The sequence below is a fragment of the Bifidobacterium longum subsp. longum JCM 1217 genome (assembly GCF_000196555.1).
In the GTDB taxonomy this organism is placed as follows: Bacteria; Actinomycetota; Actinomycetes; order Actinomycetales; family Bifidobacteriaceae; genus Bifidobacterium; species Bifidobacterium longum.
On sequence record NC_015067.1, the window covers coordinates 173,015 to 403,700 of the forward strand.

The window sequence follows — 230,686 nt, forward strand, 5'->3', positions numbered from 1 at the left end:
AGCAGTGCCATGTCTGGAAGCGGTATTGACTGCTTACCGGCAGATGAGGCTGATGCAGAACCTGCGATCGCAAGCATGTGCCGTTCCTAAAGCCACTGTGGGGCTGCTGAGCGCGCTTCCGGCCGTCACTGTGGCATTGGGCGAGCTTCTGGGAGCTAGACCATTGGCGTTCTTGCTTGGATCGCCACGCGGTGTGGTCTGCTTGGTATTAGGGGGATGTTGTTATGCTGCCGGCTTGGCATGGATGCGGGCATTGTTGAAAGGCAGCGGATTATGAGTACGGTGTGGGTACACGCCGCGGCAGGCTGTGCGGCGATCGCTAGTTGGCTGTATAAGGCTCCGTCTCGTCATGACAGCCGCTTGCCGGGCGAGGAACCGGTCGTAGCGCATGATTGCGGGTCGTCATGGACCATACTCATATTGCGTATGTTGCAGGTGTCCTTGCGTCAGGGCTCCTCGATTCCCCGGGCGCTTGACATGGTGGGCAAAGCCGTCGGCGGCGACTGCGGCGCTCGCATGAGCGAGGTCGGGAGCTCCCTGGCCAGAGGGGTTCCCTGGGCTGATGCGTGGCATGCCGCTATGGCTGTTCAGCATGAGGGTGCGCCAGCTGATAGTTCATCCGGAAAACGTACCAGCAGAACGCAACGAGATCTTGGCCTGCTGCAATCGGCTTTGGAATCGTCATGGACGCATGGCGATATGCCTGGCGTGCGCCTCGAATCCGCCATTGAACAGCTGGACCGTGACGAGCGTGCCGCCATCGAACGGAATGCCGCGAAGCTGTCGGTAAAGCTACTGATGCCTACAGGGCTATGTTTTCTGCCGGCATTCGTGCTGGTAGGAGTCATTCCGGCGATTGCGTCCTTCATGATGTGAATATAGGCGTGAACTGAGTGCGCTTAGGGTGAATCTTGTTGTATTGCTCGGTATTGCACTTGGCTGCGTTTGGTTATCCACATTGGTGGTGGACGACACGTCGGGGTGTGGATAACTCGGCAAGCTAGAACCACATACCCCGTTTTCCCTGGTGCATGAAGCGTTGATAGTCCACAGTGGTATGCACCCCGCGTCAACCCGGCGCGGGGGCCAACCACTCACACACGCATGGGGAAGGTGCGAAGCCACTGCGCAGCTTCCCCTCCTTACCGAAAGGAACGCCAATGAATACCCCTATCCCCGTCATCGTCGACGGGCAGGCCGGCATCTTTGCGCACAGCAAGGCTCGTGTGGCCACGCTGAACGCCAAGGCGAAAGAACGGCTATGCCTCATGGACGCACGCATCCGCACCCTCATGGCTGAGCCCGAAGAAGGCGCGGCCACTGCGGAATACGCAGTCGTACTCGTTGCGGCTACAGGCTTTGCGGCGGTGCTGGTCGCCATCCTGAAGTCGGATGCCATCAAGACGTTGCTGACCAACATCATCAAACAGGCTCTGAAAGTCGGGTGACAGCCATGAAGACCATGACATGCCGGTGGCGGCTCGCCAGACTGCCGCCAGACCTATGCACGGGATCGGCCACCGCCGAATTCGCAATCGTATTGCCCAGCATTATCGCCATCGCCGGGCTGATATTGGCAATAGGACGTGTGGTCATCGTTTCCATGGACTGTCAAAGTGCCGCGGCAGCGGCTGCACGCGAGTTTGTGGTTACCGGTGACGAATCATCCGCGCGCAGCATAGCTGCGGACGTTGCCGGGGGAGAGCCCCACGTCAGCATTGCCCACGACGGCCAATCGACGAGTGTGACGGTCGAATGTTCGGTATTGCCCGGTCCGCTGGATGTAACTCCAACGCGGGTTACCGGCAACGCTACGGCGATAAGCCAATAACGGTCGGCTGGCTGGGCGGCCGCAACAGAAAGGAACTGCGGTGCAGGGAATGCGTTATGAGGAGGGATCGGGCACGATGGCCGGAGCCATGCTGGTTATGGTGGTGGGCATTGCGCTCGCGGTGGCGGCAAGTGTGGGCAACCTCATGATCTGCCAGAACCGAGCGCGTTCCCTCGCCGACCTTATCGCCTTTGACGCCGCGTATGCGCTGTGGCATGCGGATATCGGTGATCCATGTGCGCTCGCCGCCAACATGGCTGAAGCGAATGGTGTAGTTTTGGGCTCCTGCTCCGTGCGGGATGAAGACGTGTTGGTAACCATCAAGGTGGAAACCATGGTCCTGGTGGCATCATCCGTGGAGCGGATGGCTCGGGCCGGACCGGTGAGTTGTACGGAAGGAGACAATTATCACAATAATGGACCGTAAAGCACCGATACTCTGGCGGGCTTCTGGGCCTTTGGCTAAGGTGAGAGCATGAGCGAGAGTGAACGCAACGAGCGCCGTCGCGTGGTGGCCATGGTGGGCAACCCCACTTCCGATAAAGGCCGTGGCGCTAAGGTGGACGCGCAGGTATTGGGTCTGCTGGAGGAAGCCGGCCGTGCCCATAACTTTGATGTCATCGACATCACCGGCACGAGTTTCGACGATTCCCTGAATCAGGCGCGTGAACGCGCGCACGAGTACGACTATCTCGTAGTGGTCGGTGGCGACGGCATGATCGCACTTGGAGCGAACGCCGTGGGCTGCAGTGGCAAGCCGTTGGGCATCGTGGCCACGGGGTCGGGCAACGATTTCGCACGAGGACTGAAGCTGCCGGTCAACCGTATCGAAACCGCAGTGGAAGGTATCGTCGGTGCTATCGTGCGCGGATCACACATCGATGTGGACATGGGACGCGTGACCTCTTTGGACGGCGGCTATGCCGTGGATCCCTCCACTGGCGAGGAGTACGAGTACCAGGAGAGCAAGTCCGCCGAGCATCCGATTGACCGGTACTATGCGGGCATGCTGTCCTGTGGTCTTGACGCGAGCATCAACGACCGTGCGAATCATTCGCATCTGCCGACCGGCACCATGCGCTACTTTGCGGCGGTGCTGGTGGAGCTGACGCATATGAAGCGTTATGGTTACCACATCAAAGCCACATTGGCGGACGGGACCACGGATGAACGAGACATCATCACACCATTGCTGACGATTGCGAATTCGAGGCATATCGGTGGCGGCATTGAGGTCTCGCCGTACTCCTGCTTCTCCGATGGATTGTTGGACCTGGTGTGGATGGACCACGTGCCGAACTTCGGCGAATGCGCGGTGGCCATTTCGAATGCCTATAACGGCAAGCTACTTGCTTCAAAGGTGTTCGGCTGGAAACGTATCCGTGAAATCGAAGTCACGCGGGCAACGGAAGGAGACGAGCCGCCGGTGCTGATGGCGGACGGCGAATATATCGGGCATTTGCCATTTAGGGTAGTGGCCGAGGACTGCGCGTTGCGCGTGCTAGTGCCGCCGGCCGTAGCCGCCCGTGAGGTGGATTCCCGACAGGAAGTGCTCAACGCCATTGCCCGAGATGGTCGCGATCCCGTGACCGGCCAGTTCGCGTGACCCGATTATATTGGCTCCCCTCATTAGGCTGAGCCGTAAAGCAAACAGCCCAGTGGGCTGTTTGTAGGCGAGGGTTCGACGATAGTCGAACCAGAAGAAAGTCAGCCGTAGGCTGTCCGCAATTGCGGACGAGCTGGCCGCGAAGCGGACTGAGAGGAGTGCGGGAGAGCGGTACCAGAGCCAATGGCCGTCAGACCTCAGACGACATAGCTTTCGATATGCAGCGTCTGCGCCATGACCTCTTTGATGGTTCGGTCGCTGATGTTCAGATGCGAGCGAATCAGCGAGATAAGCCCCACAATCAGTGTGAAGAACGTCTCATGGACGTTGGTGATTGGCAGGCCATGCATCTGCTCGAAATCACGTACGGTGGTCTGGGCAATGTAGTCGGCAATACGGTCCGCCGCGCGGTCAATGAACTTGATATACAGTTCGGCGTTGCCGTCTTGGATCATACGGTTTGAGAAGGGGCTCTCGTCGGCGATCAGGGAGCGGAGCACATGCACGATGTCGTCTAATGCCTTGTTCACGTTGCCTGTTTCGCGCGCTTGGTTCCACTGCTTCAACGTGGTGAGGATTTCGTCGATGACGTTATCGAGTACTGCGTCAGCTACGGCTTCCTTGTCTTCGAAGTAGTGGTAGAACAGCGAACGCGTCATACCGACTTCGCTTGCGATGTCGGAAACGGTGATTTTGGAGAAGCCTTTTTCCAGACACACCTTGCGCGCGGCTTGCACGATGGCGTCGCGCCGGGCATCGCCGCGGGTGGGGCGTTTCTCGTCGAGGGTATCGCTCATGGGTGCCTCCTGACCACAACCGTTATTGACACTATGTTAATACAAAGAAAGCGGTTAATAACAATAAAAATGCGGTAACCGTTGTCAGGTGAATGTCGTTGGAATATAAAGAGTTTTCCGATTCGGCAACTATGAGCCCGGTTTATCTTGACTTTTTATCGGTTAATTCTGAGGGCAAAGGTAGGTTAGTAGCTATGGCACTTGCACTGTATCGTCGCTATCGTCCGGACACCTTCGAAGGGGTCATCGGCCAGGACCAAGTCACGGTCCCGCTGATGCGCGCCTTGGACGAGGGCAAGCTCACACATGCCTATCTGTTCTCAGGGCCGCGAGGCTGCGGCAAAACCAGCTCCGCGCGTATCCTGGCCCGTTGCGTCAACTGTGCCAAAGGGCCGACTTCCCACCCCTGCGGCGAATGCGAAAGCTGCAAGGACCTGGCCACCGGCGGTCCGGGTTCCATCGACGTGGTCGAAATCGATGCGGCCTCGCACAACGGTGTGGATGATGCTCGAGAATTGCGAGAACGCGCTGGTTTCGCCCCTGCGCGCGACCGCTATAAGATTTTCATTCTCGATGAGGCCCACATGGTCACGCAGCAGGGCTTCAATGCGCTGCTTAAAATCGTTGAAGAGCCGCCTGAACATGTGATGTTCATCTTCGCCACCACCGAACCAGACAAGGTGATCGGCACCATCCGTTCGCGCACCCACCACTATCCGTTCCGTCTGGTGCCGCAGGAAGTCATGGGTCCCTACCTGGAGACGATCTGCGACAAGGAAGGCATCAAGCCCGAGCCCGGTGTGCTGAAACTGGCGATGCGCGCCGGTGGCGGCTCCATGCGAGATACCCTGTCCGTGCTTGACCAGCTGATGGTTGGTTCGGTCGAAGGCGTTATCACCCATGATGCCGCTGTAGCCCTGCTCGGCTTCACGCCGGAGGCACTGATCGGTGAGGCCGTGGATGCGGTAATCGATCACAACGGCGAAGCCCTGTACGGCGTTATCCAGAAAGTCGTGGTCGGCGGATTCGATCCGAGACGATTCGTCGAAGACCTACTGGCTCGTGTGCGTGATCTGCTGGTGCTTACGTTGGCCGGGGACCGTGCGGAATCCGTGCTGTCCGACACGGCTGAGGCCGAGGATATGGACGATCTGCACCGCCAAGCCAAGGCGCTGGGACTGGGCGCACTGACCGCAATGGCAGACATCATCAACACTACGTTGGGTGCCATGACCGGAGCCATTTCTCCGCGTATGCGCTTGGAACTGCTGGCCGCGCGATTGTTGGCCGGCAGTGAATCAGGCTTTGCAACAGCCGCTCCCGCGCCAGCTTCTTCTGGTATGCCGCCTGCGGCTGCTTCTTCGACTTCGACTACGCCAGCCGCTTCCGGTATGGGTGCCAGTGGTTTTGCCGGCGCATCGCGAGGCGGGTTTGCCGGAGCCTCACATGGCGGATTCTCCGGTGCTGCACGCAACCAGCAAGCAGCCGCGCCTCAGAGCACCGCTTCCCATGAATCTGTTGGAGGCAATGGCCCTGTCAACGGCCCGGTCAGCGACCGACCCGCGGGCTCTCTGTCTGTGCAACCTGCTGTAGCAACTGCTGCTGCCGGTGCCGCTCCTGCCGCCAATGCCGGGTGGGGCGCGCCCGCCGCGTCGCCGGCCGTCCCGGCTCAACCGGTGACCTCGCCTGCGGCATCGGATAATCGGTCCATCGACGAGAAGTGGGATGCAGCCGTCGCCGCTTTGCCGGAAACCATTCGTGAATATGTGTCACGAGACAAGGTGCCGACCGTAAAATTCGGCCCCAACCGTAAGGGTCTGCCTTGCTTGTCGATGACGTTCGACAAGTCGCTGAGCCAGCACGCTTTCGCCTTGGCCGTGGATAACAGCGGTAAGAAGGCGGCGGCCGTGGTGATGGATGCCGTGCGCAACGAGTTCGGCGCCAATGCGGTTATTGCACCTTCTGCGGTCGCGGCGAATGGCGAGCGAGTCGAATCCGTCAAACGTATGAGCCCGGAGCAATTGGCCAAGGTCAAGCAGCAGATTGCCATGGCCAAGGCTGGATTGGCCGCGTCGAGTTTGGGCGCGAGCCTGGGCATTCATATGGGGAGCGAGACGAAAGCTCCGAAGCCGACTGCAACAGGCCAAGCCGAGGACGCAGACGACAGCCATCGAGCCGGACAATCCAGTGCATCCACGGCAGCGAAGAACTGGAGTGACGATGACCCTTGGGCCAAGCCGGCCGTAAGCAACGCTTCGCCGCAATCTGCAGACGGGTTCGCGCCTAACGAGCCCGCTGCTACGCCTGCGCCCGAAGAGCATCACAAGAAGCATGTTGCGGTTCCGGACATCAGTGACGGTGTTGATCCGTGGGCCGCTCCGGCTGCTCCTGTTGCACCCACTGCGTCCGTTGCGTCCGCTGGACCCACTGGACAGTCCACTGGGCAGCCAGCCACCGCATCTTCCGTTACGGCAGTTGCCGGCGCGAGCGACGATCCATGGAATCAGACGCAGTCTCAGGCCGCGGTCTCACCGGCGTCGCAACCGGCCGAAGCCGACCCGTGGAACCAGCCATATCAGCAGTCTCCTCACGATGATCCGTGGAATCAACCGCAGGGGAACCATGCTCAGGCGGCTCCGCAGCCAGGAGACGACCCGTGGAATCAGCCTCAGTCCCAGACTCCGGCTTCTTCGGTTCCTCAGACAGTGTCGGGCAATATGTCGGGCGATGACCCGTGGAACCAGCCCCAATCGGTTCCGCAGCCGGCTGCCGGCGATGACCCGTGGAATCAACCGCAGGCAGTTCCACAATCGGCTCCGCAGGCCACCCCGCACGGTGACCCGTGGAATCAACCGCAACCCGCACAGCCGACCCCGAATGCCGACCCGTGGAATAGCCAGCCCCAGCCCCAGCCGAAACCACAACCGCAAGTCGCGGCCGAGGATGACGAATACTCGATGAGCGACCAGTCGCTCGGCGAGGCGACGGCCATGAATCTCGACGATCTGAAAAAGCTATTCGAGGTCAAAAAAGTCGAGCAATTCGCGGCAGATGATCCGAAGAACCCCAAGAACATCCAGCCTGCCAAGAAGCACTCGGATGAATAATGAGGACGAATAACGAGGAATACCCATGGCACTTGCTTATGACGGCGCAATACAACGACTGATCGACGCTTTCGGGCGGCTGCCCGGCATCGGGCCGAAGGGCGCGCAGCGTATCGCCTTCTACATGCTGTCCGCGCCCGAAGATGAAGCGCGCGATTTGGCCGAGGCCATCGAAGAGGTCAAGGCCAAGATCCGCTTCTGTGATATTTGCGGCAACGTGTGCGAATCCAGCCCCTGCCCGGTATGCGCCGACCCGAGACGCGACCGTTCGGTGATCTGCGTGGTCGAAGAGCCCAAGGATGTGATGAGCATCGAGCGCACGCGCGAATACCACGGCCTATACCATGTGCTCGGCGGCGCAATCAACCCAATGGCCAACGTTGGCCCTGCCGACCTGCGTATTCCCGGTCTGCTCAAACGCTTAGAAGGCGATGAGGTCAAGGAAGTGATTATGGCGCTCGACCCGAATATTGAAGGCGAGGCCACCACCAGCTACTTGACCCAGCTATTGCGACCCGTAGGTGTCAAGGTCACCCGACTTGCCAGCGGCCTGCCGGTGGGCTCCGACTTGGAGTATGCCGACGAAATCACGCTGGGCAGGGCACTGGCCGGTCGGCGCGAGGCCTAAGCCAGCGTATCATTGGCGCTTTCGCCCTTGCGGCGCATCCACGGCCAGAATGCGCCGTGGCGGATGATGCGCGCGGCCTTGTGGCGTCGTGCCAACCAGATAATGAACAGTCCTGCCGCCAGTATGCCTAGACCAACACCAAGGGCGATATTGCGCGCGTCAAGCACGTCATTCGGCTCGGGGGCCGGCATCGGAATCGCCACGCGGTGCCCGGAGATAAGCAGTCGGTGCGTGTTCACGCCGTATGGCGTACAGGTCATCAAAGTGACGCGATCCTCACCCGGCACGATCTTGAGCTTCGACGTGTCATCCGGCAAAATCACCGAAATGCGGTCCACTTTGTAGCCCAAAGTTTCGCCCATGACTTCGATGTAGAAGAAGTCGCCCTCTTTCACCTCGTCCAAACGGGTGAACATCAGCGCTTCAACCAACCCGCGGTGCCCGGTAATGACCGAATGGGTGGATTTACCTCCCACCGGCAGCGACGTGCCGTACAAGTGGCCGGCACCAGAAGCCAGTGCTTCCTCGGAAGTGCCGTGATAAAACGGCAGATTGATGGACTGCTTGGGCACCTTGATTGTGCCCATCACGCCGTTGCCGGTATTAAGCAGTGACTGGTATTCCTTGTCTTTCTTTGAGGCGGAATCCTCGCCGCTGGCTTGGGATCCTCCTTGAGCGGCGGCGAACGGATCGACGGCTTCACCCAAGATAGGCTGGCCGGATTCAGCGAGCTTCTTGTTGTATGCGCGGGCCGCCGTGAGCTTGTCTTCCGCCTGCGGGTAAGGCCAGCCAGCTACTTCTTTGGCCGTGGTGGCTGTGGTGGCGGCCAAGTTGCGGTCGGACTCGAATTGCAACGCTAGCGGGAAGCAGGCCACGGCGATTGCGGCGATCAGCAGCACAATGGTGATGATGCGCATCGCCCACAGGTTGCGTTGCAGGCGTCGGCGCTCGGCCACGAGATCGCTGATATCGATGACTTCGTCAAATGGTGTTGGAACGAATGCTGCGGGCTCGGGCCGCGCTGAGGAAACGTTGTCATTTGCAGATGCGTCATCCGGCATGGCCGCGTTGTTTTCCCACATTTTCTGTGAGGCACGCTTACTCGTCGAACGTCGATGCAGCAATGCCATAGTCGCCTGTTCCTTCGCTTGATCTGCTCATGATTTGCTTATACAAGACGGCCGGGTCCGTCTTAGTCGTGCATGGCATAGGTGCTGTCGCAAATGGCAACACCGCACGCGCCACACTGCGAAACGTTACTCCGCACCAAGCCTTTCATGCAACATGCCGACGGGGCCATATAGGGGCAATGTAGGGGGCATAAGAAGTCTGAAAATGCGATACGAACAACGTTGCTACGGCTGTCAGTGATGCGGCTTACTTCGGACAAGCCGTTGAGATGCAAGGGGATGCAAAGGATTGCAAAGTATGGCAACATGATAAGTCGCAGCGTCGGCGATATTTGGCAGAGCTTTCAAATAGGGGGGGTATGAATGCATAAAGAGGGAATATGTTACCTCGATAAAAGAGGCGCTATTGCTGTTTTCGTGGATGTCGGTTCGTCGTCGAGCCGTTGGTTTCGTAGGCGTGAGGGGCGTTCCCGCGTATTCTGTTTTCCGACCAAAGAAATGAATCACGAAGAACGCCTGAGCAAAAGCTCATTCGCCGGATTGCCGAACGTCAAAGGCGCGGTTGCAGAGGATGCGCGGATCGCGGATTCGCCGCTGCGTTCCGAATTGGCTAGTGTGATCAGAGAAAAGATGGCACTGTCTGGGCATCTCTCTTTTTAGGTCAAGGAAAAGGGTCTGGCGATAGGCGGTGATGACGCCCATCGTGTTGGTGGCACTGTTGCTGCAAAAAGGAAAAGTCTAGTTCGTAATCTAGTGTCCAACTTCCCTAATAGGAATGGTCCAACTTCCACAACGAAAATAGTCCAACTTCCACAATTAGAATGGTCCAACTTCCGCAATAGAGTGATTTATAGGTTGATGTTTCGACGGTTTGCGGGAGGGCACATATGGCAGTGGAGAGCTCGGAGATTCAACGTGGCGAGTACCTTCCTCGAGTGGCTGATGGGTTGCTGACTCAGGCATTGCAGTCTTCTGGTGCCGTTCAGATTAAAGGTCCAAAATGGTGTGGCAAGACTGCAACGGCAGAAAGGCAGTCGGCGAGTCAGGTCTTCATGCAGGACCCGGATCGCAGTGCTACGCTGTTGGCCTTGGCTGATACAAAGCCTTCTCTCATCCTGCGAGGTGAGGAGCCGAGACTCATTGATGAATGGCAGATGGCCCCGCAATTGTGGGACGCGGTGCGTTTCGCCATCGATCGAGGGCGCGGTCGTGGCCGATTCATCCTAACTGGATCGGCGACTCCTCAACAGGAACCAGCTCATTCCGGAGTGGGAAGAATTGCCCGATTAACCATGCGTACCATGTCCTTATTTGAATCGCAGGAATCGACGGGCGTTGTTTCGTTGGGAGAGTTGTTCGATGGCAACCATGATGTTTCGGGTTTCTCCGATTTCGATATTGAAAACACCGCGTTTGCGCTATGCCGCGGTGGCTGGCCTGAAGCAGTAGTCGAATCTCGAGTAAATGTTGCCTTGCGCATGGCCGCGGATTATGTCGAAGAACTACTTGATTCTGACATCAATCGTATGGATGGTATAAAGCGCAATAAAACTTGGATGCGTCTGATTATGCGCTCGTATGCGCGCAATATTTCTTCTCAGGCGTCGCAATCCACTATCGCGGCGGATATGCAGGGTGAACCGCCTTCGGAAGGTACACTCTCCGATTATTTAGATGCATTGTCGCGAGCTTGCGTAACTGAAGATCTTCCAGCTTGGAACCCTCGTTTACGTTCTAAGACTGCAGTGAGAACGAGCCCAACCAGACACTTCAGCGACCCGTCGATAGCTTGTGCGGTACTGCACGCGACCCCGGAGAAACTCCTTAATGATTTCGAGACCTTTGGCTTGCTGTTTGAGTCCATGTGTATTCGCGATCTGCGTGTGTATGCTGATGCGCTTGGCGGAGATGTGTTCCATTATCGGGATAAGACGGGATTGGAATCTGATGCGGTCATTGGCCTGCATGATGGACGATGGGCTCTCATTGAGGTCAAGCTCGGAGAAAAGCAGGTTGATATTGCGGCGGCCCATTTGAAAAAGTTGGCTGACAGAATTGATCAAGATCACGAAGGCCGTCCGTCATTCTTGATGGTGCTGACCGCTACGGCTGCCGCTTATCGCCGGGATGATGGGGTATTGGTAGTGCCGTTGGCCACGCTTGCTCCGTGAGCTCGTATCGTGCGTTTGACCCATCGTTCCCAACACAAAAGGAAAAGGCCCGGGCTGCGGGACCGGGCCTTGAAAAGGAGAGAGGAAGAAGAAGGTATTCAGTTATGGGGTCTGCGGAAACCTCGCCGGTTTGCTTTCGTTTGCCGGTAATTGATAGTTAACCGCTCGAATCTCAAAGGATGGATGCGGCTGCCTCAAAGAACCACCGGTGAAAACTTGAATATTTGCTGAACAACGTAGGCCATGCCCGTGTCCACATGTCGGCGCGGGGTCGCGGGGTGAACGCGGCAACCTTTATAATCGTTGCGTTTGCGTAGAATATTGAGCAAACTCCCCCTAAGAGAAGAACAAAGGACAGCAGTGGCTCTCATCGTGCAGAAGTACGGCGGTTCGTCGGTCGCCGATACCGAATCGATCAAACGTGTGGCCAAGCGCGTTGTTGAGACGGAAAAGAAGGGCAACAAGGTGGCCGTGGTGGTCTCCGCCATGGGCGACACCACCGATGACCTTATCGATCAGGCGCTGAGCATCGACTCCAACCCGCCCGAGCGCGAGATGGACATGCTGATGACCGCAGGCGAGCGAATTTCCATGAGCCTGCTGGCCATGGCCATTCACGCCGAAGGCAGCCGTGCCCACTCCTTCACCGGTCAGCAGGCCGGCTTCTTCACCGACGCCCGTTACGGCGCGGCCCACATCAAGGCCGTGAGACCGGACCGCGTGAAGAACGCGCTCTCATTGGGAGACATCGCCATCGTTGCCGGCTTCCAGGGCATCAACGCCAAGGGTGACGCCACCACGCTCGGCCGCGGTGGTTCGGATACCTCCGCAGTGGCGCTTGCCGTGGCGCTCGGTGCCGATATCTGCGAGATCTACACTGACGTGGACGGCATCTTCACCGCCGACCCGCGTATCGTGCCTTCCGCCCGCCGCATTCCGTCCATCGATTACGAGTCCATTCTGGAGATGGCGTCCTGCGGCTCCAAGGTGCTGGCACTGCGCTGTGTGGAATACGCTCAGCGTTTCAACATGCCGCTGCACGTGCGTTCCTCGTTCTCCCGTCGCCCCGGCACATTGGTGGTGCCCGACGGCATTGACCCGCGTACGCTGCCGAACCTCGACTGAGCGCGGCTACAGCGAACGATAATCGTAAGTAATTTCAAGCAAGACAAGGCAAGACATGACTGAAGAAGAAGCGAAATCCATGGGCGACCTGTTCCCTGACCTGGGCCCCGAGGCACCGGTGATTTCCGGCATTGCCCACGATCGTTCCGAGGCGCTGGCCACCGTGCGTGGCGTGCCGAACGAGCCGGGTATGGCCGCCAAGGTGTTCACCGAGCTGGCCACCGCCGGCGTGAACGTGGACATGATCGTGCAGGCCGGCGCATCCGTCGGCACTGCGGACATCTCCTTCACCGTGCCCGAATCGGCCGTCAAGCAGGTTCAGAACACACTGCTCGACAAGCAGGAAGTGCTGGGCTACCACTCCTTCGATGTGGACACCAACGTAGGCAAGGTGGCCGTGGTGGGCGTTGGCATGAAGACCCATGCCGGTCTGGCCGCCAAGTTCTTCCAGGCCCTGAGCGATGAGGGCATCAACGTGCTGATGATTTCTACCTCCGAGATTCGTATCGCCGCGCTCGTGCCGCTCGATCAGCTCAACGACGCCGTCAAGGCGCTGCACACCGCATACGGTCTCGATGCCGATCAAATCGAAGCCGTGGTGTACGGCGGTACTGGCCGCTGAGCCACTGAGCCGCGTTTTTGCGGTATATACGACGAAAGCCCTCCTTGCGGAGGGCTTTCTCAGTTTCGGACTCAGTTTTAACTACTTCTTGGTGATGTAGCCGAGAGCCTTGAGCATTTCGGCGCATTCAAGGGCACCGCCGGCTGCACCACGCAGGGTGTTGTGGGCCAGACCCACGAACTTCCAATCGAAGATGGAATCCTCACGCAGACGGCCGATGGAAACGCCCATGCCACCCTCGTAGTCCACGTCGAGCTTGACCTGCGGGCGGTCATCCTCGGTGAGGTACTGGATGAAGTGCTTCGGTGCGTGCGGCAGCTCCAGCTCGGAAGCCTTGGACGTGTAGTTCACCAGACGGTCGATGAGCTCTTCCTTGGTGGCCTTCTTGCCGAAGTTCAGGAACACGGTGGCGGTGTGGCCGTTGAGCACGGGCACGCGGATGCACTGGGAAGTGATCTTGAGGTCGCCGTCGAACGGCACGATCTCGCCCTTGGCGGCGTCCACATGGCCGAACACCTTGAGCGGTTCCTTCTCAGACTTTGCTTCCTCACCGGAGATGAACGGGATGATGTTGCCCACCATCTCGGGCCAGTCCTTGAAGGTCTTGCCCGCGCCGGAAATCGCCTGGTAGGTGCTCACAACCACCTCGCGCGGCTCGAATTCCTTCCACGCGGCCAGCGCCGGCGTGTAGGCCTGAATCGAGCAGTTCGGCTTGACGGCGATAAAACCACGAGTGGTGCCCAGGCGCTTGCGCTGGTGCTCGATCACCTCGAAGTGCTCCGGGTTGATCTCCGGCACCACCATCGGCACGTCCGGGGTCCAGCGGTGGGCGCTGTTGTTGGAGACCACCGGGGTCTCGGTCTTGGCATAACGCTCTTCAATGGCGCGAATCTGGTCCTTCGGCATGTTTACCGCAGAGAACATGAAATCAACACCAGAGGCCACGGACTCGGCATCGTCGCCATCGACGACCACCATGTTCTTGACATATTCGGGCATCGGGGTTTCCATCTTCCAACGGTCGCCGACAGCCTCGGCATACGTCTTGCCGGCGCTGTGCGCGGAAGCGGCAAGCGTGACCACCTCGAACCACGGGTGATTCTCAAGCAGCGTGATAAAACGCTGACCGACCATACCGGTGGCACCAAGGATGCCGACCTTCAATTTTTCGGACATGATGACCTCTATGACCTCTGGGTTTCGATGGATTACTTACGTCGGACGGCCGTCATGCGGGTGGCCGTAAAACAATGCAATTGTACGAAACACGCGGAACAACGGCAGTGGTCTTCCCAGATGGTGGCTGCCCAATGAAGCGAAGGCGATGTTCTACACTGGTAGCCATGTCTATCGCATCAGTAGAGGCCCAAAAACAGCTCGACCGTATCGTGGCTCTCGGCTACCCGGATGTGGCGGATATTTCCGCCGCCGCATTCCGCTCGCTGGCCCGACCTCTGATCGGGGCGCTCGAGCATTCCGATTTGGGATCGAACATCCTGCTGGTGCCCACGCGTGAACTGGTTTCGCCTGAGTCGCTGATTGCACGAACCTCCATCAATCGCATGGCAGGCTTCACCACCATGCCGCCGCGTGACATCGCCAGCTTCCTGCCTCAAGACGGCTTCATGCCGCCGGAAGGCCCGTTCTATCTGGTCGTCAATCCGCACACCGGCACGTGCTATGTCAATCGCGAGCCGGATGTGGCCCGCAAACTTATTGACTCCGATGAGCGCCTGCCGCTCACCCTCGAGGAAGGCTTGGCCATCGCCACCCAGCACCCGGAGTGGCTGCTGGAAAAGAACGGCTTCAATCTGCTCGGCTCACGCTCCGCAGACGGACGCGTGCCGAGCATCTGGATGAGCCAGAACGCACCGCGACTGGGAGCCGTCTGGCCCAATTCCCGCCATACTTGGCTGGGCAACGCGTATTGCACGGCCCGTCGCGGGGTGAGTCTGTTCCGTTAAAGCGATTCTCCTCAAAAGACAAGGTCGGCAAGGTGGATGGCGACCGCCCGTTGTCGGCGCATGGGGAACCGTAATGAAAGTCAATAAGGATGGCACCTTCTCCGGCTCCTACCACGACTCGGATATGGGAGCCACGGGAGACGGCTATCTCATAGGAAACGACGTCGATACGCTGAACGGCAAAGCATTGCTCAACGTGACGAGCGGAGCGGATAAGGGATACACGTTCTACGATTTCTCGTAGTGATTCAGCTGCCGTGCGGAGCGGCGGGGAACGTGAAGGACCGGCGCGTATGCTGTGCGAAACAGCATTACGTCCCTAGACTGGTGAGGCATGACGAACCTGCGATTCCGCGAAGACGGCAGCTTCCGCGTGCTGCAGATGGCCGACATCCAAGACGGCCCCAACGTACTCCCCGATACCATCCGCCTTATCCGTGAGGCCATTCGCAAAGCCGACCCGGATCTGGTGGTGTTCACCGGCGACCAGATTCGCGGTTACGATCCTGCCTACATCGACACTTTCCTGCGCCGCCGTGGCGAGGAACCGGGCGCTCGCGTGCGTGCGGTCACCGAAGTCGAGGCCAAGCTGCGCGGAATCAAGCGGCGGGCCAGAAACCGCGTGAACAATCGTCTGCTGGCCATGAAGTCTGACGGCAGCAATCCCGACGTCCAACAAACCGCGTCCACCGCGTCCACCACGTCCACGCTGGTCTACTCCACAACATCCGATCCACAGGATGTGCCGACGACTTTGGACGAGCTCATGGACGAGACCCGTGACAAAGTCCGCCGCACGTTTGCCGGCTTCCTTGGCCCGGTCATCGAAGCGGAAGTGCCGTTCGCCGCCACCTACGGCAATCACGATTTCCAGTGCGGCATCCTGGCCGACGAGCAGGACGGCATCTACCGCGAATTCCCCGGCTGCCTGAACCCGGTCGACAGCCTCGAGCCAGGCACTTTTGCCCTGCCCATTGAGGCTTCCGACGGATCCGGGCGCGTAGCTATGTCCGTCATGATGGTGAATTCCGGCGATTACGCCGGCAAGCCTGAAGAGAACGACGCCCAATACCCGGCCTATGTGGTCAATCCGCGCGGTCTTGATTTGGCTGATTCCGATGGGTATGGCACGCCAAGCCCCGAGGCGATCGATTGGCTGGGAGCCGTACAGTCCGAACTTGGCGAACGCAACGGCGACGGTAAGCCGGTGCCTGCCATCGCCTTCCAGCACATTCCGCCGCAGGAATTCTACGATTGCCTCAAAGAGGTTCCCGCATGGACGCCGAACGCGGTGGAAGGCGCACGTACCCACGCCGGCCATTGCTACGTGCTCAACCATGAGATTTGCCGGCCGGGATCGCGGCTGGGTGAGGCGATTGGCTGTGCGGACGAGAACGTCGGTGAAGTGGACGCCTTGCGTGAGGCAGGCGGCTACTTCGCGCTGTTCTGCGGTCACGATCACAAGAACGCCTTCGTGGGCCACGCGCATGGCATTGATTTGGGCTACGCGCCTACCTGCGGATTCGAATGCTATGGTCCCAAGTCGCGCTATCGCGGCATCCGCCTGTTCGAATTCCATGAAAGCAACCCGGCCGGCTACGTGACCCGCATGCTCACCTGGGGTGATCTGGTGGGCCGATACTCCAGCAACGAGGTGCGCGTCTGGTTCGAGGACCACTGCGTGACCGGTGCCATCAGCATGCGTAACGAATTGCGCCGCCCGCAGGTATTCGCAGTGCTGTCCGGTGCCATGAGCCTCGGTTTTATGGCCGTCATCCGCTCGTTGGTGAAGAAGCGGTGACGACCATAAAACCGGTCAATACATCAATTCTGCTGATACGGCCTGAATGCGGAATAGGTGGCATCCTCGTCGTATAGCAGGTTATCGGGCTCTTCCGATTTTGGCGTGTAGGGGCATGTGTCAGAGGTGGGTTTGGATGGCGTGTCTGAAGCCGCCGGCGTGCAGCAGGCTTCTGGTGATGTAGTTGTCGAGGTTTGCGGAATCCCAGGGCTATGCCCCTGAGGGTCTCGAGCCTTCCGTTGATGGCCTCGGTGGGCCCGTTCGCGCTGTGCTCCCAGTCGAAGAACGCGAGGACGTCGCCCATGCGCCCCCACGCATAGCTGTAAGTAGTAGTGCTGCGTCGGAACGCTAAGTGTGCTGGCGTATTGTGAGATGAACGGGATGTTGGAATGGGCCGTCGCTAGGATAGAGGAAGTTATGCATGTTACCAATGCGTAAACGAATATCCAATAAGCGATTGTATGAATGGTTCACACAGTAAAGGAGGAACAATGGGTCAGGATCAATCATCCGTTTTTGATCTCGCAGCGGTAGCCGCAGCGTCCAATGGGGGGAACAACGACCCGCTGCTGCCTCCGGCGCGATTCATTGGCGATCCGCAGAAGCCGAGTCGTATGCCGTACAACAAGTACGCCGCCTACGACAAGCAGATCCCGTTTGATTACCCGGAGCGTACGTGGCCGGGCAAGCGACTGCAGCGCGCGCCGCGCTGGTGCTCCGTCGATCTTCGCGACGGCAATCAGGCCCTCGTCAACCCGATGGATTCCGAGCGCAAGCTGCGTTTCTGGAACCTGCTCGTCTCCATGGGATTCAAGGAGATCGAGGTGGGCTTCCCGTCCGCTTCCGAGACCGATTTCGACTTCATCCGTATGCTCATCGAGCGTGAGCTGATTCCGGACGACGTGACCATCGTGGTACTCACCCAGTGCCGCGAGCACCTCATCCGCCGCACTTACGAGGCGCTCAAGGGTGCCAAGCGCGCCATCGTGCACTTCTACAACTCCGTGTCTGTGTTGCAGCGCGAGGTCGTGTTCCGCAAGAACAAGGAGGAGATCAAGAAGCTCGCCACCGACGCCGCCGAACTGTGCAAGGACCTCGAGAACGAGGCCAAGGGCATCGACCTGTACTACGAGTACTCGCCGGAATCCTTCACCGGCACCGAGCCGGAGTACGCCGTCGAGGTGTGCAACGCCGTGATCGGTGTTATCAAGCCGACTCCCGAGCACCCGATGGTCATCAACCTGCCCGCCACCGTGGAAATGACCACGCCGAACGTGTTCGCCGACGAAGTGGAGTACGTCTCCACCCACCTCGACGACCGTGACTCCGTGGTGCTCTCCCTCCACCCGCACAACGACGAAGGCATGGGCGTGGCCGCCACCGAGCTGGCCGTGCTGGCCGGCGCCGACCGCGTGGAAGGCTGCCTGCTGGGCAACGGCGAGCGTACCGGCAACGTCGACTTGGTCACGCTGGGCCTCAACTGGCTCACCCAAGGCATCGACCCGCAGCTTGACCTGTCCAACGTGCCCGAGATTCGCAAGACGGTTGAGTACTGCAACCAGATCAAGATTTCCGAGCGTCACCCGTACGCCGGCAACTTCGTGTTCACTGCGTTCTCCGGCTCGCATCAGGACGCCATCAAGAAGGGTCTCGAGGCTCGTCAGGTGGCCGCCGAGCGTGCTGGCGCCGATCTCGACAGCTTCGTGTGGCTTGTGCCGTACCTGCCGATCGACCCGAAGGACATCGGCCGTACGTACGAAGCCATCATTCGCGTCAACTCGCAGTCCGGCAAGGGCGGCATGGCCTACCTGCTCAAGACCAACCACAATCTTGACCTGCCCAAGCGTCTGCAGATCGAATTCGACAAGATCGTGCAGAACTACGCTGACACGACCAAGAAGGAAGTCAAGGACGAGGATATCTGGCGTCTGTTCAAGGACGAGTACCTGCCGGTCGAACAGTCCGGCATGACCGCCGCCGGTGTGGTTGTGGGCGATACTCATGACGCCTCGCTCGTGCCGTGGGGCCGCTTGAAGCTGCTCAAGGTGGCCGTCAGCTCCGGTGAGGATGGCTCCGACACCGTGCTCAAGGCTCGTCTGCTCGACCGCGGCGTGAACGTCGGGGTCGATGCGCCCGTGGAGCGCGAGGTCTCCGGCATCGGCAACGGTCCGATCGCCGCTTTCCTCAACGCCATTTCCAACTTTGGCGTTGACGCCTCGATTATGGATTACGTGGAGCACACCATGTCCGTCGGCACCGACGCCATGGCCGCCTCGTACGTGGAATGCCAGGTCGGCGAGGCCGATGACGCGCAGATCGTGTGGGGCGTCGGCATCGATTCGTCGATTACCACTAGCGCCCTGAAGTCGATTATCTCCGCCATCAACCGTTTCCAGCGCAAGCGCTGAGCGCTAGCAGAGCAAAAACAAGGCTCCCTCTGATTGCATCAGAGGGAGCCTTGTTGTCTGTGTTTTACTTACTACTGGGTGACGCCGTTGGTGCCGGTGTTCCCGCCGGTGCCTCCGGAATTACCATTATCGTTGCCGGTATTGTTCCCGTTGTCACCGCCGGTATTGTTGCCGGCGTTGCCATCTCCGCCGGTAGTGGTGCCGGGATAATTCGGGCACTCGGTGGAATAGCTCGGATTGGCGAGGCACTGCTGGGCGAACTCCTGAGCCTGCTGTTGCTTCTTGGCTTCCTCTTCGGCCGCCTTCTGCTGTGCGTCCTGCTCAGCCTGCTTCTGCGCGTCTTCGGTGGACTGCTTGTTGGTGTTGTTGGACAGGCCGCTGCTCTGTCCCTTGCCCAAGCCCCAAGTGCCGTCGGAGCCGCCGATCTTGCCGTTGTCTTTAGCGGTCGGGAACTGCTCCGCCTCGGTGCCTTGCAAGGCCTGAGCCATGAACTCCTGGAACAGGTGGGCGGGGTATCCAGTGGAAGAGACGCCGTATCCGGAGAAGGCTGGCACCACTTGCGGATTGCCCTTATCGTCCGGATTCCAGATAGCCCACACATTCATCATGCTGGGGGTGTATCCCACGAACGACGAAGCCATTTCGTCGTTGGCGGTACCGGACTTGCCGGCGACGGGCCGGCCCAACATGCTGGATGTGCCGGCCGCCGTACCGTACGTGGTGGTGCCCTGCATGGCCTTCTGTACCAAAGCGCAGTCGTTGGCATCGAACACCTTGGTGCCGTTGCTGGGCGCGTTGTACATGTCCTTATTGTTGGAATCAAGCACTTTGGACACCATGTGCAAGGTGTTCTTCACGCCATTGTTGGCGATGGTCGAATGGCCTTGCGCCAAATCCCACACGGTCAGGGCGTTGATGCCCAGCACGTTGTACATGGAGTTTTCATCGATATCGCCCTGAATGCCCGCTTCATGGGCGATTGCGGCCGTGCGCTTCGGCGTCAGATGCTCATTGACGTTCATGAACACCGTGTTCACCGAGTTGGCGGTGGCCTGATACAGATTGATGTTGCCCCAGTTGTTCTCCAGAGCGTTGTTCACCTCTTGATCCAAGCCGGTGAAGTGCTGGTGGGAATTGCCGTTGAACAATGTATCGAAGCTGACGCCGGATTGCGCGGCCCCCAGCAAAGCGAACGGCTTCATAGTCGAACCCGGTTCGAATACGGCCTGATCGGCATTGTTGAGCTGCTTGGACAGATAATCTGAACCGGCGTATACGGACAATACTTCACCGGTCTTCGGGTCCAGCGCTATGCCGCCGATTTGCAGGGATTCAGGCATGTCGTCCAGACGGGTGTCGCCGATGGACTGCATAAGATCCTGCTTGCTCTTGTCGATGGTGGTGATGATCTTGTATCCGCCAGTATCCAAATCCTCTTTGGTAAAGGCCTTGGACTGCACCAGCTCGCGGCGCACCATATCCAGCAGATAACCGTTCGGCCCCGCGTATTCGTTCTGCTGCGCCACCGCGGCGGTCTGCGGGAACTTGGCATCAGTGTGCTGCTTGGCAGTGATGTAACCATCCTCCTGCATGATGTTCAGCACACGCTTGAAGCGCGATTTGGCCATATCGGCGTTATCGGCCGGATCCCACGTGGACGGTGACGGAATAATGCCGGCGATCATCGCCGCCTCAGACAGCGTCAGATCCTTGGCGTCCTTATTGAAGTATGCCTTGGCCGCTGCCTGGATACCGTAGGAGTTGCGGCCCAGATAGATGGTGTTCATGTAATTGCACAGCACCTCGTCCTTGGATTCGGTCTGCGCGATTTTGATGGCCATGATGGCCTCGCGCGCCTTGCCCACATAGGATGTGGTTTCGCCCATGTAATACCGCTCGGCATACTGCTGAGTGATGGTGGAACCACCTTGGCGCGTGCCCTTGGTCACATTATTAATGAATGCGCGGGCGATGCCCTTCAGATCAAGGCCTTTATCCGTGTAGAACGTACGGTTTTCGGACGCCACAATCGCGTTGCCGATGTAGTCCGGCAGCCCCTCGCAAGAGATGATTTCACGATTCTGCTCCGCGTAGGAGCCGATCGCGGTGGTGCCGTCCGCGTAATACACGGTGGTTTTCTCGGCCAACGCGAACTTCTCGGGTTGCGGGACCTCAGTGGTGGTGTACAGGTATGCGAATACTGCGATACCGGCCAGCAAGCCCAGTCCAATCAGGGAGAAGAAGATGCCCAGCACCCATTTCAGTACACGGTGCTTGCCTTTTCCTGTGTTCTTTTTCTTCCTGTTCGGGGCTCGATGGCTATTGGAAGCCTTGTGGCTTGCGTGGCGGGAACGGCTCTCCTGGGGCGTATAGGGGCCCTCCTGTGCGGAGTGGCCGGCTCTGCTTTGCGCGGTGCGCGGTTGCCTCAGAGCGGGGCCATTGCCTCCCGAATGTGCACGACGAGTATAAGAAGCCATGGTGTCCACCGTAACTGTTGGCCTTGAACAATCGTTTGACGTGAGCGTAGCCACACGCGTTTATGCCGGTATTTTTCCGGAATTCTTACAATTGGGCACGCTTCTTGATGCTGCATGAATATTGCCTGAATGCGCTGGTTGGCCTGTCGTGCGACCCGGCGCGCACGTTTCGTGTCGCTGCGCTGGTCCATACGTCTCCATAGACTTATCCCCAGCCTCCACGCGGCGCTATGTCACCCAACTCCCCCAGGGCAGGAATGCAGCAAGGGTAAGTGGCCTCTGACGGGTGCGTGGAGGTTTTCTTTATGTGCGGATTTGGCTGTGAGCTGGCACTAGCGTGGTCCCCTGTCCGGGGCGCGGCCGTACAGTCGAACGTATGAATGACGCACAGACCCCTAGAATTCGCGACCCGCATGCGGCGGTCAATCTGGTCGGCTCAGGCGCAGCACAGCCTGACTCGTCGTCGAACGTTGTTGACCCATTGGCTGCGCTCGGCCCGGTCTCCGGTTCAGATGCATCGGCATCCACATCAGGCTCCTTACGGGATTTCAGGCCGCTGGACATGGACGATGCGGATGGGGCATCTGATATCGACCGCGGCTTGGCCCGGCTTGACCCGCTTACCGTGCGCCCGCGAATCTCCAGCCGCGTACTGTGCGTGGTATTCGGTCTGCTCCTGATCGCTATCGGCTTCGGCGTGTGGTGGGGGTGCGTGTTTACCGAAAACGGACAATCGTACGACGAACTGGTCTGGAAAAACCTGCACAACGATGTACCGTCCTGGGCCACCGGCGTGATGAACGCCGTCGCACAATCCTGGCTGGTTATCGCTGTCAGCTGCACAATTGCCGCAATCGGCATTATTACGGCGCTGATTCGACGCCGCTGGTGGTTGGCCGGGCAAATCGCCGTGTTCGCCGTGGTCTGCTTGGCCGTCACCCGTATCAAGGGTCTGTTGCCGCGTCCGTTCATCATCAACACTGAATCGCCTGCCGCTAATTCCGCGCCTTCCGGTCACACGATGCTGGCCGCAGCCTGTGCGGTGATTCTGCTGCTTACCGTGCCTCGTGCGGTTCGAGCTTTGGCGGGCGTCATCGGCGTGGTTTGGGCGGTGACCGTCGGTGTCTCCGTGATATACGGACAATGGCATCGCCCTTCGGATGTGGCGATGTCCATCCTGCTGGTGGCGGGATTGGCCCTGCTCGCTCTGGCAGTTACGCGCAAGTCCGGCATGGACGAGCCGGGTCGCCGCGTCTCCTCAGTGAGCGTGCAAATCGTCGGCAGCGTGCTGATTACCGGGGGCCTGCTGTTGCTCGCCTACAGCGGTTATGTGATCTGGCAGGTGGTGCCGGGGCTCAATGTCAGCGCCAGCTGGGCGGTTCAGGGGGCGAATGTCAGCGCTGTTGTGGGCATTGCGGGTGTGGCCATGCTCGCATTCGGACTGTTGCTGGCCCTGCGTCAGATCACTGCAGCGCCCTTAAGCCGGCTGGGTCTGATCGGCGCTCCGCCGGCACCGCCCAAACGGTAAAACATGGGGTGCGAACGGCCGAATTTGCCCGGCACAACGGCGGAATTTGGCAGTTGGACATGATTCATGAGTATTATGACGCCAGAAACGTCGTGTGTTTCGCGCAATACATAAGGAGTGGGTATGGCTACCAAACTGGTGATTGTGGAGTCTCCGACCAAGGCCCACAAGATCGGTGACTACCTGGGCAAGGGGTACACCGTCATGGCGTCGGTCGGCCATATCCGAGACCTCGCGCAGCCCAGCCAGGTGCCCGCGGCAGACAAGGCCAAGTTCGGCAAGTTCGGCGTGGACGTCAACGACGGGTTCAAGCCGTATTACATTGTCGACGGCGACAAGAAGCGTACGGTCAGCGAACTCAAATCGGCCCTGAAGAACGCCGATGAACTCTATCTGGCGACTGATGAGGATCGCGAGGGCGAGGCCATCGCGTGGCACTTGGTGCAGACCTTGAAACCCGAGGTGCCGGTCAAGCGCATGGTGTTCCACGAGATCACCAAGAACGCCATCAACGCCTCCCTGAACAACACGCGCGATGTGGATGGCAATATGGTCGACGCACAGGAGACCCGCCGCATCCTCGACCGTCTGTACGGCTATGAGCTGTCGCCGGTGCTGTGGCGCAAGGTGGGCCCAGGCCTGTCCGCCGGCCGCGTGCAGTCCGTGGCCACCCGCCTGATCGTGGAACGCGAGCGCGAACGCATGGCGTTCAAGCGCGCACCGTACTGGGATATCGTCGCCACGCTGTCCGCGCCTGACGCGCTGGGGGAGCGTGCCGAATTCTCCGCCCGCATGATCGCGCTCGGCGGCAAGCGACTCGCCGGCTCCAAGGATTTCGGTGCCGACGGCCAGCTGACCCCGGACGGGTTCGCGGCGAACGTTCGCCAGCTTGATGAGGCTGGTGCCACTGCCGTGGCTGAAGCGCTGAGGACCGCCGATTTCACTGTGATGTCGATGGAAACCAAGCCGTACCGCCGCCGCCCGCAGCCGCCGTTCACCACCTCGACCCTGCAGCAGACCGCCGGCAATCGCCTCGGCATGGGTGCTCGCGCCGTGATGCGCGCGGCCCAAAGCCTGTACGAGAACGGCTACATCACCTATATGCGAACCGATTCGGTGACGCTGTCGCAGGAGGGCATCACCGCCGCCCGCAACGCCGTCTCCTACCATTTCGGCGACAAGTTCCTCTCCGCCGAGCCCAAGCAGTACGCCACCAAAACCGCTGGCGCGCAGGAAGCCCACGAGTGTATTCGCCCGGCGGGCTCGCGCTTCCACGACCCGGACGAGCTGGCTTCCAAACTTCCCGGCGACCAGCTGCGCCTATACACGCTGATCTGGCAGCGCACGCTTGCCTGCCAGATGGCTGACGCCACCGGTTCCACCGCCACCGTGCGCCTGTCTGCGCCGGCCGGCCCCACCGAGGGCGAGGCCGTGTTCCAGGCGTCCGGCACCGTCATCGAATTCCCCGGCTTTATGAAGGCCACGGGGGAGGGGCGCAAGCCCAAGGCCGCCGCTCCCGGCGCTGGGGCTGGCTCGGACCAGGCTGCTGCCGCCGGCAAGACGGACGCCAAGGCCGTCAGGGGTGACGCCTCCGAATCCAACACCTCCCTGCCGCCGATGAGCGTCGGCCAGCAGGTCGAGGCAAGCGACATCGAACCGGACGGCCATGAAACCCAGCCGCCGGCCCGCTACACCGAGGCCACGCTGGTCAAGACGCTGGAAGCCAAGGAGATCGGTCGCCCGTCCACTTACGCGAGCATTATCTCCACAATCATGGATCGCGGTTACGTATACGAGCGTGGCCGTGCGCTGATCCCCAGCTGGCTCGCCTTCTCCGTGACCAAGTTGCTCGAGACGAACTTCCCCAAGCTGGTCGACTACCAGTTCACCGCCGAGATGGAAAACGGCCTTGACCGCATCGCCCACGGCGAGGAATCCGGCCGCGACTGGCTCACCCACTTCTACTTCGGTTCCGGCGAGGGCGCCGCCCGCAACGCCGACGAGGCGCACGAAGGCCTGCAACAGCAGGTCGCGCAGCTCGGCGAGATCGACGCGCGCGCCATCAACACCATCGACATCGGCGACGGCCTGCACGTGCGCGTCGGCCGTTACGGCCCGTATCTGGAAGACATGGAGCATCTGGACGCCGAAGGCAACCCGAAGCGCGCGTCTCTGCCGGACACCATCGCGCCGGATGAGCTGACGGTGGCCGTGGCCCGCGATTTGATCGACAACCACTCCGGTGGACCGCGCGAGCTGGGCGTTGATCCGGTATCCGGCGGTACCGTCGAGGTGCGCAATGGGCGTTTCGGCCCGTATGTGGCGTTGGTGCCGCCGGCTGAGGCTTCGGCTGGCGCTGCTGGCGATACTGCTGGTGCTTCTGCGGCCAAGAAGGGTTCGAAGAAGGCCGCGGCCGCCGCCGCGTCGCGCCCGAAGATGGCCTCGTTGTTCAAGACGATGAGCCCTGAATCGCTGTCGCTGGAAGACGCGCTAAAGCTGCTGAGCCTGCCGCGCGAAGTGGGCACATACGAGGAAACCAACGCCGAAACCGGCGAGGTATCCGAATGCACGGTGGCCGCCAACAACGGTCGCTACGGCCCCTACCTGACCAAGACGGGTGCCGACGGCAAGTCGGAGACCCGCTCGCTGGCCTCGGAAGACGAGATCTTCACGGTCGATATCGACAAGGCCAAAGAACTGTTCTCGCAGCCCAAGTACGGCCGCGGGCGTGGCCGTGGTGCCGCCAAGCCGCCGCTGCGTGATTTGGGCAAGGACCCGAACACCGGCAAGAACGTGACCATCAAGGACGGCCGTTTCGGCGCGTACATCACCGATGGCGAGACCAACCGCACGGTGCCGCGTCAGTACACGCCTGAATCCATCACCCCTGATGACGCCTTCCGACTGCTCGCCGAAAAGCGTGCGGCTGGTCCCTCCACCCGTGGCCGTCGCGGTGCTGGGCGTGCTGGTGGCGCCAAGGCCGTTGCCGGCAAGGGCAAGAAGGGCGGTACCTCGGCTGCGGTTTCGGCGCAGGAGGCCAAGCGCGCCGAACGCCGTGCCGAAGTCAAGAAGTTGGCGAACAAGGGCTGGTCCAACCAGCGCATCGCCGAAAAACTCGGTTCCACCCCCGCCACTGTGAAAAAGGACGTCGACTGGCTGACCGCCAACGAGGGCTACGAGCGCCCCGCCGTAATTCCCAAGCGTGGCTGAGCGGAATTATTGCTCTACTTGCGTTTCAAGGGGCTGATTTCTCGTTTTGAGAATATCTACTTGCGTTTCAAGGGGCTGGTCATCTGCTGAACCACGAGTATGAACGGCTCCGCGCCAACGTCATTCCGCCGTTTTGGAACGTTGTCTACTTGGGCAACAGCCCCTCGAAACGGAAGTAGACCTTCAGAAAAGACCAAATCAGCCCCTTGAAACGGAGGTAGAGCTGGTTTAACTGCCTGTTGGGCGCAACTCTGCGCCTAACGCTAAGGTCAATAGCATGAGCGGTCTGTTTGTTTCGTTTGAAGGTGTCGATGGCGTGGGCAAGACCACGCAAGTCGAGCGGCTGCATGCGTATCTTGAGGCTCAGGGGCGTACCGTGGTCGTTACCCGTGAGCCGGGAGGCACTGCGTTAGGCAAGGCCATTCGCCAACTGCTGTTGCACGGTGTGGATGGGGGCGCAGTCGACATCGCACCGCGCGCCGAGGCGCTGCTATTCGCTGCAGACCGAGCCCAGCACGTTGCCGAAACCATCCGCCCGGCATTGGAGCGCGGTGAAGTGGTGATCACCGACCGCTATTTAGACTCTTCCTTGGCCTATCAGGCCGGTGGCCGCGAACTCACGCCAGAAGAGATTCGATCCTTAAGCATGTGGGCCACCAACAACCTGCTGCCCGACCGCACGTATTTGCTGGATATGGACCCAGCCCTGTCCCACCATCGCCTCGAACACGCGGAAGACCGTATGGAATCGGCCGGTGATGACTTCCAGTCCCGCACCCGCCAGGCCTTCTTGGACTTGGCCGCCGCCGAGCCGAATCGTTTCCGCGTTATCGATGCGAGCCAGAGCATTGAAGCGGTATGGGCTGCCATCGAATCCGACATCAAGGAGCTCGCATGAGCGTATGGGATTCACTAGTCGGCCAAAAGCCGGTAATCGACATGCTCAGTCGTATCGCGCAGGGCGACCCGAGCCAGATCACCCAGTCGTGGCTGATCTGTGGACCTCCCGGATCGGGCCGTTCCAACATGGCCCGAGCATTCGCGGCGGCGCTGGAAAGCCCGGATCACGGCATGAGCGCTGAGCCCACGCGCGTCACCCAGCAGGTGCTTGCCGGCACGCATCCGGATGTCACGGTGCTGACCACGAACAAGGTGACTATTGGTATCGATCAGGTGCGTGAGATCATCACTACCTCCGAGCAGATGCCCGCCACCGCACCGTGGCGCATCATCATCATCGAAGACGTGGATCGCATGCTTGAGCGCACCACCAACGTGCTCTTGAAAGAGATTGAGGAGCCGGCCGAGCATTGCATCTGGCTACTGTGCGCGCCCAGCGCCCAGGACGTGCTGCCCACCATCCGCTCGCGCACACGCATCGTGAACCTCGCCGTGCCCTCCACCCAGGCGGTGGCCGGATTCCTGACCTCCACCACCAATGTCGAGCCAAAAGTGGCGCAGCGTGCGGCCCGACTCGCCGAAGGCCATATCGGCATCGCCAAGTTGTACGCCACCGACGAACGGGTTATGTCCGACCGCGATGAACTTGTGGTCGGTGTGCTGAATCTGGCCCGTGCCTCGGATGCAGTGTTGTTGGCCGGCAATCTTATCGACAATGCCAAGGCCCAGGCCGAGGCAGACGCGAACCGCATCACCGCCGGTCAGGAAGCGGAATTCCGCCGCATCAACGGACTGGCACCGAGCGACCGCATCCCGCCGAAACTGCGTGGCGCATTCAACCAGATTGCCAAGAAAGACGATGTGAAGCGTTTGGTCACCCGCCGTACGCGCGACGTATTGGATCGTGCGCTGAACTCCATCGCCTCCATCTACCGAGATGTGGCGGTGCTGCAGAACAATGCGGAGGATTCGGTGGGCCTCATCAACCTGGAGAACCGCTCGTCGATCACCGAATTGTCGGTGCGGTTGAACCGGGCCGGTGCCGTGACCCGTCTGGACGAAGTGGCCCACGCCCGCAAGCGCCTAGCCGGCAACGGCAACCCGCTACTGGTATTCGAGTCCCTCTTCTGCGCCCTGATCCCATAACCCGACGCAACTAGCCCCCCTCTGATGAGTGGGGGCTGTCGAGCGTAGCGAGACTGGGGGAGAGACCCCGTAACGCACAGCCCCCAGTACGTCACACATATGAGCGATACTGGGACGTATGAAGATTTCCGCCGATTTCACCGTCATCCCGGACGATTTCGCCAAGGCTGCGGCCCCTGAATATTTCAATGGTGGCGTGCCTGTGGTCTCCTTCCCGTTCTACATCGATGATGTGGATCCCGAGGCCCGCTACCTGCACTGGGAGTTCGTGGACCCGGATTCGATTCCGGTCTGCGGCTTCGAGTGGATTCACTGGTCCGTGGCCAATCTGCCGATTGATGCGCTGATGTACGACTTCAATGATTCGCATGCGTTGGCCATCCCGCCGGACTTCTCCCGTCAGCTGCCGGCCATGATTCCCGAGACCGTGCAGGGGTGCAACTCCTCGGCCTCCAAGTTCTTGGGCCGCAGCACTGACCCGGCGGTGATCATGCGGTACAACGGTCCGCAGCCGCCGGACAAGGATCATGAGTACTACCTGCAGGTGTGGGCCACCAAGAAGCCGTTGCCCGGCTTGAATCAGGGCTTCTGGCTCAACGAGCTGTTGCACGCGCTGCGCAACAGCGGTGAAGTGCCCGACACCGACGGCATCTTCCTGACCGGCAAGGCGTGAGCCACATGAGCCCCCGCAGGCGGGGGCTGTCAGCATCACTGACTGGGGGTGGGTCAGTACAAAACCACCTTCAGTCCGACTTCGTCGTCCAGCTCCCGCCAGTGGGAGCGTGACCACAACAAAGAAAGGACACCATCACACTATGGCCTGCACCACGATTCTGGTAGGTAAAGACGCGAGCTATGACGGCTCGACCATCATCGCCCGCAACGAGGATTCCGCGAACGGCGAGTTCAACCCGAAGCGCTTCATCGTCGTGAAGCCGGAGGAACAGCCGCGCGAATACAAGTCGGTGATCTCCCACCTAACCATCACCCTGCCGGACGACCCGCTGCAGTACACCGCCGTGCCGAACGCGGACCTCAAGGAAGGTATTTGGGGCGAGGCCGGCGTCAACGAGGCGAACGTGGCGATGAGCGCCACCGAAACCCTGACCACCAACGAGCGCGTGCTCGGCGCCGACCCGTTCGTGGAATACACGCCGGCCAAGGGCGATGAGCCCGAGGTGCCCGGCGGCATCGGCGAAGAGGACTTCCTGACCATCGTGCTGCCGTATGTCAAGACCGCACGCGAGGGCGTCCAGCGCCTCGGCGCGCTGCTTGAGGAATTCGGCACCTACGAGATGAATGGCGTCGCCTTCTCCGACTCCAACGAAATCTGGTGGCTGGAAACTGTGGGCGGCCATCACTGGATTGCCAAGCGCGTGCCGGACGAGGCCTACGTGACCATGCCGAACCAGCTCGGTATCGACGAATTCGACCTTGAGGACGCTCTGGGTGACCAGGAAGCGCACATGTGTTCCGAAGACCTTGCCGAATTCATCGAAACCAACCATTTGGACCTCGCGGTGGAGAACACTACCCCGTTCAACCCGCGCGATGCCTTCGGCTCCCACTCCGACTCCGACCACGTGTACAACACCCCGCGCGCCTGGTACATGCAGCGCTTCCTCAACCCGTACGACGAGGTGTGGGACGGCCCGGACGCCGACCACAAGCCCACCTCCGACGACATCCCGTGGGCCCGTCAGCCTGAGCGCAAGGTGACCATCGAGGATATCAAGTACGTGCTGAGCTCCCACTACCAGGGCACCCCGTTCGATCCGTACGGCCAGCTGGGCGATGAGCGCACCCGCCACATGTACCGCACGATCGGCATCAACCGCCAGAGCCAGCTCGCGGTGATGCAGATCCGCCCGTACCGCCCGCAGGCCTCCCGCGCCATCCAGTGGATGGCATACGGCTCCAACCCGTTCAACACGCTGGTACCGTTCTTCCCGAACGTGGACACCACGCCCGCCTACCTTGAGGACACCACTACCCGCGTGACGTCCGAGAACTTCTACTGGGCCAACCGCATCATCGCCGCCCTGTGCGATGGCGCCTTCCGCTCCACGTCCAACGCCGTTGAGCGCTACCAGGAGAAGACCGGTGCGATGGGCCACCGCTTGGTCGCCGCCACCGACGAGCAGATCGCCCGTCTGGGCTTGACGGCCGCCGAGGAAGCCGCGCAGTCCGCCGCTGAAGAGGAATTTGAGGCCGACAACGTGGATGGCGATGTGCAGCCGATGACCCCGGACGAGACCATCGCCGCGCTGCGTAACCCCGAGGTGCGCGAGATTCTCGCCGCCGCCAACCAGACCATGGCCGACCAGCTCAAGGAGGAAACCGAAAAGCTGCTTGACTCCGTGCTGTACACTCGCAGCATGGAAATGAAGAACGGCTTCCACATGTCCGACTTTTAGTCCGTATTGAGCTCCCCTCCCTGAGGGGCTGAGCCGTTAAGAAAACAGCCCAGTGGGCTGTTTTTAGGCGAAGAGGCGGCGACTGCCGCCCCACCACCCCGCCCCATCACACAAACACAGAAAGGCTTTATATGACCACCATCGAAGACTTCACCAGCCAGTACGGTCTGGTCCAGAAGATCGACGCATTCGGCTACATGAAGTACCTGGCCGAGAACCCTGACGCCCCGCGCAAGCACGGCAAGGTGGTGCTCGTCACCGCCGATACGCCGCTCAAGGCATCGCGCGGAGAAGGCAAGACCACCACGACCATCGCCCTGATCGACGCTCTGAACAAGCGCGGCATTGATGCGACCGCCGTGCTGCGTCAGCCGAGCATGGGCATCACCGCAGCCGGTTCCAAGGGCGGTGCCTCCGGCGGCGGCAAGGCTTCCCTGACCCACCCCGAGCTCATCGACTGGGGTCTGTGCGGCGAAATGGGCGCCATCGAGGCGGCCCAGAACCTGCTCGTCTCCTTCGCCGAGAAGGCCATCGATGACGGCAAGCTCGACACGATTCTCGTGCCGCGTGTCTCCGAGGTTCCGAGTCGCTCCCTGCGCTCCACCGCTGTGGACTACGGCAAGGGCAACGTGCCGGAGAAGGTCGTGCTCACGCCGACCTGCGAGCTCATGCAGATTGTGGTGCTCTCCCGCTCGATGGACGAGATTTCCGAGCGCGTGTCCAAGATGATCGCCGGCACCAAGGACGGCAAGGCCGTGACCTTCGGCGAATTCGTGGACCTGTGGCGTATCACTGGCATTTTGGCCGACGCGGTCAAGCCGGCCAAGACCGAAACCGTGAACGGATCACCGGTCTACGTGCACGGTGGCCCGTTCGCCAACGTGTCCATCGGCATTCCGACGTTGGTCTCCGTGGAAATGGCCTGCGCCCTGCATGACGTGGTCATCGTCGAGGCCGGCTACGGCACCGACGCCGGCGCCCAGAAGTGGCTGGACATCGCCTGCCGCGAATACGGCGCGCAGTGGCCGTCCGCCGCCATCGTGGTGACCCGTGCCTCCACCTGGCGCGACGATCCCGAGCTGGCCTGGCGCTACCCGTTCCACGTGCAGCGCCTGGAGAACCTGGACATTCCGACCTTCCCGCTCATCAACCTGTGGGAAGGCGAGGACGATCAGGTTCCGTCCCTGAAGGCCACCGCCGACGAGCTGGGCTTCCGCACGCCGATCATCGGCAACCTGTTCCGCGACGGCGGCGAGGCGCTGGCCCCGCAGCTTGACGGTTTCGTCGACGCGTTGCAGAACGGCTCCATGCCGGCCGAACCGTACTCGCACAAGGGCATGGCCCTGACCGAGAACGCCAAGTGGGTGGCCGAGAACGCCTACGGCGTACCGGCCGAGCGCGTGATTTACAAACCGGGCTTCACCGAGTCCGTGTCCGAGGCCATGGAACTGTGCCAGAGCGCAGGCATCTCGCTGGACGATCTGGCGTTCGTGGCGGTCAAGTCCCCGGCGACCATGACCGACAACGACCGTGCCCCCGAAGAAGAGCGCACCGTGACCCTGAAGAAGGTCGAGGTGCATGCCGGTGCCGGTCTGGTCCACGTCAACCTGACCACCAGCCTCACCACCCCCATGCCCAAGATCGTGTGATGACAGGCACAAGGTGAGGTAACTCGCTTTCGAGGGGCGGATTTCCGGTTTTCCGGAGGTCTATCTGCGTTTCGAGGGGCTCTTCGATTGCGAAACCCGGAGTATGACCATTGAAATTGCAATGTTTATACTCCGGGTTTCTTGTTTTAAAAGCCCCTTGAAACGCTAGTAGAGCTTCTGAATGTTGGAAATCAGCCCCTTGAAACGTAGAAAGCCCGCCGCCGGCGGGCTTTCTACATCTGAGCTTCCCTCTTTGAGGGGAGCTGCCAGCGAAGCTGACTGAGGGGAGCCAGAATACGCAAACTAGAAGTTGCTACCATTCCAGCCCCAGTCGGTGGTGGCGGTGTAACGGATGTAGGTGCGGTCCTCGGGAATGCCGAGCGTGGAGTTCAGCGCGGCCATAATGCTCTCGGTCAGCTTTTCCCAAGCAGAGCCCGGCACAGAGCGGCCGAACACGTTGACTTCCACATAGGCGGCGGGCTGGTCATCGCTACCACCGAAGTAAATCGGCATATTGTCCTCGAACGGGCACATTAGCCAGCCCTCGGACTTGCCCGGCACGGCGGTAATCGCCTTGCCATAGGCAGCCTTCAACGCCTCGCGCTGCTCAGGGGTGGTGGGCACGGACACATGAGTGTGAATAACGGGCATAATTCCTCCTTGATTCGGTTCGCTTCCAGTCTAGCCTCAGCGGTTGCTGTTGAACATGGCATGCGGATGTAGGAAGCTGCTTGCAGAACGGACCGGGGCAAGGCCAATTTGGGGAGATTATTGGCCTTTCCAGCCAATATATGTTCCGCAGTCAGCCCAATAGTGTTGAATACCCTTGTGAGAAAACTGATTGAACAACTGATGAAGTTCGGCATTGTGGGCGTCATCGCCTTTGTTATCGACTGGGGTATTCTCAACCTATTGGTTGGCATATTCCACATGCACAACGTGCTGGCTGCCACCGTCTCTTTCATCATCTCGCTGATTTTCAACTATCTGGCGAGCATGAAATTCGTATTCAAGCATCGTGATGACATGGCGCGCTGGATGGAGATTCTTATCTTCGTGGCGGGCGCTGTAGTCGGTCTGTTCATGAATGACGCGATTATCTGGATTTCCACTTATGGCATGAACCATGATGCCTATGTATCGCAGCATGCCGAATATCTGTTGCGCACCAATATCGGCAAGTTGGTGGCCACTGCCGTGGTAATGATCTGGAACTTCTTGATTCGCAAGTGGCTGCTCGACGATACGCACACCAATGCGATGAACCGTCTGAAGTCCGCTGAAAATCGACTGAATGCCGAGGAGCTTGAAGCCAAGTGGCAGAACAGCTTCTCCCACAAGCTCGGCATCTGGTCCCTGGAACACACGCCCAAAGGCTGGCCGAAGTAGCGTTTTGACGTATAAGCCCCCTCGTCAGAGGGGGCTTAGCTTTTGTCTCACACACTCACTTCAGTCAAGGTCGGCTGCTCGGTGGAGCCCTTGATCTGCTTGAAGCCAATCAGCGCAATCACCAGCGAGACCAGTGCCAAAGTGGTCACCACCATGAAGCCGCCATGCGAGCCCATGCGGTCGATGAACTGGCCGGCAATCGCCGAACCGGCGGAGGAGCCGATAGAATTCATCGCACCCATCCACGCCATGCCTTCGGTCAGGCGGGAAGGCGGCACCAAGTGCAGCATGAGCTGGTTGCCGTTAATCCACGTCGGAGCCTGGCACACGCCGATGATCAGGTAGATGATCATAATCACCCACAGATGCTTGGCGAACAGGAACGTGCTGATGCCGATGTTCACCACGGCCAGGCAGAAGTAGAAGCGCTTCCACAGGGCAATCGACCAGTTCTTCGCGCCGTACACCAAGGCGCCCATCAACGAGCTGATGGAGAAGCAGGCGAATACAAAGCCCGTGTACTGCTTCATATTCGACTCGGTGGCGAATGCGATGATCGAGATGCCTGTAGCCGACTGGAACGCGCCCAAGCCGAACCAGGTGACGCATACCGCAATCAGACCCGGTCCCCAGATGGACGCCTTCTTGCCGGAACGCGCATCGGCGACCGCCTGCTCAATGGCGGCGTTAATCGTGGCCTCATCGGTCACGCCTTCGCGCTCAAGACGGCGGCGAGTCTCCTCGGCTGCGGTCTCCACCTTCAACGCTTCGGCTCGAGCCGCCTCGCGCTCACGGTATTCCTTGCGGGAAATGCCCTCAGCGCGGGCCAGCTGAGTCTGTGACGGTGGCTCAGTGGTCAGCTCGGTCAAGAACATCAGCGCGCCCACCACCACGCACATGCCGGTGAACGAGAATGCCAGCAGACCGGAGATCACGGCCAGTGTGGAAGCCAGTGGATTGCCGATTACCCACATGCATTCGTCCAGCACGCCGCACAGGGAGAGCGCACGGTTGGTACGCTCCTGATCGCCCTTCAGGATTTTGGTCCAGCGCGCGCGGCTCATCGCGCCCCACGGCGGAATAGCTGCCAGGAACGGCGTCAAACAGTACAGCACCCATTCCGGCGCACGATTGGTGATGGATGTGGTCAGCGCGACGGCGGCGACAATCCACACCAGAATCGTTGGAATCGAAACCTGCCGCTGGCCGAACTTGTCGGTCAGCTTGCCGAGCAGCGGCGTGGCCACGGCCAGTGCAATCGCCTGAATGGCGGTGAGCATACCTGCCAGCGAGTAGTTGCCGTAGTAATGCTGCACGGAAATGGTGATGGTCATGCCCACCATCGGGAACGGCATGCAGGCAATCACCGAACCGATGGAATAACGAGCGGTATGAGGTATGCGCAGCAACTCCGCATACCCACCAAAAACTTTGTGACCCACTTCCTTGATGCCAGCCATAATGGTGTTCGAGTTGGACAGGTTGTTGGACATAACAGCACTACGCTCCTTTCCGCTCCCGATTGGATGTTCCCCGCTGACGTGGCGTTGCCGGCGAAGCCCTCATCGAATGATGTGTTGTCCATGGTCGCGCAAAGTTTGCGTTGGATTTCCCTATTCGCATATTTGCGTCACGGATACTCTAATCGTTGGTTAGGGCGCGACACGCGGTAGATTGGAGATATTAAGACAACGTTCTCATGTTCTTCGGCGAACATCGCAAGATGCCCGTAGGAATAAAAAGAAAGGCGGCTCATGAGCGCAACCACCATCCACTTCGTTCGCCACGGCAAGGTCTACAACCCTGACCATCTGCTCTATGAGCGGCTGCCCGACTTCCATCTCTCCGATCTTGGCCGGCGTATGGCACAGGCCACCGCCGCCTATCTGGCCAATAGCCCTCAGACCAATACGATTTCCGCGGTGTATTCGTCTCCCCTGGACCGCACGCGCGAGACCGCCGACGCGATTCTTGACGCGTTGAATCCCGTGCGCGAGGCCCGAGGCGAAGCCCCGCTCATGCTCACCGCCGATGAGCGAGTGATTGAGGCCGGCAACGAGTTCCGCGGCAAGCGTATCGGCCATGGCGAAGGCGCGTTGTGGAAGAACGGCAATTGGAAACTGGTCACCAACCTGTACAAGCCGAGTTGGGGCGAATCCTATCAGCACATTGCGCAGCGCATGGATGATTTCGCACGCGAGAAGGTCGCCCAACACCCCGGCGAACAGATTGTGGTGGTCAGCCACGAATCGCCGATTTTCAGTTATCGCCATTATCTGGAGACCGGCCACCCCGAGCACTGGATGTTCCTGCGGCACACGGCGCTCGCCTCCGTGACCTCGGTGACGTACGACAACGAAACCGGCCGTGTGATGTCAATCACGTATGTCGACCCAGCAGCCAACGTCAAGTAACGGCACACTGGTGAATAGCTGAGCTACAATCTGGGCTCCCCTCAGAGGGAGCCAATGGGACGCACTACAATCAAGTGGTGAACGCAGAGGAGCATGAATGACCATTGAACTCAATCGTGAGGCAATCGCACGGATCGCGGCATTGCCGGGGGTAGCTGAGGCCGCTGAAGCCGGCTCGGCGCTAATTAGCCTGTGGCCGCTGACCGAAGCCATGCAGATGGACAATGACGCCAAGTATGCGGAGAACCTGCAGGTGCGTGTCACGCACGCGTTCGCACGCATTCTCACCGGTCAGGATGTTACGATGCCTGACGCCGAATTCGTCTACGAGGGGGCCGATGAGATTCCTGGCCGTCCGCAAAGCATCGTAGACACGCTGCTTGCTGCCAATGACGCCTACGATACGATGGCCGGTTACTCGGAATCCGGCGATGTGCAGCTGATTTTCGATGCCGCCGAAGCTTTAGGTGTTGACTGGGATTCGCATGTCGAGGCCGCAGTCCGTGAGACGGTTGTCTCCGTGGAGGCTCAGGTTGAGGCCGATGCCGAGGCTGGCGGACGTTTGGCGGCTTCCGGCGAGCCGGCTGATGTGGCCGTCCGTTTCGCCACCGCGCTCGCCGTATGCGATGCGCTGCTGAACGTGGTGAGCGGGCATGCCGAGACGGTTGGCTTGGTTGGTCCGGCTGTTGCTGATGCCGCTGATGTTGCTGACGAGGCCCGGGCCACCGCCATCGTAACGTTGCCGATTCTGCTGTACGTCAACGAATTACGTGAGCAGTGCTCGATTCCGCGCATCTGCCTGACCGACCAGCAGATTCTTGATCTGATTGATACGCGTGCCAATGCCGGTGACACCCTGACCGCCACCGCCGAATACATTGCCCCGCTGGCCGGTGCCGAATGGACCAAGCACCGCGACGATGTGCTCTGGAACCCGGACGAAGCCAAGAAGAAGGCCAAGGAAGAAGACGAAAAGCGCAACAAGGAGGCCTTGGCCGCCAAGTTTGCGCACATTAAAGATGACCCTGGCAAAGAAACCGTGGAGTTGTGAGAATCAAGGCAGCTTAGCCCGCCTGATCGGTTCTCTTACCCCTGCTCGCGATTCCTCCGTGCCAAGGAAATCGTCTATGTGGTGAAGAACATCGCTTACGCAACGGAAGAAGAAACACTTATGGGCAATGGCGTCAATCTGCGCACGCTCACCAATGACGGCGGTAGCGCGGTAATCAGCGATTACGGGGCGCATCTGCTGCGCTGGGCCCCGGCGGGGCAGCCGGATGTAATCTGGACGCCCCGCACATGGCATTTCGAAGCTGGTCAGCCGGTTGGCGGGGGAGTGCCGGTGTGCTTCCCCTGGTTCGGGCCGGGGTTTGTGCATGGCGGGCAGACTGCGAAGCGACCGATTCATGGGTTCGCACGATTGCGCCAGTGGGCGCTGGACGAAGGGGCGTTTACCGGTGCCCGTGTGCGGTATGTGCTGGATTCCGAACGACTGACGACTGGCGAAGTGCCATGGATCGAGGATGAACCCAACGTGCGTTTCCATGCCGCATACGAGGTGTGTGCCAGCGATACGCTGACGATGACGCTGACCGTTACCAACACGGGAGGTGAGCCGATGTCGTATGAGGCGGCGCTGCACTCGTATCTGCATGTCGGCGATGTGCTCGGCGCGCGGCTGGTCGGTTTGCGGGGTGCAACATATCTGGATGCCACGGAAGCCGGATTCCCGCCAAAACTACAAGAACAGCCATCGGTGATGTTCGGCGATCAGCCGGTGGACCGTGTGTATTATTCCGATGCTGCACTGGAATTGCAGGACCATGTGCTGGGTCGTGTGATTCGCATCGGCAAGACCGGCTCGCCGCAGACGGTGGTGTGGAATCCCGGAGAGCAGGGCGGCAACGCCATTGCCCATGCCAAGACGGGTGAATGGCGTGGCTTTGTGGCCGTGGAGGCAGCGGCGTGCCGAGACCGTATCGTTGCCCTTAGTCCGGGTGAATCGTATATGCTTTCGCAGTCCATTGCCGTGATGCCGTTGGGGTAGTTGGCTGAATACAGTGCCGATAATACAGTGCCGAGAATGATGAAGCCCTACTCGCGTTGAGTAGGGCTTCATCATTGGTTGCGGGGAACTTCTTCAACGGAAGTTCACCGATATCGGTTACTGGCCTTGCCAGGGTTTCTGGGCATTGTCGCCGGCGGGAGCCGTGTGCTCAGAAGGTGTTGCGGATTCGTCGCCGGCGTTTTGAGGCATCGGCGGAACCTGGCCGTACTGTGGGGCCGGGGCCTCCGGTTGGCCGTACTGCGGGGCCGGCACCTGACCGTAATCAGGTGCGGGTGCAGCCGGCTGGCCATAGTCGGGGGTCGGCATGGGCGGCTGGCCGTAAGCCGGGGCCGGCTGGTTGAAGCCGGGTGCGGGCGCGTTCGGAGCGGCGAAATTCGGGGGTACAGGCGTGCTGTATGGTGCGCCGTAAGCACCCTGAGGCATGGGGGTTGCCGCCGCGCCATCGTCAAAACGTGCGCCCTCCGGCTTGCTGGGAAGAGCCATGAACACGATATAGACAACGCAGCCGGCCAGCGTAATCAACGCACCAATGACCGCCGCGCCAAGACCGCCGGCGGCCATGCTGCCATAACCATAGTCATAACTGCCAAGGCTCCTGAACCCGCCGTACAGTGCCGCACCACCGCCGATAATCATGATGATAAGGCCGATAACCATCGCGATATAGAAAATGGCAACCCACCAGCCAGGCTTGTTCGTGTCATGCAGACGGCGGACGGAAAGTGCCAGGGTGGGGATTAGGGTCGCCAGACCCCAAATGGTGGCGAGGAAGCCAAGCTTTTCATCTGTGGCGGTGTTGAGGATGTCCAGCACGATATTGATGCCGAAAGCGGCCAGCACCCACCACCAGAATTCACTGCGGGACGCGCGGCCCCTGAACACCACGTACTTCTTCCAGAAGCGCAGGAAGGCTTCTTGGAAGGAGCATCCGTAGTAAGGCTTATCCAGCGGCACAGTGGCAGTGGGCGCGGCGTATTGGCCGTAAGACGGCGGAACCGGGCCGTAAGGATTGCCATCGGGGGCCGGTGTGCCGTACGCCGGTGCGGATTGACCGTAGGTGTTGGCGTCGGGTGCGGGCTGACCGTAGGTTGGTACGGCCTGGCCATAAGAGTTCGCGGTCGGAGCAGGCTGACCGTATGCCGGCTGTCCGTAAGCGGGCTGCGCCGGCTGTGAGGGCTGCGCCGGGGCCGGTGCGCCATACTGCGGTACGGGATTAGGTGTGGGCGTACCGTTGGCCTCAGGCTGCTGAGGCAAAGGCACATTGTTGGGATCAGACATTGATTCCCCTTTCATAAGACCTATGTGTCACATCATATTCTTCCATTGCATGAGTGGAAAACTCAACAATTGCGCCAAATAATGTCCAAAGTTGTGGTGAATGCACTGGAAAGAATCGATGGTTATCAAATCGATATCAGTTGAGGGTGAACGTTGTCGATCGGTTGTGTAACCTGTTACATGAATATTGCGCACAGTTGCGGGGGTGGAACTGGAAAGCAGACGAAGCTTTTGGCGCTACGCATAAAGCAACATACAGAGATGTAGGGAATGCCATGAACCACGAATACACGGATGCCGCCGTTGAGCAGCGCGAATCGCACGAAGACGAATCTCAAGACTGGGATCTGCTGTTCGTGGGCCTGGCCTGCTGATTCTCGTTTGCTGTTTTCTTTTCTTTTGATTTTAAAAGCAAAAGAAAAGAAAATGGCAGGCAAAAGAGATTTCGTTGGAAAATGGCCGTTTTGGGATGGTGTTGGCCCGAAACGTCAATAACGAAGCAAAAGAGCGAGGAGCGCTGCTCTCCGCGTCCGGCGCGCGCGGCACAATAGGGGACTATGACTGATGCTGAAAACACCAAACCCGAACTGCCCAAGAACGTTCGTGTTCGCTTCTGCCCGTCGCCGACCGGAACCCCGCATGTCGGCATGATTCGTACCGCCCTGTTCAACTGGGCGGAAGCTCGCGCCACCGGCGGCACGCTGATCTTCCGTATCGAAGACACCGACGCCGTGCGCGACTCCGAAGAAAGCTACAACCAGATCCTCGAATCCCTGCGTTGGCTGGGTATCGACTGGGACGAGGGCATCGATGTGGGTGGCCCTCACGGCCCGTACCGCCAGTCCGAGCGTACCGCCATCTACAAGGATGTTGCCGCCAAGCTGCTCGAAGCCGGCTACGCCTACGAGTCCTTCTCCACTCCTGAGGAAATCAAGGAGCGCAACCTTGCCGCCGGCCGTCCGGCCGAGTTCGGCTACGATGGCTACGACCGCAACCTGACCGATGAACAGAAGGCCGCCTTCCGCGCCGAGGGCCGCAAGCCTGCGCTACGTATCAAGATGCCTGATGAAGACATCGCCTTTGACGATCTGATTCGTGGCACCATCGAGTTCAAGGCCGGCTCCGTGCCGGACTACGTGATCGTGCGCCCGAACGGCGACCCACTGTACACGCTGACCAACCCGGTCGACGACGCGATGATGGAAGTCAACGTCGTGCTGCGCGGCGAGGACCTCCTGAGCTCCACCCCGCGCCAGATCGTGCTTTACCGTTACCTTATGGAACTCGGCATCGCCAAGGAGATGCCGCTGTTCGGCCACATGCCGTACGTGATGGGCCAGGGCAACAAGAAGCTCTCCAAGCGCGACCCAGAGTCCAACCTGTTCAACCACCGCGACAATGGCTTCATCCGCGAGGGCCTGCTCAACTACCTGGCCCTGCTCGGCTGGTCCATTGCACCGGACCGCGACGTGTTCTCCATGGACGAGATGACCGAGAAGTTCGACGTGCGCGACGTCAAGGCCAACCCGGCCCGCTTCGACATCGACAAGGCCATCTCCATCAACGCCGAGCACATCCGTATGCTTGAGCCCGAGGACTTCCTGCGCCGCTCGGTGCCGTACCTGCACCGCGACGGTGTGGTTTCCGCCGACAACTGGGATGCCCTGACCGACCGTGAGCGTGAGGTGCTGACCGCCGCCGCTCCGCTGGTTCAGCCGCGCGTGCGCCTGCTGGGTGAGGTTGCCGGCATGGTCGGCTCCCTGCTCTCCACCGAGGGCTACTTGGAGCCGGCTGACGACGCCAAGAAGCAGCTGAAGGATTCTGCCGGCGAGGTGCTGGACAAGGCCATCGCCGCACTCGAGGCTGTGGATGAGGCTGACTGGAAGACCGACAACCTGCATGAGACCCTGAACAAGGCTCTGGTTGAGGAGGGCGGCTACAAGCCGCGCCTCGCTTTCGGTCCGGTGCGTGTGGCCATGTCTGGTCGTCGCGTGAGCCCGCCGCTGTTCGAGTCCATGGAGATCGTCGGCAAGCCGGTTTCCCTCGCTCGCCTGAAGGGCCTGCGCGAGCACCTGTGAGCTAAGGTTCCTTCCGTGCTCGGCTGAGCTGTAAGGACACTCAAGGTGGGCGTCTGCATGTGCAGATGCCCACCTTTTCTTGTATTCAGTGATGAGCTGGAACAGCTGGAAAGTCTTACCGCTGCGCCGCATGCCAGTGAGAATATGTACGAGGTTGAACATGGCTGGTTTGTGCAGTGAGGTCACGAAACGTGCCTTGTAGGTGGTTTCGCCTTCATGCGTCCATGAAACGGTTGATAGGTAACCGGGCGGCGGTCTTTGACGTGACATTGCATTACAAGCATCGCGACGCGCTCGCTGTCGCAAGGGAACATAAGCGCCTCATTTGGTTCTTGAAGGCTGATTTGCCGGCTATGAATGTGCAAGGCAAAGATCATTGCCTCATCTGCAATTTCATCAGTGCATTAGATGGTAATTCATCAGTAGTGCTTACTGATAATCCGTCAGTAGAGTTCATGCAAATTCATCAGTAGTGGCAGCGTAGCACTTGAAATCGTTGAAATTCCGCGCGACACGCCGTAAGTTGCGTAAGGGTGAATACTTGCGTATATTTATCACTCGTTGCGCGGTTCACCGAGCAGCCGGTTGAAAAACTGAATATGCCCCCATCGTCTAGCGGTCTAGGACTACGCCCTCTCACGGCGCCAACACCGGTTCAAATCCGGTTGGGGGTACGACGAACAACTCCTTGGAGTTGCTACGCCAAGCCAAATTGGGATGTGGTGTAATTGGCAACACAGCTGATTCTGGTTCAGCCATTCTTGGTTCGAGTCCAGGCATCCCAGCCAATGACCCTCGCGGAATGCGAGGGTTTTTTGTTTTCAGGGAAGTAGCCGCTTGAAAAGCGACTTCCCTGCATATGAGTGCGCATAAGAGCGCTAAGAGCGCATACGTGTGTATGAAAGTACGAGAACGAAGGAGATCGAAGTATGTCCGCTGGGCAGCAGGCTGTACCGGCAAACAACGCCAACAATGCAAGCAATGAAGGCGCTCAGAAGAAGCACATGTCTAAGGCGGCCGTCGCCATTATCGCCGTGGTGGTCGTGGCCATTATCGTCGTGGCCGGTGTGTTCGGCTTCCGCGCCTACTCCGATGCTCAGTACAACAATGCAGTCGCCGCTTGCGCCGCCGCTTCCGAAAATGTGCGCAACGCCACTAATGACTACAACAACTTGGTCAATGGCGATGCTTCCGAAGCTGCTGCGCTCACCAAGAAGGATGTAAAGGATGCCTCCACGCTGGACGCCCTCAACAAGGAACTGAGCGTGGAACTGCCGGTATACGAAGGCTGCGTAGCTGACGACACTGCCGGCTTCAAGTCCGCTACTGCGAAGCTCAACGAGCAGGCTGATTGGTACAAGGCTTATACTCAATCGCTGCAGAAGGCTGTGGATGCCGTGAACGCTTCCAAGAAGTAAGCGAGCACAGCCTCACCATTGTCGTCAAAGCCGTCTTGCGGTTGCGCAAGGCGGCTTTTGCTATTTTGCTCAATCGGCTTGCTGCTGTAATGCTGCTGCATTGATTGCGTCGAATGCAGGTAAATTCGTCTTACTTTTTTTGCGCAGTTTTTCCCTGCGCGTGTCGCGATGATGCGAATATAGATGTGAAGGTTAACAACGTAGTCGTTTATTGGGTTTTGTGATTTCACTCACGTTGTAATTCAATGTCAAATATGTGGCGATTCTCCGTATTTGCTGAGATTGCTATTAAGAATAGCTTCTTGTAAAGTGTCTTATCGTAATTGCGAATGCGTATTCTTCAATGAAGAAGGCATCTGCTTCACCTCGAAGAAGAGATTAAGGAAAATATAGTTAATGAAAAAGAAGAAGACTATATCGGCTGCGCTGGCAACAGCGTTAGCCTTAACCTGCATGGGCAGCGGGGGAGGTACTGCGTTCGCAGTGCCCCTGTCTGATGCTGACTTGCAGACTTTGGCAAGTCAGATTCAGCAAATCAACGATACTTCTGATTCTGCAACTGCTTCCGAGACTCCTTCCGCACAAGCCGATGCGGTTGAAGGCTGGACTATTGATTCCAACATCGCTCAGGGCGGCGAAATCCTGGAGATGGCAAACGGTTGGCTGCACCTCAAGTCCACTGCCTCTAACGGTAATGCGGCAGCGAACCCCAGCTCCAGCAACAACTGGCCGGCAGTAGCCGTATGGGGCACAGATTACGACTTCTCCAAGGCCGGCTCCTTCCACGCCACCATCAAATCCCCGCAGGAAGGCTCCGCCAACCGCTTCGGCTTCTACCTGGGCTACAACGACCCGGGCAGCGGCCTGTTCATCGGCTACGATTCGGGCGGCTGGTTCTGGCAGACCTACACCGGTGGCGGTAGCGGCAGCTGGTACAGCGGTGCTCGTATCGCTGCTCCGAGCGCCAACGAAGAGCACGACATTCGGGTCTCCTGGACCGACGCCAAGGTCGCCACACTGACCGTGGATGGCCAGAAGGCATTCGATGTCGATTACTCCGCAATGACGAACCTCTCCAACAAGCTTGCCATCAAGGCCGGCTCCTGGAAGGAGCTGAACGAGGTCACCGACGTGTACATCAAGGACTTCCCGGAGGTTGTCGAAGCCGCCAAGCACGCGGTTTCCGGCAAGGTTGTGGACGCTGGAGGCGCTGCCATTGAAGGCGCAACAGTGCGTTTGGATAAGACCAAGGTGAAGACCGGTGCAGATGGCACCTTCTCCTTCGCCGACATTGAAGAAGGCGAACACACGCTTTCGATTGCCAAGGAAGGCTATGAGGACGTCTCCCAGCAGGTGACGGTCTCCGGCGCGGATCTTGCCATCGATCCCATCACCCTGAACAAAACCGTTCAGGTCGCCTCCGAAACGCTGAAGACCAAGAAGATGGAAGTTCAGATTAAGAAGAACTTCCCCTCTGTGCTGCAGTACACGATGACCGACGGCAAGGTGATGTACGGCCAGTCCAAGGATGTGCGCACCGTTGAAATCAACGGCACCAACATCGAACTGGGCGATGACGACGTGACCTTCAAGAAGGTTTCCGACACCGAGGCCACCTACACGCTGAAGGTCAAGGATGAGGCCAAGAAGATTGACGCGGTGATCACCGTTCAGATCACGGTCAAGGCCAACCAGCTGCACCTCAACGTCACCAAGATCAAGAACAACCTGTCCGAAGGCATTCCTGAGGGCAACGGTGTGGAGGAGAACGCCATCCAGACGCTGTCCTTCCCGAACCAGAGTCTCGTTTCCGTGCGTTCCAGCCAGGAAAATGCCCAATTCACTGGTGCTCGTATGTCTTCCAACACGCAGAAGCCTGGCGATACCAACTTCGCAGTGACCGAAGATACTAACGTCACCGATAGCGACTACACCTACGGCTTCATCTCCGGTGCTGGCCTGAGTGCCGGCCTGTGGAGCAACTCCGAGCACGATGGCACCTATGTGGCGGCTCCTGTGCGCGGCGGCAGCCAGAACACGCGTGTCTACGCCACCACCCAGCAGACTGGTGACGCCACCTCCCTGGGCCTGGCCAGCGCTCCGTGGTACTACCACCGCACGGTCACCGATTCCAAGGGCAAGAAGTACACCGTGGCCGAAACCGCTCTGCCGCAGATGGCCGTGGCCATCGCCGGCGACGAGAACGAAGACGGTGCCGTCAACTGGCAGGATGGCGCAATCGCCTACCGCGACATCATGAACAACCCGTACAAGTCCGAGGAAGTTCCCGAACTGGTGGCATGGCGTATCGCCATGAACTTCGGCTCCCAGGCGCAGAACCCGTTCCTCACCACGCTTGACAACGTCAAGAAGGTGGCCTTGAACACCGACGGCCTCGGCCAGTCCGTGCTGCTCAAGGGCTACGGCAATGAAGGCCACGACTCCGGCCACCCGGACTACGGCGATATCGGCCAGCGTCTCGGCGGCGCCGACGACATGAACACCATGATGGAAGAGGGCTCCAAGTATGGCGCTCGCTTCGGTGTGCACGTCAACGCCTCCGAAATGTATCCGGAAGCCAAGGCCTTCAGCGAGGACATGGTGCGCCGCAACTCTGCAGGCGGCCTGAGCTACGGCTGGAACTGGCTTGATCAGGGTGTCGGCATCGACGGCATCTACGATCTGGCATCCGGTTCTCGTGTAAGCCGTTTCGCTGACCTCAGCAAGGAAGTCGGCGACAACATGGACTTCATCTACCTCGATGTGTGGGGCAACCTGACTTCTTCCGGTTCGGAAGATTCTTGGGAAACCCGCAAGATGAGCAAGATGATCAACGACAACGGCTGGCGTATGACCACCGAATGGGGTTCCGGCAACGAGTACGACTCCACCTTCCAGCACTGGGCAGCTGATCTGACCTACGGCGGCTACACCTCCAAGGGCGAGAACTCCGAAGTGATGCGCTTCCTGCGCAACCACCAGAAGGACAGCTGGGTTGGCGACTACCCGCAATACGGCGGCGCTGCCAACGCCCCGCTGCTCGGCGGCTACAACATGAAGGACTTCGAAGGCTGGCAGGGCCGCAACGACTATGCCGCCTACATCAAGAACCTGTACACCCATGATGTGTCCACTAAGTTCATCCAGCACTTCAAGGTGACCCGCTGGGTCAACAACCCGCTGCTGACCGCCGACAATGGCAATGCCGCTGCCGTGTCCGACCCGAACACGAACAACGGCAACGAGCAGATTACCCTGAAGGATTCCAACGGCAACGTTGTAGTAGTCTCCCGTGGTTCCAACGACACCTCTAGCGCAGCCTACCGCCAGCGCACCATCACCTTCAACGGCGTGAAGGTCGCATCCGGTGTGGTCTCCGCAGGCGATGGCAGCGCCACTGGCGACGAGTCCTACCTGCTGCCGTGGATGTGGGATTCCTTCACCGGCAAGCTGGTCAAGGATTCCGAGCAGAAGCTCTACCACTGGAACACCAAGGGCGGCACCACCACCTGGACGCTGCCGGACAGCTGGAAGAACCTCTCCAGCGTAAAGGTGTACCAGCTCACCGATCAGGGCAAGACCAACGAGCAGACCGTTGCCGTCTCCGGCGGCAAGGTGACGCTTACCGCTGATGCCGAAACCCCGTACGTGGTGTACAAGGGCGAAGCCAAGCAGATCCAGGTCAACTGGAGCGAAGGCATGCATGTGGTAGACGCCGGCTTCAACGGCGGCTCCAACACCCTCACCGACAACTGGACCGTCAGCGGCTCCGGCAAGGCCGAAGTTGAAGGCGACAACAACGCCATGCTGCGCCTGACCGGCAAGGTCGATGTCTCCCAGCGTCTGACCGATCTCAAGGCTGGCCAGAAGTACGCGCTGTATGTTGGCGTCGACAACCGCTCCACCGGCGATGCATCCGTCACCGTAACCAGCGGCGGCAAGGTGCTGGCCACCAACTCCACCGGCAAGTCCATCGCCAAGAACTACATCAAGGCATACGGCCACAACACGAACAGCAATACGGAAAATGGCTCCAGCTACTTCCAGAACATGTACGTGTTCTTCACCGCGCCTGAGAACGGCGATGCCACGGTAACCCTGTCTCACAAGAGCACCGACGGAGCACACACCTACTTCGACGATGTGCGCATCGTGGAGAACCAGTACTCCGGCATCACCTATGAGAAGGACGGCACGCTGAAGTCCCTCACCAACGGATTCGAAAACAACGCCCAGGGCATCTGGCCGTTCGTGGTCTCCGGTTCCGAAGGCGTTGAGGACAACCGCATCCACCTCTCCGAGCTGCATGCTCCGTTCACGCAGGCCGGTTGGGATGTCAAGAAGATGGACGATGTGCTCGATGGCACTTGGTCTGTGAAGGTTAACGGCCTGACCCAGAAGGGCACGCTGGTCTACCAGACGATCCCGCAGAACGTGAAGTTCGAGGCGGGTGCCAAGTACAAGGTGAGCTTCGACTACCAGTCCGGTTCCGATGACATCTACGCCATCGCTGTGGGCCAGGGTGAATACTCTGCCGGCAGCGTGAAGCTGACCAACCTGAAGAAGGCTCTGGGTGAGACCGGCAAGGCCGAGTTCGAGCTGACCGGTGGCGTCAACGGCGATTCCTGGTTCGGTATTTACTCGACCGCAACCGCACCTGATCTGCAGGGTTCCACCGGCAATGCACAGGACTTCGGCGGATACAAGGACTTCGTGCTCGACAACCTGAAGATCGAGCGCATCGAGTCCCAGACCCGCACCAAGGCCGAAGCGCAGGACAAGGTCAAGGAAATCCGCGGCAAGTACGATTCCAAGCGTGCTGAGCTCTCCGATGCCGCATGGCAGCAGTATCAGGACACCTTGGTCAAGGCTCGCGTGCTCATCAACAAGAATGGCGCAACCGCTGAGGACTTCACCAAGGCATACGACATTCTCGTGGCCCTCGACGAGTACATGAAGACCGCTCCCGGCAACGAGAGCAGCGACAAGTACGACGTGGCAGCTGACGGCTCCGATGAGCTGGGTGGCTACACCGTGGCCACGGGCAGCGAAGAGCCTACCGCAGGCCTGCCGAGCGAAGGCCCGGCCGATCTGGCACAGGATGGCAACGACAGCACCCACTGGCACACCAGCTGGAGCGAGAACGCAGTCGGCAACGGCACCGCATGGTATCAGTTCAACCTCAACGAACCGACCACCATCAACGGCCTGCGCTACCTGCCGCGCTCCGGAGGTATGAACGCCAACGGCAAGATCAAGGGCTACAAGATCACGCTCACTCTGGCGGATGGCACCACCAAGGATGTCGTCACCGATGCTGAGTTCTCCACCACCACCATGTGGCAGAAGGCCAGCTTCGACGCCGTCGAGAATGTGACCGCCGTACGCTTGACCGTCCTGTCTTCCGCAGGCCAGAGCGACTCCCAGGCCAACAAGTTCGCATCCGCTGCCGAACTGCGTTTGACCACGGACCGCGAGGTTGAGGAAGAGACTGTCGCTCCGGACAAGACCGACCTCAACGACACCATCGCCAAGGCTAACGGTCTTAAGGAATCCGACTACACGGCTGAAAGCTGGACTGCTCTGGTCAAGGCCCGCGAAGCTGCACAGGCCGTGGCGGATAACGATAAGGCCACCGCTTACGATGTGGCTCTGGCGCTGACGAACCTCGAATCCGCTATCGCTGGTCTCGAGAAGACCGGTGAGGAGCCTGGCCCAGGCCCGGTTGAGGTGAACAAGACCGACCTGCAGACTGCAGTGAACAAGGCAAGCAAGCTCGAGAAGGCCGATTACACGACCAACTCGTGGGAAGCTTTCGCCGAGGCACTGAAGGCTGCACAGCAGGTGCTCGACAACAAGAACGCCACCCAGCAGGATGTGGATACCGCACTGAGCGCTCTTCAGGACGCCATCTCCAAGCTGGAAGCTGCCACCGAGCCGAAGCCGAATCCGGAACCGGGCGTGGTGGACAAGGCTGCTCTGAACGCGACCATCAACAAGGCCGCCGCCATCAACCTGGGTCTCTACACCGACGACTCCGCCAACGCTCTGCGCGCCGCGCTGAAGAAGGCCCGTGAGGTCTCCGACAACAGCAACGCCACGCAGAAGCAGGTCGACGCAGCTCGTGAAGCCCTGGAGAAGGCAATTGCCGCTCTGGTGAAGCGTCCCGCTGCCAAGGGTGATGGCAACGTTGTTTCCAACACGGGCTCCGATGTCGCCACGATCGCTCTGGCTGGACTGCTGCTGGCAGGTGCTGGCGCCGCCATCGCCTACCGTCGCAATCGCGAGCAACTGTGAAAGCGAGGTTATAGCCTAAGCAGTAATAAATAAGGAATAATCCTTATCCTCTCGGCCGGCGCCGGGCAGCAATGCCTAGCGCCGGCCGCTTTCGTATGTATCAGTGTTCTCCAGTCACCCGGCAGACATCGGAATACGCACGCGATGTCGCTGCTAGGCGATGAATCGCAAATATGTGCGGTCATCGAATGATTCGTAATTCGCAGTGAATCCTTTGGTGGATTGGTACTCGCTGACGAGTTCCGGATCGTCGCGCTTGAGTCGCTGCAGTTCAGCCTCACTGGCCGCAAGCATAGGGCGCAACAGTTCGCCATGAATTCACCCTCGGTTCGTTGGGTGAGCATGCCCCGGTTACATGCTGACGTTATATCTGACTGTAATACCGATGAGGCTAGGAAAAGGAACGATTATGCAGTCTGACAACAACCATCATGAATCGCATCACAACGATATGAGCTACAGCAACGACTACCAATACGATGTTTATATGTATGCCGAGTATGGCATCGAGTGGTGATTGCAGGCAAACACGAATAAAGAGAGCCCCGAGTGAGAATTGGTGAACCGCACCCCGATTGTTGGACTGAAGTAATTCAGATTCGATGATCGGAGGTGCGGTTTCTCATGTGTAGGGATCGCAGGCGTCATTACGATGACGGTTTCATGCGGGTCGTCGCCGACCTGATCCGGGGCGGGGCCGGGAGGCGTTCTCTCGCCCGCCGGCTTGGCGCGCCCGTCAGTACCGCGGGAAAATGGGTGTTGTCATACCGGTTTGGCGGGGAGGCGGCGCTCATGGGAGAACGCGAAGGCAACAGGAGATACGACTACGAGACGAAGCTCGCGGCGGTGCGCGACCATGTGGAGCATGGGCTGACGAAGGCCGAAGTCATGGAGAAGTACAGGATCGCGGGTCCCGCCCCGTTGGAGCGCTGGTGCCGCGAGTACCGGTCCGGCGGCCCGGACGCGCTGCGTCCGAAACCGAAGGGCAGGCCCAGGGGCGCGAAATCCAAGCCGAGGCCGGCTCCCACAAGGGAACAGCTCCTTGAGGAGGAGAACGCGTACCTCAAGGCGAGGGTCGCGTACCTGGAAAAAGTCGACGCCCTGCTGGCGTGGAGATCGGCAACCGGGACAGAACGGTGATCGTCTCCATGCTGGCGGGGCCGGGACATCGGCTCCGGCACCTGCTCAGGGCGGCCGGACTGGCGAAAAGCACGTATTACCATCTTCTGTCGCATCCGGCCGCCGTGACCCGGCCGGACATCGAGCCGATGGTCGCCGAGATATTCGCGCGCACGCCCAACGGGTGCGGCCACCGGCAGATACGCATGTGCCTCGTGCACGAGTTCGGGGTGCGGGTGAGCCACAAGAGCGTGCTGAAGGTCATGAGGCGCATGGGCCTGGAATGCCGGATACGCAGGCCGAACCCGTACCGGAAATACAGCTCGTACCGGGACGAGACGGGCGCGAGGGTGGAGAACCTGCTGAACCGCGACTTCACGGCCGACCGGCCGTGGGTGAAGCTGGGCACGGACGTCACCGAGTTCAGGGTCGCCGACGGCAAGGCGTATCCGGCTCCCGTATGCGACATGGGATCCAAGGAGATCGTGGCCTGGGACGTCAGCCGGCATCCCGACATGGCCCAGCAGTGGCGCCTGCTCGCCATGCTCGAGGAGAAGCTGCCCGAAGACGCCGACCCGATCCCGCACTCCGACATGGGCTGACAGTACCGGCACCGGTGGTGGCGCGACCGGCTCGCGGGACTGAACATCCGCCAGTCCATGAGCAGGAAGGACAACTGCATCGACAACGCCGCGACCGAGCAGGTGTTCGGCCACCTCAAGGACGAGTTCCACGCCGGACGCGAGTTCGCCTCATACGAACAGTTCAAGAACGAACTGGACGCGTACATCATCCACTGGAACACCAAACGCCGCCAGATACGACTGGAGGGACACACCCCGGAGGAATTCCGGAACATGTCCCCCACAGCCTAATCAGGTACCCTTAATAAACCACGTCCAACAATCGGGGCGCAGTTCAGAATTGGACTCACGACCTCTTCCTTACCAAGGAAGTGCTCTACCACTGAGCTATCGGGGCATGCTGCGTTATGGCAATCTGAATATCATGGCATGGCTTTGCGTATCGCGCAAGTCCGACTCGCCTTTGCGATTCTCGCGCGCAAGTATGTGAGGCGAAGCGTAACTCATCGTTGTGCGCCGTTTCGAGGTGACGGCACAGACTCCTTGTTGTCTCGATTGATGTCGGCGATGACGGAGCGGAGTTCGGTAAGAAATGCGTCGGCTGCCGGAGTTGGCGGCTGGCTCTTCTTCCAAGCGATGGCCAGATGGGTTTGCATGGGCGGGTCGAGCGGCTGGAACACAAGCCCCGACTCCCACGACGTATCCACGAGACCTTGCAGGCAGATCGCACAACCGTAGCCTTCCTGCACGAAGCAGCTGGCGTTATACAACAGGTTCATCGTGCCGACAATATTGAGTTCTTTGTTGCCTGATTTGTACCAGCCGGAAAGATCACGGCGATTGAGCACGCCTTGGGGGACGATGACCGGCACATCCGCGAGATCCTTGGGATGAATGGATTCGCGCGTGGCGAGCGGGTGGTCGTACCTCATGAGCAGGCCCATCGGATCTCCTGTTGGCAGTGGCAGGAAATCATAACGGCTCATGTCGGTGGGTTGCACAAGCACACCGAAGTCGGCCAGGCCATTGTCAAGCCGTTCAATGATATTCTGCCCATAGTCGTCGTGCAGCCGCACGCGGACTTGCGGATGCTTGTGCCGCAGTCGTGTCATGGCTCGTGCCACGATGCGCATCGCTGCGCTTTGTGCCGCCGCGATATGTACATCGCCGGCGATGTCTTCGTCGGCGGTCATCTCTTTTTGCGTGCGATCGGCGAGCTCGACGATCTCCTGCGCTCGGCGGTACATCAAGCGGCCCTTCTCAGTAAGTTCGAGCGAGTGGGACCGGTTGCCGCGAACGAACAATGTTGCGCCGACCTCGTCTTCCAAATCTTTGATTTGCCGGGAGAGCGCTGGCTGACTGATGCGCAGCGCATCTGCCGCAGCGCTCACGCCTTCCTCCTCGACCACGGCAATGAAGTTACGTAGGATTCGTAGTTCCATGTGTGCCTCCCCGCTTATTTTATATCCGATATTGCATGTATTCATGTTCTACTTTTGCATTTGTAATACTGTTTGGCTGACTTTACTGTTGAGGCAACAGATGCGGGCGCGACGGTGAATGAAGAATCACAGGGTGGCTTTGAGTAGCTTTCGCCCGCTGCTATCCAATGATTTCAGCGAAAGAACAACGATAATGCTCAGCAATAACGCGGTAGTGGTGTACTTCTCTCGTACTGGAGAGAATTACTCAGTCGGTGAGATCGAAGTCGGTAATACAGCCAAAGTCGCGCAGGTGATTGCCTCGCGAATTGGGGCGCCGACCGTCGAGATTGTGCCAGTCGAACCCTATCCGAATGTGTATGACGAAGCCGTGGCGCAGGCTACGCAAGAGCGTTCTGCGGGAGCTCGGCCGGCGTTCACGCTGGTCGCCGGCGATGGGGCGGATAATCCTGCGGCGATGCTTGACTCGGCTGAGACTATTTACCTCGGCTACCCAATTTGGTGGTCGGATATGCCGATGCCCGTTTACACATTCCTGGAAAGCCGCGATTGGAGCGGTAAAACCATTGCTCCATTCTGCACGCATGAGGGCAGTGGTCTGGCCGATACCGTGGCGTCGATTCGTCGGGTTGTAGTCGGCGCAACTGTTCTCGATGGCATGGAATTGCGCGGTGCCGTCGCGCAGAACGATGTTGATGCCACCGTGCGAGCCGTCGATGGATGGCTCGGATAGCGATGGCGAGGTTTGTTGTCAATCCGGTGACGCATTCAAGCGTCATTGCGGTCTCAGTAGTGGGACGCAACTGCAATGCGGCTTGATTTGCATTTGCGTCCCACGTTGTTGCGTCCCGCAAGCGCAAAATCGACCTTTTTGCAGTTGCGGGACAGTGTGGATTGTTGGAATTCCGCCATTCTTGTGATGAGGTGCTGGGAGGGCTGTGGGACGCAACTGCAAATTGAGCCATATCGCAGTTGCGTCCCACTCTTATGCGGGGTTCTCGATTGCGCTTAACCGCATTGAGCGGCGTATCAAGCGGCGAGCTTGGCCTTGTAGTCTTCGCCCCAGTTCCATAGAGCGTCGATGACGGTTTTGAGGCTATGGCCAGTGTCGGTCAGAGAGTATTCGACGCGCGGCGGCACTTCGGGGTAAACCTCGCGATGCACAAGTCCGTCGGCTTCCATCTGTCGCAGGTTCGAGGTGAGCACCTTCTGCGAGATGTGCCCGATTGAGCGACGTAGTTCACTGAAGCGCTTGGTACCGGTCAGCAGGTCGCGCACGATGAGAATTTTCCATTTGTCGGAAATCAGTGTGAGCGTCGTCTCCACGGGACACGCCGGGAGCGTGTTGACATCGATCATAGCATCACCTCGTGTAATCGTTGGAATCATGCAATAGTTCCTTTTAGGTGACTATAGCACTTTAAAGTACCTTCTTCCCAAAAAGTAAGTACTCCAATATCGTACTGTTTCAACGGCGGAAGCACCAGGTTCCGCCGTTGAAATCAATTAGGCACAGCGTGTAACAAGCGCAATGGATTACTACATAGGAGCCCATCATGACCCAGAACATCGCAGTTATCGCAGCCAACGGCAAGTCCGGCCAGCTCATTGTCAGGGAGGCCGTTGATCGCGGACTTGACGTGACCGCTGTTGTGCGCGGGGAGAACAAAACCGTCGCCCAGCACGCCATCATCAAGGATCTGTTCGACCTGACCGCAGCAGATCTCGCCGGATTCGATGTGGTCGTCGACGCATTCGGCGCATGGACGCCGGAAACCTTCCCGCAGCACTCCACGTCGTTGAAGCATCTCGCGGACGTCCTCTCCAGTGCTGACGCGCGACTGATCGTGGTTGGAGGTGCCGGTAGCCTGTACGTCAACCCGGAGCATACCGTGCAGCTGAGCCAAACCGATGGCTTCCCGGAGGCGTTCCTCCCGCTCGCCACCGCGATGGGGGATTCTCTCGCCGAGCTGCGCGAACGTAGCGACGTGCGTTGGACCTATGTCTCTCCGGCCGCCGACTTCCAGGCCGACGGGCCGCGCACCGGCAAGTATGTGCTGGCCGGTGAGGAGTTCACCGCGAACGAGGCCGGTGAAAGCGCCATTAGCTACGCCGATTATGCGATTGCGATCGTGGACGAAGCGACGGCGGCACCGGAGAATGCGCACGTCAACGAGCGTATTTCCGTGCGTTGGTAAGCGCGTATATGCGGGAAGATATGTGGAAAGCGCTCGCCGAATAAGCAGCACCCCGAAATCAAAACGATTTCGGGGTGCTTGTGCGTGTGGGCAAGATCCCAACCTTCATGGCGACTCAGGCCTGCTGCCGCTTGGGTTTTCGGACTATCGCGCGCTCGCCGTGTCGTCTCGGTTGCCGCGTCCGCGGCGTGTCGTGATGGGGCTTCGCGTCATTCATGGGATAGCTGCGGTGGGGTGGGGATTCGCCATGTGCCGCGCCGGTCCGAGCCGGTGCGTTCGATCAGTTTGGCTTCCTGCATCGCCCGGAACGTGCGCCATACGGTGGTGTAGGACACGTCCAGCGCGACCGCCGCCTGACGGTACGTGATCGCCGGATACGGGGAACCGGAACGCTAAAGGAACCAGAGGGGAAAACAAGAGGGTACAAAAAGCCGGAAGCCCTAGAAAAAATAAGGGTTCCGGCGAGGGCGGAGGATACGAGATTCGAACTCGTGAGGCTGTTACACCAACACGCTTTCCAAGCGTGCGCCATAGACCACTAGGCGAATCCTCCATGCACTGCAGTGCTTGCTAGAAGTAAGCTCCGTAGGCAACTCGAATAAGCTACCACAGCTTTCGGATAAATGCACATTCAGTGCCGGCTGCGGCGTGTCGCTTTGTGGACAAGGACCACCAATGAGTGCCTGCGCTGATGTGCAGGTCGTTCGTACGGCGTGTGCAACAGGTGATCTCACCGGGGGATGAACCAGTGCAAATCAAAGCGACTCAAGGCAAGTCAGCAAACCCGAGGCAAACCAGAATGAACATGCGCATGCCATCGCGTGAATTATTGCCAGCCTCTTGCCGTGATGCAACATAGTGATTTTAGGCTATGAACCTTGGTGAAACAGTTGGTCATGCAATATGAGGGATGGGGAGTGGCCAGTCGCGGGGAGTTCATAATTCGGGAAGTCTCCCATCTGTGAGCGGGACAATATCGAATATTGAGACAATCTGCGGTAATAATTGATCGAAAAACAGTGCCTAATACCTCTTAAATCCTAAAAAATCAAGACTGTTCCTCAAAAAAGTTTTTCTTTATATTGAGTAGTTGGTTTTTGATTACTTAGCCGCGCAGAGAGAGGGATAGGCATGGTTCGTCGCGCCCAGGCTGCTCTTCGGTCCGTTGAACACACCAGCGTGAGGCAGCTGCGAGTCCTGGCTGCGATTGTATTTCTGTTCGCCATGGTCATCGCCACTGTGGCTCCTGCAGTCACGGCTCCGATGGCCTTCGCCGACAGCAGCACCAGCTCGTCCAGCGTTGACTACGCCACCTGGGCCGAAGTCTCCAAGGCGATGGACAAGCAGCTGAACAGCGGTCTTGAGACGTACAAGGATGGCAACACCGCTGGCGCCACCTCCGATTTCATGGGCGCGTACAACAAGATTTACGTGGCCTCCAACTTCACCGCGGTCGTGCACGACACCATTGGCGCGGACAAGCAGCTCGCCCAACAGCAGGCATTCCAAAGCGTTCAGAATCTTTCCTACACGCCTAGCAACGACGATCAACTGGCTCAGCAGATTGATGCGTTGACCGCCGATCTTGACGCCACGGCCCAGCAGCTCGACGCCAACGCCGATCTCGCCAAGCCGAAGGCGTACGCCGAAGCGCTGCAGGCGCAGCTGGCCAAAGAGCGCAAGGAGCTCGACGCCAAGAAAAAGAAGAACCCGGGCAAGGGCAATCGTTCATGGACCGACGTGGCCAACGAAATGACCCCGATTCTCGACAATGCATACAAAGCTTACGAAAAGGGTGATGGTGCCAAGGGCGCCACGCTCGTGAACAACGCGTACTACCAGTATTACGAGAAGCTCGGCTTCGAAAAGAACGTGATGAACGCCATCAGCGGCAACCGCGTCTCGCAGGTGGAATACCAGTTCAAGATGTGCCGCAAGTCCATGAACGCCGGCGCATCCCTGAAAGACACCAAGAAGCTGATCGACGACCTCAAGGCCATGCTGATCAAGGACGCCGGCATTCTTGACGGTGGTGCCGCCGATAAGGAAGACGGTTTCACCAAGCTGGTCACCAGCTCCTCCGGCCAGGCGTTCCTCGTGCTTATCCGTGAGGGTCTTGAAGCTCTGCTGGTGGTTGCAGCCATCGTCGCCTACTTGGTCAAGTCCGATAACAAGCGCTTCGTCAAGTGGATTTACTTGGGTGTGCTCGTCGGTCTGCTCGGCGCCGGCTTGGTGGCTGTGATCTTCGTGTTCGCCTTCGGCGGCTCCGGCCCGATTCAGGAGATCATGGAAGGCACCTGCGCACTGATCGCCATGGGCATGCTGCTGTGGACGAGTAACTGGATGCTGAACAAGTCCAGCGTGGAAGCGTGGAACCGTTACATTCGCAAGAAGACCGAGGCTGCTGTGGCTGATGCCGAAGCCGCCGCAAGTGCCGACAACGTGACGTTGAAAACCGTGGTCTCGCTGGCTATGCTGAGCTTCCTCGCCGTGTTCCGTGAAGGCGCTGAAACCGTGATCTTCTACGAGTCCATCTACACGATGAGCCGCGATACTCGCGGTATGTGGATCGGTGGTCTGACCGCCGCGGTGGTGCTTGTCGGCATCTTCCTGCTCTTCCGCTTCACCTCCGTGAAGATTCCGATTGGTCCGTTCTTCCTGGTCACTTCGATTCTGATGTCTGTGCTGGTGGTGGTGTTCGCCGGCGGCGGCGTCCACTCGCTGATTGAGGGCGACTTGCTGCCCGCCTTCTACCTGAACGGTGTGCCGACGAACGATTGGCTTGGCCTCTACCCGTACGTCGAATGCCTAGTGGCGCAGGCCATCGCAGCCGTTGCGGTTATCGCGCTGTTCGTGGTCGGCTTCATCAAGCAGCGCAAGCTGAAGGCGCAGGCTACTGCCGAGGTCCCGGCCGTGAAGGCGTAGCCCGTCTAGCTCGTCCGTTTCCTCCCATAACTGCAGACAACTGACAGACTTGCGGCACGGCCTCGGATCGATGCCAATTCCTCCAGCCCACGCCGCACTTATCTCATAACTGAATAATTGCAATTATCTAAGCGTGAATCCTAATTCACCAGAGATAGAGAAAAGGAATAACAATGATGAAGAACAAGAAACTGGCCGCTCTGCTCGGCCTGCTGCTCGCCGGTTCCATGACCGTGTCCATGGCTGCCTGCGGTTCCACCAACTCCGCATCCGACACTAAGGCTGACTCCTCCTCCCAGTCTTCCGACTCCTCTTCCTCCGATTCTTCCTCCGATTCCGGCGCCGGTTTCGAAGAGGTTCCGGTTGGCCCGTCCGGTACTGCTGAAGAGCAGGATCAGGACGCCGGCCCGCTGACCGTGGGCGCTGTGTACTTCCAGCCGATCGATATGGAGCCGTCTTCCATGGGCCTGAAGGCTGCTGACGCTTCCTTCCACCTCGAGGCCGACATCCATGCCAACCAGAAGGGCACCGAGCTCGGCTACGGCAAGGGCGACTTCGTGCCGGATCTGACCGTGAACTACACCATCATCGATAAGTCCACCGGCAAGGAAGTCGAGGGCGGCACCGCCACCTCCGGTACCTTCATGCAGATGAACGCTTCCGATGGCCCGCACTACGGCGCCAACGTCAAGCTCGACAAGGCTGGCACCTACCAGCTGAAGCTCTCCATCGAATCCCCGGCCTCCAAGGGTTGGATGCTGCACGTTGACCCGGAGACCGGCGTCAAGGGCCACTTCTGGACCGAGCCGATCGAGGTCACCTTCGACAACTGGGATTACACTCCTCGCCAGTGGTGATTGACTAAGCAGAAAGCCCCCTCGTCAGAGGGGGCTTTACGCCGCTTTAGGGAGATAATTCTTAGGACGGTCTAAAACTCCCCTCAGTCCGCTTCGCGGACAGCTCCCCTCAGAGAGGGGAGCCTAAGGTGAACAGAGAAAGGACGCGAATGCTTGAACAATTCGTGGCAGTGATGCCGGGCACTTTGGCCCCCGCATTGCTGGTGATGAGCCTGAGCGTGATGCTCACGGTCGGCGAGGGGCGAGATAAGCCGATAAGCTCGCATTGGCGTCTCATCGGCCTGATCGTCGGTCTGATCGCCGCCATCGTATTCGCCGGCCTGCGCGCCTCGGCCGTGATCAATCAGCGCACGTTCGTCAACTACCCGGTGTTGTGGTGCGCGATCATTGCCGACATCCTGACCATCGTCGTGGTGGTGTTCGCACGCCGCATCACCACCAATTGGCAGCAGCACAAGGTGTTCATGCACATCGCTAACGCCGTGGCCGCCATCGACATCGCACTCACCCTGTTCTACGCGCTGCCGGACGTGATTCTGCAGCTCACCATCTGGGTGGAACCAGGGGAGACCGCATTCACTTCGGCCATGCTGCTGCGCGCTCTTGGTTTCCTGCTTGGCGTGGCCATGTCCATTATTGTGGCCGCCATCTTCCGCACGATGCGCACCACTGCCGTGCGCTGGGCGTTCACCGTGGCCGTCGCGGCCATGATGGTGATTCTGCTGATTCAACACTTCACTGGTCTTGCCCAGATTCTGCAGGCGCGAGGCTTCCCGATGAACCATACGATGTTCGTGGCGCTGGCTTGGTCCATCAACCAGAACTCCACGATGATTATGGCGCAGGCGCTGGTGTTCCTGATTCCCGCCGTGGCCTCCATCGTGGCCGGTTTCCGTATGAAAACCCATGATGTGCCGGGAGCCAACGAGGCCACGTTGCGCCGGCATAAGGTATTCCGCCGCCACGCCATCGCCGCTGCCGTGTGGAGCCTTATCGCAGCCATCGGCGTCACAGCAACCCTGACCGTGGGCGTTGCCGCGACCCATCAGACCATCACCCTTTCGCCGCCGGAAGCCTACTCGCTCAAGGACGGCGTGGCCACCATCCCCTTCAGCCAGGTCGAGGACGGCCACCTGCACCGCTTCGAATACAAGGCCAAGGACGGCACCGTCATGCGCTTCATCATCATCCGAAAGAACGGTGGCGCGTACGGCATCGGCCTGGACGCCTGCGAGAACTGCGGCGACGCTGGCTACTACGAGAAGGACGGCAAGATCATCTGCAAGAAGTGCGAGGTGGCCATCAACCTGGCGACCATCGGCTTCAAGGGTGGCTGCAACCCGATACCATTCCCGTACAAGACCGGCCACGGCAAGATCACCATTCAAACTACGGATCTGGACGCGCTGAGCGCCCACTTCCGGTGAGTCAGGCAGGAGACAAGAATCATGTTCTTTCTGCGCATGATTACTCGCTCGTTCACCCGACAGCTGCGCCGGCGCCTGCTTATCGCGCTGACCGTATGCCTGTCGGCGACCGTGTCCGTATCGATGCTGGGCGTCGTGTTCGACGTGGGCGACAAGCTCAACGCCGAGCTGTCCACCTACGGTTCGAACATCACCGTGCAGCCCAAGGCGGATGCGGTCGTTTCCGACCTGTACAACACCGAGTCGGGCGGCGCGACGTCCACCAGCGACCCGACCGCTTTTCTGAAGGAGTCGGACGCGGCCAAGATCAAGACGATCTTCTGGTCGTTCAACATCACCAGCTTCGCGCCGCAGCTCAACATCCACGCCACGGTGAACGGTACCAACGTGCCGGTCGTCGGCACGTGGTTCAACAAGAACCTCAAGATCTCCACCGGCGAGACTACCGTCGTGGGCGTGGAAGGCATGCGCTCGTGGTGGCAGCTGGACGGCAAGTGGCCCAAAGACGATTCCGACCAGGGCGTGATCGGCAAGACGCTGGCCTCCGAACTCGGCGTGACCACCGGCGACACCATCACCCTCAACAAAACCACCGCCTCAGGCAAGAAGAACGAGCAGAAAATCAAGCTCACCGGTGTCTACGATTCCGGCGACGAGGACAACGGCTCGCTCTACATCGCCTCCTCCACGGCCCAGGTACTCGCCGACCTGCCCGATTCGGTCGACAAAATCGAGGTCAAGGCCCTGACCACGCCGGAGAACGACCTGGCCCGTAAGGCCGCCGCGAACCCGGCCGCGCTGAGCCAGGAGGAATGGGAGACCTGGTACTGCACCGCCTACCCGAGCTCGATCGCCTATCAGATCGAAGAGGTGATTCCGGGCGCGGTGGCCAAGCAGGTGCGTCAGGTGGCCGCGTTGCAGGGCAATGTGCTGCAAAAGACGCAGGCCGTGATGATTCTGATGACCGTGCTGAGCCTGATCGCCGCAGCCGTGGCCGTGGCCAACCTGATGGTCGCCTCGATCGGCGAACGGTCGGGCGAGCTGGCGTTGCTCAAGGCGCTCGGTGCCACCGATGCCGCGGTATCCCGCCTGATGCTGGCCGAAACGGCGGCAATCTCGCTGCTGGGCGCGATTGTGGGCGCGCTGCTCGGTTCCGGCGTGGCCCAGCTGATAGGCCGGGTGGTGTTCGGTTCCGGCATTACGATGCGGCCGATGGTGTTCGTGCTGGTGTTCGTGCTGCTGGCTGTCACCGTGCTGCTGGCGTCCGCCTCATCGATTCGTTCGATTCTGAATCTCAAGCCCGCGGAGGTGCTCCATGGTCGCTGAGTTTATCTACGTAGGTGTGGAAGGAGGGAACCGATGACCAACACCGGTATGTTCTTCAGAATGCTGTTCAGCGCCGTGTTCCGTCGGCGTTCGCGCGCGGTGATGGCTGTGGTGGCGTCGCTGGTCGGCGCAGCCACACTGTTCTGTCTGGCGATGATCTGCCTCGCCGTGCCGCAGCAGATGAACGAGGAGATGCGTGCGTACGGCGCGAACCTGATTGTCACGCCCACCGAATCGACCAATGCTGACGGCAAGGCCGGCATCGACAAGGCGATGGTGCAGCACACCACTGAAATGGTCAAGGCCAAGGGTTCCGCGAAATACGCCACCTACCGCTACGAGAACGTGCGCGTCAACGCCTCGCCGTACGTTATGGCCGGCGTGAATGCGGCGCAGGTCAAGAACCTCAACCATCACTGGGTGGTCGACGGCTCGTGGCCGACCGACGGCAAGGTGCTGGTCGGACGCGACATCGCCGACGCCATCGGCCTGAGAATCGGCTCCGCCATCACCATCGGCTACCGTGCATCCGATAACGCCAGCACCAACGGCACTTCGTCGAACTCCTCGATCGACCAGCAAACCAAAGACGGCCGTGTCTCCAGTGACATCATGGACACCTCCGGTACCGAATTCCGCGTGGCCGGCATCGTGGACACCGGCGGCAGCGAAGACTCGATCATCTACGCCACCAACGCCGACGTCAACAAGCTCACCGGCATCACGCGCGGCGTGGACGTCATCGAGTATTCGGCCGGCGCCAGCGACCTCGCAGGCCTGGTGTCCAGCATCAACGACATGACCTCCATGCACGTCAAGGCACAGCAGATCACCAAGATCACCGCCTCCGACACCCGCATCATCACCATGCTGCAGACGCTGTTCTGGATCGTCTCGCTGGTGGTGCTGGTGCTGACGCTCGTCGGCGTCGGCACCACAATCAGCTCGATCGTCTCGCAGCGACGCAACGAGATTGGCCTGCGCAAGGCCCTCGGTGCTAGCTCGCGTGCCATCGGCACCGAGTTCTACATCGAATCGTCGCTCTACGGCCTGATTGGCGGCCTCATCGGCACCGCAATCGGCTACGGACTCGCCAGTTGGCTGTGCGTGGCGGTGTTCGAACGCTCCATCGTATTCAACTGGTGGCTGGCCCTGATTTCCGTGCTGTTCAGCGCGCTGGTCGCCATCGTCGCCTCCATCCCGCCCGTCCACCGCGCCACCCGCATCGACCCCGCCGTCGTGCTTCGCGAAGAATAAAGAAAGAGAAACGTCATGCTACTTGAACTCGACCACATCTCGAAGATCTACGGCGACCTGCGTGCCGTGGACGACCTCAATCTGACCGTGCCGGAAGGCGAATGGCTCGCCATCGTCGGCTCCTCCGGCTCAGGCAAGACCACGCTGATGAACATGATTGGCTGCATGGACACGCCCTCCAAGGGCTCCGTGAAGCTGGAAGGCCGCAAGCTGGAGGACCTGAACGCCACGCAGCTGGCCGACGTGCGCAAGAACCTCATCGGACTGGTGTTCCAGAAGTTCTATCTGGTGCCGCACCTGACCGCCGTGGAAAACGTGATGGTGGCCCAGTACTACCATTCGGTGGTCGATGAGAAGCAGGCCATGGAGGCGCTGGAAAAGGTCGGCCTGAAGGACCGCGCCCACCACCTGCCCGGCCAGCTCTCCGGCGGCGAGCAGCAGCGCGTGTGCGTGGCCCGCGCGCTGATCAACGACCCGAAGCTGATTCTGGCCGATGAGCCCACCGGCAACCTCGACGAGAAGAACGAGAAAATCGTGCTCGACCTGTTCCGCAAGCTGCACGAGCAGGGCACCACGATTATCGTGGTCACCCACGATGCGCTGGTCGCCAGCTGCGCGCAGCGCGAGATCATGCTCAACCATGGCGTGCTCGTCGGTGAGAAGTGGAATGACGAGGATGCGCGCAAGGCCTACGAGGCGGCCGGCGGCAAGCCCGCCTCCACGGGTGCACAGGTCGAGGGCGCGCAGAACGGCGAGACCGCCATTGGTTTCACTGACCCCACCAAGGCCGCGAAAACCGGCGGCGAGGAGTAGGGCCGTCAGGGGCATCGAGCAGTATGTGAGGAATACATGGCAAGCTGATGGTCTCTCCCCCAGTCAGCTTCGCTGACAGCCCCCCTCGTCAGAGGGGGGCTTAAGGAGCGTGAATATGACCGAAAAGAGTACGTTGAAGAAATCCGCGACATTGGCGGCGGCCGGACTGGTCGTGGCTGGCGCGCTGCTGGCCGGATGCGGCGAATCCAAGGCCGCGCCGATGGACGATGCGTACGCCGGCAACTCGGGCGAGACCGAGAAGTCGCAGGAAGAGCAGTCGCAATCCCAGTCGAACGGCTCCGATAGCTCCGACGGCTCCGATTCCAGCTCGTCGCACAACGACCCGTCCACCACCACGTCCGACAAGAAGGACACCGGCAACTACAAGGACGGCAACTACTCGATCAACGGCCAGTACGGCCCGGTAGGCGAGGATTCCATCGACGTCCATCTGACCATCAAGGACGGCAACGTCGAGACCGTCAATATCATTGGGCACCCGTTCACCACGATTTCCAAGAACCATCAGGACGACTTCGCCAAAGCCATTAACGGCGTGGTGGACGGCAAACCTCTGAAGGGTCTCAAAGTGGACAAGGTCGCCGGCGCCAGCTGGACCTCCGACGCCTTCAACAAAGCCCTCGAAGTCGCCCGCCAGGAGGCTTCGATTCAGGAGTAAGACCGCTACTTCAGCAATGCTGGCCACAGCAGATCGGCCATGCGCGAGGCCCAGGCGGTGTCGTCGTCCATTGCTTTGCCCTCGATGGCCTCATACGCCACCAAAGATCCGATAATCGTGGACAACAGCAACTTCTCGTCAACGTCCTCGCGAAACACGCCCTGCGCGACTCCCTGCTTGAGGAACGCCCCCACACGCTCCAGCCACGGGGTCACCACTTGGTCGACGATGTGCTGGAAGAACTCGGCCTCGCTGGACAATACAATGCCCACGCGCTTGACGTCGATGTCGTTGTCGCGCACCCAATCGACCAATCGCTGCAATAGTTGCGTGAAATGCTCACGCGTGGGGCTGGGCACTGGGTCGGAATCCGGGATGGCCAGATACATCGCGCTGATCTCGTGCAGCAGCTCGTCGGCATTATGATATCGGCGGTAAATCGTGGTTTTGGCCACACCGGAGCGCCGGGCCACCTCCTCGATGGTCACGCCGCTGATGCCGCGGTCCACCGCAATCTGCAGCGTGGCTCGCATGAGCTTGCGATCCGTCGCCTCGCGCGTGCGCTCACCGCGCGGTGTCGCCGTCGTGTCTGTCATCTCCGTCATCTCTTCTCTTCGAAATATGCTCCCGTACGCTCCCGCTGGCGAGAGCTGGCTGGCAAAGCCAGACTGAGGGTGGTAAGTCCATGCCGTTTGTAGGCAACTCCCGGATAATACCTACTAGCTCAGCACTTTAGTGCTCTCGACTTGGGCTACATACCACTGGTTGAACCGCACCAGTGGCTTCCTGAGCAACAGCCCAAGCAACAGTAGCGGCGGCACGAATGCCAGCAGCATTCCGGCGGCCCGCCAGTAATCCATGTCGTAGATGCCGGCGATGGCCGCACGCATCATCGTCACCGCATGGGTGAGCGGCAAGAGCGGACTGACTTTGGCGATGAAGTCGGGCAACATCTGCACCGGGTAGGCAGCGTTCGCACCCGAAATCTGCACGATGAGCATAAGCACGCCGATTGCCTTACCCACATTGCCGAAACTCACCACCATCGTATAGGTGAAGAACGAGAACACCAGCGAGGCCAGCCATCCAGACAACATAAACAGCAGCGGATGCACGGCCTGCACGCGCAGGAACAGCAAATCGCCACCGAGCGACACCGTGGATTGCAGCAGCGCAATCAGCGCGAACACCCCGTAATGCCCAAGGAAGAGCCGATGCGGCCGCGGATCGCCCAATGCTTTGCGCGTCCGGCGAGACACGGTGGTTTTCAGCGTCACCACCATCAGCAGCGCGCCCACCCACAGCGGCAGCAGCGTGTAGAACGGTGCCATCGACGAACCGAAATTCGCCACCGGGAATACGGCCTTGCGCCTGAGCTGCACCGGTGCGGCCAACGTACTGGCCAGCGTTTCGGGATCATTGCCCAGCACCTCTTTGACCATGCCCATATCGCCACTGTTTAGTGCGTCGCTCAGTGTGCTGTTGAACGAAGCCAGTTCGGCGCCGGCGGAACGCAGTTTGCCGGACACCTTGTCCAAGGTAGTGCGAGCGTCGCTGAGCATATCGCTGGCGTCGTCGGAAGTCCCTTTCAGGTCGCCGAGCGTGGAGTCCAACTGGGTGGCGCCGGAACTCAGTATGCCGGAGGCGTCAGCGACGGTGGACGACAGGGAGTCGATTTGCGGTTTCACCGTGGCCGAGAAATCTGACTTGATATTGGCAATACTGTTCTGCGCTTGATCAGCCAGATTCTTGACCTGCGCATGCTGATCCTGCGCGTCCTGATTGCCTTGGCGAATATCGGTCGCCGCCGTATTCAGCGCTTGCCGCAGCCTGTTTTGTCGTGCGATTGAACGGTCAATCGCCGTGATGATGGATGAGTCGTTGCCCAGTATGCCGGCCAACGTGTTGCGAATTTCAGTGTATTTCTCCGTCTGCTTGCCAATGGCCGTGGCTTGACGGTCCAATTCGTCGGCGACCGTGGTGGCACCATCATTCGCGTCGGAATACAGCTTGTCTATGGAATCGGACACCGCGCCGAAACTGGAGGCGCTCGCGTCCAGTGCGCTGCTCATCGCGTCAGCGGTGGTGCCCAGGGCTCCGGCCACGTCGGTGACTTCCTGTTTGGCGCTGGCAAGATCCTTGCCGCCTTGTTTGGCGGCAGAGGAAACCTGAGTGATTAGTGAGTTCGAGGTGTCGAGCAAGGCGCCGGCCGTATCGGTCAATGCGCTGTATGTGCCAAGCAGATCCGCAGTATCGTCAAGCTGTGTGGCGAAATTGGCGATGTTGGCGTTGAAGGTATTCAGTTGCTCTTTGGCCTCGGGCTTGGACAGCTGATCGGCCAGCGAAGACGCGATTTCCAGCCCGGCCGAAGTGATGGTCTTAGCGAACGTGGTGTTGATTTCCGCCGCAACCTCATCCGTGCCCTCGTTGAGCAGATTCGGTGCCAGCGCGTTCTTCTTCTCGTTGCGGTAATAGGTCAGTTCGGCATGCTGCACGTCGTCGGAGAAGAAGGTCATCATGTCTTTGCTGAACGACTTCGGAATTACGATGGCCGCGTAGTATTTGCCGGATCGTGCGCCCTCGACGGCATCGGCTTTGGACGTGATCGTCCAATCGAGCTGACTGTTGGCGCGCAGCGCGTTCACCACCTGATCGCCGACCGTGACTTTCACCGGGATCAGGTCGGAACGATACCCCTCATCCACATTCGCCACCGCGAATTTCAGGTTCTTCATATTCGAGAACGGGTCCCAGCATGCGGCCACGTTGAACCAGGTGAACAGGCCGGGAATCATCACCAAGCCGATCACGATGATGATGGAGACCACGTTGCTGGTCAGGCGTTTGATGTCGCCGGTAAACAGTTTCCACATGGTGTTCATCGTGCGTGCCTGCCTTCCTTGGTCGGCGGAATAGTGGGGATGATTGCGGTAACAGCGGCGCTCGGGTCCGCTTCTTCGTGGCGTTCGGCGGAGGTGTCGCGACGCTTGGCCTTATGCCCGTACAGCATGGCGCGGATCGACTCGTCGGAGAGGCTGCCGAGCTCGGTTTGGCGGCGGATGGAATCGCGCATGAATTCCACGACCATCAGGAAGCCCATGATGATGAGCACCCATGCCAGCCATGTGCCCATGACTACGATTTTCTCGCTGGTGGTCAGCGCAAACACGATAATGAGCGCGGCCGGCACCACGAATCCGGCAATAAGCGCACCCAGCAGCAGCCGGGGATAACGGTAGGCGAATTTGGCGGCCCGACGTTCGATGGCATGACGGTATTCGTCGTGGTCGGCCAGTGCTGCAATGGCCTGAGTGACACGGTATTCGCTGCCGGGCAGATGCACCGGCTCGCCGATAATCATGTCGCTTTCCTTGATTTCCCGCGCGAACAGGCGGTTGAGATTGGCCAGTTTCGGCCGGGCGCCGAGGCCAAGCGCAAAGGCCAGAACCACGAAAACCAGCAATTTGCCGATATAGGCGAACCAGAGGCCGTCGTAGAAGCCGCCGATGGTTTCACGCATCGCGTCAATCGAATAGGTGAACGGCAGCAGCGGGTAGATGGCGCGGAAGAACGCGGGCATCATTTCAATCGGGTACAGGCCGGAGGCGCCCGGCACCTGCAGAATGACCAGCGCCACGCATACGCCTTTGCCCACGTGCATGAACGTGGTGGAGAGGGCGAAAATCACCGACATATACACCAGTGAGGTGATGACGCAGGTGAGCAGAAACACTGGGGCGCTCGCGCATTGAATGCCGATGACAAGATCGCCGATGGCCGTGACCAGGCCTTGGACGGCAGCCAGCGTGGCCAGTAGCAGGAAGCGACCGAGATAGCCTTGGGTTGGTGTGAGATCGTCGATGCCCTCATCATCGGTTTCGAGTTTGGGAATGACCACGAGCACGAACGCGCCCACCCACAAAGACAGGGTGGTGAACAGCGGTGCCATGCCGGAACCATAGGAGGCGACCGGATAGACGGCCTGTTCGCTGATAACAGTGGGGGAGAGCATGAAGTCGGCGATTGTGGCGGCATCCAGTTTGCCGTCGGTGCCGATCAGGGAACTGAGTGAACTGGAGATGCTCAGGGCTTTGATGTCGGTGACCAGCGTATCGAGCTTGGTTTGTACGCCGGCCAGCGCCTTATCGGTGTCGCGCAGCGCGGTCACCGTGGTGGAGGCTGCTTTGTCGAGTTGGTCGAGGGTATGCTTCGACTGATCGATGAGTGAGCCTTGCGACGTGATGCCGGTCGACAGAGTGCTGGCGGTCGAGCTGAGGGCGTTGAGACCGGTGTTGAGCTGAGGAATGGCGCCGGAGGTGATGGTGCCGCGAGCGGTATTGGCCTCGCGCACCGTGGTTTGGGTGGCGGTATTGAGATGCTGCGCCAATCCGGCGGTGTCTGTGGAGGCATTGCCGATAGTGGTGTTCAGGCTATCGAGGTTGCCCAGTGCGCCGGCAAGCTCGCTATTGCGGCTTTCCAGTGTGGCAATGGCGGATTGCAGCGGTTCTCGATTGGCGTTCGGCAGCCCTTTGAGTTGGTCGATGATGTCGGCGTTCGCTTGGTTGATGTCTTCCGCCGTATTGATCAGTCCGCCTACCTGCTGATTGGCGGCGCTGATGGTTCCGGTTACCGTGCCCACGCTTTGGTTGGCCTGTGCTGCGGCTTGGCTCAGCAGGCTTGAGCCTTGGTCAAGCGCTTCGGACGTGGAGGTGACGAAGCCGTTCAGACTGGTCTGGGTAGTGCCGATCAGGGTGGAGACGCCGGCCAGACCTTCTGCAGTGTCGATGCCAAGTGTGCGCGCGTCGTCCAGCGCCTGACGTGCGGTGCGTGTCTGCTCTGGGGTGTCGGTGAGTTTGGTGGTGAGCTTGGCGATGGTGCTGCGTGTGTGCTGCACATCGTCGGAGGCCTTGGCAAGGGCCGTGAGGGCCTTGGCTTTGGTGGTGTCTTCGGTACTGATGGCTTTGCCGTCAACCGTATTGATGACTTCGGTAAGTACTTCGGATACGGTGGAGACGAATGTGGAATTGACCGTGCGGTCCACAGTGGACGCGCCGACGTCGGTGACTTTGGGGGCGATGGCGCTGGCTTTTTCGTTGACGTAATACTCCAGAGTGGGCCGACTCTTGCCGCCGGTCACCACGCCGGCGAGATCGTCGGAAAAGTCTTTGGGAATGATGATGGCTGCGTATGCCTTGCCGGATTCCACTTGGTCCATGGCCTCGGCTTCGGTGACGAAGGTCCAGCCGAGCTGGTCGTTGCTTCTCATCTGCTTGACGATTTGATCGCCGAGGTTCTGCTTGCCGATGAGCGCGTTGTCGGTGCCGTCGTCATTGTTGGCGATGGCGACGGTGATGCCTTTGGTATTGCCGTACGGGTCCCAGAAGCCGACGATGTTGTACCACGAATACAGTGGCGGGATGAACACCATGCCGAACAGGATCACCCATGCGGCCGGCACCTTGAACAGGCGCAGGAAGTCGCGTCTGAGGACCTTGAAGATATTGCCCACTGATACCTCCGGAGCTTGGTGTTGCTTGGTTGCTACGTTTTCCGTAGCGATACGTTAATCGTAGCGCTACGTTTGTAGTAGCGTAATACGGCTGCCGGAGATTAATGGGGTGATTGATGATGTTTTTGGCGGAATAACGCTGCTGCCCAGCGGCTTATCGTGTGTCGCTGGGCAGAGCGAAAGGCGTTCTGGAACTTATTGACAAGATTTCTGGATGGTTTTTGGACGTTTCCTGAACGCGATGGATAGGCTCGGTGCTCGGCAATGTAGACAGACATGTACCGACCGCCCATCAAGTTCAGCAAAACCGCAATCGGGTGATAGGGTGAGGGGACGCTATGTGGGGAGGAAACCATGGTTGAATTCAAGGACGATGGCACGGCCACTACCCCCGGCAAGCCGCGGGAGAACCGTGACGCCGAGTCCGCAGTCGTGGCCGATCTGGTGGCCGTCGAACTGGACGACGCCGGCTTGAACCTGAACGCCAAGCGATTACCGATTCTGGCGCGCATCTATGGCGCGGTCGTGCTGCTGGACGGACTCGCCACATTGCCGATTATGGTGATTTCCATCCTCTATGCCGTGCGCGAGATTCTGGATGGTCATGTGCACGTCGATGCGATGAGCCTGACCTTCATCCTGTCCGCGATTCATGCGGTGGTGCTGGTAGTCAGTGCCGCATGCCTGATTGTGCTCGGCGTGATGCTGCTGCGCAATCATCGCCGGTATGCCGCGCGCTGGACCTACGTGCTGATGCCGTTGACGTTGGCCGACGGCATGCTGTCGCTGGCCCTGACCGGCCTTGGCTTCAACCTGCTGCTGCCGCTGATTCAGATGATTATTCTCGTCGTGATTTCGGTGACCGCCGATCCCTCCCTGAGCGAGGAACGCCGTCTGCAGCGCGCGCTCAGGCGTATGGACGATCGCGATGATTATGAATCGGCTGTGGCGGCCGGCATGCTAGGCCGCGACCAGTCCGGCAAGGGCTATATTGCGCTGGACTTTTTCAATATCTTCTGGCTGTTTACCATCGCTTCGGTGGGTGGCCTGATTGTGGAGACGATCTACCATATGGCGCTGTATAACGGTGAACTTCAGGACCGCGCTGGTTTGCTGTGGGGCCCGTTCTCGCCGATTTACGGCTGTGGTGCGGTATTGGTAACCGTGTGCCTGAATCGTCTGTGGAAGGCGAATCCGTTCTTGATTTTCTGCGCTTCGGCGGTGATCGGCGGCGCGTTCGAATATTGCACCAGCTGGTTCATGGAAGCGGCGTTTGGTATTACCGCGTGGGATTACACCGGCCGTTGGCTGTCCATCGACGGACGTACTTCGGGCCAATTCATGTTCTTCTGGGGACTGATTGGTGTGGTGTGGATCAAGTGGCTGTTACCGCGACTGCTGGCTCTGATTAATCGCATTCCATGGAAAGTGCGGTATTCGCTGACTGCGGTATGCACGGTGCTGATGGTGATCGACATTGCCTTCACGCTGATGGCCTTGGATTGCTGGTATGGGCGCATGGCCGGCCAGCCGCAGGATTCACCGGTCGCGATGTGGTTCAGCGAACGCTACAGCGACGCTTACATGGCCAATCGCTTCCAGACCATGCATATCGACCCTTCCAAGGCCGGGCGTATGTGAATGGCCGGCAAGTAATTACGCTTCGCGGGCAGAAGGTGCGTAGAACCTAAGACAGCCCTCGCGTGTGGGTGGTAAGCGGGATACACTTTCAAGCGTTGAAGGAATGATTCCCTCCGCTGATGCGCTGTTTTGTGACGCGCGTGATGACGATGGGACAATCAAACGAAAGGCAAGGCACATGGCCGAAGCTACAGCAAACATTGGTGTGATTGGACTGGCCACGATGGGCTCCAATCTGGCGCGTAATCTGGCGCACCATGGCAACACGGTGGCGTTGTTCAACCGCCACTACTCGCGTACCGAGAAGCTCATGAACGAGCATGGCACCGAAGGCAACTTCGTGCCGGCCGAAACGCTCGAGGAATTCGCCGCGTCCCTGAAGCGTCCGCGTACCGCCATCATCATGGTCAAGGCCGGTGCTCCGACCGACGCGACCATCGCGCAGCTGGAAGAGGTGTTCGAACCGGGCGACATCATCGTCGACGGTGGCAACTCCTTCTTCAAGGACACCATCAAGCGTGAGAAGGAAGTACGTGCCAAGGGCTTCCACTTCGTGGGTTGCGGCGTGTCCGGTGGTGAGGAAGGCGCGCTCAACGGCCCGTCTCTGATGCCCGGTGGCACTGCGGAATCCTGGAAGACCTTGGGCCCGATTCTTCAGTCCATCGCCGCCAAGGTGAACGGCGAACCGTGCGTGACCCACATCGGCACCGATGGTGCCGGCCACTTTGTCAAGATGGTGCACAACGGCATCGAGTATGCCGATATGCAGGTGATTGGTGAGGCGTATGACATTCTGCGCCGTGGACTCGGCATGGATGCCGAGGAGATTGGCGACGTGTTCGCTGAATGGAACAAGGGCGACCTTGACTCCTACCTGATCGAGATCACCGCTGAGATTCTGCACCACAAGGATGCCGAGACCGGCAAGCCGTTCGTGGACGTGGTCGTGGATCATGCCGGCATGAAGGGTACTGGTACGTGGACCGTGCAGACTGGTCTGGAATGTGGTTCTCCTGTGGCTGCCATCGGTGAAGCCGTGTTCGCTCGTGCACTGTCTTCGCACGGTGAGCTGCGTGAAGACGCTCAGAAGGAAGGTCTGGCTGGACCGAACAAGACCATCGATCTGGCCGGAGAAGACAAGGCCGCGTTCGTCGAGGACGTGCGCAAGGCTCTGTTCGCTTCCAAGGTCGTGGCCTATGCTCAGGGCCTGAACGAGATTCAGGACGGTGCCAAGGAATACGGCTGGGATATCAACCTGTCCGAAGTGGCCCGCATTTGGCGTGGCGGCTGCATTATTCGCGCCCAGTTCCTGCTCGACCGCATCACCGAGGCTTTCAGGGGCGATAACCCGCCGGCTTCCCTGCTGTTCGATCCGTACTTCGAGAAGATCATCGGCGAATCGCAGGATGCATGGCGTCGCGTGATCGTTCGCGCGGTGGAGGCCGGCATCCCGACCCCGGTGTTCTCCAGCTCCCTGGCGTACTACGATGGTCTGCGCTCCAAGCGCCTGCCCACCGCTCTGACCCAGTCCCAGCGTGACTTCTTCGGTGCCCACACCTACGGCCGCGTAGACAAGCCCGGCGTGTTCCACACGCTGTGGGCTGAAGAAGGCAAGCCTGAAATCGAGGCGTAGCCTCGTGATTTCAGGTTTAGGACAGCCCTGTGGGCTGTCCGGCCTTCTTCAGGCTCGGCGATAGCCGAGCTGAGAAAACAGCAAGCCCGAGATCGAGGCGTAGCCTCGCGATCTCGGGCTTAGGGGAGCCCGGTGGGCTCCCCGGCCCTCTTCGGAGCGAGGCGGCTATGCCGCCGAGCCAACACTGAGCCTCGCCGCAGGCGAGTCCCTAATTGCAGGGGCCGGCGGCGAAGAGGGCAAGTCCGAGATTGAGGCGTAGCCATAGACGAATTAAGCCCCCTCATCAGAGGGGGCTTAATTCACTCACAACTCGGTGACGGTTTCTTCGGTGGAGAACCAGATGAACTCGTCCACTCCGTTGGCGTAGGAGGACGGGTAATCCGGTTTGTTGGGCTGCTCGAAGACATGGGCCAGCGATTCGGCTTTGCCGGCACCGGCGGCGAAGAACCACGTATGGCGTGAACGCGCGATGAGCGGCGCGGTCAATGAAACACGCAGCGGCGGCATCTTGGGGGAGTGGTTCACACCCACGGTGAGCCTATCAGTAACCTTGACCTCATCATGACCAGGGAACAGCGACGCATAGTGACCGTCCGGTCCCATGCCGAGAATCATCAGATCGATTACCGGTTCCGGCCCCAATTCATTCACCAACTCGCGCTCATAGTCGCTCGCGACATCGTCCAGCAACGCATCATTCGCGGCATCGGCGGCGGCGCGAACGGAAGCATCATCGCTGTCGGCCTGATCCATCACATCGGCGATGTCATCGGCTGAACGGGTATCGGCCGCCATCTCATGAATATTCGACTCAGGCAGCTTGCCATCTGCCACCAGCTGGTCAAGCAGCAGGCGACGGGCCTCCAAAGCATTGCGATCGGTGTCGTAAGCCGGCACAAAACGTTCGTCGCTCCACCAGAAATGCACGCGCGACCAATCAATCGCGTCAGCCAGCGGATCGTTCAGCACCAAGCCCAGCGGCTGCGCGGCCGAACCGCCAGACAGCGCCACATCCACACGCGTGCGATGCGTGCCATCAGGCAATCGTTCGGCGAGCAAATCGAGTAGCGCCAAGACAAAACGTTGCGCGCCAGCCTGAATCATCAGATCTTTATTCGGATACACAATGAGTTTTCGAGTTGCCATGTATGGTCCTTGTATGGGGTATGTGTCGTACTTTGCAATGTGGATTGTGTTGTCAGTTGACAACACAATCCACATTGTGCGACATCGCATATGTCACTTTATTACTCCGCGGGCATGAGCTTCGGCATCGCATGAGGTAGGAAACGATGAGCAACGGCGTTGGCATGGCTCGGCCACAATTGCCGAACTCATTCCAACGCCGCTGTGGCAACGGGTTCTACCGACTTCAGTGACGAATCAGATCCCAGCCTTCGTTGATGACCTCGGCGTAGATCTCATCGGGATCGATGCGACGCAGTTCCTCGGTCAGGCAGTCCTCGATGGTGCGCATCGGCACGGACACTTCCTGCGGAGTCTGGCCGGGCAGCGAGATCAGCGCTTGGTCCTCATACGGGCGTTCCAGCGAGATCACACCGTCCTCACGGGTCAGGTACACGCCGGTCACGGCCTGCGCGTCGGGCACGAACTCAGTTTCGACTGGTACGCCAAGTTTCAGACGCAGCCATGCGCACAGCATTTCTATAGGCAGGAAGTCGGCCTTGCCGGTCACCTTCGCGGCGGTGATGGGCAGGTGCGGCGGCTGATCGAGCATCGAGGCGAGCATTGCGCGCCAGACGGTCAGTCGTGTCCAGGACAAGTCGATATCTTCCGGTGTCCAATTGCGGCGCAAACGCTCAATCGTGGCCTCCGGATTATTGGAGTGCAACGCGTCGGTGATGCGACTGCGGGCCATCGCACCCATCAGATCCTTGGCCGGGTTCGACGGCGGTGTGGTCGGCCACCACGCCACTACAGGCGCATCCGGCACAAGCAGCGGGATAACCAGCGTATCCGGGTGGTTGATAAGGCCACCGCGCGGACGCAAGATGATGATCTCACCGGCACCGGCGTCCGCGCCGAATCGCACTTGGGCGTTCAGGTTGGAATCGTTCGGATCGTTCGGGCCGTCGGTCAAATCGACGGCCGGATTATCGCGACTCGCGCTCACCTCGGCGGCCACTTCGGCCGCGTTCGGTTCGCCTTCGCCGGACTGATCGGCAGGATTGGTATCCGGTACTACGGCAATCACGCGGCACGGGTGCTCACGGCTGGCCGAGTTCGCGATTTCCAGCGCATGCTCTAGGTCCGCGTCCTCGGTGGCGATGAGCAGCGTCAGCACGCGGCCGGTCGCCGATTCGCCGCGCTCCTCGTGCAGCTGTTCGATTTTGTGCGCAATCTCGCGGGTGCGGGTGTTCGGCATATCGATGATCATGGCATCCTCCAGTGGCGGCCGTCGCGCGCCAGCATTTCGTCGGCCTGTGCCGGACCCCACGTACCGGCGCGGTAGGCCTGCGGCTGGCCAAGCGTGGACCAGAATTGTTCAATCGGATCGAGGATCTCCCAGCTGAGGTTCACCTCTTCGGTGGTCGGGAACAACGGCGGATCACCGAGCAGCACGTCCAGAATCAGTCGCTCATAGGCTTCCGGCGAGTTCTCGGTGAAGGAGCGGCCGTAGCTGAAGTCCATGTTCACGTCACGGACCTCCATGGTGGAGCCGCCCGGCACCTTGGCTCCGAAGCGCATGGTGACGCCCTCGTCGGGCTGCACGCGAATCACGATGGCGTTCTTGCCGAGTTCGCGCACGGCGGTCTGCTCGAACGGCAGATGCGGGGCGCGCTTGAACACCACGGCGATTTCGGTTACACGCTTGCCGAGGCGCTTGCCGCAACGCAGGTAGAACGGCACGCCAGCCCAGCGGCGGGTGTCGATATCGAGGCGGATGGCGGCGTACGTTTCAGTGGTGCTCTTGGGGTCGATGCCTTTTTCCTCCAAGTAGCCGACCACTTCGTGCGAGCCCTGCCAGCCCTTGGCGTACTGGCCGCGCGCGGTGTTGGCGGCGAGGTCCTTGGGCAGGCGCACGGCGGAAAGCACCTTGGTCTTTTCGGCGGTCAGGTCCTTGGCGGTGAAGCTCACCGGCTCCTCCATGGCGGTCAGAGCCATGAGCTGAAGCAGGTGGTTCTGGATGACGTCGCGTGCGGCGCCGATGCCGTCGTAATAGCCGGCGCGGCCGCCGATGCCGATGTCCTCGGCCATCGTGATCTGCACGTGGTCCACATAGTTGGCGTTCCAGATCGGCTCGTACATGGCGTTGGCGAAACGCAGGGCCAGCAGGTTCTGCACGGTTTCCTTGCCGAGGTAGTGGTCGATGCGGAACACGGAGCTCGGGTCGAACACTTCGGATACCACGCTGTCGAGTTCCTTGGCGCTGGCCAGATCATGGCCGAACGGCTTCTCGATGATCACGCGGCGCCATGCGCCCTCGGACGAGCGCGACAGGCCGGAGGCGGCCAGCTGCTTGGCGACCTGTGGGAATGCGCGCGGCGGCACCGACATGTAGAAGGCATGGTTACCCTGCGTGCCGCGGTCGCGGTCAAGCTCCTGCACGGTGGCGCTCAGACGCTCGAAGGCCTCCGGGTCGTCGAACGTACCCTGCACGAAGCGGATGCCGGCGGCCAGATTGCGCCAAGTCGACTCCTTGAACGGCGTACGGCAATGCGCCTGGACGGCGGCCTTGACGAATTCGATGAACCGTTCCTGTGTCCAGTCGCGGCGGGCGAAACCGGTCAGACCGAAGCTCGGCGGCAGTAGGCCACGGTTCGCCAGGTCGTAGACGGCTGGCAGTAGTTTCTTTTGTGCCAGATCGCCCGTGACACCGAAAATGACGAGGCTGCATGGGCCGGCGATACGGGGCAGTCTGAGGTCGCACGAGTCGCGCAGGGGATTGCTCCAATTGGGGGATTCACTCATAATGTACAAGGGTAGTCGCCGGCGGCTATCTATCGCTAGAGGCGATATGCGATTTGGGCTGCGATTTGGGCCACATTGCGTGTGCTGTGCCGTGCGTTGGGCCAATCGCGTACGCAAACGTGTACGCAACGCCGTAGTTGAAATATCCCAAAACGGTGTGTATTTTAGAAGAGTTGCCCCTTTAGCTCAACGGTTAGAGCAGCGTCCTTTTAAGTCGTGGGTTGTGGGTTCGAATCCCACAGGGGGCACAACAAATCCTCGGAATCGCAATGGTTCCAAGGATTTTTTTGTTTCGACCAGCCTGGCTCCTAGAGTGGTGTCCCATGTCATGCACCACGATTCTTGTCGGCAAAAATGCCAGTTACGACGGTTCCACCATCATCGCCCGCGATGACGATTCGGGCTCGGGCCGTTACGATCCCAAGCGCTTCGTCGCTGTCGCCCCCGACGACCAGCCGCGCCACTACCGCAGCGTGCTGAGCCATGTCGAAATCGAACTACCGGACAATCCTTGCCGGTACACCATCGCACCGAACGTGCTGAATAATCGTGGCATTCTGGCCGAAGCCGGTGCCAACGAACACAACGTGGCGATGAGCGCCACCGAAACCATCGCTGTCAACGAGCGCGTGCTCGGTGCGGACCCGATGGTCGAGTTGCGGCCGGCTGTCGGCGAACCGGACAGCACCGATTATCAGGCCGAGCAGCCCGGCGGTATCGGTGAGGAAGACATCATCACCCTTGTGCTGCCGTATGTCACCACCGCGCGCGAGGGCGTCGCGCGGTTGGGCGAACTGCTCGAAACCTACGGCACCTACGAATCGAACGGCGTGATTATTTCGGATGTGGACGAGATCTGGTACGTCGAGACCATCGGCGGCCACCATTGGATCGCCCGCCGAGTGCCCGATGACTGCTATGCCACGATCCCCAACCAGCTCGGCATCGACGACTTCGACCTCGCCGATGCGTTCGGCGAGCAGCGCGAATACCTATGCAGCGCCGACCTGCGCGAGTTCATGGCCACGCATCACCTCGACCGCACAATGGGAACGCCGGTCTCTTCCAACGGCCGTCACGCGCATAGCGCCGGATTCGGAACAACCGTTGCCCTTCCCACCCGTTTCAACCCGCGCAAGGCCTTCGGCACCGCGACGCCGAAGGACCATATCTACAACACGCCGCGTGCCTGGTACATGCAACGCCGCCTCAACCCCAGCGAGGACTGGGATTCGCCGGCCGCCCGCTACACGCCCGAATCCGACGACATCCCGTGGTGCCGCGTGCCGGAAGACAAGGTGAGCCTCGAAGACGTTGATTTCCTGCTGTCCTCGCACTTCGAAGGCACGCCGTACGACCCGTACGGCACGACCGGCACGGCGGAATCGCGCCACCGTTACCGTCCGATCGGCGTGAACCGCACCGGCCATATGGTGGCGATTCAGGTCCGTCCGTATGTGCCGGCGGCCAATCGCACGGTGATGTGGGTATCGTTCGGCTCTGGTCCGTTCACCGCCGCCGCGCCGTTCTACGCGAACGTCAACGACACGCCTGCCTACCTGCGCGACACCACGCCCGAAGTCTCCACCGGCAACCTGTATTGGACGAACCGCCTGATCGCCGTCGTGGCCGACGCACACTGGTATGAGACGAACCGGTTCATCGAAGGGTATGCCGAGGGCGTGCGCGCGTTCGGACACCGGCTCATCGAGCGCACGGATGAGCAGTTGCTTGCTCGAAGCGATGCCGAATCGACGGATACGAATGCATGGCCGCTCGATGGCGGCCACGGCGATGAGAAGGATGTGCAGGGCGTGGCGGATGTGCTCGAAGCGGCCAACGACGAGATGGCCGACTACCTGCGCGAGCACACAACCAAGCTGCTGAACGACGTGCTATACACCTCCAGCAACCTGATGCACAACAGCTTCGCGATGTCCGACCGTTGGGCCGAGTAGCAAAACCTCGACTGGGGAGGTAATAGGGATGCCCTGCTGATAACGCGTCAGCAGGGCAAAACCACAATCCGAATCAGTTAAAGCCGACGATGCGTTTGGCGATGAGATAGCCGTTGCGCACGATCCAGCGGCCGGTTTTGCCGGGCAGATTGAGCGCGCGGGACATCAGCTGCGAGCGCACATCCTTGCCGATGGCCGGCGAATAGGCGTCAATCGCATCCCACAGCTCGGTTTTCTTAACGTAGTTGGCCGGATCGCGCGAGAGAATCAGGAACGTCGAGGTAACGCACGATTCGATCGCCAGGAAGTGAATCATGTACCGGTACAGCCCCTCCGGCACCGTACCGCGTTCGGGCGTGGCCTCGGTCATCAGCCGATTGACGAGCCGCAACTGGTCCACACGCTTAATCATCACGTCGGTCTGCACGCTCTGACCCTCGCGCCCGATGAAGTAGTGGTAGAACGGCACATCGAGGTACTGGATGCGCTTCACCCACGGGAACGGCTGGTACGAGTAATAGAAATCGACGTAGAACGTGTGCTCCGGCAGCTTCAGCCCGGAATCGCGCACCACCTGCGTGCGGAAGGTGAGCGCATGCATGATGATGTACTGCGCCAGACCGAACTTGCCCAGGTCATCCCAGCCGAGCACGCGGCCGGCCTCCATTACACGGCGGAAGTTCACTACGGTCTTGTGACGCTTGGCCACCTTGTCATACACGTAATTGGTCACCAGCATGTCAATCGGTTCGTCGGTGTCATGCTGTGCACGCAACGTGGCCAGAACCGTGTCGATGGCCTGCGGGTCGACCCAATCATCCGCATCCACCACTTTGACGTACATGCCGGTCGCCGCCGCGATACCGGTGTTCACCGCGCCGCCGTGGCCCTTGTTCTCCTGATGAATCGCGCGCACGGCGCCCGGATTGGTGCGTTCCAGCTTGCGCGCGTACTCCAGCGTGCCGTCTTTCGAACCGTCGTCCACAATCAGCACCTCGAGGTCGCTGATGTCGCTTGCCGAAAGCAGCGAGTTCACGCAACGGTCAAGGTAGGACTCCATATTGTATGCGGGGATCACAAAGGTGAGCGTCTTTGCCGTGCTGGCCATGAAAGTCTTACGTCCTCACATATTTAGTCGTTATGTTCAGTTTCCTGTTCAAACCGTAGCACTTCGCCTCCCGACTCGGCAGAGTGTTGCGTAACCTGTGCCCCTGAACGCATGTTCTGCAACCCTGAATCTTCCCCGGTGGCGTGCTCGGGATCCGATTGGGCAGAACTCGTCTGGTCTGAATCCGGGCTGCCGGAATCGGACTCGCGCTTGGCTCGGCGCTCGGCCTCCTTCCGCGCCTTGGCGCCCTCAAAGAACAACTGGGGCTTGGAGTCAAGCCGGCTCAGGCCATGCCAGGCCAAATCCACAATGTATGCAGCCAGCTGCTCCTTGCTCACCTTTGGCCGGTCGGCCCAGTACTGCCCGGTGAATACGGTCATGCCCACCAGCATCTGCGCGTAGTACGGCACGCCCTTGGCAGACAGCTTCTGCCGTTTGAATGTTTCGGAAAGAATGTCTTCAACGCGTACGGCGATGTCTCCCATCAGCGAGCTGAATGAGCCGGACGGGTCGGTGCTCGGCGAGTCGCGTACCAGTACCTGGAACCCCTCGGCATTCTCTTCGATATAGGTGAGGAGCGCAAGCGCCGTGCGTTCCACAATCTGGCGCGGGTGCACGGTCGGATCGTCGAGCGCGGCGGTCAGCGTACCGGTCAGCGCGCGCATCTCACGATCCACAATGACGGCATACAGGCCCTCTTTGCCGCCGAAATGCTCATACACAATCGGCTTGGAGACTTTGGCGTGCGCGGCGATTTCCTCCACGCTTACCGCTTCGAAGCCTTTGGCGGCGAATAGCGAGCGTCCGACTTCAATCAGCTGCTCGCGGCGCTGCAGCGACGTCATACGTGAAGAATGTGCCATGCGGTTCAGCTTAAGTCGCCGGGTGGAATTGTCGGCCTGAGACTGCCGAATTCGTAGGGGATTCCATCTGCGGGCTAGACTTGACAGGTATGGATATGAATACTGTGCTCGCCGTTCTTGGCGTGATTGTGGCGGCGGTTATCGTAATCGCCCTGAGCATCTGGTTGGGCAAGTCCCGCAAGCGCGATTTGGATCGTGCGATGGGCAAGGTTGCCCCCGACAACAAGAAGACCCGCGACGCCAAGGCCGCCGCCGACGCTCGGCTGGCCGCCGAAGCCGAGGAAGCTAAGGCTGCGACTGCCGCCGAGCCGGCCAAGTCAGCCGAATCGGCCAAAGCCGAGCCTGCGCCAGCCGCGCAGGCCGAACCCGAACCGGCAGCTGCGCCCAAGCCCGAGTCCCAACCTGCCTCCAAGCCCACTCCCGCCAAACCTGAAACCCCCGAATCGGTCGGCTCTCGACTGACCCGACTCAAGGCAAAACTTGCCAAGTCCGGCAACCCGTTCGGCAAGGCCCTGTTCGACATCCTCGCCAAAGACAATCTCTCCGAGGCCGATTGGGAAGACGTCGAAGACACACTGCTGCTTGCCGACGTCGGTGCGGATGCTTCCGCCCAACTGGTCGATGACCTGAGAACCGACGCCCGCATCACTGGTAAAGCCGACCCAGCCGAAGTACGCGCCACGCTCAAGGAGAAGCTGCTCGATCTGGTCGGTCGAGATACGGACCGCCGCCTCAATGCCGAAAAGCCGGGTGCCGCCAAGCCCAGCGTCATCATCATGGTCGGCGTCAACGGCACCGGCAAGACCACCACTGCCGGCAAACTGGCTCGACTGTTCGTGGCCGAAAACAAGCAGGTCATGATGGGCGCGGCCGACACCTTCCGCGCGGCCGCCGCCGACCAGCTCGAAACCTGGGGCGCACGCGTCAATGTGCCCGTCGTCCGCTCCGACAAGGACGGTGCCGACCCGGCATCCGTCGCCTTTGAGGCATCCGCCAAGGCCAAGGAAGCGAACGCGGACGTGCTCATCATCGATACTGCCGGCCGACTGCAGAACAAGTCGAACCTGATGGACGAGCTCGGCAAGATTCGCCGTGTTACCGAAAAGAACCTGCCGGTGGATGAAGTGCTGCTTGTGCTCGACGCCACCACCGGCCAAAACGGCATGGCCCAGGCCAAGGTGTTCGCCGAAGCCATCGGCATTACCGGTGTGGTGCTCTCCAAGCTTGACGGTTCCGCCAAGGGCGGCATCGTGGTCAGCGTGCAGAAGGAGCTCGGCGTGCCGGTCAAGCTCGTCGGTCTTGGTGAAGGTCCGGACGATTTGGCACCTTTCGATCCCGAAGGTTTCGTGGACGGCATTCTCGCGTAGACGGTCGAGTTCTTCTCAGTCTCGCTTTGCTCGACAGCTCCCCTCAGCGAGGGGAGCCCTGCGTCCGTCCACGTTGTGGGCGCGGGAAACGCCCGCAACGCACCAAACCTAGCCCCGAAGCATATTCGAAACATGATTCGGGGCTTTCCCATATCCGTTGGAATCATGCCGGAATCAGCCCATCCGATGCCAACCTAATTGTCAGGTGCGCTTAACAATCGCGTAACTTGCCGTAACGAAACCAAAACGAGACCGGCTTTTACTGACGAACTGTTAGCCCCCACAAGGGGGACGGCATTGTAGAGACAAAGTCGACGCCGGCCGCGCAAAGCCCCCGGTGCCCTGAACGAAAGAGAGGGAGGTAGACATGGGAGCGATTGATTCCGGTAACACCGCATGGATCCTGACATCCGCGTCCTTGGTTTTCCTCATGACGCCTGGTGTGGCGTTCTTCTACGGCGGTATGGTTCGTGCCAAGGCCGTCCTGAACATGCTGATGCTTGAGGCGGCCGCCCTGTCGGTCACCATGATTATCTGGACCCTGTGGGGTTGGTCGATTGCTTACGCCGGTTCCGACATCGGAGGCATCTTCGGCGACCCGGCCAGCGGCTTCCTGCTGAAGGACTCCATGGTCGCCCAGGACGGCGTGTTCACCGCCACCGGTCTGAACGGCAACAACTACCCGGTTTCCGTGGACGTCGCCTTCCAGGTCGCTTTCGCGATGATTACCGTCGGCCTGATCTGCGGCGCCATTGCCGAGCGTGTGAAGTACAGCACCTGGATGATTTTCGTGGCGCTGTGGGTCACCTTCGACTACGCTCCTATGGCCCACATGGTCTGGAACGGTGGTCTGCTGTCTGCTGACGGCGCCATCTCCAAGGCCATCGGCGCGGCCGCCCACGATTTCGCAGGTGGTACTGTCGTCCACATCAACGCCGCAGTCGCCGCCCTGATCATCGTGCTCATCATCGGCAAGCGTAAGGGCTTCGGCACGCAGCCGTTCCGCCCGCACAACGTGCCGTTCGTGATGCTCGGCGCCTTCCTGCTGTGGTTCGGCTGGTTCGGCTTCAACGCTGGTTCCGCCTTCGCCGCCAACGGTACTGCTGGTTACGCTTGGGTTTCCACCTCCGCCGCCACCGCAGCCGCAATGCTCTCTTGGGGCTTCACCGAGAAGATTCGCTCCGGTCACTACACCGCCATGGGTGCCGCCTCGGGTATGGTCGCCGGCCTGGTCGCCATCACCCCGGCCGCCGATGTGGTTTCCCCGCTGTGGGCCATCGTGATGGGTGCCATCGCTGGTGTCCTGACCTGCCTGGCCTGCGGTCTCAAGTTCAAGTTCGGCTACGATGACTCCCTCGACGTCGTCGGCGTGCATGGCGTTGGTGGTTTCACCGGCACCATCCTCATCGGCTTCTTCGGTGAAGGCACCGGTCTGCTGGCTGGTGGCGACTGGAAGCAGCTCGTCGTTCAGCTGGTCATCGCTCTCGTCGCCATCCTCTACTCCGCAGTGATCACCGCGATCATCGCCTTCGCTCTGGAGAAGACCATCGGTTGGCGCGTCACCGAAGCCCAGGAAGTCGGCGGCATCGATCTTGCCGACCAGGGCGAACGTGCTTACGATTTTGCTGGTACTGCCAGCTCCGTTCTCAAGGAGGTGAAGTGAAATGAAGCTGATCACCGCTATCATTCAGCCCCATAAGCTCGACGATGTCAAGGAGGCCCTCGCGGCCGCCGGCGTGCACGGTCTGACCGTGTCCGAGGCCAACGGCTACGGCCGCCAGCGCGGCCACACCGAGGTCTACCGTGGCGCTGAATACACTGTGGACCTGATTCCGAAGATTCGCGTTGAAGTGCTGTCCGATGACGCGGATGCCGAAACGCTGGTCGGTGTGATCATCAAGTCCGCCGGCACCGGCACCATCGGTGACGGCAAGGTGTGGGTCGCTCCGCTGGACTCCGTGGCCCGCGTGCGTACCGGTGAGACCGGTTCCGCCGCGATCTGATAACACAGACGTCCATGCTTAGAAGGGGATGGACTGCATAGGAAAGGTCCCCGCACGCCGCGAATTGACGCCGTGCGGGGACTTTTTTTGGCAATGAAAGATGAAGCAATGACTTCAGCAGTAGATGGCTTGAAACAACGATTCATGGATATGAGCCAGCCGGATGACGACGGCGTCTACCGGAATGGTGCGACCAAGCGCAAAGCCCGCACGGAACTGGCCATGCAATGCCTCACTGAGCTGTGGAATGCGGCCTGCAAGGATGTCTCTTTCCCCGTGCCCGACTCCGGCATCGGCTTCGCCGCGGTAGGCTCGCTGGCACGTGGCCAACTGGGCCCCAGCTCCGACCTCGACCTGGTCATCATCTACGAGCCTCGCACGTTGAACGACCAGCAGCTCAACGAGTTGGCCAACAAACTCTGGTACCCGCTATGGGACAGCGGTCTGGACCTCGACCACTCCATCCGCACGCGCGCCCAATGCGAGGAAGTCACCGACCATGACCTTCCCGCCGCCATGGGCTGGCTGGACGTGAAGCCCATCGCCGGCGACACCGCTCTGATCACCACCACCGCCACGTCCATCCTCGAACGCTGGCGCAAGGCCGCCCGCAAGCGCCTGCCCGAACTGCTCGACTCCGCCAAAGCCCGACTCGACGAATTCGGCCGGCTCCAATACGTCAATCAGCCCGACATCAAAGAGGCCCGTGGGGGGTTGCGCGATTCGGTGCTCGTCTCCGCGCTCGCCGCCTCATGGCTGGCCGACCGCCCGCACGGCATTTACGACGAAGCTGTGGAACGTCTGCTCGACGTACGCGACTGCATCCATCTGGTGGCCGGCAAGGATACCAACCTGATGCTGACGCCCTATCAGGCCAAAGTGGCTGCCATGCTTGGCCTTGCCGATCCGACTTGGCCCGAAAACGAGCGTGCCGCCTACTCGATCGACGATCTGCAGACACTGCTTGCCCGTATCGGTCGGCGCATCTCCTTCTCGCTTGATTCCACCGCTTCCCGCGCCGAACATTCGCTGACCCACGAAAAGCCGCGATTCGCGTTCTTCCAGATGTTCTCTCAGCGCTCTGGTGGCAAGCGCGAAGCCCCGCAATTCGACGTGGTGGCTCCCGGCGTGGCCAAGCACGAAGGCGAATTGGTGTTGGCGCCCGGTGCCGAGCCTGCCAAGGATGCCAAGCTGGCGTTGCGTATGGCCGTGGCGGCCGGCGAATTCGGTCTTCCCATCAACCCGTCTACCTTGGTTAATCTGAAGCGCTGCCCGATTCACGACAACCAGTGGGATGACGAATCGCGCGAGCTGTTTATCCGTCTGCTTGCGTGCGGATCGAATCTTATGGAAGTGTGGGAGAGCATCGATTTCGTGGACATTCCGGGTCGATGGATGCCGGAATGGCTCGGCGTCCGCAACCGTCCGTCCGCCTCGGCCGCCCACCGGTACACCATCGATCGGCATATGGTGGAGGTCACGTCGCGTCTGGGTCGTGAGACACCGTCCGGTGGACGGTACGATGACGATCATTTCAAGGCATTGCTGTTGGCCGGTATCACCCACGACATCGGCAAGCGCGCGTTCGTGGCCGATCACGCCGCCGAGGGTGCCCGCCATGTGCCGGTGATTCTCAAGCGTATGGGCTACGCGCCGGACATCGTCGACTGGGCTACCGTGCTGGTGCGTGAGCATTTGACGCTATCCGAATTTGCCACGGGTAAGGACCCCTATGATCCGGCCGTGGCGGAGGAGTTGGCCGACCGCTTGCACCACGACAAGATGCTGCTGGATATGCTGTTCGACCTGACCCGGGCCGACGGCTCCTCGCTCGGTGCCACCGCCGGTGAGACCATCACCAAGCAATACGGCTGGTCCAAGTGGCGCGAACAAATCGTCCGCGGCATGTATTCCGCCGCCCGCGCCGCTATGTAAACGGAATCGCCCAGCGCTTCGCGCGGCCGATACCTACCTCATCCATGCGTCCGAGCGCACGCGTAGTCCGTTGGACAGACCGCGCCCACCCATGAGCACCACGTTGAACGCGGCCCAGAGTACGGCGGTACGCATCAGGTCGCTCGTCAGCGCCGGCGTCACCATATTGGCCAGTATGAGTATGAGCGTCACATACACCACGGCGGTCAGCGTGCATGTGACGGCCAGATAGCGGTAGTCGCGCGCGCCGATAAGAATGCCGTCGATTGCCATCATCCAGCCTTGCAGTGGGAAGAAGATGCCCATCGTCACCATGCCCACGGCGATCAGCGTCTGAATATGTGGCGTAGGGGAGAAGAAGTGCCCGGCGAACAGGCCGACTACCGCAAAAGCCGTGCCGATTACCGCGCCGGTGACCAGTCCCGCACGCCCGGTCGCCCGCGTCAGCCGCCGCGCCTGCTGCACGCTGCCAGCGCCCAGCGCTGTGGCCACCAGCGTCTGGCCGGCGATGCCCACGGAATCCAGCATGTTCATCGCAAAATTCCAAGAGGAGTTCACGGCCTGAAACCCGGCCAACACGGCAGTACCCATGCGCGCGGCACAGGCGACCGTAGTCACCATGGCCGCACGAATCGCCAATGTGCGAATGAACAATGGCAGTCCGTCGCCCCCGGCTGCCGCAATACCGGCCAAACGAGGCCGCAGACTCGCACCATCCGCCCGGGACCACAGAATGGCGGGGATTACCAGGAACAGCCCCATGAACCACTGAGCTACCAGCGTCGCCACTCCGGAGCCGGCAATGCCCCAATTCAGCACAATAACGAACAACACATCAAGCACCGTGTTCACCACCGCGCCGCCCACCGCAGCGATCAGCGTGATACGAACCTTCTGCAATCCTCGGAAAATGCCGTTCGCCGCATATACCATCAGCATGCCTGGCGCACCCAGCACGATTGCGCGCGTATAGGTCACGGCTTGTTCCAATACTTCGCCCTGACCGCCCAGTGCCCGGCATAATGGCTCGGCAGCCGCGAACAATCCCAATCCCAGTACGGTGCCGATGCTCAAGGCCAGCCACAGGCCATCAATGCCTGCCTGCAGTCCCTCGCGACGACGACCCGCTCCCAGCAGATGTGCCACCTGCGCAGTGGTCGAGTAGGCCAGGAATATGCATAGTCCGACTGCCGTGAGGATGATGGTGGAGCCGATTGACAGGCCGGCCAACGCCGCATCCCCGATATGGCCGACGATGGCTGTGTCGATAAGGATGAAGGTCGGTTCGGCGATGAGCTGGCCGAAGGTCGGCAGGGCCAGCGCCATGATCCGGCGGTTGGTGGAGCGGGCGTCGGTCGGGCCGTTGCTGACGTTTGTGTTTGCGCCGGCATGCGGGGTGCCGAAGCCATCGCGGCGTGTAGTATCGCCGGAACTGGTGGCTTTGGCGTCGGAAGAGTCTATGGGCACGCTCACACGCATATCACGCCTGACTGCGTTGCGCAAGCACCTGTTGTGGGCGCGGAATGTTATCCCCAGACTATCCACCAAGTTATCCCCAGTATGTGGATAACTTAGTGGATTATCCCCAGAATTATCCCCAAAATGTGGATAACTTATTTTTCTATCCACATTTTGCTTTCTGCGTGTCGTGGCGCTGACTCATAGGTGAATAAGGAATGAACCGATGCGGGCAACCGTTTCGTTTCCATACGATATCGTTCACCTGCCACGCCACATCCTATACTTGGAGGCTATGCCAGAAGGAAGTGAACACTCGTATCAGAATGGGTTCGGCGGTGGCCTGGATCGTGGCGATCGTGGCGACCGCGCGGGCCGGGGCGGCACGCAGACGTCGGCGGCGGCCGGCGACCCGATTTTCGACCGCGTGCCCCCGCATGATGACGACGCGGAAATGGCCGTGCTCGGCGGCATGCTGATGAGTAAGGATGCCATCGGCGAGGTCTCGCAGACCATTGACGTCACCGATTTCTACCAGCCCAAGCATCAGACGATCTATAACGCGATCATCGATCTGTTTTCCGCCAGTCAGCCGGTGGACGTGGTGCTCGTGGCCAACCAGCTGTTGGCGGATGGCAACCTCGACAAGGTCGGCGGCGCGGACTATCTGCACAGCCTTGTCGCATCCGTACCGACCGCCGCTAATGCCATGTACTACGCGGAGATCGTCCATCAGCGGGCCATTTTGCGCAATGTGATCGCCGCCGGCACCAAAATCGCCCAGCTCGGTTATTCCGCCGAGGGATCGCAGGCTGAGGATGTGGTTAACCTCGCCCAGTCCGAGATCTACGAGATGTCGATGGGCAAGGTGCGTCAGGACTATGCCGCCATCGGCCCGGTGGTCCACGACGCGCTCGACCAGCTGGACAAACTGCAGCAAGGCCTCGTCAACAAGGGCGTGCCGACCGGCTTCCGCGACATCGACGACGTGACCCAGGGCCTGCAGCCCGGACAGATGGTCGTCGTCGCAGGACGTCCGGCCATGGGTAAGTCCACGCTCGGCATCGACTTCGCCCGCGCCGCCGCGTTGCACCACAACATGACTTCCGTGGTCTTCAGCTTGGAGATGAGCAAGGTGGAGCTCGCTCAGCGTATTATCTCCGCCGAAACCAATATTCCGATGGCCGCCCTGCGCCGCGCCGACGACATCACCCCCGAACGCTGGAACACCCTGAACCAGTTCTGGACCAAGATGCAGAACGCGCCACTGTTCATTGACGACAGCCCGAACATGAGCCTCATGGAGATCCGTGCGAAATGCCGTCGTCTGAAGCAGACCAACGATCTGAAACTCGTAGTCATCGACTACCTGCAGCTGATGACCTCGGGCAAGGCCGTGGAATCCCGCCAGCAAGAGGTGTCCGAATTCTCCCGTGCCCTGAAGCTCTTGGCCAAGGAACTCGAAGTGCCGGTCGTGGCCCTTTCCCAGCTGAACCGTGGCCCGGAAATGCGTAACGACAAGAAGCCGCAGCTCTCCGACCTGCGTGAATCCGGCTCAATCGAACAGGACGCCGACGTGGTGTTCCTGGTCCACCGCCCTGACTTCTACGACAAGGAAGACCGCCCTGGCGAGGCCGATATCATCATGGCCAAGCACCGTAACGGCCCGACCGAAACCTTCCACCTCGCCTTCCTCGGTGCCACGTCCAAATTCAAAGACATGCCGCAGGACTACAACGCCAATCAGGGGGTGTGATGATGGCAAGCAACGTTTCACGCGATGTTTCGCAAGACCAATCGTCCGTGGTGCAGACCTGCAAACCGTGGTATGCGTTCGCCACCGTGGCCGCAGGCCGCTTCGTGCGGTTTGCATCCCGCGTCACCAAACATGGCGGTTCGGCTTTGCCCGGCAAAGTCGTAGAAAAGATTGACCCCGGCTTCCTGACCCGTACGCTCGGGCAGTTGCCGCTTGGCGTGGTATTGGTGTCCGGCACGAACGGCAAGACCACCACCACCCGCATGGTCGCCTCGATGCTCTCCGATCTGGGGCTGAAGGTGTTCACCAATCCGACCGGCTCGAACTTCGTGCGCGGCGTGGTCTCCGCACTGCTTACCGAAGTCACGCTCGGCGGCAAATTGGACGCGGACATCGCCGTGCTCGAGCTCGATGAGGCGTACGCCGTCCACTTCGTCAAGCAGGTCAAGCCCCGTTATGCATTGCTGCTGAACGTGATGCGCGATCAGCTTGACCGATTCGGTGAAATCGACACCACGGCCAAACTGCTCAGCCATGTGGCTGCGGCGACTACCGGCACTGTGGTACTGAACCGCGAGGACCCGCGTATCGCCGCGCTCGCCGCGAAGGCCCCGGCTGGCACCACCGTGCGATACTTCGGCCTCGCCGACGATTTGCGCCACTATTTCCCGTCCGATGACGACATGGCCACGACCGTGTCGGTGGAAGGTGTGGCCGGGCCGCTCCCCTCAGCCAGAACTCCTCTCAGTCCGCGAAGCGAACTGAGAGGAGCTTCCACAGGCACGGCAGAACTTCCCGCCGACGTGACACTTACCGCCGTGGGCGACCACAAGGCCACCTTCCAGATGGACGGTCAGGGCTACGCCACCGACGTCAAGCTTGAAGGCGTCTACAACCTGTACAACGCGGCCGCCGCGCTCGCTGTGGTACGTGCGGTGATGCAAGACAATGCCGCCGCATCCAAGGCCACCGCCGCAGCCAACGCCTGCGCCGTGTCCGCCGACGAGCTTATCGCCGCCGTTTCCCGCGTCACGCCGGCTTTCGGCCGTGGCGAGGTCATCGACGTCAACGGTTCCCCGGTCGAACTGCTGCTGGTCAAGAACCCGATGGGCTTCCGCCTCTCGCTCGCCAGCTTCGACCCGGCCAACGCGGACACCATGATCGCCATCAACGACGAATATGCCGACGGCCGCGACATGAGCTGGCTGTGGGACGTGGACTTCACTTCCCTGCGCGCGTCCGGTGTCGCCATGGTCTCCGGCGTGCGTGCCTGGGACATGGCATTGCGCCTGGGGTATGACCAAGTGCCAGTCGCCGATACGAACACCGACCTCGAACAGGCCGTCACCGCATTCGTCAACGCCAATCCCGGCACACGCAAGCACATCTACTGCACCTACACCGCCATGCTCAAAACCCGCGCCGTACTGGGCCGCATCACCGAAGTACGGGACGCGGGCGTGGGCAAGTAACCACCCTTCGGCGCTCGCGCGCCACCTCCCGCCAGCGGAAGGGGCATGGTGAGGGAATAAGACGCTTCCCGGCAGCGGGAGAACATCGACAAGGAGAACGTGACATGGCCAGAACAATTGATGTGGTGTCCCTGTATCCCAAAGACATGAACATCTACGGCGATTCCGGCAACGTGCTGACTATCCGCCGCCGGCTGGAACTGTACGGTTACGAACCGGTCGTTCACCAGTACAATCAAGGCGACGATTGGCCCGACCAGGTGGACCTTATTCTGGGAGGCGGCGGCCAAGACACCGGCCAGAAGAAAATCATCGACGACTTCTACCATCGCGCCGACCTGTTGCGTTCGCTTGCCGCAGACGGTACGCCGATGCTGATGATCTGCGGCCTGTACCAGCTGTTCGGCGAGTACTTTGAAACCGTGGACGGCACCCGTCTGGACGGCATCGGCGTTATCGGTGCTTATACCGTGGGCCAGAACGTGCGTATGATCGGCAATCTTGTTGAGCATTCCGACCAGTTCGGCGATGTGATTGGCTACGAGAACCACTCCGGCCAGACCTTCCTGCGCGAAGGCGTTCAGCCACTCGGCACCGTCGATCAGGATGGCCGAGGCAACAATGGCGAAGACCATACCGAGGGCGCGCGCGTGCACAACGTGATCGGCACCTACATGCACGGCTCGTTGCTGCCTAAAAACCCCGCCATCAGCGATTTCCTTATCGAAACTGCCGTGACTCGTCGTTACGGTACGTTCGATACGTCCGATCAGACCCCCGAACAAGCCAAGGAGCTTGCCCGGCTCGATCAAGTAGCCACCAACGCGCGCAAGGCTGCCGCCGAACGTCCTCGGTGAATTCTCGGTGAGTCCTCGGTAAGTACCAATCAGCGAAAAATCAGTCGAAATCAGTCTGAGGGTCTAGTACATTGCCCTGTTGTTTGCGCTAGGCTTGGTGGTACGAGACATGGCACCAGGCCATGTCGGACCTCGAAGGAGGGGTATCATGGCTGATTTTGATCTTCTGGGTGATGGCCTGCGCAAGGTCCTGCTGGCGGGCATCGGAGCCCTTGCCACCGGATACGAGAAGAGCAGCGAGCTCGTCGACGAACTCGTCAAGAAGGGTGAGATTACGGTCGAGCAGGGCAAGGCGCTGAACACCGAGCTCAAGCGCAAGGTGAGCGAGACGGTGGATGACGCCAAGAAGGCCGCCGCCGAAGCCGGCGACAAAGCTGCTGCCGCAGCCGACACCAGTGCCGCCGACAAGCCCGCTGACGAGGGCAAGGCCGAGTGACCAAGCCCACACGCGCTACGCCGGAATCAGGGTCGACCCCGCTTTCCAGCAGGGTCGACCCTATTCTGACGCCTGCGAAAGCCGAACGTGAGGCGGCGGCGAACCGGTCCGTCGACACGTCGGACACGCTCAAGCAGACCGTTACCAAGGCGACTCCGAGCGTATCCGACGAAACGCTGGCACTGTTCGGACGCAGGAACGATTTCGCCACGCGCTACCATCTGACGCGTCGTGGCAAGATCAAACGACTGGGGCAGATCACCAGAATCGTCGAGCAATTCGACGTGCTGCACGGCCTGACTCCGGTCAAAATGCGCCTCATGTTCGAGGCGCTCGGCCCCACGTTCGTCAAAGTGGGCCAGATTCTGTCGATGCGCTCCGAGATTCTGCCGCAAAGCTTCTGCGACGAACTCGCCAAACTGCGCGCCGACGCCGACCCGATGCCGTATTCCACGGTGTTGGATGTGCTTGCCGCCGAATACGGGCGTCCCGCCGACGAGGTGTTCGCGCATATCGACCCCAAGCCGTTGGGCTCTGCTTCACTGGCGCAAGTGCATCGCGCCACGCTGAAAACCGGCGAAGATGTGGCCATTAAAGTGCAGCGCCCGGGTGTGCGCGAAACCATGGCCCAGGACGTCTCCATCATGCGCTCCATAGCCAAGGCCGCCACTAAGGTGATTCGCACCTCACAGATCGTGGACCTGAAGGGCGTGGTCGAGGAGCTGTGGGACACCTTCGAATCGGAGACTGACTTTCTGATTGAGGCCCGCAACCTCGCCGAATTCAAGCGTTTCGCCGCCCGATTCAAATACATGGACTGCCCGACGGCGTACACCGAACTGTGCACCGAGCATGTGGTGGTCATGGAGTACATCGACGGCATCTCCGTCTCCCACCCGGGCCGGCTCGTCGATGCTGGTTATGACTTGAAGGAGATCGGCACCAAGCTCGTCGACAATTACGCCACGCAGATTCTCGACGACGGCTTCTTCCACGCTGACCCACATCCCGGCAATATCATCATCCGGGGCGGCCAGATCGTACTTATCGACCTCGGTATGACCGGTCGGCTCGACCAGCGCACCCGTGCAGTCCTCAAAGAAATGATTTTCGCCGTCGCCAAACAGGATTCGCCCGCTCTGGCCGAGGGGCTGCTGCGATTTGCCGGCACCGAGGCCGATCCGGAGGACTACCCAGCACTGCTGGCTGATCTGGACGTGATCGTCAAGGAATTCGGCACTGTGGATCTGGCCGAACTGGACATTGCCGCCTTCCTGACCGCACTGACGCAGATGGCCGGCCGCCACAACATCGAGGTGCCCAGTACGGTGACCACCGTCGGCCGCGCGTTGGTTACGCTCGAAGGCTTGCTGGACGAGTTCATTCCTGATGTGAATATGATCGAAATCATTTCCGACCATATCGCCACGTCGAAATCGCTGAAGAACGCCACCAAAGACGAGATCAAGTCGCTGGGCGTTGAGGGACATCAGGCTTTGCATGCCACGCTCGGCACCATGACCGAACTCAAGACCGTGGCCCGTATGCTGACCCGTGGTCAGTTGCGCGTCAACATGGAACTGGTCGGCTCTGAAGAGCCGTTCCAGCTGCTTTCGGATATGGTGAATCGTCTGACGATGGCCCTGATTGTGGTCGGTTTGTTCGTTGGCTCGTCGATTGTCTACTACGCCGGCATGAAGCCGATTATCTTCGGCATTCCGGTCATCGGCTTCATGGGCTACGTCGTGGCCTTCGCCCTCGGCGTATGGATCGTCATCGACATCTACTTAAAGGGGCGCAAAACCAAGAAGCGGTAGGGCATCGATTGATATCAGTCCAGCGGGAGGGTGGATTCGCGCTGGATAAGGTGGCAGGGTACGTAGTCGACACCGTGATGCGGGTTGCCGTCGATGGCATCGACCAAGTATCGTGCCGCACGCCGTCCGATGGTTTCGGTTTCGTTGTCGATCGACGTCAGTGCGGGCCTCGAGCTGGAGGTCAGTACCGACCAGTTATCGTGGCCGATGACGGCGACGTCATCCGGGATGCGCAGTCCCTGCTGCTTGAGCACGTCAATGCAGCCGCGGGCCAACTGATCGTTCTGGCAGACCACTGCATCGAACTTGACCCCTTGGTCGAGCAGCAGGCGGGTGGCGGCGCGGCCCCAGCCTTCGTCCCATTTGCCGTAACGAATTGGGCCGGCGGGTTCAATACCTAATTCGGAGAGTGCCTCGAGCGCGCCCTTGGTGCGGTCGGTGGCAGCGGTATAGGTTTCGTCGCCGCCGATAATGGCGATGTGCCGGCGGCCACACGAGATGAGATGGTTGATGGCCATGCGGCCGGCGTCCACGTTGTCGCAAGTGACCGAGCAGTCTTTGGGGTCGGTGGAGGGGCCGTAGACGTAGACCAGTGGCACGCCCCAGTCATGGCCAAGCGTGGGCCTGGGGTTGGTCTCGCACTGCACGATGAGCAGTCCGTCGACCTTGAGGGACAGCAGTTTCTCGACATGCTGACGTTCCAAGGCGGCGTCGCCACGAGCGTTGGCCAACAATACTGAGGTCGATTGGGCTCGCAACTCGTTCTCCGCGCCGATAAGAATCGGTGTGGAGAAACGACCCTGCAGATCGGAGGTGACCAGGCCGATAGTGCCGGTGGTGCCGCGGGCTAGGGATTGAGCGAGTTTGTTGGGAGAGTAGTTGAGTTGCTTGGCGGCATCCAGTACACGCTGCTTGGTTTCTTCGCTGATACGGGGTTTGTTGTGCAGTGCCTTGGATGCAGTGGCCGTCGAGACTCCGGCCAATGCCGCCACATCCTCAAGTCGCGCTGCCCGTCCGGTTGCTGGCTGGGTCATCATGCCTCGATTCCTTGGTTCTTCAGCAGTATATAGCGCATTGTTTTGCGATGAAATACCTCATACGGTGTGGTGCGCCATTGCATCTGGGAATAATTGTAGCTTCAATGCGAAAACTTTCGCAAACATCTTTTTTTCGGCGTGGCGTAGTCAGGGAAATTGTTCAAGTGCAAGGTAAGTGAAAGAAAGCGTTACTTCCATGTTCGCTTTTGTTTGATTTGCTCGACACGCCGGAATAATCATTGATATTAAGCCAATTCAAGCACGTTATTCATAGTCGAATCACAGTCTCGAACCCGTTTGATGTGAGAAAAAACGCGAAAATGCGAAAGCGCTTTTGCAAAAACTTCCATGTTCGTTTATATTGAGAAAAGGCTTTCGCAGTGTTACCTGCTCCGGGCAAAGGAGCGAGCAGGGCGAAACCAAGGAGGCGGACCGTCCGCCACCGCCTCTCATAGTTGAGCGGATATATAGAGAAAGAAGCGAACATGGTGTCTTTCAATAAACTGACCCGTACTCTTGCTGGCATCGCTGCCGCCGCGTTGATCGTTCCGCTGGCCGCCTGTGGTGGCTCCGGCAATGGTGGCACTGCCACCGCCGAAGGTATCCCGGCCAAGGGCACCGACGATGGTACCGAGATCACCCTGTGGACCCGTTCCCCTCTGGAGCGTCAGGCCAAGAACGTGGTCGAGGCTTACAACAAGAGCCACAAGAACCAGGTCAAGCTCGAGATCATCCCGAACGACGATATGGAAGGCAAGGTCGGCGGCGCTTCGCAGACCGACTCCCTGCCTGACATCCTCGCCGGCGACGTGGTCCGTATTCCGTACTGGGCTTCCGAGGGCATCTTCACCGACATCACCAAGCAAATCGATGGCCTGGACAACAAGGCCGACCTGCAGCAGGGCCACATCGAAGCCGGTACTGTTGACGGCGCCGAGTACACCCTGCCGTTCATCACTGACGTTTCCGTGATGGTCTGGAACAAGAACCTGTACAAGGAAGCCGGTCTGGACCCGGAGCAGGGTCCGAAGAGCATCGACCAGTTCGTCGAGCAGGCCAAGAAGGTCGCCGCCCTCAACAAGGATGGCGTCGCAGGCTCCTACCTCGCCGGTCAGTCCGGTGGTGCTCTGGTCTTCGACCTCTTCCCGTCCGTGTGGGCTGACGGCGAATCCGTCATGAACAAGGATGGCTCCGAGGCCACCCTGGACAACGACTCCATGAAGGGCGTCTTGGACGCTTACAAGGAGCTGGCCAACACCACCAACGGCCTGGGTGCAGGCTCCAAGGAAGAGACCGGCGCCACCTGGACCGCTCCGTTCGCGAACGGCAAGATCGGTGTCATGCCTTACCCGAACACCTCCACCACTGCTCTGTTCGATGCTGAGAAGGACGGCGGCTTCGAGGTCGGCGTTGCTCCGATCCCGGGCACCAAGGAAGGCAAGACCTCCACGTTCCTCGGCGGCGATGCCATGGGTATCTCCAAGGACTCCAAGCACGTTGCTCAGGCCTGGAACTTCCTCTACTGGCTGATGCAGTCTGACGCTCAGAAGGAAGTCTTCGCTGACCAAGGCGACACCGCCTCCAACATCCAGACCCTGAAGACCGCTTACAAAGACGCTGACCCACGCATCCAGACCATCAACTCCGTGATTATCGACGGCAACGGCCAGACCCCGAAGTCCCCGGCCTTCAACGAAGCCTTCAACGCCGCTGGCTCCCCGTGGCAGCTGCTCGTGCAGAACGCCGTGTGGGGTTCCGGTGACCTCAAGGCCGACAACAAGGCCGTCACCGACGTCCTGTCTGCCCAGTGATTCGGTGGTGATGCTCCTCACCATCACTCATCAAATCACAGCAATAACTGAATAACAACTGAACAGATTGAGCCGGTCCCTCCCTTGTGAGGGCAGGAGCCGGCTCAACCACATAATCGAACTTCTATCTTCTTCTTCATTCCTTCTCTTCCTTCATCACTACATACCTTATGAATGCGGTGTGTTGGCGGGGCTTCGGAGTCCTCCTTCCTCGAAGCCCTGACATCGGATTGCATTCGGATTCCGTGATTACCATTTCACAGTAATTTCCCAAAGGAGAGAGAAACATGTCGAGTGTTTCCAAGAGCGCCGGGGCTGTGCCCGTGCATAAGTCCAAGGCGAAGGCGGCGCAGACCAGGCGAGGTCTGCTGTACGCACTTCCGGACTGGCTGATGATTATCGTCCTGTTCTTCGTGCCGATTGTTCTACTGGTCGTCATGGCCTGCTCTCGTTGGAGCCTGCTGGGTGGCAACCGCGGCGTGAACTTCCCGGACAACTTCGTCAAGGTGTTCGAGAACAAATTGTTCTGGCCCTCGATTTGGTTCACGCTCGAGTACACCGTGATCGTCACGATCTTCCTGTTGGTCCTTGGCCTGGGCATGGCCATGATCGTGCAGGAGAGCTCGAAGTGGAACAACGTGCTGCGTACCTGCTTCCTGCTGCCGTCCGCGACGGGCCTGGCGTCCGCGTCCCTGCTGTTCTACGCCCTGTATTCCCCGCAGGTGGGCCCTGTCACCAAGATTCTGAGCTCGTTGGGCCTGATGCAGGAGGGTGGTTCGGTGCTGGCCACTGGCCAGTCGGCCCTGTGGGCCACGATTATCGTGATTGTCTGGCGTTTCTCGGGCTACTACATGCTGCTGATGATGATCGGTCTGCAGGCCATCCCCGGTGATCTGTACGAGGCGGCCCGCATGGACGGCGCCGGTTCCTGGCGTATCTTCCGCTCCATCACCCTGCCGCTGATGAAGCCGACCATCGTGATGTGCCTGGTCTACTGCGTGACCGGCTCGATCCTCGCGTTCGATCAGTTCTTCATTCTGACCAAGGGTGGTCCGAACAACTCCACCATGACCGTGGTGCAGCTCATCTACAACTTCGCCTTCGATTCCAAGAAGGATCTGGGTATGGCCGCGGCGCTCTCGCTGATCGTGCTGGTGGCCCTGGTCATCATCAACTCCATCCAGATGCGCGGCATGCGCGACAACACCAAGTGAGAAAGGGGAGGTAACACATTATGACTACCCCATTGTGGAAGCGTATCATCGCCCGGATCCTCGAGGCCCTGCTGGCCATCATCTTCATCAGCCCGCTGGTCTGGGTCATCATCTGCTCGTTCAGCCCGCAGGCCGGTTCGGCCCAGTCCAAGGGCTGGGGCGTGGCCAACTACCTGACCCTGTTCGGTTATCAGGAAGGTCTGCCCAAGTACCTGTTCAACTCGGTAATCGTGACTCTGGTCGCGGTCGTGTTCTCCGTGGTCGTCTGTACGCTGGCCGGCTACTCGTTCTCCCGCTTCGACTACCCGGGCCGCAACCTCGGCTTCATGGTCACCCTGTCGATCCTGATGGTACCGTACGCCTCGCTGCTGATCCCGCTGATGGTCTGGTACAAGCAGATCGGCCTGAACGACAGCCTGCTGGGCGTGGGCCTGGTCATCACCCTGTTCCAGCTGCCTATGAGCACGTTCATCATGCGCAACGCGTTCGACGCGATCCCCAAGGACATGGAGGAGGCCGCCATGGTCGACGGCTGCAACAGCCTCCAGGCCTTGTTCAAGATTCTGGTGCCGGTGGTCAAGCCTTCGATGGTTACGGTTGGCCTGCTCGCCTTCCTCGAGGCATGGAACAACTTCATGATTCCGCTGTACTTGAGCTCTTCGTCCAAGTCCACGCTGCCGCTGGCGATGGTGAACATGCGTCAGCAGACCATGGGCGTCATCGATTACGGTGCCACCGAGGCCGGCGTCGTGATCCTGCTGATTCCCTGCGCCATCCTGTTCCTCGCACTCCAGAAGTACTACGTCAAGGGCTTTATGGCTGGAGCCGTGAAGGGCTGATCATGAACGTTACAATCACTTCCCCGTTCTGGAAGCGGCGTCGCGACCAGATTGTCGAATCCGTCATCCCCTACCAGTGGGGCGTGATGAACGACGAGATCGACACCACGGTGCCCGACGACCCGGCCGGCAACCAGCTGGCTGACAGCAAAAGCCATGCGGTTGCCAACCTGAAGGTTGCCGCCGGCGAATTGGACGACGAATTCCACGGCATGGTGTTCCAGGATTCCGACGTCTACAAGTGGCTTGAGGAAGCCGCCTACGCATTGGCATACCACCCGGATCCCGAGCTCAAGGCGCTGTGCGACCGCACGGTCGATCTCATCGCCCGCGCTCAGCAGTCGGACGGCTATTTGGACACTCCGTACCAGATCAAGTCCGGCGTATGGGCCGACCGCCCGCGCTTCAGCCTGATTCAGCAGAGCCACGAGATGTATGTGATGGGTCACTACATCGAGGCCGCCGTCGCCTACCATCAGGTGACCGGCAACGAGCAGGCCCTTGAAGTCGCCAAGAAGATGGCCGACTGCCTGGATGCCAACTTCGGCCCCGAAGAAGGCAAGATCCACGGCGCCGATGGTCATCCTGAGATCGAGCTCGCCCTCGCCAAGCTGTATGAAGAGACCGGTGAGAAGCGTTATCTGACGCTTTCCCAGTATCTCATCGACGTGCGCGGTCAGGATCCGCAGTTCTACGCCAAGCAGCTCAAGGCGATGAACGGCGACAACATCTTCCATGATCTCGGCTTCTACAAGCCCACCTACTTCCAGGCCGCCGAACCTGTGCGCGACCAGCAGACCGCGGATGGCCACGCCGTGCGCGTCGGCTACCTGTGCACTGGTGTGGCCCATGTGGGCCGACTGCTCGGCGATCAGGGGCTGATCGACACTGCCAAGCGTTTCTGGAAGAACATCGTCACCCGTCGCATGTATGTCACCGGCGCGATTGGTTCCACCCACGTGGGCGAGTCGTTCACCTACGACTATGATCTGCCGAACGACACGATGTACGGTGAGACCTGTGCTTCCGTGGCTATGAGCATGTTCGCCCAGCAGATGCTCGACCTCGAGCCCAAGGGCGAATACGCCGACGTGCTGGAGAAGGAACTGTTCAACGGTTCCATTGCCGGCATCTCGCTCGACGGCAAGCAGTACTACTACGTCAATGCACTGGAGACCACGCCTGACGGACTGGATAACCCGGACCGCCACCACGTGCTCTCCCACCGCGTCGACTGGTTCGGCTGCGCCTGCTGCCCGGCCAACATCGCCCGACTCATCGCCTCCGTGGACCGCTACATCTACACCGAGCGCGACGGCGGCAAGACCGTGCTGAGCCACCAGTTCATCGCCAACACAGCCGAATTCGCTTCCGGCCTGACGGTCGAGCAGCGTTCGAACTTCCCGTGGGATGGCCATGTGGAATACACGGTGAGCCTGCCCGCCAGCGCCACTGACAGCTCGGTCCGTTTCGGACTGCGCATCCCCGGCTGGTCGCGGGGCTCCTACACGCTGACCGTGAACGGCAAGCCCGCAGTGGGCTCACTGGAAGACGGCTTCGTATACCTTGTGGTCAACGCCGGCGATACGTTGGAGATTGCGCTCGAGCTCGACATGTCCGTCAAGTTCGTGCGCGCCAACTCCCGCGTGCGCTCCGACGCCGGCCAGGTGGCCGTTATGCGCGGTCCGCTGGTCTACTGCGCCGAACAGGTCGATAATCCCGGTGATTTGTGGAACTATCGTCTGGCCGATGGCGTCACCGGTGCGGATGCCGCTGTGGCTTTCCAGGCCGACTTGCTGGGTGGAGTCGATACCGTTGATTTGCCGGCAGTGCGCGAGCACGCCGACGAGGATGACGCGCCGCTGTACGTGGATGCCGACGAACCGCGTGCGGGCGAACCCGCGACGCTGCGCTTGGTGCCGTACTACTCGTGGGCCAACCGCGAGATAGGCGAGATGCGTGTCTTCCAGCGTCGATAAATATCGGCGATATGCCGGCCTGCGCGCAACTGGCCGGCAAAAAAATACTTATGCCGCCATCGTCTGTAATAAGTCGATGACGGCATAGGCCGGATGTCAGTATCGATTGGAGCCGAAAACACATCCGGGGAATGAGGTCTCCTGTGCGGGGTAATACCCGTGCAGGAGATTATTTTTTAATTATATGCTCCTGCTGTGAGAGCTGTCGGCGGAGTCGACTGAGGGTGGTCATAAGCGGTACCGTGTAAGCCACCCTCAGTCTCGCTTTGCGAGCCAGCTCCCGCCAGCGGGAGCCTGTTGGTTCCTGATTCAGCGAGGCTGAATCGGCGCGCCGTAGGTACTGCGACACGGCGAAACGCAGCAATGCTCTAATGCGAAAGTAAATGCGAAAACTGAGAAATTGCCGGGTTTTTGTTGTGTAAGATGGTTGATATCGCTGAGGGAAAGTTGCGAAACCGTATTCGCTCGGTTATGATGTGGAATCAGCTTCGGTGAATTGCTCCAACCGTGATATCCATGGCGGATATCACACCAGATTCACTGAAGATACTCATTCCGGTGAACCCAATAGCCAATAAAGGAAACTGACGGAGAACGGGCTCTGCGGCCCAGCATCCACAGAAGAAGTCCTGGTCGCATAGATGCGACGTAGCCTGAGCGAAGACGCGAAAGACCGGGGCGGAGAGGTCCAAGCAGGAATGCATCACTCAACACGAAAGCGGTGGCTTGCGTCAATCGGCGCGGTTGCAGCGGTCGCCACACTGGCCACCGGCGGTGCAGTCACCGCGCAGGCAGCCGATGCGCCCGTCATCAAGAATGCGGATGTGGCATATCCGTCGTTCAAGGGATCTGATGATCCGATGAAGACGGCGGCGAACAACACCACATATAACCCTGCCGTCAGCTATCTGCAGGAGACATTCGATAACGACGTGAAGAACCTGGCCGGCATCGACACCGACCATGACTTCTGGATCGATAAGATTCTCACCCGTACTGGTGCACAGCCAACTGGTAAAGGCACGAACGACAAGGGTGCTTACTCGTATGAAGGCTCCGACGGCAACAACTACCTGTTCACCCGTGGTCGCGCCGCCTACATGTACACGCACACGCCTAATCAGCTCGGTTTTGTGGGTGATACCGCCTACTGGGACCAGACCAGCAGGAGCGGCTTCACCGTTACCGTAAACGCTGATGGATCAAACCAGACCCTTAACGAAGACGCCTCCCAGCGCAAGCAGACGCCGAGCTACTTCACCTCCCTGTTCCAGACCGGTGGCAAGAGCCTCAAGATCAAGGAAGTCAAGTACATCACCTACAACAACGTGATGGTTGCGAACCTCACCGTGGAAAGCACGCAGGACCGCGATGTCACACTGACCACGGCCTCGCCGTTCGCCGCCGAGGGTGCTGATGGTGCCACCGAACTTACTGGCCGCGTGAACGTCAAGAACAACCTGACGACCATCTATCCGCGCTTCTCCGCCAACAACCAGGACGGTTCCAACTGGATCGTCAGCGGTGGCAAACTCACCAGCACGTTGAGCCTCAAGGCCAACGAACCGCAGACCGTCAAGATTCAGCTCGGCCTGATCGCCAACGAACTGCCTGACTCCACCAAGGAATATGAGGCCCGTTACACCGGCGACCTTAAGGATGCTGCCGCCTCCTACAAGGATTCCGTGACCACCTACAACAAGTGGTGGGTCGATAACGCTCCCTACGTGGACACTCCGGAAGACAATATCGATAAGACCGTGGTCTACCGCTGGTGGCTGAGCCGTTTCAACATGCTCGACGCCAACATGCCTGGCAACACCTTCCAGTACCCGACCTCCATCGAGGGTGTGCTCGGCTACAACAACCAAATCGTGCTCACCTCCGGCATGTTCATGATGGACACCAAGTGGTTCCGCAACCCCGAGTACTCCTACGGCACCTGGCTTTCCGCCGGCGATACCGCCAAGAAGAGCAAGGCGGGCTATTACTACTACCACGACAATCCGGGCGACCCGGCCAACTGGAACCATAGCTACACGCAGTACATCACGCGCGCCGGCTGGGACTCCTACAAGGTGCACGGCGGTCCGTCCACCGTGGCCGAGGAGCTGGCCGACCAGGGTGCCGAGGACGTGCAAGGTCTACTCGCTTCCAAGAGCGAGCCGGACAACAACGACAACCAGAACAACAATGACAACAGCTTGATTGACTGGTCCTGGTGGTCGATGACCGGTAACGATGCCGACGCCGTTTCCTTCTCTGAGCCGGGTCGCTCCGGCCAGCGCATGGATCGCGCCGATGGTTCCGCCAATATGTGGGCCAACGCTAACGCGGCTGCTCAGGCATACAAGGCTGCTGGCGATACCGCCAACGCCGAGAAGATGCAGGCCATCGCCGACAAGATCCAGAAAGAAGTCACCACTGAACTGTGGGACAAGTCCGACAACCTGCTCAAGCACAAGTGGCTGAACGACGGTGCTTTCGCCAAGTACAAGGAGATCAATAACTACTACCCGTACTCCGAAGGCCTGATGCCTACCGGCAACGAAGATTACAACAAGGCTCTGCGCCTGTTCGAGGATTCCAACGAGTTCCCGATCTTCCCGTTCTTCACCGCCAACCAGGCGGACAAGGCGGCGCTGAACTTCCCCGGTTCCAACAACTTCTCCATTATCAACGCACAGCCGCTGCTGCAGGTCTATTCAGCCGGCATCCGCAATTACGATGCAGCCAAGAATGGCTACATCACCAATGAGCAGTTCAAGAAGCTGCTGTACTGGGTGGCGTTCGCGCACTACCAGGGCGGCGATAACAACTACCCTGATCAAAACGAGTTCTGGAACGAGGACAACAACAACGTCGGCGATGTAAACGGTGACGGCGTGATCAACAACCTCGACAAGAACCTTGACGCCGCACAGAACGGCGGCAAGATCACCTACCGCTCCTGGATCCACCACACCCAGCTCGGCACCACGAACTGGACGATGGTCGAGGACGTAGCCGGTATGGTGCCGCGCGAGGACAACAAGATTGAGCTAAACCCGATCGAAATCCCCGGTTGGAACTACTTCACGGTAAACAACCTGCGCTACCACGATCAGGATGTCTCCATCGTATGGGACAAGGACGGCAGCCACTACGGTGGTCCTGCTGGCTACAGCCTGTACGTGGGCGGCAAGCTCGCCTTCACCTCCGACAAGCTGGCGCACCTCATCTATGACCCGGCTGCGGGAACGGTCGAGGTCAAGGACGATTCCAGTGCCCAGGTTACCGTCGGCGCCGAAGCCGTCAAGAACGTGAAGGCCGCCAATCAGGTTACCTTCAATGCCGATCAGCGCGTGACCGACCTGTTCGCCAAGTCCGGCACCAACGTCGACTCCGCCTCCAAGTCCACCACGAACGTGGCCAAGGACGCGGACGTGACCGGTACCACCTACGCCGAGAAGGACACCAACTACCCGGCCAAGAACGCGGTGGACGGCAAGACCGTGATGGAATCGTTCTGGGGTACCAAGGGCTCTGAGAACAAGACCGACACGCTCAATATCAAGTTCAAGGACGGCAAGCAGAAGATCGACGACATCCGCTTGTACTTCTACCAGAGCTCGTCCAGCCAGACCATCTCCGGCTATGCCGAGCCCGCCAACTACAAGTTGGAGTACCAGAAGGATGACGGCACATGGGCCCCGATTGCGGATCAGGTGCGCACCCCGAACTACGCGGGCGCGAACTACAACCGTATCCAGTTCACTCCGGTGGAGACCACGACCATCCGCGTCACCTTCACGCCGCAGGCCGGCATGGCCGTCGGTGTCAAGGAGATCGAAGCCTACAACACCGGTATCAAGGCTGACGGCACTTCCGAGAACCAGACTCCGCAGGTGGATGCTTACGTGTCTTCCAGCACCTCATCTGGTGCCAAGCTCGTCGGTACGGTGAAGGATGACGGTCTGCCCGCAGAAGGCGACGTCACCACCACATGGTCCCAGGTCTCCGGTCCGGAAGGCGGTACTGCGAAGTTCGTGGACGCCTCCGCTGCCAGCACCACCGTCACCTTCAACAAGGAGGGTGACTACGTCCTGAAGCTCACCGCTTCCGATGGCGAGAAGGAAGGCTCCAAGGAAATCACCGTTCACGGCATCCCCTCTGACGGTACCGTGAACGTAGCCCCGCAGTCGAGCGCCTCTGCCAGCTACACCAACGGCTACCAGCCGAAGGACAACGCCAAGAAGGTCATCGACGGTCAGGTGGTATACGCCAACACGCCGAACGAGACCTGGAACAACTGGGGCGACTCCACTGGTGTGGAGCCGTGGCTGCAACTGAAGTGGGCCGGCAAGGTGCCGCTGAAGAAGGCCAAGGTCTTCTTCTGGACCGATGGCGGTGGCGTGCCGATGGTCTCATCTTGGAAGCTCCAGTACGCTGACGCTGACGGTAACTGGCAGGATGTGAAACTGGCTGACGGCCAGTCCTACACGGTCAACCGGAACGAAGGCAACGAAGTGAAGTTCGCCGACGCCGTCGAAACCGACAAGCTGCGCGTGGTCTTCCCGAAGGGCGCCATCGTGGGTGCTTCCGAGTTCGAGGCGTACGCCATCGAGCCGGTGAGCGTGGACGAAGTCAACCGACTGGTGCAGACCGGTTCCAAGGCTGATGATCTGAAGCTGCCATCCACCGTGAGCGCCGTATACACCGACGGTTCTCGCCGTGACCTCGCCGTCACGTGGGGTAAGGTGACCGACGCTCAGCTGGCCGCCGATGCCGTATTCGATGTCAAGGGCACCGTCGCCGGTGCGCTGAACGGTACGGTTGCACACATCGCGGCTCGTTCCGATACCGCATCGCAGACCGTGGGTAATGCGCAGCCGGTTGAGCAGACCGTCTACCAGAACGCCAAGTCCATCGACCTGCCCGCCACGGTTCCGGTGAAGTTCCCGAACGGATACAACGACGACCGCAAGGTCACGTGGAAGGATGCCGACATCAAGGCCATCGACCTGACCAAGGTTGGTGACTACGAGGTGGCTGGTACCGTCGACGACGGTTCATCTTCCGCAGCTGCCAAGCTCACTGTCCACGTGGTTGCCGACCCGAACGGTTCCTCCACTCCGGAGCCTGAGCCTGAGCCGTTGGTCGGTTGGATTGAAGGCAAGGCGACCAGGACCACCATTTCGCCTGATTCCGAGGCGACCTGGTCACCGGCCGAAGGCAAGCTCAACGACGGCGTAGTCGTCGATGATACTTGGCCGACCACGGATGATCAGAACGTCAACGACAAGGTCTGGGGTTCTTGGGGCAAGGCAAAGGACGGCATGTACGCCCAGTACGACTTCGGTCAGTCCGTGACCATTGACCAGAGCCGCGCCCAGTTCTGGGCCAACTTCGCTGAGACTGACGATTCGAAGGGTGGTCTGGAAGTCCCGGACGCTTGGAAGATTCAGTACCTCGCCGAGGATGGTTCTTGGAAGGACGTCGAGCCCACCGAGGATTACACCGTCGTGCGTAATTCGCCGGCTTCTCGTGCGGATACCGATGCCAAGGGTTGGAGCGCTGTGACCTTCAAGCCGGTCACCACCAAGTCGCTGCGACTCGTGCTCACTCCGTACACCGGCAGCAGCACCTTCGGGGCCGCCGTGGCCGAGTGGGGCGTGCATGGTATTGACGGCACCGAGCCTGAACCTACCCCGGTCGACAAGACCGCGCTCGAGTCGGCTCTTGACACAGCCAACGGCCTCGATGCAAGCCGCTACACCGCCGCTTCATGGGCTGAGTTCCAGCAAATCATTGACGCTGCCCAGGCTGTGTACGACGATGCCAACGCCACCGCAGAACAGGTCGCCGAGCAGGTGACCAAGCTCGAGGACGGCCAGAAGGCACTCGTTGCGCTCGCCACCGACGTGGAGAAGTCCACGTTGCAGGCGGCCATCGATGCGGCCAAAGCCGAGGCCGCTTCCGGCAAGTACACGGATAAGAGTGTCGAGGCCTTGAACAAGGCCATCGAGGCTGCGGAAGGTGTGCTCAAGGTCGGTGAGGTCGGTGAGGTCACTCAGGCCGCCGTCCAGGAAGCGTCCGCTTCGCTGAACAAGGCCGTCAAGGCCTTGGAAGAGAAGCCCGCCGCCGAAACGGTGAAGAAGGAGTCCCTCGAGGCTTCCATCGAGCAGGCCAAGAAGGCTGACAAGTCGAAGTACACCGAGGAGGCATGGCAGGCTCTGCAGAGCCAGATTGCCGCCGCTCAGAAGGTGTACGACGACAAGGATGCCAAGCAGGCCGATGTCGATGCCGCACAGGATGCCCTTGACAAGGCATTTTGGGCCACCAAGGTTGAGCAGAAGCCCGGCTCCCAGCAGCCTGGTGTGACCGACACTGATAAGGATGATAAGGACAACAAGGGTGATCGTGTGCCTCCGACTGGTGCCGCGGTTTCCGTAGTTGCTGCGGCTGCCGTGCTGCTCACCGCCGCAGGCGTGACCATCCTGAAGCGTCGCCAGTCCGGCGACCACGGTTCGGCTCGCCACTCGGCCTGACCCGCAACGGAGTCATTCTGCCGAGTGAGCCCCCTCACAGAGGGGGCTCTAGCCTTTTCCTTCTACCCATCATTACTCTTTTCACTCACTCAATGAGGAGCACTATGAGTTTCCATGTATCCGCGCAATCGGTTCGCGCGGTGGCCGGTGGACTCGTCGCCGCAGCGACATTGCTGTCAGGCCTTGCCCTTGCGCCGACCGCAATGGCCGCCGATTCAGCCACCGCTGACAACGCGCCCAGCGTTGCCGGTCACGCGTATAACGAACTGCCGTATAACAATCCTGATGTCACCGTCACCCAAATCGACAATAGCGCACTGCCCAGCTACATGCGCAACCCCATCGGGCAGAACGAGGGTATTGACACCCCGAACGATCTTTCGCAGAACTACTACTCTGCAGATGCATCCGCGCTGAGCTATGACGGCAAACTCTTCGTCTTCACCGGTCACGATGAGGCTTCGCCCGACTACGGCTCCTTCAACATGAAGGACTGGGGCGTATACGTCACCGATGAAGACGGCCTGAATCAAGGCAAATGGACACATTACAAGACCATCGCCAAGGCAGGCCTGTTCAGCTGGGCCACCGGCGATGGCGCGTACGCCGGCCAAGTCGTAGCCGACGATAACGGCACCCCGAGCGACACTTCCGATGATTGGTTCTACTACTACGTGCCGGTGAAGGACAAGGCTTCTGAGGCGGCTGGACAGGACCCGTTCGCCATCGGCGTGGCCAAGTCGAAGAGTCCGCTCGGCCCGTGGAAGGATGCCATCGGCAAGCCGCTGCTCACCACATCGCAAACCCAGATTGAAACCATCGATCCGGCATTCTTTGTGGACGAGGATGGCACCGGATATTTGCACTTTGGTACGTTCGGCACTCAGCTCGCCATCAAGATGAAGAAGGACGCCACAACCGGCCGCACCTCATACACCGAGGTGGAAACCAAGGCTGATGGCACCACGCCGAACCTCCACACCATGAAGGACGCGGACAGCAACGCGAACGGCCCGAAGGGATTCTTCGAGGCGGCGTGGGTGTTCCGTAAGGGCGATACCTATTACAACGTGTACGACGGCGGTAAGCCCGGTTCGGGCACGGCCACCTGCGTGGAATCGAACTATCAAGCTTGCATCCAGTACTCCACTTCCGACAGCCCGCTCGGCCCATGGAAGTACCAAGGCGTAATCGTGCCTTCTGGCTCGGCCACCACGATGCACCCCTCGGTGCTCCAGTTCGGCGACAAATGGTATGTGACCTATCACACCGGCGACAAGGAAGGCGGCACCGATTTCCGCCGTGCCGTGTGCATTGATGAAGTCGATTGGACCGCCGACGGCCAGATGGTTTCCACCGCCCATCCAACCAAGGCCGAGAAAACGCAGCCCTCCACCAACGTGGCTCCGTACGCAAAGGTGAGCGCCACGTTCACTGAAACGCCTGCTTGGAAGGGTTCGGTGAACGACGGCCGTGTGTTGCAAACCGCTGTGGTCCCGCCGAATCACTGGACCAACTACCGTTCTATCCCGCAATCGCAGTCCGGCGATTCTCTGGTCTACCAATGGGATGGCACTGTGCGCGTCAACTCGTCTAAGGTTTGGTTCGACGTGGATTCCAACGCTCTGCGCGCGCCCGCCTCGTGGAAGATTCAGTACTTGGACGCGGACGGCACATGGAAGGATGTCACCAACCCGAGTGCCTATACAACGACCACAGGCAAGGCCAACCCCAACGCCGTCACCTTCGATGCGGTGACCACTACTGCCTTAAAGCTCGACATGACCGGTCAAGCTGTGGATGGCGGCTATGCCTCCGTGGCCGTTGCTGAATGGGAAGTCGGCTCCGACTCCAGCGAATCGCCGGCAATCACTGCGCCGAAGAGCGTGACCACCGCCACCGGTACTGCGCCTACTCTGCCGGCCACAGTGGATGTGAAGTACGGGAACCCAACCGTTGCCTCCCCAGTAATTTGGCGTCCAGTTGATGCTTCCTCGTATGCCAAGGTCGGTTCGTTTACGGCCTACGGCGTGGTCGCCGGCGTGCCCGGTGAGGCAAGCGAGCAGGGCAATGTGTCGGTAAATGTCACCGTGCAGGACGGCTACCAGCCTGCCGCTGATACCACGAAGCCGACTGTAACCGTTGCCGTTACTGCTAACGCAGGCAATAGCGAGTGGCTCACCACCGCTCCGTTCGCCACCGTGCAGGCCACGGACGACACCGCACCTATCGCCAAGCTGGAGATTTCCGCTGATCAAGGCAAGAGCTGGACCACCATCGACGCGAATGCAAACGCGGCCATTGCCACGCTTTCCCAGCAGGGCGATGTCGAAGTGTGGGCTCGCGCCACCGATCAGGCCGGCAACGTTTCCGACGTGGCCAAGGCCGGCGGCAAGGTGGACTCCGCCGCGCCAACCGTGACCGCCGCCGCCGATAAGGAGGAGCGCACGCTGACCTTGACCGCTGATGACGGCACCGGTTCCGGTGTCGCATCAATTGAATACCGCATTGGCACAGACGGTCAATGGGCCACGTACAGCAAGCCGATTGCTGCACCGAGCGCGTCGCGCGCCACCGTGTACTACCGCGCCACCGATAAGGCCGGCAACGTGTCCGCTTCGGCGAAAACCGACATTCCATCCGACACTTCCGTGCCGCTGACCGGCTACATTGAGGGCGATGCCACCGCCACCGATGTGGACGGCAAGGCATCCGGCTGGGTCAAGGGTGCCGCCGCGTTGAACGACGGCAAGATCATTCCCGATATCACCATTGCCAACGAGGATGTCTGGGGCACTTGGCCCAACACCGGTGAGATGCGCCTCGACTACGAGTGGGACCGTGAAGTGACTATCGACTCTAGCCGCGTGCAATTCACCTCGGATGATGGCGGATTGGGTATTCCGGCATCGTGGGAATTGCAGTACTGGGACGCCTTGGCGAACAACGGTGCCGGCAACTTCGTGGATATTCCCGACGCCACCTACACTGTGACCGCCAATTCACCGTCTGCTGGCTGGGCCACCGGCGATGCCAAGGGGTGGTCTGATGGCACGTGGAACACTCCGGTCAAGACTACCAAGTTGCGTATGGTTATCACGTCCGGCTCGGCTTCTCCGGCTGTTGCCGAATGGCAGGTTCATGCCATTGACGACAGTACGCCTGAGCCGCCTGAGCCCACACCGATCGACAAGACCGAGCTCAAGCAGGCGCTCGCTGACTCGCCTAAGGCTGACGATGCCTCCAAGTACACCGAGACTTCATGGGCGGAGTACGCGGCGGTATTGGATTCGGCGCAGCAGGTGTATAAGGCTGAGGATGCCACCGAAGCTGCGGTGGTGGATGCCGCAACCCAGCTGAAGCAGGCAGCGAAGAAGCTGGTGCTTGTAGCTACGGTGCAAGATCGTGCCGCGCTGAGCGCTCAGCTCGATGCCGCTGCTGCCGTGGATCGCACAAAGTGGACTGATGAATCGCTGGCCGTGCTTGATTCGGCAGTCGCTATGGCGAATGCGCTGACGAGTGATGGTCAGGCCGCCCAGTCTGACGTACAGGCTGCGACTGAGGCAATCAGCGATGCCATCGCGGGTCTGGTTGAGAAGAGCACCACGAAGCCTGGCCAGGGTGGCGATAAGCCCGGTTCCGGCACGGACAAGCCCAACCAAGGCAACGATTCCAACCAGAACAAGGGTGATGCAGACTCCGGCAAGCACAAGAAGATACCTGACACCGGTGCAGCCGTGCTTGGTGTTGGCATCCTCGCCGTGGTACTTGCTGTTGCGGGTGTAATCATCCTCAAGCGCCGCAAGTCCGGTACCTGCTAGTCCCACTCGCTCGGCCTAGCATCACCAAGCCCCCGCGCATGAACAGCGGGGGCTTCACTTTTGTTCAATAACAAGCATTATGTGCGCGTATGAGACTACGATGGTGGGGAATCTACGAACAGGGGCAGCAATGACGGCATACATGGACCATAAGGATCTCGCCAACGAAGTTATCGATCAGGCGCGCGCACAAGAGATTACTGATGGTGTGCATCGCGTGCTTGACCGGATTGCCTCAGCGGAGTCCGCAGCCGGGCGTGCTGCCGGTTCGGTCCAATTGCTGGCTGCCACCAAGACGCGCGATGTCGGCGAGATTCTGGCGGCTATCGATGCTGGTATTCGCGTGATTGGTGAGAATCGTCCACAGGAGATTACTGTCAAGGCTGACGGTCTGGCAAAACGACTGGGGGAGCGTGGTTATTCGCTAGGCGTGATTGATGCCGCTGAGGCTGACACGGCCAATGCCGCAGCTGCAACGCATATTCCTTTCCATCTCATCGGCCAATTGCAAGCCAATAAAATCGGCAAGGTGCTGCCGGTAGTGGACACCATCGAATCCGTGGATTCCATCGAACTGGCGGAAAAGATCGCCCGCCGTGCCACCATGCGCGGCATCACGGTCGGCGTGTTGCTGGAGGTGAACGAATCCGGCGAGGAATCGAAGTCCGGCTGTGCGCCCAGCCACGCCATCGACTTGGCCCAGCGCATCGGTGCGATGGGCGGACTGCGCTTGCAGGGATTGATGACCATTGGCGCCCATGTGGATGATGAGCGCACGATTCGTGCGGGCTTCGCGCATCTGCGCCGCACGCGCGACCAGATTATTGCCTCCGGTGCCGAAGGCACGGCCGACTGCACCGAACTGTCCATGGGCATGACCCACGACATGACCTACGCCATCGAAGAAGGCTCCACCATCGTGCGCGTCGGCACCGCCATCTTCGGCGAGCGCGCCTTCATCTGATTGGAGCTATACGAAAAAACGCCGCTTGATCAATAGCCAAGCGGCGTTTTTTCGTAAGGATTTTCGGCGTATCAATCACGCATAGATATTGCGCGGACGCATGTCCTCGGGCAGGCCGTCGAGCAGAATCGCCACGGAACCTTCCTCGAACACGGAGCGAATACCCGCGGCCAGCAGCGGTGCGCAAGACAGTACGGTCATATTCGGCAGGCGCTTCTCTTCGGGAATCGGCACGGTGTCCATAAACACGATTTCATGCGCGCCGCAGTGAGACAGGCGCTCCACGGCCGGGCCGGAGAGCAGGCCATGGGTGGCGACCAGCGTCACCGACTTGGCGCCGGATTCGTTCAGGGTGCGCACGGCTTCGCAGATAGTACCGGCGGTATCGACCATGTCGTCGATGACCACGCAGTCGCGGCCGTCGACATCGCCGATAATGCCATGTGCCTCGGCATGGTTCGGACGAGTAATATCACGCTGTTTGTGGATGAATGCCAGCGGCAGATTGCCTAGCTTGGCGGCCCACTGTTCGGACACCTTGATACGGCCGGCATCCGGGGACACGATGGTGGTGTTGCCCAGATCAAGGGTGGAACGCACGTAATCGAGCAGCACCGGCATGGCGGTTAGATGATCGACCGGACCATCGAAGAAACCCTGCTCCTGAGCGGCGTGCAGATCGACCGTCATAATGCGGTCTGCACCGGCGGCGTGGAACAGATCGAAAATCAGACGGGCGGTGATGGGCTCACGACCGCGGTGCTTCTTATCCTGGCGCGAGTAGCCGAGGAAGGGCGCCACCACGGTAATCGACTTGGCGGAGGCGCGCTTCAAAGCGTCGATCATGATGAGCTGTTCCATGATCCACTTGTTGATATCGCCCGAATGACACTGCAGCACGAACACGTCCGCACCACGCACCGGTTCGGTGAAACGCACGTACATCTCGCCATTGGCAAAGTCATAGGACGTGGTTTCGAGGATTTCGGTTCCCAAACATTCGGCCACCTTCTCAGCTAGCTCGGGGTAGGCGCGGCCCGTGACCAATACGAGTCGTTTATCCGGAGTGCCTTCAAGAATCGCCGACATGCGTTCGCATCCTTTGTTTGAGTCGCTGTGTGATTTACGCCTTAACCAGTGTACAAGCACCCCGCCGCAGCGAACGCCACGGCGGGGTGCTTATTTCGTAAGAGTGTTGAGATTGCCGAAATTACTCGGAGAACTCGACACTGACCTTATTGTCTTTGATGGTGAAGTTGCCGTTGACCTCCTTGCCTTCAAGCGTGTACGTCAGCTGGGCGCTCACGGTGCCATCGGCATTATTGGAGGTCTGCGAGATGCGCGCGTTGGTGATGCGCGTGTTCTCGCCCGAGGATGCCTTGCTGGTCAGCAGTGCGCGCTGGTTCGTATTCACGTGAGGATCGGCGATGGTGTTGGCCTTGTCGTAGTTGCCGGAGGAGATGGCGGCCACATAGCTGTTCGCAACGCTCTTCGCGCTGAACACGGCGGAAGACAGCACGCCATACACGATACCGAACAGCACGAGGAAGCCGGCCACGGCACCAACGATGATGAAGATTTTCTTCTGTTGCTCATTCATGGTGGTGGAGGTCGCGCCAGGTGCGGCTACCGGTGCCGCTCCGGGAGTGATGGGAGCCGCGGGCTGCGTGGGCTTGGCCAAAACGGTGGACATCGCGAAACCGGCAAGAATATGGGCATACCCTGTCCCGCCTCATATATAGACTGTCCAAGTTGCCCGAAGAGGCGGTGCCGGTTTGGTGCTGCGTCATGGGCTAACACGCATACACACTCCTGCCACGGAACGTCCGTGGCCGAATAGTCCGAAGGAGGTGGGTGATGTCTGCGCACAAGTACGAACTGATGTTCATCGCCGATCCTGAGCTGGATGAGCGCGGTCTGAAGAAGCTGACCGAGCAGTATCTGGAACTCGTCACCAAGGAAGGCGGCTCTTTCGATGAGCCCGATTACTGGGGCCGTCGCAAGCTCGCCTATGAGATTGCCGGTAAGACCGAAGGCAACTACGTCGTGGTGAAGTACACCGCCGAGCCCGCTACCAGCGATGAGCTTGACCGTGTTCTGAACCTCAACGAATCCGTGATCCGTACGAAGATTCTTCGTAAGGGCTGAATCAAGCGTTTAGTCAGCTGAACAGCTGGTATTCAAGGTAAGTAAGAAGGACCGTTATGGCAGGTGAAACCGTCATCACCATCGTGGGCAACCTCACTGCGGACCCCGAGCTGCGCACTATTGGCAGCGGTGCGACCGTGGCGAGCTTCACGATTGCTTCCACCCCGCGAACCTGGAATCGTCAGACCAACCAGTTCGAGGATGGTCAGGCGCTGTTCATGAGGTGCTCCGCTTGGCGTGATCTGGCCGACCACTGCGCCCAGTCCCTGAAGAAGGGCATGCGCGTGATTGCCACCGGTCGCCTCCAGCAGCGTTCCTATCAGGCACAGGATGGTTCCCAGCGAACCGTCGTGGAGATGCAGCTCGATGAAATCGGGCCCTCCCTGCGCTACGCCACCGCACAGGTGACTCGCCAGTCGTCCGGTCAGGGCGGCTTCCAGGGTCGTTCCGGTGGTTTCCAGGGTGGTCAGCAGCCCAATCAGGGCTATGGCAACCAGGGTGGCCAAGGTGGTTATGCCGGTGGCCAGGGCGGTTACAACGGTGGCTATCAGGGTGGTGGCGCTGGATACTCCCAGCAGTCTGCCGCTCCCGCCAACCCGTCCGCTCCTGCGGTCGACCCGTGGAGTAATGCCGGTGCATCTGATGCCGGTAGCTTCTCCACGTTCGGCGCTTCCTCCGATTTCGGCGGCGACGATTCCGACCCGGAGTTCTGATCAGTACTTGCCTCCCCGCTGCCAGCAGCAATCAATATCAAGATTTATAAGGAGAACATCATGTCACGTAAGAGGCCGCAACCGCCGGTCAAGCCGTTCAAGAAGAAGCCGAACCCGCTGAAGGCCGCCAAGGTCACCGAGATCGATTACAAGGACGTTGCGCTGCTGCGTAAGTTCATTTCCGATCGCGGCAAGATCCGTTCCCGTCGTATCACCGGCGTGACCGTGCAGGAGCAGCGTGAGCTGTCCAAGGCGATCAAGAACGCCCGCGAGATGGCCCTGCTGCCGTACGCCACCTCGGGTCGCTGAGTTAGGGAGGCTTTGAACAATGGCTGAAACCAAGGTTATTCTCACCAAGACCGTGTCCAACCTGGGCCATTCCGGTGACGTTGTCGACGTGAAGTCCGGCTACGCCCGCAACTACCTGTTCCCGCAGGGCCTCGCTTTCGCGTGGACCAAGGGCGCTGAGGCTCAGATCGTCGCTATGAAGCGCGCTCGTCTGGCCAAGGCCGTCGCTACCCGCGAGGACGCCGTCGCCGCTAAGGCCGCCATCGAGGGCACTACCGTCGAGATCGCCGCCAAGGTGTCCGAGTCCGGCAAGCTGTTCGGTGGTATCTCCAACGAGGCCATCGCCGTCGCTCTGTCCGACAAGGCTGCGGTGAACCCGAAGGCCATCGAGGTCGAGACCATCAAGACCACCGGCGATTTCCCCGCCAAGGTGGCCCTCCACCCGGAGATCACCGCTTCCTTCTTCGTGAAGGTCGTGGCCGAGTGAGTCATTCCGGCCTAGTGCTGGAATCACACAGACCAAGAGTCTGAGCTTAAGCATCATCCCCCGTGCGGTTTGCGCCGCATGGGGGATTTTTGTATTAGCAAAAACGCCGGAAATAGGCGCGACACGCCGAGAGTTGCATTCGCTTCAAATCTGAGTATATTTATCACCTGTTGCAAGGAATACTTCAACATCTAACCAAGCCCCTGTAGCTCAGTTGGTTAGAGCAGCTGACTCTTAATCAGCGTGTCCAGGGTTCGAATCCCTGCGGGGGCACAGACAACCGGAATCGAAAGATTCCGGTTTTTTGTTTTTTCCAGTATCAGTCCGTAGCTGGTGCGGAAAGGCCGTCTTCGCGCGTGACGGCCGGACGTGTAAGGAGCAACGTCATGCCTCAGATATTCACGTTCACCGTATCCGACCCCGAAGGCATGCACGCCCGCCCGGCTGGCCGGTTGGTTGCCAAAGCGCAGGAATATGAATCGAGCATCACCGTTGCCTACGGTGGAAAATCCGTGGATGCCAAGCGTATCTTCGGTGTTATGGGACTTGATGTTCAACAAGGTGACGAGGTTACGGTTCGGGTGCAGGGCAACGATGAAGCTGTCGCTGCTGCAGAGTTCGAGCGATTCCTCAAGGAGCACCTGTAATGAGAACGATACAGGGCGTCAGCGTATCCGCTGGCATTGCTATCGGCACGGTCCGCGTGCTCGCCGCCGTAGATTATGCCGTAGAACGCCGCTTAATCGACGACCCGCAGGCCGAGATGGATCGATTCCGCGCGGCCCGTGACACGGCCGTCGCTCAGCTCAAGCAACTGCGTGACAACGTCGCCGCTGAGTTCGGCGAAAACAAGGCCGAACTGTTCGACGCCCATCGGCTTATGCTCCAGGACCCGGACTATGCGGAATGCGTCGAAGGTTTGATTGCGCAAGACAAGGTGAACGCCGAATTCGCGGTGAAGAGCGCCGCCGAACAGTTCGCCGCCATGTTCGCTGCGATGGATAGCTCGACCATGCAGGCTCGAGCCGCTGATGTCAAGGATGTTTCTCGCCGCGTGATGAACGTGCTGCAAGGCAAACGCGATAGCACGGCGCAGGATGGCAGTGTACAAGGCGATGCTGTGCAGAACGGTATTGTGCAGAACGGGATCGCGCAGAACGGCGAAAGCCACATCATCTTCGCCGAAGATCTTGCTCCCAGCGATACCGCGCAGCTCGACCGCGCTAAGGTTTTGGGCCTCGTGACCGCCAAGGGCTCAGCGAACTCGCACACCGCGATTCTGGCGCGCACGATGGGCCTGCCCGCCATCACAGGTATCGGCGACGCCTTTGACCCGGCCGATGATGGTCACGTTGCCGTAATCGACGGCACCAGCGGTGCGGTATTCGTCGACCCGGACGAGGCCACGCTGACCGAATACCGGCGCAGGAAGGCCGAGGCTGAGGAGCACCTAAGCCTCCTGCGGAAGCTCAAGGGCAAGCCCACCGAAACCAAGTCCGGTCAGCGGGTCCACCTGTACGCCAACATCAGCCGTCCCTCTGACGCAGCCGCCGTGCTGGCCAACGATGCTGAGGGCATCGGCTTGTTCCGCAGTGAGTTCCTGTATCTGGAACGCGAGGACTGGCCGACCGAGGAATTTCAGTTCGATGCATACGGACAAGTCGCACAGGAGATGGGCGACCGTCCGGTCATCATCCGTACGCTCGACATCGGCGCGGACAAACAGGTCGACTACTTCAATCTGAGCCACGAGGATAATCCCGCGCTTGGTTACCGGGCAATCCGCATCTGCCTGACCCGCCCGGAGATTTTCAAAGTCCAGTTACGCGCATTATTGCGCGCCTCAGCATACGGCAACATCGCCATTATGCTGCCCATGATCACCTCTGTGCAGGAGGTACGCGACGCCAAGCGGATTCTTGAAGAAGCCAAAAGCGAGCTGCGCGGCGAGCGCATCGACTTCAACGAGAGTATCCAGATCGGCGTTATGATTGAGACGCCTGCGTCGGTCATTATGGCCGACGAGCTGGCCGCCGAAGTCGATTTCTTCTCCATCGGCACCAACGACCTGACCCAGTACACGCTGGCCTGTGACCGTCAGAACCCGAGTCTCGAACGCTTTGCCGACCCGCATTCACCAGCTGTGCTGCGCATGATCCAGATGACTATCGAGGCTGCCCATCGTCATGGCATCTGGTGCGGCATCTGCGGCGAGCTTGGCGCAGACTTGAGCCTGACCGATACGTTCCTGCGCCTAGGAATCGACGAACTGTCCGTCTCGCCCACCAGCGTCCTGCCCCTGCGCAACGTCATTCGCAACCACTGAGATTCAAGGTCGCTTCGGCTGATTCCGATGGCTTTTTGGGCATTGCATTCGGCTGGACATTCGACATCGCATCTTGCCGGCATTTCGTCGTGGGGCAAAGTGTACAATCACCACGTTTGCTTTCGCGCCCAGCGTAAATCGCGTCGCCGGCTCCGCGAACGGATTTCCAGTCACACAGAATGCCGTGAACAGTCAGCCATGCCTGTTGCGCGGCGAAGAGAAAAGAAGAAGCAGTGGATTATCCTCTCTTTACCAAGCTGGCCGCCGAGTTCTTCGGCACCGCCATTCTGATGATCTTCGGCAACGGCTCCGTGGCCAACGTTGAGCTCAAGAACACCAAGGGCCACCACGCCGGCTGGCTGAACATCGCCATGGGCTACGGCTTCGGCGTCATGTTCCCGGTGCTCATGTTCGGTAGCGTCTCCGGCGCGCACATCAACCCGGCCATGACCATCGCCCAGGCCGTCAACGGCCTGTTCCCGTGGAGCGACGTGCTGCCGTACATCGTCGCCCAGCTGCTCGGCGCCCTGCTCGGCCAGCTCATCGTCTACATCACTTACTACCCGCACTACAAGGAGACCGAGGACGCCGAGGCGATTCTGGGCACCTTCTGCACCACTGACGCGGACAACCAGAAGGTCAACTACTTCCTCAACGAGATGTTCGGCACCCTGGTGCTCGTCTTCGGCGCCCTGTGCTGCCTGTCCCTGGCTTGGGGCAAGCAGGATTACGCCGCCGCCTCCATCGTCGTCGGCTTCATTGTGTGGGGCCTCGTGACCTCCATGGGTGGCCCGACCGGCCCTGGCCTGAACCCGGCCCGCGACCTCATGCCGCGTCTGCTGCACGCCATCCTGCCGATCCCGCACAAGGGCTCCTCCCGCTGGGGCGAGGCCTGGATCCCGGTTGTGGCCCCGATTGTCGGCGCCATTATCGGCGCTTGGCTGTTCGTGTTCTTCTTCGCCAGCTGATTCGTTGATTGATTCATATATGCAAATGGCCTCCGCTCGTTTTGGGCGGAGGCCATTGTCGTTGAATCAGGTAAACGCAGAGACTACTGCTCCAGGAACACCTGCGGGGCCTTCATGAAGTTCGTGGCACAGTGTTCGCCGCAGAAGTAATAGGACTTGCCCTCATACTCGCGCGTGATCGCATCGGCGTTCACAGCCACGGTCATGCCGCACACCGGGTCGGTGGCGGTTTCGCCGTCCGCAGGGGCGGTGTGGTGCATGTGCATTCCCGTATCCATAGTGTTCTCCTTGTTGGTTGGATTATTGGATTGGTCAGATACGTGATTGGTTTGATTCAGCGTGGTGCGATCGTCGATGATGACGGTCGGCTCGTGAGGCGCGTTGGATGTGGCGGAGCCGGTGATGTTGGCGGCGTTGGCGGATTCGGCCGATCCGGCTGATTCGACATCCGCCGTGCTGCTGCCCGAACCGGCGGGACCATCGGCAGCACCCACGTTGATGTTCGCTCCATGCAGCCGGTTCGCGTTCAGCACCAGGCACACTGAGCTCAACGCCATCGCCAGACCCGCGATCATCGGGCTCAACAGCCAGCCGGTGAACGGGTAGAGTACGCCGGCGGCCACCGGAATGCCGATGACGTTGTAGCCGAACGCCCACCCCAGATTCTCGCGGATGTTGCGCATCGTGGCATTGGACAGGTTGATGGTCTTGATGACGCCGCGCAAGTCGCCGCTCATCAAGGTCACGTCCGCCGACTGCATCGCCACGTCCGTGCCGGTGCCGATGGCGATGCCGAGATCCGCCTGAGCCAGCGCGGGGGCGTCGTTGATGCCGTCGCCCACCATCGCAATCAGAGTGCGGGATTGTGCGGCCGTGCGGGAGGTGCCGTACGCGGACTTGGCGGCGGCCTCGTCGCGTTCGCGCTGCAGTTTGGCGATCCAGTAGGCCTTGCCGTCCGGCTTGACCTCGCAGATCACCGTATCGATGCCGACTTCGCGGGCGATGCGCCCGGCTACCTCGGCCTTGTCGCCCGACAGCATCACCGTGCGGATGCCGCGTGCGCGCAACGCCGCGACGGCCTCACGCGAGCCTTCCTTGACTGTGTCCTGCTCGTAGCTCGGCTTGTCCCAGTCGGCGGCCGCGTCCACCACGCCGCGCGTGATGGTGCCGGTCTTGTCGAACACCACGGTGCCGATGCGACGCGCCTGTTCCAGCGCCTTGGCACTGGTGACCAGCACGCCGTTGGTGGCGCCCAAGCCCAGCGAGACCGTCACCGACAGCGGCGTGGCCAGTCCCAGCGCGCACGGGCAGGCGATGATCAGCACACTGACCGCAGTGACCAGCGCGTGCGCCAGTTGCGGCGCCGGGCCCAGTGACACCCAGATGGCGAACGTCCAGATGGCGATGATCATCACCGCCGGTACGAAATACCGGGCGATCTTATCGGCCAGTTGCTGCACCGGCGCCTTGGTCGCCTGGGCGCGGGCCACCATCGCCGCGATCTGCGAGAGTACCGTGTCCGCGCCGACTTGGGTGGCGCGCATCACGCAGTCGCCCTTGAGCAGCACGGTGGCCCCGGTCACCGGGTCGCCTGCGGTTTTGGAGACCGGCTTGGATTCGCCGGTGATCATCGATTCGTCGATACGCGCCTCGCCGGCCACGATCACGCCGTCCGTGGGCACGCGCTCGCCGTTCTTGACGATCAGCAGGTCGCCGGTGACGATGGCGTCGATGTCGGTGTCCGTGAAATGCGCCGGATTACGCCATTCGATGCCGTCCACATTGTCTGCGGAAGTGGCGTTGAGCTTGTGCGCGGTGCGCGGGCGCAGTCTGATAAGCGACTGCACCGCCTTGCCGGTGCCTTCGCGGGCCTTGGCCTCCAGCAGGCGGCCGACCAGCACCAGGGTGATGACCACGCCGACCGATTCGAAATACGGCTCGCGCGAGCCCTCCGGGAACACCCACGGGGCGATGCAGGTCACCAGCGAATACAGGTAGGCGGCCGAAGTGCCCAGCGAGACCAGCGAGTTCATGTCGGGGGAGCGGTGCGCCAGCGCGGGGAAGCCGACCGTGTGGATCGGACGCCCGCAGTAGAACATCACCGGCGTGATGAGAATGGCCTGCAGCCACGGGTTCACCATCCAATGCGGCACCAGCGCGGGATTGGCCATATGCAGCATGGTGACGGCGAATACCGGCAACGTCAGTACCGCGCCCACAATCACCAGCTTCGTCAGCGCCTTGATCTCATTGGCGCGTTCAGCCGCCTCTCGCCGCTCGGCCTCCGCCGCATCCACAACCGGAGCTCCAACCCGCAAGTCTGAGGGAGAGACCCCCTCGGCTTCGGCCGAGCCGTCAGCACGCGGGCGAAGCCCGTCCTTATCCGCACCGTCCTTACTCTCCTCTCCCTCAACCCTCAACAACCCATGCACCATATTCATGCCGCATGCAAACGGATATTCGCCCGCCGGCAACGCCGGTAGTTCCACGTCGGTGGTGGCGTTGCCCGGCAGCATGGCGTCAAGCCCCAGATCCGCGAACACCACATGCGAAGTGCATTCGCCGGTCTCCTGTCGATCGAAAGTCAGCGTGATCGGCGTACCCGTGCGCATGCTGATCACGGCGGGGGAGTACCCGCCCTTGACGGTGATTGTTGCGGATTGGCGTTCGCCGGAGGCGTCCATGGCCCCGGCCGTGGCTTTCTGCGTTCCGAAGAAGAACCGCAGTACCAGCCATGTCAATGCGGCCGCCGCTATCAGCGCCGTGGCGGCCGAGAAGATGCTGAGCTCCATAACCGTTCCTTCCCCTTGTTTGTTGTACTGAACAACAGTGTATACCCTATACCCCTAGAGGGTATATAATGGGGTGTGTTCAGCTGACGGATAAGTATCAGGGGGTTTGCGATGCATGGTTATGACGAAGACAAGGCCAAGGTCATCGCACGATTGCGCCGTATCGAAGGACAGGTGCGTGCCATCACGCAGATGGTGGAGGATGACAAATACTGCATCGATATCCTGACGCAGATTTCGGCGTCGAATTCGGCGCTGAAATCCGTGGCGTTATTGCTGCTGGACGATCATCTCAACCATTGCGTGCGGCAGGCGTCGATTCAGGGCGGCGAGGTGGCCGATGAAAAACTTGCGGAGGCTTCCGCGGCCATTGCGCGTCTCGTCAAATCGTGACGAGTTTTACCGTCATTCACCATCGATGACATACTGGGTACCATGTTTGAGCAAATAGGAACCGTGATTATCGTCATCGTCGTGCTAGTGGTTGGTGCAGGGCTTGGCCTCTTCGCCGGCTTCGTGCTAGGCCGTCATAAGGGTCAGGAGATGGCTCGAGGCGTCAAAAGCGAGGAGCTGGAAGAGGCCAAGACCTCGCTGGAGAATGCGCGATTCGAGAACGCTGAGCTCAGTGCTCGCAATGCTGCCGCACAGGCTCAGATTGAAGGCGTGAACCAGCAATTGGCTTTCGCCAAGTCACAACTTGCCCAGGCGCAGCAGGCTGAGCAGATTCGCATTCAGCAGGAACGTGAGCGTGCAGCTGCGGAGGCAGAACGGAAGCGTCAGGCGGATGCTCAGGCCGCCGAGGCCAAGCGTGCTGAACAGGAAGCACGTTTGAAAGAACAGAGCAAGGTGCTCGAGGCGCTTGCGCCAGTGGCCAAGAATCTTGATACCTTGCAGAACAAGGTCACGCAGATCGAAGAGGGCCGCAAGAGGGAAATGGGCGCATTGGGAGCCCAACTCAAGGGGCTCAACGATCAGCAGGCCCGTTTGGACAAGGAAACCAGTTCCTTGTCCGCCGCGTTGCGCAACAACAAGGTGCGTGGCGCGTGGGGCGAGGCCCAGCTCAAGAACATTGTCGAGTCCGCCGGATTGCTGGAACATGTCGATTTCGACACCCAGGTGGTGGTCACGGATGCCGATGGGCGTACGTTGCGCCCGGATATGATCGTGCATCTGCCGGGAGGCAAGACCATTCCGATTGATGCCAAAGTGCCTTATGCCGATTACCAGCGTGCCTGCGAAATCCCGGACACCGCCAGCCCCGAGGATATTGCCCGCCGCGATGATTTGCTGCGGTCCCATGCCAAGGCGTTGCGCGAGCATGTACGTGCTCTCGGCGAAAAGGCCTATTGGAATGCCTTTGATGTAGCACCTGATTTTGTGGTGGCCTTCATCCCCAATGAGGCACTACTGCAGGCCGCGCTCGAAGCCGATCCCACACTGATGGATGATGCGTTCTCTCGCAAAGTGGCGCTCACCTCGCCGGTCACGCTCTGGGCCGTGCTGAAATCCGTGGCCTATGCCTGGCAGCAGCAGTCGCTCACCGATGACGCCAAGCAGCTGTTCGATTTGTCCCGAGAACTGTACGAACGGTTCTCCACGCTGGGTGATTATGCCATCAAATTGGGCACCCAGATTACTAAGACGGTCAGCGCCTACAACAAGTTCGCGTCCAGTTTGGAACGCCGTGTGTTGCCCACCGCTCGCAAGCTGCAAAAAATCGAACCGACCAAGATCATCGAGGAAGTACCGATCATCGAATCAGATAAAGGCAATGTGAGCGAACTGTCCGCCCCTGAAGTGGTGCCGGCCGATGAAGGTGATACTCATCTGACTGCCTCAGGCGATAGTCTGGAGTCATGACTGAATCTGGATTCCGCCCCACTGGTACCCCGGACCTTGCCGTCGCGAAGAGCCATAATGACTTTGCCATGCTGGAGCCGCGTGAACAGCTAGCCACCTTGCTGAAGGAGCATGTGGTGGGCCGTCCGTTCTCCGAACTTGCCGCGGTGACTTTCGACCACCGTGCCGCCACTGTCATGGGCCATGTACTGATTGACGCTTTGGAAGATGCGGGCTATTCGATTGATGACTTCGATGCTGTTGGTGCCTTGACCGCAGCATCTGTGCCCATGGTGTCTGCCATGATCCAGGCCGCCGCCTCTCGTGGCGAGGACCTAGATGGATTCGTGATGGACTTCGTCTACCCGTCCATCAAGGGCCCCTCCATCGAAGGCCGCCGTGTGGTGCTGTTGGATGCTTGGCTGTCCGAAAAGTCGTACGTGCAGACAAGCTCGCTGGTCACCCTGCGCAACGGCAATGAGCTGAGCCTCGACTTTGGCATAGTGGAGCAGCTGGGTGCCAAGGTCGTGGCCATCGCCTCGCTGGTCGGTGGCGGTGCCAAAGACATCAATGTGGTCAACCCCTCCACCGGCGACGAGCAAACGCTCCCCTTCATCCAGGTCTTCGACGAATCCGAACTGCGGTAAATCCACCTTTGACGTCCCTCGCATAAAGTCAGCCGGGCTGAGCAGCGAAGCTGACTAAGAGGAACCGGTGAATAGCGTTATCGAGGAGAAAGATTGCACGCACCCAACCAGATTTCTTTGGCTGCCAAGGCTTCAGGTGAACCGGAATTCCGTGAAATCGGCCTTGGGCCGTGGTCTGAGACCCATCCCGGTGAGCCTCGTCCCGATGATCCGACTTCTTCGAATTATGACGGTCGTTTCGACTCGGTGCTGTTGAACGACGGAGACCGCCGCAACGTATTGGACCGTTACCGCTACTGGACCGTTGCTGCCATTAAGGCCGATCTTGACGCTCGAGGGCGTCACGACTTCGAAGTTGCGGTGGAAAACTGGACCCACGATTTTAACATCGGTTCCATGGTCCGCACCGCTAATGCCTTCCAGGCCAAGCGCGTACACATTGTCGGTCCACATAAGTGGAATCGCAAGGGCGCGTTGATGACCGAACTGTACCAGCACGTCGAACACCACCCCTCCATCGCCGAACTGGTGGAAAGCTGGCATCATCGCATCGCCGGTGAAATCGCCTATGAACGAGCCAAGGCCGGTGCCGCCGCCATCCATGCGCATGATGTGGCTGTGGATGGAGACAACAAGCACCTTCATGAGCTGCTGGCCGAAATCGATGCTTGTGATGCACGCATCAAGGAGCTTCAAGCCGCCCGCGTCATCGCCCTCGACATTATTCCCGGCGCAGTGCCGATGGAAGCCTATGCCTTCCCCAAGCGGTGCCTGCTGCTCTTCGGTGCAGAAGGCCCCGGATTGAGCGAGAAGGCCCTCGCATTGGCCGACGATGTGGTCTACATCTCTCAATTCGGTTCCGTGCGCTCCATTAATGCAGGCGCTGCGGCGGCCGTGGCCATGCACGCATGGATTGCCCAACACGCCGTATCAGGCGTGTAGCCATGCGCCGACAATCCTGCCGCATGGATCGGCGGTCTCATCGTCACCAGAAAAGCGGATATCAAATAATGACCCGAGTGCCTGCCCTGCTGAAATGGTCTCAAAGGGTAGGAAAATGCGGTTTCCCGACAACTGCGTGTCACATACGGCTCATATAGTTATGGCCATGCCAACATTTTCACGCGAAGAAATCGTGCATTTGGGCGATCTGGCCCGAATCGCGCTCACCGATGAGGAAATCACCCGTCTGCAGGGCGAACTGAACGTCATCGCAGACTCCATCAACAAGGTCCAGGAAGTCGCCTCCGACGATGTGCCGCCGACCGCCAACCCGGTTCCGCTGGAAGCCTACCTGCGCCCGGACGTCGCCGAAACCCCGCTCACGCAGGAAGAGGCGCTCGCCGGTGGCCCGAAGACCGAGGCCGGCATGTTCGTGGCACCGCGAATCCTGGGAAGCGAGGAGTAATCGATGAGCAACGAAACCGCAACTCTCGTCAAACTGTCTGCTGCCGAGCAGGCCGCTGCCGTCAAGAAGGGCGACGTCACCTCTCGCGAGCTCGTCGAAGCCCACCTCAAGGTGATCGAGGCTGCCGAGCCGTCCATCAAGGCCTTCCTGAAGGTTTCCGGCGATGTGGCTCTCGAGCAGGCCGACGCCTTCGACGCCAAGTCCGCCGAAGACAAGGCCGCCCTGCCTGAGCTGGCTGGTGTGCCGATTGCCATCAAGGACATGATCGTCACCAAGGGCATCGAAACCACCGCCGCCTCCAAGATCCTCGAGGGCTGGGTGCCGCCGTACGACGCCACCGTCATCGAAAAGCTCAAGGCCGCCGGCATGCCGATTCTCGGCAAGACCAACCTCGACGAATTCGCCCAGGGGTCCTCCACCGAGCACTCCGCCTACCAGACCACCCACAACCCGTGGGATACCGAGCGCGTGCCCGGCGGTTCCGGTGGTGGCTCCGCCTCCGCAGTCGCCGCATTCGAGGCACCGATCGCCCTCGGCACCGACACTGGTGGCTCGATTCGCCAGCCCGGCGCCCTGACCGGCACCGTGGGCGTCAAACCCACCTACGGCGGCGTCTCCCGTTTCGGAGCCATCGCCATGGCCTCCTCGCTCGACCAGATCGGCCCGGTCTCCCGCACCGTGCTCGACTCCGCACTGCTGCAGGAGATCATCGGTGGCCACGACAAGCGTGACTCCACCTCCATCCCCGAAGGCCCGCGCCCGATGGTCGCCGCCGCCCGCGAAGGCGCCAAGCGCGATCTGAAGGGTATGAAGGTCGGCCTCATCAAGGAACTCGGCGGCGACGGCTTCCAGCCCGGCGTCGAGGCCCGCTTCAACGAGGCCGTCGACAAGCTCAAGGAGATGGGTGCCGAGGTCGTTGAGGTCTCGGTCCCGCACATCGGCTACTCGCTAGGCGCTTACTACATCATCATGCCGTCCGAGGTCAGCTCCAACCTGGCCCGTTACGATGGCATGCGCTACGGCCTGCGCGTGATGCCGCCGACCGGCGTGCCGCAGACCGCCGCCAACATGATGGCCTACACCCGTGAAGCCGGCTTCGGCGACGAGGTCAAGCGCCGTATCATCCTCGGCACCTACGCCCTGTCCGCCGGCTACTACGACGCCTGGTACGGCTCGGCCCAGAAGGTCCGCACGCTGATTATCGAAGACTTCAAGAAGGCCTTCGAACAGGTCGACGTGCTCGTGGCCCCCACCAGCCCGTCCACCGCCTTCAAGTTCGGCGAGAAGATGGACGACCCGCTGGCCATGTACATGAACGACATCGCCACCATTCCGGCCAACCTCGCCGGCGTGCCTGCCATGTCCATCCCGGCCGGCCTGTCCGACGACGGCCTGCCCGTCGGCTTCCAGTTCATCGCCCCGCAGCAGCGCGACGAAGTCATGTACAAGCCGGCCGCGGCCCTCGAAGCCGCGCTGGAAGACAGCTGGAACGGCCCGATCTGGAACGACCTCAAGACCCCGTGGCTTGACGGTCTGGGCAAGTGAGCATCGGAAGGAAAGAAACAACATCATGGCTGAAAAACTGATGAAGTACGCCGATGCCACCAAGAAGTACGATGTGGTCTTCGGTCTGGAAACCCACGTGGAGCTGTCCACGAACACCAAGCTGTTCTGCCCGGCCCACATCGAGTTCGGTGGCGAGCCGAACACCGAGCTGACCCCGGTGAGCCTTGGCCTGCCGGGCTCTCTGCCGGTGATCAACAAGACCGCCGTCGATTACGCCATCAAGCTGGGTCTGGCCCTGCACTGCGAAATCGCCGAGTGGAGCCAGTTCGCCCGTAAGAACTACTTCTACCCGGACATGCCGCGCGACTACCAGATCTCGCAGTACGACAAGCCCACCAACGGCAACGGCTACCTGGACGTCGAGCTGGAAGACGGCACCGTGTTCCGCGTGCCGATCGAGCGCGCGCACATCGAGGACGACGCCGGCAAGAACACCCACGTGGGTGGCGCCGACGGCCGTATCGAAGGTGCCGACCACTCGCTGGTCGACTACAACCGTGCCGGTGTGCCGCTGATTGAGATCGTCACCAAGCCGATCGAGGGGGCGGGCGACCGCGCTCCCGAAATCGCCGGTGCCTATGTGCGCGCCATCCGCGACATCGTGCGCGCGTTGAACATCTCCCACGCTCGTATGGAGCAGGGCAACATGCGCGCTGACGTGAACGTCTCGTTGCGCCCGAGCCCGGACGCTCCGTACGGCACCCGTTCCGAGACCAAGAATGTGAACTCGTTCCGCGGCATCGAGAAGACCATCCAGTACGAGATTCGCCGTCAGGCCGCTCGTCTGGACGACGGCAAGGAGATTCTGCAGGAGACCCGCCACTGGGATGAGGCTACGCAGACCACCGCTGGCGGCCGTCTGAAGTCCGATGCCGACGACTACCGCTACTTCCCGGACCCCGACCTCGTCATGCTCCACATCACCAAGGAGCACATCGAGGAGATGAAGGCCCAGATGCCGGAAATGCCGCGCGAGCGCCGCAACCGCCTCAAGTCCGAGTGGGGCCTGAGTGATCTGCAGATGCGCGACATCCTCAACGCCGACGCCCTCGACCTGATTGAGGAAACCGTCAAGGCCGGTGCCAAGGCTGCCGGTGCCCGCAAGTGGTGGCTGGGCGAGCTTTCCCGCGAAGCCAACGCCAAGGGTGTGTCCCTCGAAGAGCTGCCGATCACCCCGGCCGATGTGGCCGAGGTCGAGAAGCTCATCGCCTCCGGCAAGCTCAACGACAAGCTCGCCAAGCAGACCGTCGAAGGCGTGCTTAAGGGCGAAGGCACTCCGGATGAAGTCGTCAAGAAGCACGACTACAAGATCGTCGAAGACAACGGTGCCATCGAGGCGGCCGTCGACGCGGCGTTCGAAGCCAACCCGGACGTTGTCGAGAAGCTCAAGAGCGGCAACATGAAGCCGATGGGTGTAATCATCGGTGCCGTGATGAAGGCCACGCGCGGTCAGGCCGACGCCAAGGCCGTCACCAAGGTCGTCATGGGCAAGATCAAGGGCTGATTAGATTCACTGGCTCCCGCTGGTGGGAGCTGTCGAACGGAGTGAGACTGAGGGTGGTCGCCATGTACGGATGACCACCCTCAGTCCGCTTCGCGGACAGCTCCCGCCAGCGGGAGCACTTATTTGTAGGGAAATTCTCCAGTTCAAATCCGTTAGACAGCTCCCGCCAGCGGGAGCCTTTATTGATTCTGTAAGAAAGTCGACTCAGAGCATTTCCAGCGTTCACCCAGTCGAGTAAGATATGTTCGGCACTGGACCGTGAGCCGAAACAAGCCGAACCGGGGGACGTATACCGATGACCGCAACCAACGAGACGCTGAGCATGGCTACCGAAGCGCAACTGAAGCGCGATCTGCCACAGAGCATCGTCATTCCGCCAATCCGTGGCGAAATGGTGCACCTGCGCCCCGCCACCGTCGAGGACCTGCCTCGTTTGGATGAACTTGATGCCTTCTATGGCGCATCCAAGATCACAGGTAAGGATGCGGTCACCGAACGCGCCATCGTACACACGTGGGTCCGCCGCTCCCAGGCTTGGGAAGCCGGTCAGGCACCCGCCGAATCCGGTGTGGGTGATCCGGAATCCCGCCGCACCATCGCATGGGCCGTATTGACTGACGCCGACCATGACGATGACGGTCAGCTCGATGCGGCCAGCACCGATAATGTCATCGGCATGATTTTCCTTATCGACATCGACGGCTGGTCCAAGTCCGCCCGCATCCAGATCATCTTGGGCCGTGAATACCGTGGCCGCGGCTACTCCCGTGACGCCATGCCGCGTGTGATGACCTACGGTTTCGCGCCCGAACCGGCCGGCTTGGGCATGCACCGCATCTGGGTGAGCGTGCCGGAAAAGAACAGCCGCTCGATTTCGGTCTACCAGTCGCTCGGCTTCGTGCCGTCCGGCACCTCGCGCGACGCGTTGTGGGATGCCGAAAACAACAAATACCAGGACCTTATCGTCATGGACACGTTGGCTGACGAGTACGATCCGATTCGTTCGCTTGACGCTTTTGGCATGCACTTGATTGAGGACAACCCGGGTGTCAAGGAAGCGCTGTCCGCGCGCGAGCATTCCATCGCCATCCAGCAGAACAAGCCGGAACCCGAGCCGGCACAGCGTGGTGAGGCAGCCGGCGCCACGACGAGTGACGTGCAGTCCCAGGCCCAGACGCCGGCGGCCGCACAGCCAGTCGAGCCACAGGCCGAGCACCACGACGATACGCAGAAGAACACGCGCCACAGTCTCGAAGAGGAAAGCAACTGGCCGTACGGTCAGGCAGAACGCAAGCCCTCAAAGGAAGCATGGTGGCGTACGCTGGGCCGCGGCCGCAAACGCGATACGGAAAGTGAGTGAGTAAACAAGCATGAGTGCCGAGGATCTCGACAATTACGAAACCGACGCCGAACTCGCGCTGTATAGGGAATACCGTGACGTCATCAAGCTGTTCACCTATGTGGTGGAGACTGAGCGTCGCTTCTACTTGGCGAATAAGGTCGATTTCAACGTGCGTTCCGCTGGTCAGGACGTGTATTTCGATGTGCAGCTGACTGACGCATGGGTATGGGATGTCTACCGTTCCAGCCGTTTCGTCAAGTCCGTGCGCATCGTGACCTTCAAGGACGTGAACGTCGAAGAAGTCCAGAAAACCGATATCGACATTCCCGACGATATTCACTGACAGGCAATCGTCTGATACAGCCTGTATTGACAATGCGCGGCATTCCGTCATCTTACGGCGGGGCGTCGCGCATTGTTCATACAACGCATAGCAAAAGTTCAGACTCGTAACCTTGCCATCGTGTGTCTTGTTTGCTTGCGGCTGATAGAAAATGCTGCATGAACACACACCATATGCAGCAGGGCCTTAAGGGCTCCATCGCGGGCGTGGTTGCTGCCGCCACATTGCTGGCCGGTGGCATCCTGACCGTTCCGCACGCCATGGCTTTGGAGGCCGATGGCCAGTATTACAGCAGCAAGCAGCCATATGTGGCACCTAGCGAAGCGACCACTGCCAGCTATAGCCAGGCGCCGGAAGGCTACGAAACGGTATACACCGAGTCGATGGCTCGCCACGGTTCACGCGGCCTGTCCAGCTACAAATACGACGCATTGCTTATGAAGATGGCCGAAGCCGCCGAAGCGGATAACGGTTTTAAGTCTGATGCCATCAAGTCCGAATTCATGAAGAATCTCAAAGCCATCACCGCCGCAAATGTGGAGAATGGCTACGGTATGCTCACCGGTCAGGGTGCTGACCAACATCAGGGCATTGGCGCACGTGCCTACGAGCGCAACAAGACGCTGTTCGACAACGCAGCCAAGGACGGCGGCAAGATCGCCTACCAGTCCTCCGGCGAAGCCCGCGCTACTGAATCAGGCGAGAATTTTGCTCGCGGTTTCAACGCGGCCTCGAACAATAAACTGGCGAACAGCACTGTGACGCCCGCCGATCCGGCCGGCACCGGCGAGGCGGCGGCTTTCGACAAGACGCCGAACACGCTGTACTTCCACAAGTCCGAAAACCCGGACGGCACTGAGAAAACCGGTGAGGCCAAGCAGCGTGCCGACGATTACCAGAACTTCGTGGAAAACGATGCGATTATCGCAGGCGCTGAGCAAACCATCGCCGAAAACGAGGACGTGAAAACAGCCTCTCACGATTTGCTTTCACAAATCTTCACCGATGACTTCCTCGCCAAACTGGCCGACGGCACGTACGCCTGGTACAACACTGTCGATGGCACCAAGGGCGGCGAGGCCAACTGCGCGCCGGGAGCCGACCCCAGCAAGGATGCCGACGCCTGCGGCGCAGCCAAGAAGAAGATCGCCTCCGAATACGATGCCGCGATGGATCTGTACAACCTGTACATCATCGCCGCTGATATGGAGAACGAGAACACCGGCAGCCATACCTTCGACTTCAACCAGTACTTCCAAGGTGAGCAGGCAGACGACGCCAAGTTGTTCGCCTGGGCGCTTGACGCCGAGGACTTCTACGAGAAGGGCCCGAGCTACGCCGGCCAAGACGAGACCTACACAATCGCACAGCCGCTGCTTGACGATTTCTTCTCGTCGATTGATGAGCGCGTAAACGGCGGATCCACCGTTGCTACTTTCCGCTTTGCCCATGCCGAAACGATGATGCCGTTCGCCGCGCTGCTTGGCCTTCCCGGTTCCACCCAGCAGGCGGCCGCCAGCACCACCGACGTGTACACCTACGCCAACAATGAATGGCGCGGTGAATCGGTGACTCCGATGGCCGCTAATGTGCAGTGGGATGTTGCCGTCAAATCCGGCAACGACCCGAAGACCGGCCGTGCCTACACGCCGCTCGTTCGTATGCTCTACAACGAGCAGGAAATCGCCTTCCGCTCCGAATGCACGCCGATTGCCGATGGTTCCACGTGGTACAAGCTCACTGAGCTTAAAAGTTGCTTGGCCTCCGACCACCAAACCCTAGGCGACGATGCGCATCTGACTGATGATTCCACAACGCAGCCGGGCACAGGACCTAACACTGGTGAAGGAACGAGTACCACTCCGAATAACAATGGTGCGGGAACTCATCAGCCCAGCAACACTCAGGCTAATGGTACGGAAAACGAGTTGAGTCGTACCGGTGTTGCCGTTACTGGTGTTGCGGGGATTATGATGCTGCTTGCACTTGCAGGCATCTCGCTGAATCTATGGAAAGTTCGTCGCTGACGAATTAGCCTAAGACCAAACCGATTCGCCGCGCTGTGTGTGACGCAACGTTGCCGAATACCCCTACCTCACGATTCGATGCGTCGCCTTTCTGCTGATGGAAAGACGGCGCATCGGTCGTATATCGGGAGAATTCTGTAAGCATTCGCTCATCTTTCGGTGTGCGATTCCGGGGCTTCTAGTAGACTGTCTCTGATTTTGCGTTTATAAGGAGCATAATGACCGACAAGCAATCCGTAGTGATTATCGGCGGCGGTCCGGCTGGACTTACCGCCGCATGGGAACTCATCAAGGACGGCGGTGCCGACAAGTACGACGTGACCGTGCTGGAGGGGACCCGCGAATTCGGCGGTATCTCGCGCACCGTGAAGCACAACGGCAACCGCATGGATATCGGCGGCCACCGTTTCTTCTCCAAAGACGAACGCATCATGGATTGGTGGAAGACCGTTCTGCCGTTGCAGGGCGCACCCTCCTATGATGACAAGAAGCTCGGCCGCGACCACGACATGGAGCCGGGCGGCCCCGATCCGGAGACGGAGGACAAGGTGATGCTCAAGCGCCACCGAGTGTCCCGTATCTTCTGGAACCGCCACTTCTTCGATTACCCGATTTCGCTGAGCCCCAACACGTTGAAGGCCATGGGCTTCAAGCTCACCATGGTGGCCGGCTTCAGCTACCTGAAGTCCATGTTCCACAAGCTGCCGGAAGACAATCTGGAGAACTTCTACATCAACCGTTTCGGCCGCAAGCTGTATTCGATGTTCTTCGAGGGCTACACGGAGAAGCTGTGGGGCCGCCACCCCTCCCAGATCTCCGCCGACTGGGGCGCCCAGCGCGTCAAGGGCCTGTCCATCATGGGCGTGCTCAAGAACGCCTTCCAGAAGCTGCTGCCCAAGAAGCGCTCCAACGCGGAGGTCGAGACCTCGCTGATCGAGGAGTTCTGGTATCCGAAGTACGGTCCCGGCCAGCTGTGGGAGACCGTCGAGTCCAATTGCGAGGCCGCCGGCGTCAAGGTGCTGACCGACGCCAGGGTGGTCGAGGTCCGCCAGACCGATGGTGCCGTGTCTTCCGTGGTGTACGAGGATTCCGAGGGCAACCGCACCGAGCTTTCCGGCGACCAGTTCATCTCCTCGATGCCGGTCAAGGACCTGGTCAACGCCATCGACGCGGCCGGCGCCGATCCCGAGGCCGTTGATTCCAAGCCCGCCCCGGCCGATATGACCGAGGTGGCCAACGGCCTGCCGTACCGCGATTTCGTGACCGTGGGCCTGCTGGTCAAGCACCTGAAGCTCAAGAACACCACCAGCATCCCCACCCTCGGCAATCCGCCGATCGTGCCGGACTGCTGGATCTACGTGCAGGACCCGGGCTACAAGGTCGGCCGTCTGCAGATCTTCAACAACTGGAGCCCGTACCTGGTCAAGGACGTGGACGACACCGTGTGGATCGGTCTCGAGTACTTCTGCGAGGAGGGCGACTCGTTCTGGAACATGAGCGAGGAGGATGTCACCAAGTTCGCGATTTCCGAGCTCACCCGCATGCGTGTGATCAACGGTCCGGACGAGGTCATCGACTCCCATCGTGAGCGCGTCAGGAAGGCGTACCCCGCCTACTTCGACACCTATGAGCACATGGACGAGCTCATCGAGTACCTCGACGGCTTCGGCAACCTGTACTGCGTGGGCCGTAACGGCCAGCACCGCTACAACAACATGGACCACTCCATGGCCACCGCCATGGAGGCCGTCGGCAACATCAAGACCGGCAAGACGTCCAAGAAGAACGTGTGGTCCGTCAACACCGAAAAGTCCTACCACGAAGAAAAGTGAATAAACCTTGTTGAGCTCCCTCGTCACAGAGGGAGCTTTTTTGGTTTTCGGCGGGCCGTTTTGCGTTGGTCGAGTTGGCGTTGTACAGTGAACGAAGTTCGCAGAGACTCAGAGACGCAGCGAACATTCATGAGCGGTGCAACCGCAATAATCACTCTTAACGCCTGGATAGGCATGGGTCTGTTCGGTATGGAAAGGGCAACCAGTGGCAAATAGCCAGAATCTTGAGGATATGAAGCTGCCTGAGCTCAAAGAGCTCGCTAAACAGATGGGCCTGCGCGGCACGTCGACCATGCGCAAGCCCGAGCTGCTCGCCACCCTGCAGGCGGCGCGCAATGGTGGAGAGCCGCCGGCCGGTGTGACCGTGCGCGCCCCCAAGGCCGCCAAAACCGCCAAGGTCGTCAAGGCTCCGCAGTCCGATGCCGCTGAGGCCAACACCACAGACAATGCTGACGTGGCCACCCAGTCGCCGGCTCCGGCTCCGGCTGCCACGGAACCGCAGCTCGATTTGCCGCTTCCCGTGGCCGACGATGCCAAGAAGGACGAGACCGAACCGCGACGCACCCGTCGTAAGGCCGCCGATGATGCCGCATCCGAACCGCGTGCGGCCCGCCGTCGTCGCGATGACGACCAGCCCGATTTCGCTCGCCGCAAGCCGCGCAAGAAGGCCGATGAGGCCGGCGATCTGCTGGCCACGCTCGATTTGGGAGATGCAGCGCCTACCGAGCGTCGCCGCGAGCGTCACGAGGACGTGGAAGTTCCGCTGATTCGCCGAGTCCGTGATGATGAGGACGAGCAGCCTCGCCGCCGTCGTCGCACTGCGGAAAACAGCGAAGAAACCGTGCGTGACCTCGACGATATCCTGGCCACGCTGCCCACGCAGAAGCACGAGGAAACGTCCGAAGACGGCGAGCAGAACGACGATCACGAGTTCGTGCGTCGTAACCGCCGCGACCGTAGCGATCGCAACGATCGCGATACCCGTAATGATCGCAGCGATCGCCGTAACCGTCGCATGCGTGGCCGTGATCGCGACAACGCCGATGATGATCGTCGCTATGATGATCGCGATAATCGTAGCGATCGCAATGACCGTGATAGCCGCCGCGAAGAGCCGCAGGAGGATCTGGTGCCGGTGGCCGGCATCGTCGACGTGCTCGACTCCTACGCTTTTGTGCGCACTTCCGGCTACCTGCCCGGCCCGAACGACGTGTACGTTTCCATGGGCCAGGTCAAGAAGTACGGCCTGCGCAAGGGCGATGCCGTGCATGGTTCGATTCGCGCCCCGCGTGAAGGCGACCGCCGCAACCAGCGCCAGAAGTTCGTGCCGCTGCAGGCCATCGATTCCATCAACGGCCAAAGCGTTGAAGAAGCGCTCAACCGTCCGCAGTTCTCCAAGCTCACGCCGCTGTACCCGCAGGAGCGTTTGAAGCAGGAGACCGCCCCGAACAAGCTCACCGGCCGTATCATGGACATCGTTTCCCCAATCGGCAAGGGCCAGCGTGGCCTGATTGTCTCCCCGCCGAAGGCCGGTAAGACCATCACCCTGCAGAACATCGCCAACTCCATCGCCGCCAACAACCCCGAGGTCCACCTTATGGTGGTGCTCGTGGACGAGCGACCCGAAGAGGTCACCGATATGGAGCGCACGGTCCAGGGCGAGGTCATTTCCTCCACCTTCGACCGTCCGGCCTCCGATCACACTACGGTTGCCGAACTGGCCGTCGAACGCGCCAAGCGTCTTGTGGAGCTCGGCCAGGACGTGGTCGTACTGCTCGATTCCATGACCCGACTGGCTCGCGCTTACAACATCGCAGCCCCTGCCTCCGGCCGCATCCTGTCCGGTGGTGTGGACGCGCAGGCCCTCTACCCGCCGAAGAAGTTCTTCGGTGCGGCCCGCAACATCGAAAACGGCGGCTCCCTGACCATCATCTCATCTGCGCTGGTGGAAACCGGCTCCAAGATGGACGAGGTGATTTTCGAGGAGTTCAAGGGCACCGGCAACATGGAACTGCGCCTGTCCCGCGAGCTGGCGGACAAGCGACTGTTCCCGGCCATCGACATCAACGCTTCCGGCACCCGCCGCGAGGAGCTCATCACCAACCCGCAGGAACTGCCGATTATCTACCGTCTGCGTCGACTGCTGGGCGGCATGGAGCCCGAGCAGGCCTACCAGACGCTGGTGCCGCGCCTCAAGAAGACCGCCACCAACCGCGACTTCCTCGCCGCCATCGTGCAGCAGGCCAACACCGGCAACGCGGTCAACGGCAACTGATCAGACCGCTGAACAATAGTGTAAGGGCTGCACCCTGATTGATACGGGGTGCAGCCCTTGTCGTATCTGATGCAAATACATCAACTATCACATTGCAGTTGTAGTATTGCCGTCAACGTTCACATGCACGCTGACGATATATGAGATGAAAGAGGCATCACTGGGTTCGATTGTTTTGGGAGTGGGCAGTGGTGCGGCCATGTTCGGCGATGCGGATGCCAGCCATATCCTCACCGGCGACTATGACATCTGAGATATCTGACTTTGCGCATCGTGCAAAGCCGTAATCGGGAGTATCCTCGAATCTATGAGCGAAACGAGCAGCGACTGGCAAAGGACCACCATCGACTCCGCCCAGGCGGCGGCCCACCCGGAAACCGCACAAGCGGTGGCGCGCATCAAAGCGCTGCGCCAAACCATCGATAACATCGATTCGGCGGTCATCGCATTACTGGCCGAGCGGTTCAAGGCCACCTCGCAGGTCGGCGTGCTCAAAGCCAACGCCGGATTCGCGCCCGAAGACACCAAGCGTGAGGACTATCAGATCGAACGCCTCCACCGCATCGCCATCGATGCCGGGCTTGATCCGGAAATTGCCGAAATGTACCGTGAATTCGTGGTTACCGAAGCCAAGAAGCGCCACCAGCGCATAGCCGATGCCGGTGGTGACCCGGGCGTACTCGACGTATTCGCCTGATTCGCCCGCAGCGAATGGGCACCTTTCGGATATTCGTCTATAGGGCAAGTTGCCTGCAGCGACTACATTAATACGGGAATGGAATGCCCGTAGTGGTCGACTGTATGAATGGGATACGTAGATGAGATGTGGTGCCGCACTGGTCAGTTGCGCATTGTGCGTGGCTTCGATTCTCGGCGGTGCTTGGATGTCTCGTCCGACTCCGGTTGATTACGGTCCGGTGCTCGCTACGGCAAGTGATATGTACGCCGTCACCGATGCCGAAGGGGAGCCGGTCCGTTGGTATGTGGTAGGGAAGGGCGGCGCCGGCAATGGCGCCAGTGCCGATTCCGGCAATAGCGGTTCCACTGATACCGATTCCGCCAATAGTAATTCCGGCACGTCCAAGGTTTCTCGTATCCCCGCTTCCGCCGCCACCCTGCCATGGAAAGTCAGCGTCACCTACTCGCTTGACGGTCCGAACGTCGAGGCAAACGAGGTTGCCGGCGCGTCTGGACTGATCGGCGTGTATATCGATATTAAGCCGCAAACCAAGGAAGCCAACCGTACGATCCCGGTTGTCGCCTTTACCGTGCCTACGCAGGTAGCCGATGATGTTTCCGCTGACAACTCCATTACGGTGACCACGCAAGGTTCCAATACCGTAGTCGCCGCAGCTGGAAAAGCCGCAACCGGCTTGGAATTCAGCTGCTATATGAACGCCAAAGACTTCTCCATGAGTTCCGTGGCGCTCGCCGTATTGCCTTCCAATTCCAGCAGTCCGGCAGTTGGTGCTAATCCCGATGCCGCGAATGCTGCGAATGCTGCCGCACAGCCTGCTGCCGATACGGATGTCGCCCAACTCACCGCCTCTGCCGCCACACTGGTCGATTCACTGACCGACGCCGGTTCTGGTGAACAGCAACAGCTCATCGAGCAGCTTCAAACCCTGCGCGATAACGAACGTGCGCTGAACAAGTCTGTAGTGGCCGAACGCGAAACCGCCCATAAGCGGACGTTTGAAGACTATATGGCCGCGTATGTGGGCTCATATACCACGCACCTGTCTGGATCGATTGGCACCTCCACCCAGTTGCCGGCGTTGATGGGCACGGCCGGCGAACTGTCCGGGGACACGCCTTTGGCTCAAGCCGTACTCGACTTGGCCAACGCGGTGAACAACGTCAGTGCCGCACATCAGCATGCCGGTGCGGTCGATGCGTTGGACGAGGTGATTCGCCGCATCCAGCAGCAAGGCACCACCGGACTGGTGGATGATCTGATCGCCGAGGCTTCGGAGGAAGCCACTCAAGGCTCCAAGCAATACGCCGATGGCCAGAGCCAGCTCTCCGCCGCAATGATTCCGTATTCGATGAAATACACGGACGTTTACACGGCCAATTTGAGCGCCCTGACCGGCGGCACGTCCTCGGGCGCCACCGCTTACGAGAGCCAAGCCATCGCCGAAACCAACGGTAGCGATGAACTCGCCGACGCTCAATCCAAGGTCGATGCCGCGATGAGCACGCTTGCCACCGCCTCCGAGCATACGGGCAAAGCCACGGCCTTGCGCCAGATTGTATTGCGATTCTCCGATCAGTTCGAAGGCGGCGCGTCCTCGGCTTCCGGCAGTGATGGTGATGGTTCGTCCGGTGATGTCTCTTCCGATCCGGTGACCGAGGCTCAGGCACTGACCGGCCTGGTCGATTCGCAATCGCAATCGTTCTACGGCAAGACCCGGGTCGCCCAAGCCAAGCGTAAGGCCGATGCCGCCCGTAAGCAGGCCAAAGCCGCGCAACAGCAGCAGTCGCAGCATTCCAAGGCCTCACTGGTCGATGACACCATGTCCATGTCTGCTGGCGATGTGATGAACTATGCGGGTGGTCTTACTTCGGCCATCGGTGGTGGTGATAAGTCCGACTCGTCTAAGAGCGCTGGTTCGGGAACGAACGACTCAGCCAAGTCGAGCGACACTGGCGATTCCGGCAACGGCAAGGCCTCCAACGCCAGCGATTCCGGCAACAATCTTGACACCGCTCCAGTACTGTTCGGCTTTGGCACTGGCGGCACGCTGTTCAAGCACGATATGAACGCGCTGATTAATGAGACCGTGAAAATCAGTGATGCTGGCACGCTCTTGGCGCAGGCCGTCGCGCAGCTCGACAGCCCCAATACGCAACAAAAAACCGCCGAAACCCGATATCTCATCGTGATTCCGACGGTGTGATGGTGTATGCGGGATATTTGCGTGCCGTCCCACAGTCGTGTCATCCGAACGTCAAAAAACAAAAGAGGGGAACCTCAATAGGTTCCCCTCTTTTGTTGTTGTGCGTAACGTTCAGTGCTTTGGCTTCTTAGCTGGCCGAGCCGTTAAGCGGGAAGCCCGGTGGGCTTCCCGTAGGCTCGGAACGAGCGGCATTGCCGTGAGACCTACTGTTGTTGTGCGTAACGTTCAGTGCTTTGGCTTCTTAGCTGGCGGCTCACCGAGCTCGCTGGCTTCGACGGCGACCTCGGTTTCGGGCGTGCCTTCGGCGGCGGATTCCTCGGCGTGCTTGGCCACCAAGTCGAACTTGCCGACCACGCGACCGGCCTGCGCGATATCGCCCAAGGCGGCGTGAATCGCTTCCACACCTTCCGAAGCAGCGGACAGTGCCACAGACAGGATTGGGGTCTTCATGGAGACCTTGGCCTCGGACTTGATCTTACGCAGCTGCTCCACGGCCTTGCCGGCCCAAGTCAGCAGCTCGGGGGAAGCACCGGTGGCGGCCTCGACATACGGGTCCACGACCGGCCAGGCGGCGCGATGCACGGAACCGGAACCGGCGTGCATCCAGCTCCACACTTCCTCGGTGGCGTACGGCAGGTACGGGGCCAGCAGACGTGCGAAGGCGTCCAGGCCCAGACCCAGAGCGGTGCGGGCGGACTTCACAGCCTTCTCGGACGGCACATTGCCGTGCTCGTCCGGAGTGCCATAGGCGCGGTTCTTGACCAGCTCGATGTAGTCGTCGCAGAACTGCCAGAAGTAGGACTCGATGACTTCCAGCGCCTTGGAATGCTCGTAGGATTCCAGCGCCTCGGTGGCCTGACGCACCACCAAAGCCAGCTTGGCCATAGCGGCGCGATCCAGCGGTTCGGTCACATCGGCCGGGTTCCACGCGGCCTCGGCGGCAGCGCCCACGTGATGGTTCTCGTCCTCACGGCCGATGGCCAGCGCGAACTTGGTGGCGTTCAGCAGCTTGATGGCCAGTCGACGGCCAATCTTCATCTGGCCGATGTCGTACGTGGCATCGAGGCCTAGGCGAGCGGCGGCGGCCCAGTAACGCACGGCGTCCGCGCCGAACTTCTCGATCGGCTCGTTCGGCACCACGACGTTGCCCTTGGACTTCGACATCTTCTTGTGGTCGGGGTCCAGAATCCAGCCGGACAGCGTGGCATGGGCCCACGGCAGGCACTTGTTCTCCAAGTGCGCGCGGTCCACAGTCGAGAACAGCCAGGTGCGGATGATGTCCTGACCCTGCGGGCGCAGGTCCATCGGGAAGGTGGAAGCGAACAGGGCCTTGGAGGCCTCGTCCGGCTCGGCCCAGTGGGTCACGATCTGCGGGGTCAGCGAAGAGGTGGCCCAGGTGTCCATGATGTCCTTTTCGGCGGTGAAACCACCGGGCACATCACGCTGGGACTCGTCGTAGCCCTCCGGCACGTCGATGGTCGGGTCGATCGGCAGACGATCCTCGGACGGAGTGATCGGGTGATCGTAATCCGGCTCGCCGGAAGCGTTCACCGGGTACCACAGCGGGAACGGGACGCCGAAGAAGCGCTGACGGGAGATCAGCCAGTCGCCGTTCAGGCCGTGCACCCAGTTCTCATAACGCACGCGCATGAAGTCGGGGTGGAACTCGAGTTCCTTGCCACGCTCGATAAGCTCGGCGTTCAGCTTGGCGTCGGTACCGCCGTTCTTCAAATACCACTGGCGGGAGGTGACGATCTCGAGCGGCTTGTCGCCCTTCTCGTAGAAGTTCGTCATACGCTTGGTCGGGGTCGGCTCGCCGTCCAGATCGCCGGACTCGCGCAGCTTGTCGACGATGATCTTGCGGGCGGAGAACGTGGTCTTGCCAGCGGTTTCGGCAAAGACCTCGCGGCCGGCCGGGTCCTCGATCCAGTCCGGGGTATCCATCACGATACGGCCGTTGCGCTGGATGATCGGGCGGGTGGGCAGCTTCAGGTCGCGCCACCACTCGACGTCGGTTACATCACCGAACGTACAGCACATGGCGATACCGGCACCCTTGTCCATTTCGGCGGCCGGGTGCGCCAGAATCGGCACCTTGACCTTGAACAGAGGGGAGTAGACGTACTGGCCGAAGTACTGCTTGTAGCGTTCGTCGTTCGGGTTGGCGATCAGCGAGGTGCAGGCCGCCAGCAGTTCGGGGCGGGTGGTCTCGATGTAGATCGGGGTGCCGTCCTCAAAGCGGAAGGCCACCTTGTGGTAGAAGCCGGGGTATTCGCGCGATTCGAGCTCGGCCTGGGCCACGGCGGTCTGGAAGGTCACATCCCACAGGCCGGGGGCGTCCTGCTGGTAGGCCTCGCCACGGGCGAGGTTGCGCAGGAAGGCCTTCTGGGCCACACGCTGCGGGTGCTGACCGATGGTGTGGTAGGTCTGCGACCAGTCGATGGACAGACCCAGCTTGCGCCACAGGGCCTCAAACAGCTTCTCATCCTGAGCAGTCAGACGCTCGCACAGCTCGATGAAGTTCTTGCGGGAAATCGGCACCTGATCCTTGGCGTCAATCTTCTTGCCATCAGTGCCTTCAAACGGCGGCTTGAAGTCCGGGTCGTAAGGCAGAGACACGTCCACGCGCACGCCATAGTAGTTCTGCACGCGGCGCTCGGTAGGCAGGCCGTTGTCATCCCAACCCATCGGGTAGAACACGTCGTAGCCGCGCATGCGCTTGTAGCGCGCAATCACATCGGTGTGCGTGTAAGAGAACACGTGACCCACGTGCAGCGAACCGGAGACGGTGGGCGGCGGGGTGTCGATGGAGTAGACGGCCTTGCGGTCGCGGGTGTTGCGGAATTTGTAGGTGCCGTCTTCATCCCAGACGGTGCGCCACTTGTCCTCAAGTCCGTCCACGCCGACCTTGTCGGGCAGCGGGGTGAGGTTGGCGTTGATGATGGATTTGCCTTCAGTCATAAGGCCAAAGTTTATGCACGTTGCATGACAAGCCGAACTGTACAGTAAACAGCCCAGTAGGCTGTTCGCAGGCGAGGTACGAACGATCGAACGATAGTGAGCCAAGGACTATCGGGCGTAGCCCGTCCGTGACTGAAGGTTGCCTACTTCACCGTCAACCCGGCCAGCGGCATGCGGCGATTGATCATCGAGGTCGGGTAGCCGGAGACCTTGGTGGACGCCACAGTGAAGCATTTGCGGGTATACAGCCAATCACTGGCCGCATCCTCGCTGATCAGCCGGGCGTACGCCTTCATTCGTGCCTCATAATCGGCGTCATTAGTGGCGGCGCGAGCATCCGCATAGGCCTGTTGCGCTTCGGTATGGTCGTAATGGAACATGGAATCGGGGTCGGCGAATATGCCGGCATCATCCGTGCCGTCCATGCTCATCACGGTCAGTTCCCATTTGCCGTCCTTGATTCGTTTGGCATAATCCTCATCGGAGAGCACTTCAAGGTTCACCGTGGGGCGCGGCTGCCGCTCGATCTGCTGCTTGATGGTTTCGGCCAACGACCGGTATTCTTCGGGAACCACCAGATTCACCGTAGTCAGGTATTGCGCACCAAAGTAGGAGAACATCTGCCCAGCTTGGTTTTCGTCATGCGGGTACAGTCCGGTCAAATCTTCGTATCCGGGTTCCAGCAGGCTGATGGGGCCGCCCAATGCTCCGGCTGCGTCGGGTTGGGCGGAGGCGATGCCGGCTGCGTCGATTTGATAGCGGAAGGCTTTACGCGCCTGTTCGTCGGAGAGCAGCGAATCGGTGCCGTTGTTGTAGGCCAGCAGCACCTTATCCGTAGTGGCCCCCTCCTTGACGGTCAGGCCATCCTTGCCGTTCAAGCCGGTGGCCGTCGAAGCCGAAACCGGTGCCGCCATATCGAGACTGCCGTCGGTCAGGGCCTTGCTGAGCGCATCGGCGTCGGAGTATTGCATAAATTCAACGACATTGCTGGCCGCTTTGGTGCCATGGTAGGTATCGCTGCGCGCCAGCTTCAGGGAATGGCCAGGCTGGAAATCGGCCACGGTGAATGGTCCGGAACCTATGGCCTTGCGTTGATAATCGGCACTGGACGACTCGGAATCGTAGACAATGCCGAGTCTGCCGGACAGCGCTCGCAGCAGCGTCGGATTGGGCTTGGCAAGCGTAATGACCACCGTGGTGGCGTTCGGATTGGCGACCGACGCCAGATCGCCCAATTCGTCGACGTCCGCCACCTTGTTGGTCACGTTCTGTTGCAACGACCACACGGCGTCCGAGGCGTCCAACGTATGGCCGTTCGAGAAGGTGACGCCCGATTGCAGTGTCAGGGTGACGGTCAGTCCGTCATCGGAAGTCTTCCAGCTTGTCGCCAGTCCCGGCTGAAGCTTGTTGTCTTGATCGACGGTCACTAATGTCTCATACACATTGTCGACGAGCAGGCGTTCGGCTGCCGCAGAGGAATCGGACCGAATATCCAAGGATTGCGGCATATCGTCGATGCCAATGGTCACATCGGCATCGAGGGATGATCCCGGCTGGAACCGGTTTTGCATGAACGTCCATCCCACAACCACGAGTGCGCCGAGTGCCACGGCGACTCCGAGAAAAATCCCCCACTTGGACCATGTATTGTCCCGCTTGCTGTGCTGCATGGTTTTCAGTCTAGCGGTGGATTCAGCCTAGAATCCGCAATTCACCATGATGAGGTATGAGTTAGCGCTTGGACGTGCTCTTGCCGGCGGGCGGCGCATAGCTAGGGCAGGTGTCGGACAGCGGGCAGTTGGCGCAGTCAGGGGTACGTGCGTGGCAGGTGGCCCGGCCGAACAGAATCAGTCGGTGGCTGAGATTCGTCCACTCTTCGGGCGGAAAACAGGAGGTGATTTCCTTCTCGATTTTCACGGGATCGGGGTGTGCGGACCGCCAATCCGACCGCCAACGCAGTCGTCCGGTTACGCGCATCACATGCGTATCGACCGGGAATCCGGGGATATCGAACGCGTTGCCGAGCACGACGTTCGCGGTTTTGCGGCCGACCCCCGGCAAGCTGGTCAGTTCATCCATCGTGCGCGGCACCACGCCGCCGAATCGTTCGTCCAGTGCCGTGGCCAGTCCGATGAGATGCTGGGTTTTCGAACGATAGAACCCCAGCGGATGAATGATGTCTTCGACTTGGGCCGGGTTTGCGGCCGCCAAGTCACGGGCGGTGGGGTAGGTGGCGAACAGTTCCGGGGTGACCGTGTTGACACGCTTGTCGGTGGTCTGGGCGCTGAGCACGGTGGCGATCAGCAATTCGAGCGGATTCGAGAAATGCAGTGCGCAAGCGGGTGCCGGAATCACCTGGCGCAGAATGTCGTATTCGTCATGCATGCGCGTGAGACGCGCGGATTTGGTTTCTCTCATCGTATGGACCTAAGCGGCGTAATATCGATGATTGATAGTTTGCAGCGCCGCTGGTCTGTCAGGCGACGGTGTTGAGATCGGGAGTATCGTCATCGGTGTCGATGGCGGCAGAGGATGCTTTGGCGGCCTGCTGTGCGGCGGCAGTTTCCTTATCCGTCTCCGGCGGGTCGAATCGGTAGCCCACGTTGCGCACGGTGCCGATGAGGTGTTCGTATTCGCCGCCGAGCTTGGCGCGCAGACGACGGATATGCACGTCGACCGTACGAGTGCCACCGTAGTAGTCGTAGCCCCATACTTCCTGCAGCAACTGGGCGCGCGTGAACACGCGGCCGGGGTGCTGGACCAAGTACTTGAGGAGTTCGAACTCCTTGTATGCCAGATCGATGGGGCGTCCATGCAGGGAGGCGGTATAGCCGTTGGTGTCCACAATGAGGTCGCCGGAGCGAATCTGGCCATCTTCCACCGTGGTGGTGGATTCGGCGGGAGAACCGGCTGCTGCGGCTGCGGGAGCGTTGCCGCGCTCGGAGACCAATCGCAATCGGCCCTCGACTTCGGCCGGGGAAGCGGTGGCGACCACCACATCCGCAATGCCCCACTGGGAGTTGACCACGGTGAAGCCGCCTTCGGTCAGCACCAGCACGATTGGCGTGGACAGGCCGGAAGCGTGGATGAGGCGGCACAAGGTTTTGGCGGTCGCCAGATCGTCGCGTGCATCCAGAAACAGAATGGTGTTCTCCGGCATCTTCACCAAGCTGGCTGCATCCATCGGCAGTACGCGGACGCGATGAGAAAGCAGGGCGAGTGATGGCAAAACGGTGGCGGGGTCGCTGGCGAAAGTCATCAACGTAAGATCCGTCACGCTAATCCCCCTTATCCTGCAATGTGTTACGCAATTGCTCGGTGTGGCTGTACGAGTCGTCAGCGGCGTTATGCCGCTTTCGCACGGTTTTCATTATTCTACGCGCTTGTAGTGGACACATAGGTTACAAGTTTGCGGAATATGGAACGGTGGACGTCCATCAACCGATGATACGGCCGAGCACCAGTGCGGTTGCGGCGATGGTCACGCCCATCAGCATTACCGGCATCAGGCCGGTACCGATCCACGGATAACGGATATCCGGGTCCGGATCGGCGTCGCGCACCCACAACGTGGAAGCCACGGCCAAAGCCAGTCCCAAAACGATGAGGATGATCAGGGCAACGGTTCCCGCAACGGTGCCCTTGGCGAGCATCGCGCCCAAATCAGGTAGGAAGCACCAGCCGGCCACGGCGAGAGCTGCCACACCGGAAGTCACGGCGTGAGAGAGTGCGCGGATAAGATGTTCGCGCTTCTCACGAGCCATCTGGCGTCCGAAGGAGAAGACCACCAGCACCACCAGCAGCAGGCCCATGGCCAGTGCCCATGAATACCAAGGAAGTACCGAGCCATCCGCAGCGGTCTGATCCGGCGGCACCTTGCCGGTCGGGAACGGCACGGTGACGAAAATCAGAGAAATCGCGCCAAACACCAAAGTGACGATACGATCCAGTATGCTGCCGCGGAACGGCCAGAATACGACAAATGCGGCCAACGTCAGAGCGGCGATAATCAAAGGGATGATGGGGACGGTGCCAGGGGAGGGAATGACCGTGGCTGCGATGAACAGTACATAGGACGTCAGTTGGGCCAACAACATGCTCAGAGCTTTGTTCTTCCAACCCTCCTGGGTGATCTCGGTCATGATACGCCTCTCAGATAATCGAATTTCTATCCCAATCCTACGTCGGGCATTGGAACGGTGAAATCAAACAAAATAGCCCCTTCTGGTGAAGGGGCTTATGGCACTAAATCAGAACGCGATAACGCCCAAATGCTCCAATAGCACTTTGATGCCGAGTAGAATCAGCACCACGCCGCCGGCGATCTGCGCCGGCTTCTGCCAGCGGGAACCGAACGCGCGGCCAATGTGCAGGCCCGCAGCGGAGAACAGTCCGGTGACCACACCGATGCTGAGGATGGCGAATGCCATATGGGCTTTGGTGAACATGAAGGCCAGGCTCACGCCCACGGCGAACGCATCGATGCTGCAGGCCACGGCCAGGGGAAGCATATGCTTCCAATCGAACTGGGCGGTCTCCTTGGAGTTTTCCTCATCTTCTTCGAAGGCTTCGTGAACCATGTTGCCGCCGATGAACACCAACAGGGCGAAGATGATCCAATGGTCGAATTGGGTTACGTATTTGCTGAATGTAGATGCCGCGAAATAGCCGAGAATAGGGAACAGCATCTGGAATCCGCCGAACCAGAGGGTGCTTTTCACGGCGTCTTGTACTCGTACGCGGGATACGGTCAGGCCTTTGCCAATGGATACGGCGAATGCATCCATAGCTACGGAAACAGAAATAAGCAGGATTTGAATGATTATCGAAATCATGGTGTGACAGAAGGTTCATCGCCGGATTACCGTGCGATGGGCCTCGACCAGCGTTCCTACACGCCGCCTACGCCTAGTTGAAAAGACAAAACATTACTGTATCACAAAATACAAGCTCCCTCTGTTGGGGAGCTGGCGCAGTGAAACTGCGACTGAGGGAGAGTAGAGCGGCTTTGCCACAAATACAACAAAAGGCCCCCGAAGGGGCCTCCTGTCAACGATTCAGAATCGAATCACTTCTCGGAATCGGCGAGACGCTGACGCGCGGCAATGATTTCCTTTTCGGCGGCGTCAGCACCAGTCCAGTAGTCGCCCGGCAGGACTTCCTTGCCCGGCTCCAGAGCCTTGTACTGCTCGAAGAAGTGCTTGATTTCGGCCTTGTGGTACTCGTTGACGTCGTCGATGTCCTTGATGTCATCGAAACGAACGTCGGCGGGCACGCACAGCACCTTGTCGTCGCCGCCGGCCTCGTCGACCATGTGGTACAGGCCCACGGCGCGGCACTCGACCACGCAGCCCGGGAACACGGAGTTCGGAATCATCACGAGAGCGTCCAGCGGATCGCCGTCCTCGCCCAGGGTGCCGTCGATGTAGCCGTAGTCATCCGGGTAACCCATTGCGGTGAACAGGGTACGGTCCAGGAAGACGCGACCGGTCTCGTGATCGACTTCGTACTTGTTCTTGGAGCCGCGCGGAATTTCCACAACGACGTTGAAGGTTTCTGCCATGTCATTTCTCCTTGAAAATCGACAGTTACGTTATCGTCTCACCACAATACCCTGTTTACGCCTGCAAAACAGGTGCGGAACTCAAGAAACCGTGCTGAGATTATGCCGACACTATGCCCAAACAGACGAAATCCTCCCCTTGAGGGGAGGATTTCTAGCGGTTTACGCGCACGATAAACCCATGCACGTCAACGGCATCACTGTTGCATTACCGTTGCAGTACCGCATCACTGCACGGACAGGATGTGGGCCACATCCGCCCAAGGAGCCAGAGACACGTAGTTGTCCCAACCCCACTGGAATTCGCGGCCGGTCAGCTCGTCGCGCACGTTGAGCGGGCGGTCGGTGGGCAGACCCAGCTCGCTGAGTTCCAGGTGAATCATCGACTGGTGTGCGTTGTGTCCATCGAGGTTCACGACCACAATCAGCGTGTCCGCTTGGCCGGTACCGGTCAGTTCGGCCGGCGTGTGGCGTGCGAAAGCCAGAATATTCGGGTCGGACGTAGGCAGCACGGTGAGGTTGTGGTAGCTCAACGCGGCCGGGTGGGCGCGACGAATCTTGTTGAGTGCGGTGAGCATCTCGGCCACGCCGTACTGCTTGGCCTTGCTCCAATCGCGAACCTTGACCTCGTACTTCTCGTTGTCGATCTGCTCTTCGAAGCCGGGGCGCTGCTTGTTCTCGATGAGTTCGTAACCGTTGTAGATACCCCAGGACGGCGAGCCCATGGCTGCCAGCACCGCACGCACGCAGTGGCCGGCTACGCCGTTGTCTCGCACGTAAGCGGTGAGAATATCCGGCGTGGTGGGCCAGAAGGTGTTGTGCTGGTAGTAGCCGTCGTCGCCATTGGTGACCGGCAGATACTCTTCCAGTTCGTCCTTGGTGTTGCGCCACGGGAAGTAGCAGTGGGACTGGGTGAAGCCCACGTAGCTCAGGGCGCGCATCATGCCCGGGCGGGTGAATGCCTCGGCCAGGAACAGGATCTCCGGGTGCTTCTTGGTCACGGCGGCAATCACGTCCTGCCAGAAACGCACCGGCTTGGTGTGCGGGTTATCGATGCGGAAGATGGTGACGCCCGCCTCGATCCACAGATTCATGATGCGTTCGACTTCTTTTTCGATGCCGGGCATGTCGGCGTTGAAGTCGATCGGGTAGATGTCCTGATACTTCTTCGGCGGGTTCTCGGCGAAGGCGATGGAGCCGTCCGGCTTGTGGCGGAACCAGTTCGGGTGGGCCTTGACCCACGGGTGATCGGGCGAGCACTGCAGGGCGAAATCAAGCGCGATTTCCAGACCCAGTTCATGTGCACGCTGGCACAGGGCCTTGAAATCGTCCATGGTGCCGAGCAGTGGATCCACGGTGTCGTGGCCACCTAGCTCGGAGCCGATGCCGAACGGGGAGCCCGGGTCATCGGGGCCGGCGACCAGCGTGTTGTTGCGGCCCTTGCGGTTGGTCACGCCAATCGGGAAGACCGGCGGCAGGTAGACGATGTCGAAGCCCTCGGCAGCGGCGCGTTCGAGGCCGGCCATCGAAGTCTTCAGCGTACCCTGAATGATCTTGCCGGTGTTCGGATCGATGGTGGCGCCTTCGGAACGCGGGAAGAACTGGTACCAAGCCGCGAAGCTGGACTTCGGGCGTTCCACCTTGAAGCGCTGGGGCTGGCTGGGGGAGATGCCGTCGCGCAGCGGGTGAGTCTCGTGCAGGGCGGCGATGGTCGGGTTGTCGCCGGCGGCGAGACGATCCTCGGCGCTCAGCGTCTGATCGGCCATGGTCTCAGCGGCCTTCTCCAAGGTCTTGCGATCGCGTGCGGTCAGGCCGGTGTCCGGGGTTTCGGCCCAACGGGCCAGCAACTCGGCACCGGAATTGAGTGCGTTGTCCACGTCGTCCATCACACGCACCTTGATGCGGGCGTCGTGCAGCCAGGAGACGTACGCGTCTTCCCAACCTTCGATGGTCACGGTCCATTCGCCGAGCTGACGCTTGACGGCCGCGTAGCCATCCTCCCAAGGCTTCAGATCGCTGTGCTCGCCGCACTTGACCATCACGGTCCAACGATCGAGGCCGGGATTTACGCAGGTCATGGCCCGGCGCATGGTTTCCTTGCCGCGCGGGTTGCGCACGATGGCGGTGGCACCCACCTTGGTACGGCCTTCGATGAACACCTGGGCGGTCATCTCAAACGGTTCGCCGAGTTCCACACGGGCGGGGAAGATGCCGCGCTCCTCGGCGGGAGTGATGTCCATGACATTGATGCGGCCGAACTGGCCGGGCTCGTTTGCTTCGATGGACGGTGCGGGGGCTTCGACAGCCAGGCCTTTCAGCGCTGCTGCGGCGCGTGCCGTTTCGGCGCTGACTCTCTTGCGCTTGGTTGCGGGGCTCTTTCGGGCAGAAGTCGCCTTTGACTTCGTTTTCGTGGTGCTGTTATCGGTATTACTAGTGCGCGTGGTCGCGCGATGTTGTACTGCTGCCATAAGGCCCTATTCTAAGGGCTTTTGAACATATGTTGCGCATTGTGGATAACTATCAGGTAAACGTTCGGTCAACCGCATGAGGTGGATAACTCGGCGGAAGAGTTATCCACAACTCGCCGGCAAACGGCAAGCTCGGACCACATAGGTCGAAAAACCGGCTGTAGCGAATGAAAATCTGCCATGATCGTGGCCTACCCGCACACAGTGCAGTATGCGGGGAAACGTACCAGGAAAGGACGAATGATGATAACGACATGGCGGCAACGGGGCATGGCCATCGTAGCGATGCTGACCGGTCTGATAATAATGGTGGGAGTGGTGTTCGGCTCGGCGAATACGGCGTATGCCGCGACGTTGACGCCCGCCGACGAAAGATATCACGTGGCGTTTCCATACAACGATATGGAATATTACGTCGGTGTCGCGGGGCTGGACGCTTCGGGCAACAAGTACTACTGCATCGAAGCGGGGAAACTGAGCGACTATGTGATAGGCCCCACCACGGTGCTTGCCTCCGATGAGAACGCCCGGCGTATGGCATGGATCCTTGACCGGTACCGCGACACGGATGCCGCCACCCATGCGGCGATCGGCATCATCGTGCAGGATCACTTCGGGCGCGATCGGGACGAGTGGGCGAGACAGATGGCGGTCATTCAAGGCCGGTACCCCGAGATCGTGGCGAAGGCGGCCCGGATATGGGATCAATCGGCCGGCAAGACGCCTGCGGGCACGACGGTGGAACGCACCGATGCCGAGGCTTTGCGCAGCGGTTCCATCTCGGTGAAAGTGGTGAACCGCGCCGGTGACGCGATCGCGGGAGTGCCGTTCACCGTCACCTTGCAGGGGGCGGCGCGGTTCGTCCAAGGCGGCAACACGTTCTCGGGGGTGTCGACGAGCGCCGGGTCCTCGATCGCGTGGGAGGCGACCGGCGCCGGCGAGGTGACGGCGAACACCACATACGAGTATGGGCGGATGCACGTCATGGACAGCACTCAGGACATGCTGGCCTTTGACTCGATGGCTTCCACTGGCGGCGCGTCGACGACATTTCGGGTGCGTAAGGATTTTGTTCCGGCGGTATCCACCAAGGTCTCCGAGAAGGTGCTTGATGTGGCTTCTCCGGTGTTCGATGACGTGACCAGTGGCGTGGCGGATGCGGACAGTTATTGGGTGCCCGATTTGGAATTGCAGGCCCGCGGATACTATTTCGATGGTCTTGATACGGGCGATGTGGGCAATGTCATTACGCCGAATGCACAAGAGAGCGCCGATGCTTTTCTTGCGCGATTGGCGACTTTGGGTTATGAGCCGGTGGCCTATGGCAAGGCCTCTTTCACCGGGGTGGGGCAGCAGGCACGTGTGCAGGCCATGACCAAGCCGGATGACGGTGCCGCTTACCGGACCAAGCAGAATAGCGTTTTTGGCACATGGGTATGGGTGTTTCGGCGGTCCGAGCAGAGCAAACAGGCGCAGGAATACCTTATAGGCGACTGGATAAGTCCGTTTATGGAGGCTACGGAAAGCAATACAAGTCGCAGGAAGCTAGAAGTCATGTCGACGGTCACTGAGCATTCGGCGGATATCGGTGCCGAGCTCAGCGACACCATTACCGTATCGGGATTCCCTGCGGATCATGGCCAGTATGCCGGCAACGAAGAGTATGAGTTCGCGGCGGATCGGCCGTATGCGACGGTGAGCGTATGGTGGTCCGGCGATCCCGACAACCCCTCCAACGATGAGGCGTACAAGCCATCCGGGGGAGAGGTTCCCACGGAAGACGACAACCACCGGTTGCTGGCCACCTGGGAGATTCCCGCGATGAACGGCACGTTCAAAATCGGCGCCGGGGCGTTGGACGCGCATGGCGCTCCTATGTATCTGACCGCCGAACGGCCTGGGTGGTACGTGTTCGTCTGGCGGTTCGAGGGGGATGACCGTGTTTCCCCGGCGTCCAGCCGGTATGACGATGCCTGGGAGCGTGTGCGGGTGTTGCCCCCATGCGAGTCGGAGAAACCGTGCGAACCGGAGAAACCCGAGACGCCGCCGGCGCCGGCGGAGGCAACCACGCCCAACCCTCGCCCGTCACTGCCCGTCACGGGTGGCGATGTGTCGCTTGCCTCGGTTCTGGCCGTGTCAGCTCTGGCGATAGGCGCCATACTGTCCATCGTCGTTCGGTGGCGTCGTCGCTATGACCGATTCAAGCACTGGACGATGCGCTGGCCGATACGTTGACCCGCTGCGGCATGATGCCGATGATGTCGGCTGGATGGTGAACCACACTCCGCTTCTGAGCAGAAGAACGGGAGCTGGGCACGAAGTCGATCGTAACATACGACTTGTGCCCGGCTTCCGCTTCGTTGAGAAACTTCACGCCTGTCGCCTCCCGTGGATTAGACAACTGAAGATCCGCGATGAAAATGACGAGACGTTTATGATCGCCGACTTCCCTGGGCACCGTAGCTGCCTGATCGCCTTTCATCCATATCGCCACGGTAAACGGAAAGGCCGCTGATTTCGGTACCGAAATCAGCGGCCATATAACCACGTTCGTAGCGGGGCATGGATTTGAACCATGGACCTCTGGGTTATGAGCCCAGCGAGCTACCGAGCTGCTCCACCCCGCGTCGGCTTGTCTCTCAGACAGCTCTATCTACAATAGGTGCAGATTTCAGAAAGTCAACATCGGCGTGTCGCGTCATCTTCCCGCGGTTTTAAAACGTGAATTGGCTCACGCAGCGAGGGGTTTGGGGCGGAGTCGGAGTCGGGGTAATAACGCGCCATAAATGGCCGTTATAGGAATGCCCTGAACCGTTATCCCGAATATTGACATAATAGGAACATGCCTATCAAGATCCCCAGTGGCCTGCCGGCCAGAGATATCCTCGATTCGGAGCGCATCTTCGCTCTGGAGAAGCCCGAGGCGGAGCGTCAGCGCGTCCGCCCGCTCAAACTGGTGATCCTGAACTTGATGCCTAAGAAAATCGAGACTGAAACACAGCTGCTGCGTCTGATTTCCAAGTCGCCGCTGCAGGTCGAAATCGACTTCATGAAGACCTCCACGCATGAGGCCACGCACGTTTCCGCCGATCATCTCGTCAAGTTCTACGAAAACCTCGATGCGTTCAAAGACAACTATTACGACGGTTTTGTGGTCACCGGCGCGCCTGTAGAGCATATGCCGTTCGAAGATGTGGACTACTGGGACGAGTTCAAGACGATTCTCGACTGGGCCTCCACCCATGTGTTCTCCACCATGTACCTGTGCTGGGGTGCGATGGGCGCACTGTACTACCGCTACGGCATCCACAAGGTGGATTACCCCGAGAAGATTTTCGGCGTATTCCCGCAGTACCTGCAGGATGAATACTGCTTCCTGACCAATGGCTTCGACGAGATTGATCTGCAGCCGCACTCCCGCCTCGCCGGCGTGAACGAAAACGAGGTACGTGCCAACCATGACCTTCAGATCTTGACTTGGGGGCCGCAGTCCGGCCCGGGCCTGATCGCCACGCGTGACTTCTCCGAAGTGTTCGCGCTCGGCCATTGGGAGTACGGCAAGTACACGCTCGCCGAAGAATACGAGCGCGATATGGCCAAGGGCATGACCAACGTGCCCTTCCCGAAGAACTACTTCCCGCATGACGATCCGAAGCTGGAACCGTTGTTCGCCTGGCGCGCCCACGCCAATCTGCTGTGGCGCAACTGGCTCAACTGGGTGTACCAGACCACGCCGTATGACCTGACCGAGGTGCCGCAGCTCAGGGCTGAGAAGAAGCTCGGTACTGATCGTTCGATTCGGCATGAGCCGGGCGGGCCGCGCCAGGATGATTTCAAGCCGTTTGTGCATGACGGGTATGGGGTGATTCAGGGCTGAGCCTACGATCTCCCCTCAGTCGCCTACGACGACAGCTCCCCTCGACGGGGAGCTCCTTTGCTTCTCCTTCACGGCTCGGCCCATCAGAGGGAGCTACTGTTGGAGGTTGCGTTCGTAGCGTGGACGGTTGTTCGTCCACGATGTGGACGGCTTGATGAACGTAATGCCACACATCCGCGTAATGCGACCAATAGTGCACAACGTTCGCGAAACGCCCGGGAAAACCTTGCAGCAGTAGGGATTTCAGGAGACTCGCCGGTATAATATTGACATTGTCTAGACGCAGGCAAATAATCACTCTTCAGTCATTCGGAGCCGAATGCCCAGCGCAGACTCCGTGTCCATGCCCGGCAGACTCCACACCGAGGAGACAAAAAAAGACGAAAGTAACGAGCACGTCACATTTGCCTGCCCGGTGGGTTTAAACTGACACCTGACATTGAAGAAGCAGGAGGCGTGATATGGTCGGTTCGCTCAGCGCAGGATTGCTGTTGGCTGACGAGGCAGGCGCTCATCTGCCCTCGGTTGATGACTTCCTTCCCCCGGAGATTCTGTTCCAGGGAACTCCGTTTGCCATCAACCGCATTATTTTGATTCGTATCGTGGCAACCATCGTGCTGTTGGTGGTGCTCGGCGTGACCGCAAAGCGCGCCAAGCTCATCCCCGGCCGTTGGCAGGGCGTAGTCGAGTACGGTCTCGACTTCGTGCGCGACAAGGTCGTGTATGACGTGATGGGTGAGGCCCGTGGCAAGCGCTACGTGCCGATGATCACCACCCTGTTCTTCACGATCTTCATTTTCAACCTGTGCGGCATCATTCCAGGTATGAACATGGCGGCCAACGCCACGGTGGTCATGCCGCTCGTGTTCGCTGTCTGGACACTGATCCAGTACTGGATCGCCGCCATCCGCTCGCAGGGCCTCGGCCACTATCTGCGCCACGAGCTGTTCACCCCCGGTGTGCCGTGGCCGGTCTATTTCCTGCTGGCTCCGATCAACCTGCTTGAGCTGTTGATCATCCGCCCGGCCTCCCTGACCATCCGTCTGTTCGCCAACATGGTTTCCGGCCACCTTATGGTCGCCACCTGCCTGGCGTTCGCACAGTTCTGGATGGTTGACGCGGTCAACAAGCTGCAGGGCATCCCGGTGGGTGCGCTGTGGTTCGCCGGTGGTTTCGCCATGACTTGCTTCGAGGCGTTCGTCGCCTTCCTGCAAGCCTACGTCTTCGCGATTCTTTCCACCGTGTACATCAACCTGAGCTTCCCGGAAGAGTGACGGGCGACTAACCCGCCGCTTCCGGTCCCCGGTCTGGGAAAATCGCAGACCGACCAAACCCCAAGATTTATAACGTCGCCAAGTACGTTAGAAAGGAAACACAATGGATATCATCACCCTCGCAGAGGTCGCCGGCAACCTGTCCGTCATCGGTTACGGTATCGGTACTCTTGGCCCTGGCATTGGTCTGGGCATCCTCTTCGGCAAGGCCATGGAATCCACCGCTCGTCAGCCTGAGATGTCCGGCAAGATCCAGACCATCATGTTCATCGGCCTGGCTCTGGTCGAGGTGCTGGCACTGATCGGCTTCGTCGCCGCCCTGATCATCTGATCTGCGCAGATCAACAGACGAAAACCGATTATGTCCATCACTGAAAGGAGGGCTTGATGACACAAGCAGCAAGCGGGATTGACCTGTTCATTCCTGAGGTTTATGACATCGTATGGTCGCTGATCATTCTTGTCATCGTTGCGGTGTTCTTCTACAAGTTCTTCATGCCGAAGTTCAATGCGATCTTCGACGAGCGCGCCGCCAAGATTCAGGGCAACATCGCCAAGGCGGAGCAGGCTAGGAAGGACGCCGACGAGGCCAAGGCCAAGTATGAGGCCCAGCTGAGCACCGCCCGTGTGGACGCCGCCAAGATTCGCGACGACGCCCGTGCGGAAGCGTCCCACATCATCGCCGACGCTCGTTCCCGCGCCGAGTCCGATGCGGCCCAGATCACCGCATCCGCACAGCGCTCGATCGAATCCCAGCACCAGCAGGCCATCGTCTCGCTCAAGGGCGAGGTCGGCGCACTTGCCACCGCCCTGGCCGGCAAGATCCTCGGTGCCAAGCTGGAAGACAACGACGTGCAGTCCTCGATGATCGATTCGATGATCGACGACCTGGGCGCCAAGAAGTGACCGTGACCATCCGTAACCAGAAAGGGAGGTGACCATGCGAGGAGAGGCATCACGTATTGCAGACCGCGAGTCGCGTGATTCGCTGGCCCCGAAACTGCGCGACACCCGTGAGGACGCGTGGCGGATCGGCAACGAACTGTTCACGATCACCAAGGTGCTCGATGACAGCATTCAGCTGGAGCGCGCACTGACCGACCCGTCCCGCCCGGTTGCCGACAAGGTGGCCGTCCTGAAGGAACTGCTCGGTGACAACGCGCATCCGATGACCATGGAGATCATGACTGACTTGGTCTCCCGCCGTTGGAGCCGTGCGCGCGACATCGCCAACGCAGTGGAAGACTTCGGCGTGGACGCCATGATGTACTACGCGGACGCCACTGACGCCACGCTGCAGGTATCCATCGAGCTGTCCGAGCTGCATTCCGCACTGCTGAACCTGCCGGTCGTACGCGCCAAGCTGTACGACTACCAGGCCACCAGCGAGGCCCGTGTGAAGCTGTTCCGCGAGGTGTTCTCTGGCAAGACCCTGAACAAGGTCACCATGAGGCTCGCCGAACACGCCACTTGCAACCTGCGCCGCCGCCGCTACTTGGAGACCATCCAGTGGCTGATCAACAAGTTCTCCCGCCACATGGGCGAGTCGATGGTCACCGTGACCACCGCCACCCCGCTGAAGAAGGAGCAGATCAAGCGACTGGTCGAGGTCTACTCCGCCAAGGTGGGCCGTCAGGTGCACATCAACTCGGTGGTCGACCCGACCGTGCTGGGTGGCATGCGCATCCAGGTGGGCGACGAAGTCACGGACAACACCGTGGTCGCACAGCTGCAGAACTTGCATCGCAAGGTGCAGACGGAGGCGACTCCGGCCTGACCGGCCGAGCCAATCCGTCCAACACCACACACAAGCAAAGACTTGACTGAACAATAACCAATAGAAGGAGTGATCATGGCAGAACTGACCATCGATCCCGCCTCGATTCGCAAGGCCCTCGACGACTTCGTGTCGTCGTACAAGCCGAGCGACACCCCCACCCAGGAAGTGGGCTATGTCGCCACGGCCGGTGACGGCATTGCACACGTGACGGGATTGCCTGGTTGCATGGCCAATGAGCTGCTGACGTTCGAAGACGGCACGCTCGGCCTGGCGTTCAACCTTGACGCCCGTGAGATCGGCGTGGTGATCCTCGGCGATTTCGCTGGAATTGAGGAAGGCCAGGAAGTGCGACGCACCGGCGAAGTGCTTTCCGTGCCCGTCGGCGACGGCTATCTCGGCCGCGTCGTGGACCCGCTGGGCAAGCCGCTCGACGGCCTCGGCGAGATCCAGGGCATTGAGGGTCGTCGTATCCTCGAAGCCCAGGCCCCCGACGTGATGCACCGCCACCCGGTCGACGAGCCGCTGTCCACCGGCCTCAAGGCCATCGACGCGATGACCCCGATCGGCCGCGGCCAGCGCCAGCTCATCATCGGCGACCGCCAGACCGGTAAGACCGCCATCGCGATCGATACCATCATCAACCAGAAGGCCAACTGGGAATCCGGCGACCCGAAGAAGCAGGTCCGCTGCATCTACGTGGCCATCGGCCAGAAGGGCTCCACCATCGCCTCGGTGAAGCAGAGCCTGGAAGACGCCGGCGCCATGGAGTACACCACCATCGTGGCCTCCCCGGCAGCCGATTCCGCTGGCTTCAAGTACATCGCCCCGTACACCGGCTCGGCCATCGGCCAGCACTGGATGTACAACGGCAAGCATGTGCTCATCGTCTTCGATGACTTGTCCAAGCAGGCAGAGGCCTATCGTTCGATTTCCCTGCTGCTGCGCCGCCCGCCGGGGCGTGAAGCCTACCCGGGTGATGTGTTCTACCTGCACTCCCGCCTGCTCGAACGTTGCGCCAAGGTCTCCGATGACCTGGGCGGCGGTTCGATGACGGGTCTGCCGATCGTCGAGACCAAGGCGAACGATGTGTCCGCCTACATCCCGACCAACGTGATCTCCATCACTGACGGCCAGATCTTCCTGCAGTCCGATCTGTTCAACGCCAACCAGCGCCCCGCCGTGGACGTCGGTATCTCCGTCTCTCGAGTCGGTGGCGCCGCACAGACCAAGGCTCTGAAGAAGGTCTCCGGTACGCTGAAGATCTCCCTGGCACAGTACCGTTCGCTGGAATCCTTCGCCATGTTCGCCTCCGATCTGGATGCGGCTTCCAAGGCCCAGCTGACCCGTGGTGCCCACCTGACCGAGCTGTTGAAGCAGCCGCAGTTCCACCCGTACTCGCCGGAACAGGAAGTCGTGTCCGTATGGACCGGCACCCACGGCAAGCTCGACGACCTCGACCTGAAGGACGTCCTTCCGTTCGAGCAGGGACTGCTGGACTACATCGACCACAACACCGATATCCTCAAGACCATTCGCGAGACCGAGGAATTCACCGCCGACACCGAGGCTGCCCTCGATAAGGCCGTGGACGAGTTCCGTTCGACGTTCGTCTCTTCCGCCGGCAAGCCGCTGGTCGAGAAGAAGCCGGACGTTGACAAGGCCGCGCCGGTCGATCAGGAAAAGATCGTGGCGGGAGAAAAGTAAGCCATGGGCTCGCAACTCGCATTGAAATCACGCATCCGCTCCACCGAGTCGTTGGCGAAGATCTTCAACGCTCAGGAGATGATCGCGTCTTCGCATATCGCCAAGGCCCGTGATGTGGCCCTGAACGCGAAGCCGTACACCGATGCGATTTTCGATGCCGTGCAAGCGTTGGTGGCCCACACCCATATCACGCATCCGATCGCGGTGAAGGACGAGAAGAACCCGCGCGTGGCTGTTCTCGCCCTCACCTCGGATCGTGGTATGGCCGGCCCGTACACCTCTTCGATTATCCGTGAAACGGAGTCGCTGCTGTCCCGCCTCGATGCGGCAGGCAAGCAGCCGGAGCTGTTCGTGTACGGGCGTCGCGGTTCGACGTACTACAAGTACCGTAATCGTGACATCGCGGCGACGTGGGAAGGCGACACCGACCAGCCCGGCGTGGAAATTGCTGAAACGATCTCCAACACCTTGATGGACGCCTACATGAAGCCGGCTGAGAAGGGTGGAGTTTCCGAACTCTACATCGTCTACACCGAGTTCATCAACATGGTGGTGCAGAAGGTGCGCGTGCTGCGCATGCTGCCGGTCGAAATCGTGAAAAACGAGACCAAGGTGCCCGATCCTGATGAAGAGGCACCGGCTACTGCGGATGTCGCTCCGCTGTACACTTTCGAGCCCAGCCTCGAAAAGGTACTGGATGCGATTCTGCCGAAGTACATTCAGTCCCGTATCCACGAGTGCCTGCTGACCGCGGCCGCGTCGGAAACCGCAAGCCGCCAGAACGCCATGCACACGGCAACCGACAACGCACGAAACCTGATCGACGACCTTACGCGCAAGCTCAACGCTTCCCGCCAGGCCTCGATCACCCAGGAACTTACCGAAATCATCGGCAGCGCTGACGCGCTGACCAAGAAGGAAGAGTAGGAACGCATATGGCTGACAACCAGACCACTGCGGCCGAGCCTACCAACGGTCGCGTCACCCGCGTCCAGGGCTCGGTTATCGACGTTGAATTCCCGGTGGGTCATCTGCCCGACATCTACAACGCCCTGAAAGTAACGATCGTCAACACCAGCGCCAAGGAAGAAGGCGAGGCGAAGGAGACCGAGATCACCCTCGAGGTCGAACAGCACCTCGGTGATTCCACGGTCCGTTGCGTCGCTCTGAAGCCCACCGACGGCCTGGTTCGTGGTGCCTCCGTCTCCGACACCGGCGCCCCGATCTCCGTGCCGGTCGGCGACGTGACCAAGGGCCACGTCTTCGACGTGTCCGGTAACATCCTCAACAAGAAGCCGGATGAGACCATCACCGTCTCCGAGCGTTGGCCTATCCACCGCAACCCGCCGGCCTTCGATCAGCTGGAGTCCAAGACCCAGATGTTCGAAACGGGCATCAAGGTCATCGATCTGCTGACCCCGTACGTGCAGGGCGGCAAGATCGGTCTGTTCGGTGGTGCAGGTGTGGGCAAGACCGTGCTGATTCAGGAAATGATTCAGCGCGTGGCCCAGAACCACGGTGGTGTGTCCGTGTTCGCTGGCGTCGGCGAGCGTACCCGTGAGGGTAACGATCTGATCGGCGAAATGGCCGAGGCCGGCGTGCTTGAGAAGACCGCACTGGTCTTCGGCCAGATGGATGAGCAGCCGGGTACCCGTCTGCGTGTCCCGCTGACCGCACTGACCATGGCAGAGTACTTCCGTGACGTGCAGAACCAGGACGTGCTGCTGTTCATCGACAACATCTTCCGCTTCACCCAGGCCGGTTCCGAGGTGTCCACCCTGCTGGGTCGTATGCCTTCCGCCGTGGGTTACCAGCCGAACCTGGCCGATGAGATGGGTTCCCTCCAGGAGCGCATCACCTCGACCCGTGGTCACTCGATCACCTCGTTGCAGGCCATTTACGTGCCGGCCGATGATTACACCGACCCGGCCCCGGCCACGACCTTCGCCCACTTGGATGCAACCACCGAGCTTTCTCGTGACATTGCCTCCAAGGGTATCTACCCGGCTGTGGACCCGCTGAGCTCCACCTCGCGAATCCTCGATCCGCGTTACGTGGGCCAGGCTCACTACGACTGCGCCAACCGCGTCAAGGCGATTCTGCAGCGTAACAAGGAGCTGCAGGACATCATCGCCCTGATCGGTATCGACGAGCTCGGCGAAGAGGACAAGACCACCGTGAACCGTGCTCGTAAGATCGAGCAGTTCCTCGGCCAGAACTTCTATGTGGCTGAGAAGTTCACCGGTCGCCCCGGCTCCTACGTGCCGGCCGACGAGACCATCGAAGCCTTCACCCGCATCTGCGACGGCGTGTACGACGACGTCCCGGAGCAGGCGTTCTCCGGCATCGGCGGCATCGACGACCTCGAAGAGAAGTGGCACAACATGCAGAAGGAACTGGGTGCGTGATGGCTGCGGAAAAAACCACGATGAAGGTCAACATCGTCGCCGCTGACCACCCTGTGTGGCACGGCGAGGCGACGAGCGTGACCATTCCCGCCTCTGAGGGCGGCATGGGCATCCTGCCCGACCATGAGCCTGTGCTCACGGTGATCAAGCAGGGTACGCTCACCGTGGTTGAGCCCGATGGCGATCGCCACATGTTCGAGGTGACCGACGGATTCATTTCCTTCGACTCGAACAAACTCACCGTGGCGGTCGAGCGCGGCCACGACGTCCAGTACTCCGGCACCGCCGAGTGACCTGAACCAACTCCTTAAGGGGCTCTCTGGTTTTCCAGAGAGCCCCTTTTGCTATGTATGCCATGTGTTGCGCTACAGTGGTGGCCTATGCGAGTTATTGTTGCCGACTGTTCGGCCGAGTATTCGGGCCGCCTCAACGCCTCACTGCCCCTGGCCAAGCGCGTATTGCTGATCAAGGCCGATTCCAGCCTGTTGATTTTCTCCGAATTGGGCTCCTACAAGCCGCTGAACTGGATGACCGCGCCCTGCACGATTCGTGAGATCGACCCAGCCGCCAAATCCGCGCAACATTCCCGGGAAAGTGTCGCTGGTGGGGCTGTGGATGGTGATTCTGCGACGCATTCCCCGGAAAGTGTCGCCGCTGGTGAGCCGGAAAAGGTGCTACGTGTCAGCGCCGACAAGGGTTCGGACATTCTTGAAGTGACGCTGCAGCATATCTATTCCGACCAAACCTATGATCTGGGCGAAGATCCGGGTCTCATCAAGGATGGCGTGGAAGACCATCTGCAGCGCTATCTGGCCGAGCAAATCGAGCGTATCGGCAAGGGAGCCAAGCTGGTGCGTCGCGAATACCCGACCGCCATTGGCCCAGTGGATATTATGGCCGTGAATGCCGAGGGCGAGCATGTGGCTGTGGAAATCAAACGTCACGGCGGCATTGATGGCGTCGAGCAGCTGACTCGCTACTGCGAACTGCTCAATCGAGATCCGCTGCTGGCCCCGGTGCACGGCATCTTCGCCGCACAAACCATCACGCCGCAAGCCCAGGTCTTGGCCAAAGACCGCGGCTTCACCTGCCTCATCCTCGATTACGACGATATGAAAGGCACCGAGGACGACAGTCTCAGGCTGTTCTAGATATAGCAGGGGCTCCCTCATCAGAGGGAGCCCCTGCTATATCTTTTAGTACGCGGCGAGAATATCGATTACGAAGACCAACGTGGAGTTGGCGGGAATCGGACCTTGCTCCTTATCTCCATAGGCCTGATCCGGCGGAATCACCAGCAGAACCTGAGAGCCGACGGTCTGGCCGACCAGACCCTTCTGCCAGCCCTCGATAACCTGATGCTGGCCGCTGGAATCGCTGAACAGATCGGCGTCGATTGTGGAATCGCGATCCCAGGACGAATCGAACTGCTTGCCATTCGTAAGCCAACCGGTGTACTTGACCACCACGGTGTTCTTGTCGGTCAGCTTGGCGCCGTTACCCTTGATCAGCGTCTGCGAGATCAGCGAATCAACCGAACCCTGACCGTTCATGTCGATGGACGGCTCGCCGTTTTTGGCTCGCGTCACCTTCGGCAGATTGGCCGGCACATCCTTGACTTCCTCGCCAGTGGCCTTCTCCAAGTCCTTGGACTTGGACACAAACGTCATCGCCAGAATGTAAGAGTACCCGGACGAATCCTGAGCGTTGACGCCAAAGCCAATCGTGGTGTTGATCTTGGCACCCTTGATCTGGTTGTAGTAGGTCGAGGAGAGGGTCTTGGAATCCACCTTCAGCGAGCAATCCGGCGTGTTCTTGGTCCAGGTGTCCATGAGCTCGGTTCCGTCTTTAACGTTGAGCGCGATGCCTTGGGCGCAGACGCGGTCGCCCTCCTCGATCACGTCGCCATCGCCCTTCTGCAGCACCACATAAGAGCCGTCGGACACGGTCATCGGCGTATTAAAGGAGATGGTCGGCTTCTCGCCGAGCTTGCCCTTGGCGGTCACGCCGGCAATTTGGCCCTTCTTGTCAGAAGAGTCGGAAGATGAAGAGGAATCGGAAGAAGAGGATTTCGAGTCCGAGCTCGAACTGGAGCAGGCAGCCAGCGACACGCACATCGCCAGCGAGCAGGCAAGGGCAACGGCCTTGCCGAGGGGGGATAACATAGACTTAACAGACTTACGCATGACACATCACCCTACTGGTAAACCTTGATTTTCTGCGCTCCTAGGTAATAAACAGGTGAAGATTGTAGAATGGTTGAGTTATGAGTGCTGAAGAACAGACTACAAGACCGGATAAGGGCGCCAAGCGTCCATCCCGTCATGCCAAAATCATGCGTGGAGTGGTGACGCCTATCTTCGGACTATTGGCCGTGGCGGCTGTGGTGTTGGGGTACATGAATGCCACGATGTGGAAGCCCTCCACTGAAATCACCGCTTCCGCAACCATGAGCGGCTCCCGGTATGTCGTCACTGATCCGAATGTGCTGACCTTGTTGGATCAGAATGCCACGATAACCGTGGACTCGGGATCCTCTCAGGACGAGGCGTGCGTGGCGTTGGGTTCGTCCAAGGATGTTGCCGGATGGGTCGCGTCCGAGAAGTCCTATACCCGCATCACCGGATTGGCATCATGGAGCGAGCTGAGCACCCAGAAGGGAAGCAGCACGAGTCAGGGAGCGCCTACCAGTGCCGATGACGCGGTGTCGTTCAAGGATTCCGATATGTGGACTGCCGTGAAATGCGGCACTGGGTCCGTTTCGCTGAAGAGCAAGAAGACCGGCGCCTCGACGGTAGCCATTGTGGATTTGGGCGAAAATGTCACCAACGCCAAGGTGCAGCTGCACTGGGTGCGCTCCGAAGTGCCGGACTTTGCGATGCCGTTCTATCTGTCCGGCGGATTGCTGGCCGTGCTGGCCGTACTGTGCGCCTCCGTGTTCGCCATGCCGCCGCATAAGCGCCGCAAGCGCATGGTGGAAGGCATGGCAAGCGCCGTAATCGAGGAAGAGGCACCCGCCAGCATCGCAGTGTCCGGGAAGCCGGATGGTGCAAGTCGACGTAATCGTCGCCGTCACGCCACACATCGGCGTTCGGGCCGTGCGTCCTCGCAATCCTCGCAATCTGAAGCCACCGAAACACCGGTTATCATCGACCCAAGTTCGCGTAACCTGGTCGCCGACCAGCAGACCGGTGCCGAAAGCGGCGCTGAGCCCGGCCTCAGCGCCGGCGATAACGAATCGACTTCGGTAATCACCCCTGACGAACTGCAGGCCTACTTCTCCCGCTTGGCCCAAGAGGTCAATACCGGAGACGACTCGGCCGATGACGGACAGGAGGAAAGCTGATGAACAAGCGATGGAACAAACTGTGTGTGTCCGCCCTCGCCTGCATGGCGTTGGTCGTGCCGTTGACCGCCTGTGAAGGCCAACTGCCGACGCCGGCTGCTGATACCTCCACCAAGGTTGCGCCGGATTTGACCGAGGCGCAGGAGAAGAAGATTCGTCTGAAGATTCTCAAGACGATCGATGAAGCCGATCAGGCCAAGAATCCCGATGGGTATGCGACCGTTATGGGCGGGCCCCAGCTGGACATTCGCATCAGCCAGACCACGATCAATCAGCGTGGCGGCGGTATGTCCGAATATGCGACCATTCCCAAGGACATCGCCCAGACGGTGATTCCTACGGACGACGGATGGCCTCGCTCGGTGTTCACCATCACGACCACCACCGAAGATCAGCAGTCCAAGCGTTTGCTGGTCTTCGATCAGGAATCCGCCCAGCAGAATTACAAGCTGATGGCTATGGCTCGACTGTTTGAGGGCGCCAAGCTGCCGAAGTTCGAGATTCCGACTATTGGCTCGCAGATGGGCACCGCAAAGGATGAGAAGCTGGTGGCCGCTCCCGCCGATGCCTTGGCCCAATACGCCGATGTACTGCAGAACGGCTCCAAGAGCCAATACGCTTCCAAGTTCGCAGACGATTTGCTGCGCCAGGAACTGGCCAATACCACGGCCAAGGTGCAGGAAGGTATGCAACGCAACAACGGTACGCAGGAGCAAAAATTCACCGCTGTGCCTGAACAGATGTGGGTGATGCGTGCTGCAGACGGTGCCGGTGATCTGGTGGTTGGCCGTATTAACGGCGAATGGACTCGCAAGGCAGGGGATGGCCGCGAATCGCAGCCGGCTTCCGACGACGAGAAGGCGCTGTTCAATAGCGACAAGTACACCAGCACCATGAAGGTCACGTATGTGAACGTGGTGGCCTTGTACATTCCGTTGGCAAGCTCCGGTGAGCAAATCACCGCCGTGGGTGCCGACCGTCAGCCGGTAAAGGTCGAAGCGCTGTAGTTGTTGCCGCCGCCCACCGCGCGGTTAACGCCCCACCACGATATGATTCATCCACCACGATGTCGGTAAGTTTTACCTTTCGCACAATGGTGCCGTTTTGAGTCACATCGTGGTGGGCGTTTTGCTACGTGGTGGGAATTTCACCGCGTAGTGGAAGAATCCCTACGTGGTGGGAATCGGCATTACAATCAATGTCAGCAAATGTGATTGTTGTTGTACGCGAATCGCGTGGAATCGGGAGGCATTATGGCAGAGCAGCAGTTCAATCCGGGAGTCTCATTGGCGGGCGCCGTCGATTTGGAGGCGCTGAAGCATCAGGTCAAGGCCAAGCCCGGCCAGGCGGGTGGCGCTCCTGCCGCTGGTGGGTACGTGATCGACACCACCGAAAACACCTTCCAGGCAATGGTGCAGACTTCTGCGACCTTCCCGATCCTGCTGCTCCTGTGGATACCGACCGATGACCGCCTGTTCCCGATGGCCCGTGCGTTGGGCGACGCGGTGAACGCCCTGAACGGCCAGATTCAGCTCTCCCGTATCGATATCTCGTCCAATCCTTCGATTGCCCAAGCGTTGCAGGTGCAGGGCGCGCCCGCACTGTTCGCGTTGATTGCCGGCCGTCCGATGCCGCTGTTGCAGGGCCTTCCGGGTGACGACGAGCTCAAGCAACTTACTGACGAGGTGATTCCGAAGATTATTGAGGCCGCCGCGCAGTCTGGTGTGAACGGTACCGCGCCGTACTCGGGTGATCCTGATTCCGATGCCGCCAAGAGCGCTGGTGCCACCGGTGCCGTCGCGGGTGCTGAGCAGGTGCCGCCGGAGCATGCCGAAGCCCATCGTTTGGCCGAGGAGGGCGATTACGCCGGTGCCGCCGCCGAATACGAGCGCGTGCTCGGATCCGACCCGTCCGATGCACTGGCTGCCCGCGAACGTGCGAAGGCGCTGTTGCTGGCCCGCTCCGGGTCCGCTGATGTACGTGACGTGCGTGCCGCTGCCGCCGCAGCGCCGGACGATGTGGAAGCGCAGTTGGCTGTGGCTGATATCGACATGATCGGTGGCCAGATTCAAGACGCTTTCGACCGTTTGCTGGACTTTTTGGCCGCCGGGCACAAGGCCGATATCGAGCAGGTTCGCAAGCGTCTGCTCGAATACTTCACCATCCCCGAACCCACCGACCCGCGTCTGGCCCGCGCCCGCCGTCGCCTAGCCACCCTCATGTACTGATTGGTTTTGGCTCCCCTCTTTGAGGGGAGCTGTCAGGCGTAGATGACTGAGGGGAGCGCGCGAGCGTACTTGATTGCTTCCCCTAAACCATCCGATTCTTCCCGAAATATTGCTGGAACCTTGGCCCCTCCAGCGCCAGTTCCTCCTCGAAATCATCCGCCCACTTACAGAACGGACGGTTGGCGAGACCATCGTTATTGAATCGCGCCTGATCGGTGATTTCGGTGATGCAGAATTTCGGAATCGTCAGATTGGTAACCGGCCCGGATCGTTCGGCCTCGGCTACGATCAGCGGCGCGTTCGGCCCGCCGAACACGTCCACGCTCCAGCCGTCTTCCTCAATCCACACGGAATACCGGTTCTTGATGATTACCGAGCCGCCGCGCTTGATGAGTTCGGCCGCGATACGCGTATCGATTTCGCGCTCGACTTCGTAGCGCGTGCCGCCCACGGACGGACCTTTGACGGTGACATATGCTTCCGAGAACCGGTCGCGGTATTCGTCCAGCACGGCCACCGGATTTACGTCGGGCGTCATGTCGACGTGAACCTTGCGCGAGACCAGCCGCACGCGCAAGGCGTAATTGTCGGCATGCACGTAGTAGCTCTGAATGATGAGGGTCGGGGCGTCGCCGTCGTCGTATTCCGCCGGCAGTTCGCGGCAGAAGAAGCGGCGTTCGTATTCGAAGTCATCTGTAGGTTCCGACATAACCCCATTGTAGAGCCGATAATGGCGATTTTCTCGTTATTTTGGCGACGTATGTGCCGCATGCAACGTGATGTGGTGTACAGTAAAGAAGTTGCTCGGGTTTGTAGCTCAGTGGATAGAGCGTCTGTCTCCGGAACAGAAGGTCGTGGGTTCGATCCCCATCAAGCCCACCAGCATGGCTTTCGGCTAACCGCCGGAAGCCTTTTGCATATTCGGCGCGTGCAAGGCTGGTGCTGGTGTCGGCAATGGCAAGGCCGGTGATGCCGGCTCGCTTGGGTCGTGGAAAAACCGTCCGGTTTGGCGAGAACGGTAGCCGAATCGTCTGGAATCGTCTGGAATCGTCTGGAATCGTCTGGAATAGCAAGGAATAGTCTGTTGATGGCCGTATGCCGGGCATCATGCGCGCTAAACGCGACTTTGCTCAGTAGACTGCTACGTAATCGGCATTGCCAATCGTTGCTGATCGTGCGATTGGTCGTAGCCGGTGGTGATGTGTACCGGCGCCGGCCGCAGCAGGTGGGCGCCCCCAAGATGAGAAGGAGCACAATATGAGCGAAAAGATGGAAGCCGTAGCCACTTCCGAGGCGCCGGCCGCGCTGGGCGCATACAGCCAGGCGGTGAAGGCCAATGGCTTCGTGTTCGTATCCGGCCAGCTGGGCATTGATCCGGCCACCGGCGAACTGGCGGGCGAGACCGCTGGAGAGCAGGCTGCACAGGCGCTGAAGAATATTAAGCACATTCTCGACACTGCCGGTACCGGCATTGAGCATGTGTGCCGTGCCACCATCTACCTGAAGAACGTCGAGGACTTCAAGGAAGTGGACGCACGTTACGCTGAGGCGTTCATCGGCTCCGTCAAGCCCGCCCGCGTGGCCTTTGGCAACAACATGATTCCCAAGGGCGCGCTCGTGGAGATTGACGCCATCGCGGTGGAGTGATTCGAACGTTTCCCCGGCGGCCCGTCTGCGCGCATGGTGTGTGCAGACGGGCCGCCGCGTATTGTGCGACGCATTCCGGGGAATGTTTCGCTGGGCGGGGGTGCGAGGTGTGGTTCCGCGACACGTTCCCGGGAACGTTGCGCTGGAATCGTTGGGCGGTGGTCCGTGCCACAATAGAGACCATGGCATCCAAAGGAAAACCGTCGCCGCGTTCGGCCGTAAGCCCGCTGAGTGATGAGCAGGTCAAGCGTCTGGCCGCCCGCCACACGCTTGTGGACTCGACACAGTATTACCCGACCGGCCCCCGCACGCCCAATCAGCCGGAAATCAACGCCCAGAATCCCAAGGCCACCAAACGACTGCTGGGAGGGGTGTCCATTGTGTTCCGCGCCAGCTGCAAGACCAAGGCCTGGGGCTTGGAACAGGTGCCGGAAACCGGACCGTTCATCACCGCCGCCAGTCATGTCACCATGTTTGATGTGTTCGTGCCAATGATGAGCCTGTTCCACATGGGCCGCCGCCCCCGTTACATGGCCAAGGCCGAGATGGCGAAGTGGCCATTGATCGGCAAGTGGTTCCAGTTGGTCGGCATGCAGCCGGTGCAGCGTCATTCGGGCAAGGCCAAGCAGATCGAAGAGACCTCGATTGATATTCTGACGTCCGGCCGCCCGCTGACGGTCTGGCCGGAAGGCACCGTGACCCGCGACCCGAAAAAGTGGGTGATGAGCATTAAGGAGGGCGTGGGATATATCGCCCTTGAATCCTCGCGCAGACTGGGGCATCAGGTGCCGCTGTACCCGGCGGTGACGTGGGGTGCCGCCTCCATCAACCACTGGTGGCCATGGCCGCGCAAAAACGTGGTGATGTGCTATGACCATGCGCTCGATTACTCCGATTTGCTTGCCGACATGGACTCATGGGGTGAAGAGCCGCCTGCCGAGGCCGTGAACGAGCTGATGTGGCGCGTGCTCAAACGCATGAACACAGTACTGGAGGAAATTCGTGGCGAGCAGTTCCCCGCTGAAGGCTACTGGGACTACCGCAGTATGAGTCGTAAGCCTTGGCCTGAAGCCGGCGGCCCGTTCCCGGCTGAGAAGTAGCCGCACCGGTTCCCGTACGGGGAGCCTAGGCGAGTAGCATGGCACAAGATTGTGCCGATGAAGTTGCGCGACAAGCGAAGGTAGGAATTTGATATGGGTAAAAATATAACGGTTCTCGGTGCAGGAGCATGGGGTACTGCTTTCGGCCAAGTGCTGGCGGACGCAGGCAACACGGTGACCATGTGGGCCAAGGAGCAGCAGATTGTCGAGGGCATTCGCGATCACCACCACAACGCCGTGCGCCTGCCGTCCGTCGAAAAGTTGCCGGACAACATGACCGCCACTGGGGATCGCGCCGAAGCCGTCAAGAACGCGGACATCGTAGTCGTGGCCATCGCCGCGCAGTTCGCGCGAGTGGCACTCGTCGAATTCAAGGGACTGATTCCCGATCACGCCATCGTCGTCAGCCTGATGAAGGGCATCGAGCGTGGCACCAACAAGCGTATGGACGAAGTCGTCCGCGAATCCCTTGACTTGCCGGCCGACCGGTTCGCCGCCATTTCCGGACCGAACCTGTCCAAGGAAATCGCCGATCGTCATCCCGCCGCCACCGTGGTGGCTTGCACGAACCTCGATAATGCCACGAAGGTGGCCGAGGCATGCACCACCTCCTATTTCAAGCCGTTCGTGACCACCGACGTCATCGGCCTGGAAATGTGCGGCAGCCTGAAGAACGTGACCGCGCTGGCCGTGGGCATGGCCCGTGGTGCCGGCTACGGTGAGAACACCGCAGCCATGATCGAAACTCGTGGACTGGCCGAACTGACCGCGCTGGGCGTAGCCGCTGGCGCCGATCCCAAGACCTTCTTCGGCTTGGCCGGTGTGGGCGATCTCATCGCCACCTGTGGCTCTTCGCTGTCTCGTAACTATACGTTCGGCGCGAATCTCGGCAAGGGATTGACGGTCGAAGAGGCCACCAAGGTCAGCAACGGTGTGGCCGAAGGCGTGCCCACCACGGATGCGGTGGTGGCTCTTGGCGATCAGCTTGATGTGCCGACCCCGTTGGCGTATCAGATGAGCCGCGTGCTGAACGAAGGCATTTCCTGCTCGGAGATGCTTGCCGGACTGTTCGGTCACGAGGTTACCGGCGAATAACGAGAGAAGCGACGTATACGTGGCGTATACGTTGTACGTGCAAAGTCGCGTGGCGTATACGTCGTTGACGTGCACGAGTAGACTGGTGTGCGTCTCTTGTGCGCGGCGTTCCGAGCGCGGTTCGGTCCGGTTGGCGGTGCAAAGCATAGGCTTGAAAACGGTTGTAGTTTCAACAAAAGGATGGTTATGGCCAAGAAGCGTGTTGTGGTGCTCTATGGTGGGCGTGCAGACGAGCATTCGATTTCCTGCATCTCCACTGCCGGTGTGCTGGGGGCCATGGACACTGAACGGTTCGAGCCGATTCCGGTCGGCATCACCAAGGACGGCAAGTGGATCATCAATGGCGAAGATCCGCGTGGCTGGAACTTGGACGGCGGCGAGCTGCCGACCGTAAAGATCACCCCGGAATCGCGCCCGGTGATGCTTGACCCCTCTCGCGGACAGGACGGTTTCTTCATCGGCGAGCCCAGCCACATCAATTCCGCCGATTCCGGCTTCGGCACCAGCTTCGTCAGCATGTCCGACCCGGAAATGCACCATGTGCTGACCTCCCTTGGCCATGTGGACGCGGTACTGCCGGTGCTGCACGGCCCCTATGGCGAGGATGGTACGGTTCAAGGCCTGCTGGAAATGATGGGTGTGCCGTACGTGGGGTGCGGAGTGTTTGCTTCCGCCGCCTGCATGGATAAGCATTACACCAAGGTGGTACTGGATGCCGCCGGCATTCCCACCGCGCCCGGTGTGACGGTCGATGCGCGCAACTTCACCGCCGCCGATGTGCTTGCCGAGATCGAGGACGCCGGTCTTACTTATCCGCTGTTTGTCAAGCCTTCGCGCGCAGGCTCCAGCTTCGGTGTGACCAAAGTCGAGAAAGCCGATGACCGCGAGACCCAGCAGGATCGTCTGGCCGCCGCCATCGCCACCGCCGGCGAGCACGACTGGAAGGTGCTCGTCGAACAGGGGATTGATGGTCGCGAAATCGAATGTGCCGTGCTGTGCCCGAAGGCCGGTGACGAGCCCGAGGCCAGCTGGCCCGGCGAAATCGTGCTCGATCATCAGAACGACGACCAGTTCTACGATTTCGACTCCAAGTACATGGATGCCTCCGCCAGCCACGTGGAAGTGCCTGCCAATCTGCCGGTCAGCGTGCTTGAGGACGTGCGTGACGTGGCCCGTCGCGCGTTCAAGGCCGTGGATGGTGCCGGCTTGAGCCGTGTGGACACCTTCGTGACGCCTGATGGCACGGTGATGGTCAACGAAATCAACACCATGCCCGGCTTCACGCCGATTTCCATGTATCCCAAGGCTTGGGATGCCACCGGAGTGAGCTACACCGAACTCATCACGCGATTGATTGAGGGCGTGCTGAGGTAAGTGTGGTGCGGAATCGGCCGCAGGCCGGTTCCGCTATTGACACATCGCCCATACCTGTCAGTAATTCATGCCAAGTTTTCCTAAGTTCAACAGGCGTACAGCAAATGGCGAACGCAATTCACTTGCGCGCCAGTGTCAGGACAGATTAGGCGCATAGTTTCTTTTCTTGGATTCACGGGCCGCGCGAATGCCGCGCATACCAAGCCCGACTCCCCAGACTGTCGTCTGGATGATGTTGAGAAAAGGAACATTATGAACAACCTGCGTAAGATCGCGGCCGGCTCCCTCGCCGCCGTGCTCGCGTTCTCGATGGCCGCCTGCGGCTCGAGCAACGCCTCCTCCGATGGCACCGGCGAAAGCACCGGCAAGGCCGTCACCGTGAACGAAAAGTCCGCCAAAGCCACCTCCCTCGCCGACTTCGGCACCATGGAAGACCTCGAGAAGGCCGCCAAGGAAGAGGGCGCGCTGAACGTCATCGCCCTTCCGCACGACTGGTCCAACTACGGCGAGGTCATCGAGAGCTTCAAGAAGAAGTACCCGGAGATCAAGGTCACCGAGCTCAACCCGAACGCCTCATCCAAGGAAGAGCTCGACGCCGCCAAGACCAACAAGGGCACCGACGCCGCCCCCGACGTCTTCGATGTCGGCCAGGCCATCGCCGCCACCTCCACCGACTACTTCGCCCCGTACAAGGTGCAGGCCTGGGACAAGATCCCGGACACCGCCAAGGACGCCGACGGCGCCTACTACGCCGACTACACCGGCATCATGTCCGTGGGCTGGAACGCCGACAAGTACGGCGACATCAGCTCCCTGGACGACCTGCTCGACCCGAAGTTCGCCGGCACCGTGGCCCTCAACGGCAAGCCCGCCGAGGCTGGCGCCGCCTTCAACGGCTACCTGATGGCCAACCAGCTCGCCGGTGGCGACATCAACAACCTGCAGCCCGGCCTTGACTACTTCAAGAAGCTCAAGGAAGCCGGCAACCTGACCACCGTCGACGTGACCAACGGCACCATCGACTCCGGCCAGACCGGCGTGGTCTTCGACTGGACCTACAACCAGGCCTCCTACAAGAAGGAGCTCAAGGACAAGGGCGTGAACTGGAAGTACAAGACCTTCCCGAAGGCCCAGGTCGTCAGCTACTACAACCAGGCCATCAACAAGGACGCGCCGCACCCGGCCGCCGCCCGCCTGTGGGAGGAGTACCTGTACACCGCCGACGCCCAGAACCTGTGGTTCAAGGGCGGCGCCAACCCGGTGCTGCTCGATTCCATGAAGGAAGACGGCACCGTCGACCAGGCCACTCTGAAGGACGCCATCACCATCGAAGGCGAGCCGGTCTCCTACACCAACGACGACTCCACCCGCATCACCGAGTGGCTCCAGAACAACTGGGACAAGACGATCGGCAACTGAGGCACAGACCGATGACCGCCGCAATCGCACCCATTGCATCGAACGGACCTGCTGCCGCCAAGGCTGCGGGTCCGTCCGCTACTCCCGCTTCTCCTCTCTCCTCGGCGATGGCCAAGCACCGCCAGGAGCTGGGCACGCTCGCCACCACGCTCCCGTTCTTCGCCTACACCGCCTGCTTCCTGCTCGCACCCACCGTCATCGTGATTGTCGGTGCATTCCAGGATCGCAGCGGCAACTTCACGCTCGCGAACTTCAATAAGATGTTCGAGGCCAACACCATCGCCGCATTCGGCACCTCGATTCTGGTGTCTTTAGCATCCTCTCTGATCGGCGCAGTGGTGGGCGCGCTCGCTTCCTACGCACTGGTCATTGGTGCCAAGCCGAACGGCCTGCTGCGTCGTATGGTCTCCGCCATCTCCTCCGTGCTTGCTCAGTTCGGCGGCGTGATGCTCGCGTTCGCGTTCATCGCCACCATCGGCATCAACGGTATCGGCACCATGCTTATCAAGACACTGACCGGCTACACCGTGAACCCGAACTGGCTCAGTTCGTTGCCGGGCCTGGTGACCATCTACTGCTACTTCCAGATTCCGCTGATGATCATCATCTTCCTGCCCGCGGTCGATTCGATCCGTCCACAGTGGCGCGAGGCATGCGAATCCCTCGGTGGCAACACGTTCCAGTACTGGACGCGCGTGGCCTGCCCGATTCTGGCACCCCGCTTCATCTCCGCGTTCCTGCTGCTGTTCGCCTCCGCGTTCTCCGCATACGCGACCGCCGCGGCCCTGTTCTCCCAGCGTTCGATTCTGGTGCCGCTTATGATCCAAGGTGCCATGCGCAACGAACTGGACCCCAACCAGCAGGGCTTTGCCCAGGTGCTGGCATTCGCAATGATCATCGTCGTGGCCATCGTCATGCTGTTGAGCCACGCCGTGGAAAAGAGGGCCGGACGTTGGCAATGACCGAAACTTCCGCAACCAAGCCGCCGCAGCTGCGCGCCGCTCGTGCGCGTAAACAGAGCATCATCAAATTCGTGATCCTGTTCGTCACCCTGGCGTTCCTGTTCGTGCCGCTGCTGGCCATGCTCATCTTCACCCTGCGTCACCCGCTGTCCGGCCGCTGGTCGGCCGCGCCGTGGATCGCGATTTTCACCGGCAACGGCGAGTCGCTGGGTGCCGACCTGACCGTGCTGTGGCAGGGCATCGGCACCTCGCTGGCCCTGAGCGCGGTCACCGTGGTGATCATGCTGGTGCTGCTGGTGCCCACCATGGTCATCGTGCATATTCGCTCCAAGGTTTTGGAGCGCGCGATCGAATGGGTGGCCACGCTGCCGCTGACCATCCCGGCCATCGTGCTGGTGGTGGGTTTGGGCCCGATCTACCGCTGGCTGTCCGCCGACGTGCTGAGCACCAACCCAATCTGGCTGTGCTTTGCCTACGTGATTCTCGTGATGCCGTTCGCCTTCCGCGCGATCGCCGTGGGGCTTAACTCCATCGACGTCAAGACGCTGGTCGAGGCATCCCGCTCGCTCGGTGCCTCCTGGCCCAAGGTGTTCTTCAAGGTGATCATCCCGAACCTATGGCAGTCGATTCTCTCGGCATCCTTTATCTCCATCGCCGTGGTGCTGGGCGAATACACCGTCGCCTCGCTGCTCGGCCGTATGAACCTGCAGGTCGCGCTCTACCAGCTCGGCCAGTCCAATTCTCAAATCTCCACCGCCATGTCGCTGCTGGCTCTGCTCTTCGGTGCGGTGCTCCTCGTTGCGCTCGACCTGATCTCCGACGCAATGCGCAAGTCAAGGGAAGGTAAGTAACCTGATGAACAGCAATTCGATTTTCACCCGTCGCCATGCCGGTGCCGATGCCGCGGCTTCTGTTTCGGCACCCGCCACCACGTCCGCTGCCGCCGAGGACGCCTTCAAGAACGATCCCACCGCCACCCTCGAAGGCGTGCGCGGCAAGGACGTGACCAAGGCCGCCAAGGCCCTGCTCAAAGACAGCGTCAAGCGCGGCGGCGGCTCCATCCAGATGCGCGACGTCGTCAAGATCTACCCCGGCTCCACCGTTCACGCGCTCGACGACTTCAACCTGGACATCAAGCCCGGCGAAATGGTCGTGCTGCTCGGCGGCTCCGGCTGCGGCAAGTCCACCGCGCTGCGCTCGCTCGCCGGCCTCGAAGACATCCAGGGCGGCCGCATCATGGTCGGCGGCCAAGACGTCACCGGCGTGCCGGTCAACAAGCGCGAGATGGCCATGGTGTTCCAGGCCTACTCGCTTTTCCCGCACATGACCGCCCTGGAGAACGTGGAATTCGGCCTCGAAGTGCGCGGCATGGGCAAGGCAGAACGCCGCAAGATCGCCATGGAACAGCTGGAGCTCGTGGGACTTGCCGATCAGGCCAAGAAGTACACGCAGCAGATGTCCGGCGGCCAGCAACAGCGCGTGGCCCTGGCCCGCGCGCTGGCCGTCAAGCCGCGCGTGCTACTGCTCGACGAGCCGCTCTCCGCCCTCGACGCCAAGGTGCGCGTCCAGCTGCGCGACCAGATTCGCCGCATCCAACTCACCACCGGCACCACCACCGTCTTCGTGACCCACGATCAGGAAGAGGCGCTGGCCGTGGCCGACCGCATCGGTGTGATGAACAAGGGCAAGATCGAGCAGATCGCCGCCCCGCAGAACCTGTACCAGCGCCCCGCCACCGAGTACGTGGCCACGTTCATTGGACTCACCAACCGCCTGCCCGGCGCATCCAATGGCGACGAGGCCGTGGTCTTCGGCCAGCGCGTGCCGCTGCTCGCCGGCTCCGCCAAGGGCGATTCCGTGGCCGTGCTCGTGCGCCCGGAGAACCTGACGCTGGCCTTGGCCGGCAGCAGCGATTCGCACGTCGGCGAACGCGCCCGCGTGGAGGTCATTCACTTCCTTGGCTCCTTGGTGCGCGTGGATACGGTCATTACCTCCGGCGAATACCAGCGCTGGAACAAGGGCGAACAGCTCAAGGCCACCGTGCAGCTGCCCGCCAGCGAGCTGCCGGCCGGTCTGGCGGTGGGCGATGACGTGATTGTCACCCCGCGTCCGGTCGCCGCGCTCGCCTGCTGAATGGCGTTGCGATGATCGTGCGGTTCTGTTCTGTTTTTGTGACTGTACGATCGTCGAATGGCTTATCGGCAATGATGTGTGTGGGACGGCGGCGATTTTTGGGCGATTATCGCGTGCCGTCCCACAGCAATCTTGCAGAGTAGGGGACTTTCTCGGCATTGGGAATGATTGACGTTGATCATTCCTTGCCCATTGATGATTTCCTCCCCCATTCCCAATGCAATCGAAACGCCGTGCCGTATTCTTGAAGAGTATTGCACGTGTGATCGGTCCGTTTGCGGCCAGTAACTATGGGGGATAAGTATGAGCGAACCAATGCCGCCGGCGCAGCAGCCGCAGGCACCTCAGCAATCGCAGCAGCCGCAACAATCTCCACGCGATTGGTGGTTCACGGCCCATCGCCGGTTTTCGACAATCGGCTCGGCGCTCGCCATTATGATGGTGTTCTGGATCGGACTGAATATTCTGGCCACTGAAGCACTACGAACGCTGCTTGGCACCGATGTGCCCGCTTGGGCTGTGCTGCTCGCCTCCTCCGGACCGCTGTATGTGGTGGCCATGCCGCTGAGTATGTTGGCCTTCACTCGCGTACCGGTTATTCGCACCCGGCAGTACCCCATGAAGGCGGGGGAGTTCATTCAGATTTTCGTCATGTGCATTCCGGTAATGTTCTTGGGCAATATGATTGGCAATATATTGTCTGCCGGAGCCACTGATGGTCAGGCCACCAATCGCATCAACGACGTGATTCTTGGCAGCGACTGGCGGGTGAACGCATTGTTCATAGGCCTGTTGGCACCGGTTTGCGAAGAATGGATTTTTCGCAAGGAGATTATCTCCCGCCTGCGCCGGTACGGAGAGAAGACCGCAATCATATTCTCCGCATTGGCATTCGCGCTATTCCATATGAACGTGTTCCAGTTCTTCTACGCCTTTGGCCTAGGACTGATGTTCGGATATGTATACACGCGCACCTCCCGACTGCGGTATTCGGTGGCTATGCACATGCTGATCAACCTGAACGGGTCAGTACTCGCCCCATTGGTGATACAACAGATCGATCCCCGCATCCTCGACGGCACGGTCAGCGAGGCCGAAATCATGCGTATGGCTGAAGCCGGCAACATGGGCGACATGGGCATCATGATGTTGTACGGCACAGTGATGTTGGGCCTCTGCATTGCCGGTATCGTACTGCTTATCACCAAGCGCAAGAGCTGGGAGTTCTATCTTGCGCCAGAGGAGTTGCCTGCGGGGCTTAAAATACGCACCGCCTATGCCAATCCCGGCGTTATCGCGTACCTACTGTTGACTGTGATGCTTACCGGTTGGATGCTGTTCGCATGACTGTCATAGCCGGACCCAGAGAGGCGAGCCGGGAGATATCACAGATTGCCTGACGAGCCGCCATCTTCAACAAGGTATTCGGTGCCCGAACCGGCGATGGCTCGCGCCGCCATATCTTTGATGGTGGAAGGCAGCACACCCTCGCGCGCGAACACAAGCACTTGGCCGGTCATGCCGTAAGGGGAGAAGCCGGTGAACTTGACCAATGGCGGCTGACCCTCCAGCGCCACGTCGGCGGTGGCTTTGGTTACGCGGTCGAGAATATCCTGACTGATCGCAGACGGGTCGCCGGAGGCCTTGGCCGTGAACTCAAGCGTGGCCATGCCTTCGCTGACCGGCGTGAGCTTGGTCAGGGCGGCCGTATTGAGTACCGAATTGGGGATGACCATCATGTCTCCGGAACGGGTGCGCACCACGGTCTGACGCCAGGTGATGTCGTGCACGGTGCCTGTGACGCCTTGAATGGTCACCAGATCGCCGGGTTGGATTACGCGGCCCAGCATCAGGCCGAAGCCGCCGATGATGTTGGCGATTGTATCCTTCAGACCCAGCGAGATCGCCACACCTCCAACACCAAGGGCGGTGATAAGTGTGGTCGGATTGATGCCGAATACGGGCTGCAGTACCATCGCTGCGCCGGTGACCCAGATGGTCACGCGCGTGAGGTTCACGAAAATCGAGGCGCTGGGAATCTGAGAATTGTCCAGAATCTTGCGCAACACGCGGCTGATGACGCGGTCGGCCACAAATACGATGGCCAATACAATGGTCAGCCAGATGAGTTTGCCGGCGTTCACCTGAAACCAGCGTGCGATGTCTTCTGCATATTCAGTCATACGCCTACTGTATCGGTCGTTTCTGGTGAAGTCGTGGAGACGGGGTGGCAGAAAGCGGAATCGGCCTACGGTCGATTCCGCTACTCCTGGCGTTCGCGGCAGGTCTGGCCGAGGCCGCGGGCCAGTCGAATCGGATCGAGAATCTCGTCCAACTGCTCGGCGGGCAGGTCGGTGCGTTCGCCGGCCACCTCGCGCACGGTACGGCCGGTATGTACGGCTTCGGCGGCGATGTCGGCCGCGTGCTCGTAGCCGATGTAGTGGTTGAGCGCGGCGGAAATCGACGGTGAGGACTGGGCGTATGAACGCCCCAGGTCAGCATTGATTTCGATGCCTTCCACGCAGTTGACGCGGAACGTCTCCATGGCGTGCGTCAGCAACGCCATGCCGGTCAGCAGCTCATGCACCATCACCGGGTCGAAGGCGTTCAGCTGCAACTGTCCCTCGGCCACAGCCCAGTTCACAGTCACGTCCATGCCGAAAATCGTGAAGCAGCACTGGTTGACGCATTCGGGGATCACAGGGTTCACTTTGGCCGGCATGATCGACGATCCGGCCTGGCGAGCCGGCACGTTGAGATCGTTGAAACCGCAGCGCGGCCCGGAATTGAGCAGTCGCAAATCGTCGGCGGCCTTCTTCAGGTGCACGGCGAGGCTCTTGATGGCAGCCGACGTGGCCACGTACGCGCCCATATCCGTCATGGCGGCCACCGGATCGGGCGCGGCGGTGACCGGCAGCCCGGTGATTTGCGCCAGATGCTTGATAGCGGACTTGCGGAATCGCAGATCCGCGCAAATGCCGGTACCGATGGCGGTGGCACCGAGGTTGAGCTGGGCCAGCAGCGGCACCACGCGATCGAATGCAGCCAAATCAGACTTCAACAGCGTGGCAAACGCATGAAATTCCTGACCATAGGTCATTGGTACGGCGTCCTGCAGCTGCGTGCGGCCAATCGTCACGTCATTGATATGTTTGTCGGCCAGATCGTGGAAGGCCTTGGCGAGTTTCTTGGTGGACTCGGCGAGCGGCCCGATCGCGTCGATAAGCGCGAGTTTGCAGGCGGCCGGGTAGGTGTCGTTCGTGGACTGCGACTTGTTGACGTCGTCGTTCGGATGGATGTATGTGTAATCGCCGCGCTGGCGGCCGGCGATTTCCAACGCACGGTTGGCGATCACCTCGTTCATGTTCATGTTCGACGAGGTGCCGGCACCGCCCTGCATCACATCGACCGGGAACTGATCGGCCAGTTTGCCGGCCTCAATTTCTAGGCAGGCGGCGCGAATGGCCTCGGCCTTGGCTGGGTCGATCAGGCCTAATTCCTCATTGGCGATGGCGCAGGCGCGCTTGACCGTGGCATAGGCGCGAATCAGCTCGGGATGTTGGCTATCGGTGATGCCGGAGACCGGGAAGTTGCCGATAGCGCGCTGGGTGTGAATACCCCAGTAGACGTTCGCCGGCACCTCCATCTGGCCGATGCAGTCATGTTCCAGACGGGTCTTGTTCGATGTTTCGCTCATGCTTCCATCTTCCTGTGCGTGGGTTGGAAACGCCAGCATGAGAGGCTGATTGCGCCTTGTGAGAAACCTCACGCGAGGTTCGTGCGGCGGAAACAATCCAGACTCGCTGGTTTTCGGTCAAGCGGTGTACCCGGGGAATCCTGCGGGGCCGTTCGACGATGAGATGGTGGATGGCGCGGCATGCGTGGCGGCGACCGGCATGCCGGGGGCGGTCGAATCCTGCGCATTGTGCACGAAGATGCGATTCCAGTAATTAAGCATGTCCTTTTGGCTCATGGCCAGGTATATGCCCATGGCCAGCACGGCCACATCTTCTTTAAGCAGGTCTTTGATTTCGATGGTGTCGCTCAATTCGGGCCAACGTTGCAGCACGGCGAGCATGCCGCCCACGGTGAACTCGACCATGAGATCGGTTTTCAGGTCAAGGTTCTTGGGGTCGCGTTGCAATGTGCTGAGCATTTGCAGACGGCAGAAGTCGCGCAGCGATTCGGTCAGTTCAAGCGTGCTGTGCGGGCCTGCCAACAGGGCCAGGTGGTCGAGGCGCTGACGCTGCTCTGGATCGGAGAGCGTGGCGGTGACGCGGTCTCGCCATTGTTCCTCGGGATTGCCGTTCGGATCGGGGGTGCGGTTGATCGGAATCGATTCGACCTGATGCAGGATGGCTGAATCGGCCAATTCGGGCAGGCTGGAGAAGTGATAGTAGAACGAATTACGGTTCACGCCAGCCTCACGCACCACGTCGGTAACGGTGATCTTGCGATAGTCGCGGTCGGCGAGCAATTCCCAGAAAGCGTTCTCGAGGCGTTCTTTGGCGGGCAGCACCTCGGAATCATGGCGTGGACGTGGCATCTCTTCCTCCTGATGCACCAGCGTGATATGGTCACGCTGTCTAATAACTTATTGGGCAGTATAACTATTATTTGTGGACATGTCTATGAGCTAATCGGCGATTTCAGTTGCGTCCTCCGCTGATGGCGAAGCTGTGGTGCCGGCATCGGCATCAGTATCGGCTCTGGCCGGAGCTGCGCTATCTGCTCCTGCTGCAGTTTCTGCTGGGATCTCGGCTGTTGCTTTGGAGGTCGCAGAACTTGGTGCGGAAGCCGGGGCGGGCGTCGGCTTGCGTTTGGCCGTGGACGCCTTGAACAGTATCGCCAGGGCCTCAACCAAATGACGCCGGTCTGCGGGGGTCAGCCCAACGTACGCGCCAAGCATCGCCGGAATCGAAGCGGGGAAGTTGCTCATCACCTCGCTGAAGCTGGTGGCGCCGTTGGCGTGCAGCACGGTGAACAGCGCATCCACCGCACGCTCGCGCTGTTCGGGCGTAAGCGTGGCGATCCAATGGTTCAGCTCCTCGTTAAACAACTGCGAGCTGGAACTCAAATCCGGCTCGGTGATGAACTGGTCACCATCCAATAGCCAGGTGAAGGCGGAATGCTGCATGATGCCATCCGAATCGGAAGAGACCACGCGGCAAGGCTCCGGGGTCTCGAAAATCATGCCCACAATCGACGAACTCGGCACGATTTTCGTCACCTTCGGCTGGATGGTGCGGTAGGCGGGGCTGGTCACAATCTCCGGCGGGAAACCGGGGCCATCCAGTGAATAGACATGCTGAATGCGCTTGCGCACCTTGGGATCGGCGTTCATGGCCGCGTAAATCGCCAGATTGCCTCCCTTGGAATGGCCGACCAGAATAATCGGACCCTCCCACAGTCGCGCCACCATATCCAGATAGGCGCTGGCTGAACGTTGCGCCGGCACCGGATACTGGAAAGCCATATTGAAATCTTCCTTCCATCCGATGAGCGAATCATCGGTGCCGCGGAAGGAAATAACCAACGTGCCTTTGTAGGTCGGCTTTCGGCGCTTGTGGCCGTCGGGCAGTTGGAAGGTGGCGGCGGCGAATTGGGTTTGCTCACCCTGATTGATGTGCTCGACCACCGCGCCCAGGCGAACGTTGGCGTAGCGGGGGTTTTCGCCTGCGGCCTGGAACAGGTCGTGGGTCAGGTCCGGGTTGACCACTGAAACCATTTGGGCTTCGTGCGGCTTGTCGTCGGCATGTGTTTCCGGCGAACGATGCAGCTCGCGGTTGGCCTCGTCAAGGCTTACCGATTCAAGCTCGGGATGCCAGATACCCTTCAGCCAGATCAGTGGATGCTTGGGTTCGAAAGCGCGAATGCGTGCGGCGAACGAGCCTGACCGCGTCTCATCCAGCATCAACGTCGGACAGACACTGGCCACATCCTCATAGATGAGCGTGGAGATGATCAAGGCGTCGATTTCGTTGAACGGCAAGTCGGCGAAGGAGCGCGTTTCGGTGTGCGCGTAATCGATAATGCCGGTCATGCGCACCTCCTGCTTCCGTTGATATTGCATATCCCCTTGGGCTGCGTGGTCTTGCGATCGCGTGCGGCCGTGCGGCTGCGCGCAGCAATTAACCATATGCATTCCATTGTAGGGATTGTACGGTTTTGGCCGGCGCGATCGAGCAAGACTGCACCGACGGCGAACAATTCGTGGAAGGATTCCCGTCGGCTTGTCGAAAATTGTCGGGTAGCAGGGTTGCGATGCCAGCCAGCCGACCACCCTCCGGCGCTACGCGCCATCTCCCGCCGGCGGGAGGGTTAACCACTCAATCCTTTTTGACGAGGCGGACCGCTGGGCCCGTCAAAGGTTCGGCAGATCGAAGCGCGCCAGATCCACGCCCTCGAGTTCAAGCAACTCGGCCTTGATGTCGAGTCGGCCGCCGTAGCCGCCAAACGCGCGGCCCGAGCCGACTACGCGGTGGCAGGGCACGATGATGGTAACCGGATTGCGCTTCACTGCGCCTCCGACCGCCTGCGCGGCCATGCGGCCGCCGCCGCGTCGTTCGGCCAATTCGGCGGCGAGTTCGCCGTAACTTACCGTCATGCCATAGGGGATTTCGGCCACCAGATTCCACACTTCATGTTGGAATGGCGTGCCGGCGGGATGCAAAGGCGGCACCTGATCCGAGCCGGGGCGTTCGCCGGCGAAATAGGCGGTCAGCCATTCGCGGGTTATACGGAATACGTCGGGTTCACTATCGGATTCGCGATTCGAATCGAGAACGGCTTGGTGATCGGTGGCCCACCACCAGTCTTCAAGACAGAGTTCGGTAAGTCCCTCGCCGTCGGAGGCCATCATCATCCGGCCGATGGGCGTTTCGACTGTGGCCCGCATCAGTTGTCGTTGCGTCATACCGCCATTATCGCGCGTTGAGGGATGAAGCCCATACCGTGCCTGATTCCATGAAGGACGGCACGTCGGCGTAGTTCGGGAACTTCACTTCGGCGCTCGATAATCGTTGGAAAACCGGTGGGACACGCGGGGGCTTGGCTTTTTCCTGAGATTGGCGTATCTTTGTCACCTGTTGCCTGTGAAGGTAACACATGCGGACATAGCTTAGTTGGTAAAGCGCAACCTTGCCAAGGTTGAGACCGCGGGTTCGAGTCCCGTTGTCCGCTCTCGGATGGTTGATTCATGCTGATTGATTCGACCGGATGATGACCCGGGCGGTTGGCGCAGTGGTAGCGCACTTCCCTGACACGGAAGGGGTCACAAGTTCGAATCTTGTATCGCCCACTCGATGAATCGCCGGCAGAATGTTGCCGGTTTTTTCATCACAGGCTCGGGCGATTGGCGCAGCGGCTAGCGCACTTCGTTCACACCGAAGGGGTCGTAGGTTCGATTCCTACATCGCCCACCCGAGATTCACGCTCGTTGGCCATGTGGCCGCGAGCGTTTTTTCATAATCGATGTATTCCGATTATGCCGGTCCAATCGGGGTGCGGGCTAGAATGCCGCGGAGCCGGCAGAATGGCGGGATTCCGCCGATGCAACCTGTGGTTGCGCGCGAATATGCAACCTGAAGATGGTGGCGCGGAACTGGTTTGCCGTGGCATAGTGAGGGCATCGGCCGAATATGTCATGATGAGCATTACCTATGAAGGGACACTCCGATGAGCTTCCGCGCCAACCTGCAATACCTGCGCGCACAACGCAACATGCCCCAGGAACAGCTGGCCATGTTGCTCGGCGTCTCGCGCCAGGCCATCTCCAAATGGGAATCCGAGAAGGCCTATCCCGAGATGGACAAGCTGCTTATGATCTGCGACCTGTTCGGTTGCACGCTTGATGACCTGGTACTTGGCGATGTGAGTGCGAGCGTGAACGTGGGTGCGGCCGCGCGCGGCGCAGCGGAGGGCGACCATGGCTCGGCTGCCAGAACCGTAACCGGGGAGGGAGCCGGGGAACCCGCGTATATGAAGGATGCTGATGGGAACATCGGTGAATCAGCGCGGTCCGGCGGTGACGGCATCAATGGCCCGAGCTCCGCAAATGCATTGCCCGGCGAAATGTTGCACGGAACCAGTTCATCACGTCCCGGCACGCTGGCTAATGTGGCTGCCTTACCGCAGGATCTGACCGGCTACGATGAACACCGCTGCCGATTCGCGCTACTGATTGCCGGCGGTGTCGCGGCGATTATCGCGGGAGCCGGCATCGGCAACCTGTTCGATTCCGATAATTCCATTCTCGGCGTGACGCCACTCAACGATTTTCTGACATTCCTGGGCATCTGCGTGGGCGTGATTATCGGGCTGGCGATGCTGATTCCGGGCGGCATGTCACATACCGACTTCAAACGGCGGCATCCCTATGTCGAGGATTTCTATGCTGCGAGATGTCGCCCTCGGCACAGAGTTGCCGAGGGCCGGCAAATCACTCCCGCGTCGGGTCCTTTTGCAGGAGCAGGAAGACGAGTGCCGCGACGAGCAGGACGGCGATGGAGAGCACGCCGAGCGAGGCGTTGCCGGTCAGGGACGTGGTGGTGGCCACCAGGAAGGTGCCGATGATCGAGGCGGTCTTGCCGAAGATATCGTAGAAGCCGTAGTACTCGTTGGCGTGATCCTTGGGGATGATCTTGCCGTAGTACGAGCGGGAGAGCGCCTGGATGCCGCCCTGGAACATGCCGACCAGAATCGCCAGAATCCAGAACTCCACGGCCGACTTCAGGAAGAACGCGGCGAAGAACACGATGCACATGTATGCCACGACCGCCGCCGTGATCATCGCCTTGCAACCGAATCGCGCCGCCAGGCGGCCGTAGAGAATCGCGCAGGGGAAGGCCACGAACTGCGTGACGAGCAGTGCCACCACCAGCTGGGTGGAGTCGATGCCAAGCTCGGCACCGTAGGAGGTACTCATCGAAATCACCGTGTTCACGGCATCGATGTAGAAGAAGAACGCGATCATGAACATCCACAACGGCTTGTTCTTCACGATTTTGCCGAACGTGCCCGCCAGTTCGCTGAACGTGCCGCGCACGGCCGAGCCCAGCTGGTCACGGGTGGCGCGATAGTGCACTTGGCGGTAGCTGGTAAGCAGCGGGATGGTGAATGCCACCCACCAGATGGCGGTGATGATGAACGAGGCGCGCGTGCAAGCCACCGTGGACCAGTCGAAGAGCGACGGGCCGCCGAAGATCAGCGCGATGCAGAAGATGAACGGCACGGTGGAGCCGATGTAGCCCCAGCCGTAGCCATGCGAGGAGACCTTGTCCATGCGCTCGTTCGAGGTGGCGTCGATGAGCATCGAATCGTAGAACGTTAGCGAGCCGTTGAGGCCGATGGTCGCCAGAATGTAGACGACTAGGAACGGTAGCCAGGTCAGGGGCAGGGCCATTGCGCAGCAGGTGACCACGCCAGTGCCGAAGAAGCCAAGGAAGAACTTGATTTTCATGCCTTGCACGTCGGCGATGGAGCCGAGCAACGGCATGAGCAGCGCGATGACCAAGGAAGCAATGGTTTGCGCGTAGCCCCAGGCGGACACGATGTTGCCGTCCGCCGGCATCAGCGATTTGGCGTAAATGGGGATGACGGCGGTGGACAGCAGCACGAATGCCGAGTTGCCGACGTCGTAGATGATCCACTTCTTCTCGCGGGCGGTCAGTTTGGCGCTTTGCGGCACCGGTTCGTGGACATTCGTGGGATCAGTCATATACACTCCTCGACAGTATTCAACTCAATCTATCGTAGAAGCGCGGACTAGGGTAGGGGAGCCATTCCGGTTGAACGGCGGATGAATAATGCCGGGCCTCTTTCTAAGGGGAGCCAGAGCAAAAATAGCTCCCCTCGCTGAGGGGAGCTGGCCGCGAAGCGGACTGGGGGGAGCTACCTATAGTCGACTATTCGCCGATCAGCGCGATGGCCTCGTCGTAATCGGGGCATTGCGGCACGCCGTTGAGGCTGTGCTGGATGGCGATGGATGCCGCCGCGTTGGCGATCTTTACCGATTCGGCCAGACTATGGCCCTTTGCCAGCATCGCGCACATCACGCCGGTGTGGCAACCGCCCGCCGAACGGGTGTGTACGGCCTTGGTCGGGTATCCCTCGATATGAATCGTCTCGCCACCTGGCTCACGAATCCAAGCGCCGCGGGCGCCGACACGCACCACCAGCGGCGCGCGCAGTGTAGCGCCCAAGCCGTCGCACAACTGGTGCATGAAGTCGTCAAGTCCGCCGCCAATGGTGACTTTGCTGTCGTCGATTGGCGCACCAAGTCGCTCGGCCAGCGTCATGGCCTCCTGACGGTTGCAGGACCAGACCGGGCGTGCGAGCACCAGGTCCTCAAGCATATGGTCGTTGACCAAACGCAACGTATTGGTGGGGTTGATCACCAGCGTGTAGTCGCGTGCAGCCGGGTCGGTACCGGCCTTGAGCAGGAATCCGTCCACGCCGGTGGCCGTGTGGTCCATCAGTGTGTTGCCGCTGATGTGCACCACGTCTTTGGGCTGCGGCTCCAGCGTGTCGAACGTGTCCGAGTCGCCATGAGCCTCGGCGCCATAGGAAGCGATGAATGTCTTCTTCGGCGCGCCGGAGCTCAGCACCACGCGGAAGCCGGAATCCTCATCAAGACGATCCTGGCCGATATGCGTAATGCCGTTGTCTTGGAATGACTGGCGGATGAAATGCGCCCACAGGCCGTTGCCCAGAATGCCGGCGTGCTCGGTCGGCACGCCCATGCGGCTGGCCGCCTGCAGCACGCGATAGCTGCCGCCAATGGAGGGCTTCGGATGATCGGCCACGGCGAATCCGCCCTGTGCCGGCACCTTGTCCACATTGAGCATAATGTCCACCCAGACTTGCCCCAGTGAAATCACGCTGGGCTCGTGAGTGCCGATACCTCGCTTGAGATTCAACATGACAGCCTCCTTCGTCGTAAGTTGCACGTCGCAAGTTGCACGAGGACCCCTTCGTCCCTTGCCGTCTCTTATACCGAGATTATATGAGAGTTTGCTGGATGCGGAAAAGGAAGGCCGGCGTGTTTTATCGGGTAAACGCTATGATTTGCAGCGTAATTCGCCGCTGGCGAACTGCTGACGAACTACTTGCGGACCGCTGGCGAACCAATGCCGAGCCGCTCGTGAACCGCTGATGGCCCACTCGCAAGTTACGCTCGAACCGCGCGTGAACCGCCGAGGTTCGCCCATGATACACGCAAGAGTTGCGGTTGTCGGTATTGGGCTATATATTTGTGAAGTTGTGTGTTCGGCATGTCGGGTGAAACCGGCGGTCGAATGCGTGAAAGACTTGACACATCAAGGTTAAGGGAGTCCATCATGGCAGCTCGTTGCGCAGTGTGCGGCAAGGGACCGCAGACCGGTTTCACCGTTTCCCATTCGCACCGTCGTACCAAGCGTAGCTTCCGCCCGAACCTGCAGTCTGTGCGCACCACGATTGATGGCGAGAACACTCGCCTGCGCGTGTGCGTCAAGTGCCTCAAGGCTGGCAAGGTTCAGCGCGTGGCCGCGTGAATCGCGTACTAACGTGGAGCAAAACCCGTTTGAGCTTCGGCTTGGCGGGTTTTGTTGTTTCTGCGGCCTAAAGAGGCCGTGCGAATAGAATAGGCCAATATGAGCATCACTATGGGCACCACTCTCGCTTCGCTGGTCACCAACAAGCGTCGCGTGTCCGCGCTCAAATCGCTGGGAATCGTCACTGTCGGCGACGCCTTGACCTACTATCCTTTCCGCGTCACCGAACCGGTGCCGCTTCGCGCCATCCGCGAGGCCGCACCCGGCCAGCAGATGGCATTTGCCGCCGTGATACGAGATATGCGCGTGGTGCCGATGAACGCTCGCCGCGGCTACCGACTCGAAGCGACGGTCGATGACGCCGACTTCGCCCGGTCTCGTCGCGTACCCGGCAGTACGGCCCGGCTCACGTTCTTCTCGTATCGTAAATCGTATGTGGATTGGGTCAGCGTGCGACTGCGCGCCGGCACGTCTGTGGTGGTCTCCGGTATGCCCGGCGAATACATGGGTCAGCTGCAGTTCACCCATCCCGAAATCCTCACTGTCGCGCCCGTGCCGGCCGGAGCAGGAGCGGGGCTTGAGGGTTACGCTCGGGGCGCGGCATCCGGCAATGGTGCGTTTGCGGGAAGTGCCGATCCGTATGCCAGTGCGCAGTCCGCGTATCCGCCGGCCGCGACTGCCCCTTCCGGGGCCGCGTTGAAATACGACGCCGATACCGTGCAAGAGGCGCTTACCCGCGTCTGCCGGCCCCGCCCGGTATATCACGCCAGTTCGCGTATCTCGTCCGAACATATTCATGAGACGATTCTGGGATTGCTGTGGATGATGGGGGCCCGCACGTCATCCACGCCTGACGGGCAACTCGCTGGCGCTGGGGCAGCCGGCATTGTGGCTCCCGCGACTGACACCATCGCCGTCCAAAACGGGGAAGAGAAGTCCGGCACGACCGCCGAATCCGGTGCTGAGGCGCTCTCCCAATCCATCCCAGATGTGCTGCCCGAATCGGTGCGCAAGGCCAAGAACCTCATGCATCGGGCTGAGGCGTTCCTGGCCATTCATGATCCGGCCTCCACGGCCCGGTTCAAGGAGGCCATCGAAACCCTGCGCTATGAGGAGGCTTTCGTTTCGCAGACCTCGCTGCTGAAGTCTCGACAGCACGCGCACAAGTCATCGGCGCATCCTTGCCCGCTGAACGAGGCGCTGGAAACAGCTCGAGCGTCGGTGGGCGAAGCGGTTGCGGAGCCAAGTACGCAACCAGAAGCATCGGAGCGCGGTTCTGCGACCGATCTGCCTGATCTGCCCAATTTGCCCAATTTGCGCGACCGCTTCATCGCATCGTTGCCGTTCACACTGACAGCCGGGCAGAGTCAGGTGGTGGACGACATCGCGTCCGATCTTGAACGTGACTGGCCCATGCAGCGTCTGTTGCAGGGCGAAGTCGGCTCCGGCAAAACCGTAGTGGCGCTCGCGGCCATGCTGCAGGCGGTCGGCGCCGGCTATCAGGCGGTGCTGGTGGCTCCCACTCAGGTGCTTGCCGAACAGCATTACGAGACCATCAGCAAGATGGTGTCGGGGTTGACCCTTGCACAGCCGGGTGCCAAGGAGACCGATGCCGCGGCCGACGTTGAGGGCGCGATGGGCGCGTCCGGTGCTTCGACGGTCTCTTCTTCCAAGGTGACTGCGGAAATTCCCGTCACCCTGCTGACCGGTGGTATGAAGCTTGCCGCCCGGCGTAAGGCGCTCGCTGCGGCCGCCAGTGGTGAGCCGGGCATTATCGTGGCCACGCACGCGGCGTTTTCCAAGACCTTCCAAGCCCCGCACTTGGCCTTGGTGGTGATCGACGAGCAACACCGGTTCGGTGTGGAACAGCGCGAAAGCCTCAACGCCAAAACCGATGACGGCACCACGCCGCATCTACTGGTGATGACCGCCACGCCCATCCCGCGCACCGCCGCCATGACTTGGTTTGGCGATCTCGATATTTCCTGGCTCACCGAATTGCCTGGCGGCCGCAAACCGATTCGTACCGTGGTGGTCAATGAGGCCGACGCCGCCACCATGGGGCGTATGTTCGCGCACATTCGCGCGCGAGTCGACGCGGGGGAGCGGGCCTATATCGTGTGCCCGCGCATTGATGCGGATGATGAGGAGAACGAAGGCGGTTCCGGCGTTTCGGCAGCAGCCGGTTCTGCCCGCGGACGCGCCGCAGCATCTGGTTCCAGTGCCCGCACAGCTGCGGGCGGCCGTGCGACGCGCGCGGCGGCCGATGCCATCGGCATCGACGACCCCTACGAAACCTTCGACGAAAATGGCGAAACCGTGGCTCGCCCGCCATTGCATGCGGTGGCCGAAATCGCCGACCGGTTGCAGAAACTTCCACAGTTCCAAGGCATTCGGTTTGCGACTCTGACCGGCCGCGACAAGGATGACGTCAAAACCCAGGTCATGGCCGATTTTGCCGGCGGCGAGACTCCGATCCTGGTGTCCACCACGGTGATCGAAGTCGGCGTGGACGTCAAGCAGGCCAGCTGCATCGTCATCTTTGATGCCGACCGATACGGCCTCTCTCAGCTGCATCAGCTGCGCGGCCGCGTGGGGCGTGGCGGCACCAACTCGTGGGCGTTCCTTATTTCCCGTGCGGAACCCGGCTCCCCGGCCGAGCAACGGCTCGAAGTGATTCACCACTCGCTCGACGGTGCCGAAATCGCCCAAGCCGACTTGGAATTCCGCGGTGCCGGCGATGTGCTCGGCGACGCCCAATCCGGCGGCAAGTCCAGCCTGAAGCTCCTGCGCGTGGTCAAGGACGCCGACATGATCGCCGACGCCCGCACCCGTGCCGGGCAGCTTCTGGCCGCCGACCCCGAACTGGCAGGTGAGGTCCAACTCGCCGGTGCCGTCCTCGACTTCACCCGAGGCAACGAAACCTTCCTGACCTCCAGCTGAGGCACCTCCAGCTGAGGCTAGGGCTGCGCCCCCGTAATCGCACGATATAGTTTTTCCGTATGCCGATCGTGAGGAAATCACGGTCGGGAAGCCCTCGAATGTGCTTCAGTGGAGGCAAGACCATTCGTACATGAGGTACTCGAAGTGCATATATCATTGGTGCGCTTCGAGCACCCCATTGTTGTTCATGATTGGTATGCGCAGATGAACCTGTACAGTGAAAGCTATGCGTGTAATTTCTGGACGATTCAAGGGTGTGGTGCTTGCTACGCCGAAAACGGGTACCCGGCCTACCACGGATCGCACCAAAGAGGCGATTTTCTCGCACCTCGACTCATGGGGAGTGCTGGATGATGCCCGTGTACTGGACCTGTTCGCCGGTACTGGTGCGTTGGGCATCGAAGCGCTGAGCCGTGGCGCGCGAGAACTCGTGGCCGTGGAAAGTTCCCGGCCTGCGGCGGCGCTGATTACCAAGACCTTGGCGCAGCTACAGAAGAATCGTTCGTGGGATGCTTCGCTCAAGGCCCGTGTGCTGGTCAAAAAAGCCGAGCAAGTGGCTGGCGGCTTCGGCGAACCATTCGACGTGATATTCATCGACCCGCCCTATGCCTATGAGACCGCTGAATGCAATCAGCTACTGTCCGATCTGGCGGCGGGCAGCGCCACCAACGAGAACACGGTGATCATGCTCGAACGCTCGGTACGCTCGGATGATCCCACTGCCCCCGGAGGCTGGCAAATCACCGAAAGCCGCAACTACGGCGAAACCGCCGTCTTCTACATCGAATCCGCGGATGACGACTCGGATATAGAGCGTTCCGACGATTCCGCCGCGTAGTGAATCTCCCACCGTGTGGTGAATTAATCGGCGAGCCGGCGCGGATGGGCGGCGGAGACCTCCCAGCCCAAGGCCATCAGGGTCTTGCGATCGGCCTTATCCAGCGCCTTGCAATCCAGTGCCGCGATAAGGTCTGGCCGAATCTCGGCGGTGCGGGCCAGCGCTTCGTCGCGGCGAAAACGGTCCACCTTGCCGTGGTCGCCGGACAACAGCACATCCGGCACCGCAATACCGCGCCACACGGCCGGCTTGGTGTACTGGCGATGTTCAAGCAGTGCGCCCTCGCCGGTGTAGGATTCCTCAACAATCGAATCTGGGTTGCCCATGAATCCGGGCATCAGGCGGGTGATGGCCTCAAGCATCACCGATACCGCTACTTCGCCGCCGTTCAGCACATAGTCGCCGATCGAATATTCGCGTACGTCGACGCCTTGGGCGCGGTAGTAGTCCGGGATGCGCGCATCGTAGCCCTCATACCGGCCGCAGCCGAACAGCAGATGGTCGGCATGGCTGAGCTCGGTGGCGTCGCGCTGGGTGAACAACGGGGCCGATGGGTTCGGGAAGATGAGCACCGGTGCGCCGGATGGGGCGGGGGAGCCGGACGGCTGCGAGAATCCCAGCAGTTCGTCCAGACATTCGCTCCACACTTCGGGCTTCATCACCATGCCGGCCCCGCCGCCGACTGGCGTATCATCCACCGAATGATGCACATCGTGGGTCCAGTCGCGCAGGTTGTGCGCCTTGATCTCCAACAATCCCTTGGCCTGGGCTTTGCCCATCAGGCTGAGGTTCATCACCTCAAAGTATTCGGGGAACACGCTCACGATATCGATCTTCATGTCATCCAGCCTAACGGTAGCCCCTCCCGCATTACACGGCCACCACTACACTATTGCGGTGATGAATACGACGATGAACCTCCCCACCCGCAAAAAGCCCGAAGTGTTGTCCCCGGCCGGCAACCTGAGGGGCCTGAAAACCGCGGTCGATTATGGTGCCGACGCCGTCTACTGCGGCGGCAAAGCCTTCGGCATGCGATCGGCCCCCAAAAACCTTAGCCTTGAGGATTTCGAGGAAGGATCGCGCTACGCCCATGAACGCGGCGCTCGCGTGTACGTGACCTGCAACGTGCTGCCGCGCAACAACGAGATCGAAGCCATGCGCGAGTACGTCGGCCAGCTCAAAGACACCGGCGTGGACGCGCTGATCGTCTCCGATATTGGCGTGATGATGATGGCCCGTCAGGTGGCTCCGAATCTGGAACTGCACGTCTCCACCCAGGCCGGCGTGACTAATTATCAGGCTGCGAACGCCTTCTACGAGCTTGGTGTTCGCCGTGTGGTGTTGGCCCGCGAGATGGACTTGCAGGCCGTGCGTGATATTCGCGCCAACATTCCCGATGACCTCGACATCGAATGCTTCGTCCACGGTGCTATGTGCATGGCCTTCTCCGGCCGCTGCCTGTTCTCCAACTATCTGACCGGCCGCGATGGCAATCACGGCGAATGCGCCCAGCCATGCCGCTGGAAGTATTCGATCGTGGAAGAGAAGCGCCCCGGCCAGTACTTCCCGATCGAGCAGACCGAGAACGGCGCCTATCTGTTCAATTCGCAGGACATGAATATGCTGGGACACTTGGATGATTTGATTGACTCCGGTGCCACCAGCCTCAAAATCGAAGGCCGCGCGAAAAGCGCCTACTATATCGCCGCCATGACCAACGCCTACAAAACCGCGGTTAATGAATACATGATTCAACGCGGTTTTGAAGACGCTGATGGCAATGTTTTGAAGCCTTTCCATGACCGTGTGATTCGCCCGGGCGACCCCGATTTTGGCCAAGGAACCGAAGATCAAGTGATGCGCAATGCTGATGCCGCGTTCGCCGGTGTGGCCGATGAGGGATATGACCGTGGCTCTGATACTGCGGTTGCCGATTCGGTCACCGGCTCGGTTGCCGCAGAACGTGACCGCGTGACGGTTGCTGATGCCGTCGACTCAACTGCCTCTGGTACGCCGGCCGGCACCGCCGTCGAACCCGACGGCATGAGCTCTCACGCCCGTTCCACGCGCCGCAAGTCCAACACCGCGGTCGAACAGATTGAGACCGATTGGAAACATGCGGCCGTTCGCCCGGCCCCACACGTCGAACTGCCCGAATGGCTGCTCGAGGAAACCGACAAGGTGGCCCACCGCGACTACTCCACCGGCTTCTATTACCCGGAGCACAAGGTCACACAGAACACCGACCGCTCCGCCTACTTCCGCTCATGGCTGGTAGTGGGCGAAGTGCTGAGCTGGAGCGCGGACGAAGACGGACGTGTCACGCTGATGAGCCGTAACAAGATTGAGCCCGGTCAACAGGTCGAATTCCTGCTGCCTGGCGAGAGACCATTGGTCTTTACCGTGCCGGAAACCGGCCTGCGCGATGCCGATGGCGCGCCAGTACCCGCCATCAATAATCCGGCGCACGTGTTCTCGATGCCCTGCCCGCACCAGGTGCCCATCAACGCCGCCATCCGCTCGCGCACCAAAAAGCCCACCCTCAAAGCCGAATAACCTACCACTCCGCCCCCGCTGACTGGGGGTGGTCATGAAAATCATGAACACCGCCCGCACCCAAGAAAGAATGCCTTATGCCTGAATACAGCGAAGAAATCCTCGATTCCAACAGCATCAGCTCTACCGATAAAGCCGGTCGCCCTATTCCGGTGACCATCCCCATCGCACTGGCCCCCGGCATCAAGGTGGTGTACACCACGCGACTGGGCGGCCTGAGCACCGGCGATTACGGCAACCTGAACCTCGGCGGCAAGTCCGGCGACGAACCTGAGGCCGTGCTGTCGAACCGCATCGCACTCGCCGAAGCGGTGCAAGCCCGCCTATCGCTGGTCTCCCAAGTACATTCCGGCGTGGCTGTGGACGTGGACGACTCGTTCGTCATCAACACCCCCTTCGGCTTCGACGTGTCCGGCACACATGGTGAGACTGACACTCCGCACGTCATCGAGGCGGACGGCCAGGTCACCGCACAATCCGGCATCGCCCTAGGCATGTTCGCGGCCGACTGTCTGCCGGTGCTGCTGGGCGACCCGGTCACCGGTATCATCGGTGCGGCCCACTGCGGCCGTCGTGGTCTGGAACGCGGCGTGATCGGCGCCACGGTGGACCTGATGAAGAGCAAGGGTGCCGACCCGGCGAACATCGTGGCCACACTCGGCCCGCGCATCTGCGGCGACTGCTATGAAGTGGGCGACGAGATCGCCGACCAGTTCATCAAGCGCTTCCCGCTGACCAAGACGAAGACCCGTTTCGGCGGTGCCGGCATCGACATCGCCGAAGCCGCGATGATCGACCTCGCCTTCGCCGGTGTACATCAGGTGGTCGATTCGATGCCGCGCGTGCACGCCGCCACCCAGTACCTTGAGGAAGACCCGGAACTCGCCGAACTGTGCCGTACGGACGGCGAAGGCCCGGCCGAGCTCGCGGAGCGCATCGACAACATCAGCCACAGCATGTGCACGCTCGAAAACCCACTGTGGTACTCGCACCGCCGCGCCGCGCTCGCCAACAAAACACACGAAGGCCGCCTCCTCGCCCTCATCGTGCGTGACTAAACGGAGAATGCGAGCACATTCCGTGGAGAAGATGTGATGCAGTTCACGGACGGCCAGCCCTCACCTTACGGTGGTGCCTATGACTGAGAGAGATTTCGATACCCCCGTCGAGACGCCTACCGTCCAACCGGCCCCCGCTCAGGGTGCCAAACCGGCGCAAACCGTGCCGGTGGTGGCCGTGGTGCTGGCCGCCGGCTTCGGTACGCGCTTCGACCCCGATAATCCCAAGCAGCTTGTCTCCGTGGGCGGCAAGCCCATCGTGTGCTGGAGCATTGATGCCTTTGAACATTGCGATCGCGTCAGCGACATCGTGGTGGTGGTCAATCCCAAGGTGCGCGGTGAAGTGGAAACGTTGGTTGGCGAGATGGGCTACACCAAAGTCCGCGTCATCATTGACGGCGGTGACGAACGTGTGGACAGTACCGCCGCCGCGCTCGACATGCTGGCTACGGCTGGCATTCCGGACGATGCCAAGATTCTGATCCATGACGCCGTCCGTCCGTTCGTGGAACAGTCCGCCATCGACGGTTCGATTGATGCGCTCGACCAGTTCACGGCCGCGACCGTGGCCTACGCCTCAACCGACACCGTGCTGTTGACCGAGGATCTGGGCGATTTGAAAGTGGTCAAGTCGGTGCCGGACCGCCCGAACACCTTCCGCGCGCAGACCCCGCAATCCTTCCGCTTCGCGACGATTCGTCACGCTTACGATTTGGCTGCCGCCGACCCGGACTTCCATCCCACCGACGACACGCGCGTAGTGGTCGATTATCTGCCTGATGAACCCGTCGCCATTGTCTCCGGTGCGGAAACCAACCTGAAGATCACCACGCTGGAAGATATTCCCACAGCTGAGCGTATCGCCGAGGAGATTCTCGGTCGTGATCCCAAGGAAGAGGCCCGCGCCCGCATGCACGCCCTGCTGGCCCAAGCGGCCGGCCAGATGCATCGCTAGACTGGCATTATGCGTGAACTCAATGTTGTGATCTCCGGCTTCGACCACTATGACGGCGTGGAGGTCAATCCCGCCGTCGAAGTGCCCAAGGCCATCGCCGAGCAGGGACTGGGCGTCTCCTCTGCTCCGGACGATCCGTTGGAGCAGGTCGCCGTCACCGTTCATGCTGTCAGCATCCCGGTGAGCTTCGCCAAAGCCTGGCCCACGCTGAAAGAGACGATTGAGGCCACCAAGCCCAATATCGTCATCGCCACCGGGCTCAAGCACGCAGCCCGAGGCGTGATGCTTGAACGATGCGCCACCAACCTGATGGACGCGATCAAGCCAGACGCGGACAACGTGATCCCACGCCGCGAACCCATCGATCCCAATGGCCCGGCCGCCTATTGGACCCGCCTGCCGTTGCGCTCGATCCTGAATGATTTCACGGACGATTCGATTCCGGCCACCTTGAGTTCGGACGCAGGTACGTTCGTATGTAATTCGCTGTTCTACAACTTGCTCAACTGGACCGCCACCCAGGAGCAGGTGCTGGGCGGATTCGTCAGCTTCCCTCCGGTCGTTCCGGCGCATTCCAGCCAGCATGGTCTACCACTCGACCAGCAGATCGCCGCTGGCCGTGATGTGGTGCGCGAAGCCGTGCGCTACTATCTCAAGCCCTCCAGCTCCGACATCCTCATCGCCTAGCACGCTGTGCGCCACGCCGGAATAGAACATGGTTCGCACGCATTGTAACGATTGCGCGTCGCTCAACGCTCAGCGCTAGTGCGATGCGCTACAGTGCTTCAAGGATGTGCCAAGAGCTTTATGCGTGTGCGAAAGGAATAAACAGCGATGGTGGATCGTTTCCCGGTGGTGCTGCGAGGATATGACAAGGAGAAGGTTGATGCTGCCTTCGACGCTACTCAGGAGAGTATGAAGCGTGCGCAGCAGACGTTGGCCAGCATGCGTGAGCAGATTGCGGCGGATGACGACCGTATTCTGCAACTGCAGGCCCAACTTCAGGAAGAGAAGAACAAGAAGCCGGAAGGCAACAGCTTCGCTTCCTTGGGAGCGAACGCCCAGCAGATGCTTGCCTCCGCCGAACAGACGAGTACCGAACTGCTGGAACGCGCCAAGCAGGACGCGTCCTCCATCCGTACCACGGCTCAGGCTCAGGCCGAAACACTGATCAACAACGCCAAGCTGGATGCCCAGCATATTGTTGACGACGCCAATGCCAAGGCCGCCTCGATTCTGACGAACGCCAGCAATCAAGCCGAATCAGTGACCACCTCCGCCAACGAGGATGCCGCACAACTGCGCTCCGAAACTGCCAAGACCATCACCGAACAGCGTCAGACCGTCGAGCTTGAGCTCAGCAACGCGCGCGAAGAGCACACTAAGAAGATGGCTTCCGAACGCTCCACTCAAGAGCGCGAAATCGCCGACATGAAGGCGGAGGCGACCCAGCAGGTTGCCGCAATGCGCAAAAGCGCCAATGAGGAGATCACCAAGCTTAAGTCTGATTCCAACGATCAGATTGAGGCGGCGCTCGCCGAGGCCAACAAGAAGCTCGCCGACGTGCGCGAGCAAGTGTCCAAGATGATGACCGAAGCCCAGCGCAAGGCCAGCGAAATCATTGATGCGGCCAAAACCAAGGGTCAGGAAATCACTGATGAGGCCGAGGTCAAGCGCACCAGCACGATGAGCCAGGTCAACGCCGAGGTCGAGCAGATCCGTCACGACATCGCCGCTCAGCAGGATGAGGCCACGAAGAAGGTCAACGAACTGCTGCAGCACCTCGAAGAGCGTCGTGTGGCGGCCAAGCGGGAAGCCGATGAGTTGGTCGGTCAGGCCAAGAACACTCGCGACCAAGCCGATTCGTATGCCGCGTCCAAGCGCGAGGAGGCGGACATCCAGGCCGCCGCAATCGTACATAAGGCGGGCGAGGAAGCCGATGCGCAGATCGAGGAGCGTCGCGCCGCCGCCCAAAGCGAGCTTGACGGTCTGTCCAAGCGCATCGCCGATCTGCAGGAACGCGAGTCCGTCATCACCCAGCGTGTTTCGGAACTGCGTTCTATGTTCTCGCAGGCGTTCTCCGGATTCGCTTTCGGCGGTAATGCGGCGGCCTCTGGTCAGGATCAGGAAGCCGCTGCCGCGGCGGCATTGCCGGTGGTTGCGCCCGTCCCGGAAGTCAAGCCTGTACACAACGAGGCCGATGACCAGCCGGGTGAGTTGAGCGGAAACGAGTCGGCTGCCGACGATTACAATGAGACAGATGCGGCACCGGCTGATTCGGCTGATTCGGCTGATTCGGCTGCGCAGAATGAGCAGTCCGAATCGTCTGAGCCGTCCGAGCACCAGACACAGGGCGAACCGGAGGCCCCGACTCAGGAGAATCCGGCCGTATCTGAGCAGAACGGCGAATGACAGGCCTTCGATTAGACTACTAGCGGTAAGAATTACGGCACCTGCGCTTTCGAGCCAGGTGCCGTATTCGTTTGAATCTGCGCCACAAGCGCACCATCACAGAAGGAGTATGACATGAGTGAATTGACGCCTCTGACCGACGAAGCGTTGAATACCCTGCGCGGCGATTTCGCACAGAGCGGCACCAACCGTCTGGCCATGAACGCGGTGACCGCCGCCGGCATCGACAAGGTGGCTCGCAATTATGACCGCGCTCGTCTGATGCAGCGTCGTTTCTCCACCATCGTTGACAATGGCGAAGCCACCCATCAGGATCGCTCCGGCCGCTGCTGGCTGTTCAGCTCCCTGAACGTGGCCCGTTTCGTGGCCAAGAAGAACATGAACTTGAAGGAGTTCGAGTTCTCCCAGAACTACGCGATGTACTACGACAAGCTGGAGCGCGTCAACTACTTCCTTAAGGATGTGGCCGCTCTGGTGGCTGCCGGAGAGCCTTCCGACTCCCGCCTGATGCAGCACCTGCTCGCCGACGTGATGGGCGATGGCGGCCAGTGGACCATGGCCATGAACGTGTACAAGAAGTACGGCGCTGTGCCCAAGGACCTGTTCCCGGAGACCGAATCCTCCAAGAACACCGGTGAAATGAACATCCAGCTGCGCCACATGCTGCACACCGCCGTGGCGCACATGTACGCCGCTGACGGCGATGCCTCCAAGGTCGAGGCGATTATTGCCGACGCCACTGCTGCCGGCCACCGTATTCTGACCATCCACCTGGGCGAGCCGCCGGTTTCCTTTGACTGGGAATGGACCGACAAGGATGGCGAATTCCACCGCGACGGCGAGATTACGCCGGTTGAGTTCTGGAAGAAGTACGTGGGTCCGGCTGATCTTGAGGACTACGTGTGCCTGGTGGACGATCCGCGCACCGAGCACGCCAAGGGCAAGAAGATCGGCATCGAGCACCTCGGCAATGTGGCTGGCGGCGACGCCACCGAGTACCTCAACGTGCCAAACCAGTTCATGAAGGACTGCGTCAAGCAGATTCTCGTTGAGCAGGGCATTCCGGTATGGTTCGGTGCCGACTGCCACCCGTTCATGGACCGTGAGAACGGCGCTTGGGCCACCGACCTGTTCGAGTACGGCCGCGTGTACGACGTGGACTTCGATTTGGACAAGGAAGCCCGCGTGCGCTTCGGCGACTCCGCCATGAACCACGCCATGGCTTTCGCCGGCGTTGACGTGGCCGACGACGGCACCACCCGCCGCTGGCGCGTGGAGAACTCTTGGGGCGCCAAGATCGCCGACAAGGGCTACTTCACCATGTCCGACGACTGGTTCACCGAATACGTCTACGAGGTAGCCGTCCCGAAGGCCCTGTTGCCCGAGGAATACCAGAAGGCCCTCGAAGAGCCAGCCACCATGCTCCCCGCATGGGATCCGATGGGCGCTTTGGCCTGACTTCGTCAGCCTCCCGGAATCGGCCTGACGGCCAATGCTGTGTTTTCTCGCAGCCTGTCGGCTGCTAGGGTCTCTCCCTCTGTCAGCGCGAAGCCGCTGACAGAGGGAGAGACCGCGGTCGCAGGCCGCACAACAACACAGCATCGCCGCAGGCGAGTCCACCCAAAGTCCATAACTGCCGGCCCAACAAGCAGTCCCCGTAACAAACTGCTATAGTTGGGCTTTTGCGTCTATGGCGACATACCGACAGTACGTATACAAGGAAAGGAGTCGAGCAATGGCAGCACTACGTGGTCCGGATAGTTCCGAGGATGAACGTCGTTTGGGGGAGCAGGCCGTCTTTCCTGAGACCGTCGATGTCAACATTCGTCAGCTTGACCCCATTCCCGCGCCGCGTGCTTTCCTCAGGGAGCAGCCGCTCACCGATGAGATGAGCGAGCTCGTGCTCCACTCGCGGCAGGAAATCCGCGATGTGCTCAACGGCCGCGACGACCGACTGCTCGTCATCGTGGGCCCCTGCTCAATCCACGACCCGAAGGCCGCGCACGAGTACGCAGAAAAGCTGGCTGCCGTCAAGCGCGAGTTGGAAGACCGACTCGTGATCGTGATGCGCGTGTACTTCGAGAAGCCGCGCACCACCATCGGCTGGAAAGGCCTCATCAACGACCCCGATCTGGACGGTCGCTTCAATATTCGTAAGGGCATGTGGCTGGCCCGCAAGGTGCTCACCGACGTGCTGAGCCTCGGCCTGCCCGCCGCCACCGAATGGCTTGACCCCATCACCCCGCAGTACATCTGCGACGCGATCAGCTGGGGTGCCATCGGCGCGCGTAACACCGAATCCCAAGTCCACCGCGAACTGGCCAGTGGCCTGTCCATGCCGGTGGGCTTCAAGAACTCCACCGACGGCTCCATCAAGGCCGCCGCCGATTCCTGTTTCGCGGCCGGCTTCGAGCATCACTTCCTGTCCATTAACTTGGACGGTCGCGTGATTTCCGCCGAAACCAAAGGCAACCCGGATTGCCATCTGGTTCTGCGCGGCTCCAGCCACGGCCCGAACTACGATGCCGAATCCGTGCGTCAAGCTCTGGAAGACCTCAAGGTTTCCAAAGCGTCCGGCCCGAGCCAGCATGGCCTCGTCATCGATGCCGCCCACGGCAACTGCGGCAAAGACGAAAACCGCGAAGCCGAAGTCATCGAAGAGATCGCTGAGCGCCTGGCGCACGGCGAACAAGGCATCACCGGCGTAATGATGGAAAGCTTCTTGGTCGGCGGTCACCAAAAGCCGGCCCCGCTCGACCAGTTGGTCTACGGTCAGTCCGTCACCGACTCTTGCGTGCCGTGGGAACGCACCAACGAACTGCTGCACACCCTAGCCGACGCCGTCACCGCTCGCCGCTCGGCTAAATAGCTTTGTCTTTGTAAAAATGCTCACTGAGACCCACTCAGTGAGCATTTTTTGCCAATAACGGTGGTCATGTCAGTTTGTTCCCGTGACACCTTATCCTTGGGAAGGATACTGACCCAAGGAGAGATGTTATGCAGCAGCAGGAGGAAGCAGCACATTCGCTGCATCCGTTGCAAGTCGGTCCGCAGCCGTTGCAAGTCGGTCCGCAGCCGTTGAACACCCCAGAAGAGCTTCGCGCCATTCGTCAGGCGATGGGGGAGGGGAAGAACCCGCTCGTTGCCACTGATGTGCCGCGTTGGGAAGATCAGGTGGGTGTCAGTCGCATCATCAACCGCCGCGTATTGGAGTTGGAGCCGCTGCCCACGCCCGCGCAAGTGCTCGCTGAACTCCCGCTGACTGATCAGGCTCAGGAAATCGTCGCCTACTCGCGTGATGAGATTCGCGCGTGCCTGTACGGCCAAGACGACAGGCTGTTGGTCATCGTCGGCCCCTGTTCGGTTCATGACCCGAAGGCCGCGCTGGACTACGCGCGCCGATTGGCCAAGCTGAAAGATGAGCTCGGTGAACAGCTGCTCATCGTCATGCGCGTGTACTTCGAGAAGCCGCGCACTACCATTGGCTGGAAGGGCCTGATCAACGACCCGGATATTGATGGCAGCCACAATATTCGCAAGGGCCTGTTGCTTGCTCGCAAAACCTTGCTTGGTGTGCTGAAGGAAGGATTGGCGGCCGCCACGGAATTTCTGGAGCCCACCAGCCCGCAGTTCATCTCGGACGCGGTGAGTTGGGGCGCCATTGGTGCGCGCAACACGGAAAGCCAGATCCACCGCCAATTGGCCAGCGGGCTTTCCATGCCGGTCGGCTTTAAGAATGCCACTGACGGCTCGGTGAAGGCAGCGGTCAACGGTTGCTTCGCCGCTGCTCAGCAGCACACGTTCTTCGGCATTGACCATCTGGGGCGTGCCTGCGCAGTCGAGACCCTTGGCAACCCGGACTGCCATGTGGTGTTGCGCGGCTCGATTCACGGCCCGAACTACGATGCCGAATCCGTGGCCAAAGCCATGGAAGACGTACGCGCCGAAATGCCCGCCGAATCCGCAGCCTCGCATGGTCTGATTGTTGATTGCTCGCACGGTAACTCCGGCAAGGACGAACATCGTCAGGCCGAAGTCGTGCGCAATATTGCCAGCAGAATTGCAGCTGGCGAACAGGGTATTACCGGCATCATGATGGAAAGCTTTATTGAAGGAGGCAATCAGAAGGCCGCGCCGCTTGATCAGCTGGTCTATGGCAAGTCGATTACTGACAAGTGCATCAGCTGGGAAGAAACCGAGGCCTTGCTGCGCGAGCTTGCGGAAGCCGTAGCCACACGGCGTTGGCACTGAGTTGCGTCATCGGCTCTCTCGCGGGAGCAATGCAACGAAACGTCTCTACCCCTCAGCCTGCCATTCGGCGGCCATCTCCCCTGACAAGGGGAGCCGAAAGTGTTGTGAAAGGAACTTACGTATGGGTATGAAAACTGTAGCTATTATTGGCGCATTGGATGAGGAAGTGGCGCTGATCGCCAAATCGCTCACGCATGTGACGCACACCGCCAAGGGCAGCCTTGACATCGTGTCCGGCACGGTCGACTCCTTCGGTTCTGACGTCATCAAGGTTGCCGCAACGGTAGGCGGCATGGGACTGGTCAATGCGGCCGCCACCACGCAGCTGCTGATTGACGAGATTGCCCCGGACGCCGTGATTTTCAGCGGCATCGCCGGCAACCTCAACACCCACCTGTACATCAACGACGTGGTGCTCGGCGGCACCCTGCGCTACCTCGACACTGACATGCGGCTCGTAGGCCAGTGGAAGCCCGGCACTGCGGACGCTCCGGTGGAGGAATTCCACTCTGATGACCGTCTGCTGGAAGTCGCCGACGAGGCGCTTGCCAATGCGGGCATTACCCACATCACCGGCATCATCGCCTCCGGCAACTACTTCGTGGACACGCCCCAAAAGGTCGAGGAGGTCATCCGACTCACCGGGGCTGACGCCGTGGAGATGGAAGGCGCCGCCGTGGCACAGGTCGCCGCCCGCAATAACGTGCCGGCACTGGTGATTCGTGCCCTTTCCGACAACGCCGACACCGATTACGAGGTATTCAAGGAGTTCGACATCTCCGAATACGCCGATACCGCCGCCCGTCTGGCTGTCGACATCGTCAAGCGCCTGTAACTGGTCACCTCCAAGTTCGGCGTTGCCGGTGTGGGCTGGTACATGGCCATCATGACTGCCCTCGCTCTGCTCGCTCTGTTCCTGATCAAGGAAAGCAAGGACAAGGACTACGAGCTGTAAATAGAGCTCCCCATATTATGCTCCCGCCAGCGGGAGCATTTTGTTATGTCGTCCCGCCAAAAATGAACAATAGACGAACTTACGTAGTTTAGGCATCTCACTACGCCTCGCACGTTTTACTCTGGAAATCATGGATATCTGGCAGATCGTCGTGATTGTGGTGCTCGCCGCGCTGATACTGGTGTGGGTTGCCGTCATCGCCTACAACAAAGGCCGCGTTTCAGGCCGGCTCGCCGCCGAACAGGACCTGTCCGGCGACGAGGATACGCATTCTCTATTCGGTGATGATGCGCCCGTGCGCCCCACCGAGCGTCGCCTGATTGAAGTCCTGCCCGAAGCCCTGATCGTCACCGACCGCAACGGTCTGGTCCAATATTCAAGCCCCGGCTCAGTGCCATTCGGCCTAGTCTCCGGCGACCGACTCAACTCGCGTGAAGTCGAGGACATCCTCACTCAGGCCGCCGCCGACGGTGGCATGCGTGAGCGTGAGGTTCAGCTGCCGGTCAATCGCAATTCCTATCCGTCCTCTAATGGCCGAGGACTGGAGGCCGGCCAGTCACGCCCGTCCAACACGCTGTATTTGCGTGTGCGCATTGGCGATATCGGCGATGACCTGTACGCCATCTTCATCAACGACATGTCCGAGCAGCGCCGTTTCGAGGCCGTCCGCCGTGACTTTGTGACCAACGTTTCGCACGAACTCAAGACTCCGGCCGGTGCCATCGCGCTACTGGCCGAAACCGTGACCGACGCCGCCGATGATCCGGACGCCGTACGGTATTTTTCCGGCCGTATCTCCAAGGAATCCGCGCGCCTGACCGAACTGGTGCATCATCTTATCGACTTGCAGAAAGCCCAAAGCCCGCAAAGCGTGATCGATGCGCGGCGCATTTCCGCGCTGGATGTGGCACGCGCCGCCATCGCCGCCAATCAGACCCAAGCCGACTCCCGCCATGTGGATATCCGACTGAGTGTCAACGGACAGTCAGTACCCACGAAGGTCGAGGAGCCGGCCGATGGCGAAGGTTCCTTGGAAGAATCAGGCAGCCCAGCCACGAACGGTCCGATGATCAAGGCCGACAAAGAGGCCATGCAAACCGCCGTCAAGAACCTCGTAGAGAACGCCATCCATTACTCGCCCGAACACACCACTGTGGCGGTCGGCGTGGGGGAGCGCGATGGCAAAGTCACCATTCGCGTGGTCGATCAGGGCATCGGCATCCCCGCCAAATCGCTGGACCGCATTTTCGAGCGATTCTACCGGGTCGACCCGGCCCGTTCGCGCGAGACCGGCGGTTCGGGACTCGGCTTGGCCATCACCAAGCACTGCGTGCAGGAGAACGGCGGTCGGATTTCGGTCTGGTCGCGTACGGGGGAGGGGTCGACGTTCACCATCGAGCTGCCGGCCGCCCCGGATGAGGATGACGACGAGGCCCGGTCGGACGAGTCGACACAAGCGTAGGGCCTTGGTTGGTGCCCGACATGGTGCCATTCCATTGCCACACAATCACACAGTGGGCGAGGTGCGCACACCGCGCGTAGCCCAATTACGCAATTACGTACTTTCGGGAAACAGCAGGCTAACGGAGAACAAATGGTTACGATAATGTCGGAAAACTTTGCGCCTATGCGCACGGGAACATACCCAAGAAAGGCTACTATGACACGCATTCTTATCGTCGAAGACGAGGAATCCTATCGCGAGCCGCTGGTATACCAGCTCACACGCGAGGGGTACGACGTGTCCGCCGCCGCCACTGGCGAGGAAGGTCTGGAACTGTTCACCAAGGGCGGCATCGATTTGGTGCTGCTTGATTTGATGCTGCCGGGCATTGACGGCACTGCACTGTGCCGCCGCATTCGTGAGCAGAGCCGTGTGCCGATTATTATGCTCACCGCCAAGAGCGCCGAAATCGATAAGGTCGTTGGCCTTGAGATTGGTGCGGACGATTATGTGACCAAGCCGTACTCTTTCCGTGAGCTGCTGGCACGTATTCGTGCCGTGATGCGTCGCAATCAGGCCACTGCCCAGGCTTCCGGCACTGTGGATGACGATATTCCGCTGGTGTGTGGCGATATCGCCATGCAGGTTGGCCAGCATCAGGTCACCGTACGCGGCGAAACCGTGTTCTTCCCGCTCAAGGAATTCGAACTGCTCGAATACCTCATGCAGAACAAGGGCCGTGTGATGACGCGTCACCAGCTGATCGACCGCATCTGGGGTTCGGATTATGTGGGCGACACCAAGACGCTCGACGTGCATGTCAAGCGCGTGCGCTCCAAGATCGAGGAAGATCCGGCGCACCCCAAGTATCTGACTACCGTGCGCGGTCTCGGATACAAGATCGATACTCCCGCGGAGTAAATGGAAGGCGGCCTTCGGGTCGCCTTTTTTTGTTGTGGATTGTGGGCTCGCTGTGGACTCGCCGCAGGCGAGCCCGCTCCAAAAACTACGTAGCCTCAACGTAGCCCACAAACATCCAAGTGTTCATCTTCTGTTTACTGATTTCGGTTTTGGGCCCTTGAAACCACCAATACGCTTGTAGTTGTCATGAATTGACCGGGCAGCGCTGAGCCGCCCGCGAATAGTTGATAGAGGGATTAAGTAATAATCATGCAGAAGAACATCCTCGTTCGCTCCATTGCCGCTCTGTCCGGCATTGTGATGCTCGCTTCCGTGGCCGCCTGCGGCGATAACACCGCCACCACGACCGACAACAGCTCCTCCTCCGATTCCACTTCCAAGTCCACCCCGATCTCCGGCAACTTCTCGGGCGCCGGCGCCTCCTCTCAGCAGGCCGCTGTTGAAGCTTGGATCGCCGGCTTCCAGGGCACCAACCCTGAGGCCAAGATCGCCTACAACCCGTCCGGTTCCGGCGCTGGCGTGCAGACCTTCCTGACCGGTGCCACCGCTTGGGCCGGCTCCGACAAGGCCCTTGCCGATGACGAAGTTGAGCAGTCCAAGTCCGTGTGCACTGAAGGCACCGCCTTCGATGTCCCGGTCTACATCTCCCCGATCGCCGTGGTCTTCAACCTCAAGGGCGTTTCCGATGCCGGCAAGCACATCAACATGGACGCTGCCACCATCGCCAAGATCTTCGACGGCAAGATCACCAAGTGGAACGATCCGGCCATCGCCGATCAGAACAAGGACCTGAAGCTGCCCGACACCGCCATCACCGTGGTGCACCGCTCCGATAAGTCCGGCACCACCCAGAACTTCGTCTCCTACTTCAAGGACGTCACCCCTGACAACTGGACCTACGACCTCTCCGAGAACTGGCCGAACGAGGTTGGCCAGGGTGCCAAGGGCACTTCCGGCGTGATCTCCACCGTCAAGCAGGCCGACGGCACCATCGGCTACGCTGACTTCTCCCAGGTCGGCGACCTGGGCACCGTGGCCGTCAAGGTCGGCGACAAGTACAACGAGATTTCCGCCGAGGCCGGCTCCAAGGTCATTGGGGATTCCAAGCAGGACGACACCGTTAAGGGTGACAACCGCATCGTCATCAAGATCAACCACGCCACCGAGGCCGAGGGCGCCTACCCGATCGTCCTGGTCTCCTACGACATCGTCTGCCCGGCCTACAAGGACACCAAGCAGACTGAGTTCGCCAAGGCTTGGCTGACCTACGTGACCTCCGACGAGGGCCAGAAGGCCGCTCAGGATGCCGCCGGCACCGCTCCGCTGCCCTCCTCCCTGAAGTCCGAGATCACCAAGTCCATCGAGGCCATCAAGACCAAGTGATGACGTCGGCCCGCAAGGGTCGTGTGGACTGGACCTGACAACTGAACGATAGACTGTAGTAGTAAGAGCAGTCGCCGCCAACTTTAAGCCGCAGTCGTAAACCATACGGCTGCGGCTTAAAGCGGGTCAGGACCCGAACGGTTTGGCAACGTCACAGACGAAAACCGCACCACTTGAATACTTGATAACCACCCTATATAAGGAGAATCCGTGAGTTCGCAAGACAAAACGGCTGTGCAGCCAGTTGGTGGCAAGACCGCCGACAAGGTGTTTCGCGGTGTGGCATACGCCTGCGGCATCCTGATCCTGGTTGTACTTGCCGCTGTGTTCCTGTTCCTGTTCTTCCGCGCCTGGCCACTCATCGGTGGCGATCAGGCCGCCAACAGCCAGACCGTGTCCAGCTTTACCGGCGGCAAGGCCAGCAGCTTCTGGGGCTACGTGCTCCCGCTGTTGTTCGGTACTGTGCTCGTGTCTTTGCTGGCACTGCTGATTGCCTTCTTCGTGTCCATCGGCATTGCGCTGTTCATTTCGCATTATGCACCTAAGAAGCTCGCCACCGCGCTGAGCTATGTGGTCGATTTGCTGGCTGCCATCCCGTCCGTTATCTACGGTTTGTGGGGCGGCCTGATTCTGGTGCCGGCCATCTACCCGTTCTGGAACTGGGTTGCCAACCACCTGGGCTTCATTCCACTGTTCGAGGGCCCGGCCGCCAACCCGCCGCGCACCGTCGCCACCGTGGCTGTGGTGCTCGCCGTTATGATTTTGCCGATTATCACCTCCATGTCCCGCGATATCTTCATGCAGACCCCACGCCTGCACGAAGAGGCCGCGCTGGCGCTCGGCGCCACCAAGTGGGAGATGATTCGTCTGGCCGTGCTGCCCTTCGGCAAGTCCGGTATCGTGTCCGCCTCCATGCTGGCTCTCGGCCGCGCGCTTGGTGAGACGATGGCCGTGTTGATGATCCTGTCCCCGGGCCTCAACTACTCCATCAAGCTGCTGCAGGCCTCGCAGAACCAGACCATCGCCGCGAATATTGCCGCACAGTACCCTGAAGCCAACGATCTGGGCGTCTCCACGCTGATCGGAACTGGTCTGATTCTGTTCCTGATCACGTTCGTGGTCAACTTCATCGCCCGTAAGCTTACCGAGAAAGCGACTGCGTGATGACTGCTGCTGAGAACACTGAAAAGACTCCGATGGACGGCGCGCCCGAAATCGACTTCGATCGTTTCCGCCCGACCCGTTCCGCCATCCAGCGCCGTAATATCATGGACCACTTCATGTGGGTCCTGATCGCGGTGGCGTTTGTGATCGCCTGCATCCCGCTGATCTCCCTGCTGTGGACCACTATCGTCAACGGCATCAAGCGCCTGAACCTGAACTTCCTGAGCTACAACATGACCGGTGTGGTCGGTGGTAACCAGACCCCGTCCGGTGGTTACGGCGGTGTGCTGCACGCCATCATCGGTACTCTCGAAATCACCGCTGGCGCTATGGTTATCTCCATTCCGATCGGTTTGATGTGCGCCGTGTACCTGGTCGAATACTCGAACCGCGGCAAGCTCGCCACCACGGTCTCCCTGCTCGTCGACGTGATGAGCGGCATCCCGTCCATCGTGGCCGGCCTGTTCGCCTTCTCGATGTTCACGATTCTGCTGGGCCCCGGTACCATCAACGGTTTCGAAGGCTCCGTGGCTCTCTCCCTGCTGATGTTGCCCACCGTGGTCAAGTCCAGCGAGGAAATGCTCAAGATCGTGCCGAACGATTTGCGTGAGGCTTCCTTGGCTCTGGGCGTTACCAAGCAGCGCACGATTACCAAGATCGTGCTGCGCACCGCTCTGCCGGGCATCGTCTCCGGTGCCATTCTGGCCATCGCCCGCGTGATTGGTGAGACCGCACCGTTGCTGATGACCGCCGGCTATATCTCCAGCACCAACGTGAACCTGTTCTCCGGCCAGATGACCACCCTGCCGGTGTTCGTCTACCAGGAGTACTCGAAGCTCAGCGCGAACTGCCCGCCCAACGCCGACGCCACCTGCGTGACCACGATTCCGATGGAACGTGCGTGGGCTGCGGCTCTCGTGCTGATCGTCATCGTGCTGCTGCTGAACCTCATTGGCCGAATCGTGGCGAAGGTCTTCGCCGTCAAGACCGAGCGCTAAGCCAGTCGCTAAGCCTAAGCCTTAAGAACACAAGGAAATATAAGGAAACATCATGGGACAACGTATTGACGTCAACCACGAGAACATCTATTACGGCGACTTTCTGGCCGTGGAAGATGTGAACATCAACATCGAGCCGAACAAGGTCACCGCCTTCATCGGCCCGTCCGGCTGCGGCAAGTCCACCGTGCTGCGCACCTTGGACCGTATGCACGAGATCATCCCCGGCGCTCACGTCGAGGGCGAGGTGCTGCTCGAAGGCAAGAACCTGTACGACAAGGACGTGGATCCGGTGGCCGTGCGCCGCGACGTCGGCATGGTCTTCCAGCGCCCGAACCCGTTCCCGACTATGTCCATCCGTGAGAACGTGCTGGCCGGTGTGCGCCTGAACAACCACCACCTGGCCAAGTCCGACGCCGACGATCTGGTCGAGTGGGCTCTGCGCGGTGCCAACCTCTGGGAAGAGGTCAAGGATCGTCTTGACAACCCTGGCATCGGCTTGTCCGGTGGCCAGCAGCAGCGTCTGTGCATCGCCCGCGCCGTGGCCGTCCACCCGCAGGTGCTGCTCATGGATGAGCCCTGCTCCGCCTTGGACCCGATTTCGACCCTGGCTATCGAGGATCTGATCAACGAGCTCAAGAGCGACTACACCATCGTGATCGTGACCCACAACATGCAGCAGGCCGCCCGTATCGCCGACTACACCGCCTTCTTCAACCTGAAGGCAGTGGGTCAGCCCGGTCACCTCGAGTACTTCGCGGACACCATCACGATGTTCAACAACCCGCAAAACGAAGAAGCCGAGCGCTACATCTCTGGAAGGTTCGGCTGATCGTTTCCTGCGCGCAGCGTAATGATTTGTGCGTAGGAGAAACGGCAAAGCCCGCCGCGAGGCGGGCTTTCGCATATTCAACGCGAGTATTGCCGAGTATTATCGTTCTCGCAACGGAGCGAGCTGGAATACTTTGTCGGACTGGGCGGCGACTTCCCGCTTCGGTCGATCGACGGGAGAACGGCGGGTAAAGCGGTACAAGACAAGTCCGCACGATGAATACTCTGTGATGAATCTTCTGTTTACGGTGCGAGTGTGGAAGAATGGTCGCAGCAAGGTCCAGCAAAGGAGCATAGGTGAGTACTGGTCTGATCGTCAGCATCGTCGTTGTCGTTATTATCGTTGTCTTGATTGGTTGGGGCGTCAGCGCCTATAACAACCTGGTGACGCTGAAGAACCGTGTGAAGAACGGTTGGGCGCAAATCGACGTGCAGTTGAAGCAGCGCGCCGACCTCATCCCGAACCTGGTGAATACCGTCAAGGGGTACGCATCCCACGAGTCTGAAGTCTTCACTCAGGTGACCGCCGCCCGCGCCGGCGTAGTGGCTGCGGCCAGCAACCCGAGCACGACCACTGCTCAGCGCGCCGCCGCCGAAAACCAGCTGTCCCGCGCCCTGTTCAACCTGCAAGCCACGGCTGAGGCATATCCGCAGCTGCAAGCCAACCAGAACTTCATGGATCTGCAGAACCAGCTCAAGGAACTGGAGAACAAGATCGCCTACGCCCGTCAGTTCTACAACGACGTGGTCCTGAAGCTCAACACCGCCATCGAAACCGTGCCGACGAACATCATCGCCGGTCTGTTCCACTTTGAGCAGGCGCAATACTTCGAGGCCGATGACGCTTCCCGTCAGGTGCCACAGGTCCAGTTCTGACCCGCTTCAGGCCCGTCCGGTAAGCCGCCGGCCGGGCCTGTATTGTCTTAAGAGAGGGAAGATATGCGGATACGATTCATTCGCGCCGGAATCATCAGCATTGTTGCCACGGTGGTGTTGGCAGTTATCACCTTGGCGATAATCGGGACTTCCGCGTTCGGCGATTCGGCCGACCTCAGCTACCGCACGCTGGACTATGACGTGACCGCCACCGCGAACGGTGATTTGAAGGTCACGCAGCATATCGACGTCAAGATGCGTGAGCGTACCGACAGTGACGACAACACCAAGCCGTGGAAGCAGCTGTTCCAGCAATACACGCTGAACTCCGGCACCCTGACTGATATCAGCGATATCAGCGTGCGCAACGTCACAGACGGCATCGACTATGCCCAACAGAGCGAGCCCAAGCTGCCCAGTGACGTCTTTTCCGACAAGGAATGGAACAGTGACTACGCCAACCATTGGTATATCGCCGATGTGAGCGATGGCAGCGACCATCCAAAGGCATACACGCCCGGTACCGATGGCCTCAAGCCCAGCGCCTCCGCCACCGAAGATAACACGACCGTGGAGATCGGCTGGAATATTCCGGTCACCACCGAGGCCGACAGTATGAAGTTCGACGTGAGCTTCACCATGCACGATGTGGCCACCAAATGGAAAGACGTGGCCTCCTTCCAATGGGAGCCGTTCGGCAAGAAGAACCAAGTGCCTATCGGCACGGTCACCGGCACCGTCCACTTCCCCAACGGCATCACCGGCAAAACCTCATGGGCATGGCTGCACACCGAGCGCACTTCGGAAACCAAGCGCAACAGCGACGGCAGCTACACGTTCACGGCCTACAACATCCACAATGGCGACTACCTCGATGTGGTCGCGGCGTTCGATGCCGCCAAAGCCAAGGGCATCGCCCGCAAGGGAACCGGCAATCATCTCAAGGACCTGAAACAGGACGAATATAAGCAACAGCAGCGCTGGCTCGACAAGCAACGATTCGCTGCCAGAGCTCGTCTCGTGTTCTGGATTGTCAGCATCGTGCTCGGCATCGCGTTGTGCGCGTGGGGTATCTGGGCTGTGATCTCCAGCAACCGGCGTGCGCAATACCGTGGCAGCGTCGAATACTGGCGCGACCAGCCCGGCATCAGTCCGGCTTCCGCAGCCCGTCTGATTCGCGTGGTCGATCCGTCGACGCGCCAATCCGATGAAGACCGCCAGCTGACCGCCACCATGCTGTCGCTCGCCGTCAAGAAGGCCATTGCCGTCTATCCGGGGCCGTCGGACATGTATCGCGGCATCGACATGAGCCAGGCCACGCCGGTGGGCTTGAGCCAAATGATTGCCGCCGACCAAGGCAAGCAGTATGCGGCAGGCATCACCAGCACCATCGTGATTCTGCCGCTCGCCATTGATGAGGCACCCAACGCGCAACAGTTGGGATTGAGCGAATCGGAAGATGCGCTGCTGAACCTGCTCATCGTCATTTCGCAGCGCGTGGGCAGCCCGGTATTCGACCTGAACCAGATGAAGGCGACCTGCCAGAACTGGCAAGACGGCTATATTGAGCTCGGCAAATTCACCGGTGCATGCAGCATGGAATACCAGCGGCTGGGTGCCACGCGCTCTGTGGGCTGGCAATGGATTCTCCCCGGCGTACTGGCCGTCGTGCTGGGATTTGGTTCGCTGCTGGCCAACAGCTTTATCGGATACCCGGTGGCTGGTCTTATCGAGCTGCCGATATTCCTGGTCGGCCTGTTCTGCTCGATGGCCGGCGCGGTGACCGTGCTCACCGACCAAGGCCAGGATATCGCCGGCCGGACTCTGGGCCTTAAGCGTTATATGGAAGACTTCTCCAACTTCACCGACCGTGGTACCGCCGATTTGGCCTTGTGGGATTGGTATATGGTCTACGCCGCCGCGTTTGGCATTTCCGATCGCGTGATGCGTGAGCTGGCCAAGGCCTATCCTCAGGTCAACGATCCGGCTTGGCTGGATGCCAACGCCTCCAACTCGTTGTTCTACTGGAACTACCGCCCGTATGGCTGGTACAGCCACCGCCACAATGACGATGCTGCCGGGCAGATGGACCCGGGCATTAGCGGCCCAGCTCCGGCTTACGGAGGCACGTCGTTTGCCGGCGGATTCTCCGACCTCGGCTCGCAGCTGAACTCCGGACTCGCTGACATCAGCTCGACCATCAGCGCGGCAGCACCATCCGCTGATTCCGGTGGCGATTTCTCCAGCTTCGGCTCGGGCGGCGGCTCCGGTTTCGGTGGCTCGTTCGATGGCTCGGGTGGCGGCTCGTTCGGCGGGCGGTAAATCCAGCGTTCTGCTTACGCTGGAATCGGACACAGACCGTCTCATTACTGTTGAAGGGAATCACCATGGCATTGTTCCGTAACCTCGGACCGTTCTCCACCACCGCCATCGGCCACGGCGAAATGCCGCTGACCATCGAAAACAATCGTGGCCACGAGGTCGGCATCGAAACCCTGCATGCCTCGCTGGACGCCGGCTGCCGTCACATCGACACCGCTTGGGCCTACTACTGCTCCGGCGGCGAAGAACAGACCGGTGAAAAGCTGGTGCGCGAGGCCCTTGAGACCTGGAAGGGGCCGAAGGACGAGGTGCTGGTGGCCACCAAGGTGGGCCACTTCCGCAACTTCACCGACGGCCGCCCCACGTGGGATGTGGACGGTCGCCCGGAGAACCTGATTCGGCGCGGCAAGGAGAGCGCACTGGCGCTCGGCGTGGACACCATTGACCTGCTGTACTTCCACCGCCCTGATCCGAAGGTGCCGTACAACGAGTCCGTCGAAGCCATCAAGCAGCTGGTGGACGAGGGCGTGGCGCAGGAGGCCGGTATCTCCAACGCCTCCATCGAGCAAATCGACATTGCGCGCGGTATTCTGGGCGACAAGCTCGTGGCCGTGCAAAACCAGTACTCGCCGATTCACCTGGAGACCCAGGACACGCTCGACTACTGCGCCAAGGTTGGCTTGGCCTTCGTGTGCTGGAGTCCGCTCGGCGGCTACCGTCACCCCTATGATGAGACCAAGTTCGACCCGTTCCGCGAGGTCGCGGCGGCCCACGGCGTGAGCTACCAGCAGGTCGTGCTGGCATGGGAGCTCGCCAAGGGCGACCACATGTTCGTGATTCCCGGCGCGCACCGTCCCGAAACCATCCTCGACTCCCTGAAGGCCGACCAGCTCGAACTCACCCCCGAAGAACTCGCCAAGCTCGGCTGAACTTTCTCAGCTCCCCTTGTCAGGGGAGCTGTCTTGCGTAGCGAGACTGAGGGGTAGTCGCCGGAGTAGTCCCGGGTAGTTCCACAAGGAGATAATTGTGCGCAAAAAACTCATCCTCGACCTCGATACCGGCATCGATGACGCGCTCGCCATCGCATATGCCCTAGGCAGTGCCGACGAGATCGATTTGATCGGTATCACGGCCACCTACGGCAATGTCGCGGTGCCGCTGGCCGCGCGCAACGCGCTGGCGGTACTGCACTTGTTCGGCCGTGACGACGTTCCGGTCTATCCCGGAGTCGACCATCCCATCGCCCCGGCAACATTGCCGAAAATGCGTGGCACCACACCAGACGAGCGGGCCCAGGCCTACGCGCGCTGGCAGAACGGCGGTGCGGACGGCTGGCAAACGGACGCTTCGTGGTCACCAACTCCCGGCTCGGTGGCGGTCCACCATCCCAACGGCATCGGCGGCGCAATCATCCCCGACTCCCCGCGCGCTCCGGAAGCACCAGGCTCGGCGGTCGATTTCATCATCACCGCCGCGCGCGAATACGGCCCGGACCTGACCATCGTGCCTACGGGCGCGATGACCACCATGGCCACCGTATTCCGCAACGCTCCGGACCTGAAGGATTCCGGTGTGAACGTGACGTTGATGGGCGGTGCCCTTACATTGCCCGGCAATGTAAGCCCGGCCGCCGAAGCGAACATCTCCCAAGACCCAGAGGCAGCAGACTATCTGTTCAAGTGTGGCGCACTCACCACCATGATCGGCCTCGACGTGACCCACCAGACCGCGCTCACTCGTGAGAAAGCCCATGAATGGGCGTCTCTGGGGACGCCAGCCGGCGACTTCCTCGTCACCATGACCGACTACTACATCGACTTCTACCTGAAGAACCAGCCGGAGATTCGCGGATGTGGACTGCACGACCCGCTGGCCGTGGCCGCCGCGCTCGACCCATCGCTGGTCACGACCTTCGGGTTCAACTTGCAAGTCGATCTCGAGGGCCCGTTCCGAGGCCGTACCATCGGCGATCGTTCACGGCTTCAGGACCCCGACAAACACACGCAGGTCGCCTTGGGCGTCGATGTGCCGGAATTCCTGGATCGTTTCATGGGGCGCGTCACCGCGGCGGCCCGGTGACGCGGACGGCGGCCGTCCGGTCCGCTCCACGCCGTGGATGGATATGACCCATGGCGTGGAGCGCCCTTTTGGGAACCGACAGAACATAGGGGGGCGCTGCATGCGCAGCGCCCCCCTATGTGTCAGATCATGCCGCAGCCCGGAATCAGGCCGCCGGGCGGATCGAGCGTGAGATATTGCTCCTCCAGATCGATGTCGGGGACCAAGGCCTCCACGAACGGGACCAACGCGGTCTTTTCGACCACATCCTCGCCCTTGGAATTCTGGCCGGTTACCACCGGCTCGGTCAAACGAATCTTGAGCAGGGATTGGGCGGGGGAGTCGATCACATCCACCACTTTGCCGACCACTTGGCCGGCGGGCAGTCCCAGACCGTTGCCCTCGACTAGACGGGCCTCAAGGCCAATAAGATCCTTGGGATACCATTCGTCGGCCTCGAGCATGTCCTCCGCATCGTCGACCTCGCCGTAGAGTTCGACACCGTTTAGGGCCTCGGCGGCATTGCGGTCGTCGACGCCCTCAAGCTTGAGAATCCAACGATCCTTGAACGTGCGCGAGCCCTCGACGATGTACTCGGTCTCGCCATCCTGGCTGTAGAGCACGGAGTCCGGCTCGAAGCGCCACTCGGGATCATCGGTGTACAGGCGCACGGTGACTTCGCCCTTCAGGCCCTGTGCGCGGCCAATACGAGCGACCCTCAGCAACTCGAGCTGCTGAGGGTCGTCGTGCATGTCTTGCTGTGCCATGCTGTGAATCGTTCCTTATCAGTTATCGACGGACGTCCATGATGTCAACGCGGACCTTGTGGTCAGACAGTGCCTGAATCACGGTGCGAATCGCGTTGGCGGTGCGGCCGCCACGGCCGATCACACGGCCGATGTCTTCCGGGTTCACGCGTACGCGAAGCAGTTCGCCGCGCGCGTTCTCATGAGACTTGACGGAAACATCGTCGGGAAAATCAACGATGTTCTTGATGAGGTGTTCCACAGCTTGTGCAAGCATAGCTAGCCTTTCGTTTCCGCTCAGGCCTCAGCCGGAGCTTCTTCGGCGGCCTCTTCAGCCGGGGCTTCCTCAGCGGCGGCAGCGGCTTCGGCTTCAGCCTTGGCCTTGGCAGCAGCTTCGGACTTGGCGGCCTTCAGCTTCTGAGCCTGGTCCTCAACGGCCGCGATGCGGGCCTCGGCGTCCGGGCCAGCCTCAACGGTCTTCAGGGTGCCTTCGGCACCTTCAAGGCCCTTGTACTTCTGCCAGTCGCCGGTGATGTTCAGCAGCTTGAAGACGGGCTCGGACGGCTGAGCGCCGACGCCGAGCCAGTACTGAGCGCGATCAGACTTGATCTGGATGGTCGAGGGCTGGGTGTTGGGGTTGTAGGTACCGATCTCCTCGATGACCTTGCCGTCACGCTTCTTGCGGGAATCGACGACCACCACACGGTAGAAGGCGTAGAACTTCTTGCCCTGTCGCTTCAGACGAATCTTGGTTGCCAAAATGGCTCTCCTTGTAATGCTAGGTGTGCGGGTTCTCGGTTTGCCATGTGGGGCATGGCCGTCCGGAATCCACGTGTCCTCGCGGCTCGGGGTGTAGAGGGCGCCACGCGCGCGCGAATAACTGGCCTATTATAGCGCACAGGGCCGGACTGGGCGTGGCGCACTGTGGTTGTGGTGTGGTGCGCGTTCCCCGTTGCGCAACATTCCGGGGAATGTATCGCGAAAATGCCGGCTATCGCAGTGCAAGCGTTGCGGTCAGGGCCAGATGATCAGTGCCCTCGACCTCAAACGACTTCACGCCGGACGGTTTGAGCCCGGGAGTGAACAGCACGTGATCCAGCTCGATGCGCGGCCACTTGAGCCAGCTCGGGAAGGTGAGATTCGGGCCGGCGGCTTGAATCAGACTTGCGTCCTTGAATCCGGACTTGAGCAACGCGCGGAAGCTCGGATGGTCGGTGCTCGAGTTGAGATCGCCCATAACGACGACGATATTGCGATTGCTGACGGATTTTGCACGGGCGAGTTCTCGCAGACCCAGAATGCCGGCCGACCAATCCGCGCAGCCGCGCATCGGCGATTTCGGGTGAGCCGAACAAAGCGTCACCGTGCGATTACCGGAGGTTTTGAGGGTGATGGCGGGAACGTCGGCGGCGGGGATGGAGACCACGTTGGGCACCGCTGCGCTCGGCTCGTAGCGGGAATAGATCACGTTGAATCCGCCATTATCGGTCTCTTTGGCGTCTCCGAACTGATGGTAGGGGAGAAGTTCGTTGATGTCGGCTTCGGTAAGACGTGTGATGAGGTCGTCGGTGACTTCCTGCAAGGCCAATACGCTGATATTGCGTTCGCGAATATTGCGAATGATTTCAGCGGCGTCGGCGCGTCCGTATCGACAATTCATCGTCATAACCGAGAACTGGGGCGAGAGTGTTTCACGCGTTGTTTCACAGTGTCCATCGGAGATGGTTTCGGGCCCTTCCTTCGGAGTGTTTGAGGTACCCGATGTATTGCTGTTATGGCTTTTTGACAGCGTCGGCGAAGTTGTTTCACGGGCTGTTTCACGGTGGGATTCTTTGCGTTTCCCGGCCGGGTCGATTGACGTACCCCAGTAGTTGATGCGCTGTGAGCTGGCAATCAGCGCGACCACAATAAGCAACGACATCGCAGTCCATTCATGTTGCCATGCGGCGACCGCGGCCAGAATCATCAAAGGAACCCACAACAGCGGCGTCAGAGCAATCATGTACGGAAGCGGCATACGGGCCTCGAGACCGGCGGGCAGCGCGCTTAAGGTCGTCCATAACAGTGCGATGATTGCCACCGCGCTGAGGATTGTCGTCATGGAAGTTCCTTTCGAAATATAAATTGAACCGAGATATAATTTGGCTCCCCTCTGCGAGGGGAGCCAAGTTGTGAGATCAGCGACCGAACAGTCCGCCAAGGCCTCCGCCGAGGTTCGGCGGCAGTTCAGTGCCACCGTCGACGTTGCCCATCATCTGCTCAAGGCCAGCGGGCAGGGCCGGGTTCTGTGGCTTCTTGGCGAAGGCGGAACCGCCGGTCGAACCGGAGGACTTGCCGGCCAGCTTATCGCGCAATGCCTTCTCCTCGGCCTCGCGCTTCATCGGATTGCCGGACTTGCCGCCCTTCTTCTTGTTCTTGCCCTTCTTCTTGCCGCCGCCCATAGCCGGGCCGCCGAAGCCGGGGATGCCGCCGCCCATGCCGCCACGATTGGACATGCGCTTCATCATCTTTGCGGCCTGCTCGAAACGCTGCAGCAAAGCGTTCACCTGAGAAACCGTCACGCCGGAACCATAGGCGATACGGGCGCGGCGGGAACCATTGATAATCGACGGATCGCGGCGCTCGGCCGGGGTCATCGAGCGAATAATCGCCTCGGTGCGGTCGATTTCCCTCTCATCGAACTGCTCGAGTTCCTTGCGGTGCTGGGCCATGCCCGGAATCATGCCGAGCAGCGACTTCATTGAGCCCAGCTTGCGCACCTGCTGCAGCTGATCGAGGAAGTCGTCCAGGCCGAAGGAACCTTCGGAGATTTTCTCGGCGGCCTTGCGGGCCTCTTCCTCATCGAACTGCTTCTGCGCCTGCTCGATGAGCGTCATGATGTCGCCCATGTCGAGGATACGCGAGGCCATGCGGTCCGGGTGGAAGACCTCGAAGTCCTTCAGGCCCTCACCGTTGGAGGCGAACAGGATCGGCTTGCCGGTCACGGACGCCACGGACAGCGCGGCACCACCGCGGGCGTCGCCATCGAGCTTGGAGAGCACCACGCCGGTGAAGTCCACGCCTTCGTCAAAGGCCTTGGCGGTCTTGACGGCGTCCTGGCCGATCATCGCGTCGATGACGAACAGGATTTCGTTGGGACGCACGGCATCGCGAATGTCGCGAGCCTGCTTCATCAGCTCCTCGTCCACGCCCAGACGACCGGCGGTATCGATGATCACCGTGTCGTAGAGCTTCTGCTTGGCGAGTTCGATGGAATCGCGGGCCACCTTCACCGGGTCGCCGGAGGTCTGGCCCGGAGCTGCGACGGCCTCGCCGCCATCGGATTGGACGCCCTTTTCGGGAGCATAGACGGGCACGCCGGCGCGTTCGCCGACCACCTGCAGCTGCGTCACCGCGTTCGGACGCTGCAAATCGGCCGCCACCAGCAGCGGCGTGTGGCCGGAATCCTTGAGCCAGTAGCCGAGCTTGCCGGCCAGCGTGGTTTTACCGGCACCCTGAAGGCCGGCGAGCATGATGATCGTCGGCGGGTTCTTCGCGAAGTTCAGCGGACGGTCGACGCCTTGGCCGAGCACGTCGGTGAGCTCCTCGTTGACGATTTTCACCACCTGCTGGGCGGGGTTGAGTGCGTCGGACACCTCGGTGCCCAGTGCACGCTCACGCACCTTGCCGGTGAAGGAACGCACCACGTCGAGCGCCACGTCGGCGTCGAGCAGCGCGCGGCGGATTTCACGGATCGTGCCGTCGATATCCGCCTCGGAAAGCTTGCCCTTGCTCTTCAGATGCTTGAACGCATTCGAGAGTCTGTCTGTCAAAGATGAAAAAGCTGCCATAATGGGCAACAGTCTAGCCGCCACGCGGGAAATTGCGGTGTTGGGGACGACGCTTTTCGGGGAATGTGCCGCGTAGTAGTCAGGGATGTTGGGCATTCAGACGGCAAATGCCGTGCCGTCCGCTCGTGGCGAAGCCAATCGAGTGCTTCCGATACCATGGAAACCGTAAAGAATCCTGTGTTTTTTGGAATACTTACGCTGTTTTGAAAATCGCTGGACACCGCTTATACGCAGACTGCCGTGCGCTCCGAACCATGACGTTCGGGCCAACGCAGACATGCCGTGCAATAAGGAAGGCCCACTGATGCCCACCCAAAAACTACTCGAACGCAAAGCCCTGATCGTTGGTATCGTCATCAACGTGCTGCAGGTCTTAGCCGGCATGGCCGTGTTCTTCATGACCGGTCTCAAGGCCATGTTCCTCGACTTCTCCTTCACCGCGATTTCCGTCCTGTCCGGAATGGTGGCGGTGTACCTCTCGTCGCGCACGGTGCGAACCACCGAGCGCTTCCCCAATGGCATGTTCGCACTGGAACCTATCTACGCGATCTGCAAGGCCATTTTCACCATGTCGTTGTTGGTGTATTCGCTGATTGACGTGTGCCGAGTAGCGTACGACTACTTCGTGTTCGGGTCCGGCGAACGCATTGAAACCGGCCCGGTGGTCATCTACGAGATCCTGACCGTAATCGTGTGCTTCAGCCTATACACGTATTACCGGCGCTCCAACCGATCCATCGGCGATTCCAGCACCATGCTCACCGCCGAGTGCAAGAGCACGTTGGTCGACGGATCGATGTCGTTCGGCATCGGCGTAGTTGCCATCTTCCTGATGCTGCTACCGGCCGGCGGTCCGCTTGACTTCCTGCACTACACCGGCGATTTCTTCATCACCGTGGCTTTGGTGGCATTGACCATCAAGGAGCCGTTCAGCGTGCTCAAAGAGGCGTTCGTGGAATTGGTCGGCGGCGTGCATGACGACGATGAAACCAACGCCTACGTGGAGGCCGAGGCACAGCGCCATCTGCCTGCCAACACCGACTACGAGCAGACGCTGATCTTCAAGACCGGTATGAACTACACCGTTGACGTGTATCTGAGCGGCATCGGCGAAACCATTGATGTAGCTGACCTCATCGAATGCAAGCGCTCGCTGGAAAAGGAGCTCAGCAAGCGCCTGCACATCGTGGACGTGGACTTCGTGTTTGACTGATTGATGGGTTTGAAGCGACTACTTCAGACTCCAAGTGGAACCCTGCGGGCCGTCTTCGATGGCGATGCCGGCCTCGGTCAGGGCGTCGCGAATCTGATCGGCCTTGGCGAAATCCTTGGCCTTGCGAGCTTCGGCACGGGCGTTGAGCTGTTCGGCGATCAGTGCCTCCAGCGCTGCATGCTCGGGCGACTCGGCCGTGCCATCAGCGGCACCGCCGGCAGCGCCGGCGGACACCCACGGTTCGGCCAGCGGGTCCAGGCCCAAGGTGTCGAGCATGGCACGCACGGCGAGCAGCGCCTCACGCACCTCGGCCTTGGCGGTTTCGGAATCGGCGCGGTCAGCCAGCTGTGAAAGCAACGTATTGCCGGAACGGATGGCGGTGAAGATCGCGGCGGTTGCACCAGACACATTGACATCGTCATTCATGGCGGCCACGAAATCGGCGGGCAAATCGTCGGCGGAGACGGCAGTGACTTCCTCGCGAGAAGGCTGTCCACCCAGCGCCACACCGGCACGCTCGATGAAGTTCGAGACGCGGTCGTATGCGGCCTGCGCCTCGACCAGCGCCTGATCGGACCATTCGAGCATCGACCGGTACTGCACGGAGCCCAGGGCGTAACGCACCACCCAAGCGGAATGCTCAGCCAACACGCTCGGCACGGACAGGCCGGTGCCCAGCGACTTCGACATCTTCTCGCCCTTGGCGGTCACCCATGCCGAATGCATCCAGCGCGCAGCGGAGGGGTAGCCGGCCGCACGGGTCTGAGCCATTTCGTTTTCGTGGTGGGGGAAGCGCAGATCCAAGCCGCCGCCGTGAATGTCGAAGCCATCGCCCAGGTAACGGTGGGACATGGCGGAGCATTCGATGTGCCAGCCAGGGCGGCCCACGCCAAACGGCGTCGACCAACGGGCGTCCTCGGGATCGGTGTCCTTCGGAGCCTTCCACAGGGCGAAATCACGCGGATCATGCTTGTCGGGGGAGGCATCGGCCGGGTCGACCGGATTGTACTTGTCGGCACCGGTGGCGTCCACGGACGGGCCCATGCGGTCGGCCACGGCGGCGGCCTCATCGACTTCGGAGGTCTGCTTCTGGTGAGTGAGTTCGCCGTAATGCGGCCAGGATGCCACATCGAAGTACACGTTGCCGGTGGGCTTGCCGTCCGCATCCGTGACCACATAGCCGTGACCGTTGTCGAGAATGCGCTGAATCAGGTCGATCATGTCCGACATGTGGCCGGTGGCGCGAGGTTCCACAGTGGGCGGCAGTACGCCGAGCGTGTTGTATGCCTCGGTGAATTCGCGCTCGTAGTAATAGGCGCGGGCCCACCAACGCTGGCCTGCGGCCGCGGCCTTAACGAGAATCTTGTCGTCGATATCGGTCACATTACGCACAAAAGTGACTTTGTAGCCGAGCTTCAAAAACCAGCGGCGCACGATGTCGAACGCCACGGCGGCACGGATATGGCCAATATGCGGTGACGATTGCACAGTCGCGCCACACACATAAATGCCGACTTCGCCCGGCTTGAGCGGCACGAAATGGCTGACCTGGTGCGAGGCGGTGTCATACAGATTCAGGCCTTCTGCGGCCTTGGCAACATGCACCGGCGTCAGGCTTGAAGGCATGACGGAAATGTTGAAATCCTGCGGTTCTTGGCTGTTTCCCATAACACTCAAGCGTAGGGTCCGAACCAGACATGCTGAATCGTTACTCGAAGAGTTTGATGAACGCTTCACAGGTGGGGCCCGAACGAGGTGACAGACGGATGAGAAGCGGGACAACAGTCTCGCGAGAACACGTCTTTGACCGCTGCGGAAACTGCGAGATTCATGGATTTGCCCTGCTCGTTACGCAAACGGGGAACGCTCGTGCCACAATAGAAGTCATGGCCACACCACAAGTGCTCATTTTGCAACATGTCCCATGGGAACGCCCGGGACGCATATTGTCGAACCTCGAGGACATCGGTCTTGAGACGGTGACGATGAATATCGTCGACAAAAAGAAACCGGACTTGCCTGATTTCGGCGAACTGGCTGGCGTGGTAATCATGGGTGGGCCTATGGGCGCGCTTGATTACGACAAGTATCCGGGGCTGAAGGCAGAAGCCAAGTTGGCGCGTGCCGCCGTGGCTTCAGGCAAGCCGATTCTCGGTGTATGCCTGGGGCATCAGATTATCGCCACTGCGCTTGGTGCGCAGCTGCGCAAGGGCGATGCGCCGGAGATTGGGTTCGCGCCGATCAAGCGTGTGGACAAGCATGACTTCTTCTCCATGTGGGATAAGCAGCTGACAGTGCTGCACTGGCATAACGACGTGGTGGGCCTGCCCGCGGAAGGCCAGCTGCTGTCGCGTTCGTCTTCCACCAAGGTGCAGGCATTCCGACTGGGATCCGCGCTGGGCATGCAGTTCCACCTGGAAGTGTGCGGCTCGCTGCTGGACGAATGGCTGGATGAGCCGAGCATGGTCAAGGATCTCAAGGCCGCGGGTGGTTCCAAGTCCCAATTGCGCGAGCAGTTCGCCCAATACGACCAGCTACTGCAACCGCTCGCCGAGCAAGTGTTCTCCGGTTTTGCGGCCCGCTGCAACTCCTACGCTCAGACGCTGAACAAATAACGTTTGCGGGCCGCCGCTGGGCAAGCGTGGCGCTACATTGGTGAGTCATGCCGACTTATGACATTGGACTGGAACACGTTTCGCTCGCTTTCGCTACCAAAACCATCTTCACTGATGTAACGCAGGGTGTTTTTGAAGGCGACCGCATCGGCATCGTCGGCAAGAACGGCGACGGCAAATCCACGTTGCTGCACCTGTTCCGCGGTGCTCAGGAGCCGGATTCCGGCCGCGTGACAAAGCGTGGCGGACTCACGTTCGGCATGCTTGACCAGCGTGATCCCCTTGATGACAACGCCACCATTCGCGAAGCCGCACTTGAGGGGCGCGCCGACTACGAATGGGCGTCCGATAACACTTCCCGTGAAATCGTCGAGGCATTGCTCGGCGGCATGAGCCTGGATGCCAAGGTCGGCTCCTTGTCCGGCGGCCAGCGTCGCCGCGCCGATTTGGCCCGACTGCTGCTCAAGGATTGGGATATTCTTGCACTTGACGAGCCCACCAACCATCTCGACGTGGTCACTATCCACTGGCTTGCCGAACATTTGAAGAACCGCTGGTCCAAAGGCCAGGGCGCTCTGTTGCTCGTGACCCACGATCGCTGGTTCTTGGACGAGGTCTGCGAATCGATGTGGGAAGTCCACGATGGCGTGATCGAGCCGTTCGAGGGCGGCTATTCCGCATATATGCTGCAGCGCGTGGAACGCGATCGCCAAGCCGATGTGCGCGAAACCAAGCGCCGCAATCTGGCTCGCAAGGAGCTCGCATGGCTTTCCCGCGGTGCTCGTGCCCGCTCCACCAAGCAGAAGTTCCACGTCAAGGCCGCACGCGAATTGATTGCCGATGTGCCGCCGATGCGTAACACACTTGAACTGAAGCAAATGGCCACCTCCCGTCTCGGCAAACAGGTGGTCGATTTGGTCGACGTGACGCAGATTTTCGAAAAACCGCAGGGCATGGCCGATATCGACCCGGATGTGGCGGCGCTCTCCGCGTCCGCTTCCCGCGTGGATGTGGTCAACGCCATGTACGCCGAGCCGCAGCTGCATGGTTCCGTTGAGGTGGCGGTCACCGACATGACTGACCCGCGCCTGGTGGACGCCGGCGTGCCGGAAGCCGTCGAGTCCGCTGAGGAAGCGCGTAAGAAGGCCGAGGCTGAGAGCGGCAATCCGCAGCTTGCTGACGATCGCGAGGTTCGTCGCATGAACACGGGTGGTGAAACCATCGGCGGTGGCACTGCTGCAACGGATTCGGATGATGACACTGCTGCAGCCGGTGTCACCTCGGCTGCACGCAAGGTGACGGTTTCCGGCCGCGAGATTCTTGACGATGTGACTTGGCTGATTGGCCCGGGTGACCGCTTCGGCATCGTCGGTGCGAATGGTGCCGGCAAGTCCACGCTGCTTAAGTTGATTGATGGCACACTCACCCCGACCGCAGGCCATGTGAACATTGGCAAGACGGTGAAGTTCGCGGTGCTCTCGCAGCGCCTCGATGAGCTGGAGAAGCTCGGCAAGTACAAGATCAAGGAAGTGCTTTCCCGCTATAAGCCGAGCTACATTGTGGATGGCAAGGAAGTGACGCCGGGACAGTTGATGGAGCGTCTCGGCTTCGAATCCGCCCAGCTGATGACGCCGATCCGCGATCTCTCCGGTGGTCAGAAGCGCCGCATGCAACTGCTGCTGATTCTGCTTGACGAGCCGAACGTGCTCATCATGGACGAGCCCGGCAACGATCTGGACACCGATATGCTCGCCGTGATGGAAGACCTGCTCGATACTTGGCCGGGCACGTTGATTGTGGTCTCCCACGACCGGTACCTGCTGGAGCGCGTCACCGATCAGCAGTTCGCGCTGATTGGCGGCAAAGTACGTCACTTGCCCGGCGGCGTGCAGGACTACCTCGATATGGTTGAGGCTATTAAGAACGGCAAGGGATTGCCGGCTGACACGCCTGGCTTCGCGGGCACCGGTAGCAGCTCGGCGAAGTCTGGTAAGGGTAAGGCGGCCGCCGTCAACGCTGCCGCATCTCTCCCTCAGTCCGCTTCGCGGATAGCTCCCTCGTCAGAGGGAGCCAATAACGGTGAGGACTCCACCTCGAAGCTCACCGGCAAGGCCTTCCACGAGGCATCCAAGCGCGTGAATGCCATCGAACGTAAGCTCGCTAAGCTTGAAGAGCAGAAGGCCGATCTCGAGGCGCAGATGGCCGCCCATGACCCGAGCGACTACGAGGGTCTCAACAAGCTCAATGAACAACTCACCGCCGTCAATACTGAAAGCGATGATCTCGAAGCCGAATGGCTCGAACTCTCCGAACAATTGGAGTAGCGGGAGAAACCGTAACGTTCACAAGGCCTCGGCAGTTTGCCGGGGCCTCCCGCTATGCAAACTCCCACGGATTAATCAATTCCACGTCGGTACCTTCGAAGTCCTTGATATTGCGCGTGGCTATGGCCGCATCCCAGGAACAGGCAATTGCCGCAATCATGGCGTCTTGAATACTGGTAGGTGTGCCCCTGTGTTCGCGTTCGACAAGGATATGGGCATAATCCGCAGCTGCCTGAGTGTCAAATGCGAACGTTCTGTCCTCTAATGTCATAAGCGCCAGCTTGACGGTCGTATCTGTGTACTTTCGTCGTTTGCCTTCAGGCATGCGACATATTCCGGCCAACAACTCGGCGACGGTGATGGCGGTGGTTGCCAAATTGCTTGTATCTTGGTTCCTCAGCCAATTGGCAACGTGTTCGTCTGGCTGTTTCTTGATGATTTCGCTGATGACGTTGGTGTCCAGAATAATCATGGCCGATTCCTATTCAAAAGATACTGGCGGTCGGGAATCGGCGGAATTTCGCTCGGATAGTGGGAGTTCCCCCTTGTCGAGTCCCTCAAAATCCATGTTCTTCATGAATTCGCGGATCTCGTCATAGAAATTGGTCTTTCGCGTGATTTCATGCGCCACCGTGCCAGCCAGCCATTCTTCAAGAATGGATCGCACCTGAGATTCCATGGAGCGGTTGTTTTTCTCAGCCACTTCTTTGAGCTGCTGAATCTGCTCATCGGGTATTTTTCGGATGGTCAATGTTGCCATGATGCACCTCCTTGTTGCTGTCATAATGCTAGCATGAGGTGCTGTCGTTTTGCTTGCAGTACGGGTGATGAGGTATGCACGCATGAAAAAAGGCGGATATGCATCATGCGCATCCGCCTTTTGAGCTTGGACTGGGTCTTCCCGCAGTCGCCGAATCAGCGCCCGGTAACCTCGGAACCGACGACCTTTTCGCTCAGGGCGCGCGGGCCGCGGGTCACGGCTACGGCACCGGAGCGCACCAGCTCAATCACACCGTAATGCTCCAAAAGCCCCAGCAGGGCGTCGATCTTGCCTTCGGCACCGGTGGCCTCAATGGTCAGCGATTCCGGATTCACGTCCACCACGCGCACGCGGAACAGACGCACGATCTCCAGCACGTCGGAACGGTTGGATTCGTTGGCGGCCACCTTGATGAGCACCAGTTCGCGTTCCACGGTGGAGTTCGGGTCGAGTTCCACGATTTTGAGCACATGCAGCAGCTTGTTGAGCTGCTTGATGATCTGCTCCAGCGGCACGGCCTCCACGTCGGCGGTCACCGTGACGCGAGAGATGTCCGGACGCTCGGTGGGGGAGACGGACAGCGAGTTGATGTTGAACGCACGGCGGGCGAACAGGCCGGCGATACGCGCCAGCACGCCTGGGCGGTTCTCCACCAGCACGGACAGCGTATGACGCTGGGAACCAGGCTGGGATGCAGGATAGTTAGCCATGAGTGTTCTCCTCTCCTCAGTGCTCGCTCGCAGTGGCAGCGGCGGTCTCGTGCTCGAACACGCCGGTCGCATGCTCGTCCGGACCGGTTCCCGGAGCCGGGGTGCCGCCAGCCAGCGGCTTGATGCCGGGCTTGTACGTCACCTCGTCGTTGGGGGCGCCGGCGGCTACCATCGGCCACACCATCGCATCCTTCCACACGCGGAAGTCGATCAGCACCGGGCGGTCGTTGATCTGGTTCGCCTTTTCGATGGCGGCAATCGCCTCTTCCTCGGTGAACGCGCGGATACCCACGCAGCCGTATGCCTCGGCCAACTTGATGAAATCAGGCACTTCGAGCGGCGCATCGCCGTCGGCCAGTGCCGCCGCACCATCGGCACCGTGCGCTTCACCATCGAGCAGGTTGGTCTGCGAGTAGTGGTGCTCGTAGAACAGCGTCTGCCACTGACGGACCATGCCGTATACGGAGTTGTTCAGAATCGCGATCTTCACCGGAGCGCGGTCCAGGAACGCGGCGGCCAGCTCCTCAGAGGTCATCTGGAAGGAACCGTCACCATCGATCAGCCACACCGGCTTCTTGCCCTCGAATTCACGGGCCGAGCCCACGGATGCGCCGATGGCAGCCGGCAGACCGTAGCCCATCGTGCCGAGGCCTCCGGAGGAGATCCAAGCGTGCTGGTTCTCAAAATCGATGAACTGCGAGGCCCACATCTGGTGCTGGCCCACACCGGTCACCCAGATGGTGGACGGATCGGCCATCTCAGAGAGCTTCTTGATGACCCACTGCGGGGCCAGCGATCCGTCGGTCGGCTCATCCCACGTCATCGGGTATTCCTCGCGCCAGCCGTCGATCGCCTTCCACCAGGGGGCCAGATTCGGCTTGCCCTGAATGGCCTGCGCACGCTGAATCTCGGGAATCAAGTCGTCGAGCACGGTAGCCACATCGCCCACGATCGGCACGTCGGGCTGACGGTTCTTGCCGATTTCAGCCGGGTCGATGTCAATGTGAATCACGCGGGCGGTCGGTGCGAAGGCGTCGAGCTTGCCGGTCACGCGGTCGTCGAAACGTGCACCGATGGCCACAAGCAGGTCAGCGCGCTGCACGGCGCCGGTTGCGGCAATCGTACCGTGCATGCCTAGCATGCCGAGGTTCTTCGGGTCGGAGTCGGGAATGATGCCGCGTGCGGGCAGGGTCGTGACCACGGGAGCGCCGGTCAGGTCGGCCAGAGCCTTGACCTGTGCGCCGGCGTTGGAGCGGGCGGCGCCGCCACCCACATACAGCACCGGGCGGTACGACTGAGAGAACAGCTTCGCCGCGTCGGACAGCACACGGCCGTGCGCCTTGGTGGTGGGGTTGTAGCCGGGCAGAATCATGCGCTGCGGCCATGAGTAGTACATGTCGCCGGTCTGTGCGGTCTTGGTCAGATCCACGACCACCGGGCCGGGGCGGCCGGTGTTGGCGATGTAGTACGCCTCGGAAAGCACGCGAGGAATGTCCTGCGCGCGGGTCACGAGGAAGGAGTGCTTGGACACCGGGTAGGTGATGCCCACGATATCCGCCTCCTGGAAGGCATCAGTGCCGATGGCTTGCACGCCCACCTGACCGGTAATCACGACCATGGGCACGGAGTCCATGTTCGCGTCCGCAATGGCCGTGACCACGTTTGTGGCACCCGGGCCGGAAGTCACGATGCACACGCCCACCTTGCCAGTGGCCAGTGCGTAGCCTTCGGCGGCGTGGCCGGCGGCCTGCTCGTGGCGCATAAGCACGAAGCGGAACTTCGTGTTGTCTTTGATCTCGTGGTAGACGGGCAGAATCGCGCCGCCAGGAATGCCGAAGACGTCCTCGACGCCGAGGTCCTCCAGCGAACGAATCAGCGCCTGGGCGCCAGTCATCTTCTCGCCATCGACGATGGTCTGCTTATCGGGGGCCGTGTTGATTTTCGGTACACCGCTGAATGCCTGCAAAGGCGTGGGTAAAGCCATGATTCCTCTCACCTCATAGGTTTTGTCGCGAACCTGCCCGACCTTGGGATGGGGCCGGGTGCCCGCGTGTCTGATTCCAGTCGCTTCCCCGAGACTTGTGGCCCCGGCGCGACTCGTCGCTCATGTTGGTATTAGTCTATTCGCAAATCCGACAGCGGGCTTACTTAGTCCGCGTCTTGAACGAGTCCAGTGACTTCCAGCCCGCTTCGGCTGCCGCCAGCTGCGCCT

At 60.2% G+C, this 230,686-nt stretch carries 181 protein-coding genes, 10 tRNA genes, 1 other RNA gene and 3 pseudogenes (2 of these 195 cut by a window edge); 139 read left to right on the forward strand and 56 right to left on the reverse strand.

Going from position 1 to position 230,686, the window contains the following annotated elements:
- The 6 genes from tadB to BLLJ_RS00710 form a co-directional block, all read left to right on the forward strand.
- Nucleotides 1-277, forward strand: partial view of a Flp pilus assembly protein TadB gene (gene tadB / locus BLLJ_RS00685; RefSeq protein ID WP_007054679.1) — the 3' end only. Its footprint begins 380 nt before the window's first position; only the last 277 of its 657 coding nucleotides appear in the window; the start codon falls outside the window, past its left edge; it ends in the stop codon at nt 275-277.
- Nucleotides 274-876 carry a Flp pilus assembly protein TadC gene (gene tadC / locus BLLJ_RS00690; protein ID WP_032740573.1) on the forward strand — a complete coding sequence of 201 codons (603 nt, stop codon included), beginning with the start codon at nt 274-276 and terminating at the stop codon, nt 874-876. Before tadB ends, tadC begins: the two co-directional genes overlap by 4 nt.
- A gap of 284 nt (nt 877-1,160) precedes the next feature.
- Nucleotides 1,161-1,448, forward strand: a complete 288-nt coding sequence (locus BLLJ_RS00695; protein WP_007051627.1) for a DUF4244 domain-containing protein — start codon at nt 1,161-1,163, stop codon at nt 1,446-1,448.
- Nucleotides 1,449-1,453: 5 nt separating this feature from the next.
- Nucleotides 1,454-1,831, forward strand: a complete 378-nt coding sequence (locus BLLJ_RS00700) for a TadE/TadG family type IV pilus assembly protein (RefSeq protein WP_007051626.1) — start codon at nt 1,454-1,456, stop codon at nt 1,829-1,831.
- A gap of 49 nt (nt 1,832-1,880) precedes the next feature.
- Nucleotides 1,881-2,258 carry an Rv3654c family TadE-like protein gene (locus tag BLLJ_RS00705; RefSeq protein ID WP_013410434.1) on the forward strand — a complete coding sequence of 126 codons (378 nt, stop codon included), beginning with the start codon at nt 1,881-1,883 and terminating at the stop codon, nt 2,256-2,258.
- Nucleotides 2,259-2,306: 48 nt separating this feature from the next.
- Complete coding sequence (locus BLLJ_RS00710) at nt 2,307-3,437, forward strand: diacylglycerol/lipid kinase family protein (protein ID WP_007051624.1); 1,131 nt, start codon at nt 2,307-2,309, stop codon at nt 3,435-3,437.
- Nucleotides 3,438-3,634: 197 nt separating this feature from the next.
- Here the strand turns inward: BLLJ_RS00710 and BLLJ_RS00715 are convergent, their stop codons facing one another.
- Entirely contained in the window at nt 3,635-4,234 is a 600-nt protein-coding gene (locus BLLJ_RS00715; RefSeq protein WP_013582333.1) for a TetR/AcrR family transcriptional regulator, read from the reverse strand.
- Between the two features lie 194 nt (nt 4,235-4,428).
- Between BLLJ_RS00715 and BLLJ_RS00720 the strand changes: the two genes are divergently transcribed.
- Both BLLJ_RS00720 and recR read left to right on the forward strand, forming a co-directional pair.
- On the forward strand, nt 4,429-7,341 hold the full coding sequence (locus BLLJ_RS00720; RefSeq protein ID WP_013582334.1) for a DNA polymerase III subunit gamma and tau: 2,913 nt from the start codon (nt 4,429-4,431) through the stop codon (nt 7,339-7,341).
- A 25-nt stretch (nt 7,342-7,366) separates the two neighbouring features.
- Nucleotides 7,367-7,969: a recombination mediator RecR gene (gene recR, locus BLLJ_RS00725; RefSeq protein ID WP_007051621.1), complete on the forward strand. Its 603-nt coding sequence runs from the start codon at nt 7,367-7,369 to the stop codon at nt 7,967-7,969.
- Here recR and BLLJ_RS00730 read toward each other — a convergent pair.
- The gene (locus BLLJ_RS00730) at nt 7,966-9,099 is read right to left on the reverse strand and encodes a class C sortase (RefSeq protein ID WP_007054686.1); all 1,134 of its coding nucleotides are present in this window, start codon (nt 9,097-9,099) and stop codon (nt 7,966-7,968) included. The genes recR and BLLJ_RS00730 overlap by 4 nt on opposite strands.
- 363 nt (nt 9,100-9,462) lie before the next feature.
- Between BLLJ_RS00730 and BLLJ_RS11080 the strand changes: the two genes are divergently transcribed.
- The 4 genes from BLLJ_RS11080 to BLLJ_RS00745 all read left to right on the forward strand — a co-directional run bounded on the left by BLLJ_RS11080 (nt 9,463) and on the right by BLLJ_RS00745 (nt 13,017).
- On the forward strand, nt 9,463-9,759 hold the full coding sequence (locus tag BLLJ_RS11080; RefSeq protein WP_162094056.1) for a hypothetical protein: 297 nt from the start codon (nt 9,463-9,465) through the stop codon (nt 9,757-9,759).
- Nucleotides 9,760-9,986: 227 nt separating this feature from the next.
- Nucleotides 9,987-11,270, forward strand: coding sequence for an ATP-binding protein (locus tag BLLJ_RS00735; RefSeq protein ID WP_007054687.1), 1,284 nt, complete (start codon nt 9,987-9,989; stop codon nt 11,268-11,270).
- A gap of 360 nt (nt 11,271-11,630) precedes the next feature.
- Nucleotides 11,631-12,395, forward strand: coding sequence for an aspartate kinase (locus BLLJ_RS00740; protein ID WP_007051616.1), 765 nt, complete (start codon nt 11,631-11,633; stop codon nt 12,393-12,395).
- 55 nt (nt 12,396-12,450) lie between these two features.
- Nucleotides 12,451-13,017, forward strand: a complete 567-nt coding sequence (locus BLLJ_RS00745) for an ACT domain-containing protein (RefSeq protein ID WP_007051615.1) — start codon at nt 12,451-12,453, stop codon at nt 13,015-13,017.
- Between the two features lie 81 nt (nt 13,018-13,098).
- Here the strand turns inward: BLLJ_RS00745 and asd are convergent, their stop codons facing one another.
- On the reverse strand, nt 13,099-14,193 hold the full coding sequence (asd, locus tag BLLJ_RS00750) for an aspartate-semialdehyde dehydrogenase (protein WP_007051614.1): 1,095 nt from the start codon (nt 14,191-14,193) through the stop codon (nt 13,099-13,101).
- A 167-nt stretch (nt 14,194-14,360) separates the two neighbouring features.
- On the opposite strand from asd, the gene BLLJ_RS00755 reads away from it, so the two are divergent.
- The 3 genes from BLLJ_RS00755 to BLLJ_RS00760 all read left to right on the forward strand — a co-directional run bounded on the left by BLLJ_RS00755 (nt 14,361) and on the right by BLLJ_RS00760 (nt 16,782).
- Nucleotides 14,361-14,981: a DUF5701 family protein gene (locus tag BLLJ_RS00755; protein WP_007051613.1), complete on the forward strand. Its 621-nt coding sequence runs from the start codon at nt 14,361-14,363 to the stop codon at nt 14,979-14,981.
- Between the two features lie 73 nt (nt 14,982-15,054).
- The gene (locus tag BLLJ_RS11235; protein WP_007051612.1) at nt 15,055-15,225 is read left to right on the forward strand and encodes a hypothetical protein; all 171 of its coding nucleotides are present in this window, start codon (nt 15,055-15,057) and stop codon (nt 15,223-15,225) included.
- A gap of 90 nt (nt 15,226-15,315) precedes the next feature.
- Nucleotides 15,316-16,782, forward strand: a complete 1,467-nt coding sequence (locus BLLJ_RS00760) for a metallophosphoesterase family protein (protein WP_007055558.1) — start codon at nt 15,316-15,318, stop codon at nt 16,780-16,782.
- A 120-nt stretch (nt 16,783-16,902) separates the two neighbouring features.
- Here the strand turns inward: BLLJ_RS00760 and BLLJ_RS10835 are convergent.
- Nucleotides 16,903-17,089, reverse strand: a pseudogene (locus tag BLLJ_RS10835) (transposase); the annotation flags it as partial.
- Nucleotides 17,090-17,273: 184 nt separating this feature from the next.
- On the opposite strand from BLLJ_RS10835, the gene leuA reads away from it, so the two are divergent.
- Nucleotides 17,274-19,190: a 2-isopropylmalate synthase gene (gene leuA, locus BLLJ_RS00765; RefSeq protein WP_013582336.1), complete on the forward strand. Its 1,917-nt coding sequence runs from the start codon at nt 17,274-17,276 to the stop codon at nt 19,188-19,190.
- Nucleotides 19,191-19,261: 71 nt separating this feature from the next.
- Here the strand turns inward: leuA and BLLJ_RS00770 are convergent, their stop codons facing one another.
- On the reverse strand, nt 19,262-21,445 hold the full coding sequence (locus BLLJ_RS00770) for a transglycosylase domain-containing protein (protein ID WP_007057597.1): 2,184 nt from the start codon (nt 21,443-21,445) through the stop codon (nt 19,262-19,264).
- A gap of 432 nt (nt 21,446-21,877) precedes the next feature.
- Here BLLJ_RS00770 and ffs point away from each other — a divergent pair.
- The 8 genes from ffs to BLLJ_RS00810 all read left to right on the forward strand — a co-directional run bounded on the left by ffs (nt 21,878) and on the right by BLLJ_RS00810 (nt 32,517).
- Nucleotides 21,878-21,972, forward strand: an RNA gene (gene ffs / locus BLLJ_RS10065) — signal recognition particle sRNA small type.
- A gap of 71 nt (nt 21,973-22,043) precedes the next feature.
- Nucleotides 22,044-23,195, forward strand: coding sequence for a phosphatase PAP2 family protein (locus tag BLLJ_RS00780; RefSeq protein ID WP_007055559.1), 1,152 nt, complete (start codon nt 22,044-22,046; stop codon nt 23,193-23,195).
- A gap of 123 nt (nt 23,196-23,318) precedes the next feature.
- Nucleotides 23,319-26,405: a type I DNA topoisomerase gene (topA, locus tag BLLJ_RS00785; protein ID WP_013582338.1), complete on the forward strand. Its 3,087-nt coding sequence runs from the start codon at nt 23,319-23,321 to the stop codon at nt 26,403-26,405.
- A gap of 277 nt (nt 26,406-26,682) precedes the next feature.
- The gene (gene tmk / locus BLLJ_RS00790; RefSeq protein ID WP_007055528.1) at nt 26,683-27,303 is read left to right on the forward strand and encodes a dTMP kinase; all 621 of its coding nucleotides are present in this window, start codon (nt 26,683-26,685) and stop codon (nt 27,301-27,303) included.
- Nucleotides 27,300-28,451 (forward strand): DNA polymerase III subunit delta', encoded by a 1,152-nt coding sequence (locus BLLJ_RS00795; RefSeq protein ID WP_007051603.1) that lies wholly within the window; start codon nt 27,300-27,302, stop codon nt 28,449-28,451. The genes tmk and BLLJ_RS00795 overlap by 4 nt, the downstream gene beginning before the upstream one ends.
- A 118-nt stretch (nt 28,452-28,569) precedes the next feature.
- Nucleotides 28,570-29,124, forward strand: a complete 555-nt coding sequence (locus BLLJ_RS00800; RefSeq protein WP_007057741.1) for a YbhB/YbcL family Raf kinase inhibitor-like protein — start codon at nt 28,570-28,572, stop codon at nt 29,122-29,124.
- 142 nt (nt 29,125-29,266) lie between these two features.
- Complete coding sequence (locus BLLJ_RS00805) at nt 29,267-30,868, forward strand: C69 family dipeptidase (protein WP_007051601.1); 1,602 nt, start codon at nt 29,267-29,269, stop codon at nt 30,866-30,868.
- A gap of 131 nt (nt 30,869-30,999) precedes the next feature.
- On the forward strand, nt 31,000-32,517 hold the full coding sequence (locus tag BLLJ_RS00810) for a formate--tetrahydrofolate ligase (RefSeq protein WP_007055561.1): 1,518 nt from the start codon (nt 31,000-31,002) through the stop codon (nt 32,515-32,517).
- Between the two features lie 303 nt (nt 32,518-32,820).
- Here the strand turns inward: BLLJ_RS00810 and BLLJ_RS00815 are convergent, their stop codons facing one another.
- Entirely contained in the window at nt 32,821-33,168 is a 348-nt protein-coding gene (locus BLLJ_RS00815; protein ID WP_013582339.1) for a phenylpyruvate tautomerase MIF-related protein, read from the reverse strand.
- 201 nt (nt 33,169-33,369) lie between these two features.
- Here BLLJ_RS00815 and BLLJ_RS00820 point away from each other — a divergent pair, with 201 nt between their 5' ends.
- On the forward strand, nt 33,370-33,906 hold the full coding sequence (locus tag BLLJ_RS00820; RefSeq protein WP_007051598.1) for a GtrA family protein: 537 nt from the start codon (nt 33,370-33,372) through the stop codon (nt 33,904-33,906).
- A gap of 47 nt (nt 33,907-33,953) precedes the next feature.
- Here BLLJ_RS00820 and BLLJ_RS00825 read toward each other — a convergent pair whose 3' ends face one another.
- Nucleotides 33,954-35,399, reverse strand: coding sequence for an MFS transporter (locus BLLJ_RS00825; RefSeq protein ID WP_007054697.1), 1,446 nt, complete (start codon nt 35,397-35,399; stop codon nt 33,954-33,956).
- A gap of 261 nt (nt 35,400-35,660) precedes the next feature.
- On the opposite strand from BLLJ_RS00825, the gene BLLJ_RS00830 reads away from it, so the two are divergent.
- From BLLJ_RS00830 to BLLJ_RS00840, 3 genes are all read left to right on the forward strand, one after another.
- Nucleotides 35,661-36,320 (forward strand): histidine phosphatase family protein, encoded by a 660-nt coding sequence (locus tag BLLJ_RS00830; protein WP_007051596.1) that lies wholly within the window; start codon nt 35,661-35,663, stop codon nt 36,318-36,320.
- A gap of 97 nt (nt 36,321-36,417) precedes the next feature.
- Nucleotides 36,418-37,371: a hypothetical protein gene (locus tag BLLJ_RS00835; RefSeq protein WP_007054699.1), complete on the forward strand. Its 954-nt coding sequence runs from the start codon at nt 36,418-36,420 to the stop codon at nt 37,369-37,371.
- A 78-nt stretch (nt 37,372-37,449) separates the two neighbouring features.
- Complete coding sequence (locus tag BLLJ_RS00840) at nt 37,450-38,367, forward strand: D-hexose-6-phosphate mutarotase (protein WP_007055536.1); 918 nt, start codon at nt 37,450-37,452, stop codon at nt 38,365-38,367.
- 117 nt (nt 38,368-38,484) lie between these two features.
- Here the strand turns inward: BLLJ_RS00840 and BLLJ_RS00845 are convergent, their stop codons facing one another.
- The gene (locus tag BLLJ_RS00845; RefSeq protein WP_013582340.1) at nt 38,485-39,666 is read right to left on the reverse strand and encodes a DUF805 domain-containing protein; all 1,182 of its coding nucleotides are present in this window, start codon (nt 39,664-39,666) and stop codon (nt 38,485-38,487) included.
- Between the two features lie 557 nt (nt 39,667-40,223).
- On the opposite strand from BLLJ_RS00845, the gene gltX reads away from it, so the two are divergent.
- The 5 genes from gltX to BLLJ_RS00875 all read left to right on the forward strand — a co-directional run bounded on the left by gltX (nt 40,224) and on the right by BLLJ_RS00875 (nt 49,459).
- The gene (gltX, locus tag BLLJ_RS00850; protein ID WP_007051591.1) at nt 40,224-41,744 is read left to right on the forward strand and encodes a glutamate--tRNA ligase; all 1,521 of its coding nucleotides are present in this window, start codon (nt 40,224-40,226) and stop codon (nt 41,742-41,744) included.
- Between the two features lie 601 nt (nt 41,745-42,345).
- Nucleotides 42,346-42,418: transfer RNA gene (locus tag BLLJ_RS00855), tRNA-Glu, on the forward strand.
- A 39-nt stretch (nt 42,419-42,457) separates the two neighbouring features.
- Nucleotides 42,458-42,532: transfer RNA gene (locus tag BLLJ_RS00860), tRNA-Gln, on the forward strand.
- A gap of 141 nt (nt 42,533-42,673) precedes the next feature.
- Nucleotides 42,674-43,162, forward strand: a complete 489-nt coding sequence (locus tag BLLJ_RS11085; protein WP_007051589.1) for a hypothetical protein — start codon at nt 42,674-42,676, stop codon at nt 43,160-43,162.
- A gap of 396 nt (nt 43,163-43,558) precedes the next feature.
- Nucleotides 43,559-49,459: an endo-alpha-N-acetylgalactosaminidase family protein gene (locus tag BLLJ_RS00875; protein ID WP_013582342.1), complete on the forward strand. Its 5,901-nt coding sequence runs from the start codon at nt 43,559-43,561 to the stop codon at nt 49,457-49,459.
- Nucleotides 49,460-49,612: 153 nt separating this feature from the next.
- On the opposite strand, the gene BLLJ_RS11240 is transcribed toward BLLJ_RS00875, so the two are convergent.
- Nucleotides 49,613-49,753, reverse strand: coding sequence for a hypothetical protein (locus BLLJ_RS11240; RefSeq protein ID WP_007054707.1), 141 nt, complete (start codon nt 49,751-49,753; stop codon nt 49,613-49,615).
- A 330-nt stretch (nt 49,754-50,083) separates the two neighbouring features.
- Here BLLJ_RS11240 and BLLJ_RS00880 point away from each other — a divergent pair, with 330 nt between their 5' ends.
- Together BLLJ_RS00880 and BLLJ_RS00885 are read left to right on the forward strand one after the other, a co-directional pair.
- Nucleotides 50,084-50,599 (forward strand): IS3 family transposase, encoded by a 516-nt coding sequence (locus tag BLLJ_RS00880; protein WP_032743275.1) that lies wholly within the window; start codon nt 50,084-50,086, stop codon nt 50,597-50,599.
- Nucleotides 50,599-51,453 (forward strand): annotated as a pseudogene (locus BLLJ_RS00885) (IS3 family transposase). Before BLLJ_RS00880 ends, BLLJ_RS00885 begins: the two are co-directional and overlap by 1 nt.
- 212 nt (nt 51,454-51,665) lie before the next feature.
- Here BLLJ_RS00885 and BLLJ_RS00895 read toward each other — a convergent pair.
- Nucleotides 51,666-52,604, reverse strand: a complete 939-nt coding sequence (locus BLLJ_RS00895) for a LysR family transcriptional regulator (RefSeq protein WP_032740577.1) — start codon at nt 52,602-52,604, stop codon at nt 51,666-51,668.
- 193 nt (nt 52,605-52,797) lie between these two features.
- On the opposite strand from BLLJ_RS00895, the gene BLLJ_RS00900 reads away from it, so the two are divergent.
- Nucleotides 52,798-53,337 carry a flavodoxin gene (locus BLLJ_RS00900; RefSeq protein ID WP_032740579.1) on the forward strand — a complete coding sequence of 180 codons (540 nt, stop codon included), beginning with the start codon at nt 52,798-52,800 and terminating at the stop codon, nt 53,335-53,337.
- 296 nt (nt 53,338-53,633) lie between these two features.
- Here the strand turns inward: BLLJ_RS00900 and BLLJ_RS00905 are convergent, their stop codons facing one another.
- The gene (locus tag BLLJ_RS00905; RefSeq protein ID WP_007056318.1) at nt 53,634-53,993 is read right to left on the reverse strand and encodes a winged helix-turn-helix transcriptional regulator; all 360 of its coding nucleotides are present in this window, start codon (nt 53,991-53,993) and stop codon (nt 53,634-53,636) included.
- A 167-nt stretch (nt 53,994-54,160) separates the two neighbouring features.
- On the opposite strand from BLLJ_RS00905, the gene BLLJ_RS00910 reads away from it, so the two are divergent.
- Complete coding sequence (locus tag BLLJ_RS00910) at nt 54,161-54,802, forward strand: SDR family oxidoreductase (RefSeq protein WP_007056316.1); 642 nt, start codon at nt 54,161-54,163, stop codon at nt 54,800-54,802.
- Nucleotides 54,803-55,270: 468 nt separating this feature from the next.
- On the opposite strand, the gene BLLJ_RS00915 is transcribed toward BLLJ_RS00910, so the two are convergent.
- A tRNA-Ser gene (locus BLLJ_RS00915) sits at nt 55,271-55,355 on the reverse strand.
- A gap of 578 nt (nt 55,356-55,933) precedes the next feature.
- Between BLLJ_RS00915 and BLLJ_RS00920 the strand changes: the two genes are divergently transcribed.
- The 7 genes from BLLJ_RS00920 (at nt 55,934) to BLLJ_RS00950 (ending at nt 64,086) form a co-directional block, all read left to right on the forward strand.
- On the forward strand, nt 55,934-57,727 hold the full coding sequence (locus BLLJ_RS00920) for an FTR1 family iron permease (protein WP_007054709.1): 1,794 nt from the start codon (nt 55,934-55,936) through the stop codon (nt 57,725-57,727).
- A gap of 173 nt (nt 57,728-57,900) precedes the next feature.
- The gene (locus BLLJ_RS00925; protein WP_007051584.1) at nt 57,901-58,584 is read left to right on the forward strand and encodes an iron transporter; all 684 of its coding nucleotides are present in this window, start codon (nt 57,901-57,903) and stop codon (nt 58,582-58,584) included.
- Between the two features lie 149 nt (nt 58,585-58,733).
- Nucleotides 58,734-60,011 (forward strand): Fe-S-containing protein, encoded by a 1,278-nt coding sequence (locus BLLJ_RS00930; protein WP_007054710.1) that lies wholly within the window; start codon nt 58,734-58,736, stop codon nt 60,009-60,011.
- A gap of 21 nt (nt 60,012-60,032) precedes the next feature.
- Nucleotides 60,033-61,337: an ABC transporter permease gene (locus BLLJ_RS00935; RefSeq protein WP_007051582.1), complete on the forward strand. Its 1,305-nt coding sequence runs from the start codon at nt 60,033-60,035 to the stop codon at nt 61,335-61,337.
- Nucleotides 61,338-61,370: 33 nt separating this feature from the next.
- Nucleotides 61,371-62,594 carry an ABC transporter permease gene (locus BLLJ_RS00940; RefSeq protein WP_013582348.1) on the forward strand — a complete coding sequence of 408 codons (1,224 nt, stop codon included), beginning with the start codon at nt 61,371-61,373 and terminating at the stop codon, nt 62,592-62,594.
- A 15-nt stretch (nt 62,595-62,609) separates the two neighbouring features.
- Nucleotides 62,610-63,407, forward strand: a complete 798-nt coding sequence (locus BLLJ_RS00945) for an ABC transporter ATP-binding protein (protein ID WP_007051580.1) — start codon at nt 62,610-62,612, stop codon at nt 63,405-63,407.
- 115 nt (nt 63,408-63,522) lie between these two features.
- Nucleotides 63,523-64,086: an FMN-binding protein gene (locus BLLJ_RS00950; RefSeq protein WP_007056748.1), complete on the forward strand. Its 564-nt coding sequence runs from the start codon at nt 63,523-63,525 to the stop codon at nt 64,084-64,086.
- Nucleotides 64,087-64,091: 5 nt separating this feature from the next.
- Here the strand turns inward: BLLJ_RS00950 and BLLJ_RS00955 are convergent, their stop codons facing one another.
- The 3 genes from BLLJ_RS00955 to BLLJ_RS00965 all read right to left on the reverse strand — a co-directional run bounded on the left by BLLJ_RS00955 (nt 64,092) and on the right by BLLJ_RS00965 (nt 69,595).
- Nucleotides 64,092-64,691 (reverse strand): TetR/AcrR family transcriptional regulator, encoded by a 600-nt coding sequence (locus BLLJ_RS00955; protein ID WP_007051578.1) that lies wholly within the window; start codon nt 64,689-64,691, stop codon nt 64,092-64,094.
- A gap of 114 nt (nt 64,692-64,805) precedes the next feature.
- Nucleotides 64,806-66,968 (reverse strand): YhgE/Pip domain-containing protein, encoded by a 2,163-nt coding sequence (locus tag BLLJ_RS00960; RefSeq protein ID WP_007051577.1) that lies wholly within the window; start codon nt 66,966-66,968, stop codon nt 64,806-64,808.
- Entirely contained in the window at nt 66,965-69,595 is a 2,631-nt protein-coding gene (locus tag BLLJ_RS00965) for a YhgE/Pip domain-containing protein (RefSeq protein ID WP_007056315.1), read from the reverse strand. The genes BLLJ_RS00960 and BLLJ_RS00965 overlap by 4 nt, the downstream gene beginning before the upstream one ends.
- A gap of 354 nt (nt 69,596-69,949) precedes the next feature.
- Here BLLJ_RS00965 and BLLJ_RS00970 point away from each other — a divergent pair, with 354 nt between their 5' ends.
- Both BLLJ_RS00970 and gndA read left to right on the forward strand, forming a co-directional pair.
- The gene (locus BLLJ_RS00970) at nt 69,950-71,236 is read left to right on the forward strand and encodes a putative ABC transporter permease (protein WP_007056309.1); all 1,287 of its coding nucleotides are present in this window, start codon (nt 69,950-69,952) and stop codon (nt 71,234-71,236) included.
- Nucleotides 71,237-71,414: 178 nt separating this feature from the next.
- Nucleotides 71,415-72,869, forward strand: a complete 1,455-nt coding sequence (gndA, locus tag BLLJ_RS00975; protein ID WP_007051573.1) for an NADP-dependent phosphogluconate dehydrogenase — start codon at nt 71,415-71,417, stop codon at nt 72,867-72,869.
- Nucleotides 72,870-73,172: 303 nt separating this feature from the next.
- Here gndA and BLLJ_RS00980 read toward each other — a convergent pair whose 3' ends face one another.
- The 3 genes from BLLJ_RS00980 to zwf all read right to left on the reverse strand — a co-directional run bounded on the left by BLLJ_RS00980 (nt 73,173) and on the right by zwf (nt 76,802).
- On the reverse strand, nt 73,173-74,015 hold the full coding sequence (locus BLLJ_RS00980) for a 6-phosphogluconolactonase (RefSeq protein ID WP_007056307.1): 843 nt from the start codon (nt 74,013-74,015) through the stop codon (nt 73,173-73,175).
- A gap of 226 nt (nt 74,016-74,241) precedes the next feature.
- Nucleotides 74,242-75,267 (reverse strand): glucose-6-phosphate dehydrogenase assembly protein OpcA, encoded by a 1,026-nt coding sequence (locus tag BLLJ_RS00985; protein WP_013582349.1) that lies wholly within the window; start codon nt 75,265-75,267, stop codon nt 74,242-74,244.
- Nucleotides 75,264-76,802: a glucose-6-phosphate dehydrogenase gene (zwf, locus tag BLLJ_RS00990; RefSeq protein ID WP_007056756.1), complete on the reverse strand. Its 1,539-nt coding sequence runs from the start codon at nt 76,800-76,802 to the stop codon at nt 75,264-75,266. The genes BLLJ_RS00985 and zwf overlap by 4 nt, the downstream gene beginning before the upstream one ends.
- 175 nt (nt 76,803-76,977) lie before the next feature.
- Between zwf and BLLJ_RS00995 the strand changes: the two genes are divergently transcribed.
- A tRNA-Lys gene (locus BLLJ_RS00995) sits at nt 76,978-77,050 on the forward strand.
- 75 nt (nt 77,051-77,125) lie between these two features.
- On the forward strand, nt 77,126-78,760 hold the full coding sequence (locus tag BLLJ_RS01000) for a C69 family dipeptidase (RefSeq protein ID WP_007054723.1): 1,635 nt from the start codon (nt 77,126-77,128) through the stop codon (nt 78,758-78,760).
- Nucleotides 78,761-78,833: 73 nt separating this feature from the next.
- On the opposite strand, the gene BLLJ_RS01005 is transcribed toward BLLJ_RS01000, so the two are convergent.
- A complete protein-coding gene (locus BLLJ_RS01005) occupies nt 78,834-79,868 on the reverse strand; it encodes a glycosyltransferase family 2 protein (RefSeq protein ID WP_007056302.1) in 1,035 nt (344 codons plus the stop codon).
- A gap of 23 nt (nt 79,869-79,891) precedes the next feature.
- Nucleotides 79,892-80,713: a TetR/AcrR family transcriptional regulator gene (locus BLLJ_RS01010; RefSeq protein ID WP_007054725.1), complete on the reverse strand. Its 822-nt coding sequence runs from the start codon at nt 80,711-80,713 to the stop codon at nt 79,892-79,894.
- 107 nt (nt 80,714-80,820) lie between these two features.
- Here BLLJ_RS01010 and ftsY point away from each other — a divergent pair, with 107 nt between their 5' ends.
- The 4 genes from ftsY (at nt 80,821) to BLLJ_RS01030 (ending at nt 86,036) form a co-directional block, all read left to right on the forward strand.
- Nucleotides 80,821-82,098 (forward strand): signal recognition particle-docking protein FtsY, encoded by a 1,278-nt coding sequence (gene ftsY / locus BLLJ_RS01015; RefSeq protein WP_007056312.1) that lies wholly within the window; start codon nt 80,821-80,823, stop codon nt 82,096-82,098.
- Nucleotides 82,099-82,465: 367 nt separating this feature from the next.
- A complete protein-coding gene (locus BLLJ_RS01020; protein WP_003828095.1) occupies nt 82,466-83,761 on the forward strand; it encodes an ammonium transporter in 1,296 nt (431 codons plus the stop codon).
- Nucleotide 83,762: 1 nt separating this feature from the next.
- Entirely contained in the window at nt 83,763-84,101 is a 339-nt protein-coding gene (locus BLLJ_RS01025) for a P-II family nitrogen regulator (protein WP_007051565.1), read from the forward strand.
- Between the two features lie 108 nt (nt 84,102-84,209).
- Complete coding sequence (locus BLLJ_RS01030) at nt 84,210-86,036, forward strand: [protein-PII] uridylyltransferase family protein (protein WP_007058100.1); 1,827 nt, start codon at nt 84,210-84,212, stop codon at nt 86,034-86,036.
- Nucleotides 86,037-86,069: 33 nt separating this feature from the next.
- On the opposite strand, the gene BLLJ_RS01035 is transcribed toward BLLJ_RS01030, so the two are convergent.
- A complete protein-coding gene (locus tag BLLJ_RS01035) occupies nt 86,070-87,515 on the reverse strand; it encodes an MATE family efflux transporter (protein WP_007051563.1) in 1,446 nt (481 codons plus the stop codon).
- Nucleotides 87,516-87,720: 205 nt separating this feature from the next.
- Here BLLJ_RS01035 and dnaB point away from each other — a divergent pair, with 205 nt between their 5' ends.
- The 5 genes from dnaB (at nt 87,721) to BLLJ_RS01060 (ending at nt 93,832) form a co-directional block, all read left to right on the forward strand.
- Nucleotides 87,721-89,250 (forward strand): replicative DNA helicase, encoded by a 1,530-nt coding sequence (dnaB, locus tag BLLJ_RS01040; RefSeq protein WP_007054729.1) that lies wholly within the window; start codon nt 87,721-87,723, stop codon nt 89,248-89,250.
- Complete coding sequence (locus BLLJ_RS01045; protein ID WP_013410406.1) at nt 89,250-90,722, forward strand: Mur ligase family protein; 1,473 nt, start codon at nt 89,250-89,252, stop codon at nt 90,720-90,722. The genes dnaB and BLLJ_RS01045 overlap by 1 nt, the downstream gene beginning before the upstream one ends.
- 104 nt (nt 90,723-90,826) lie before the next feature.
- Nucleotides 90,827-91,579: a type 1 glutamine amidotransferase gene (locus tag BLLJ_RS01050; protein ID WP_013582350.1), complete on the forward strand. Its 753-nt coding sequence runs from the start codon at nt 90,827-90,829 to the stop codon at nt 91,577-91,579.
- A gap of 148 nt (nt 91,580-91,727) precedes the next feature.
- The gene (locus BLLJ_RS01055; RefSeq protein WP_007054731.1) at nt 91,728-92,015 is read left to right on the forward strand and encodes a phasin family protein; all 288 of its coding nucleotides are present in this window, start codon (nt 91,728-91,730) and stop codon (nt 92,013-92,015) included.
- A complete protein-coding gene (locus BLLJ_RS01060) occupies nt 92,012-93,832 on the forward strand; it encodes an ABC1 kinase family protein (RefSeq protein ID WP_007051558.1) in 1,821 nt (606 codons plus the stop codon). Before BLLJ_RS01055 ends, BLLJ_RS01060 begins: the two co-directional genes overlap by 4 nt.
- A gap of 14 nt (nt 93,833-93,846) precedes the next feature.
- Here the strand turns inward: BLLJ_RS01060 and BLLJ_RS01065 are convergent, their stop codons facing one another.
- Nucleotides 93,847-94,869, reverse strand: coding sequence for a LacI family DNA-binding transcriptional regulator (locus tag BLLJ_RS01065; protein WP_007054733.1), 1,023 nt, complete (start codon nt 94,867-94,869; stop codon nt 93,847-93,849).
- Between the two features lie 485 nt (nt 94,870-95,354).
- On the opposite strand from BLLJ_RS01065, the gene BLLJ_RS01075 reads away from it, so the two are divergent.
- The 7 genes from BLLJ_RS01075 (at nt 95,355) to BLLJ_RS01105 (ending at nt 112,027) form a co-directional block, all read left to right on the forward strand.
- Nucleotides 95,355-96,680 (forward strand): ABC transporter substrate-binding protein, encoded by a 1,326-nt coding sequence (locus BLLJ_RS01075; RefSeq protein WP_007051556.1) that lies wholly within the window; start codon nt 95,355-95,357, stop codon nt 96,678-96,680.
- A gap of 287 nt (nt 96,681-96,967) precedes the next feature.
- Complete coding sequence (locus BLLJ_RS01080) at nt 96,968-97,894, forward strand: carbohydrate ABC transporter permease (RefSeq protein ID WP_007054735.1); 927 nt, start codon at nt 96,968-96,970, stop codon at nt 97,892-97,894.
- A gap of 20 nt (nt 97,895-97,914) precedes the next feature.
- Nucleotides 97,915-98,733, forward strand: a complete 819-nt coding sequence (locus tag BLLJ_RS01085) for a carbohydrate ABC transporter permease (protein ID WP_007051554.1) — start codon at nt 97,915-97,917, stop codon at nt 98,731-98,733.
- Nucleotides 98,734-98,735: 2 nt separating this feature from the next.
- The gene (hypBA1, locus tag BLLJ_RS01090) at nt 98,736-100,712 is read left to right on the forward strand and encodes a beta-L-arabinofuranosidase (protein ID WP_013582351.1); all 1,977 of its coding nucleotides are present in this window, start codon (nt 98,736-98,738) and stop codon (nt 100,710-100,712) included.
- A 698-nt stretch (nt 100,713-101,410) separates the two neighbouring features.
- Complete coding sequence (gene hypBA2, locus BLLJ_RS01095) at nt 101,411-107,242, forward strand: beta-L-arabinobiosidase HypBA2 (protein WP_013582352.1); 5,832 nt, start codon at nt 101,411-101,413, stop codon at nt 107,240-107,242.
- A gap of 104 nt (nt 107,243-107,346) precedes the next feature.
- The gene (locus tag BLLJ_RS01100) at nt 107,347-111,063 is read left to right on the forward strand and encodes an OmpL47-type beta-barrel domain-containing protein (protein WP_013582353.1); all 3,717 of its coding nucleotides are present in this window, start codon (nt 107,347-107,349) and stop codon (nt 111,061-111,063) included.
- Between the two features lie 130 nt (nt 111,064-111,193).
- Nucleotides 111,194-112,027: a YggS family pyridoxal phosphate-dependent enzyme gene (locus BLLJ_RS01105; RefSeq protein WP_013582354.1), complete on the forward strand. Its 834-nt coding sequence runs from the start codon at nt 111,194-111,196 to the stop codon at nt 112,025-112,027.
- Nucleotides 112,028-112,102: 75 nt separating this feature from the next.
- Here BLLJ_RS01105 and BLLJ_RS01110 read toward each other — a convergent pair whose 3' ends face one another.
- Both BLLJ_RS01110 and BLLJ_RS11090 read right to left on the reverse strand, forming a co-directional pair.
- Nucleotides 112,103-113,116: a ribose-phosphate diphosphokinase gene (locus BLLJ_RS01110; protein WP_007056506.1), complete on the reverse strand. Its 1,014-nt coding sequence runs from the start codon at nt 113,114-113,116 to the stop codon at nt 112,103-112,105.
- Nucleotides 113,117-113,237: 121 nt separating this feature from the next.
- A complete protein-coding gene (locus tag BLLJ_RS11090; RefSeq protein ID WP_007051547.1) occupies nt 113,238-113,720 on the reverse strand; it encodes a hypothetical protein in 483 nt (160 codons plus the stop codon).
- 164 nt (nt 113,721-113,884) lie between these two features.
- Here BLLJ_RS11090 and rpsF point away from each other — a divergent pair, with 164 nt between their 5' ends.
- The 8 genes from rpsF (at nt 113,885) to BLLJ_RS01155 (ending at nt 118,957) form a co-directional block, all read left to right on the forward strand.
- Nucleotides 113,885-114,175: a 30S ribosomal protein S6 gene (gene rpsF, locus BLLJ_RS01120; RefSeq protein ID WP_003828111.1), complete on the forward strand. Its 291-nt coding sequence runs from the start codon at nt 113,885-113,887 to the stop codon at nt 114,173-114,175.
- Nucleotides 114,176-114,231: 56 nt separating this feature from the next.
- The gene (locus tag BLLJ_RS01125) at nt 114,232-114,888 is read left to right on the forward strand and encodes a single-stranded DNA-binding protein (RefSeq protein ID WP_007057715.1); all 657 of its coding nucleotides are present in this window, start codon (nt 114,232-114,234) and stop codon (nt 114,886-114,888) included.
- Between the two features lie 60 nt (nt 114,889-114,948).
- Nucleotides 114,949-115,197, forward strand: a complete 249-nt coding sequence (gene rpsR / locus BLLJ_RS01130) for a 30S ribosomal protein S18 (RefSeq protein ID WP_007051545.1) — start codon at nt 114,949-114,951, stop codon at nt 115,195-115,197.
- Nucleotides 115,198-115,216: 19 nt separating this feature from the next.
- Nucleotides 115,217-115,663, forward strand: a complete 447-nt coding sequence (gene rplI, locus BLLJ_RS01135) for a 50S ribosomal protein L9 (protein WP_007051544.1) — start codon at nt 115,217-115,219, stop codon at nt 115,661-115,663.
- A 199-nt stretch (nt 115,664-115,862) separates the two neighbouring features.
- Nucleotides 115,863-115,936: transfer RNA gene (locus tag BLLJ_RS01140), tRNA-Lys, on the forward strand.
- Between the two features lie 113 nt (nt 115,937-116,049).
- A complete protein-coding gene (locus BLLJ_RS01145) occupies nt 116,050-116,310 on the forward strand; it encodes an HPr family phosphocarrier protein (protein WP_007051543.1) in 261 nt (86 codons plus the stop codon).
- Complete coding sequence (gene ptsP / locus BLLJ_RS01150; protein ID WP_007051542.1) at nt 116,310-117,989, forward strand: phosphoenolpyruvate--protein phosphotransferase; 1,680 nt, start codon at nt 116,310-116,312, stop codon at nt 117,987-117,989. Before BLLJ_RS01145 ends, ptsP begins: the two co-directional genes overlap by 1 nt.
- A gap of 233 nt (nt 117,990-118,222) precedes the next feature.
- Nucleotides 118,223-118,957: an MIP/aquaporin family protein gene (locus BLLJ_RS01155; protein WP_007051540.1), complete on the forward strand. Its 735-nt coding sequence runs from the start codon at nt 118,223-118,225 to the stop codon at nt 118,955-118,957.
- Nucleotides 118,958-119,040: 83 nt separating this feature from the next.
- Here the strand turns inward: BLLJ_RS01155 and BLLJ_RS01160 are convergent, their stop codons facing one another.
- Complete coding sequence (locus BLLJ_RS01160; RefSeq protein ID WP_007051539.1) at nt 119,041-121,749, reverse strand: HAD-IC family P-type ATPase; 2,709 nt, start codon at nt 121,747-121,749, stop codon at nt 119,041-119,043.
- Between the two features lie 111 nt (nt 121,750-121,860).
- On the opposite strand from BLLJ_RS01160, the gene BLLJ_RS01165 reads away from it, so the two are divergent.
- The 14 genes from BLLJ_RS01165 (at nt 121,861) to BLLJ_RS01230 (ending at nt 139,435) form a co-directional block, all read left to right on the forward strand.
- A complete protein-coding gene (locus BLLJ_RS01165) occupies nt 121,861-122,142 on the forward strand; it encodes a metal-sensitive transcriptional regulator (protein WP_007051538.1) in 282 nt (93 codons plus the stop codon).
- A gap of 42 nt (nt 122,143-122,184) precedes the next feature.
- Entirely contained in the window at nt 122,185-123,609 is a 1,425-nt protein-coding gene (gene rmuC, locus BLLJ_RS01170) for a DNA recombination protein RmuC (RefSeq protein ID WP_007054746.1), read from the forward strand.
- Nucleotides 123,606-124,235, forward strand: a complete 630-nt coding sequence (locus BLLJ_RS01175) for an orotate phosphoribosyltransferase (RefSeq protein ID WP_007051536.1) — start codon at nt 123,606-123,608, stop codon at nt 124,233-124,235. The genes rmuC and BLLJ_RS01175 overlap by 4 nt, the downstream gene beginning before the upstream one ends.
- 93 nt (nt 124,236-124,328) lie before the next feature.
- Nucleotides 124,329-125,177, forward strand: coding sequence for a TrmH family RNA methyltransferase (locus BLLJ_RS01180; RefSeq protein WP_007051535.1), 849 nt, complete (start codon nt 124,329-124,331; stop codon nt 125,175-125,177).
- Between the two features lie 166 nt (nt 125,178-125,343).
- Nucleotides 125,344-125,643 (forward strand): Asp-tRNA(Asn)/Glu-tRNA(Gln) amidotransferase subunit GatC, encoded by a 300-nt coding sequence (gene gatC / locus BLLJ_RS01185; protein ID WP_011068473.1) that lies wholly within the window; start codon nt 125,344-125,346, stop codon nt 125,641-125,643.
- 3 nt (nt 125,644-125,646) lie between these two features.
- Nucleotides 125,647-127,188 carry an Asp-tRNA(Asn)/Glu-tRNA(Gln) amidotransferase subunit GatA gene (gene gatA, locus BLLJ_RS01190; protein WP_007054751.1) on the forward strand — a complete coding sequence of 514 codons (1,542 nt, stop codon included), beginning with the start codon at nt 125,647-125,649 and terminating at the stop codon, nt 127,186-127,188.
- Between the two features lie 25 nt (nt 127,189-127,213).
- Nucleotides 127,214-128,713, forward strand: a complete 1,500-nt coding sequence (gatB, locus tag BLLJ_RS01195; protein WP_007051530.1) for an Asp-tRNA(Asn)/Glu-tRNA(Gln) amidotransferase subunit GatB — start codon at nt 127,214-127,216, stop codon at nt 128,711-128,713.
- Between the two features lie 295 nt (nt 128,714-129,008).
- Nucleotides 129,009-130,073: a GNAT family N-acetyltransferase gene (locus tag BLLJ_RS01200; protein ID WP_007051529.1), complete on the forward strand. Its 1,065-nt coding sequence runs from the start codon at nt 129,009-129,011 to the stop codon at nt 130,071-130,073.
- Between the two features lie 10 nt (nt 130,074-130,083).
- On the forward strand, nt 130,084-130,398 hold the full coding sequence (locus BLLJ_RS01205) for a DUF2469 domain-containing protein (protein WP_003828150.1): 315 nt from the start codon (nt 130,084-130,086) through the stop codon (nt 130,396-130,398).
- A 173-nt stretch (nt 130,399-130,571) separates the two neighbouring features.
- A complete protein-coding gene (locus tag BLLJ_RS01210) occupies nt 130,572-132,425 on the forward strand; it encodes a histidine-type phosphatase (protein WP_007054753.1) in 1,854 nt (617 codons plus the stop codon).
- Nucleotides 132,426-132,643: 218 nt separating this feature from the next.
- A complete protein-coding gene (locus BLLJ_RS01215; RefSeq protein ID WP_007051527.1) occupies nt 132,644-134,257 on the forward strand; it encodes an NAD(P)/FAD-dependent oxidoreductase in 1,614 nt (537 codons plus the stop codon).
- Nucleotides 134,258-134,462: 205 nt separating this feature from the next.
- On the forward strand, nt 134,463-136,532 hold the full coding sequence (rho, locus tag BLLJ_RS01220; protein ID WP_007056503.1) for a transcription termination factor Rho: 2,070 nt from the start codon (nt 134,463-134,465) through the stop codon (nt 136,530-136,532).
- Nucleotides 136,533-136,839: 307 nt separating this feature from the next.
- On the forward strand, nt 136,840-137,229 hold the full coding sequence (locus tag BLLJ_RS01225) for a chorismate mutase (protein WP_007051524.1): 390 nt from the start codon (nt 136,840-136,842) through the stop codon (nt 137,227-137,229).
- 121 nt (nt 137,230-137,350) lie between these two features.
- Nucleotides 137,351-139,435 (forward strand): hypothetical protein, encoded by a 2,085-nt coding sequence (locus BLLJ_RS01230; protein ID WP_013582355.1) that lies wholly within the window; start codon nt 137,351-137,353, stop codon nt 139,433-139,435.
- A gap of 225 nt (nt 139,436-139,660) precedes the next feature.
- Here the strand turns inward: BLLJ_RS01230 and valS are convergent, their stop codons facing one another.
- The 8 genes from valS to BLLJ_RS01270 all read right to left on the reverse strand — a co-directional run bounded on the left by valS (nt 139,661) and on the right by BLLJ_RS01270 (nt 150,427).
- Nucleotides 139,661-142,396 carry a valine--tRNA ligase gene (gene valS / locus BLLJ_RS01235; RefSeq protein WP_007054756.1) on the reverse strand — a complete coding sequence of 912 codons (2,736 nt, stop codon included), beginning with the start codon at nt 142,394-142,396 and terminating at the stop codon, nt 139,661-139,663.
- 143 nt (nt 142,397-142,539) lie between these two features.
- A complete protein-coding gene (locus BLLJ_RS01240) occupies nt 142,540-144,066 on the reverse strand; it encodes an ABC transporter substrate-binding protein (RefSeq protein WP_007051521.1) in 1,527 nt (508 codons plus the stop codon).
- 61 nt (nt 144,067-144,127) lie between these two features.
- Complete coding sequence (gene nth, locus BLLJ_RS01245) at nt 144,128-144,814, reverse strand: endonuclease III (protein WP_007051520.1); 687 nt, start codon at nt 144,812-144,814, stop codon at nt 144,128-144,130.
- Between the two features lie 58 nt (nt 144,815-144,872).
- Nucleotides 144,873-145,655, reverse strand: a complete 783-nt coding sequence (locus tag BLLJ_RS01250; protein WP_007054758.1) for a winged helix-turn-helix transcriptional regulator — start codon at nt 145,653-145,655, stop codon at nt 144,873-144,875.
- A 178-nt stretch (nt 145,656-145,833) separates the two neighbouring features.
- Nucleotides 145,834-146,538: a hypothetical protein gene (locus tag BLLJ_RS01255; RefSeq protein ID WP_013582356.1), complete on the reverse strand. Its 705-nt coding sequence runs from the start codon at nt 146,536-146,538 to the stop codon at nt 145,834-145,836.
- Nucleotides 146,539-146,646: 108 nt separating this feature from the next.
- Nucleotides 146,647-147,231, reverse strand: coding sequence for a manganese efflux pump MntP (locus tag BLLJ_RS01260; protein WP_007051517.1), 585 nt, complete (start codon nt 147,229-147,231; stop codon nt 146,647-146,649).
- Nucleotides 147,232-147,464: 233 nt separating this feature from the next.
- On the reverse strand, nt 147,465-147,959 hold the full coding sequence (locus tag BLLJ_RS01265) for an inorganic diphosphatase (RefSeq protein WP_007054759.1): 495 nt from the start codon (nt 147,957-147,959) through the stop codon (nt 147,465-147,467).
- 227 nt (nt 147,960-148,186) lie between these two features.
- Nucleotides 148,187-150,427: an alpha-1,4-glucan--maltose-1-phosphate maltosyltransferase gene (locus BLLJ_RS01270; protein ID WP_007054760.1), complete on the reverse strand. Its 2,241-nt coding sequence runs from the start codon at nt 150,425-150,427 to the stop codon at nt 148,187-148,189.
- 243 nt (nt 150,428-150,670) lie between these two features.
- Between BLLJ_RS01270 and BLLJ_RS01275 the strand changes: the two genes are divergently transcribed.
- A complete protein-coding gene (locus BLLJ_RS01275; protein WP_013582357.1) occupies nt 150,671-152,662 on the forward strand; it encodes a cell surface protein in 1,992 nt (663 codons plus the stop codon).
- On the opposite strand, the gene BLLJ_RS11015 is transcribed toward BLLJ_RS01275, so the two are convergent.
- Together BLLJ_RS11015 and BLLJ_RS01280 are read right to left on the reverse strand one after the other, a co-directional pair.
- Complete coding sequence (locus tag BLLJ_RS11015; RefSeq protein WP_013140164.1) at nt 152,628-152,909, reverse strand: hypothetical protein; 282 nt, start codon at nt 152,907-152,909, stop codon at nt 152,628-152,630. The two genes, BLLJ_RS01275 and BLLJ_RS11015, sit on opposite strands and share 35 nt — an antisense overlap.
- Before the next feature lie 71 nt (nt 152,910-152,980).
- Nucleotides 152,981-153,054, reverse strand: a tRNA-Met gene (locus tag BLLJ_RS01280).
- 215 nt (nt 153,055-153,269) lie between these two features.
- Between BLLJ_RS01280 and BLLJ_RS01285 the strand changes: the two genes are divergently transcribed.
- The 10 genes from BLLJ_RS01285 to nucS all read left to right on the forward strand — a co-directional run bounded on the left by BLLJ_RS01285 (nt 153,270) and on the right by nucS (nt 162,621).
- A complete protein-coding gene (locus BLLJ_RS01285) occupies nt 153,270-154,304 on the forward strand; it encodes a homoserine O-succinyltransferase (RefSeq protein ID WP_007051484.1) in 1,035 nt (344 codons plus the stop codon).
- A gap of 461 nt (nt 154,305-154,765) precedes the next feature.
- On the forward strand, nt 154,766-155,578 hold the full coding sequence (gene atpB / locus BLLJ_RS01290) for a F0F1 ATP synthase subunit A (RefSeq protein WP_007051483.1): 813 nt from the start codon (nt 154,766-154,768) through the stop codon (nt 155,576-155,578).
- Between the two features lie 103 nt (nt 155,579-155,681).
- The gene (atpE, locus tag BLLJ_RS01295; RefSeq protein WP_003831420.1) at nt 155,682-155,909 is read left to right on the forward strand and encodes an ATP synthase F0 subunit C; all 228 of its coding nucleotides are present in this window, start codon (nt 155,682-155,684) and stop codon (nt 155,907-155,909) included.
- Nucleotides 155,910-155,965: 56 nt separating this feature from the next.
- Entirely contained in the window at nt 155,966-156,484 is a 519-nt protein-coding gene (locus BLLJ_RS01300) for a F0F1 ATP synthase subunit B (RefSeq protein ID WP_007051482.1), read from the forward strand.
- Nucleotides 156,485-156,518: 34 nt separating this feature from the next.
- Nucleotides 156,519-157,355, forward strand: a complete 837-nt coding sequence (locus BLLJ_RS01305) for a F0F1 ATP synthase subunit delta (protein WP_007054765.1) — start codon at nt 156,519-156,521, stop codon at nt 157,353-157,355.
- 75 nt (nt 157,356-157,430) lie between these two features.
- Entirely contained in the window at nt 157,431-159,062 is a 1,632-nt protein-coding gene (gene atpA, locus BLLJ_RS01310) for a F0F1 ATP synthase subunit alpha (RefSeq protein WP_007051480.1), read from the forward strand.
- 3 nt (nt 159,063-159,065) lie between these two features.
- Nucleotides 159,066-159,989: a F0F1 ATP synthase subunit gamma gene (locus BLLJ_RS01315; protein ID WP_007051479.1), complete on the forward strand. Its 924-nt coding sequence runs from the start codon at nt 159,066-159,068 to the stop codon at nt 159,987-159,989.
- Between the two features lie 8 nt (nt 159,990-159,997).
- The gene (gene atpD / locus BLLJ_RS01320; protein ID WP_007051478.1) at nt 159,998-161,470 is read left to right on the forward strand and encodes a F0F1 ATP synthase subunit beta; all 1,473 of its coding nucleotides are present in this window, start codon (nt 159,998-160,000) and stop codon (nt 161,468-161,470) included.
- Nucleotides 161,470-161,763: a F0F1 ATP synthase subunit epsilon gene (locus BLLJ_RS01325; protein ID WP_007054766.1), complete on the forward strand. Its 294-nt coding sequence runs from the start codon at nt 161,470-161,472 to the stop codon at nt 161,761-161,763. Before atpD ends, BLLJ_RS01325 begins: the two co-directional genes overlap by 1 nt.
- 87 nt (nt 161,764-161,850) lie before the next feature.
- Entirely contained in the window at nt 161,851-162,621 is a 771-nt protein-coding gene (gene nucS, locus BLLJ_RS01330; RefSeq protein WP_007051476.1) for an endonuclease NucS, read from the forward strand.
- Between the two features lie 45 nt (nt 162,622-162,666).
- Here nucS and BLLJ_RS01335 read toward each other — a convergent pair whose 3' ends face one another.
- The gene (locus BLLJ_RS01335) at nt 162,667-163,656 is read right to left on the reverse strand and encodes an FKBP-type peptidyl-prolyl cis-trans isomerase (protein ID WP_007051475.1); all 990 of its coding nucleotides are present in this window, start codon (nt 163,654-163,656) and stop codon (nt 162,667-162,669) included.
- An 80-nt stretch (nt 163,657-163,736) separates the two neighbouring features.
- Between BLLJ_RS01335 and BLLJ_RS01340 the strand changes: the two genes are divergently transcribed.
- The 3 genes from BLLJ_RS01340 to BLLJ_RS01350 all read left to right on the forward strand — a co-directional run bounded on the left by BLLJ_RS01340 (nt 163,737) and on the right by BLLJ_RS01350 (nt 167,044).
- Complete coding sequence (locus tag BLLJ_RS01340; protein WP_007051474.1) at nt 163,737-164,816, forward strand: hypothetical protein; 1,080 nt, start codon at nt 163,737-163,739, stop codon at nt 164,814-164,816.
- Entirely contained in the window at nt 164,816-165,823 is a 1,008-nt protein-coding gene (locus BLLJ_RS01345; protein ID WP_007057698.1) for a hypothetical protein, read from the forward strand. The genes BLLJ_RS01340 and BLLJ_RS01345 overlap by 1 nt, the downstream gene beginning before the upstream one ends.
- Nucleotides 165,824-166,069: 246 nt before the next feature.
- Nucleotides 166,070-167,044: a tetratricopeptide repeat protein gene (locus tag BLLJ_RS01350; RefSeq protein ID WP_032740584.1), complete on the forward strand. Its 975-nt coding sequence runs from the start codon at nt 166,070-166,072 to the stop codon at nt 167,042-167,044.
- Nucleotides 167,045-167,126: 82 nt separating this feature from the next.
- Here BLLJ_RS01350 and BLLJ_RS01355 read toward each other — a convergent pair whose 3' ends face one another.
- Nucleotides 167,127-167,753, reverse strand: a complete 627-nt coding sequence (locus tag BLLJ_RS01355) for a CYTH domain-containing protein (RefSeq protein WP_007054770.1) — start codon at nt 167,751-167,753, stop codon at nt 167,127-167,129.
- A gap of 97 nt (nt 167,754-167,850) precedes the next feature.
- Here BLLJ_RS01355 and BLLJ_RS01360 point away from each other — a divergent pair.
- The 10 genes from BLLJ_RS01360 (at nt 167,851) to BLLJ_RS01405 (ending at nt 178,121) form a co-directional block, all read left to right on the forward strand.
- Nucleotides 167,851-167,926: transfer RNA gene (locus BLLJ_RS01360), tRNA-Arg, on the forward strand.
- A 375-nt stretch (nt 167,927-168,301) separates the two neighbouring features.
- Nucleotides 168,302-168,691: a Rid family detoxifying hydrolase gene (locus BLLJ_RS01365; RefSeq protein ID WP_007054771.1), complete on the forward strand. Its 390-nt coding sequence runs from the start codon at nt 168,302-168,304 to the stop codon at nt 168,689-168,691.
- A gap of 182 nt (nt 168,692-168,873) precedes the next feature.
- On the forward strand, nt 168,874-169,791 hold the full coding sequence (locus BLLJ_RS01370) for a lysophospholipid acyltransferase family protein (RefSeq protein WP_010081634.1): 918 nt from the start codon (nt 168,874-168,876) through the stop codon (nt 169,789-169,791).
- A 93-nt stretch (nt 169,792-169,884) separates the two neighbouring features.
- Entirely contained in the window at nt 169,885-170,886 is a 1,002-nt protein-coding gene (locus tag BLLJ_RS01375; RefSeq protein ID WP_007051468.1) for an NAD(P)H-dependent glycerol-3-phosphate dehydrogenase, read from the forward strand.
- A gap of 186 nt (nt 170,887-171,072) precedes the next feature.
- Nucleotides 171,073-172,260, forward strand: a complete 1,188-nt coding sequence (locus BLLJ_RS01380; RefSeq protein ID WP_007055652.1) for a D-alanine--D-alanine ligase family protein — start codon at nt 171,073-171,075, stop codon at nt 172,258-172,260.
- Between the two features lie 252 nt (nt 172,261-172,512).
- On the forward strand, nt 172,513-173,679 hold the full coding sequence (locus BLLJ_RS01385) for an ABC transporter substrate-binding protein (RefSeq protein WP_007051466.1): 1,167 nt from the start codon (nt 172,513-172,515) through the stop codon (nt 173,677-173,679).
- A gap of 11 nt (nt 173,680-173,690) precedes the next feature.
- On the forward strand, nt 173,691-174,641 hold the full coding sequence (locus BLLJ_RS01390) for an ABC transporter permease (RefSeq protein ID WP_007055662.1): 951 nt from the start codon (nt 173,691-173,693) through the stop codon (nt 174,639-174,641).
- On the forward strand, nt 174,638-175,492 hold the full coding sequence (locus tag BLLJ_RS01395) for an ABC transporter permease (RefSeq protein ID WP_007051464.1): 855 nt from the start codon (nt 174,638-174,640) through the stop codon (nt 175,490-175,492). Before BLLJ_RS01390 ends, BLLJ_RS01395 begins: the two co-directional genes overlap by 4 nt.
- A 4-nt stretch (nt 175,493-175,496) precedes the next feature.
- Nucleotides 175,497-176,774 (forward strand): ABC transporter ATP-binding protein, encoded by a 1,278-nt coding sequence (locus BLLJ_RS01400; RefSeq protein ID WP_007054774.1) that lies wholly within the window; start codon nt 175,497-175,499, stop codon nt 176,772-176,774.
- Nucleotides 176,775-177,077: 303 nt separating this feature from the next.
- Nucleotides 177,078-178,121 carry a CPBP family intramembrane glutamic endopeptidase gene (locus BLLJ_RS01405; RefSeq protein WP_007051462.1) on the forward strand — a complete coding sequence of 348 codons (1,044 nt, stop codon included), beginning with the start codon at nt 177,078-177,080 and terminating at the stop codon, nt 178,119-178,121.
- 38 nt (nt 178,122-178,159) lie between these two features.
- Here the strand turns inward: BLLJ_RS01405 and BLLJ_RS01410 are convergent, their stop codons facing one another.
- From BLLJ_RS01410 to BLLJ_RS01430, 5 genes are all read right to left on the reverse strand, one after another.
- Nucleotides 178,160-178,957, reverse strand: coding sequence for a mechanosensitive ion channel family protein (locus tag BLLJ_RS01410; protein ID WP_007051461.1), 798 nt, complete (start codon nt 178,955-178,957; stop codon nt 178,160-178,162).
- Between the two features lie 80 nt (nt 178,958-179,037).
- Entirely contained in the window at nt 179,038-180,471 is a 1,434-nt protein-coding gene (locus BLLJ_RS01415) for an aspartate ammonia-lyase (RefSeq protein ID WP_007051460.1), read from the reverse strand.
- 117 nt (nt 180,472-180,588) lie between these two features.
- Nucleotides 180,589-181,320: a TetR/AcrR family transcriptional regulator gene (locus tag BLLJ_RS01420; protein ID WP_007051459.1), complete on the reverse strand. Its 732-nt coding sequence runs from the start codon at nt 181,318-181,320 to the stop codon at nt 180,589-180,591.
- 90 nt (nt 181,321-181,410) lie between these two features.
- A complete protein-coding gene (locus BLLJ_RS01425) occupies nt 181,411-182,817 on the reverse strand; it encodes a DUF2974 domain-containing protein (protein ID WP_007051458.1) in 1,407 nt (468 codons plus the stop codon).
- Nucleotides 182,818-183,138: 321 nt separating this feature from the next.
- On the reverse strand, nt 183,139-183,690 hold the full coding sequence (locus tag BLLJ_RS01430; protein ID WP_007051457.1) for a methylated-DNA--[protein]-cysteine S-methyltransferase: 552 nt from the start codon (nt 183,688-183,690) through the stop codon (nt 183,139-183,141).
- 193 nt (nt 183,691-183,883) lie between these two features.
- On the opposite strand from BLLJ_RS01430, the gene BLLJ_RS01435 reads away from it, so the two are divergent.
- From BLLJ_RS01435 to BLLJ_RS10235, 4 genes and pseudogenes are all read left to right on the forward strand, one after another.
- Nucleotides 183,884-183,956: transfer RNA gene (locus BLLJ_RS01435), tRNA-Gly, on the forward strand.
- A gap of 46 nt (nt 183,957-184,002) precedes the next feature.
- Nucleotides 184,003-184,074: transfer RNA gene (locus tag BLLJ_RS01440), tRNA-Val, on the forward strand.
- Nucleotides 184,075-184,122: 48 nt separating this feature from the next.
- Nucleotides 184,123-184,195 (forward strand) — tRNA-Val (locus BLLJ_RS01445).
- A gap of 256 nt (nt 184,196-184,451) precedes the next feature.
- Nucleotides 184,452-185,189, forward strand: a pseudogene (locus BLLJ_RS10235) (helix-turn-helix transcriptional regulator); the annotation flags it as partial.
- 25 nt (nt 185,190-185,214) lie between these two features.
- Here the strand turns inward: BLLJ_RS10235 and BLLJ_RS11360 are convergent.
- A complete protein-coding gene (locus BLLJ_RS11360) occupies nt 185,215-186,492 on the reverse strand; it encodes an MFS transporter (protein ID WP_013582361.1) in 1,278 nt (425 codons plus the stop codon).
- A 187-nt stretch (nt 186,493-186,679) separates the two neighbouring features.
- The gene (locus tag BLLJ_RS01460) at nt 186,680-187,696 is read right to left on the reverse strand and encodes a carbohydrate kinase family protein (protein WP_007051454.1); all 1,017 of its coding nucleotides are present in this window, start codon (nt 187,694-187,696) and stop codon (nt 186,680-186,682) included.
- Between the two features lie 417 nt (nt 187,697-188,113).
- Here BLLJ_RS01460 and rpmB point away from each other — a divergent pair, with 417 nt between their 5' ends.
- The 3 genes from rpmB (at nt 188,114) to rsmD (ending at nt 192,089) form a co-directional block, all read left to right on the forward strand.
- The gene (gene rpmB / locus BLLJ_RS01465) at nt 188,114-188,308 is read left to right on the forward strand and encodes a 50S ribosomal protein L28 (protein ID WP_007051452.1); all 195 of its coding nucleotides are present in this window, start codon (nt 188,114-188,116) and stop codon (nt 188,306-188,308) included.
- A gap of 99 nt (nt 188,309-188,407) precedes the next feature.
- Complete coding sequence (locus BLLJ_RS01470) at nt 188,408-191,251, forward strand: ATP-dependent DNA helicase RecG (RefSeq protein ID WP_032735716.1); 2,844 nt, start codon at nt 188,408-188,410, stop codon at nt 191,249-191,251.
- 226 nt (nt 191,252-191,477) lie between these two features.
- On the forward strand, nt 191,478-192,089 hold the full coding sequence (gene rsmD, locus BLLJ_RS01475) for a 16S rRNA (guanine(966)-N(2))-methyltransferase RsmD (protein ID WP_013582362.1): 612 nt from the start codon (nt 191,478-191,480) through the stop codon (nt 192,087-192,089).
- Nucleotides 192,090-192,112: 23 nt separating this feature from the next.
- Here the strand turns inward: rsmD and trmD are convergent, their stop codons facing one another.
- Nucleotides 192,113-192,928 (reverse strand): tRNA (guanosine(37)-N1)-methyltransferase TrmD, encoded by an 816-nt coding sequence (gene trmD, locus BLLJ_RS01480; protein ID WP_007054789.1) that lies wholly within the window; start codon nt 192,926-192,928, stop codon nt 192,113-192,115.
- Nucleotides 192,929-193,001: 73 nt separating this feature from the next.
- Here trmD and BLLJ_RS01485 point away from each other — a divergent pair, with 73 nt between their 5' ends.
- The 19 genes from BLLJ_RS01485 (at nt 193,002) to BLLJ_RS01575 (ending at nt 216,297) form a co-directional block, all read left to right on the forward strand.
- Nucleotides 193,002-194,648 (forward strand): peptidase U32 family protein, encoded by a 1,647-nt coding sequence (locus BLLJ_RS01485; RefSeq protein WP_013582363.1) that lies wholly within the window; start codon nt 193,002-193,004, stop codon nt 194,646-194,648.
- 77 nt (nt 194,649-194,725) lie between these two features.
- Nucleotides 194,726-195,706, forward strand: coding sequence for a polyphenol oxidase family protein (locus BLLJ_RS01490; RefSeq protein WP_013582364.1), 981 nt, complete (start codon nt 194,726-194,728; stop codon nt 195,704-195,706).
- A gap of 79 nt (nt 195,707-195,785) precedes the next feature.
- Nucleotides 195,786-196,661: an IspD/TarI family cytidylyltransferase gene (locus BLLJ_RS01495; protein ID WP_007054792.1), complete on the forward strand. Its 876-nt coding sequence runs from the start codon at nt 195,786-195,788 to the stop codon at nt 196,659-196,661.
- Nucleotides 196,662-196,670: 9 nt separating this feature from the next.
- Nucleotides 196,671-197,348 carry a pyroglutamyl-peptidase I gene (locus BLLJ_RS01500; RefSeq protein WP_007051445.1) on the forward strand — a complete coding sequence of 226 codons (678 nt, stop codon included), beginning with the start codon at nt 196,671-196,673 and terminating at the stop codon, nt 197,346-197,348.
- Nucleotides 197,349-197,495: 147 nt separating this feature from the next.
- The gene (locus BLLJ_RS01505; RefSeq protein ID WP_013582365.1) at nt 197,496-199,073 is read left to right on the forward strand and encodes a cell division protein; all 1,578 of its coding nucleotides are present in this window, start codon (nt 197,496-197,498) and stop codon (nt 199,071-199,073) included.
- 114 nt (nt 199,074-199,187) lie between these two features.
- Nucleotides 199,188-200,531: a C1 family peptidase gene (locus tag BLLJ_RS01510; protein WP_007055726.1), complete on the forward strand. Its 1,344-nt coding sequence runs from the start codon at nt 199,188-199,190 to the stop codon at nt 200,529-200,531.
- A gap of 277 nt (nt 200,532-200,808) precedes the next feature.
- Complete coding sequence (locus tag BLLJ_RS01515) at nt 200,809-201,942, forward strand: 3-deoxy-7-phosphoheptulonate synthase (RefSeq protein ID WP_007051442.1); 1,134 nt, start codon at nt 200,809-200,811, stop codon at nt 201,940-201,942.
- Nucleotides 201,943-202,070: 128 nt separating this feature from the next.
- On the forward strand, nt 202,071-203,324 hold the full coding sequence (locus BLLJ_RS01520) for a 3-deoxy-7-phosphoheptulonate synthase (RefSeq protein WP_013582366.1): 1,254 nt from the start codon (nt 202,071-202,073) through the stop codon (nt 203,322-203,324).
- 121 nt (nt 203,325-203,445) lie between these two features.
- The gene (mtnN, locus tag BLLJ_RS01525) at nt 203,446-204,159 is read left to right on the forward strand and encodes a 5'-methylthioadenosine/S-adenosylhomocysteine nucleosidase (RefSeq protein ID WP_013582367.1); all 714 of its coding nucleotides are present in this window, start codon (nt 203,446-203,448) and stop codon (nt 204,157-204,159) included.
- 250 nt (nt 204,160-204,409) lie between these two features.
- Nucleotides 204,410-205,741 (forward strand): sensor histidine kinase, encoded by a 1,332-nt coding sequence (locus BLLJ_RS01530; protein ID WP_007055698.1) that lies wholly within the window; start codon nt 204,410-204,412, stop codon nt 205,739-205,741.
- A gap of 198 nt (nt 205,742-205,939) precedes the next feature.
- Nucleotides 205,940-206,644, forward strand: a complete 705-nt coding sequence (locus BLLJ_RS01535; protein WP_007051437.1) for a response regulator transcription factor — start codon at nt 205,940-205,942, stop codon at nt 206,642-206,644.
- 249 nt (nt 206,645-206,893) lie between these two features.
- On the forward strand, nt 206,894-208,027 hold the full coding sequence (pstS, locus tag BLLJ_RS01540; protein ID WP_013582368.1) for a phosphate ABC transporter substrate-binding protein PstS: 1,134 nt from the start codon (nt 206,894-206,896) through the stop codon (nt 208,025-208,027).
- A 210-nt stretch (nt 208,028-208,237) separates the two neighbouring features.
- Nucleotides 208,238-209,191 (forward strand): phosphate ABC transporter permease subunit PstC, encoded by a 954-nt coding sequence (pstC, locus tag BLLJ_RS01545; protein ID WP_007055708.1) that lies wholly within the window; start codon nt 208,238-208,240, stop codon nt 209,189-209,191.
- The gene (gene pstA, locus BLLJ_RS01550) at nt 209,191-210,189 is read left to right on the forward strand and encodes a phosphate ABC transporter permease PstA (protein WP_008782854.1); all 999 of its coding nucleotides are present in this window, start codon (nt 209,191-209,193) and stop codon (nt 210,187-210,189) included. Before pstC ends, pstA begins: the two co-directional genes overlap by 1 nt.
- A 52-nt stretch (nt 210,190-210,241) precedes the next feature.
- Nucleotides 210,242-211,021 (forward strand): phosphate ABC transporter ATP-binding protein PstB, encoded by a 780-nt coding sequence (gene pstB / locus BLLJ_RS01555; protein WP_013582369.1) that lies wholly within the window; start codon nt 210,242-210,244, stop codon nt 211,019-211,021.
- A 296-nt stretch (nt 211,022-211,317) separates the two neighbouring features.
- Nucleotides 211,318-211,896, forward strand: a complete 579-nt coding sequence (locus BLLJ_RS01560) for a LemA family protein (protein WP_007054801.1) — start codon at nt 211,318-211,320, stop codon at nt 211,894-211,896.
- 63 nt (nt 211,897-211,959) lie between these two features.
- Nucleotides 211,960-214,218 carry a DUF2207 domain-containing protein gene (locus BLLJ_RS01565; protein ID WP_013582370.1) on the forward strand — a complete coding sequence of 753 codons (2,259 nt, stop codon included), beginning with the start codon at nt 211,960-211,962 and terminating at the stop codon, nt 214,216-214,218.
- Between the two features lie 65 nt (nt 214,219-214,283).
- Complete coding sequence (locus BLLJ_RS01570) at nt 214,284-215,147, forward strand: aldo/keto reductase (protein WP_007051430.1); 864 nt, start codon at nt 214,284-214,286, stop codon at nt 215,145-215,147.
- 97 nt (nt 215,148-215,244) lie between these two features.
- On the forward strand, nt 215,245-216,297 hold the full coding sequence (locus BLLJ_RS01575) for a nucleoside hydrolase (protein ID WP_013582371.1): 1,053 nt from the start codon (nt 215,245-215,247) through the stop codon (nt 216,295-216,297).
- 122 nt (nt 216,298-216,419) lie between these two features.
- Here BLLJ_RS01575 and rimM read toward each other — a convergent pair whose 3' ends face one another.
- From rimM to ffh, 5 genes are all read right to left on the reverse strand, one after another.
- Nucleotides 216,420-217,043 carry a ribosome maturation factor RimM gene (gene rimM / locus BLLJ_RS01580; protein ID WP_007054805.1) on the reverse strand — a complete coding sequence of 208 codons (624 nt, stop codon included), beginning with the start codon at nt 217,041-217,043 and terminating at the stop codon, nt 216,420-216,422.
- Between the two features lie 22 nt (nt 217,044-217,065).
- Complete coding sequence (locus tag BLLJ_RS01585; RefSeq protein WP_007051427.1) at nt 217,066-217,299, reverse strand: RNA-binding protein; 234 nt, start codon at nt 217,297-217,299, stop codon at nt 217,066-217,068.
- A gap of 20 nt (nt 217,300-217,319) precedes the next feature.
- Nucleotides 217,320-217,781, reverse strand: a complete 462-nt coding sequence (gene rpsP, locus BLLJ_RS01590; RefSeq protein ID WP_007054806.1) for a 30S ribosomal protein S16 — start codon at nt 217,779-217,781, stop codon at nt 217,320-217,322.
- A gap of 232 nt (nt 217,782-218,013) precedes the next feature.
- Nucleotides 218,014-219,123, reverse strand: coding sequence for an endonuclease/exonuclease/phosphatase family protein (locus tag BLLJ_RS01595; protein WP_007054807.1), 1,110 nt, complete (start codon nt 219,121-219,123; stop codon nt 218,014-218,016).
- A gap of 76 nt (nt 219,124-219,199) precedes the next feature.
- A complete protein-coding gene (ffh, locus tag BLLJ_RS01600) occupies nt 219,200-220,852 on the reverse strand; it encodes a signal recognition particle protein (RefSeq protein ID WP_022527326.1) in 1,653 nt (550 codons plus the stop codon).
- 304 nt (nt 220,853-221,156) lie between these two features.
- Between ffh and BLLJ_RS01605 the strand changes: the two genes are divergently transcribed.
- Entirely contained in the window at nt 221,157-222,065 is a 909-nt protein-coding gene (locus tag BLLJ_RS01605; protein WP_007055692.1) for a cation transporter, read from the forward strand.
- 18 nt (nt 222,066-222,083) lie between these two features.
- On the opposite strand, the gene cysS is transcribed toward BLLJ_RS01605, so the two are convergent.
- A complete protein-coding gene (cysS, locus tag BLLJ_RS01610) occupies nt 222,084-223,733 on the reverse strand; it encodes a cysteine--tRNA ligase (RefSeq protein ID WP_007054809.1) in 1,650 nt (549 codons plus the stop codon).
- Nucleotides 223,734-223,951: 218 nt separating this feature from the next.
- Between cysS and BLLJ_RS01615 the strand changes: the two genes are divergently transcribed.
- Nucleotides 223,952-224,680 carry a type 1 glutamine amidotransferase gene (locus BLLJ_RS01615; protein ID WP_007054810.1) on the forward strand — a complete coding sequence of 243 codons (729 nt, stop codon included), beginning with the start codon at nt 223,952-223,954 and terminating at the stop codon, nt 224,678-224,680.
- 47 nt (nt 224,681-224,727) lie between these two features.
- Nucleotides 224,728-227,004 carry an ABC-F family ATP-binding cassette domain-containing protein gene (locus BLLJ_RS01620; protein ID WP_007054811.1) on the forward strand — a complete coding sequence of 759 codons (2,277 nt, stop codon included), beginning with the start codon at nt 224,728-224,730 and terminating at the stop codon, nt 227,002-227,004.
- Between the two features lie 52 nt (nt 227,005-227,056).
- Here the strand turns inward: BLLJ_RS01620 and BLLJ_RS01625 are convergent, their stop codons facing one another.
- The 5 genes from BLLJ_RS01625 to rnc all read right to left on the reverse strand — a co-directional run.
- Nucleotides 227,057-227,476 (reverse strand): type II toxin-antitoxin system VapC family toxin, encoded by a 420-nt coding sequence (locus tag BLLJ_RS01625; RefSeq protein WP_007051418.1) that lies wholly within the window; start codon nt 227,474-227,476, stop codon nt 227,057-227,059.
- A gap of 9 nt (nt 227,477-227,485) precedes the next feature.
- Complete coding sequence (locus tag BLLJ_RS01630; RefSeq protein ID WP_007054812.1) at nt 227,486-227,764, reverse strand: FitA-like ribbon-helix-helix domain-containing protein; 279 nt, start codon at nt 227,762-227,764, stop codon at nt 227,486-227,488.
- A gap of 155 nt (nt 227,765-227,919) precedes the next feature.
- Nucleotides 227,920-228,474 carry an acetolactate synthase small subunit gene (gene ilvN / locus BLLJ_RS01635; protein ID WP_007054813.1) on the reverse strand — a complete coding sequence of 185 codons (555 nt, stop codon included), beginning with the start codon at nt 228,472-228,474 and terminating at the stop codon, nt 227,920-227,922.
- Nucleotides 228,475-228,490: 16 nt separating this feature from the next.
- The gene (locus tag BLLJ_RS01640; protein WP_013582372.1) at nt 228,491-230,458 is read right to left on the reverse strand and encodes an acetolactate synthase large subunit; all 1,968 of its coding nucleotides are present in this window, start codon (nt 230,456-230,458) and stop codon (nt 228,491-228,493) included.
- A 160-nt stretch (nt 230,459-230,618) separates the two neighbouring features.
- On the reverse strand, nt 230,619-230,686 hold the end of the coding sequence (gene rnc, locus BLLJ_RS01645; protein ID WP_007055729.1) for a ribonuclease III. It continues 661 nt past the right edge of the window; 68 of the gene's 729 nt are visible here — the last part of the coding sequence; its start codon lies beyond the right edge, outside the window; its stop codon occupies nt 230,619-230,621.

What these genes read in the sequence shown, in the direction of transcription:
- BLLJ_RS01615 (WP_007054810.1), top strand. Translation starts at nt 223,952, where the DNA reads ATGGCCACACCACAAGTGCTCATTTTGCAACATGTCCCATGGGAACGC.
- trmD (WP_007054789.1), bottom strand. Translation starts at nt 192,928, where the DNA reads ATGAAGATCGATATCGTGAGCGTGTTCCCCGAATACTTTGAGGTGATG.
- gatA (WP_007054751.1), top strand. Translation starts at nt 125,647, where the DNA reads ATGAGCAACGAAACCGCAACTCTCGTCAAACTGTCTGCTGCCGAGCAG.
- atpE (WP_003831420.1), top strand. Translation starts at nt 155,682, where the DNA reads ATGGATATCATCACCCTCGCAGAGGTCGCCGGCAACCTGTCCGTCATC.
- BLLJ_RS00830 (WP_007051596.1), top strand. Translation starts at nt 35,661, where the DNA reads ATGAGCGCAACCACCATCCACTTCGTTCGCCACGGCAAGGTCTACAAC.
- BLLJ_RS01530 (WP_007055698.1), top strand. Translation starts at nt 204,410, where the DNA reads ATGGATATCTGGCAGATCGTCGTGATTGTGGTGCTCGCCGCGCTGATA.
- asd (WP_007051614.1), bottom strand. Translation starts at nt 14,193, where the DNA reads ATGTCCGAAAAATTGAAGGTCGGCATCCTTGGTGCCACCGGTATGGTC.
- BLLJ_RS00935 (WP_007051582.1), top strand. Translation starts at nt 60,033, where the DNA reads ATGTTCTTTCTGCGCATGATTACTCGCTCGTTCACCCGACAGCTGCGC.
- hypBA1 (WP_013582351.1), top strand. Translation starts at nt 98,736, where the DNA reads ATGAACGTTACAATCACTTCCCCGTTCTGGAAGCGGCGTCGCGACCAG.
- BLLJ_RS00735 (WP_007054687.1), top strand. Translation starts at nt 9,987, where the DNA reads ATGGCAGTGGAGAGCTCGGAGATTCAACGTGGCGAGTACCTTCCTCGA.
- BLLJ_RS01160 (WP_007051539.1), bottom strand. Translation starts at nt 121,749, where the DNA reads ATGGAGCTCAGCATCTTCTCGGCCGCCACGGCGCTGATAGCGGCGGCC.
- BLLJ_RS01485 (WP_013582363.1), top strand. Translation starts at nt 193,002, where the DNA reads ATGAACCTCCCCACCCGCAAAAAGCCCGAAGTGTTGTCCCCGGCCGGC.
- BLLJ_RS00875 (WP_013582342.1), top strand. Translation starts at nt 43,559, where the DNA reads ATGAAAAAGAAGAAGACTATATCGGCTGCGCTGGCAACAGCGTTAGCC.
- BLLJ_RS11015 (WP_013140164.1), bottom strand. Translation starts at nt 152,909, where the DNA reads ATGAAAGGCGATCAGGCAGCTACGGTGCCCAGGGAAGTCGGCGATCAT.
- cysS (WP_007054809.1), bottom strand. Translation starts at nt 223,733, where the DNA reads ATGGGAAACAGCCAAGAACCGCAGGATTTCAACATTTCCGTCATGCCT.
- recR (WP_007051621.1), top strand. Translation starts at nt 7,367, where the DNA reads ATGGCACTTGCTTATGACGGCGCAATACAACGACTGATCGACGCTTTC.
- nucS (WP_007051476.1), top strand. Translation starts at nt 161,851, where the DNA reads ATGCGAGTTATTGTTGCCGACTGTTCGGCCGAGTATTCGGGCCGCCTC.
- BLLJ_RS01620 (WP_007054811.1), top strand. Translation starts at nt 224,728, where the DNA reads ATGCCGACTTATGACATTGGACTGGAACACGTTTCGCTCGCTTTCGCT.
- ptsP (WP_007051542.1), top strand. Translation starts at nt 116,310, where the DNA reads ATGAGAACGATACAGGGCGTCAGCGTATCCGCTGGCATTGCTATCGGC.
- BLLJ_RS01420 (WP_007051459.1), bottom strand. Translation starts at nt 181,320, where the DNA reads ATGCCACGTCCACGCCATGATTCCGAGGTGCTGCCCGCCAAAGAACGC.
- BLLJ_RS00780 (WP_007055559.1), top strand. Translation starts at nt 22,044, where the DNA reads ATGAATGACGCACAGACCCCTAGAATTCGCGACCCGCATGCGGCGGTC.
- BLLJ_RS01410 (WP_007051461.1), bottom strand. Translation starts at nt 178,957, where the DNA reads ATGACTGAATATGCAGAAGACATCGCACGCTGGTTTCAGGTGAACGCC.
- BLLJ_RS01175 (WP_007051536.1), top strand. Translation starts at nt 123,606, where the DNA reads ATGACTGAATCTGGATTCCGCCCCACTGGTACCCCGGACCTTGCCGTC.
- BLLJ_RS01510 (WP_007055726.1), top strand. Translation starts at nt 199,188, where the DNA reads ATGAGTGAATTGACGCCTCTGACCGACGAAGCGTTGAATACCCTGCGC.
- BLLJ_RS01240 (WP_007051521.1), bottom strand. Translation starts at nt 144,066, where the DNA reads ATGCAGCACAGCAAGCGGGACAATACATGGTCCAAGTGGGGGATTTTT.
- gatC (WP_011068473.1), top strand. Translation starts at nt 125,344, where the DNA reads ATGCCAACATTTTCACGCGAAGAAATCGTGCATTTGGGCGATCTGGCC.
- BLLJ_RS01325 (WP_007054766.1), top strand. Translation starts at nt 161,470, where the DNA reads ATGGCTGCGGAAAAAACCACGATGAAGGTCAACATCGTCGCCGCTGAC.
- BLLJ_RS01515 (WP_007051442.1), top strand. Translation starts at nt 200,809, where the DNA reads ATGGCAGCACTACGTGGTCCGGATAGTTCCGAGGATGAACGTCGTTTG.
- BLLJ_RS00700 (WP_007051626.1), top strand. Translation starts at nt 1,454, where the DNA reads ATGAAGACCATGACATGCCGGTGGCGGCTCGCCAGACTGCCGCCAGAC.
- rmuC (WP_007054746.1), top strand. Translation starts at nt 122,185, where the DNA reads ATGTTTGAGCAAATAGGAACCGTGATTATCGTCATCGTCGTGCTAGTG.
- BLLJ_RS00760 (WP_007055558.1), top strand. Translation starts at nt 15,316, where the DNA reads ATGACGAACCTGCGATTCCGCGAAGACGGCAGCTTCCGCGTGCTGCAG.
- BLLJ_RS01165 (WP_007051538.1), top strand. Translation starts at nt 121,861, where the DNA reads ATGCATGGTTATGACGAAGACAAGGCCAAGGTCATCGCACGATTGCGC.
- BLLJ_RS01275 (WP_013582357.1), top strand. Translation starts at nt 150,671, where the DNA reads ATGATAACGACATGGCGGCAACGGGGCATGGCCATCGTAGCGATGCTG.
- BLLJ_RS01125 (WP_007057715.1), top strand. Translation starts at nt 114,232, where the DNA reads ATGGCAGGTGAAACCGTCATCACCATCGTGGGCAACCTCACTGCGGAC.
- BLLJ_RS01340 (WP_007051474.1), top strand. Translation starts at nt 163,737, where the DNA reads ATGAGTGCTGAAGAACAGACTACAAGACCGGATAAGGGCGCCAAGCGT.
- BLLJ_RS01210 (WP_007054753.1), top strand. Translation starts at nt 130,572, where the DNA reads ATGCAGCAGGGCCTTAAGGGCTCCATCGCGGGCGTGGTTGCTGCCGCC.
- BLLJ_RS01400 (WP_007054774.1), top strand. Translation starts at nt 175,497, where the DNA reads ATGAACAGCAATTCGATTTTCACCCGTCGCCATGCCGGTGCCGATGCC.
- BLLJ_RS00705 (WP_013410434.1), top strand. Translation starts at nt 1,881, where the DNA reads ATGCGTTATGAGGAGGGATCGGGCACGATGGCCGGAGCCATGCTGGTT.
- BLLJ_RS00945 (WP_007051580.1), top strand. Translation starts at nt 62,610, where the DNA reads ATGCTACTTGAACTCGACCACATCTCGAAGATCTACGGCGACCTGCGT.
- BLLJ_RS00730 (WP_007054686.1), bottom strand. Translation starts at nt 9,099, where the DNA reads ATGGCATTGCTGCATCGACGTTCGACGAGTAAGCGTGCCTCACAGAAA.
- BLLJ_RS11090 (WP_007051547.1), bottom strand. Translation starts at nt 113,720, where the DNA reads ATGTCCACCGTTTTGGCCAAGCCCACGCAGCCCGCGGCTCCCATCACT.
- ilvN (WP_007054813.1), bottom strand. Translation starts at nt 228,474, where the DNA reads ATGGCTAACTATCCTGCATCCCAGCCTGGTTCCCAGCGTCATACGCTG.
- BLLJ_RS11080 (WP_162094056.1), top strand. Translation starts at nt 9,463, where the DNA reads ATGCATAAAGAGGGAATATGTTACCTCGATAAAAGAGGCGCTATTGCT.
- BLLJ_RS01500 (WP_007051445.1), top strand. Translation starts at nt 196,671, where the DNA reads ATGCGTGAACTCAATGTTGTGATCTCCGGCTTCGACCACTATGACGGC.
- ffh (WP_022527326.1), bottom strand. Translation starts at nt 220,852, where the DNA reads ATGGCAGCTTTTTCATCTTTGACAGACAGACTCTCGAATGCGTTCAAG.
- BLLJ_RS11360 (WP_013582361.1), bottom strand. Translation starts at nt 186,492, where the DNA reads ATGACTGATCCCACGAATGTCCACGAACCGGTGCCGCAAAGCGCCAAA.
- BLLJ_RS01460 (WP_007051454.1), bottom strand. Translation starts at nt 187,696, where the DNA reads ATGTTGAATCTCAAGCGAGGTATCGGCACTCACGAGCCCAGCGTGATT.
- BLLJ_RS01270 (WP_007054760.1), bottom strand. Translation starts at nt 150,427, where the DNA reads ATGGCAGCAGTACAACATCGCGCGACCACGCGCACTAGTAATACCGAT.
- BLLJ_RS01000 (WP_007054723.1), top strand. Translation starts at nt 77,126, where the DNA reads ATGTCATGCACCACGATTCTTGTCGGCAAAAATGCCAGTTACGACGGT.
- rimM (WP_007054805.1), bottom strand. Translation starts at nt 217,043, where the DNA reads ATGGCACAGCAAGACATGCACGACGACCCTCAGCAGCTCGAGTTGCTG.
- BLLJ_RS01430 (WP_007051457.1), bottom strand. Translation starts at nt 183,690, where the DNA reads ATGACGCAACGACAACTGATGCGGGCCACAGTCGAAACGCCCATCGGC.
- BLLJ_RS01415 (WP_007051460.1), bottom strand. Translation starts at nt 180,471, where the DNA reads ATGAGCGAAACATCGAACAAGACCCGTCTGGAACATGACTGCATCGGC.
- BLLJ_RS01085 (WP_007051554.1), top strand. Translation starts at nt 97,915, where the DNA reads ATGACTACCCCATTGTGGAAGCGTATCATCGCCCGGATCCTCGAGGCC.
- BLLJ_RS01385 (WP_007051466.1), top strand. Translation starts at nt 172,513, where the DNA reads ATGAACAACCTGCGTAAGATCGCGGCCGGCTCCCTCGCCGCCGTGCTC.
- BLLJ_RS01265 (WP_007054759.1), bottom strand. Translation starts at nt 147,959, where the DNA reads ATGGCAGAAACCTTCAACGTCGTTGTGGAAATTCCGCGCGGCTCCAAG.
- BLLJ_RS01300 (WP_007051482.1), top strand. Translation starts at nt 155,966, where the DNA reads ATGACACAAGCAGCAAGCGGGATTGACCTGTTCATTCCTGAGGTTTAT.
- atpA (WP_007051480.1), top strand. Translation starts at nt 157,431, where the DNA reads ATGGCAGAACTGACCATCGATCCCGCCTCGATTCGCAAGGCCCTCGAC.
- BLLJ_RS01640 (WP_013582372.1), bottom strand. Translation starts at nt 230,458, where the DNA reads ATGGCTTTACCCACGCCTTTGCAGGCATTCAGCGGTGTACCGAAAATC.
- BLLJ_RS01335 (WP_007051475.1), bottom strand. Translation starts at nt 163,656, where the DNA reads ATGCGTAAGTCTGTTAAGTCTATGTTATCCCCCCTCGGCAAGGCCGTT.
- rpsF (WP_003828111.1), top strand. Translation starts at nt 113,885, where the DNA reads ATGTCTGCGCACAAGTACGAACTGATGTTCATCGCCGATCCTGAGCTG.
- BLLJ_RS01370 (WP_010081634.1), top strand. Translation starts at nt 168,874, where the DNA reads ATGGCATCCAAAGGAAAACCGTCGCCGCGTTCGGCCGTAAGCCCGCTG.
- BLLJ_RS00880 (WP_032743275.1), top strand. Translation starts at nt 50,084, where the DNA reads ATGTGTAGGGATCGCAGGCGTCATTACGATGACGGTTTCATGCGGGTC.
- BLLJ_RS01105 (WP_013582354.1), top strand. Translation starts at nt 111,194, where the DNA reads ATGACGGCATACATGGACCATAAGGATCTCGCCAACGAAGTTATCGAT.
- BLLJ_RS00820 (WP_007051598.1), top strand. Translation starts at nt 33,370, where the DNA reads ATGAAGTTCGGCATTGTGGGCGTCATCGCCTTTGTTATCGACTGGGGT.
- BLLJ_RS01045 (WP_013410406.1), top strand. Translation starts at nt 89,250, where the DNA reads ATGATGGCAAGCAACGTTTCACGCGATGTTTCGCAAGACCAATCGTCC.
- BLLJ_RS11240 (WP_007054707.1), bottom strand. Translation starts at nt 49,753, where the DNA reads ATGCTTGCGGCCAGTGAGGCTGAACTGCAGCGACTCAAGCGCGACGAT.
- BLLJ_RS00715 (WP_013582333.1), bottom strand. Translation starts at nt 4,234, where the DNA reads ATGAGCGATACCCTCGACGAGAAACGCCCCACCCGCGGCGATGCCCGG.
- BLLJ_RS01595 (WP_007054807.1), bottom strand. Translation starts at nt 219,123, where the DNA reads ATGACGACAATCCTCAGCGCGGTGGCAATCATCGCACTGTTATGGACG.
- BLLJ_RS01100 (WP_013582353.1), top strand. Translation starts at nt 107,347, where the DNA reads ATGAGTTTCCATGTATCCGCGCAATCGGTTCGCGCGGTGGCCGGTGGA.
- BLLJ_RS01395 (WP_007051464.1), top strand. Translation starts at nt 174,638, where the DNA reads ATGACCGAAACTTCCGCAACCAAGCCGCCGCAGCTGCGCGCCGCTCGT.
- BLLJ_RS01380 (WP_007055652.1), top strand. Translation starts at nt 171,073, where the DNA reads ATGGCCAAGAAGCGTGTTGTGGTGCTCTATGGTGGGCGTGCAGACGAG.
- BLLJ_RS01495 (WP_007054792.1), top strand. Translation starts at nt 195,786, where the DNA reads ATGACTGAGAGAGATTTCGATACCCCCGTCGAGACGCCTACCGTCCAA.
- BLLJ_RS00810 (WP_007055561.1), top strand. Translation starts at nt 31,000, where the DNA reads ATGACCACCATCGAAGACTTCACCAGCCAGTACGGTCTGGTCCAGAAG.
- BLLJ_RS01030 (WP_007058100.1), top strand. Translation starts at nt 84,210, where the DNA reads ATGACTTCAGCAGTAGATGGCTTGAAACAACGATTCATGGATATGAGC.
- BLLJ_RS00805 (WP_007051601.1), top strand. Translation starts at nt 29,267, where the DNA reads ATGGCCTGCACCACGATTCTGGTAGGTAAAGACGCGAGCTATGACGGC.
- BLLJ_RS01355 (WP_007054770.1), bottom strand. Translation starts at nt 167,753, where the DNA reads ATGTCGGAACCTACAGATGACTTCGAATACGAACGCCGCTTCTTCTGC.
- BLLJ_RS00985 (WP_013582349.1), bottom strand. Translation starts at nt 75,267, where the DNA reads ATGATCATCGATATGCCGAACACCCGCACCCGCGAGATTGCGCACAAA.
- BLLJ_RS01405 (WP_007051462.1), top strand. Translation starts at nt 177,078, where the DNA reads ATGAGCGAACCAATGCCGCCGGCGCAGCAGCCGCAGGCACCTCAGCAA.
- BLLJ_RS01260 (WP_007051517.1), bottom strand. Translation starts at nt 147,231, where the DNA reads ATGATTTCGATAATCATTCAAATCCTGCTTATTTCTGTTTCCGTAGCT.
- BLLJ_RS01625 (WP_007051418.1), bottom strand. Translation starts at nt 227,476, where the DNA reads ATGATTATTCTGGACACCAACGTCATCAGCGAAATCATCAAGAAACAG.
- BLLJ_RS01285 (WP_007051484.1), top strand. Translation starts at nt 153,270, where the DNA reads ATGCCTATCAAGATCCCCAGTGGCCTGCCGGCCAGAGATATCCTCGAT.
- BLLJ_RS01065 (WP_007054733.1), bottom strand. Translation starts at nt 94,869, where the DNA reads ATGATGACCCAGCCAGCAACCGGACGGGCAGCGCGACTTGAGGATGTG.
- BLLJ_RS01565 (WP_013582370.1), top strand. Translation starts at nt 211,960, where the DNA reads ATGCGGATACGATTCATTCGCGCCGGAATCATCAGCATTGTTGCCACG.
- BLLJ_RS01315 (WP_007051479.1), top strand. Translation starts at nt 159,066, where the DNA reads ATGGGCTCGCAACTCGCATTGAAATCACGCATCCGCTCCACCGAGTCG.
- BLLJ_RS01375 (WP_007051468.1), top strand. Translation starts at nt 169,885, where the DNA reads ATGGGTAAAAATATAACGGTTCTCGGTGCAGGAGCATGGGGTACTGCT.
- BLLJ_RS00940 (WP_013582348.1), top strand. Translation starts at nt 61,371, where the DNA reads ATGACCAACACCGGTATGTTCTTCAGAATGCTGTTCAGCGCCGTGTTC.
- BLLJ_RS00955 (WP_007051578.1), bottom strand. Translation starts at nt 64,691, where the DNA reads ATGACGGAGATGACAGACACGACGGCGACACCGCGCGGTGAGCGCACG.
- tmk (WP_007055528.1), top strand. Translation starts at nt 26,683, where the DNA reads ATGAGCGGTCTGTTTGTTTCGTTTGAAGGTGTCGATGGCGTGGGCAAG.
- BLLJ_RS01535 (WP_007051437.1), top strand. Translation starts at nt 205,940, where the DNA reads ATGACACGCATTCTTATCGTCGAAGACGAGGAATCCTATCGCGAGCCG.
- dnaB (WP_007054729.1), top strand. Translation starts at nt 87,721, where the DNA reads ATGCGGGCAACCGTTTCGTTTCCATACGATATCGTTCACCTGCCACGC.
- BLLJ_RS01050 (WP_013582350.1), top strand. Translation starts at nt 90,827, where the DNA reads ATGGCCAGAACAATTGATGTGGTGTCCCTGTATCCCAAAGACATGAAC.
- BLLJ_RS01225 (WP_007051524.1), top strand. Translation starts at nt 136,840, where the DNA reads ATGAGCGAAACGAGCAGCGACTGGCAAAGGACCACCATCGACTCCGCC.
- tadC (WP_032740573.1), top strand. Translation starts at nt 274, where the DNA reads ATGAGTACGGTGTGGGTACACGCCGCGGCAGGCTGTGCGGCGATCGCT.
- BLLJ_RS01215 (WP_007051527.1), top strand. Translation starts at nt 132,644, where the DNA reads ATGACCGACAAGCAATCCGTAGTGATTATCGGCGGCGGTCCGGCTGGA.
- topA (WP_013582338.1), top strand. Translation starts at nt 23,319, where the DNA reads ATGGCTACCAAACTGGTGATTGTGGAGTCTCCGACCAAGGCCCACAAG.
- BLLJ_RS01200 (WP_007051529.1), top strand. Translation starts at nt 129,009, where the DNA reads ATGACCGCAACCAACGAGACGCTGAGCATGGCTACCGAAGCGCAACTG.
- BLLJ_RS01605 (WP_007055692.1), top strand. Translation starts at nt 221,157, where the DNA reads ATGCCCACCCAAAAACTACTCGAACGCAAAGCCCTGATCGTTGGTATC.
- valS (WP_007054756.1), bottom strand. Translation starts at nt 142,396, where the DNA reads ATGACTGAAGGCAAATCCATCATCAACGCCAACCTCACCCCGCTGCCC.
- BLLJ_RS01110 (WP_007056506.1), bottom strand. Translation starts at nt 113,116, where the DNA reads ATGTCGGCGATTCTTGAAGGCACTCCGGATAAACGACTCGTATTGGTC.
- BLLJ_RS01145 (WP_007051543.1), top strand. Translation starts at nt 116,050, where the DNA reads ATGCCTCAGATATTCACGTTCACCGTATCCGACCCCGAAGGCATGCAC.
- BLLJ_RS01020 (WP_003828095.1), top strand. Translation starts at nt 82,466, where the DNA reads ATGGGAGCGATTGATTCCGGTAACACCGCATGGATCCTGACATCCGCG.
- BLLJ_RS01005 (WP_007056302.1), bottom strand. Translation starts at nt 79,868, where the DNA reads ATGGCCAGCACGGCAAAGACGCTCACCTTTGTGATCCCCGCATACAAT.
- BLLJ_RS11085 (WP_007051589.1), top strand. Translation starts at nt 42,674, where the DNA reads ATGTCCGCTGGGCAGCAGGCTGTACCGGCAAACAACGCCAACAATGCA.
- BLLJ_RS00695 (WP_007051627.1), top strand. Translation starts at nt 1,161, where the DNA reads ATGAATACCCCTATCCCCGTCATCGTCGACGGGCAGGCCGGCATCTTT.
- BLLJ_RS01425 (WP_007051458.1), bottom strand. Translation starts at nt 182,817, where the DNA reads ATGACCGGCATTATCGATTACGCGCACACCGAAACGCGCTCCTTCGCC.
- pstS (WP_013582368.1), top strand. Translation starts at nt 206,894, where the DNA reads ATGCAGAAGAACATCCTCGTTCGCTCCATTGCCGCTCTGTCCGGCATT.
- nth (WP_007051520.1), bottom strand. Translation starts at nt 144,814, where the DNA reads ATGAGAGAAACCAAATCCGCGCGTCTCACGCGCATGCATGACGAATAC.
- BLLJ_RS00825 (WP_007054697.1), bottom strand. Translation starts at nt 35,399, where the DNA reads ATGTCCAACAACCTGTCCAACTCGAACACCATTATGGCTGGCATCAAG.
- mtnN (WP_013582367.1), top strand. Translation starts at nt 203,446, where the DNA reads ATGGGTATGAAAACTGTAGCTATTATTGGCGCATTGGATGAGGAAGTG.
- pstB (WP_013582369.1), top strand. Translation starts at nt 210,242, where the DNA reads ATGGGACAACGTATTGACGTCAACCACGAGAACATCTATTACGGCGAC.
- rpmB (WP_007051452.1), top strand. Translation starts at nt 188,114, where the DNA reads ATGGCAGCTCGTTGCGCAGTGTGCGGCAAGGGACCGCAGACCGGTTTC.
- BLLJ_RS01365 (WP_007054771.1), top strand. Translation starts at nt 168,302, where the DNA reads ATGAGCGAAAAGATGGAAGCCGTAGCCACTTCCGAGGCGCCGGCCGCG.
- BLLJ_RS01055 (WP_007054731.1), top strand. Translation starts at nt 91,728, where the DNA reads ATGGCTGATTTTGATCTTCTGGGTGATGGCCTGCGCAAGGTCCTGCTG.
- BLLJ_RS00745 (WP_007051615.1), top strand. Translation starts at nt 12,451, where the DNA reads ATGACTGAAGAAGAAGCGAAATCCATGGGCGACCTGTTCCCTGACCTG.
- BLLJ_RS00970 (WP_007056309.1), top strand. Translation starts at nt 69,950, where the DNA reads ATGGTTGAATTCAAGGACGATGGCACGGCCACTACCCCCGGCAAGCCG.
- atpB (WP_007051483.1), top strand. Translation starts at nt 154,766, where the DNA reads ATGGTCGGTTCGCTCAGCGCAGGATTGCTGTTGGCTGACGAGGCAGGC.
- BLLJ_RS01025 (WP_007051565.1), top strand. Translation starts at nt 83,763, where the DNA reads ATGAAGCTGATCACCGCTATCATTCAGCCCCATAAGCTCGACGATGTC.
- ftsY (WP_007056312.1), top strand. Translation starts at nt 80,821, where the DNA reads ATGGATATGAATACTGTGCTCGCCGTTCTTGGCGTGATTGTGGCGGCG.
- BLLJ_RS00960 (WP_007051577.1), bottom strand. Translation starts at nt 66,968, where the DNA reads ATGAACACCATGTGGAAACTGTTTACCGGCGACATCAAACGCCTGACC.
- BLLJ_RS01250 (WP_007054758.1), bottom strand. Translation starts at nt 145,655, where the DNA reads ATGACTTTCGCCAGCGACCCCGCCACCGTTTTGCCATCACTCGCCCTG.
- BLLJ_RS00815 (WP_013582339.1), bottom strand. Translation starts at nt 33,168, where the DNA reads ATGCCCGTTATTCACACTCATGTGTCCGTGCCCACCACCCCTGAGCAG.
- rplI (WP_007051544.1), top strand. Translation starts at nt 115,217, where the DNA reads ATGGCTGAAACCAAGGTTATTCTCACCAAGACCGTGTCCAACCTGGGC.
- gltX (WP_007051591.1), top strand. Translation starts at nt 40,224, where the DNA reads ATGACTGATGCTGAAAACACCAAACCCGAACTGCCCAAGAACGTTCGT.
- pstA (WP_008782854.1), top strand. Translation starts at nt 209,191, where the DNA reads ATGACTGCTGCTGAGAACACTGAAAAGACTCCGATGGACGGCGCGCCC.
- BLLJ_RS00950 (WP_007056748.1), top strand. Translation starts at nt 63,523, where the DNA reads ATGACCGAAAAGAGTACGTTGAAGAAATCCGCGACATTGGCGGCGGCC.
- BLLJ_RS00800 (WP_007057741.1), top strand. Translation starts at nt 28,570, where the DNA reads ATGAAGATTTCCGCCGATTTCACCGTCATCCCGGACGATTTCGCCAAG.
- hypBA2 (WP_013582352.1), top strand. Translation starts at nt 101,411, where the DNA reads ATGCATCACTCAACACGAAAGCGGTGGCTTGCGTCAATCGGCGCGGTT.
- BLLJ_RS01255 (WP_013582356.1), bottom strand. Translation starts at nt 146,538, where the DNA reads ATGACCGAGATCACCCAGGAGGGTTGGAAGAACAAAGCTCTGAGCATG.
- BLLJ_RS01035 (WP_007051563.1), bottom strand. Translation starts at nt 87,515, where the DNA reads ATGCGTGTGAGCGTGCCCATAGACTCTTCCGACGCCAAAGCCACCAGT.
- gatB (WP_007051530.1), top strand. Translation starts at nt 127,214, where the DNA reads ATGGCTGAAAAACTGATGAAGTACGCCGATGCCACCAAGAAGTACGAT.
- BLLJ_RS01630 (WP_007054812.1), bottom strand. Translation starts at nt 227,764, where the DNA reads ATGGCAACATTGACCATCCGAAAAATACCCGATGAGCAGATTCAGCAG.
- BLLJ_RS01305 (WP_007054765.1), top strand. Translation starts at nt 156,519, where the DNA reads ATGCGAGGAGAGGCATCACGTATTGCAGACCGCGAGTCGCGTGATTCG.
- BLLJ_RS11235 (WP_007051612.1), top strand. Translation starts at nt 15,055, where the DNA reads ATGAAAGTCAATAAGGATGGCACCTTCTCCGGCTCCTACCACGACTCG.
- BLLJ_RS00930 (WP_007054710.1), top strand. Translation starts at nt 58,734, where the DNA reads ATGCTTGAACAATTCGTGGCAGTGATGCCGGGCACTTTGGCCCCCGCA.
- BLLJ_RS01345 (WP_007057698.1), top strand. Translation starts at nt 164,816, where the DNA reads ATGAACAAGCGATGGAACAAACTGTGTGTGTCCGCCCTCGCCTGCATG.
- BLLJ_RS01075 (WP_007051556.1), top strand. Translation starts at nt 95,355, where the DNA reads ATGGTGTCTTTCAATAAACTGACCCGTACTCTTGCTGGCATCGCTGCC.
- BLLJ_RS01585 (WP_007051427.1), bottom strand. Translation starts at nt 217,299, where the DNA reads ATGCTTGCACAAGCTGTGGAACACCTCATCAAGAACATCGTTGATTTT.
- atpD (WP_007051478.1), top strand. Translation starts at nt 159,998, where the DNA reads ATGGCTGACAACCAGACCACTGCGGCCGAGCCTACCAACGGTCGCGTC.
- BLLJ_RS01010 (WP_007054725.1), bottom strand. Translation starts at nt 80,713, where the DNA reads ATGACGTCGCTGCAGCGCCGCGAGCAGCTGATTGAAGTCGGACGCTCG.
- rsmD (WP_013582362.1), top strand. Translation starts at nt 191,478, where the DNA reads ATGCGTGTAATTTCTGGACGATTCAAGGGTGTGGTGCTTGCTACGCCG.
- BLLJ_RS01080 (WP_007054735.1), top strand. Translation starts at nt 96,968, where the DNA reads ATGTCGAGTGTTTCCAAGAGCGCCGGGGCTGTGCCCGTGCATAAGTCC.
- BLLJ_RS01570 (WP_007051430.1), top strand. Translation starts at nt 214,284, where the DNA reads ATGGCATTGTTCCGTAACCTCGGACCGTTCTCCACCACCGCCATCGGC.
- BLLJ_RS00905 (WP_007056318.1), bottom strand. Translation starts at nt 53,993, where the DNA reads ATGATTCCAACGATTACACGAGGTGATGCTATGATCGATGTCAACACG.
- BLLJ_RS01350 (WP_032740584.1), top strand. Translation starts at nt 166,070, where the DNA reads ATGGCAGAGCAGCAGTTCAATCCGGGAGTCTCATTGGCGGGCGCCGTC.
- gndA (WP_007051573.1), top strand. Translation starts at nt 71,415, where the DNA reads ATGGCCGAAGCTACAGCAAACATTGGTGTGATTGGACTGGCCACGATG.
- BLLJ_RS01390 (WP_007055662.1), top strand. Translation starts at nt 173,691, where the DNA reads ATGACCGCCGCAATCGCACCCATTGCATCGAACGGACCTGCTGCCGCC.
- BLLJ_RS01230 (WP_013582355.1), top strand. Translation starts at nt 137,351, where the DNA reads ATGAGATGTGGTGCCGCACTGGTCAGTTGCGCATTGTGCGTGGCTTCG.
- zwf (WP_007056756.1), bottom strand. Translation starts at nt 76,802, where the DNA reads ATGAGTGAATCCCCCAATTGGAGCAATCCCCTGCGCGACTCGTGCGAC.
- BLLJ_RS00720 (WP_013582334.1), top strand. Translation starts at nt 4,429, where the DNA reads ATGGCACTTGCACTGTATCGTCGCTATCGTCCGGACACCTTCGAAGGG.
- BLLJ_RS00710 (WP_007051624.1), top strand. Translation starts at nt 2,307, where the DNA reads ATGAGCGAGAGTGAACGCAACGAGCGCCGTCGCGTGGTGGCCATGGTG.
- BLLJ_RS01520 (WP_013582366.1), top strand. Translation starts at nt 202,071, where the DNA reads ATGCAGCAGCAGGAGGAAGCAGCACATTCGCTGCATCCGTTGCAAGTC.
- BLLJ_RS00835 (WP_007054699.1), top strand. Translation starts at nt 36,418, where the DNA reads ATGACCATTGAACTCAATCGTGAGGCAATCGCACGGATCGCGGCATTG.
- BLLJ_RS01470 (WP_032735716.1), top strand. Translation starts at nt 188,408, where the DNA reads ATGAGCATCACTATGGGCACCACTCTCGCTTCGCTGGTCACCAACAAG.
- BLLJ_RS00925 (WP_007051584.1), top strand. Translation starts at nt 57,901, where the DNA reads ATGATGAAGAACAAGAAACTGGCCGCTCTGCTCGGCCTGCTGCTCGCC.
- BLLJ_RS00900 (WP_032740579.1), top strand. Translation starts at nt 52,798, where the DNA reads ATGCTCAGCAATAACGCGGTAGTGGTGTACTTCTCTCGTACTGGAGAG.
- BLLJ_RS00895 (WP_032740577.1), bottom strand. Translation starts at nt 52,604, where the DNA reads ATGGAACTACGAATCCTACGTAACTTCATTGCCGTGGTCGAGGAGGAA.
- BLLJ_RS00795 (WP_007051603.1), top strand. Translation starts at nt 27,300, where the DNA reads ATGAGCGTATGGGATTCACTAGTCGGCCAAAAGCCGGTAATCGACATG.
- leuA (WP_013582336.1), top strand. Translation starts at nt 17,274, where the DNA reads ATGGGTCAGGATCAATCATCCGTTTTTGATCTCGCAGCGGTAGCCGCA.
- BLLJ_RS01505 (WP_013582365.1), top strand. Translation starts at nt 197,496, where the DNA reads ATGGTGGATCGTTTCCCGGTGGTGCTGCGAGGATATGACAAGGAGAAG.
- BLLJ_RS00920 (WP_007054709.1), top strand. Translation starts at nt 55,934, where the DNA reads ATGGTTCGTCGCGCCCAGGCTGCTCTTCGGTCCGTTGAACACACCAGC.
- BLLJ_RS00755 (WP_007051613.1), top strand. Translation starts at nt 14,361, where the DNA reads ATGTCTATCGCATCAGTAGAGGCCCAAAAACAGCTCGACCGTATCGTG.
- rpsR (WP_007051545.1), top strand. Translation starts at nt 114,949, where the DNA reads ATGTCACGTAAGAGGCCGCAACCGCCGGTCAAGCCGTTCAAGAAGAAG.
- BLLJ_RS01205 (WP_003828150.1), top strand. Translation starts at nt 130,084, where the DNA reads ATGAGTGCCGAGGATCTCGACAATTACGAAACCGACGCCGAACTCGCG.
- BLLJ_RS00980 (WP_007056307.1), bottom strand. Translation starts at nt 74,015, where the DNA reads ATGGCAACTCGAAAACTCATTGTGTATCCGAATAAAGATCTGATGATT.
- BLLJ_RS00845 (WP_013582340.1), bottom strand. Translation starts at nt 39,666, where the DNA reads ATGTCTGATCCCAACAATGTGCCTTTGCCTCAGCAGCCTGAGGCCAAC.
- BLLJ_RS01490 (WP_013582364.1), top strand. Translation starts at nt 194,726, where the DNA reads ATGCCTGAATACAGCGAAGAAATCCTCGATTCCAACAGCATCAGCTCT.
- BLLJ_RS00910 (WP_007056316.1), top strand. Translation starts at nt 54,161, where the DNA reads ATGACCCAGAACATCGCAGTTATCGCAGCCAACGGCAAGTCCGGCCAG.